Genomic DNA, 174,110 nt, shown 5'->3' on the forward strand with positions numbered 1-174,110 from the left:
TCGAGCCGGGCGAGCCCGAGGGTCATGGTGAGGGCGACCAGGCGTTGCTGGGCGCCGTCGTGAAGATCGCGTTCGATACGGCGGCGCTCGGCCTCGAAGGCGTCGACGAGCCGCGCGCGGGAGGCGATGACCTCGCCGATCCCGGCCGGGGAGCCGCCCTCGCGGGGCGAGAGGAGGGCCCGCGCGAGGGCGGCGCGGGCACCGGCGACGGCGGCGAGCGGGTAGGCGAGGGCGACCAGGAGGAGGGCGCCGAGGAGGGCAGCGGCGAAGGCCTCCGGGTAGGAGGTCACCAGGTACACCTTGACGGCCTTGGCCTCCCGGCCGTCCACCGCCAGCTGGACGGGGGTGCCGAGGAGGGCGCCGGGCAGGCCGATCGCGACGGCCACCGCGATGAGGTCGAGCGGCCACAGGACGGTGGCGAGGAGCAGGGCGTACCCGAGTTCGCGCCAGGTCGACTGCTCCCCCGCCCGGAGCCGGAGCCAGGCGGCGAGGCCGGGGGCGTCGGGGACGCGGTGCGGGTCGGGGGCCGGGTCGAGGTCGACGAGCCGGAGGCGGCGGCGCTCGATCCCGGCGAGGGCGGGGCCGGACAGCAGGAGGAGCGGCAGCCCGACGAGGAACAGGGAGAACACCCCGAGCACCAGGAACACGAGGCAGGCGAGCGCGCCGAGGAGCCCGCCGGTGACCAGATAGCCGGCGGACCGCCAGGGCCAGGAGCTACGCGGGAAGCGGGGCCGGGTGAGGGCCTGCCAGGGATTACGGGGGTCCATGGGCGCCCACGGTAGAGGGTGGGACGGGGCGGGGCGATGGTGCTGGAGGGGGGCCCGGGGGTAGGGCTGGGGCTACCGCGACGGCGGGTGTACGGGGGTGGGGACTCTCCGTCAGGGGCCGTCGAGCCGCGCGGCGGCCTCCTCCAGGTCGGCGACGGTCCCGGACATGATCGTCCGTACGTGCCTGGTGATGTGCCGCACGGGCCAGTCCCACCACGCCACGGCGAGGAGCCGGGCGATGTCCGCGGTGTCGTAGCGGGTGCGGATGAGCCGGGCGGGGTTGCCGCCGACGATGCCGTAGTCGGGGACGTCGCCGGTGACCACGGCGCCCGCGGCGATGATCGCGCCGTGCCCGATGCGCACGCCGGGCATGACCGTGGCGCCGTGCCCGAACCACACGTCGTTGCCGACGACCGTGTCGCCGCGGCCGGGCAGGCGGTGATCAGGTCGAAGTGCTCCGCCCAGGAGCCCCCCATGGTGGGGAACGGGAAGGTGGAGGGACCGTCCATGCGGTGGTTGGCGCCGTTCATGATGAAGCGGGTGCCCGTCCCCAGCGCGCAGTACTTGCCGATGACGAGCCGCTCGGGCCCGTAGTGGTAGAGGACGTTGCGCGTCTCGAACGCGGTCGGGTCGTCCGGATCGTCGTAGTACGAGAAGTCACCGGCCTCGATCAGCGGCGACTTCACCAGCGGTTTGAGCAGCACCACGCGAGGGTGCTCGGGCATCGGGTGGAGCACGGTGGGGTCGGCGGGAATGAGCGGCATCGTGGCGGCGGTTCCTCTCCGGTGAACCTAGAGCGACGACTGTCGCGTTAAGATGCTGGCACGTATCGCCGCATCGATCAACCGGATGGCGACCACCGATGACAGACCCGCCGGACACGACGCCGGACCGCCGTCCGGGCGGTCGGACCGCCCGCGTCCGCGCCCAGGTTCTCGACGCGGTGCGCGCCGAACTCACCGAGGGCGGCCACGAAGGGCTCACGATGGAGGGGGTCGCGACCCGGGCCGGAGTGCACCGCGCCACGGTCTACCGGCGTTGGCGCGATGTCGGCGGCCTGCTCGTCGACGTCATCGACGCGGCCGGTGAGACCGACTGGCAGCCGCCGGACACCGGCTCACTGCGCGGCGACCTGACGGCCCTCAACCGGGAGATCCAGGAATCCCTGGTCGCCCGGCCGTCGTTCGCCGTGGCCCTGATGGCCGCCTCGTTCCACTCCGAACAGGCCGCGCGGGCCCAGACACGGCTGTGGGCTGACCGGTACGCCCAGTGCGAGGTCATCGTCGAGCGCGCCGCCGGGCGCGGTGAACTCCCCGGGCGGCACACGGACGCGCGGAGCCTGCTGATCACCGCCACGGCGCCGCTCTACCACCGGCTGATGCTGCTGCGCGTCGACCCGGACCCGCGGCTCCCGGAACGGGCCGCGGAGGCGGCGGTTCTGGCGGCCACGGCGGGCGCCTTCACCGTCCACGGGGAATCAGAGGTCCGTTCGCCGTAGCCGTAGCGGTAGCGGTAGCGGGTCTGCCTACGCGTGGTGTTCGCCCATCGGGGAGCGGTCCCGGCGGGTGTACTCCGCACCGAGGGCGGCCGACTTCTCCGGGGTCAGGAGTTCGTACGGCGCGCCCGGCGTCGGGCGCCACCAGACGGGGTCCTCGCAGAGGAAGGCCGCTCGGCGGAGGGCCACGCGGTGGATCTTGTTCGTGGCCGTGAGGGGCAGTTCCCGCATCACGCGGACGAAGCGCGGCGGCATCTTCGTGCCCAGGTCCGCCTGGTCCGCGAGGAAGGCGGCGAAGGCCGAGGCATCGAAGGCCTCCCCCTCGCGCAGCGCGAGCGCCGCCATCACCTGGTCCCCCGCCACCGGGTCGGGTATCGCGTAGACCGCGACCCCCGCCGCCCGGTCCCAGCGGGCGAGGATGTGCTCGATCATCGCCGCCGCCAGGTTCTCGCTGTCGACCCGCAGCCTGTCGTCCGTACGGCCCGCGAAGTAGAGGTACCCGTCCGTGTCCCGGTAGAAGAGGTCGCCCGTCCAGTACCAGCCGTCCCGCAGCCGGGCCGCCTCCGCCTCCGGGTTGCGCCAGTAGCCCTCGAAGGGCGATCGGCCCCGGTTGACGAGTTCGCCGACCGCCTCGGCCGCGTTGAGGAGCCGGCCGGTGGGCGAGAAGCGTGCCCGGGGGCACTCCTTCCCCGACTCCGCGTCGATCACCGCCAGGTCGTCGCCCGGCGCGGCCCGCCCGATCGCCCCCGTAGGGGTGTCGGGGGTCCGCTGGATCGCCGCGCCGCCCTCGGAGGAGCCGTACCCCTCGACGAGCGGGACCCCGAAGCGCTCCCGGAAGCGGGCCGCGTCCACCGCCCCCGCCTCCGTGCCGAAGCCGAGGCGGAGCGGGTGCGCGCGGTCGTCCGGTCCGGGCGGGGTGGCGAGCAGGTACTGCACGGCCCGGCCCACGTAGGTGAAGTAGGTGGCGCCGTAGCGGCGTACGTCGGGCAGGAACCGGGAGGCGGAGAAGCGGGCCCGCAGCGCCACCCCGGCCCCGGCGGCGAGCGCGGGCGCCCAGTCCGCGATCACCGCGTTGCCGTGGAACATCGGCATGCAGATGTAGTGGACGTCGTCCCTGCCGACCCCGAAGTGGGAGACGAGCGAGGCGCCGGCGGCGGCCAGGCGCCCCTGGCTGCACAGGGCGGCCTTGGGTGCCCCCGTGGAACCGGAGGTGAAGGAGAGCAGGAAGCGGCTGTCGGGGCGTACGGGGCCGAGGGTGGCGTCTCCCGGCCGGGCGTTCCCGTAGGGGGCGAGGAGTTCCCGGTACGCGTCGGTGTCCGTGACCAGGATGCGCACGCCCGGCAGCGGCAGGCCGTCGAGGAGCGGCAGATGGGCGCGCTGGGTGACCAGGACCCGGCACTCGGTGTGCCGGATGTCCCGGGCGAGTTCGGCGCCGCGCCGGGTGGGGTTGATCCCGGCGACGGCGGCCCCCGCGAGGGCCGCCGCGCTGAGCCAGAGCGGGTACTCCGGCGTGTTGTCGAGCAGGATGCCGAGGTGCGGCTCGCCCCCCGGCAGGGGTGGCATCAGGTCCACGAGCAGTGCGGCCCGCGTGGCGGCGCCTGCGGCGACCTGGTGGTGGGTGAGGGTGTGGTGCTCGTCCCTCAGCCCGGTCCGGTGGTCGCCCCATTGGCGTCGTACGAGTTCCGCGACGGTGTCCGCACCCCTCATGAGCCGGACTGTAACTGACGGCTCGTCAGAATTGAACCGTCGGATCAGGCCCTTCGGAGGGCCCGTTCAGGACGCGCCCTCCGGGCCGCCCGTCAGAACGTGACGTCCGAGCAGGCGTAGAAGGCGTTCGCGGTGTCCGCGATCGTCCACACCGCCAGGATCACGTGACGGCCCGTCTTGCCCGCCGGGATCGTCCCGGAGTGCGAGAGGGTCGCCGGCGGCTGCTGGTTGTTGTAGGGGACGGTCAGGAACGGCTGGGGGTCGAGTGCGGCCCGGGTCAGCTTCTGGTTCGGGTCCCAGCCGTTCCTGGTGATGTAGTACCTGAAGTTGGTCGTGGCGTGCCGGGCCGTGAACTGCCAGCGGAAGCTGTAGCTCTGCCCCGCCGTGAGCTGCGTGGCGGGCCAGGCGCCACCCCGGGGATCGTCGAGCTGGGCGAACTGGGTGAGGCCCGCCGAACAGATCTTTCCGTCGGCGGGACCGGAGGCGGGGAAGCCCTTGGGGCCCTCGACCGACTGCGGCTCCCACTGGATGGGGCCGCAGTTGGTCACGGTGCCGTTGGCGCAGAGCTTCTGGCGGCTGATCGGTGCGTCGGTGTAGCCGTGGCTGCCGGCGCTGCCGGTGGCGAGGAGGGTGGCGCCGGCGACGCCGAGCGCCACCACCGCCGCCCCGACTGATTTCTTGCGCATGCTGTCGCTCCAGGAGAACGTGGGGGAGTTCCGTCGGGCCGTGCTGCACGCGTGCGGATGCTTCTTTTTGGTCTGGACCAAGTACCAAGGTATGGACGGAAGTTGAAGCTGTCCATCCCCTCACGCACCCTCCACAGGACCCGTCCTGCCCGTGTAGAACGCCACCGTCAGGTCCTTGACCAGCGCCTTGCGCTCGTAGTCGTCCAGCTCCACCAGACCACGACTGGTCAGCCGGTGGACCACGTCGTCCACCGCGTCCACCACCGAGGTCAGCACACTGTCCCGGTGCTTCGCGTCGATCGCCGCGATCCGTCGCCGCCGCATCGCCGCCGCCACCTCCGGCGCGTACTCGATCCGCGTCGGCTGCGCCGAGAACACGTCCACGCCGACCGGCACGCACTCCGCCGACAGCATCCGCGTCAGCGCCTCGCCGACCGCCTCCGCGTCCCGGAGCGTCGGCGCGTCCTCGTGGAACGCGTCCGCCGGAAGCTGCGAGAGCACCCGGGCCATCGCCGCCTCCACCTGCTCCCGCAGGTACTCCTCGTGGCCGTCGACCCCGAGCGCCGCGCGGACGGTGTCCCGCACCCGCCACACCACGAGCACGACGACGTCCAGCGCCGTCCCCTTCGCGTCGACCGCCGACAGCGGCTCGCTGCGCCAGTGCCGGAGCCGTACGTCGACCCGGCGGCGCAGCAGCAGCGGACTGATCCAGAGCAGACCGGTACGGCGGACCGTGCCCCGGTAGTCGCCGAACAGGGTCAGCACCCAGGCGTAGCCGACCCGGCCCCGGCCGAGGCCGCCGAGCGCGAACAGGGCGAGCACGACGCCGAGCGCGAGCAGGGCCCACTGGCCGAGATGGATGCCGTGGTACGGGCGTACCGGCAGCCGCAGCATCCGGGCCGCCTCCGCCGGTACGGCCCCGGCCCACCACACGACGGCCGCGCACCCGGCGAGCGCGAGGGCGCCGCCGACCACGCCGACCCACCCCGGCAGCACCGGCCCCGGCCGCTCGACGATCCCGGGGTCTGCGGTGGGGGCGGGACGGGAGAGGGCGACGGGGGCCTGGGGCCGGGACCGCCCGTCGGATGACGGGGGCTCGGACTGTGACTTGGGTTGCGATCTGGGCTGGGGCTGGAGCTTGGGGTGCGGCGTGGTGGTGGCCTTGCGGGTGGGATCGGGCGCGAGGTCCCTGGTCGGCTCGGCCTGTCCCTGGACCTTCGACGGGGCGGGGATGGCGGGGCCGCCGCCCTTCCGGGGTGTGGTGGGGGCCTGGGGCGGGGCCATGGAGACGGTGTCGGGGCCGCCGTCGTCGTCGCCCACCACGAAGGGCACGGCGCCCTCCGGCTCGTCCCGGAAAAGCAGGTGCACCGGGATGGAACCGGTGGTCTCGGCCCCGATCACGTTCTTCCGCCGTGCCACGCGCACGACAGCGGCGACGGGCACGGCGACCGCGCCGACCCCGGCACCGGCGATCCGCCCGAAGTCGGGAACGGAGGCGGGGGCGCTGCGCTCGGCGGGAACGGGAGGTGCCCCGGCGGGCGTGGAGGCGGCCGGGGCCGGGGCGGGGGCCCCTGCCGGGGTGGCGGGAGCGTGCGACACGGTACGGGGAAGGGCCCCGGCCGGCCGCACCGGCAACGCGGCGGGGGCTCCGCCGGAAGCGGGTACGGGCGTACCGCCGGGCGCGGCCGACGACACCGGGGCCGCCGGGGGGCGAACCCCGTCGCCCGGCGGCGGGGGTACGGACTCGCCACCGGGCGCGGGCACGGACTCGCCACCGGGCGCGGGCACGGACTCGCCACCGGGCGCGGGCACGGGCGTGGCCGCCGTACCCGCGGCCGAGCCCGGCGGGGGTACGTCGCTGCGCGTCGGTGCGGGGACGTCGCTGCGCGTCGGTGCCGATGCTGGTGACGGAGCGGCTGTCGCTGCGGGCTCCGCCACAGGCGCCTGCGCCGGTGCCGGTGCCGGTGCCGGTGCCGATCTCGGCGCCGCTGCCGGTTTCAGCGCCGCTGCCGGTGCCGGTGCCGATCTCGGCGCCGCTGCCGGTTTCAGCGCCGACTCGCGGCCCGGAACCGGCTCCGGCACCGGCTCCACAGCCAGAGCCGGAGCCGGAGCCGAGGGCAGGGCCGAATCCCGGCCCGGCACCGGAACCGCCGCCGCGGGCGCGGGCGCGGGCGCCGACTTGCCGTCCCGTACGGCCGAGGCGCCGTCGCGCAGGACCGCAGCACCATCCCGCATCGGCAACGCGCCGTCGCGCACGACCGCACCGCCATCGCGCACGGGCGACGCGCCGTCCCGCACGACCGCCACGCCGTCCCGCACGGGCGACGCGCCCACCCGCACGACCGCCACGCCGTCCCGCACGGGCGACGCGCCCACCCGCACGCCCGCCACGCCGTCCCCCGCCTCCGCCCTCGGCGGACCCGTCGGCGGGCCCGCCGTCGCGCCCTCGCCCACCGGTGCCGTCGGCGGGGCGCCCGGGGGTGCTGTCTGGGTGGGGGGTGTCCTCGGGAGGGTGCCGTCCGTCAGGCGTCTCGCTGTGCGTGCCGCGTCACGTGAGGCCGCCGCGCCGGAGTCCGCGGGGTTCGGGGTCGATGCCGTCATTCGGGGTCCACCTCATGCTCTCGGGGTCATCGGAACAAGCGCCGCCAGGTCTCCGGGCCCGGGTAGCCGTCGGCCGCTGCGCCGCGCCATCCCTGTGCCCGCTGGAACGCCTCGACGTTGCGGCGGTCCGCCTCCGTCCAGCGCGGACCGGGTCCCGACAGGTAGTGCTTGCCGAAGCCCCGCTTCACCAGTTGTTTGCCCAGCTTCTCCACATATGCGCTGGATTGGCCTGGACGGAAGGCGCCACGCCCGGGATAGTCCGTCACGTTCGCGCTCGGGCCGCCCGAACCACTCGAACCGCCGATTGACTTGCCCCCGCCGGACACGAGGAGCCGCCAGGTCTGGGGACCGGGCAGACCGTCCGCCTCGTTTCCCTTCCAGCCCTGCGCCAGCTGGAACGCCTGGGTCGCTCGCCGGTCCGCCTCGCCCCACTTCGGGCCGGGCCCCTGGCTGTAGTACTTCTTGGCGCCGCGGTCGACGAGGAGCCTGCCGAGCTGGGTGACGTACGCGTTGTCGGCGCCCGGACCGAACATGGCCGTCCCGGGGTACGGGGTCGCCGTGGGCGTCGCGCCGCCGCCGGTGCTGCCGCTGACCACACCCTTGTAGCGATAGGCCACGTACCGGCTGGAGTTCTCCCAGTACGCCATCGGCGTCGCCTGCTTGCGAGTGCGCGGCTTGGCCTGCTCGTAGGCGACGTACGAGGTGTGGGTGTAGTCGGTCCAGCCGCCGAAGATCGTGACGTGCGAGCCGCGCGTCGGGTTGGCGGGGTTGTGAAAGAGGAGGATGTCGCCGGGCTGGAGCTCGGTGCGGTCGATCCGGTCGGCGAAGCGGTCGAGGCTGCCGGTCCACTCGTTGCTGCGGAGGTTCCAGGCCATCGAGATGTAGCCGGAGCAGTCCTGGCGGTAGCCGTCCGACCAGTACTTCTCCATGGAGTACGGGACTTGGGCGGCCACCCACAGCTTGGCGCGGTTGATGATGTCGGCCCGGGTCGTCTGCCGCAGGGTGCCGGTCGAGATCTGACTGGTCGTCGGGGTCGAGATCGGCGAGGTCCCGGGACCGGGCGCTCCGTGCAGCGGCTCGCGTCCGCCCTGCGGGGTGTCGGGCCCCGGCTCGACGGCCCGGGGGGTCCCCTCCGTCAGGTCGGCCGGGACGAACGGTCCCGCCGACGGGGGCAGGGCCGCCGCCACCCCGGCCCCTCCCCCGCCCAGCACCACACCCGCCGCCGTCACCAGGACCAGGGCCCGGCGGGCGCCGTGCGCCGCGGGATGGCCGCCCGCCCGGACCGGCAGCCCCAGCACGAGGTCACGCCGCTGCTGGGCGCACCCCGGGCAGCCGCAGTCGGCCGCGGGTTCGAACTCCTCGAAGACCGGCACGCTCATGCGATTCCCCTCCACACTCGTCAAGATCTTTTCGACCCTTGGTTTCGGGCGTCAGTGTCTCAACTGTCTGGACAAATCGCATTTTGACGGATCGAAGCCCTGATACGACCATCCGACAGGCCGGTGGTGACCGGTATTGGTCGGGAGCACACCCGCACGTCGGGTAGAGTTCTCTCTGTCAGCAGGCGCCGCTAGCTCAGTTGGTTAGAGCAGCTGACTCTTAATCAGCGGGTCCGGGGTTCGAGTCCCTGGCGGCGCACGCAAAGTCAAGACCCCCTCACCGATGGTGAGGGGGTCTTGATCGTTCTCCGGTTCAGGGGCGCTCCGCCGCCGTCAGATAGGCCGAGACCACCACGTTCGCCGTGTACGCGTTCGACGTGCGGTCGAAGGTGCCGCCGCAGGTGATCAGGCGGAGTTCCGACCGGCGGGGGTCGCGGGCGCCGTAGACCTTGCTCGGGTCGAAGTGGTCCCGGGGGTGGACCTGGACGTCGTCCACCGTGAATTCCGCGACCGAGCCGTCCGTCCGGGTGACCCGGACCTTCGCGCCGGGGCGGGCCGCGCTCAGGCCGTAGAAGACGGCCGGGCGGGTGTCCGTGTCGACATGGCCGACGAGCAGGGCCGCGCCGGCCGCGCCCGGACGGGTCCCGGAACCGAACCAGCCGACCGTGTGCGCCATCTCGAAGGGGGGCGGGTCGATCGCGCCCGTGGCGTCCAGCCCGCGCGCCACGACGGGCGCGCTGATGCCGAGGGAGGGGATCTCCACGCGCCGGGGCTCGGCCTCGGCGATCGGGTCGTGGGCGGGCGGCAGCTCCACGCCCAGCGGGCGGCCGACCGCCGCGATGTCGCCGGTGGTCGGCGCGGAGCTGCCCCCGAGGCCCTCGGTGGCCTCGCGGCCCCAGAGCCAGAGCCCGAGCAGCAGGGCCGCCCAGGCGACGCCGGTGACGAGTCGCCCGGTGCCCGCCGGGCGGGTTCCGGACGGCACCGTCACTCCGCGCCGGTGCCCGAGCCCGCACCGGACCCGGCGGCCCGGCGGCGGGAGCTGCGGAAGGCGACCGCGACGGCGGCGACGGCGGCCATGCCGAGGCCGAGCAGGGTGTACGGGGTGCCGAGTCCGCTCTCGGTCGCGGTCTGGGCGACGCCGGGGGCGGCCGGGGCGGCGAACGCGGCGGTGCCGCCGCCGCCCGCGCGGACCGGGGCGACCGGGCTCGGGTGGTGGGTCGGCTCGCGCGTCGGCTCATGCGTCGGCCTGTGGGTCGGCTCATGCGTCGGCTCATGCGTCGGCTTGTGGGTCGGCTTGTGGGTCGGCTCATGCGTCGGCTTGTGGGTCGGCCGCTGGTGCCGGACCTCCACGGTGCCGACGTCCTGGTGGTCGTGGCCGTCGCAGGTCACGCCGACCTTGTACGTACCGTTCTCGAGACCGGACCTGATCGTGGTGTCGCCGAACAGCGGGGCGCCCCCGCCGTCCCGGCCGGTGAGATCCACGTCGGCGACGAACGCCGGGGACTTCGCGGAACCGGTCGTGCCCTTGCAGCCCTGGACGCGGACGTCCACGTCGGCTCCGGGCGCGGCGGTGGACGGGGTGACGGTGGCCTTGACCCCGTCATGGGCGTACGCGTTACCGGCCGTGGGTGCCAGTACGAGTACCAAGGCCGCCCCTGCGGCACGGAGAGCAATGGAACCTGAACGCATCGTGACCTCCTGGTACTGGCAGGTTCACCCGGATCGGGACTTTTCGCATCCGCAGGGGCCGGCGAGGGGGCTCGCTACACGCGGTCGACGAGGTCCGCGATCGACGGGACGATCTTCGACGGGCGGAAGGGGAAGCGGTCGATCTCCGCCTGGGTGGTCAGGCCGGTCAGCACCAGGAAGGTCTGCATCCCGGCCTCCAGACCGGCCAGGATGTCGGTGTCCATCCGGTCGCCGATCATGGCGCTGGACTCGGAGTGGGCGCCGATGGCGTTGAGGCCGGTGCGCATCATGAGCGGGTTCGGCTTGCCCGCGAAGTACGGGGCCTTGCCGGTGGCCTTGGTGATGAGCGCGGCGACGGAGCCGGTGGCCGGGAGCGGGCCTTCGAGGGAGGGGCCGGTCTCGTCCGGGTTGGTGCAGATGAAGCGGGCGCCGCCGTTGATGAGCCGGACGGCCTTGGTCATCGCCTCGAAGGAGTACGTACGGGTCTCGCCGAGGACCACGTAGTCCGGGTCGTGGTCGGTGAGGACGTAGCCGATGTCGTGCAGCGCGGTGGTGAGACCGGCCTCGCCGATGACGTACGCGGTGCCGCCGGGGCGCTGGTCGTCGAGGAACTTGGCGGTGGCGAGGGCCGAGGTCCAGATGTTCTCGACGGGGACTTCGAGGCCCATCCGGGCGAGCCGCGCGTGCAGGTCGCGGGCCGTGTACATCGAGTTGTTGGTGAGGACCAGGAAGGGCTTCCCGGTCTCCCGCAGCTTCTTGATGAACGCGTCGGCGCCGGGGATCGGCACTCCCTCGTGGATGAGGACGCCGTCCATGTCGGTCAGCCAGGATTCGATCGGCTTGCGCTCTGCCATGGGTGCGGGACTCCTGCCGTACGGGCGTGCGGTGTGCTGGGGGCGCCGCGACAGCGCTGTGGCGACGCCCCCAGCCTAATCAGGATGCGGTGATCTTGACCCCGTCGATCGTCCAGTACCAGTTGTTGGCGCCGGTGTAGCGGAAGCGGAAGCTCACGCTGGTTGCCCCGGCGGGGACCGGGACGGCGAGCGACTGGGGCTGCGAGACGACGTCGGCGGTGTAGTTCTTCACCACGGTCGGGGTGCCGCCGTTGAAGACCGCCTGCACCTGGGCGGTCTGCGCGCCCTCCTGGCGGTGGAAGGTGGTGAGGTCCAGGGTGACCCGGCTCGCCCCCGAGACGCTTTCCGGATTCGTACGGTGAACTCTTGGCGCCGATCGGTTCCGTCAGCTGCCGGTGGCGGACTTCCAGGCGTCCACGTACGTCTTGAGGTTCTTGTCGATGTCGGCCCAGTCCGGCTCGAAGACCTCGACGCCCTCCATCAGCCTGGCCAGTGCGATGGCGTTGGCGTCGGTGGCCTTGACGTCCTTGCGGGCCGGGAAGCCGCCGCCGATGGCGCTGACCTCGCGCTGGGCGCCCTCGCTCAGCATGAAGTCGAGGAGCTTCTTGCCGTTCTCGGTGTGCGGGGCCTTGTTCACCAGCCCGGCCGCGTACGGCAGGGCGAAGGTGGTGGGCTTGCCCGCACTCTTGGCCGGGAACCAGATGCCGAGGTTCGGCATGGACTTGGACTGCGCGAAGTTCATCTGGACGTCGCCGTTGGCGACGAGGAGTTCGCCCTTGTCCACCTTGGGGGCGAGCTTGGAGGTGGAGGAGGACGGGCCGACGTTGTTGGCCTGGAGCTTCTTCAGGTACTCCAGGGCCGCGTCCTTGCCGCCGAAGTCGTGCATCGCCTGGATGAGGACGGCGGTGCCGTCGCCCGCGACGCCGGGGGTGGAGTACTGGAGCCTGTTCTTGTACTTCGCGTCGAGCAGCTCCTCCCAGGTCTTCGGGGCGGCGGGCAGCTCCTTCTTGTTGTGGACGAAGCCGAAGTAGTTGTTGACGACGGAGGTCCAGGTGCCGTCGCCCGCCTTGTCGCCGCCGTTGACCTGGTCGGCGCCCGCCGGGGCGTAGGCCTGCAGCAGGCCCTTGGAGCCGGCCTGCTGGATGAAGGGCGGCAGGGTCACGATGACGTCGGCCTGGGTGTTGGTCTTCTCGCGGAGGGCGCGCTGCACCATCTCCCCGGAGCCCCCCTCGACGTACTTGACCTCGATGCCGGTCTTCTTCTCGAAGTCGGCGAAGACCTTGTCGTACCAGCCGTCGCCCGCCTCGCCCTTGAGGCCGTCGGCGCTGTAGACGGTGACGATCTTCTCGTCGGAGGCGGCGGAGGAATCGCCGCAGGCGGTGAGGCCGGCGGCGAGGACGAGGGAGCCGGTGAGGGCGGCGATCGGCTTGGCGTACGTACGCATAACGTCGTTCTCTCCTGAGGGTCTTTAGCGGAAGGAGGCCTTGGTACGGATACGGGAGACGGCGAGCAGGGCCAGCAGGGTCGCCCCCATGAGGACCACGGCGAGCGCCGAGCCGGTGAACAGGGAGCCACGGTCGGTGGCGGTGAAGACGAGGACCGGAAGGGGCATCCAGTCCGGCGGGTAGAGCATCATCGTGGCGCTCAACTCGCCCATGGACAGGGCGAAGCAGAGCCCGGCCGCCGCGTTCAGGGACGGCAGCAGGAGCGGGAGCCTCACCCGGAGCAGGACGTACGAGGGGCGGGCGCCGAGACTGGCCGCCGCCTGCTCGTACATCGGGTCGAGCCGCCGGATCGCGGCCGACACCGACTGGTGGGCGAACGCCGTGACGAGCACGGTGTGCGCGAGGATCACGATCCAGCGCGTGCCGTTGAGGAGCACCGGCGGCTGCGAGAACGCGACGAGGACGGCCAGGCCGACGACCACCGAGGGCACCGCGACCGGCAGCATGAACAGGGCGTCGAGGACCTTCTTGCCCCGGGCGCCCGCCTTGCCGCTCGCCCCGAGCGCGGCCCCGGCGAGCGCGGCCCAGGTGCCGACGGTCAGCGCGATCAGGCTCGCGGTGACGGCCGTGATCAGGCTGGTGGTGAGCGCCTGGAGGGACTCCCCTCGGACGGCCGCCGCGTAGTGCCCGGTGGTCGGCCCGGAGGGGAAGGCGCCGGACCAGTTCGTGGAGAACGAGGCGGCGACGATCACCAGGAGGGGGAGGGCGAAGAGCGGGACGAACAGGACGGCGAACGTGACCCAGGCCGTCCATCTGCCCGTACGGCTATGCACCAGCACGTCGGCTCACCCCCCGGTACAGGACGTAGAGGCCCACGGAGAGGGCGACGGCGACGACGGCGACGACACAGGCGGCGGTGTAGTCGGATTCGAGGATCGCCTTGCTGTAGACCAGCATCGGGAGGGTCGTGACGCCCTTGGCGCCGGTGAAGAGGACGATCCCGAACTCGTTGAGGCACATGACCAGGACGAGGCTGCCGCCGGCGGCCAGCGCGGGCAGCGCCTCGGGCAGGATCACCTGCCGGACGATCCGCAGCGGCCGGGCGCCGAGCGAGGACGCCACCTCCAGTTGGGCGGTCTCCATCTGCGAGAAGGCGGCGAGCAGTGGCCGCATCACGAACGGGGTGAAGTACGTGATCTCGGCGAGGAGGACGCCCCAGGGGGTGGTCAGGAACTGGAAGGGGCCCGTCGGGTCGCCGGTGACGTCCGTCCAGACGCCGTTGGCCATGCCGACCGTGCCGTAGAGGAACAGCAGGGCGAGGGTGATCAGGAAGGACGGGAAGGAGAGGAAGACATCGATGAACTTCGACACCGCCTTCCCGCCGGGGAAGGGGACGAAGGCGATCACGACGGCGAGCGCGAAGCCGAGGACCAGACAGCCGGCGGTGGCGGCGACGGCGAGCCACACCGTGGTGACGAGGGCCTCGCGGAAGGTCTCGGAGGCGAAGACGTCGGCGTACGCGCCGGGGGCCAGGGACTCCTGGACGACGAGCGCGAGGGGGTAGAGGAAGACGACGGCGAGGACGGCGACCGGGGGCAGGGCCCAGATCCAGGTCGGCGTCGTGCGCACGCGCTCCGCGGGCGCGGGTACGGACGGGGCGGGCGCCACGCTCGGCGCGGGCCGCCGTTCCATGACGCTCCGTACCCCGCTACTCATCGCTCACCCCCGCACCCAGCAGCACCGCGTCCTCGGGCGCGAAGTGCAACGTCACCTCGGTCCCGAGCGGCGGCGTCTCCCGCAGCTCCCGCACGTCGGCCTTCACCCGGTGGCCGCCGACCTCGACGTACAGCCGGTGGGTGGAGCCGCGCCACTGGACCTCGGAGATACGGCCGCGCAGGGGGTTCGGCCCGTCGCCGAGCCCGACCAGGTGCGGCCGGACGCAGAGGGTGGCGGCGGCGCCGGGGGCCGGACCGGTCACGTCGTCCACGGCGACCTTCAGTTCGGTCCCGTCGAAGACGACCCCGCCCCCGCCCACCGTCACCGGCAGCAGGTTGGCATTGCCGACGAACGAGGCCGTGAACTCCGTACGGGGCCTGCGGTACAGGTCCTGCGGGGTGCCGCAGTCCTGGAGCCGGGCCTTGTCCATGACGGCGATCCGGTCCGCGAGGGTCAGCGCCTCGACCTGGTCGTGGGTCACGTACAGGATCGATACCTCGGGCAACTCACGGTGCAGCCGGGCTAGTTCGGCCAGCATCCCGGAGCGCAGCCGGGCGTCGAGCGCGGACAGCGGCTCGTCCAGGAGGAGGACCTTGGGGCGGATGGCGAGCGCGCGGGCGATGGCCACGCGCTGCTGCTGGCCACCGGAGAGCTCCCGGGGGTACCGGTGGGCGTAGGCCGCCATGCCGGTCATCTCCAGGGCCTCGGCGACCCGGCCGGGGATCTCGCCCTTCGGCGCCTTCTGCGCCTTCAGACCGAAGGCGACGTTGGCGTCGACCCGCAGGTGCGGGAAGAGGGCGTACTGCTGGACGACCATGCCGATCCCCCGCTTGTACGGCGGGAGGCCGGTCACGTCCCGGTCGCCGATGAGCACCCGCCCGGAGGCCGGCCGCACGAATCCGGCGACGGCCCGCAGCGCGGTGGTCTTGCCGGAGCCGGAGGGCCCGAGGAGGGCCATCACCTCACCGGGTTCGACGGTCAGGTCGAGGCGGTCGAGGACGGTGGTGCCGCCGTACGCGACGGACACGGCGTCGAAGCGGATGCCGCTGGTCATGCCTCGAACTCCTGGATGAGCGTAGGGAGTTCGACGACGGAGGCGAGGACGTGCGTGGCGCCGTGCGCCCGGAGCGCCGCCTCGTCGTGCGCGCCCGTCAGGACGCCCGCCACGATCCCGGCGCCCGACCGGACGCCGCTGAGCATGTCGTACGAGGTGTCTCCGGCGACCACGATCCGCCGAACGTCGTCCACGGCTCCGGTACGGAGGAAGGCCGCCAGGACCATGTCCGGGTACGGGCGGCCCCGGCCGCCGGCGTCGGCCGGGCAGAGGGTCAGCCCGACCAGGTCCCGCCAGCCCAGGGCGTCGAGGATGGCGTCCTGGGTGACCCGGGCGAAGCCGGTGGTGAGGACGACGGTCCGGCCCTGGTCCCTGAGTGCGGCGACGGCCTCGGCCGCGCCGGGGAGCGGGGCGATCAGACCGCCGTCGACCAGCTCTCCGTAGGCCGCCTCGAAGGCGAGGTTGGCCTCCTTCGCGCGGGTCTCGTCACCGCCGAACAGGTGCCGGAAGACGGAGATCTTGGACTCGCCCATGGTGGCGCGGACATGGTCGATCATCGTGGCGGGGTCTTCGCCGAGGCGCTCGGCGGCGGCCGTGAAGGCCTGCTCGACGAGGCCGCCGTCGGCGACGGTCGTCCCGGCCATGTCCAGTACGACGAGGTCGTGCTTGGGGTTCTCGGTCACGGTGTTCACCAGCCCAGTTCGTTCGCGGTCGTCTCGGCGATGGCGGGCGAGCAGGTCATGCCCCGGCCGCCGGGCCCGGTCACCAGCCACACGCCGTCGCGGACCCGCTGGCGGTGCACGACCCTGCTGGTGTCGACGCACTGCGCGTACACCCCGGCCCAGCGGCGCCTGATCTTCGGCAGCGGGCGGCCGAGGAAGGACTCGACGACACGGGTGAGGTGCTCGTGGGGGTCTTCGAGGGTGTCGAAGGCGAAGGGGTGCTCGTACTCGTGGGTGTCGCCGATGGTCAGTCCGCCGTCGAGGCGCTGCACCATGAGCAGCTGCATCTTGTGGGCGGCGGCGGTGGGGTCCTGCGCCTGGCCGTCGTTGAGGGCGTCCAGGGCGGGGGACGCGTACGCCGGGTAGTAGCGGAAGGAGTCGGCGTCCGCGACGGAGGTGGTGAGCCGCTCGCCGAGGGGTTCGGTCTGCATCATCTGGAGCCGGACGCGGCGGACGGGTATCTCGCCCGCGACCTCGCGGACGAGGCCGGAGAGCGCGGCACCGGTGCACAGGACCACGGCGTCGCCGGTGTGGACGTCGCCGTGGTCGTCGCGGACGGAGTGCTCCCCGACGACGTCCCGGACCTCGCGGTTCGGCAGGAAGGTGTACTTCCCCGTGGCGAGGAGGGCCTCGCGGAGGGCGAGCTGCGCGAGGCGCGGCTCGACGGCGGCGTCCCGCTCGCACCACAGCGCGGCCTCGAACGTCCCGCGCAGGGCCGGGTTGACCGCGCGGGCCTCGTCGGCCGTGAGCAGCTTGTAGCCGCGCGCGGCGGCGTCGGGGCGGGCCACGGCGGCCTCGGCGACGGCGAGTTCGAGCTCGTTCCGCACGGGGGTGAGGGAGCCGATGGCCCGGAAGCCGAGCCCGGGGACGCGGGCCCCGATGCCCTCCCAGAGTTCGCGGGCGCGCAGGGCGGTGTCCAGCTCCTCTCCGGCCGCCCGTCCGCTCACCCAGATCTGGCCGAAGTTGCGGAGGGATGCTCCGCGCGCCTCGGCCTCGCGCTCGATGTGTACGACCTCATGGCCGCGTTCCACTGCGTGCCAGGCGTGCATGGTTCCCACCACGCCGGCTCCTACGACGATCACCTTCATGCCGTCGACGGTCGCGGGGGCGGGTGACCCGGACGGGGCCGGTGGGCGACGGGACGGTGAACGGCCCGACAAGCTTGGACCAGACCCGTTACCGTTCCGTGATGCTCCCTCGGTCGGCCGTCGGGGGCGATCCAGCGGTGCGGGCGGCTCAGCCCTGCCGTCCCAGGTGGGCGGTGAAGCTGAAGCGGTCACCCCGGTAGAGGGTGCGGACCCGCTCCAGGGGGCGCCCGGCCGTGTCCCGGGAGACGCGGTGGAGCAACAGCATCGGCAGCGCGGGCGGGGTGCCGATGAGCAGGGCCTCGCGGGGGGTCGCGAGGACCGTCTCGATGCGTTCGTCGGCGTCGCCGAAGGAGATGCCGAGGCGGTCGTGGAGATAGGAGTAGAAGGAGGAGTCCGGGTCGAACTCGGTGTCCAGTCGCGGGGCGCGGGCCTCGGAGACGTACGTGCTCTCCAGGCCGACCCGCTCGTCGTCCGCGAGCAGTACCCGCTCCATGTGCCAGACGGGCTCGCCGCGTTCGGCGCCGACCTCGGGGGCGAGCGCCTCCGGGCAGGGGAAGCGGTCGAGCGAGATGAGACTGCGGCCGGGGCGGCGGCCCGCGCGGCGGACGCCCTCGGTGTAGCTGGCGAGCGACAGGGGCTGTTCGAGCTTCGGGCCCGCGACGACCGTGCCCCGGCCCTGGCGCCGCAGCCTGCCCTCCAGGAGGAGTTCGCGCAGCGCCTGCCGGACGGTCTCGCGGGACACCTCGTACCGCACGGCGAGGTCACGCTCGGTGGGCAGCAGCCCGCCCTCCCCCAACTCATCCACCATCAGGGCGAGTTTCGCCTTCACGGCGTAGTACTTGGGCACGCGGCCGTGCTCCGGGATGCCGGAGTTCACGGGGGCGCCGGGAGCGGCGGGTGTGTTCTGGTAGTTCACCGGGGGATGGTCGCAGACGGGGATGAACGGGAAGGTGTACGCGAAGTGACTCAGCGGTGCCGGGCGCGGCGGCCGGTCCGGACGAGGACGGCGCCGAGCAGGACGAGCCCGGCGGCGAGCGGCGCGAGGCGCCGGGCGAGGAGCTGGGCCCGATCCTCCGACGCGCCGCCGGTACGGGCGAGTTCGGGGCGACCGGCGGGGGCCTTGGGGGCGACCGGGACGACCGGGGCGACCGGGGCGACCGGGGCGACCGGGGCGGACTTCTCCCGGCCGCGGGGAGGGGTGGCGGCGGGTGGGCGCGGGGTGGTCCCCGGGGGCCGGGGGGCGACGGATGTGTCGGGTGCGGGGTCCCGGGAGGCGGTGGGGTCGGCGGAGCCGTCGGGACCGGCGGGCCCCACGGTCAGCCGGTAGTCGTCGGACTCGCCGACCCAGTCGCCGTCGGCGCCCCTGCGCTGCACGATCGCCGCGGTCACGACGACCTCGTCGGAGGCGGTCCCCGCACGGAAGGCGAGCCGTACGGGGACGGTGAGCGTACGGCCCGCGGGGACGGCGAAGCCACCGAAGTCGGTGAACACGCCGACGTTCTCCGCCTCTTCGGTCGCCTCGAAGGCCACGGGCCGCCAGAGCGCGGACCCCTCGTCGTAGAACTCGAACCGGATCTGCTCGGGCCGCAGCACCCGGTCGCGGTCGGTGAGGACGAGCACCGGGTGGATGCCGGAGCAGGGAGCGTCGGTGGTGTTGGTGAGGTCGAGCTTCCACTCCTGAGGGGCCCCGCCGGCGGGGTACTCGGCGGGGCCGGCGTGGATCTTGGTGTCGAGGGGGAAGCCGGAGCCCGAGCCAGTGCCGCAGGTGGGGGTGGGAGGGTCGGGGGCGGGGATCGCGGGGGCCGGGACGGCCGGGGCGGGGGTGGGGGAGGCCGTCGAGGGGGTGGACAGGGCGGGGGACGCCACGGCCAGGTGGGCCGTGGCGGTGGCCGCCAGCGCGGCTGCCGTGGTGAGTGCGCGGGCGCCGCGCGGTCGCAGGGGGGCGGATGCCATGGGCCTGACCTTTGCTGCTCGCGGACGTACGGGACGGCCGCGACGCTGCCACGCCGGAAGGGACGGACCGGGGAGCGACACCGGGGGCACCACCCGGACGGACTGGTCGATCCGCCCGATCGGCGTACGTTCTGATGGTCCGATGTTCGGACTTTCGAACGGTGGGGCCTCGGGGCTCGGGCTTCGGGGCTCGGGCTTCGGGGCTCGGGCTTCGGGGCTCGGGCTTCGGGGCTCGGGGCTTCGGGGCTCGGGGCTTCGGGGCTCGGGGCTTCGGCTTCCGGGCTTCCTACTTGCCGAAGACCGGGGCGAGTGTCAGCCAGGCCGCCCCCCGGGCCACCGCGTCGCGCTCCCCCGCGACCGTCACCGGGGCCGTCAGGCCCAGGCCGGCCAGCACCTCCCGTACCCCCGCCTCGAACACCTCCGGCGCGGCGAGCACCACCCGGCCGCCCAGGAGCACCTGGTCGATGTCGAGGAGCCGTACGAGGTTCGCCGCGCCCGCGCCGAGGATCCGCGCGGCCTCGGCGGGTTCGCCGCGCCGGACCGCCGCCAGACAGAGGACCTCCAGGCAGCCGCGCCCGCCGCAGTCGCACGGCGGCCCGTCGAGCTGGACGGTCTGGTGGCCGAGCTCGCCGGCCCCCGTCCTGTCCCCGCGCAGCGGCGCCCCGCCGAGGACGAGGCCCGCGCCCAGCCCCGTACCGAGGTGGACGTACGCGAACGATCCCGCGGCGCCGGGGCGGAGGGCGAGGCCGAGCGCGGCGGCATTGGTGTCCTTGTCGAGGACGACCGGCAGGGCCAGGCGGCGGGCCAGTTCCTCGCGGACGGGGTGCCCCGCCCACTGAGGGAAGCCCGTCACCCGGCCGGGCACGCCAGCGCGGTGGTCCAGGGGGCCGGGCATGGCCACGCCCGCCCCGAGGACGGGCCCGGGGGCTCCGGCCAGGACGCTCCTGACCTCCTCCGTCACCGCGTCCAGGACGGGCCCCACCCCCTCCCCCAGGCCCAGGGGGCGGCGGCGGAGGGTGACGGCGGTGCCCGCGAGGTCGGCGAGGAGGGTGGTCAGCTCGTCGCGGTCGAGGTGGACGCCGACGGCGTACTCCGCGGAGGGGACGAGCCGCAGGACGGTACGGGGCTTGCCGCCGGTCGAGGCCCGGTGGCCGGCCTCCGTGGCGAGGCCCTCCGCGCGCAGCCTCGCCGTGATCTTGCTGACGGCCTGCGGGGTGAGCCCGGTGCGCTCGGCCAGCTCCAGACGGCTGATGCCCGCCGCGCCCGCCGTCCGCAGCAGGTCGAGGACGAGCGCGGCGTTGTGGCTGCGCAGTGCCGGCATGTTGACTCCACCCAGGTCCGTCTTCACCCGTCCATTGTCGCTGCCGCTTGCACTTCAGCAACACCGTTGCTTAAGTGAGGGACATGACTGGCACGGACACGACCGGTACGGGCGCGCGTACGGACCCCTCGGGCACGCGGGCGCCCGGCACCGCCCCCCGCACCCCCCTCCGCGTCGGGCTCGTCGGCTACGGCCTCGCGGGTTCCGTCTTCCACGCCCCGCTGATCGCCGCCTCCGAGGACCTGACCCTCACCGCCGTCACCACCGGCAACCCCGAGCGGGCCGCCGAGGCCCGCGCCGCCCACCCGGGCGTCCGGGTCGTCGCCACCCCCGGGGAACTCTGGGCGGAGGGCGCGCCCGCGCTCGACCTGGTCGTGGTCGCCTCCCCCAACAAGACGCACGTCGCCGTCGCCACGGCCGCCCTGGAGGCAGGCCTCCCCGTCGTCGTCGACAAGCCCCTCGCCGGGACCGCCGCCGAGGCGCGCGGCCTCGCCGCCCTCGCCGAGGAACGGGGCCTGCTGCTCTCCGTCTTCCAGAACCGTCGCTGGGACAACGACTTCCGTACGCTCCGCCGGCTCCTCGACGAGGACGCGCTCGGCGAGGTCCAGCGCTTCGAGTCCCGCTACGAGCGGTGGCGCCCGCGCCCCAAGGGCGGCTGGCGCGAGTCCGGCGCGCCCGAGGAGATCGGCGGTCTCCTGTACGACCTGGGCAGCCATGTCGTCGACCAGGCGCTCGTGCTCTTCGGGCCGGTGGTCTCGGTGTACGCCGAGTCGGACGTACGGCGGCCCGGCGCCGAGGCCGACGACGACACCTTCCTGGCGCTCACCCACGCCGGCGGCGTCCGTTCGCATCTGTACGTGAGCGCCACCACCGCCCAGCTCGGCCCCCGCTTCCGGGTCCTCGGGCAGGGCGCGGGCTTCGTGAAGTACGGGCTCGACCCGCAGGAGGCCGCCCTCCGCGAGGGGCTGCGGCCGGTGCCGGGGGCCGTGTGGGGCGTGGAGCCGGAGGCCCTGTGGGGCCGCCTCGGCGCCGGTGAGTCCCCACTGACCGGCGGCGGAACCCCGGTCGAGTCGCTGCCGGGCGACTACCCGGCGTACTACGCGGCCGTCGCCGCCGCCCTGCGCGGCACGGGCGAGAACCCGGTCACGGCCCACGAGGCCGCCGCCGCGCTCGACGTACTGGAAGCGGCGAGGAGGTCCGCCCGCGAGGGCGTCACGGTGAGGCTCTGACCGGCACCCGACCGGGGCGGGGCGGTCCCGGTCGGGGTCAGGGTCAGGGTCTCGGGGTCGGGACGGTCGCTCAGCTCAGACGCCTCCGCCGCCGGGAGAAGGCCACCAGCGCGCCGCCTCCGAGGGCGAGACCGACGGCGGTGGCGCCCATGACGATCTTCCCGGTGCCCGCGCCGGTCTCGGGGAGCTGGCCGTGCGGGCCGTGGTTGCCGCCGCCGGAGTCGCCGTATCCGCCGTCGTCCCCGTAACCACCGCCGCTCCCACCGCCGCTCCCGCCGGTCGTCCAGCCGCCGGTGGTGTCGTCGGTGGGCATGGGGGTCGGGGTCGGCTCGGTGGGGGTGGGAGTGGGCTCCGTCGGCGTCGGAGTCGGCTCGGTGGGGGTGGGAGTGGGCTCCGTCGGCGTCGGAGTCGGCCCGGTGGGGGTGGGAGTGGGCTCCGTCGGCGTCGGAGTCGGCTCGGTGGGGGTGGGAGTGGGCTCCGTCGGCGTCGGAGTCGGCTCGGGATCCGTGCAGTCGGGCAGGTCGCCGTTGAACGGGTAGGCGTGGATCTCCTGGCCACCGCCGCCGGTGGTCTCCGAGGAGTGCGTCAGGTTCCCGGTGGTGAAGAAGCGGCCGTTCATGCCCGGCATGGTGATCGTCGTCGTGCTGGCCTGGTTGCCGATGAGGACGCTGCCCGCGAACTGGGCCGTGCCCTCGAACTTGACCCGGCTCGCGTCCGGGAAGTTCCACAGCACGCGGTCGCGCAGCCCGTCCGGCAGCCCGGCGATGTACGAGTCGACGACGCGCTCGCCGCCGAGGACGTTGATGAGGACGGTCGCCTCGGCCGGGATCTCGGCGAAGGCGATGCCCTGCTGGCCGCCGCTCGCCGACTCCAGGTCGAAGTCGACGTTGAAGACCTGGAGCGACGAGGTCCCGTCACCCGTGAAGAGGGTCTCGGAGCCGTTGTTGACGGCGGTCCCGGTGGGGGTGCGGGAGGCCCCGTTCACGTACGCGTAGCACCGGCTCGCGTCGGTGAGCTGGTCGCGGAGCGCGGTGTACGGGGCAGCCGCGTCGGCCTGGTGCACCGGGGCGGGCGCCACCGTGCCGGAGAGCGTGCCCCCGTACCGTACGACGCCGCTGACGGAGCCCTCCTCGGCGAGCAGTCGCTGCCCGGAGGCGACCGTCAGGTCCTTGCCGACGGTGAGGAAGTCGGTGCCGTTCTCCGGGGGGACCCGGGAGCCGACGCCCGCGACGCCGACGTTGTAGACGGCCGACACCCCGGCCTTCTTGTTCTGGTCGAAGCCGCCGAGGACGACGACCTTGCCCTCCGCCTCGGCCGCCGCCTCGCGGACGAGGAAGTCGCCGCCCACGAAGATGTTGATGTTGTTGTCGCGGTACACGACATCGCCGTTGCCGATGCCGGGGTAGGGCCCGGTGGGACAGGTGCCGGGCTTGCACGGGCCGAGGCCGCCCGGCAGCGGCTCGGCCCAGCCGCTCCCGGCCAGCGCGCCGACCAGAGCCGTGGCTCCGACCGTGGACGCGGCGATGACGGCGAGACGGCGGCGGTCACGGCGACGGTCATGCGTGTTCTGTTCCATATACGGCAATATGCAAAAACAAGGGCAAAAAAGGCGACGCCCCACGCGGGGCGCCGCCGCATTCGCTTCGGATCGCCGGGATCAGGCGCTCTTGAGCTCCTGGCGCTGGCGGCCGAGGCCGTCGACCTCCAGCTCGACCACGTCGCCGGGCCGCAGGTACGGCTTGGGCTCCGGCTGCCCCATCGCGACACCGGCGGGCGTGCCGGTGTTGATGACGTCCCCGGGGTAGAGGGTCATGAACCGGCTGACGTACCGCACGACCTGGGCGACCGGGAAGATCTGGTCCGAGGTGTGACCGTCCTGCCTGAGCTCGCCGTTGACCCAGAGCCGCAGGCCGAGCGCCTGCGGGTCCGGCACCTCGTCGGCGGTGACCAGCCAGGGCCCGAGCGGGTTGAAGGTCTCGCAGTTCTTGCCCTTGTCCCAGGTGCCACCGCGCTCGATCTGGAACTCGCGCTCGGAGACGTCGTGCGCGACGGCGTACCCGGCGACGTGCGCGAGGGCCTCCTCGTCGGTCTCCAGGTACCGGGCGGTGCGGCCGATGACGATCGCCAGCTCCACCTCCCAGTCCGTCTTCACCGAGCCGCGCGGTACGAGCACGGTGTCGTCGGGCCCGACGACGGTGTCGGCGGCCTTGAGGAAGACGACGGGCTCGGCCGGGGCGGCCTGGCCCGTCTCGGCGGCATGCCCGTGGTAGTTCAGCCCGATGCACACGACCTTGCCGATCCGGCCGACCGGCGGGCCGACGCGCAGCCCGGTGGCGTCGAGCGCGGGCAGCACCCCGGCGCCGGCGGCGGCCCGGACGCGGTCCAGGGCGGAGGCGTCGGCGAGCAGACTGCCGTCGATGTCGTCGACCAGCGCGGACAGGTCGCGGAGCGTTCCGTCCTGGTCGAGCAGGGCGGGACGCTCGGCTCCGGGCGGGCCGACACGCAGCAGCTTCATGGACTTCTCCCTGTGGTCGAGGCGGGCCCGGGAAAGGCCCTGGGGTACCCCGGCCGATGGAGTGCGGCCATCGGAGGATTGGTCGATCCTCCAAGAGAACGGGTCACTCTGCAAGACCCCGTTCACGCACTGGACCCTTACGCGGGAGTAACCAGGGCCGCCCCCGGCATGTCCCGGTAGAGGAAGGCCCGCTCGACGGCGGTCCAGGTGGTGCTGGTGACGATGTAGAGCGCGGCGGCCAGCGGTACGGCCGCGACCGAGATCAGGGTCGCGAAGGAGAGCAGCGGCAGGAACTTGGCCATGCTCGCGGCCACCCCCGCGCCCGGCTGGCCGGGCTCCACCGCGACCGCCACCGGCTGCCGCTTGGCCCGGAGGTAGTTGTACGTGGCGACGGTGGCCACGATCGCGAAGAGCACGAGGTAGACCAGGCCGGCGGGGCCGAAGACCCCGCCGTGGGAGAGGGCGTCGGCGTAGTGGTCGCCGAGCGGGGCGGCGAAGAGGCTGTGCCCGGCCATCCGCCCGCTGGAGAAGAGATGGAACATCAGGAAGAACGCGGGCGCCTGGAGCAGGCTCGGCAGGCAGCCGGCGAGCGGCGAGACCTTCTCCTCGGCATGGAGTTCCATGATCGCCTTCTGGAGGCGATCGGGGTTCTTGGCGTGCTTCTTGCGGAGCGCGGCCAACTGCGGGGCGAGTCGGGTGCGCGCCTTCTGGCCCCGGGCGGCGGCCCGGGAGAGCGGGTGGATCGCGAGCCGGACGAGCAGGGTGAAGAGGATGATCGCGGCGGCCGTGGCGGTGCCGGCGAAGAGCGGCTGGAGCAGGTCGGCGAGCCGCTCGACCAGGGAAGCGAAGACGGACAAGGGGGAGCCCTCCGTGGGGTCTCGTCGTGCCGGGGAGATTCGGGTCTCGGCATGACGGATCCGTGTGAGGGATGTCCGGGGTGATGGGGTGGTGCGGGAGCTCCCTACGCGGCCGTCGGGAGGGGACGGCCGGGAGCACGGGGTCTGCGGCGCCCGGCGGCGTCGGGATCGCGCTGGGGCAGGAAGGCGGTGCGCCGCTCGCGGTCGCGGATGGCGGTGCGGACGGCGGTGGGCGCCGCCGCCGGGGCCGTACGGGCTCCGAAGAGCGCGCACACGACGCCGGTCGCGGCGAGGGCGACGGCGGCGGAGACGCTCGCGCCGTCGGAGAGGAGGAGGTCGGCGACGGCGAGCAGGAAGAACAGCGGCGCGACGATGCGCAGGACCAGGGCCCTGATCGTCATCCCGTCACCCCCTCTCGGCTTTCCGTCCCCTCGACGGTACAGCGTCCGTCCACGCGGGTCTCACGGTGAGAGACGCGCGGGGAGCCCCGGGAGTTCCCGTATCCGGCATGCCGGCCGGGCTCCGCCCGACGTCAGTTCTGCTCCAGCGGGACCAGGAGGCGGCGGGGGTGGAGCAGGGCGCGGCTGACGGGGTCGGCGGGGTCCCGGTCGAGCCCGGATCCCGGCCGCATCTCGACGTCGGCGGGCGGCACGGCGACGCGGCAGGCGGGGCATTCGCCGTAGGGGCCGAGTTCGGTGCCGCAGTCGGCGTGGTGGAAGTGGCGCACGGGTACGGCCCCGGGCACCTCGGCCCTGCCCCAGGCGCCGAGGGAGCGCAGGACCGGCCAGAGGGCGAGGCCGCGCTCGGTGAGCAGGTACTCGTCGCGCGGGGGCGACTCCTGGTAGCGCCGCCGGTCGAGGACGCCGGCCTCGACGAGGGCCTGGAGGCGGGCGGCGAGGACGGCGCGGGGGGCGCCGAGGTGGACGAGGAAGTCGCTGTAGCGCCGGACGCCGTAGAAGGCGTCGCGCACGACGAGCAGGGTCCAGCGCTCCCCGATGACCTCGAGGGCGCGGGCGATGGAGCACTGCTGGTGGGCGTAGTCCTTGCCGAGAGCCATGGGATCCATCGTACCCAATCAAGGTTCATTGAACGAACTCAGCTGGTACGGTAAGTTCGTTCACCGAACCGACCGAGGGGCGGAGGTCCCTGTCATGCCCCAGCCCGCCGCCACCGAGGCCGCCCCGCGGTCACCCGGCCGCGCCGCCCGGCCCCGGGCCGCCCTCGCCGTCACCGCCGCCGCCACCGCCGTCGCGCTGATGAACTACACGGCCCCGATGCTCACGCTCCCCGACATGGCCGCCGCCTTCGCGACCCCGGCCTCGGCCCAGGCCTGGCTGCTCAACGGCACCCCGCTCGGCCTCGCCGTACTCCTCCTCGTGGCCGGCAGCCTCGCCGACGCGCACGGCCGCCGCCGGATCTTCCTCCTCGGCACCCTCACCCTCGGCCTCACCACCGCCCTCGGCGCCCTCGCGGGCTCCACGCTCACCTTCACCGCCGCCCGGATCGCCCAGGGCGCGGCGAGCGCGGCGGTCCTCGCGGGCAGCCTGGGCCTGCTCGCCCACGCGTACCCGGCGGGCCGGGACAGGATCAGGGCGACGGGCATCTGGGGGGCCTCGGTCAGCGGCGGCATCGCACTCGGCCCCCTGCTCGCGGGCGCGCTGAGCCTGGCGGACTGGCGGCTGGCGTACGGGGTGCTGGGCGCGGCGGCACTGACGACGGCAGCGGTGGGGGCGCGGACCCTGACCGCCGACGAACCGGCACCCGAGCGGTCGCGCTCGCGCCCCGACATCACCGGAGCGGTCGCCCTCGGTCTCGCCCTGGCCGCCCTGCTCACCGCCCTCACCCTCGGCAGGGACGGCTGGCTGCGGGCCCCGGTGGGCCTCCTGCTCCTGGGATCGGCCGCCCTGACGGCGCTCTTCGTGGTGGTCGAGCACCGGAGCCGGGCGCCCATGGTCGACCTGGCCCTGCTGCGCAGGCCCGCGTTCCTGGCGTCGACGCTGGGGGCGCTGTTCACGGGCCTGGCGGTGATCGGGCTGTTCAGCGTGGTGCCCGCGCTGCTCCAGGGTGGGGCCGGGATGTCGCCGCTCGGCGCGGCGTCGCTGTTCCTGCTCTGGTCGGGCACCGCGTTCATGGCGGCGCTCCAGGCCCGCCGCCTCGCGGGCCGGCTCTCCGCCGCGTACCAGCTGGCGCTGGGCTTCGCCCTGTCGGCGGCGGGGGTCCTCGCCCTGCTCGGCGGGCTCGAAGGCCCCTGGCCCCGCCTGCTCCCCGGGCTCGTGGTGGCGGGCGTGGGCAGCGGCCTCCTGAACGCCGCGCTCCCCCGGCTCGCGGTCGACTCCGTACCGCCGGAGCGGGCGGCGATGGGCTCGGGCGCCAACAACACCGCCCGCTACATCGGCTCCTCGGCCGGGGTGGCCCTGACACTGGCCCTGGTGCCGGCGGGCCCGGACACGGCGCTCCTGGTCTCGGCGGGACTGGCGCTCACGGGCGCGGCGCTCACGCTCGTACTGGGCGGATGGCGGCGCGAGGGGTGAGGGGCACGGCCGGCGCCTGATCACCCGGTCGAGACCACGGGGCGGGGGAGGGCTCCGGCCACGGGGCGGGGGGCTCCGGCCACGGGGCAGGGGAGGGCTCCGGCCACGGACCCTGCTACCGGACGAGCTTCGCCCAGACGACGAGCCGGTAGGTGCTGCTGAACTCGGGCGTACAGGTGGTGAGGGTGAGATAGGCGCCGGGGGCGTCGTACCCGTACGAGGGCTTGACGAGGGACCGGGGCACGGGCCGGATGACGCCCACGTCGCGGGGAGCGGTCTGCCGCAGGATCTGGTCGACGCGGTAGACGTACGTACGCGCGCGCGTGCGTACGGATATCTCGTCCCCCTCCTCCAGCCGGTTGATGTACCGGAAGGGTTCGCCATGGGTGTTCCGGTGCCCGGCGAGCGCGAAGTTCCCGACGCGCCCGGCGTCGCCGGTGCCCGAGTAGTGCCCGACGTACCCCTTGTCGAGGACGGAACGCTTGGAGACGCCGTGGGCGACGGGAACGGTGAGACCGAGCCGGGGGATACGGAGGACGGCGAAGGCGTCGGAGCGGGAGGTGCCGGGAGGGGCGGGCCGGCCGCCGGATCCGGCGGAGGCGCCTGCCGACGGACCGTCCGGACGGCCGTCGGCGACCGAGTCCTCGTCGGCCGGATCCGCACCAGGTGTCGGCGCGCCGACGGTCGGATCTCCCAGGGTCTGCTCGGGCAGCGGCACGGCCCACTCCTGCTCCAGGGCGCGCACCTGGTCGAGGGCCTCGGCGCGGGCCTCCAGATTGGTCCACCAGAGCTGATGGACGACGAGGAGCAGGACGAGAACCCCACAGGTGACGACGGTCTCGGCGCACACGAACAGCACGCGGGCACCCGAACGGCGCCGTCCTCGCGACTGGACGACGACCGGTATCCGCTGCCCCACCCTGGCCCGCACGCGGGGCACGATATGCGCTGGGGCGCCAACTCTCCAGGCCCGTACAGCAGTACGGTGGAGAGCATGCGCCCCGACACGCCTGCCGCCCACACCACCGAAGCCGAGCGCCTGCTGCGCACCGCCGGGCAGTACCCCGGGGACAGGGAAGCCCTGTCCCTGCGGGCCGCGGCCCACCTGGAACTGGCGGGCGACCGCCCCGCGGCGACGGCCCTCTACGACGCCCTGCTGTCCGGCACGCCGGCGAACCCGCTCCTGATCAGGGCGCTGAAGGCGGCGAACCTGTGGGAGTACGGCCATGAGGCCGAGGCCCGCGCGATCATCGACGGGGTACGGCGGGCCAGGCCGACGGACGCGCTGCCGTGGGAGATCACGGCGGAGACGCTGGAGGCCCACGACGAGCTGGAGGCGGCGGAGTCGACCCTGACGGAGGCGGCGACGCTGCTTGCCGGCTCGGCGGAACTCCCGCACGCGACGCAGTCCCTGTTGATGACCCGGCACCGGGTCCGCAGAATGCTGGCGCTCGCGCACGACGCCTGGGACGAGCTGGCGGACCGGCTGCACACGGCGGCGGTGCCCCTGGACGAACTCCACGACCCGAAGCGCCTGTGGTCACTGGGCTCCTCGGACCCGGCGGAACTCCAGGCGGAGATCGCCCGCCTCCGCTCGGAACTGGGCACGTACCGCACGGCCCTCTCCCGCCCGTTCCCGGTGGCGGTCCTCCACTGGCCCGAACGCGAACTGGACGAGCTGCTGGCGGCGTACCCGGAACTGGAAGCCGAATACCCCACGTACACGGCCCACCTCACGGACCTGGAAGCCTCCCTCCGAGAACTCGCCCAGGCAGGCACCCCGAACCTGGGCATCGTGAAAGCCACGGTCCCCTCCTACGAAGCCTTCGCAGCCTCAGAATCCACCCACCCGTCCCACCCGGACCTCCTCCCCCAGTACGCGACAACCCTGGCGGCCCGCGGCCGAGCGACGGCGTGGCCGCCGGGGTGGGGGGCGGAGTGCTGGTGCGGGGGTGCGCGGAGTTATGGGGGGTGTCACGGGGGTTCGGAGCAGTCGTAGCGACAACCGCAGAAACGTCTGACCTGACAGAAATCAAGCAGCCCGGGAACTCGGCCCGTGTCCCAGAAGTCACCAGAGGCGCGAGACCGCCCCCAATCTCCTAGGAGGAAACCGAGTTGCCCCTGTTTGACTTGCCCCACCCCGTTCGCGACGACGACTCCGAAATGGCGTCAGTTCAGCAGTATTGGTTGTCTGTAGACCCTGCGGGGAAGCGCTTCGGAAGAGTCCTGCGCGACACCATCGACCAACTGCTCGACGGGGAACACACAGGCCGCTTCGACTGGAACGGACTACACAAGACCGAGAAGACGCACGCTGGAACATTGATCGAGATCAACCTGCTTCGCGAGTTTGAGCTCAACAGCGGCCTTGACATGGACTACCTGATTCGAGGCATCGAGGTCGACTGCAAATTTTCGCAAACTCCTTACGGCTGGATGATCCCGCCGGAGGCTCTGGACGAAATCTGCCTGGTCGTCTGGGCCGACGACTGGCAGAAGAAGTGGAGTGCGGGCTTGCTACGCGCAAACCGCACCAAGCTCACCACCAGCGGAAACGTCACGAAGAAGGGGAACCGCGACGGAAAGTTCCGTCTGACCAAGCAGGACTGGAATCTCGTCCACTGGCTCTGGCGCGAGCAGCCACTCGAAGAAAACCTGCTACTCCATCTCGACAAGGACACACAAGCTGCCATCCTCACTGCAGGAGCGGGATCGAAGCGCAGTCCTGGGCAAGCCAAGGTCAACGAACTATTCCGTCGTGTGCAGAAGCGTCGCGTGAACCGCACCGTAGTCAGAACGCTTGCGCAGCAGAAGGACTACATGAAGCGGGTGCGGTACAACGGAGGCGCCCGCGAGAAACTGCGAAACGAAGGCATCCTGATCTGCGGCGACTACCCCAACCACCAGGTCGTGGCCAAGACCCTGGGCCTGCCCATACCTCAGGAGGGCGAGAGCGTCAGCATCCGTGTAGTGGAAGCCAAGCCACATCACGCATGCCGCCCGCGTGTACTCCTTGAAGGCCGCTACTGGGTGGAGGCCTCTCCGGAGGATGCCCGCGAACGGGCACCGCTGCTTCCAGAGACGAAGAAGGTCCGCTCGTCGGAGGACTAGCCTCTTGCATGGGAGGCGGTAATGGTGGAGACATCCGAGTCATGGAGGCCGCCGAAAGGTTCATGGGCCTCCTCAGAGGCTCGCCGACGGAACATGCAGGCGATCCGCAGCCGGGACACCAAGCCGGAACAGCAGGTCCGCCGGCTCCTGCACGCTCGGGGATTGCGGTATCGCGTCGCCGCGAAGCCGCTGCCCGACCTCCGCCGGACGGCAGACATCGTCTTCCGGCCGGTGAAGCTGGCCGTCTTCATCGATGGCTGTTACTGGCACGGCTGCCCCGAACACTATGTGGCACCCAAGACCAACCCCGGCTACTGGTCCGACAAGGTAGCCCGGAATATGGCTCGTGACCGGGATACAGATCAGCGTCTAAAGGAAGCGGGCTGGATGGTCCTCCGCTTCTGGGAACACGAACCTTCGGAGGAGTGCGCCACACATATCGCGGCGGAGGTGGAAAAGCACCGTGCCCTTGCGCGAGGCAAGGGCACGGTGCAAGGCGATGGAACCGCCTGATCAGGAGCTCTGAGCGTCCCGCTCGCGGGCGGCCTTCAGAACATCCATGATCGAACGGCCGACTGCCTCAGCGACCGGCGGCGGGAACGCGTTTCCGACCTGTCGGTACTGAGCCGTCTTGCCGCCATCAAAGATCCAGTCCTTCGGGAAGCCCTGGATAATCGCCGCTTGCTCAACAGTCAGCATCGGACCGTCGGGGCCGAAGAGGTCGCGGTCCTCAGACCCCTTCTTCTCGCACGTCTCGATGTCGTTGGCCACACCCAGGCCTGAGACACCCAGCTGCTTCCAGGCAGCCTTGGCCCTACTCGGACCGAGATCAGCGCCGCCGTGCTTCTTCGAGCCACCAACGAGCGTGGGGGCAATTCCGGCGCTACCCTTGGCCTTCAGTTCCTCGTGGCGTTCTGTGGCGCGGGTTTGCCACCGCGCGAGGGCCGCACGCGCTTCCCGATCGCGCGGCCCGTTGTAGTACGCCTCGTACCGCGCCTGCATCGTCTTCCCGAGAGCCTCGGCGACGCTCACGGCCTCCTCGTACGTCGACGTCGGCCACTCGTACTTCACGTCCTTGAGAACGTCGTTACGGATCGCGACGAGAATCGCCCGGGGCCGGAGCTGCGGAACACCGAACTTACTAGCCTCCAGGAGACCCCAATGGCAGACGGTGTACTTGCCCTTCGGTAGCGTGACGGGGGTGCCGTCTTCCTCTCGGTACGTGCCTCCCTCCAGCTTGGCCGTGATGTAGTCCCGGTAGTCCGTGAACTTCGGGTCAAGGATCCCGCGCACGTTCTCGATCATCACCGCGCGGGGCTTCAGCTGCGCAACGAGATCGAGCATCCGCGGAAAGAGGTCACGCTCGTCGGACTTGCCGAGCTGTTTGCCTGCATGGGAGAAGGGCGGGCACGGCACACCACCAGCCAAGAGATCCAGCTCCTCAGGCTCAAGGAGCCTCCCGGCCCACTTCACTTGCTCCAACGGCTTGAAGTCGTTCACGTCCGCGTGTCGGAGGTCACACTGCCGCTTCTCCCATGCCCAGTCCGCGCGCGTGTCGATGTTCCGCCGCAGCGTCTCCGCCGCATGCTTGTCGATCTCCACGAGCGCAAGGTGCCTGAACCCGGCGGCGTGCAGCCCAATGGCCTGCCCGCCGGCTCCAGCGCAGATCTCGATAGAAGTGAACTCCGCCTCAGTGCTGGTCATGCACCCTCCTTTGACCACGTGCCTCGCTGACGCCTTGTCCGCCAGTCATTACAGAGAGTGACAGGCCCCACTGACAGTGCCTCCCAAGTGTGCGCCATGCCGAAGCATCCCCAATCACTCCACGCCAAGGGGGAACACTTGTACGATCGACGGCATGGGGCAAATCTCGTGGGTGAGGGACGAACTGCTGCTTGCATGCGCGCTCGTCATGGAAAACGACTGGCATGAGTTGCGGCAGAACGACTTGCGCGTCCTGGAGCTCTCCGACTTGCTCCGATCGCTCCCCCTGCACGGCAACGCCGCTGCCGACTCCCGGTTCCGGTCGCAGAACAGCGTCAGCCGCAAAACGACAGACATCGCCACCGCCCACCCCGATCATGCGGGGGGCACGACCAAGGGTGGGCGCCCCACCCAAAGAGTCGTCGCGGACTTCCTGGCGGACCCCCAGCGGATGCTGGCTGCCGCTCGCGCCCTGCGCGCAGGGATCGCCAGTGGCGAGCTGCATGACACCCCCGTCCAACCAGACGAGGTAGACGAGGACGGAAAGACGAGCGCCCGCGAGGGGCGTCTGCTGGTTCGCCTGGCCCTTCACCGCGAGCGCGACCGCGGCCTCCGCAACCGCAAGATTCAGCAAGTCCGAAAGCTGAACGGGCCCATTCAGTGCGAGGCATGCAGGTTCGACTTCGGCGCCACCTACGGACCACTCGGCGCCGACTACATCGAAGTGCACCACGTCACACCTCTTCACGTCTCCGGCCCTAGCGAGACCCGACTGGAGGATCTCGCGCTCCTGTGCGCGAACTGCCATCGCATGTGCCACAGGAACTACGCAGGGGAAGCCTGGCGCACACCCGACGACCTCCGCGAGAAAATGCGCGCAGCGGCCCGTCACGCAGCTTCACCGGCCTCGTAGAGCTGCTGCGCGCGGCAGAGCGCCTCGTCGGGGTCACTGCCCTGGAGCGCGAACCACGCGAGGAGGTCTGCGATCAGCGTGACGGCAACTTCCTGGTTCACCCTGGAGCGCGAGGCCTGAAGCGGCACCCTCACCCCGAGAATCTCCGGGTAGCCATGGAGAACCTTGTACGCGCGCTGAGCTCGCGCACACAAGGTGTCAGCAACCACCGACACCTCACACCAGACAGCCTTACCCGTCCCCGTAAGCAGTGTGCCCCAGTCGACCGACATCGACGCCACAAGATGCAGCCCTCGGCCGCACTCCTGCTCGCAATCGACCACGCCATCTTGCTTCGGCACCACCGGGCTCTTGTCATGCAGCTCAACCCTGAGGCGACTCCCGCGCGGTTCGAGTACGAGGGCCGCTGACGCGCCTTCGCCCACGTGCTTCATGACGTTCGTCGCGAGCTCCGTCACGACCAGCTCGACCTCTTCGGCTGCACTCAGAACGCCCCACTGCCCCAGAGCCGAGCGGACAGCGCTGCGTAGCAGCCTGAATTCACTAGGCACCGCTTCGAACGGCAAGACGCAGCGAAGCGCCCCTCCACCGTCTCCCATGAAAGCCACGACGGGACTCCCCTTCCTCTGACCACTCCAGCGACACACCCTCCGCATCCATGCGGATGCGCTGCGTGACGTAGACGGGAACGAGTATGGCAGCGGGAATTCTCGTTGTGTAACTTCTCATGAGACTCGATCGGGTGAAATCAAGCGATGCCAACACCGCAGCCGCATAGCCTGATTGGGCCCAGAGGGCGGGCAATGAACAGCTACGAAAGGCAGCCGCCATGTCATCGAGGACGACGACACGCCGTCGCCAGCTCGGCTCGACCATGCGCAAGCTGCGAGCACGTTCGGGCATGACCTTGGAGGAAGCCGGCCGCCGTGTCGGGGTCTCCAAGGCCACGGTGAGCCGGTACGAAACCCAGTCCGGCCCCGTGAAGTGGCCCATCGTGGATGCCCTGTGCCGCGAGTACGACGCGAGTGACGCGGAGCGGACAGCGGTGATCGCCTTGGCCAAGGACGCCAGGCAAAAAGGTTGGTGGAGCACCTTCACCGACTCCATCCCAGAGAGCATGAACTTGCTCCTCACTCTGGAAGACGAGGCCGTTCGCGAAGATCACTTCTGCTGCGTGTACGTCCCTGGCCTGCTCCAAACACGGGACTACAGCACCGCCTTGCAGCAGGCGAACGAGCTGCGCCTGAACCAAGGGGAGGTCGATCGGCTTGTCGACATCCGCATGAAGCGACAGGAGATCCTGAGCCGACCCAAGCCACCCCACCTCTGGGCCATCCTCGACGAGTCCGTCCTGCGTCGGGTCGTCGGCTCCCCAGAAGTGATGCGTGCGCAGCTCGACCGCTTGCTCGAAGCAAACGAGGCCACCCAGATCACACTGCAGGTGCTGCCCTTCTCCAAGGGCGCACACGCTGCGGCGCTGGGAAGCTTCGTCATCCTCGGAGCTGCAGAGCCCACCCTCGACGTCGTCTACGTGGACCTGCACACCGGCTCACTCTTCATGGAAACGGACGGCGAACTGGATCGATACAGACTTGCGTTCGAGTACCTGCGGGCACAAGCGTTGGACATGGAAGCTTCGTCATCCCTGATCCATCGCATCCGCAAGGAGCTCTAGGTGTCCTCTCCGCAGTCCTCAGCATCGACCCGGGTTTGGTTCAAGTCCTCCTATAGTGGCGGCAATACGACCGAGTGCGTGGAGTGCGCCCGCACTCCCACGGGTTCACTCGTACGGGACTCGAAGCGTCCGGAGGGCCCCACGCTCGCCTTGAGAGCCACCGCATGGCAGAAGTTTGTTGACGGTGTCTCCGTCGGCCATGTCGCACCTCTTCCTCCAGCGTTCTGAAATGCTCGGCAACGAGGTAGCGGCAGACTTGGTCAGACGGGTCGCGGAGGCGGAACTCGGTGATGCGTTCCCTCGGCGGTGGGCGCAAAGCCAAGGAGTCGCGGTCCAGGCGGCCGAGGTTGGGCGGATCTTGGGGAAGGATGCCGCCCGATGGTCGCCGCCGGGATACTGCATGACGTGGGCTATGCACCTCGCCTGGCCGTGACGGGGTTCCACCCGCTGGACGGAGCTCGGTTCCTCCGTGACGAGCACGGGGCCGACGAACGGCTGACGCGGCTGGTCGCCAACCATTCATTCGCGCTTCTGGAAGCAGAAGAGCGGGGGCTGAGAGAGGAGCTCGCGAGCGAGTTCCCCTTGCTGGAGGAGCCGCTGTTGGTGGACGCGCTTGTCTACTGCGATATGACAACCACGCCCGACGACGGCCGGACCTCCGCCGAAGATCGTGTCGCTGAGATCCTGGGCCGTTACGGGGACGACAGCATCGTCGGGCGGTTCATCCGCCGGGCGGCGCCGGAGATCTTCGCCGCCGTGGGACGGGTGGAGGCAGCTCCGGCAGCTCAGCCCAGGTGGGGGTACGTGTCGGCCAGGTAGTCGCCGATCTGCTGGCGCATGCTGGCGTGGATGTCGTACTGGTCGAGGTCGGCCGGCTGGACGAAGCGGACGCCGTCGGCCTCGTCGTTGATCGTGGGCTCGCCGCCGATGGGACGGCCGATGTACGTGTTCTCGTACTGCTGGCGGATCTCGCCGTCGGTGTACGCCACGATGTGGCGGGGGTTCGTGTAGACGCCGACGAACCCGGTGATCTGGGCGATGATCCCCGTCTCCTCCAGGCATTCGCGCACCGCGCACTCGGCCGCCGTCTCGCCGATGTCCTGGGCGCCACCGGGCAACGCCCACTGGCTGGTGTCACGGCGGCGTTGGAGCAGGATGGCGCCGCCTTCGTCAACGACCAGCAGGTTGCTGGAGGGTGCGTTGGGGTCGTTGTAATACTCAGCCCTGCCCATGTATGGCGGTTCCTCCTGATTGGGTGACCAGTGCCGCGCGGCAGCCGGGCCAGCTGTGATCCTCTGAGCCTGGTGCCGCACCCCACCAGCGGGCTCCGTAACCGTGAGCCTCTCGGGGTCCTCAGCCTCCCAGGTGTCACCACCGCCCCAGACATGGCGCAGAACGTACACGGACCCCCCGCAGACGTCGGTCACGATGGCCTTCCTGTTGGTATCGCCATGTGGGTCGCCGGGACCCGGCCTCGGGGGCGGGCTGCCGACGTACTGCGAGAAACTCTGTCGCGGCGGTTGGGTCGTCCCCTCACGCTCGCGGAGATCGGCCTCGCCGGGAACGCCTCGGATACGTTCACCGGGTCCGAGTGGGACACCGACACGCTGACGACTCTGGTCGACCTGGGGAGAAACAGCATGGACCGCGAACGCCGCCGGCTTCTCACCGGCGCCGCCGTCTACTCCGTCGGCGGACTGGCCCTACCCCGGGGTCCTTGGTGGGACGAAGCTCCGCAGCGGGCGCGCTCCCGAGCGGTGGGCCCCAACCGCAGAGTCGGCGAGACCGAAGCGCGGGCTGTTCGCGAGATGACAGAGTTCTTCGCCCGTCGCGATCAACGCCACGGCGGCGTCGATGGTCGAACAGCCCTCTACCAGTACATCGTCGACGACGTCGCCCGGTACGTCAGCGGAGTCTTCAGCAGCGAGAACTCCCGACGTTCGCTGTACTCGGCGGCAGCCGAGGCCGTGTACGTGGCCGGCTGGATGAGTTTCGACGCCTCCCGACATGAGCCCGCGCGACGCTACTTCACCCTCGCACTCAAGCTCGCCGCCGAAGCCGACGACGCTCCCCTCGCCGGGCACATCCTGCGGGCGATGGCCCATCAGGCCATAGACCTCGGACACACCCGGGCCGCCTCGGACCTCGCCACCGCCTCCATCGAGCGCAAGCGATACGACCACGCCACCCCACGCGAACGAGCCCTGATCGGCGTCGTGCGTGCGCGGGCGCTGGCCGTGGACGGCCAGAAGGACAAGGCCATTTCCGCTATCCACCAGGCCGAATCCGACCTCGGCCAGGCCTCGGTGGGAGACGACGAGCCTCAGCGGGTCTGGTTCTTTCAAGAAGCGTCCCTCGCGCATGAGACCGCCCGCACGCTGTGGGCCCTGGGCGACCTCAACGGCGCCCTGCGCCACTTCCGTGCCAGCGTGCGACACCGCAGGGCCGATTCCTTCAGCAGAACCCACGCCGTCACGCTCGGCTATATGGGTACGGTCCAGGCTGAACAGGGCAACATCGACGCAGCCTGCCGGACTTGGAGTCAGGCCTTGGACGCCATGGACGGCGTCCAGTCCGGCAGGGTGCGAGAAGCAGCCGTGACCATGCGCACGGTCCTGTCCCCGTTTCGCAACCGTGGAATCCAGTCCGCCTCGGAAGTGAACGATCGAGCCCGGGTCGTACTCCAGCGAGTAATCTGACGCCGCCGAAGCCGTCGCACCCCACAAGTGGCTCCGCAGAGAAGGAAGAAGGGTGATCCGTGGCTGCTCAGTTCATCAAGGTGCCGGTCATCGCTGACGTGATCGGCGGCCATGCCGGACGGCTCGACGACTTCAAGGGCGGCGTGGAATCGGTCATCCGTCTGCGACCCGAATTCCCCGTGGAGACGCTGCAAGGCATCGAGCACTTCTCCCATCTCCAGGTCACGTGGTTCTTCAACCTGGGCTCCCCGGACGATGTCGCGCTTCATGCCCGCAGCCCCCGCGACAACCCCGCGTGGCCGGCGACCGGTACCTTCGTTCACCACAACCACCGGCGTCCGGCCCGGATGGCCACTTCCTTCCCGAGACTGCTCAAGGTCGACGGACGCGACCTGCACGTCGTGGACCTCGACGCCGACGACGGCACGCAGGTCGTCGATCTCGTGGCGGTGTTCGAGGAGATGCTCCCCCGTGGCCCCGTCGCACAGCCGACGTGGCCGGGCGAAATGCTCGCGGACTACTGGAGAGACGCGTCCGAGCGCTGAGTCGAGACCCGCACGCCACCCCCTCGCAGCCCTCATTACACGCGTGGCGACGCACCCCGAAGGTCACCCACACGAACAATCCTCACCCATCGTGGCCATCCAGTCGCACTAAGTGCAGTACGGTCACACAAAACGGCCCTCGCCAACGGTTGCACCCATCGGCGAGGGCCTGAACCACTAGTGGAACGGAAGTCCACCGTGATCTACCGGCACTTTAACGCGCCCTCTCGTGCCTTCAGTCAGTTCTCGCACGAGCTCATTCGGCATCCTCGGCTCAGTTCCGACGCCGTTCGCCTGCTGACCTGGCAGCTCTCCCTTCCCCGAGGCGCCCGCGAGTCGCTCTCCCGTACCGCCGAACGTGCCCGGATCGGGGCATGCGCCTTCGGGCGCGCCAAGCGGCAGCTCAAGGAGGAGGGGTTCGTGCACGAGCGGCGGGTGCAGGTCGCCGGGGGCCTCCGGGTGACCCAACAGCTCGTGTCCAGCACACCGTTGACGACCGACCAGGCCGTCAAGCTCCTCGCCCGGGGCCCCGTCGTGTCTTCGCAGGTCGCACCGAGTCCTCGGAAACCGGCCGCCGGTGAGCCGACGCCCCCGTCGACCGACGGTCATCCAGAGAAAGACCGGGTAGAAGACACCTCCAACCTTCCCCTGGAGGCCGCCGAGGCACCCGAAGTCGGCGAAGTCGCTGACGCCGTCGGCGAGTCGCCACGACTCGAAGAGGCCCGCGCCCTCATCGGCGCCCTGCCGCTCCTCTCCGCCACCCTCCGCAGCATCCCGCCCGGCATGCGCGACGAACTCGCCCGGCTCGCCGCCCGCTGGCTCGACACCGGCCACTCCTCCACCGATGTCCACGAACACATCCTGCGCGGCCTCCCCGGCTCCACCACACCCGTCCACCGCCCCGGCGGCCTCGTCCGCTACCTCCTTCGCGACGTACCGCCCCGGTCCCTGCCACCCCACCCCGCACCCTCGTCCGGCAACCGTCTGTCGCCACGACTCGAAGGCGCCCGGGAGTGTGCCGGTGACCACACCCAGCCCATGCTGTTCCGCCCGCTCGGCGGCGAGACGCACTGCGCCGAGTGCGCGCTGACCTCGCATGGCTGACCTGTCCGACCGACAGCCCTCGCCGTGGCGCCGCGCCCGCACCTCGTACGCTCGAAGGAAGACCCGACCGACCGAAAGGCCCCCACCATGCCCCGCATCCCCTCCCCCGCCATAGCCGCCGCCGGGCTCGTGGGTGGTTACGCCGTTGCCCGGTGGACCAAGAAGCGGCCCCTCGGGGGTGTCGTTCTCGCCGTCGCCGGTGGGGTGGCCGCGCGGGAGTGGCAGCAGGTCGGTGGGGCCAAGGCTTCCGTGGGGCTGACGACCGCCTACGTCGCCGCCTTCGCCGGGTCCCACCCGCTCGCCAAGAAGATCGGCGCCTGGCCCGCCGTGTTCTCCGTCGCCGGTGGCATGGCAGTCGCCTCTTGGGCCGTGACGCGCGGGAAGGCGTAACCCTCCGCCAGCGCCGCGCCGGGCCCCCTCAGCCCCCCACCCCCCTGCTCACCGTATAGATCACCAACCCCGCCAACGCGCCCACCACCGTGCCGTTGATCCTGATGAACTGAAGGTCCCGGCCGATGTTCGCCTCGATCTTCTTCGACGTCTGGTCGGCGTCCCAGCCCGCCACCGTGTCCGTGATCAGGGACGTGATCTCGTGGCGGTAGGTCGTGACGACGTATGCCGCCGCGTCCTCCGCCCAGCCTTCCACCTTCGACTGGAGGCGGGTGTCCGTCGACAGGCGGTTGCCCAGGGAGATCAGGGAGGCGCGGGCGCGGAGGCGGAGTTGGCTGCGGTCGTCCTCGGCCGCCGCGATGATCAGGTTGCGGACGGAGGACCAGGCCGAGGCGATGATGTCCTGGACCTCCGGGCGGGCCAGCAGGTCCGACTTGAGGCGCTCCACGCGCGCCCGAGTGTCCGTGTCCGCCTGGAGGTCGGCCGCGAAGTCCGTGAGGAAGCGGTCGATCGCACCGCGCGCCGGGTGGGCCGGCATGTCCCGCATCTCCGTCACGAAGCGGAGCAGCTCCTTGTAGACCCGCTCACCGATCCGGCGGTCCACGAAGCGGGGGGTCCAGCCCGGCGCCCCGCCCTGCACCGCGTCCATCACCGACTCGCCGTGGGTGACCAGCCAGTCGTGCGCGCGTGTGCAGACCAGGTCCACGGCCCGGTGGTGGGCCCCGTCCCCGACGATCCTCTCCAGGGTCTTGCCGAGGCCCGGCGCGATCTCCGCCGCCTCCGCCCGCCGGGTGATCGCCTCCCCGACGACCGCCTGGACGTCGGAGTCCCGCAGGACCGTCAGCGCCCCCCGTAGCGCCGTGGAGAGTTCCGCCGTGACCCGGTCCGCGTGCGCCGGGTCCTCCAGCCAGGTGCCGAGCCGGCCGCCGATCCCGAAGGCGTGCAGCCGGCCCCTCACCACGTCCGCGGAGAGGAAGTTCTCGCCCACGAACTGGCCCAGCGACGCTCCCAGCTGGTCCTTCTTCGTCGGGATGATCGCCGTGTGCGGAATCGGCAGACCGAGCGGCCGTCTGAAGAGCGCCGTGACCGCGAACCAGTCCGCGAGCGCACCGACCATGCCCGCCTCGGCCGCCGCCGCGACGTAGCCCGTCCAGGCGCCCCAGCCGGAGTTCCTCGCCCACGTCGCCAGGGCGTAGATCACTGCCACGACCAGCAGCAGCGCCGTCGCCAGCGTCTTCATCCGGCGGACGCCCCTGCTCTTCTCCTCGTCCGCCGCCGTGTACGAGAAACTCACCATCGACTCGACCTCCTACGTCAGAGACTCCCGGCGGTCCTCCCGAGTTCCCCCGTACATCTTCGCGATCACTGCCTCGATGTCGGGTTCCCGCACCGAGAGGTCGACCAGCGGATACGTCGCCGCCACCGCCGCGACCAGCGGAGCCGCCGACGCCGAGGCCGGGAACGCCAGCCACTGACGCGGGCCCTCCGCCCGTACGAAGCGGGCTCCCGGCACCTCGATCGGGGGCGTCTCCCGCTCCAGGTCCACCACCAGGAGCCGTTCGCTCTCCCCCATCTCGTGCAGGCCGTCCAGCTCCCCGTCGTACATCAGCCGCCCGTGGTCGATCACCATCACCCGCGAGCAGAGCTGCTCGATGTCCGTGAGGTCGTGGGTGGTCAGGAGCACCGTCGTACCGCGCGAGGCGTTCAGCTCGCGCAGGAAGTCCCGCACCCTCGCCTTCGACACCACGTCCAGGCCGATCGTCGGCTCGTCGAGGTACAGCACCTCCGGGTCGTGCAGCAGCGCCGCCGCGATGTCGCCGCGCATCCGCTGCCCCAGCGAGAGCTGGCGTACCGGCACGTCGAGCAGTTCCCCCAGCTCCAGGAGCTCCACACAGCGGTCCAGGTTCTCCCGGTAGCGGGCGTCGGGGATGCGGTACATGCGGTGCATCAGCCGGTACGAGTCCTTCAGCGGCAGGTCCCACCACAGGGTCGTCCGCTGGCCGAAGACCACCCCGATCCGCTGGGCCAGCCGGGTGCGCTCCCGCGCCGGGTCGATGCCGGCCACCCTCAGCCGCCCGCCGCTCGGGGTGAGGATGCCGGTCAGCATCTTGATCGTGGTCGACTTCCCCGCGCCGTTCGGGCCGATGTAGCCGACCATCTCGCCGCGTCCGACCCCGAAGCTGATCCCGTCGACCGCCCTGACCTCGCGCTTCTCCCGGCGGAACGGGCCCGTCTTGCGGCGGACCGTGAAGACCTTCTCCAGTGACTCCAGCTCGATGAACGGCATGGCGGACGTCAGCTCCCTGTCGATCGGTACGAACGGATTCCGGCCCGCCAGGCGATCCCCGCGATCCCGCAGCAGACCGCCGCCACGAGCGGCGCGGCGAACGCCGCCCCCTCCGGCACCCCCGCCGGTGCCGGCCGGCCGAGCACGTACAGCGCGGGCAGCCAGTTCACGAACGCCAGCGGTACGACGTACACGACACCCCGCACCAGGTCCTGTGCGAAGACCGTCGGCGGGTACCCGAGGAGGGTGTTCCCGCCGTACGTGAACGAGTTGGTCACCTCCGCGGCGTCCTGCATCCAGAACTGCGCCGACGCGCCGAGCACCATCAGCGCCGAGAAGATCACCGCCCCGCAGACCACCGTCACCGGCAGCAGCACCGCCTTCACCGGCGTCCACGCCACATCGAGCAGCAGCAGGCCCCAGACCAGCACGACAAGACCCTGGAGGACCCGGCCGAAGCGGCGCAGCGCGAACTTGTCCGCCGCGACCTGGGCCATGAGCGGTGCCGGGCGCATCAGGAAGACGTCGAGCGAACCGTCCCTGACCCGCCGCCCCATCCGCTGCACCGAACCCATCGTCAGGTCCGCGATCCCGAACGACGTGCCGGCCGTCCCGTAGAGCAGCGCGACCTCCGCGAACGAGAAGCCTCCGAGGCCCTTCACCTGGCCGAACATCAGGAGGATCGCGACGAAGTCGAAGAAGGTGACGCAGAAACTGGTGACCAGGGTCAGCGCGAAGGAGGAGCGGTAGGCCATCGTGGACCGGATCCACATGCCCGCCACCATCCGGTACGTGCTCCAGGGGCCGGGCGGGGGGTCGGGGAAGCGACCTGCCTCGGAGGCGGGATCCCTGACGGATTCCGGGGCGGGGCCGAGGCCCGCCGGGGGCCCGGCCGCGGCGCGCGGCTCACCCACCCTGCACCACCACCTTCCGCGTCGCCGCCGTCTGCGCCACCCGGCCCGCGCCGAGCAGGACGACCGCCCACGCCACCTGGAAGCCGTACGCCCCCGCCAGTTCCCAGCCCCGGTACTTCCCCAGGTACACATCCGCCGGGACCTGGAGCAGGGACGCCCACGGCAGTGTCCGGGCGATCTCGCCGAGCGCGCCGGGGAAGACGTTCAGCGGGAGCAGCATCCCGGAGAAGAACAGGCCGCTCAGCCAGGCCACCTGCGCCACTCCCTGGCCGTCCAGCAGCCAGAACGCGCTCATCGCCACCAGGTACCAGATCGCGAAGCTGACGGTGGAGCCCAGGGCCACGGCCACCAGGAAGGCGGGCCAGGTGCCGGGGCCCGGTGGCAGGGTGAAGCGGAAGACGAGCCAGCCGATCGTCATCGGGAGGACGCCCCGGCCGATCAACTGGTACGCGGACCGGCCCGCGTTGGCCGAGAACCACCAGGCCTGGAGGTCGGCCGGGCGGTAGAGGTCGACGGCGATGTCGCCGGTCCTGATGCGCTCGATCAGCTCCTCCTCGAAGCCGCCGCCCATCAGTCCGCAGACGGTGATGAGCGCCTGTCCGATCCAGACGTACGCGATGGCGTCGTCCACCGAGTAGCCGCCGAGCGCGGGGCGCTCGTCCCAGAGGGCGATGTAGGTGTACGAGAGGACCAGGCCGAAGACGCTGTTGGTGAAGACGCCCGCCGCCGTCGCCACCCGATAGGTGGCATGGCGCCGGAAGCCGCCCGCGGCCACCGTCGCGTACAGCCGCAACATGCCCTTCCCTCGTCTCTAGAGAGCTGAAATCCACCGGGAAACACCAGGAAGCGCCGGTAAACACCGGGAAGCACTGAAAAGCATCGGGAAACACCGAAGCGCACGACCCTAGCGAGGAGTCCCCGCGCCCGCGAGGGGATTTCCCGTCACCTTCAGGTCCGTTTCGGGTCGCGTCCGGGAGTTTCATCCCATTCCGGGCAATATGAGGTGCCATGCCCCCTTCCTCCGGTACGAGCGGTACGAGCGGTACGAGCGACCCCGACGCCCCCCGGCCATCCCGCACGCCGGGCTGGGAGCCGAGGGACCCATCCCTCCCCGGCCCGAAGCACGATCCCGAGCGCGGCCCGAGGCGCACCCCCGAGACCGACCCCCGGCGCACCCCCGAGCGCCCCCCGAAGCGGTCCCGTCCCCGGCGCCTCCTCCGGGGCCTCCTCGGGCTGTTCCTGCTCGGCTCGCTCCTGCTCCTCGGCGCCTTCGCCGCCGGGTACCTCCTCGTGGAGATCCCGCCCGCCAACACCGCCGCCCTCGCCCAGTCCAACGTCTACCTCTACCGCGACGGCTCCACCCTCGCCCGGGACGGCGAGGTCAACCGCGAGAACGTACGGCTCGACCGCGTCCCGCTCTCCCTCCGGCAGGCCGTCCTCGCCGCCGAGGACCGCGACTTCCACACCTCGCGCGCCGTCGACCCCAAGGCGATGCTCCGCGCCGCCTGGAACACCGTCACCGGCAAGGGCCGCCAGTCGGGTTCGACCATCACCCAGCAGTACGTCAAGAACTACTACCTGGGACAGGAGCAGACCCTCACCCGGAAGGTGAAGGAGTTCTTCATCTCGATCAAGCTGGGCCGCGAGAAGAGCAAGGAGGAGATCCTCCAGGGCTATCTGAACACCAGTTACTTCGGCCGGAACGCGTACGGCGTCCAGGCCGCCGCCCGCGCCTACTACGGCAAGGACGTCGAGCAGCTCGACACCGCCGAGGCGGCGTACCTCGCCTCCCTCCTCAAGGCCCCCAGCGCCTACGACGTCACCACCCACCCCGAGAACCGCGCCACGGCCGTCGCCCGCTGGAACTACGTGCTCGACGGCATGGTCACCGAGGGCTGGCTCAGCCGCGCCGACCGCGCCGCCGTCCGCTTCCCCGCCCCGCAGACCGCGCGCCCCGCGACCGGCCTGTCCGGGCAGCGCGGCTATCTCGTCCAGGCCGTCGAGGAGTACCTCACCGGGCACGGGATCATCGACGAGAAGACCCTCGCCGGCGGCGGCTTCCGGATCACCACCACCCTGGAACCCGCCAAGCAGGAGGCGCTCGTCCAGACCGTCGAGGAGCAGGTCATGTCCCGGCTCGACCCGGCGGTCTCCCCCGCCGACCGGAACGTGCGGGTCGGCGCGGCGGCCGTCGACCCGGCGGACGGCGAGGTCCTCGCGATGTACGGGGGCGTCGATTACACCCAGCAGTACGTCAACAACGCCACCCGGCGCGACTACCAGGTCGGATCCACCTTCAAGCCCTTCGTCTTCACGGCGGCCGTGCAGAGCGGGGCGCAGACCCAGCGGGGCGAGCCGATCACCCCGTACACGGTGTACGACGGCAGCAACCGGCGCCCTGTGGAGGGCTGGAGCGGGAGCCCGTACGACCCCGCCAACGAGGACGACGCGAGTTACGGCGAGATCGCCGTCGGCGCGGCCACCGATCTCTCGGTGAACGCGGTGTACGCCCAGATGGCGGTCGACGTCGGCCCCGGGCACGTACGGCGCACCGCGGTCGCCCTCGGACTGCCCGGCTCCACCCCCGACCTCACCGACTCCCCGTCCATCGCGCTCGGGCCGGCCACGGCCAGCGTCCTCGACATGGCCACGGCGTACGCGACGCTCGCCGCGCACGGCCGGCACGGCTCGTACACGCTGGTCGGACGGATCAGCCGGGACGGCCAGGAGCTGGCGGTGCCGGCGGCCGAGGGACGACAGGTGGTCAGCCGGGAGGCCGCGGACACGACCACGTCGATCCTGCGGAGCGTCGTGGAGGCGGGCACCGGGACGGCCGCGCAGGCCGCCGGGCGGCCGGCGGCGGGCAAGACGGGCACGGCGGAGGACGACAGGGCCGCCTGGTTCGCCGGCTACACCCCGGAGCTGGCGACGGTGGTCGCGCTGATGGGGCAGGACCCGGAGTCGGGGCGGCAGGAGTCGCTGTACGGGGCGCTGGGACTGCCCCGGATCAACGGCGGCGGGGCGCCCGCCGAGATCTGGGGCCGGTTCACCCGGGAGGCGCTGGCGGGGACGGCGCCGCGGGACTTCGAGCTCCAGCTGATGCCGGGGGCGGAGGCGATGCCGGTGGTGCCGCCGATGCCGGACGGGCCGGAGGACCCGGGCGCGTCACCGGAGTCGACCCTGACGGGCGAGGCGGGGCCGGGCGCGGCGTCGCGCGGACCCCAGCCGTCGCGTACGCCCGTACGGGGTCGGTGAACGGGGCTCGTACGGCCGTACGGAGTAGGTGAACCCGGCCCCGTACGGCCGTACGGGGCCGATGACCGATGAACGGTCTCGTACGGCCATCAGGGTCGGTGGCCGCAGGCCGGCCCCCGGGGTCAGTGACCCGAGGTCGCCTTGAGCCCGACGACGGCGACGAGCAGCAGACAGACGAAGAAGATCCGGGCGGCGGTCGCGGGCTCACCCAGCACCACCATGCCGAACACCGCCGCACCGGCCGCGCCGATGCCGACCCACACGCCGTACGCCGTGCCGATGGGCAGCGTCTTGGCGGCCTGCGACAGCAGCACCATGGACGCGACGATGCCGATACCGGTGAACACGCTGGGCCAGAGACGGGTGAAGCCCTCGGTGTACTTCATGCCGATCGACCAGCCGACTTCGAGCAGACCGGCGATGATGAGCAGAACCCAGGCCATGGCGACGAACCTCCGCGAGACGGAACAACAGGGGGTGCGTCGTCTTGTCGGAATCCCGGTACGGCGCGTCTCGTCGGGTGTCTCCAGGCTAGCAAAGAACGACGGAGGGCCCTTGGTGACCATGGTCACCAAGGGCCCTCGCGGTATGTGCCCGTAGGGTCAGAGGTAGAGCCCGGTGGAGTCCGAGGTGCCCTGGAAGCGGTCGGCGGCCACCGCGTGCAGGTCGCGCTCGCGCATCAGGATGTACGCGGTGCCCCGGACCTCGACCTCGGCGCGGTCCTCGGGGTCGTACAGGACCCGGTCACCGATCTCGACCGTGCGGACGTTCTGGCCGACCGCGACCACCTCGGCCCAGGCGAGGCGGCGGCCTACGGCAGCGGTCGCCGGGATCAGGATGCCGCCGCCGGAACGCCGCTCCCCCTCCGGGGAGTCGGTGCGGACCAGGACCCGGTCGTGGAGCATCCGGATGGGCAGCTTGTCGTGCGTGTTCTCGCTCACGGGGTGAACCTACCCGCCCGGGCGGGACGCCCGTGGCAGGGAGGGGTCATCCCTTCTTCCTGCGGGAGGACGCGGCGAGCAGCCCGACGACCGCCACCGCCAGGACGGCCACCGGCACCACGCGCTCCAGGCGGGGGGCGCCGTCCTCATAGGTGAAACGTGCCTTCACATCCGAGACGACCCGGTTGACGGCGACGAAGGCGCGTCCGGCGGTCTGGTCGACCGTCGAGGCGACCTTGGCCTTCGCGTCCCCGATGATCGTCTTCGGGTGCATCCGAATGCCGATCTCGTCGAGAGTGACGGCGAGCTGCTCGCGCCGGCGGACGATGTCCGCCTCGATCTGCGCAGGGGTCCTGGCCTCCGACACCGCGCTGCCTCCGTAGTCGTGATCCGGTCGTTGTGGACAGTCTGTCAGCTCGATCGCCATGGGGCTGTCCCCGACCCCCATTAGGCTCTGAATGCGTACGCGAACCATCCCGAGGAGAGCCATGAGCGAGCGACTGCAGCCCGGCGACACCGCCCCCGCCTTCACCCTGCCCGACGCGGACGGCAACGAGGTCTCCCTCGCGGACCACAAGGGCCGCAAGGTCATCGTCTACTTCTACCCGGCCGCGCTCACCCCCGGCTGCACGAAGCAGGCCTGCGACTTCACGGACAACCTGGACGTCCTCGCGGCGGCGGGCTACGACGTCATCGGCGTCTCGCCGGACAAGCCGGAGAAGCTGGCGAAGTTCCGCGAGAAGGAGAACCTCAAGGTCACGCTGGTCGGCGACCCGTCGAAGGAGACCCTGGCGGCGTACGGCGCCTTCGGCGAGAAGAAGCTGTACGGCAAGACGGTGACGGGCGTGATCCGCTCGACGGTCGTCGTCGACGAGAACGGCAAGATCGAGCACGCCTTCTACAACGTAAAGGCCACCGGCCACGTCGCCAAGATCATCCGAGACCTGGGCGTCGAGGGCTGACCCACCACCCCTGGAGCGGCCCGCACCCGGACTGACCGCCGGGTGCGGGCCGCTCCGTTCTTCGTACGCGATATGACGTGACCGTCCTGTATGCGGCTCGTTGCTCCGTACGGGATTCGTACTGGGGAGGGGCTCGACGGGGACGAGCGCGTACACGAGGGAGCGCCTGGAGGCGGCGGCGCAAGGGCGCGGACGCTGACGGAGGCGTTGGAGCGGCTGGGTGTGGACCCGAGGAGTGCGACGCGCCGGTACGTACGAGACCGGATGCGAAGGCTCGGGGTGAAAATCTCGCACTTCGAGCGGGAGGGAACTCGCTGGACACGCGAGGTCCTGGCACAGGCTGTCGCCGCCTCGACGAACATGTGCGAAGTACTACGGCGCCTCGGAGTGGACGTCGTCGCTGGGCAGCACACCCACATCAGCCGGCGGATCGAGGCACTCGACGACGGACACCTACCGTGGGCGCGGCAAGGGGCGGGCCTCATGACCAGTGGCCCTCGATACACCCGCGAGCGGTTGACCGAAGCCGCCGTGCGGTGCTCGACCGTGGACGAGGCCATCGCTTTCCTCGACTCGCGGGGACTGGCACGACGACCGAGGCGAGAACCTGCGGTTGCTGTGTCCCAACTGCCATGCGACAACCGACACCTGGCGCCGTGGAGGGTAGCGGTACAGTGGCCAGGATGGCGTGCGCCCGTACTCCAACGGAAGAGAGAATGGCTTTAGGTGCCATGTGTTGTCGGTTCGAATCCGACCGGGCGTACCAGTAGAGAGGGCCCATTGCCTTGGAAACGAAGGCAACGGGCCCTGTCGTTGGTTCCTCAGCCCAGCAGCTCCCGCACCACCGGTACCAGCGCCCTGAACGCCTTGCCCCGGTGGCTGATCGCGTTCTTCTCCGCCGGGGTCAGTTCCGCGCAGGTCACGTCGTGGCCTTCCGGCTGGAGGATCGGGTCGTAGCCGAAGCCGTTCGTGCCCTTCGGGGTGTGGCGGAGGGTTCCCGGCATGCGGCCCTCGACCACGCGTTCCGTGCCGTCCGGCAGGGCCAGGGCGGCCGCGCAGGCGAAGTGGGCGGCCCGGTGTCCGTCCGCGATGTCGGAGAGCTGGGCGAGCAGCAGGTTCAGGTTGGCGCGGTCGTCGCCGTGGGTGCCGGCCCAGCGGGCGGAGAAGATACCGGGGGCGCCGCCCAGGACGTCGACGCAGAGGCCGGAGTCGTCGGCCACGGCCGGCAGGCCGGTGGCCCGGGCCAGGGCGTGGGCCTTGAGGAGGGCGTTCTCGGCGAAGGTGACGCCGGTTTCCTTGACGTCGGGGATCTCCGGGTACGCGTCCGCGCCGACGAGTTCCAGGTCGAGACCTGCGTCGGCGAGGATCGCGTGGAGTTCGGTGATCTTGCCCGGGTTGCGGGTGGCGAGGATCAGACGGGTCATGCCCTCGATTATCCGGGCCGCGGGGCCCGGCCCGGTCAGCCCGGGGTGCAGACCTTGGCGACCTCGCCGGCCGCGTCGGTGATCGGGGTGATGTCCGGGGTCGTGTCGCCGTTCTTGACCGCCGTGCGGACGGAGTCGACGCCCTTGGTGAGGTCGTCGACCGCCTTGGAGAGGTCGGCGTTGTCCGTGGTGTTCTTGAGGTTGCCCAGCTCGGTGGATATGGAGTCCAGGGACTCCTCGATCTGCGTGGCGTCGTTCGAGGCGTTGGAGACCGCCTGCTGGAGGTTGCTGACCGAGGTGGCTATCGCGTCGGCGGTCTTGACGCAGTCCATCGCGGTGTCGAGGGCTCCGCAGCCGCTCAGGGCGGTGGTGAGCGCGGCGGCCGTGGCCATGGCGAGTGCGAGACGGCGCTTCAAGGCGGGTCCTCCCCCAGATACGTACGAACATGCGGACGGGCGGGCGCACGGATCGTACCCGTGTGCCCGCCCGTCAGGACGCAGCCGACCGTCAGAGGGTTCCTTCGAGCGCCTTGCGCTGGATCTCGGCGAGTTCGGCGCAGCCGCCGGACGCGAGGTCGAGGAGGGCGTTGAGCTCCTTGCGGTCGAAGGGCTCGGCCTCGGCGGTGCCCTGGACCTCGACGAAGCGGCCGTCGCCGGTGCAGACGACGTTCATGTCGGTGTCGGCGCGCACGTCCTCCTCGTAACAGAGGTCGAGGAGCGGGACGCCGTCGACGATGCCGACGGAGACGGCGGCGACGGTGCCGGTGAGCGGCTTGCGGCCGGCCTTGACGAGCTTCTTGCCCTGGGCCCAGGTGACCGCGTCGGCGAGGGCGACGTACGCGCCGGTGATGGCGGCGGTGCGGGTGCCGCCGTCGGCCTGGAGGACGTCGCAGTCGAGGACGATGGTGTTCTCGCCGAGCGCCTTGTAGTCGATGACCGCGCGCAGCGAGCGGCCGATGAGGCGGGAGATCTCGTGGGTGCGGCCGCCGATCTTGCCGCGGACGGACTCGCGGTCGCCGCGGGTGTTGGTGGCGCGCGGGAGCATGGAGTACTCGCCGGTGACCCAGCCCTCGCCGCTGCCCTTGCGCCAGCGCGGGACGCCTTCGGTGACGGAGGCGGTGCAGAAGACCTTGGTGTCGCCGAAGGAGACGAGGACGGAGCCCTCGGCGTGCTTGCTCCATCCGCGCTCGATGGTCACGGGGCGGAGCTGTTCGGGGGTACGGCCGTCGATACGAGACATGGGACGAGCCTAGCGGGATACGGGGAAGGGGCCGTCCCCGTCGCGGGAAGGGCCCGGGTGCGGGACCGGGCGAAGGGCCCGCGGACAGGGCGAAGGGCCCGTTCCCCTGCCGGAACGGGCCCTTCGCCGACGCGAGTCGACCGACGTGCGTCAGTCGCTCACATCATGTCTTCGATGTCGGCGGCGATCGGGTCGGCGTCGGTGCCGATGACGACCTGGATCGCGGTGCCCATCTTGACGACGCCGTGGGCGCCGGCGGCCTTCAGGGCGGCTTCGTCGACCAGGCCGGGGTCCACGACTTCGGTGCGCAGGCGGGTGATGCAGCCTTCGACCTCTTCGATGTTCTTGATGCCGCCGAGCCCGGCGACGATCTTCTCAGCCTTGCTGGCCATGTGTTTCTCCCTGTCCGTTCCGTTCGCGAGGGCGCGAATCCCGGCGCACCTGCGGTCCGCTTTGTCACGGTAACCCACGGTTGGCCCAACTTCGCGAGCGAGTGCCGCCGTTCTGCCGAATGATGACGATCACCGGCGGCCTGTCCTCAGCGGGCTCCCGGAGCTTATCGCAACTGGTCTACACCAGTCTGCAACAAGACGCGGACCCGGCTTGCACCGGGCAGGGAGGACGCCGATGAGTACGGACAGCGCCGCCGCGGCGCGGCCGAAGAAGTCCTTGTGGGGCGGACTCTTCCAGGGCCTCCAGAAGATGGGCCGCAGCCTCCAGCTGCCCATCGCCGTCCTCCCGGCCGCGGGCATCATCAACCGCCTCGGCCAGCCGGACGTCTTCGGCGCGGACGGCCTCGGCTGGGACAACGTCGCCAAGGTGATGGCGGGCGCGGGCGGCGCCCTCCTCGACGGCAGCCTCGGCCTGCCGATCCTCTTCTGCATCGGTGTCGCGATCGGCATGGCGAAGAAGTCGGACGGCTCGACCGCGCTCGCGGCCGTCGTCGGCTTCCTCGTCTACTACACGGTGCTGCGGCAGTTCCCGAAGGACTGCCCGACCGGCACGAAGGACATCGGCGGCGGCTGCCTCGGCGTCGACGACTCCTTCGCGGGCTACACGTACCAGAACCCCGGTGTCTTCGGCGGCATCGTCATGGGTCTGCTCACCGCGTACCTGTGGCAGCGCTACCACCGGACGAAGCTGGTCGACTGGCTGGGCTTCTTCAACGGCCGCCGCCTCGTCCCGATCATCATGACCTTCGTGGCGATCGCGTTCGCCTCGATCTGCCTGTGGATCTGGCCGCCGATCGGCGACGCCCTGGAGAACTTCAGCGACTGGCTGGTCGGCCTCGGCGCCTGGGGCTCGGGCATCTTCGGGGTGGCGAACCGGGCGCTGCTCGTCATCGGCCTGCACCAGTTCCTGAACGTGCCGATCTGGTTCCAGTTCGGCTCGTACACGAAGCCGGACGGCAGCGTCGTCCACGGCGACATCCCCATGTTCCTGGCGGGCGACCCGAACGCCGGCCAGTTCCTGACGGGCTTCTTCCCCATCATGATGTTCGCGCTGCCGGCGGCGGCGCTCGCGATCACCCACTGCGCGAAGCCGCACCGCCGGAAGGAGATCGGCGGTCTGATGCTCTCGGTGGCGCTGACCTCGTTCGTCACCGGCATCACGGAGCCGCTGGAGTACTCGTTCCTCTTCATCGCGCCGGTGCTGTTCGCGATCCACGCGGTGCTCACGGGTGTCTCGATGGCGGTGACCTGGGCGCTCGGCGTGAAGGACGGCTTCAGCTTCTCGGCCGGCCTGATCGACTACGTGATCAACTGGAACCTGGCGACGAAGCCCTGGCTGATCATTCCGATCGGCCTCGGCTTCGCGGTCGCGTACTACGCGATCTTCCGGTTCGCGATCACCAAGTTCAACCTCCAGACCCCCGGCCGCGAGCCGGACGAGGTGGGGGACGAGATGGAGCGGGAGAACGTCAAGTGACCCCGCGCGCACCCTCCGAGGCCTGACCGGTACGGGGCTTTCGTCCCTCCCGTAAGGCCCGCACAAGGCCCCTGGACCTGACGGCCCGGGGGCCTTATGTCGTGCATTTCCAGCTATGGCCGAGCACACAAAATTCGCAGGTTCCTTATCTAAGTCTCACGTGCTACAACTGGTCTACACCACTCATTGGTGTAGACCACGCGGTCCAGACCACCGCGTTCCACGAGACGTCGCCGTCCCCCCTTTCACTGTCCTCTGGCGGCGCCTTGCCTTACTGGAGGAAGTTGATGAGTACGGCCACCGCCCAGGCCGCCGCTCCCGCGAAGAAGCGCGGATCCGGCCTGTTCCAGGGCCTGCAGAAGGTCGGTCGCAGCCTGCAGCTGCCGATCGCCGTTCTGCCGGCCGCGGGTATCTTGCTCCGTCTCGGCCAGGCCGACGTCTTCGGCAAGGACGGGCTCGGTTGGGACAAGGTCGCCTCCGTGTTCGCCACGGCCGGCGGCGCGGTCTTCGACAACCTGCCCCTGCTCTTCTGCATCGGTGTCGCCATCGGCTTCGCCAAGAAGGCGGACGGCTCCACCGCCCTGGCCGCGCTCGTCGGCTTCCTGGTCTACAGCAACGTGCTGAAGGCCTTCCCGATCACCGAGGCCGTCGTCAACACGACCGCCAACAAGGGTGTCGACGTCGCCGCGACGTTCAACAACCCCGGTGTCCTCGGCGGCATCCTGATGGGCCTGATCTCGGCCGTCCTGTGGCAGCGCTTCCACCGCACCAAGCTGGTGGACTGGCTCGGCTTCTTCAACGGCCGCCGTCTCGTCCCGATCATCATGGCCTTCGTCGGCACCGCCGTCGGTGTCATCTTCGGTCTGGTCTGGGAGCCCATCGGTGAGGGCATCTCCAGCTTCGGCGAGTGGATGACCGGCCTCGGCGCCGGTGGCGCCGGCCTCTTCGGCCTCATCAACCGCGCGCTGATCCCGGTCGGCATGCACCAGTTCGTGAACACCGTCTCCTGGTTCCAGATCGGTGACTTCACCAACGCCGCAGGCGAGGTCGTCCACGGCGACCTCAACCGCTTCTTCGCCGGTGACCCGAGCGCCGGAATCTTCATGTCGGGCTTCTTCCCGATCATGATGTTCGGCCTCCCGGCCGCCGCCATCGCCATCGCCCACGCCGCTCGCCCCGAGCGCCGCAAGGCCGTGATGGGCATGATGGTCTCCCTCGCGCTGACCTCCTTCGTCACCGGCATCACGGAGCCGATCGAGTTCACGTTCATGTTCATCGCGCCGGTCCTGTACGCGATCCACGCGGTCCTGACCGCCATCTCGATGGCCGTCACCTGGGCCTTCGGCGTCCACGCGGGCTTCACGTTCTCCGCGGGTCTGATCGACTACGGACTCAACTGGAACCTCGCGACCAAGCCCTGGCTGATCATCCCGATCGGTCTCGTCTTCGCGGCGATCTACTACGTGGTCTTCCGCTTCGCGATCACCAAGTTCAACCTCCCGACGCCGGGCCGCGAGTCCGACGAGGAGCTCGAGGACCTCACCAAGGCGTGAGCTTCACCCCTCGACAGAGGAAGGCCCCGGAACCACCCCCGAGCTCCAGAGGAGCAGGGGGGACCCCATGGTTCCGGGGCCTTCCCCGTACGCGTACGAAAGCTCAGATCTCGTAGACCGCACCCGGCCGCGCCAGCTCCGACGGCCCCGCGTACACCTCGCGCGCGTCCGCCAGGTTCCGTTCGGCGTCGGTCCACGGCGGGATGTGGGTGAGGACGAGCCGGCCCACCGAGGAGCGGGCCGCCTCGGCACCCGCCTCCCTGCCGTTGAGGTGGAGGGCCGGGACGTCCTCCTTGCCGTGGGTGAAGGAGGCCTCGCAGAGGAAGAGGTCGGTCCCCTCGGCCAGCTCGTGCAGCGCCTCGCAGGTCCCGGTGTCCCCGGAGTACGTGAGCGAGCGGCCCTCGTGCTCGACGCGGATGCCGTACGCCTCGACCGGATGGCACACCTTCTCCGTACGCACGGAGAACGGGCCGATCTCGAAGGCGCCCGACTTCAGGGTGTGGAAGTCGAAGACCTCGCTCATCGAGGTGGGCGAAGGGGTGTCCGCGTACGCCGTGGTCAGCCGCTGCTCGGCACCCTCCGGCGCGTAGACGGGGATCGCGTCGCAGCGCCCGCCCTCGTGCCGGTAGTAGCGGGCGACGAAGTACCCGCACATGTCGATGCAGTGGTCGGCGTGCAGATGGCTGAGGAAGATCGCGTCGAGGTCGTACAGACCGATGTGCCGCTGCAGCTCGCCGAGGGCGCCGTTGCCCATGTCGAGGAGCAGCCGGAAGCCGTCGGCCTCGACGAGGTAGCTCGAACAGGCCGAATCCGCGGACGGGAACGACCCGGAGCAGCCGACGACGGTGAGCTTCATGGAGCGTGAACCTCCGTGGACGGATACGGAAAGCGCGCTGAGGAAGGGGGAGGCTGTGCGGTCAGTCGAGCGTAAGGCGCACCCGGGCCTGTCGGTCCTTCGTGGTGGCCCGTTGTGGGCGAACTCACGGGCTCTGTCACCGGTTCGGATGGATGGCGGGGCGCGTCGGCGCGGTCGGCGGGGCGCCGGTACCGTCTTGAGGTATGGACACGTCATGGTGGCCCGCGCTGGCCGCGGTCGTGGTGATCGCGCTGGTCGTGGCGCTCGCCGACGGACGGAAGCGTTCGTCGCGCCGGCCGGAGGCGCGGCGGCCGGAACGGCGGCCCTCGGGGCGGACCCGGCCGCCGGGCCGTCCCCCGCGCGCGCCTTCGGGGCCGCGGAAGGCTCCGGCGCGGCTGCCGAGGCCGACGGAGATCTGGTGGGCCGAGGTGCCGTTCGAGGACGGCCCGGGTTCGAAGGACCGGCCGTGTCTGGTGCTGTCGCTGCGCGGGGACCGGGCGCTGGTCGCCAAGATCACCAGCAAGTACCACGACGAGCGGCCCGGGGTGATCGCGCTGCCGCCGGGGGCGGTGGGCGACGCGCAGGGGCGGCCGAGCTTCCTGGAGACGGACGAGCTGCGGGAGGTGCCGGTGACGGACTTCCGCCGCAGAGTGGGAACGGCGGACCCGGTCGTGTGGGACCAGGTCCGCCATCTGGCGCACTGACGCTCTACGGGCACATGGGCGGCTACGCCCAGAGCTGGCCCTGGACCGCCGCGATCGCCTCTTCCGTGGTCGCCGCCGTGTAGAGGCCGGTCGACAGGTACTTCCAGCCGCCGTCGGCGACGACGAAGGCGATGTCCGCGCTCTCGCCCGCCTTCAGGGCCTTGTTGCCCATGCCGATGGCCGCGTGCAGGGCCGCGCCCGTGGACACGCCCGCGAAGATGCCCTCCTGCTGGAGGAGTTCGCGGGTGCGGGTGACGGCGTCGGCGGAGCCGACGGAGAAGCGGGTGGTGAGGACGGAGGCGTCGTACAGCTCCGGTACGAAGCCCTCGTCGAGGTTCCGCAGGCCGTAGACGAGATCGTCGTAGCGCGGCTCGGCGGCGACGATCTTGACATCGGGCTTGTGCTCGCGCAGATAGCGGCCGACGCCCATGAGGGTGCCGGTGGTGCCGAGGCCGGCCACGAAGTGGGTGATGGAGGGCAGGTCGGCGAGGATCTCCGGGCCCGTGGTGGCGTAGTGGGCGCCGGCGTTGTGCGGGTTGCCGTACTGGTAGAGCATCACCCAGGACGGGTTCTCGGCGGCGAGCTCCTTGGCGACGCGCACCGCCGTGTTGGAGCCGCCCGCCGCGGGGGACGAGACGATCTCCGCGCCCCACATGGCGAGCAGTTGGCGGCGCTCCTCGCTGGTGTTCTCGGGCATGACGCAGACGATGCGGTAGCCCTTGAGCTTGGCGGCCATGGCGAGGGAGATGCCGGTGTTGCCGCTGGTCGGCTCCAGGATGGTGCAGCCGGGGGTGAGGCGGCCGTCCTTCTCCGCCTGCTCGATCATGTGGAGCGCGGGGCGGTCCTTGACCGAGCCGGTCGGGTTGCGGTCCTCCAGCTTCGCCCAGATGCGGACGTCGTCCGAGGGCGAGAGCCGGGGGAGGCGGACCAGCGGGGTGTTGCCGACCGCCGCCAGCGAGGAGTCGTAGCGCATGTGGATCAGACCATGCCGCCGGCGACGGCCGGCAGGATCGTGACGTTGTCGCCGTCGGTGAGCTTGGTGTCGATGCCGTCGAGGAAGCGGACGTCCTCGTCGTTGAGGTAGACGTTGACGAAGCGGCGGAGCTTGCCGTCGTCGACGATGCGGGCCTCGATCCCGGGGTGGCGCGTCTCCAGGTCGGTGAAGAGCTTGGCGAGGGTCTCGCCGCTGCCCTCGACGGCCTTGGCACCGTCGGTGTAGGTGCGGAGGATGGTCGGGATGCGGACCTCGATGGCCATGGCGTGGGCTCCTGTCGGAAGTGGCGTGATGGGCGCGCTGCTGGGGCCCCCGCGCGGAGGGGGGTCGTGCGGAAGTGCGCTCGGCCGGTTGCTCAGAGCGCGGCGCGGGCAGGACAGATCGCGCTGGCGAGGCGGCACAGGTCGACGTGCAGGCGGCCGACGAGCATGACCGTGCCCGGGGTCTCTTCGCTCACGTCGTGGGAAACCATGGGCTCATCGTATCGATTCCCGGTCCGGGTTCCGGAATGTGATCTCACATGGTGGATAGTTTGTGACCATCTGCCGGACGGTGCTGGTAGAGGACGGTCGGGCTGCCGGTCCTGGGATGCGGGATGACCTCGGCGTCCACCCCGTAGACGGCCTCCAGCAGGGCCGGGGTGAGGACCTCGGCGGGGGTGCCGCCGGTGACCACCCGGCCGCGCTCAAGCACGTAGAGCCGGTCGCAGTACGCCCCCGCGAGGTTGAGGTCGTGCAGCGCGAGCAGGTTGGTGGTGCCCAGGCCCCGGACCAGGGCGAGGATGTCGAGCTGGTGCCGGATGTCCAGGTGGTTGGTGGGTTCGTCGAGGACGAGCAGGGCCGGGTCCTGGACGAGGGCGCGGGCGACCAGGGCGCGTTGGCGTTCGCCGCCGGACAGGGTGGGGTACGGGCGGTCGGCGAGCTCCACGAGGCCGACACGGGCGAGCGCGGCCCCGGCGCGCTCGCGGTCGGCGCCGGTGTCCCCCTCCCAGAACCGTTTGTGCGGGGAGCGGCCGAGGGCGACCAGCTCGCGGACGGTCAGTTCGAACTCGGTGGCGCTGTCCTGCGGGACGGTGGCGACGCGGCGGGCACGGGCCTTGGGCCCGATGGCGTGGAGGTCGTCGCCGTCCAGGAGGGCGCGGCCGGAGGTGGGGACGAGGGTGCCGTAGACGCAGCGCAGAAGGGTGGTCTTGCCGCTGCCGTTGGGGCCGATGAGGCCGACGGTCTCGCCGGGGCGGACGGTGAGGTCGGCGGCGCGGAGCCGGTCCTCGTACGAGAGCCCGTGCAGGCGCAGTTCGGTCACGGGGCGGCTCCGTCCGGGCGGCGGCGCATCAGCCAGAGGAAGAACGGTCCTCCGGTGAGCGCGGTGAGGACGCCGACCGGGATGTCCTGGGGCGCGGCGACGGTCCGGGCGGCGAGGTCGGCGAGGACCAGGGCGAGCGCGCCGCCGAGCGCGGCGACCGGGAGGAGGCGGCGGTGCGGGGCGCCGACCGCGAGCCGGGCGGCGTGCGGGGCCATCAGGCCGACGAAGCCGACGGCGCCGCTCGCGGCGACCATGACGGCGGTGACGAGGGAGGCGAGGACGAAGACGGCGGCGCGGAAGCGGGCGGTGTCCAGGCCCAGGACGGTGGCGCCCTCCTCGCCGACGAGGAGCAGGTCGAGCGGGCGGGCGAGGGTGAGGAGGACGCCGACGCCGAGGACGAGGACGGCGGTGGGCAGGGCGAGGGTGTCCCAGCGGGCGCTGCCGAGGCCGCCGAGGGACCAGAACATGGCCTCCTGGAACTGCTCGGGGCGTCCGGCGACGACCAGGAGCAGGGTGGCCAGCGCGGACAGGACGTAGGAGACGGCGACCCCGGCGAGGACGAGCCGGGTGCCGGTCATGGTGCCGCCGTGGCGGGCGAGCCCGTAGACGAGGACGAGGGCGAGCAGGGCGCCGGCGAAGGCCCCGGCGGGCAGCGCGACGGCGGTGGTCACCCCGCCGACGAGGCCCGCTCCCCCGCCCAGGACCAGGACGAGGACGGCGCCGGCGGAGGCGCCGGAGGAGATCCCGAGGAGGAAGGGGTCGGCGAGCCGGTTGCGGACGAGGGCCTGGAGGACGGCACCGACGACGGCGAGCCCGGCGCCGACGACCGCGCCGAGCAGGACCCGGGGCAGCCGTACGTCGAGGACGATCGTCCGGTACGGGGAGGGCCCGGCGCGCCCGGTGAGGGCGTCGAGCACCTGGCCGGGCGGGATGCGGACGGAGCCGAGGGCCAGTGAGGCGAGCGCGGCGAGGGCCAGGGCGACGAGGAGTCCGGTGGCGACGAGGGCGTACCGGAGGGGGCGGGCGGGGGCCGGGGCCCGGACGCGCGCCGGGGTCCCGGGCTCGCGGACGGCCGTGCTCATCGCGCGGGGTGGAGCTGGGCGGCCAGCTTGCCGACGGCCGCGGGGACGCGGACTCCGAGGACGGTGTCCGAGAGGGGCATGACGGCGAAGCGGCGGTTCCTGATCGCGGGGACGTCCTTCAGGGCCGGGTCGTCGAGGAGCCGCTTCTTCTTCTGTTCGACGGTGGTGGAGCCGTAGTCGTAGAGGACGACGACCTCGGGCGCGCGGGCCACGACCTGTTCCCAGGTGGCGTCGCCGAAGGGCTTGTCGAGGTCGGCGACGACGTTCCGGCCGCCGGCGCGGGTGATGATCTCGTTGCCGATGCCCTTGCCGCCCGCGGTGAACGCGGTCTTGTCGCCGCTGTCGTAGACGAGGACGGAGACCGGCTCGACGCCCTCGACGCGCTTCCCGGTGGCGTCGAGGGTCGCGCGGGCCTCGCGGATCCAGGCCTCGGCCCGGTCGGGGACGCCGAAGGTCCGGCCGGTCTCGCGGACTTCGCGGTAGAGGTCGTCGACGGAGGTCGACCCGGAGGGGCAGTACTCGGTGTCGAGCCGGGTGTCGATGCCGGCGCGCGCGAGGTCGTCCCGGCTCCGGCCGTCCTCGGCGGCGAAGGCGGAGGAGTAACCGCCGTACACGAAGTCGGGGTTCGCGGCGAGCAGGGCCTCCTTGGAGGGGTACTCCTTCGCGAGGGCCGGGACGGAGTCGTAGGCCTTCTTGTACGCGGGGAGGATCGCGTCGTCGAGGTAGGCGGTGCCGACGAGGGACTTCTCCAGGCCGAGGGCGAGCATGATCTCGGTGACGTGCTGGTTCATGGTGACCGCGCGCGTCGGCGGGGCCTGGTAGGTCGTCTGCACACCGCAGTTGGTGACGGTGTACGGGAATCCCGGGGCGGCCTTCGCGGCGGGGGTCTGCGCCGCGGGGGCCGAGCAGGCGGCGAGCAGCGGGAGCAGGGCGGCGGCGGACAGCAGGGGGCGGCGGGACCGAGGACTACGGAGCTGGGCGCGGCGGGGCCGGGACATGACGGAACGTGCCTCCTCCGGGGATTTCCACGTCCCCGATCGGTGCTGAGAAGGCGGCAGGCCAGTTCCTGGCTTCCGCCTCCCGGAGGAGGCGGTCACAGTGGCGGGACCGTGCCGGATTCGCACCGGCTTCCTGGGCCCTGCCGCCCGTTGGTCCGGTCAGTCTCTCAGGCGTCGTACTCCTCGACGACCTTCACGTCCTCCTCGGTCACGACGCCTTCGACGATGCTGAAGGAGCGGAACTGGAAGGGCCCGGCGCCGTCGGCGTCGGCGGTGGAGACGAGGACGTAGTGGGCCTGCGGCTCGTTCGCGTAGGAGATGTCCGTACGGGACGGGTAGGCCTCGGTCGCGGTGTGCGAGTGGTAGACGATGACGGGCTCCTCGTCCCGGTCGTCCATGTCGCGGTAGAGCTTGAGCAGGTCCGCGGAGTCGAACTCGTAGAACGTGGGCGAGCGGGCGGCGTTCAGCATCGGGATGAACCGCTCGGGACGGCCGCTGCCGACCGGTCCCGCGACCACGCCGCAGGCCTCGTCGGGGTGGTCCGCGCGGGAGTGTTCCACGATCTGGTCGTACAGGGCACGGGTGATGGTCAGCATGCCGACAGGATAAGCAGACGGGCCGTTCCGTACCGAGAACTGGTACAGAACGGCCCGGATGCTGAGACCTCGCAGGTCAGGAGCGCTTGGCGAAGGCCGCGCCCTCGGGGTCGCGGGCCTTGAGGACCAGATAGGCGACGGCGAGGAGCAGGCCCCACACGGGGGCGCCGTACAGCGCCACGCGGTTGTCCTTGTCCATGCCCATCGTCACCACGACCATGCCGATGAAGGAGAGCGAGAAGACGCTGAACCAGATGCCGCCGGGCGCCTTGAAGGAGGAGTGGGGCAGCTCGCCCCGGTCGGCCTTGAGGCGGTAGCGGATCTGGCAGATCAGGATGACGATCCAGGCCCACATGCCGGAGATGGTGGCGAAGGAGACGACGTAGTTGAACGCCTCGCCGGGCCACTGGTAGTTGATCCAGACGCCCACCGTCATCAGTGCGGCGGAGACCGTGGTGCCGACCAGCGGGGTGCCGCTCCTCGTCAGCCTGGTGAAGGCCTTCGGGCCCTGGCCGTTGAGCGCGAGGTCGCGCAGCATGCGGCCGGTGGAGTACATGCCGGAGTTGCAGGAGGAGAGCGCGGCGGTCAGCACGACGAAGTTCACGATCGCGGCGCCGACGCCGAGGCCCATCTTCTCGAAGGCGGCGACGAACGGGGAGACGCCCGGCTGGAACTCGGTCCACGGCACCACCGACAGGATCATGATCAGCGCGCCGACGTAGAAGACGGCGATGCGCCACGGCACGGTGTTGATCGCCTTCGGCAGGACCGCCTTCGGGTCCTTGGACTCGCCCGCGGTGACGCCGACCAGCTCGACGGCGAGGAAGGCGAACATGACCATCTGGAGGGTCATCAGGGTCGAGCCGATGCCGTCCTTGCCGGCGAAGAAGCCGCCGAGGTCCCACAGGTGGGTCACGGACGCGGTGTCGCCGGCGTCGGAGAAGCCCAGGGTGAGGATGCCGGCGCAGATCAGGATCATGCCGACGATGGCGGTGACCTTGACCATGGAGAACCAGAACTCCAGCTCACCGAAGAGCTTCACGGAGATCAGGTTGGCGCCGTAGAGGATCACGGTGAAGGCCAGGGCGGAGAGCCACTGGGGGATGTCCCACCAGTACGTCATGTAGGTGGCCGCGGCGGTGACCTCGGTGATGCCGGTGACGACCCAGAAGAGCCAGTACGTCCAGCCGGTCACGAAGCCCGCGAAGGGGCCGATGAACTCGCGTGCGTACTCCGAGAAGGAGCCCGAGACCGGGCGGTACATGAGGAGTTCGCCGAGCGCCCGCATGATGAAGAAGATGACCAGGCCCGCGATCGCGTACGCGAGGATCAGGCTCGGTCCCGCGATGGAGATGCCCTTGCCGGCGCCGAGGAAGAGACCGGTGCCGATGGCGCCGCCGATCGCGATCATCTGGATCTGACGGGCGCCGAGTGCCCGGTGGTAGCCCTCGCCCGGTGCGGAGTCCGCGGCCTCGTCGCCGTCGTGCTGCTTGTCGACCTGCACAGAGGTCATGGTGGTGCGCCTTTCTCCATGCCGATCCGCGCGACTGCGAGTGCGTCTGCCGCGGACCAGTTCCTGATCCCCCCGGATATGGATGGAGTGCCACCGGCGGTCAGCCGGCCAAAGCGCCCTCGGGAACAGGGGTGGCGTCCCCGAGCGGTCGTGAAGATTTATCACGGGGTGGGGTGTGATCGACGGAGTTGCGTGTGGCGCACGCCACAAAAAACGGCGGGGAAAAGGGATGCAAGACGACAAAGCGGACGCTCTGATAACTCATTCGTTATCCGGATTTGAGCGTCCGCTGAGCGAACATGTCGCCGGGTGCGGCTGGTGCTACGACAGCAGCGTCGCGACGAGCGACTCCTGCAGCGCCCCCAGCCAGAGGTACGCCATCACCATCGGCTTGCGGGGGTCGGAGTCGGGCAGCCGGTAGAGCTGCTCGCTCTCCTCGTCGTCCGTGACGTCCAGACGGGTGCCGATGGTCAGCCTGAGGTCGTTGAGCGCGCCGAGCCAGGACCGGGACTCGTCCGGGGTCAGCTTGAGGACCGCGCCGCCCTCGCCCGCCGCGTCGGCGGAGAGGGAGTCCAGGGCGCGCACCACGACGAGGGCGTCCTCACGCTTGCGGGCCCGCAGGTCGTTCTCGGTGTAGCGGCGGAAGTCGGAGGCGGCGGCCCGCAGCTCCTCGCTGTCGTCCCCGTACGCGTCGGGGAAGAGGCGCTTGAGCGCCGGGTCGGACGGCGGCTCACTCGGCCCCTCGGCGAAGAGCGCGGCCAGCGGGTCCGCGTCCGGCGCGGGTTCGTCGCCGGGACCGATCAGCTCCATGAGCTGGACGGCGAGGGAGCGGAGGATGGAGATCTCGACGTCGTCGAGGGCGACGGCCGCACCGCCGCCGGGCAGCGTCTCGAAGTGCCCGGCCATCAGAAGCGGTCCTGGGAGAGAGTGGCCCACAGGCCGTAGCCGTGCATCGCCTGCACGTCGCGCTCCATCTCCTCGCGGGTGCCGCTGGACACCACCGCGCGGCCCTTGTTGTGCACGTCAAGCATCAGCTTGTGCGCCTTGTCCTTGGAGTATCCGAAGTACGACTGGAAGACGTACTCCACGTAGCTCATCAGGTTGACCGGATCGTTGTGCACAAGGGTCACCCAGGGCACATCCGGTTCGACGACCGCGGAGACCTCCTCGGCCGATTCCGTACGTTCGATCTCAATAGGCGCGACGCTCACTCACCCCATGTTGTCACCCCTGGGCCCCCGTCGCACAAACGGGGCGCGCCCACGGCGGAACGCGTACGGCGAGAGAAATCGTCACTCTGACGATTTCTGCGCTAGCATCGCTGCCATGAACGCTGCGGACCTTGGGCTGCCGGATGAAGAAGCGCGCGAAGCGCATCCACCGAAGGGCGGTGGCGGGCGACGGGTGGGCGTGCCGTCGACCGCGCTCTTCACCGATCAGTACGAGCTGACCATGCTCCAGGGCGCCCTCAGGGCCGGCACCGCCGACCGGCACTCCGTCTTCGAGGTCTTCACCCGACGGCTGCCCGAGGGCAGGCGCTACGGCGTCCTCGCGGGTGTCGGCCGGGTCCTGGACGCCGTCGAGAACTTCCGTTTCGACCCCGCCGTCCTCGGCTTCCTGCGCGAGCGCGGCATCGTCGACGAGCCGACCCTGGAGTGGCTGGCGCGCTACCGCTTCTCCGGCGACATCTGGGGCTACCCCGAGGGCGAGGTGTACTTCCCCGGCTCGCCCGTGCTGCGCGTCGAGGGCTCCTTCGCGGAGTGCGTGCTCCTGGAGACGGTGATCCTCTCGATCCTCAACCACGACTCGGCCATCGCCGCCGCGGCCTCCCGCATGTCGGCGGCGGCCGGCGGGCGCCGGCTGATCGAGATGGGCGCCCGGCGCACCCACGAGCTGGCGGCCGTCGCCGCCTCCCGCGCCGCGTACGTCGGCGGCTTCGGGGCCACCTCGGACCTCGCGGCCGGCTTCCGGTACGGCATCCCGACCGTCGGCACCTCCGCCCACGCCTTCACCCTCCTCCACGACAGCGAGCGGGACGCCTTCCGCGCGCAGGTCGAGACCCTCGGACGCGGCACGACCCTGCTCGTCGACACCTACGACGTGGCCGAGGCCGTCCGGACCGCCGTGGAGGTCGCCGGGCCCGAGCTCGGGGCCGTCCGGATCGACTCCGGCGACCTGCTGCTCGTCGCGCACCGGGTGCGGGCGCAGCTCGACGAGCTGGGCGCCACGGACACCCGGATCGTCGTCACCTCGGACCTCGACGAGTACGCCATCGCCTCGCTGGCCGCGGCCCCGGTCGACGCGTACGGGGTGGGGACGCAGCTGGTCACCGGGAGCGGCCACCCGACCTGCTCGATGGTCTACAAGCTGGTCGCGCGGGCCGGCTCGGCCGACCCCCGGGCGCCGCTCACCGCGGTGGCCAAGAAGTCGCTGGGCGGCAAGGCCTCGGTCGGCGGGCGCAAGTGGGCGGCGCGCCGTCCCGACGCGGCCGGGATCGCCGAGGCGGAGGTGGTCGGCACCGGGCCGGTGCCGCCGGAGCTCGCCGACCACCAGCTGCTCGTCGAGCTGGTCAAGGGCGGTGACGTGGTGGCCAGGGAGCCTCTCGACGCGGCCAGGGCCCGGCACATCACGGCCCGCGCCGGGCTGCCGATGTCGGCCATCCAGCTCTCTCGGGGTGAGCCGGTCCTGCCGACGGAGTACGTATAAGACGCGTGCCGACGCCCCCTCCCGGTGGGCGGGGCCAGAGCCTAGGCTCGAACCCGCCCCTCCCCGACGCGCTAAGGACACCCGCCATGCACCGCGCATTGATCGTTGTGGACGTTCAGAACGACTTCTGCGAGGGCGGCAGCCTCGCGGTGGCCGGGGGCGCGGACGTCGCCGCCGCGATCACCGACCTGGTCGGCCAGACGGCGGGCACCTCCTACCAGCATGTGGTCGCCACCCGTGACCACCACGTCGATCCGGGCGCGCACTTCGCCGCGCCCGGCCAGGAGCCGGACTACGTCACCTCCTGGCCGGTGCACTGCGTGGCCGGGACGGAGGGGGTCGGCTTCCATCCGAACTTCGCGCCGGCGGTCGCCAGCGGGGCGATCGACGCCGTCTTCGACAAGGGCGCCTACGACGCCGCGTACAGCGGTTTCGAGGGGCGCGACGAGAACGGGCGGACGCTCGCGGAGTGGCTGCGGGAGCACGAGGTCACCGAGGTCGACGTCGTGGGCATCGCGACCGACCACTGTGTGCGGGCGACGGCCCTGGACGCGGCCCGGGAGGGGTTCCGGACCCATGTGCTGCTCGATCTGACGGCGGGCGTCGCGAAGGAGGCGACGGACCGGGCCCTGGAGGAGCTGCGGACGGCGGGCGTGCAACTGACCGGGAAGCCCGCGGTGGCTTAGCGGGGGCCTTGCGCCACGGGTTCCCTGGGGAGGGACCGTACGGGGTGCCAGAGCTCCTGGGCGGCGCCCGGGGTGGATCTCCACAGCAGCCCGTCCGGGTGGTGCAGGACGGCCGTGACCTCGTCGGGCGTGGGCGGCTCGCTGTTGCCCCTGAGGTAGACCGCACGCAGCCCGAGGTTCCGCAGCCGGGTCAGGGCGCGGGCGCGGTTCGCGGCATGGACGAGGAAGCGGACGGTGGCCCCGTCGCGGGCCGGGCTCGGCAGCCCTATGGCGACGACGACACTGCCTCCCGGCAGTTTGCAGAACCCTCCGTTGGGCATGCGGAACCACTCCCCCGTGGATCGACTGTCAATAAGAACTGCTTCGAGAACTGTCAGACGCACCTAAACACGATCGGCCGCCGCCCGCTAGGGGGCGACGGCCGATCATGATTTGACCTGCAGTTTTACCGATTACTTGGTGGACGGGCCCACGCGGACCGTGATCGTCTCGCCGTTCTTCGGCTCCTTGACGACCTGGATCTTCGTGTTGGTGTCAGTTACCTGGACACCGGCACGCGCCGTCTCGGGGTACCAGTAGGTGCCCTTGCGGTCGTCGAAGACCGGGTTGCCCGGCTGCGACGCGACCCACGTCGGGACGTCCTGGTTGTGGAGCAGCAGACCGTCGGTGCGGTAGGTGCCGAAGGTGGAGTCGTACGCCTGGACGCGGTTGCGCATCAGGGTGCCGTTCGACCACTTCAGCGGGGTGGGGTGGGCGTCGACCGGAAGGATGAGGCCGCTGCCCGGGTGGGTCGCGGTGTTGTTGTCCTTCTGGGAGAGGTCCCACTTCCAGACCAGCAGACCGTTCTGGTACGGGTAGTGCTCGACCCAGCCGGCCTTGTCACCCTTGAACCCGAAGTTGTACGGGCCCGTCTTGAGGGTGGAGTCGTACGACACGTACTGGCGGTTCTCCGCGATGTAGTACTGCTCGTACTCCTTCGTGAAGCCCTTGCCGATCCGCGAGAAGCCCTTCGCGGCCCAGCCGTTGTCGCCGTTCTCGACGTTGTCGGAGAACAGGGCGGCACCGTCGGCGGTCAGCGCGAAGGCGTCGGCCGTGAAGCCCTTGCCGCCCGCGCCGCCGTCCGTCTGGTAACGGAGACGGAGGTCGAACTTCTTGCCCGCGTAGGCGTCGAGGCCGTAGACGAGCTTCTTCTGCGCACCCGAGACACCGGTCAGCGCCGGGGCGCCGCTCGCGTCACGCGGGAGGGCCACGCCGTCGGCGGTGCCGTCCAGGGCCGTCCAGCTCGCGCCGCCGTCGGTCGACACCTCGGCGTAGAGGTAGTCGTAGTCGGCCTCGATGTCGTACCAGCCCTGGAGCGCCAGGGAGGCGGACGTCTTGCCCGTCAGGTCGACGGAACGGGTGAGGGTGTTCTTGAGGTCGTCACCCATCCCGCTCCACCACTGCGTCGCACCCTCGGCGGGGGCGACGACCTCGGTGGTGACCGGCTTCTTCGGCAGCTCGACGAGGAGCGCCTGCGGGTTCTTGGTGTTGTACTCCGAGACGCCCAGCTTGTGCGTGGAGTTCCAGGCGCGGGCCTCGTTGGCGACCTTGGTGTAGTTCAGCCAGCCGAGCTGCAGCTTGTCCCAGGCGTTCATGTCGCCGGGCATGTCGCCGATGGCGTCCTTGCCGCGGCCGAGCCAGGAACCGGAGGACATGAGCGTCCAGAAGCCCGTCGAGTTCTCGGCGCCCTTGAGGCCCGAGGTGTCGTACAGGTCCGGGAGGCCGAGGTCGTGGCCGTACTCGTGCGCGAAGACGCCGAGTCCGCCGTTCTCCGGCTGCATCGTGTAGTCGCCGACCCAGATGCCGGAGTCACCGATCTGCGTGCCGCCGGCCTTGTTGCCGGCCGGGCCGGTCTTGCCCGCGTTGGTGCCGTAGGCGTACCAGCGGTGGGCCCACAGGGCGTTGGTGCCCTCGGCGCCGCCGCCGGCCGACTCGTCCTCGCCCGCGTGGACGATCTGGAAGTGGTCGATGTAGCCGTCGGGCTCGTTGAAGTTGCCGTCACCGTCGAAGTCGTAACGGTCCCACTGGTCGTACTGCGCCAGGTCGGCCTTGATCTGGGCGTCGGTGCGGCCCTTGGCCTTCTGGTCCGCGGTCCACGCCGTGACACCGTCACGGACGGCGTCCCAGACGTTGGCGCAGTTGCTGTTGCCGCAGTAGTTCGAGCCGTAACGGGCCTCGTTGTACTCGACCTTGACCCAGTCGGAGACGCCGCCGTCGACCGAGTATCGGCCGGACGAGGTCTTCTCGTAGTAGGTCTTCAGCGACTGCTTGGGCTGTCCCTTGGCGTCCGTGCCGGTGCCGAAGTACAGGTCCTGGAAGTGCTGCTGGTTGTAGTCGGCCTGCCATTCCGTGGAGTTGTCGTTCGCACGGTCGGGCTTGGCTATCCGGTTGTGCAGCGGGCCGGGCGTGCCGCCGAACTTCGGCTTCAGCTCGTCCGTGTCGTCGTCGGCGCGGTTGACGAGGGTGGTGTTGTCCACCTTGTCACCGAACTCGACGAGGATCGTGAAGATCTTGTCGGTCTTCTCACGGCCCAGCTCGACGTACTTCTTGCTGTCGAGCTTGACGACCTGGGAGCCGTTACGGCGCTCCACCTTGGACTCGCCGCTCAGCACCTGCTCCAGGGCAGCCTGTCGCTGCTGCGCCTGCTGCTTGCTGAACGGACCGTCGAGGTCGTGGTCGACCGCCGTCTTGTCGACCTCGGCGCCAGGCGCCGGATCGTGACGCACATCGGCCGCGTTCACGCTGCCGTGATTGTCGGCCCAGGCGGTGGTGAAGGTCGAGGCGGTGGCGGCGGTAGCCGCGAGCGCCACAACCACTGCGGACGCTCTGATCGCCCGTCGTCTGTTGGTCACTTGAAGTTGTCCTCCCCGGCGCCCGCGCCCTGGGACCGAAGGTGGGGTGTCCGTCCGGCGGGGTCGCGCGTCACAAGTGACGACATTCGACCGGAGTGAGACAAGAAAAGACAGATCTTGACTTGCACATACCAACTGCACTATGCGGGAGATGAATTCCGATTATCGGACGGTCGACGGGCACCTGAAGACGAAGATCACGTGGCCCGTGACTCCGTGCGCCCCCCGTGCACCCGCGCTCCGGGTGAGGTGACGCTTACTTAGGTTCCGCCCGGGCATCCACCCGTCATACAGTCGAACCGTTGTCCTGAGAAGGCGGTACGTGTCATGCAGCGTCCGAACGCCGCGCAGCTCGCCTACGGTTCGGCCACCGTCGTCCTCGCGACCGTCGCCCTGCTGTTGCTCTCCCGCACGACGACCACGCTGGGCATCACGGTGATCAGCCTCGCCGGACTGCTGCTCGGACTGCTCGTGGCGGTGACGATGCCGGTGCGGACGACGGCCGTCAAGACCCCCGCGCGCGTCACCCCGCCCACCGCGGACGAACCGGTCCGGGTACCGGCCGCGCGCGTGGGCGCCGGGGCCGATACCCGGACCGGTTCATGATGCTTCGTCCGTGACGCTTCGTCCGTGACGCTTCGTCCGTGACGCTTCGTCCGTGACGCTGTCCGGGGCTCTTCGTCCGGGGTGCTCCGTCCGGGGCTCTTCGTCCGGGGTGCTCCGTCCGGGGCGTGAGCACACGTCCCTCGCTACGGGACGGAGACCACCACCGTCTTCGCCGCCTTGTCGTGCAGACCCTGCTTGTAGGGCTTGTCGACCAGGATCAGGATCAGGATCAGCAGCGGCCACAGGCAGGCGCAGCAGATCAGCGCAGGCAGCCACAGCACGACGGCGCGCAGCAGCGACTGGTTCATCGGGGGCGTCGAGCCGTCGTTGAGCATCGCGACCCGCAGCTTCATCCACTTCTTGCCGAGGGTCTGGCCGTTCTTGGCCGTCATCACCGTGTCGTACGCGACGTACGCGACGATCGTGATCAGCTGGAAGGCCAGCTGGCTCCCGCCGTTGAGGCTGTTGAACGTGGCACCGAAGTCGTTGCCCTTCTCGGTCGCCCGCGAGTAGACGTGGAACGGGATGCCGATGATCGCCAGCGGGATCGCGATGAGCAGCCAGTCGATGAACCGGGCGAGGAAGCGCTTGCCGGACGCGGCGAGCGGCGGCATCCCGGAGAGCGGATCCGACCCGCCGTAACCGGCGCCGTAGCCACCGCCGTACGGGGGCGGGGGCGGCATGCCGCCCCCGTCGTACGGGGAACCGCCGGAGGATCCGTACGGAGAGCCGCCCGTCGGGCCGTACGGATCGCCCGGCGGCGGACCTCCCGGCGGGGGCCCCTCCGGCGGCGGCTCCGGCGGAGGCCCGGACGGCGGAGGCTGGCCGGCGGAGGGCGGCGGGGGCTCCTGCGGCCTCTTGAGGAACGGGTCCTCCTCGGGCGGCTGGCCGGGCGGCGGCTGGTCGGTGCTCATGGGGGCAGTGCATCCCGGGCACGACGGCCCCGCAAGGAATCACCCCCCGTTCGGGGGACGCTCGCCCGCGCGGAGTCACGCGCGGGCGTGTCGCCGCCCCGTCAGCGCGCCACGAAGGTACGGGCGGCCTTGTCGTGCCAGCACTGGCGCCACGGGCGGTCGACGAGGCACCACAGCACGTTGAGGACACCGACGACCAGGAGGTTGAGGACGCCGTAGACCAGCCAGCGGCGCAGCGACGCGCCGAACGCCGGCGGCTGGTGCGCCTCGATGTCCCGCACCTCGATCCCGCACAGCTTCTTGCCCAGGGTCCGGCCCCACCGGGCGGTGGGAAGCACCTCGTACAGGACGCCGAGGAGGACCAGCGCGGCCAGCGCGATGCCGAACTGCACCGAGGTGGTCGAATCCACCAGCCAGACCTGGACGGTGACGCCGGACTGCTTGGCCTCCTCGATCTTGCCGTCGATGTGGTCGAGGGCCGCCGTCACGAAGGGGTACGCGGCGGCGCCGGAGAGCGCGCCCAGGACGACCGTGTCGATCACTCGGGCGAGCAACCGCCTGCCGAGCCCGGCGGGGCGCGCGGAGGACTGCTCGCGGGCCGCCCGCACGAACACGTCGTCGACGGGCGGCTTCCAGGGCGCGACCGGCTGCTGCTGTTCCTGCGGCGGCTGCTGGGCCCAGGAAGGGGTGGCGGGGGCCGCCTGGACGTGCGGCGCGGGGGCCGCCTGGGCCTGCGGTACGGGGGCGGGCGCCGGGGCGGCGGCGGTCGGCACGGGCTCGGGGGCCGGGCGGGGCTGCGGTTCGGGCCGGAGTCGCTGCGGTGCCGGGGCGGGCGTGGGGATCGGCGTGACGGGCATGCCGCCGAGTCGCGCGGCTCCCGCGGCGGTTCGCGGGTCCGCGGGCCGCGCGGGCGCCGCCTCGGCGGGCTCTCCGCCACCGGCGACCGGCCAGTCCGCCGGGGTGCGCGGGTCGGGCGCGGGGCTCACGGGGGTCTGGGGGCTCACGGGGGCCGCGGGGTCCTGGGGTGCGCCCCAGGAGACCTTCTGGTCACGGTCGCCGCCGAACCCGGTCTGCCGTGAGGTGTCGGCCTGCCAGGCGGAGGCGGGCTCGGGGGCCACGGGCTCCGGGGCGAGGGGCTCCTCGTCGAAGAAGACGGGGCCGGTCTCCTCGACGGCGGGTACGGGGGCGGGTGCGGGGGCCGGGGCGGGTGCAGGTGCCGGGCTCTGCGCGGGGACCTCGGCGCGCGCCGGTGCCTCGGTCCACGCCTGGACCGGTGCCTGGACCGGCGCCTGATCCGGTGTCTGTGCCTGGGCCGGTACGTGTGCGGGGGCCTGGACCCGGGTCGGGACCGTGGTGGAGGACTGCGCGGGCGCCACGACCGGCGCGGGCGCCGGGCCCGAGGCCAGGATCGGGCCGGCCGGGGCCGACGAGGCCGGCGGAGGGGACGGAGCGGCACCGTCCGTGGGCGCGGGCCGGCTCGTACCGGGAACCCAGGCGCCCCCGTTCCAGTACCGGATGTATCCGGGAATCGAGGGGTCCGGGTAGTACCCCGCCTGCGGAACCTCTCCGCCGCCTCCGGGTGGAGTAGCCACTGCCCCGACTCCGTTCAGTCACAACGCCCTTGAACCGCGCGGCCGCGTGCCGGGCGTGCCGCGCCCAAGGAGGACAGTAACGAAGAACGTCCCCGAGGGAACAAAGAGCCCGCGAGAAAGGACGCCTTCGGGGAGACACGTACCGGAATCAGTCACTCCCCGTGATGTTCGGGCCGGTACATCAGGCGCTCGTACCGTCCGCGTGACCGATCCGCGCCCGTCCCGCGCCCCGCCCACGCCCGGCTCGTGACCTACCCATGGGACCCCCGGGAAAAAACTTCCCGAAAAAACTTCCCGAAGTCGCGTAATGAGTCGCGGGTACCCCGCTCTCTCCCTGTGAAGGCCCGTCCGGGGCCCGTCCACGCGAGGGAGTACGGCCATGCAGAACACCGACAACACCACCGTCGAACGCGAGCTGGAACTGAAGCTGGTCCTCTCCCCCGAGCGGGCCATCCCGGTCCCCGCCCGGCTCGCCTACCGCACCGACGACCCGTACGCCGTGCACATCACCTTCCACATCGGCACGGAGTACCCGGTCAACTGGACCTTCGCGCGCGAACTGCTCGTCGAGGGCGTGTTCCGGGCCTGCGGGCACGGTGACGTCCGCATCTGGCCGACGAAGGTCGACGGCCGCAGCGTCATCCTGATGGCACTCTCCTCCCCCGACGGCGAAGCCCTGCTGGAAGCCCCGTCGGCGCAGGTGTCCGCCTGGCTGGAGCGGACCCTGCGCGCGGTGCCGCCGGGCACCGAGTCCGAGCGCCTCGGCATCGACGACGGGCTCGCCGAACTCCTGGCGACCACCGTGATCGCCGACGACCTGTGGCTGCGCGACCCGTGGCCGTCGGACGAGTCGCAGGACGGCGAGCTGTGACCCCTCCACGCGTACGCGTGGAGGCGGATTCAGAAGAGCTTTCCGGGGTTGAGCAGCCCCAGCGGGTCGAAGGTCGCCTTGATCCCGCGCTGGAGTTCCAGACCGACCGGCCCGAGCTCCCGTGCCAGCCACTCCTTCTTGAGGACGCCGACGCCGTGTTCGCCGGTGATCGTGCCGCCGAGCGCGAGCCCGAGCGCCATGATCTCGTCGAAGGACTCCCGCGCGCGCCGCGACTCGTCCTCGTCGGTGTGGTCGAAGCAGACCACGGGGTGGGTGTTGCCGTCACCGGCGTGCGCGCAGACGCCGATGGTCAGGCCGTACTTCTCCGCGACCGCCGCCGTGCCGTCCAGCATCTCGGCGAGCCGCGTCCGCGGCACGCACACGTCGTCGATCATCGTCGCGGACTTGATCGTCTCCAGGGCGGTGAGGGAGAGCCGGCGTGCCTGGAGGAGCAGTTCGGACTCCGCCGCGTCGGCGGCCGGGACGACCTCGGTGGCGCCCGCCGCCGTGCACAGCTCCCCGACGGCGGCCAGGTCGGCGGCCGGGTCCGGGGTGTCGAAGGCGCACAGGAGCAGCGCCTCGGTGGTGTCCGGCAGACCCATGCGCGCCAGCTTGTTGACCGCCTGGACGGTGGTGCGGTCCATGAGTTCGAGCAGCGACGGGGTGTGGCCGCGCTCCATGATCGCGCAGACGGCCTCGCAGGCGGCGGCTGCGGAGGGGAACTCGGCGGCGAGCGCGAGCTGCACCGGGGGCTGCGGCCTGAGCGCGAGCACCGCCCCGACGACGACACCGAGGCTGCCCTCGGAACCGACGAAGAGCCGGGTCAGGTCATAGCCGGCGACGCCCTTGGCGGTGCGGCGCCCGGTGCGCAGGAGGCGGCCGTCGGCGAGGACGACGTCGAGGCCGAGGACGTACTCGGCGGTCACCCCGTACTTCACGCAGCACAGGCCCCCCGAGGCGGTGCCGATGTTCCCGCCGATGGTGCACGTCTCCCAGCTGGACGGGTCCGGCGGGTAGTACAGGCCGTGTTCGGCGACGGCCCGTGACAGCACGGCGTTGATCACGCCCGGTTCGACGACGGCGATCCGGTCGACCGGGTTGATCTCCAGGATGCGGTCCATCTTGACCAGGGAGAGCACGATGCAGCCCTCGGAGGCGTTCGCGCCGCCGGACAGGCCGGTACGGGCCCCCTGGGGGACGACGGGGACGCGGAGTTCGGTCGCGGTGCGCATGACGTGCTGGACCTGTTCGACCGTGCGCGGGAGCACGACGACGGCGGGGGTGCCCGCCGCGCAGAAGCTCGCCATGTCGCGGGAGTAGGAGTCCGTCACGTCCGGATCGGTGAGCAGCGCCTCGGCGGGAAGCCCGGCGCGCAGCCGCGTCAGAAGATCGTCCATGCCTCCAGCGTGGCACCCGGGGCCATCGGTGTGAACCCGCCGGAGCAGGCGCATCGTGTGCTCTTCGTACAGGTGCGCACGGGCGCAGAGTGAGCGCCATGAAGACCCAGAACGTGTCGAGGACGGTCCTGGCGGCCGGAGTGGGCGCGGTGCTCGCGGCGACGGCACTGCTGTACGTCCCCGAGCTCGTCGGCCAGGGTCCGCCGCCCCCGCCCGGACCGGCGGAGCGTGCGACGATCGCGGCCCACGCGGGCGCGCAGGCGGCGCTCCCGGACCTGGCCGCGCTGATCACCGACCGTGAGACGTGGCTGCGCGCCCACCCGGACGACGACGCCTCCTGGGCGGCGCTCGGGACGGCGTACACGGAGCGGGGCACCCGCCTGGGGGACGTACGGGACTATCCGCGGGCCGAGCGGGCGCTGCGCCGGTCCCTCGCGGAACGGCCGGCGGCGAGCGGGAACCTGGACGCGCAGCTGGGGCTCGGGGCGCTCGCGGGGGCGCGCGGCGACTGGCGGGCGGCGAAGCAGTGGGGCGAGCGGGTGCGGAAGGCGGATCCGAAGCGCTGGCCGGTCTATCCGGTGCTGATCGACGCGTACAACGGCCTCGGGGAGTACGGGGCGGCCCAGAAGGCCATGGAGGGTCTGGAAGGGCTCCACGCGGGCGCGTTGACGCGTTCCCGGGCCGCGCGGTCCTTCCGGGACCGGGGCTGGCGCGAGGACGCGGACGCGGCGGCGCTGGACGCGGCGGCGCTCGCGGAGACGGACGCGGAGAAGGCGGCGTCGCTGGCCCGGCTCGGGGACCTGGCGTGGGAGCGGGGCGAGCCGGAGGAGGCGCTGGCGCAGTTCGGGGCGGCGCTGCGGCTCGTACCGGACCACGGGCCCTCGCTGGCCGGGCGGGCGCGGGCGCTGGCGGCGCTCGGCCGTCCGGACGAGGCGCTGCGGGACTGGCGGGCGGCGCTGGCCCGGCTGCCGCTGCCGGAGTACGTCCTGGAGGCGGGCGAGCTGCACGAGGCGGTCGGCCTGGACGGGGACGCGCGGGCGCTGTACGAGCGGCTGCGGACGGGCACGTGGGCGCGCGGGGAGGTAGCCCTCGGGCTGCTCGACGCGGACCACGGCGACCCGGCGGCGGCAGTGCGGCGGATGCGGGCGGAGTGGGCGCGCGGGCACCGTTCGGTGGCGGTGGCGGACGCGCTGGGCTGGGCGCTGCACCGGTCGGGTGAGTCCCAGGAGGCGCTGGAGTACGCGAAGCGGGCCACGGACGAGGGGCTGCGGAGTGCGCTGTTCGCGTACCACCGGGGCGAGATCGAACGGACCCTGGAGCTGACCGGCCCGGCCCGCCGCCATCTGGCGCAGGCGCTGCGGATCAATCCGGCCTTCTCGCCGCTGCTTGCGCCGAGGGCGGCGGAGGCGGTGGCGGCGCTCGGCGAGCCCTCGGACGAACTCCCGAAGGAACTGCGGCCGAGGGAGGTCCCGCCGGAGGAGCCGGTGAGGCCGCGGGCGCGGCAGGAGAAGCGGGCGGAGAAGCCCGACACGAAGCCGGCTCCGGAGCCCGCGCCGAAGCCCGCCGCGAAGCCCGCCGGGGTCTAGGGACGGGCGGTACGCGCGTGTGGGCCCGGGGCGACAGCGCCCCGGGCCCACGGCGTACACGTGCCTGAAGGGCGACTAGAGGTTGCCGCGCTTCTCCTGCTCGCGCTCGATCGCCTCGAACAGGGCCTTGAAGTTGCCCTTGCCGAAGCCCATCGAGCCGTGGCGCTCGATCATCTCGAAGAAGACGGTCGGGCGGTCCTGGACCGGCTTGGTGAAGATCTGCAGCAGGTAGCCGTCCTCGTCGCGGTCGACGAGGATCTTCAGCTCGCGCAGGGTCTCGACGGGCACCCGGGTCTCGCCGGCCCACTCGCCGAGGGTGTCGTAGTACGAGTCGGGGGTGTCGAGGAACCGCACGCCCGCCGCCCGCATCGCCCGCACCGAGGCGACGATGTCGTTGGTGGCGAGGGCGATGTGCTGGACGCCGGCGCCGCCGTAGAACTCCAGGTACTCGTCGATCTGCGACTTCTTCTTCGCGATCGCCGGCTCGTTGATCGGGAACTTCACCTTGAGGGTGCCGTCCGCGACGACCTTCGACATCAGGGCCGAGTACTCGGTCGCGATGTCGTCGCCCACGAACTCCTTCATGTTCGTGAAGCCCATGACCTTGTTGTAGAAGCCGACCCACTCGTTCATCTTGCCGAGCTCGACGTTGCCGACGCAGTGGTCGATGGCCTGGAAGGTGCGCTTGGCCGGCGGCTCGACGATCGGGTCGGCGGCGACGTACCCGGGGAGGTACGGGCCGTCGTAGCCGGAGCGCTCGACGAGGGTGTGGCGGGTCTTGCCGTAGGTGGCGATGGCGGCGAGGACGACGGTGCCGTTCTCGTCCTTGACCTCGTGGGGCTCGGTGAGGCCGGTGGCGCCGTGCTCGACGGCGTAGGCGTACGCGGCGCGGGCGTCCGGCACCTCGATCGCCAGGTCGACGACGCCGTCACCGTGCTCGGCGACGTGGTCGGCGAGGAAGCGGCCGTGGTCGGTGGAGACCTTGATGACGGAGGTGAACACGAAACGGGCGGAGCCGTTGGTGAGGACGTAACTGGCGGTCTCGCGGCTGCCGTTCTCCGGTCCGGAGTAGGCGACCAGCTTCATGCCGAAGGCCGTGGAGTAGTAGTGCGCGGCCTGCTTGGCATTGCCGACGGCGAAGACGACCGCGTCCATTCCCTTGACCGGGAAGGGATCGGCCTCACGCGCGGTGGAAGGGGTGTGATCGATGGTCTCAGTCATGGGAGAAGCGTCCCGCCGCTTCGCAAGGTGCGCAATAGTTCGCTGATCTGCTGGTCATTGTGCACAGCAACCGGCGAGTATGGCCGTGCGACTTGTACATCCTGACCATGGAGAGGCCGCTGTGGCGATCGATCATCTGGACGGACGGCTGCTCGGGCTCCTCGCGCGCGAGCCGCGCATCGGGGTCCTGGAGGCCTCCCGGCGCCTCGGCGTGGCCCGGGGCACGGTGCAGGCGCGGCTCGACCGGCTCCAGGCCACCGGGGTGATCCGGGGCTTCGGACCGCAGGTGGACCCGGCGGCGCTCGGCTATCCGGTCACGGCCTTCGCGACCCTGGAGATCAAGCAGGGGCAGGGCGCGGACGTTCGGGAACACCTGGCGACGGTGCCGGAGGTGCTGGAGCTGCACACGACGACGGGCCACGGCGACATGCTCTGCCGGCTGGTCGCCCGCTCCAACGCGGACCTCCAGCGGGTGATCGACAAGGTGGTCGCCTTCGAGGGGATCGTGCGGGCGTCGACGGCGATCGTGATGGAGAACCCGGTGCCGCTGCGGATCATCCCGCTGGTGGAACAGGCGGCGAGCGGGGAGCCGCTGTAGCCCGGCGTCGCTCGGCGCGAAGGCGCGTCACACGGGCAGCACCGCGGGGCGGTGAGCGCAAAGGAGTGAATGCAAAGGATGAGTTGCAAAAAAGGGGTTGCAACTCATCCTTTGCAACTCTACGGTTGAGTCATGTCCGAGCCCGAGGAATTCCTGAGCCGCAGCCTGGACCCGCGCTCCCTGCGCGGGCTCGCCCACCCGCTGCGCATCCAGCTGCTGCGCGCCCTGCGCCGCCACGGACCCGCCACCGCCTCCCAGCTCGCGGACCGGCTCGGCGAGTCCAGCGGCGCCACCAGCTACCACCTGCGCCAGCTCGCCGCCCACGGCTTCGTCGAGGACGACCCGACGCGCGGCAAGGGGCGGGAGCGGTGGTGGAAGGCGGCGCAGCAGGGGACGACCTTCGACGAGTCGCTGTACTCGAACCCGGACCCCGAGGTCCAGGGGGCCGTCGAGGTCTACGTGCACGAGATCGCGTCCATACACGCCCAGGAGATGTCGACCTGGCTCGGCACCCGCCACACCTGGGACGAGGCCTGGTACGGCGCCTCGAACATGAGCGACTTCACGCTCGCCCTGCCTCCCGAGCAACTGCGCGAGCTCAACATGAAGATCCACACGCTGATCAACGAATACCGCGACACCGCCGACGCGGACGCCCCCGGCGTCGAGCGCGTCCGGATGCACCTGCACGCGTTCCCGCAGCACGAGAACTGACGGAAGGAACCACGCGACCATGCATGCCGACATCCACCTCCAGCTGCACCACCTGAGCGCCGCCGAACTGCACCGCACCGCCGACCGGGCCGTCGAGGTCCCGAGCGTGGCCTCGCCGCCCCTCCGCGTCCAGCTCGGCTGGACGCTCGTCGAGCTGGGGCTCCGTATGGTCACGCCCGCCGGTCGACCGGCCACTCTGGCCGCGTGACCGGGGCGGGGGGGGACCGGGGGGACACGACGTGACGACGAAGCGGAACGACCGGGCACCGCTGGCCACCGTACTGGCCGCCAACGCCATCTCCATCAGCGGCAATTCACTCACTCTCATCGCCGTCCCCTGGTTCGCCCTGGAGACCACGGGCAGCCCCGGCAAGGCCGGCCTCGTCGCCTTCTGCGCCGCCCTGCCGGTCATACTCTCCGCGATCGTCGGCGGCCCCGTCATCGACCGGATCGGCCGCCGCCGGGTCTCCATCGCCTCCGACCTCGTCTGCGCCCTCGCGCTCGCCGCCATCCCGCTGCTCAACCACGCGGGCGTGCTCCGGTTCTGGATGCTGTGCGCGCTGATGGCCGTCACCGGCCTCTTCCACGCCCCCGGCGAGACCGCCCGCAACGTCCTCACGCCCGACCTGGCCGAGCGGGCCGGCACCCCGCTCTCCCGCGCCACCAGCTTCTACGACGCCGTCTCGCGCGGTGCCAGAATGACCGGCGCCGCCCTCGCCGGCCTGCTCGTGGCCTTCCTCGGCGCCGACACCGTGCTGTACGTCGACGCCGCGACCTTCGCCGTCTCCGCGCTCCTCGTCCTCATAGGCCTGCGCGGGGTCCCGTCCGCCGAACCGGCGCGCGGAGCACCGCCGTTGTCGCCGGCCGTGTACCGGGCCGACCTGCGCGAGGGCTACTCGTTCATGCTGCGCACCCGGCTGCTCCTCGGCGTCAACCTCATGGTGATGGTCACCAACGGCCTCGCACAGAGCTGGAGTTCGGTCCTGCTGCCGGTGCACGCCCGGGAGGAGCTGGGCGGTTCGGCGGCGCTCGGCCTGCTCGTCGCCGTGTTCGGCGGCTGCGCCCTCGCCGGCGCCCTGCTGTACGCGGCGGTCGGTCATCGCTTCCCCCGCCGTCCGGTCCTGGCGGTCGGCTTCCTCCTCTGCGGCGCCCCCGTGTACGTGACGGCGGCCGTCACCGACACCACCCCGCCGCTGCTGGTGGTGATGGCGCTCGGCGGTCTCGGGGCCGGGGTGCTCAACCCGATCCTCGGCGCCGTCTTCTACGAGATAGTCCCCGAGGGGCTGCGCAGCCGGGTCGGCAGCGCCAGTACGGCCAGCGTGCTGCTCACGACCCCGCTCGGCGGGCTCGCGGCCGGTTACCTGGTGGAGCGGGTGGGGATCACCACCACGCTGCTCAGCCTCGCCGGGGTGTACTTCCTGGCGACGCTCTGCCCGCTGGTCTTCCCCTCCTGGCGGGCGATGGACGCACCGCACGCCGTGCCGACGGACGCCAAGGCCGAAGTGGAGCCCGCGAGCGAGGGCAGCGGGGACGGCGAAGGCGGCGTCAGCAGGACGGAACCTTCGACTCCTGTCCCTGTTCCAGGTTCCGGAGGGACGACACCGCGTCGCTGAGCGCGGTGACGGGGACGAGCCGCAGCCCCTTGGGCAGCTCCGCCCGCGCGTCCGAGCACTCGGCCTTCGGTACGAGGAAGACGGTGGCCCCGTCGCGGGCGGCGGCCTGCGTCTTGAGGGAGACGCCGCCGACGGCGCCGACCGTGCCGTCCGGTTCGATCGTGCCCGTACCGGCGACGGTCCGGCCACCGGTGAGGTCACCGCCGTTCCCGTCGCCGTCGAGCTTGTCGACGATGCCGAGGGAGAAGAGCAGTCCGGCACTGGGCCCGCCGATGTCGGCGAGGTGCAGGGTCACCTTCACCTTCTCGGGGTCCTTCTTGAGGTACCCGAGGGCGGCGAGGGTGGCCGCGTCCTGCGACTCCTGCATCTGCCCGAGGTTGTGCTTCTCGATCTCGGCGTCGGACTTCCCCGAGGGGTAGACGGAGTCGTGCGGCAGGACGGCCCGGTCGGTACGGAACCAGGCGTCGGTCACGTCCGCGAGATCCACCTCGGTGGACGGCCCGGTCGCGAGGATGGTCGTCATCCGCAGCTGCCCCTTGGTGGGGCGGACCGGGGCGCCCGTGATCGTGATGACCTCCCGCCCCTGGTCCTCGCCGAGCACATCGGCGGTGGTGCCGGGCTGCGCGATGGCGTACGGCAGCGGCGCGAGCGCGACGACGGCGAAGAGCGCGGCGACGGGCAGGGCGCACACCGCGAGCGCACGAGGACGGGAGAGGCGGGAGAGACCGGAGAGCACGCCCCCAATCTACTGGGACACGCGCCGGTGCCGGGCCGGGGGCGCGGGGACCGGCAGATGCCGGGCGAAGAAGGACCGCAGCCCGCGCCGTACGCGAGCGACGGCCGCCGCCGGGTCGGCGGGTCCGATCAGCGCGGTCCTGGTCTCCGCGGTGACGAGCCCGGCGGCCGTTAGCTGCGGGACGAGGAAGGCGTAGTCGCCGAAGACCCAGTGGTTGGCGCCGGTCAGCGTGATCCGTGGGGCCGGGATCCCCACCCAGGAGGATGTGAGGCGGGCGGCCTCCTCGAATCCGTCGGTACGGAACATGAGCAGCGGCCGGTCGAGGCCGTCCAGGGCGGCCGGGTCGAGGTCGAGAAAGCCCTCCAGGTTCACGCCCGCGCCGATCCGGTCGTCGGCGGCCAGCGCGTGGACGGCGGCGGTGCCGCCCGCCGAGTGCCCGTAGACACCGGTCCGGCGGAGGTCCATGACCGGGGCGAGGGGCAGGCTCCCGAGCCGGTCGAGGACGAGGCGGAGGTCGGCCACCCTGGTGTCGACCATGGTGCGGAAGGTCGCCGGGTCCGGGTTCCCGCGCAGCACGGTGAGCCGCATCCCGGTGGGCAGCTCCACCTGGCTCGCGTCGCCGGGATGGTCGACGAGGACCACGACGTGGCCGTGGCTCGCCAGGTCCTCGGCGAGGCTCGTGCCCAGGGTGCGGGAGTCGCCGCCGCCGGGGCCGTAGAGGAGTACGGGGCGGCGCCCGGGGAGGGCGGGTGCGTTCAGGTGGCCGTGGGTGAGGGCAGCGCCCCAGTCGACGCCCCCGGCCGGGAGCCCGGGGTGCACCCAGGGCGCGAGATCGGCGAACTCCGCCGCCTCGGCGGGAGTGAGCTGCGGGACGCGCGGGCAGCCGCGGACGGTGCGGGCCGGGTACAGGACGCTGATCTTGACCTCGCGTACGCCGCTCGCCGGCTCCCAGGGGTCGAACCGGGAGGTGTCGGTGAGGGCGTAGGTACGGAGGCCGACGGGGTGGGGCCCGGTCGGCGCGGGCAGCCGGGGGGCGACGGGCCCGGCCGCCGCCGCCCGCGCGGGGGCGGGGCCGAGGAGGACGGCGGCGGCGCCGAGGAGAGCGCCCCTGGCGACGGTACGGCGGCTGGGCGCGCTGCGGTGGACGGCTGCGATGGCGGGCGCGCTGCTGTGGACGGACGCAAGGCCAGATGCTCTGCGCTCGGGCGCGCTGCGGTGGTCGAGTGGGATGCGGTGGGCGGATGCCATGTGGTCGGTCATGGACGGCATCCTGGGGTGGGGCCGGGGGCGTGCGCGAAGGTTCAGGCTCGGCCCGAAAGGCTTGCGGAACGCCGGCGGAGGGGGACGGACGGGGTGCTGCGCATCCACTTCACGGCGGAGGACCTCACCCGGGTGCGGTTCGCGCCCCGGCCATCGCCCCTCCCCGAGCTGCACGCGGCCCTGATGATGCTCGGCGCCCCGCACGAGGGGCTGCTCTTCGGGGGCTGGCGGAGCAGGCTGCTGCGCGCGCTGCCGGGCGCGGCCGAGCCCCTCGCGGAGCTGGTGCCGGGCGGGGCGGCCCCGTACTTCCTCGACGTCCTCGGGGAGACCCGGGAGGAGGGCTTCGCGCTGATCCGCGAGGCACGGCCGGAGTTCGTCCGTTCCGAGCTGGCGCGGGTGTACGCGGGCGGGGGCCGCGTACCTCCGTGGGTCCGCGCCCTGCACGACGGGGAGGCCGGCGCCTGGCGCACGCTCGACCGCGCGCAGCGGGCGGCGTACGAGGCGGTGCTCGCCCCGGTGTGGCCGCTGGTGCAGGACCTGCACCGGGCGGAGTTCACCCGGCACGCGCTGACGGCCGCCGAGCGGGGTCTCGCCGCCGCCCTGAAGGCCGTGGCACCGGGCTCGCGGCTGCGGGACGGGGTGTGGGAGTGTCCGGGCGCGCCTCGCGAGGTCCGGCTCGACGGCCGGGGTCTCGTACTGCTGCCGACCTTCCACTGGCGGGGCGGCCCGCTGGTCCAGGACCTGCCGGGGCGCCCGGCGGTCCTCACCTACCCGGCGGGCGCGGGCCTGCCGCCGGTGCCGGGCACCGCCGCCCCGGCCGAAGCCCTGGCGGCGGTCCTCGGCCGCACGCGTACGGAACTGCTGTACGCGCTGGACGATGGCCGTACGACGACGGACCTGGCCCGCCGACTGGGCGTCAGCAACGCGACGGCCTCGGCCCACGCGGCGGCGCTCCGCGCGGCGGGCCTGATCACGACCACCCGTACGGGGAGATCGGTCCACCACGCACGGACGGCCCTGGGCACGCTGCTGGCGGCGCCGTAGCCGTGGCGACGGCCGCAGCCGCCCCGCGGCCTATCTCAGCGCGTCCGCGACCTCTCGGGCCGCGTCCACCACCCTCGGGCCGACCCGCTCCGGTACCGCGTCCGCGAGCATCACGACACCGACGCTGCCCTCCACACCCGTCACGCCGACCAGTGGTGCGGCCGCGCCGCTGGCGCCGGCCTCCAGTTCGCCGTGGGTGAGGGTGAAGCCCGGTTCGATCAGGCCGCCCTGGCGGGCGGCGAGGATGGCCCGGCCGGCCGCGCCCCGGTCGAGCGGGTGGCGGAACCCGGCCCGGTAGGCGACGTGGTAGTCGGTCCAGGTCGGTTCGACGACCGCGACCGCGAGCGCCTCCGCCCCGTCCACCAGCGTCAGATGGGCCGTCGCCCCGATGTCCTCGGCGAGCGAGCGGAGCGCGGGCAGCGCGGCCTCCCGCACCAGGGGGTGGACCTGGCGGCCGAGCCGCAGCACTCCGAGGCCGACGCGGGCGCGCCCGCCGAGGTCGCGGCGGACGAGGGCGTGCTGTTCGAGAGTGGCGAGCAGACGGTAGACCACGGTCCGGTTGACACCGAGTTTGTTGGACAACTCGGTGACGGTCAGGCCGTGGTCGGTGTCGGCGAGCAGTTTGAGGACTCTGAGTCCCCGGTCGAGCGTCTGGGAGGTCTCCGCGGTCACGACGCCCTCTCCTTCGGAGTGAGTGGCGGCGGGCTCTCACGGGATCGCGTCGCCGGTCCCGTCGGCGACACACGTCAGAGGCCGCCGGCAGGAAGGGGTACACCGGCTGCGCTCCGCGGCGGCGCTGCCACGGGGCGATTGCTTTTGAGCCGGGACAGTAGCGACCCGCTCCGCTCAGCGGAAGACCTCGTCCAGAATCCGGGCGTCGGCGACCGGATAGAGAGGGTTCGGGACTTTCGTCGCTCGCACGCGGGACTTTGGCGGACAAGATCGGCTTTATCGTGCACGTAGCGTGGAAGGCGCCCGGAGGCCGACCGTGGGGGCCGGTCTCCGATGCCGGTCCCGCAGGCCGGTCCCGCACATGCCGGTTCCGCCGCGGTGGGACGAGTGAGGCCCGTACGAACGCCGTCGTACGGGCCTCAGCCCTGTGCTCCACGGGGAGGGGCCTCAGCCGCATCCCCCACTGGGACGGGTCACCGCATCCGGGTGGCCCATTCCTGCACCTTCTTGATCCGCTCGCGGATCTGGCCGGCGGTGGCCTCCGCGCTCGGCGGACCGCCGCAGACCCGGCGCAGCTCGGTGTGGATCACACCGTGCGGCTTGCCGGTCTGGTGGACGTACGCGCCGACCATCGTGTTGAGCTGCTTGCGCAGTTCGAGCAGTTCCTTGTGGGAGACGACAGGGCGCCGCTCGGCGGGAAGTTCGAGCAGGTCCGCCTCGTCGTCCGGCTTCCTGCGGCTGTGCGCGATCTGCCGGGCCTGGCGCTTCTGCAGCAGCAGCTGGACCTGGTCGGGTTCGAGGAGGCCAGGGATGCCGAGGTAGTCCTGCTCCTCCTCGCTGCCGGGGTGGGCCTGCATGCCGAACTCGGCGCTGTTGTAGAGGACGCGGTCGAAGACGGCGTCGGACTCCAGCGCCTCGAAGGGCAGCATGTCCTGCTCGCCGGTGTCCTCGTCCTGCTGTCGCTCGGCCTCCGCGAGCTCCTTCTCGGACTCGGCGTACGGGTCCTCCTCGCCCTGCTTCTTGGGCTTGTCGAGGACGTGGTCGCGCTCGACCTCCATCTCGTTGGCGAAACCGAGGAGGCTGGGAATCGTCGGAAGGAACACGGAGGCGGTCTCGCCGCGCCTGCGCGAACGCACGAAGCGCCCGACGGCCTGCGCGAAGAACAGCGGGGTCGAGATCGTCGTCGCGTACACGCCGACGGAGAGACGGGGTACGTCGACGCCCTCGGACACCATGCGGACGGCGACCATCCAGCGGTCGTTGTTCTCGCTGAACTCGTCGATGCGGTTCGAGGCGCCGGTGTCGTCGGAGAGGACGACGGTGGCCTTGGCGCCGGTGATCTCGCGGATCAGCTTGGCGTAGGAGCGGGCCGAGTCCTGGTCGGAGGCGATGACCAGGCCGCCCGCGTCGGGGATCGACTTCCGGACCTCGGTGAGCCGCTGGTCGGCGGCGCGCAGCACGTTCGGCATCCAGTCGCCCTTGGCGTCCAGCGCGGTGCGCCAGGCCTGCGAGACGGCGTCCTTCGTCATCGGCTCGCCCAGGCGGGCGGCGATCTCGTCGCCGGCCTTGGTGCGCCAGCGCATGTTGCCGCTGTAGGAGAGGAAGATGACGGGCCGGACGACGCCGTCGCCGAGGGCGTTGCCGTAGCCGTACGTGTAGTCCGCCGACGACCGCCGGATGCCGTCGTTCCCCTCCTCGTACGTGACGAAGGGGATCGGGTTGGTGTCGGAGCGGAAGGGGGTGCCGGTGAGGGCGAGCCGCCGGGTGGCGGGCTCGAAGGCCTCCAGGCAGGCCTCGCCCCAGGATTTGGAGTCTCCGGCGTGGTGGATCTCGTCGAGGATGACGAGGGTCTTGCGCTGTTCGCAGCGGTTGCGGTGGAGCATGGGCCGGACTCCGACGCCGGCGTAGGTGATGGCGACCCCGTCGTACTCCTTGCTGAGCGGCCCGGCGCTGTAGTCCGGGTCCAGCTTGATCCCTATGCGCGCGGCGGCGGCGGCCCACTGCTTCTTGAGGTGCTCGGTGGGCGCGACGACGGTGATCTGCTGCACCACGTGGTGGTGCAGCAGCCAGGACGCCAGGGTCAGCGCGAAGGTCGTCTTGCCGGCGCCGGGGGTGGCGACGGCGAGGAAGTCACGGGGCTGCTCCTGGAGGTACCGCTCCATCGCGCCCTGCTGCCAGGCACGCAGCTTGCCGGCGGTACCCCAGGGGGCCCGTCCGGGGAAGGCGGGAGAGAGGTGATGGGAGGAGGTGGTGGTAGTAGTCACGATCTCCGGGTTCGACGCTCGTCCAGATATGACAACCGGGCCACCTTACCGGTGCCGATGCCTCGGGGCGGGCCGGACGAGGCCGTGACCTCGTCCGGTGCGGCACGTCTCACACATCGCGGATCAGCGCGCGAACCTCGGCAGCAGCGCCGCGATCTTGGGCACGTCGAGAGCCCCTTGGCAGACGTCCAGAACGAACGTCTCGGCCTCGTCGACGTCGAATCCCGGGTCCAGCGGATGCCCGTTCACGTGCAGGAAGACCCAGGTCGCGTACCAGGCGATGCGCTTGTTGCCGTCGACGAGGCCGTGGTTCCGGGCCAGCGACTCCATCAGCGCCGCGGCCTTCTCCCAGATGCCCGGATAGGCGTCCTGACCGAACACGCTCGACTGCGGGCGCGCCAGGGCGGAGTCGAGCAGACCGTAGTCGCGCACCTCGCTCGCCCCGAGCCGCTCCGCGAGACCGAGGAGCTGCGGGAGCGTGAGGAAGTACGTCACGCAAGCCTCCGGTTGAGCTCCTCGCTGGCCTTCAGCACGTGCTCGGCCGCCTCTTCGAACAGGCGGGAGTGCTGGTCCAGGGCGCTCATCACCGCGTCGTGCGCGAAGGACTGCATGCTGCGCCCCTCCGCCTCCGCGCGCTCGCGCAGCGCCTTGAGCTCTTCTTCGGTGAACCTCACGTTGAGACCGGCCATGTACCGCATGGTACCGCGTGGTACCATGCGGTGTCAGAGGCTTTTCGCGTCCCCCAGCCGCGTAGCGACCCACGCTCCCGCCGCCGCCACCCCCGCCATCGGCAGGAAGACCGCCACGAAGGCCCCCGGGTGGGAGCCCGTGCCCGTCGCGGTCGTGACCGCGTGGCCGACCGCCCCGCCGCCCAGCGCCGCGAACGCCGCGCCGCCCGCCGCGAGCAGCAGCACGTTGGAGAGGCCGTCCGAGATCTGGAGGGCGGCCGAGTTCGCGCCGACCTCCTCCGGCGCGGACAGCTTCATCAGCAGCACGCTCGTGGAGGCGATCACCGCGCCCATGCCGAGGCAGCCGAGCGCCCAGGCCACCGCGAGCACCCACACCGGCACCGCCGTGATCAGCACGCTCGGGGCGGCGGCGATGGCGAGCGCGACCAGGACCATGCCGAGGACGACGATCCGCTCCCGGTACGGTTCCGTCCATGGCCGGGCCTGGATCCAGGAGCCCAGCGCCCAGGTGAGGCCGCCCATGGCGAGGGAGAGCCCGGCCAGGGTGGGGCTCAGGCCACGCTGGGTGACCAGCATCAGCGGTACGAAGGACTCGGCCGCGATGAACGCGCCGGCGGCGATGCCCCGCAGCAGCACGACGGACGGCAGGCCGCGCGCGGCCCGGCAGGTGCCCTGCGGGAGCAGCCCCCGGACGGCGGGCACGAGGAGGGCGACACCGGCGGCGGCCGGGACCAGCGCGAGCCAGCGCAGCTCCTGGCCCGCGTACTGGAGGAGGGCCGCGCCCGCCGAGATGCCGAGCGCGAGCCGGATGCGGCGCCGGTCCCAGGGGGCGACGGGCACGGTCGGGTCGGCGGGCCCCGAGGCGGTGCGGCGGATCGCGGGGAGCGCGAGGGCCAGCGGGAAGACGACGAGGACGGGGATGCCGAGGAAGACCCAGCGCCAGCCGAGGTGCTCGGTGACGGTTCCGGAGGCGAGGGGGCCGACGACGGAGGGGACGACCCAGCTCGCGGCGAAGGCGGCCATGATCGCGGGCCTGAGGTGTTCGGCGTAGGCCCGGCCGACGATCACGTACAGGGCGACGATGACGAGCCCGCCGCCGAGGCCCTGCACGGCCCTGCCGAGGATGAACAGCCACATGGTGCCCGCGGTCCCGGAGAGCAGCAGTCCGGCGGCGAAGGCGCTGATGCCGACGGTGAGGGGCGCGAGCGGCCCGCTCCGGTCGGACCACTGCCCGGCCAGGACCATGGCGAAGAGGCTGGTGGTGAAGTACGCGGAGAAGGCGAAGGCGTAGACGGACACGCCGTTCAGCTCGCGGGCGGCGACGGGCATGGCGGTGCCGACGGCGGTCGCCTCGAAGGCGATGAGCAGGACGACGGAGACGATGCCGATACTGAGCGCCCGGTGGGCGGAGTCGAGGACGGAGTCCTTGGCCCCGTCGCCGTCGGGTAGGTCGGCCCTGGGGCCGGGGCGGGGGGCGACGTCGGTGGCGACGGCTTCGTCGGGGTCGGCCGCGGCGTCGCGGGGTTCGAGGGCGCTCATTCCCCCAGGGTAAGAGGTCAATGACCTGGTGACCCCTGTCAGGAGTCCCGGTCGGCCTCAGCCCTTGGCCGTACGACTGTGAACGGGGTGTGGCAGCGCCGTTGCAGTCGCATGGCACGCCCCCGGGAACCCTTGAGCCTCTCCAGGCCGCCGATCTACGGTTCTGCTCATGCACCGCACGACCGTGTGCCCGAGTGGTTGAGGGGCTCGCCTGCAAAGCGAGTTACGTGGGTTCGAATCCCGCCACGGTCTCTGAATGAAGATCCTCGAGGGGCGCCGCCTTGATCGGCACCCCTGCCGGGCGCCCTCGACGGGCACCCTTGATGATCTTCCTTATGGAACCTTCACATCCGGCGTTCGGGTGTGCCACAGTCCGCGCATGAGCGATCAAGGCAGACGCAAGCTGGGCGTCCTCGTGGGCGTCTCCCTCGCCGGGGCCCTGCTGCCCGGCATCACACTGGGTCCGGAGACCGTCGACGCGGCCTTCTCCGTCCTCTTCGCCACCGTGGTCCTGGCCGTCCTCACCCAGCTGATCCTCATCGGCCCGTCCGGCCGCGTCCCGCTCCCCGCACTGCTCGCCTTCGGCCTGGCGGGCTTCGTCCAGGACGCCCTGATCTGGTGGCTGATCTCCTGGCTGGCCCCGAAGATGTCCGACCTCCGCGTCGAGGGCCTGGGCACGATCCTCCTCGCGGCGCTGATCACCCGCGCGACGGTGGTGCTGCTGTCGCAGCTGTCGCCGGCGGCGGAGGACTGACGGGGGGGAGGGCCTACGGCTCGCCGCGCCACCCCTTCACGGCGAAGAGCCCGGCTCGGGGGCGACCTGATTGAGCCTCATGTCCACGGGGCCGCGGACATGGACCGTGCCGACGCCCATGCCCGCTCGAACGGCACACCCTCCCCCGCGCGATGATCGTTTCGACTTCGCCTCAGCAAGTTCCCTGCCCCGGAAACACAGCGATCGTAGCGTCATAAGCACCTGTTGAAGCTTGTCCCCACTGGGATCAACATCGCCCCGGACGTCTTCACGACCTCCGCACACATGGTTCACCATCGCAACTCGGACACCTCGGGCTTCCCGGGCCCGCCGTCGCTCCGCCCCCACCGCCGGACCCCCCTCCGGCCACGGCCACCGCCCCCGCCTCGATAGGCTCGACCCCGCCCCCGTCACCACGGGGTGCACGGACGACGGGGGCAGGAACGGTGGAACGGGCGCGCACGCAGCAGGAGTCCGCGCGGCGGATCGGCCCGTACCGGCTGATCACCCGCCTCGATCCGTCCCGTCCCGGATCCCCGCTCCCCTGCCGCCGATTCGTCGCCCGCAGCGAGGACGGCGAGCAGACCGTGCTCCTCAACGCCCCCCTCCCGGGCGCCGATCCGAGCCGCTTCGCCGTCGAGGCCGACGCAGGCCGCCGGCTCATCGGCCCCTGGATCGCGCCGGTGACGGTCATGGCGGGCCCCGGCGAGACGCCCTGGTACGCCGGCCCCTACGTCCCCGCCCTCCCGCTCCCCGTCGCCCTCGCCGTCCACGGCGGCACGCTGCCCGAGGCCACCGTCCGAGCCGTCGGCGCCACCCTCGCCGAGGCACTCGCCGCCGCCCACGGGCAGGGCGTCACACACGCCGGGGTCTCCCCCGCCGCCGTCCTGCTCACCGCCGACGGACCCCGCCTGACCTGCTACGGAGCCGTACGAGCCGCCTCCGCCGACGGCGAGCCCCGCACCGGCCTGCCCGGCCTCGACCCGGGCGCGCTCGCCCCCGAACAGGCCTCGGGCGGACGCCCCCGCCCGCCGGGCGACATCTTCGCGCTGGGCGCCGTCCTCGCGTACGCCGCCACCGGGCACACCGTGCCCGAACGTGACGAACTCCCGCCCGCACTGCGCCCGGTGATCGCCTCCTGCCTGGCCCGCGACCCGGCCGACCGGCCGACGGCCGCCGCCCTGATGACCGCCCTCGCCCCGCCGACGACCCACGGGACGGTACTGAACTCGGCCGGCTCCCTCCTCGCCCCGGGCTGGCTCCCCGGCCGGGTGGTGGCGGCGCTGGCCCGGCAGTCCTCGGAACTGCTGGCCGCCGAACTCCCTCAGCCGGTACGGGCGTGACCCCGACTACCGCACGCCTCCTCCCCCCCTTCCCCCGGACCTGACGGACCTCATCCCATGCTGTCGCCCCTGACCCACGACGACCCGGTCGCCGTCGCCACCTACCGTCTCCTCGCCCGCCTCGGCTCCGGCGGCATGGGCACGGTCTATCTGGCGCGCACCCCCGGCGGCCGTACCGTCGCGCTCAAGACCGTGCACGCGCGGCTCGCCACCGACCCGGCGTTCCGGGCCCGCTTCCGCCTCGAGACCGACGCCGCCCGGATCATCGGCGCCCGCCACGGCGCGGCCGTCGTGGACGCCGACCCGCTGGCCGGGACGCCGTGGCTGGCCACCGAGTACGTCCTCGGCCCGCCGCTCGACGACGCCGTCGCGCTCGGCGGCCCGCTCCCCGAACCGACCGTCCGCGCCCTCGGCGCCGCGCTCGCCGGGGCCCTCGCGCAGCTGCACTCCTCGGACGTGGTCCACCGCGACCTCAAGCCGTCGAACGTCCTCGTCACCGCGTACGGCCCGAAGATCATCGACTTCGGCATCGCGCGCGCGGCCGGCGACGACCACCTCACACGGACGGGGGCTGCGGCCGGCACGCCCGCGTACATGTCGCCGGAGCAGGCGAGCGGGCAGGAACACCCGCCTGCGGGTGATGTGTTCGCGCTCGCGGGTGTCCTGGTCTTCGCCGCGACGGGCCACGGCCCCTTCGGTACGGGCTCCGCCGCCGACCTCCTCTACCGCGTCCGGTACGCCGAGCCGGACCTCACCGGTGTACCGGAAGCGCTGCTGCCGCTCCTGACGGCCTGCCTCGCCAAGGACCCGGCGGCCCGGCCCACCACGGCAGCACTGGTGGACCACCTCCACGACGGCCACGGCGAGTTCGCCGACCACCTCCCGCCGCTCGTCCTCACGGACATCGCCCGCCGCGCGACGGACGTCTGGCTGCACGCCCCCCACCGCCTCCCGGCTCCGGCGGGCTCGGCCACGGCGGAAACGGTCCCGGACACCCCGCTGTCCCGCCGCCGCCTCCTGACGACGGCGGGGGCGGCGGCGCTGGGGCTGGCGGGGGTGGGGGGCGGGGTGTGGGCGTGGCTGGGGTCGCGGGACACCCCCGAAGCCACCAACGGCGCCCAGGCTTCCACGGGTCCCACCGCCCTGCCGGCCCCGACGGCCGCCGACGGGTCACCGGTGGCGCTGTGGCAGGGCAGCTCGCTCGACCGCGAGGAGGAGACCACGCAGCTCCTCGCGGGTGATGTCGTCGGCTTCGCGGAGACCGTCTCCTTCCGGGCCCTCGACCTGAAGGACGGCCGCGTGCTCTGGTCCGACAGCGCGGTCATGGAGCCCCAGCAGATCACCACCGACGGCACCTCCTTCTACGTGTCGGACGGCCCCTCCGAAGGCCCGGGGGCCCTGCAGATCCGTACGCTCGACCCGCGCACCGGCAAGGAGACGGCCCCGCAGATCGTCCTCAAGGGCTTCGACGGATCGGGCCTGGGCACCGAACTCCTCACCGCTTCCGGCGGCATGCTCTTCGCGTCCTCGCGGCGGGGCAAGAAGGAGACCGCCCCGGACGCGAACGAGAGGGGCTGGCACCTGATCGCGGTCGACCTCCGTACGGGAAAGGAGGCATGGCGCCTGCCGTACGAGTGGGACGGGGTCCGCCCCTGGCTCTCCCAGGTCGTCGGCGACCGGCTGATCCTCGGCAAGAACAGCGGTGATCTGGAGTTCTTCGTCGTCCAGGCCCGGGACGTGCGCACCGGGCGCCGGCTCTGGCAGCGCCGTATCGCGCTCAGGGACTCCCAGTCCTACAAGCCCGGCCAGCTCGCGATCGACGAACTGCACGTGTACATCGGCGGCGACCGGCTCCGCGCCCTGCGTCTCACCGACGGCGCGACCGCCTGGGAGTACGGCTCCGGGTCCACCTACTTCGGACTGCCGGCCGTCGGGCGGAACGACATCGTCTACGCGCAGGAGCGGAGGGAGTCCCCGGGTCTCGTGGCCGTCGTGGGCAAGAAGGGCACGTTGTTCTGGGCGGAGCACCCCTCGGGCCGCGCCCTGACTCCCGACTATCTCACCGCCCCCGTGGCAGGGGACAGATTCGTGTACGCCCCCGTCCACGGCGGGCTGAGCGCGGTCGGGATGACGTCGAAACGCTCGACGTGGGTCTTCCCGACGGACGCCAGCCGCTACGTCGTCGACAAGGAACGGACCAGGATCATCGGGGCCGGAGCGACGTCCGTGATGGCCATCCCGTACGCGTGACGGACACTCACCCGCCGTGTCCTCCCGCCCGTAGCCTCCCCGCCCCTCCCCTCCCGACCCGGAGAGCACCCCGTGACCACTCAGTCCCTCGCCACCGGCGACCCGCTCCGGCTCGGCCCGTACCGCCTGCTCGGCGTCCTCGGCGAGGGCGGCATGGGCAAGGTGTACGTCGGCCGGGACGCCGACGGGGTGCCCGCCGCCGTCAAGGTCCTCCGTCCCGAACTCGCCCACGACCAGCACCTCGCCCAGCGGTTCGTCCGCGAGGCCGACATGGCACGGGCCGTCACCAGCAAGGGCGTGGCCCGGGTCCTCGGCGCGCGGACCGAGGGCGGACGGCCGTGGATCGCCGCCGAGTTCCTCGCCGGTCCGACGCTCGACGAGGCCGTCCGCGCGTACGGTCCGATGGAGGTGCAGGCGGTCCGCGCCCTCGCCGCCCAGCTCGCCCGCACCCTGCACGACATCCACGCGGCCGGTCTGATCCACCGCGACCTCAAGCCCGCGAACATCGTGCTCACCTCCACCGGCCCCCGGATCATCGACTTCGGCATCGCCCGCCCCGAGCACGGCCTCACCCTCACGACGACGGGCCAGATCCCGGTGACCCCCGGGTACGGGGCGCCGGAGCAGGTCCTCGGACAGCGGGTCGGTCCGGCCTCGGACGTCTTCTCGCTCGGCGCGGTCCTCGCGTACGCGGCGAGCGGGCGGCGCACCTTCGACGGCGCGCATGTGGCGGCGGTCCAGTACGAGGTCGTGCACGGGACCCCGGACCTGAGCCTGGTGCCGCCGGAGCTCCAGGAGCTGATCGGGACGTGTCTGGCGAAGGACCCGGCGTACCGTCCGCAGCCGCCCCGGATCGTGGAGGCCTTCGCGCCGCCGAAGGGCGCTGACCGGGCGTGGCGCAAGGGGCCGCTGGCCGAGGACATCAAGCGGCGCGAGGCCGCCACGAAGCGCCTGACGGCGCCCGCCGACACCGCCGTGACGTCCGCGTCGCCGTCCCGGCGCCGCTTCCTCACCGGTGCGGCGGTGAGCGTGGCGGTGCTGGGGGCGGGGGGCGGGGCGGGCGCCTGGTGGCTGAGCCGGGGAGAGGGGAAGTCGCCGACGGCCGATGTGCCGCCCGCTGTGCCGACCCCGGAGGCCGCGTTCGTCTCGGCCATCGACACCGGGCCGGGTCAGTCCCCGGACCCCTTGTGGGGGCCGCTCGACGTGGTGGCGCCGGAGGGTGAACTCCCCCTCCCCGTAAGGGATGTGGTCGTCGTCCAGGCGAAGACGGGCGGCCTGCTCGCCCTCTCCGTGACCAACGGCAAGGAGCGGTGGCGGGCCAAGGACATCGACGCCGACGCGGGCTTCGTCTCGGTCGCCGACCGGCTGGTCGTGGCCGTCGACAAGAAGGGCGTCCTGAACGCCTTCGTCGCCTCCACCGGGGCTCCCGTCTGGCAGACGGGCGAGAACGTCGACGACGTGCTCGCCGCCGACGACACCCATGTCTACCTGGCGACCAAGGACAACGAACTCCACGCCGTCAACGCCTGGACCCTGGCCACGACCTGGTCACGGCCGATGCACTCGCCCCGCTCCCAGAACGGCCCCGCGAAGGCCGCCGTGGGCAGGCAGCGGCTCGTGGTCCACGGCCGGGACGGCCGCGTCGCCGGGCTCTACACCGAGAACGGCGAGACGGACTGGCAGATCACCAACCAGGGCACCGCCGGCCAGGCCCCGGCGATCGGCGGCAACACCGTCTACCTCGGCGGCCACACCCTCACGGCCCGACGCCTCGACCGCGGCGACTTCCTGTGGAAGGACGAGACCCTCCGCGACGCCGCGTACCACGGCTACGGCAGCCCGGCCGCGGACGGCGAACTGGTCGTCGCGGTCGACACGTACACCGTCTCCCGCCTCGGCACCATCCCGGACGTCGACCTCCCGAATTCGATGTGGTCCACGGTGCTGGACGGCTACGGCGAGGGCAGCGTCAGCCCGCCGGCCGTGGAGGGCACGACGGTCTGGGTCCACTCCCCCGACAACAAGTCCGTCGAGGTCATCCACAAGGTGTCGGGCGAGAACCTCTTCACCGTGACGATGCAGCGCACGGGCTCCTACCAGCTCTCCAGCGACGCCAACCGCGTCTTCATCGCCCGGGGCGGACGGATCGCGGCGATGCCGGTGTTCGGGGTGTAGGAGCCCGGGCGGGCGGTCTCGGCTACGGAGCCGTCGTAGGGTTCGGGACGGTCTTCAGCGTGCCCGTCGCGAGGCCGTCCTCCTGGCAGCCCAGTTCCTTCGAGATCTTCCGGGCCGCCGTGTTCGTGAGGGTCATCAGGCGGTCGCGCTGCTTCAGGTCCGTCTCCGGGGTGCCGGGCGGCCCCCACACCTTCACTTCGACGACGGTCTTGTGGGCAGGTGCCGCAAGGCCGCAGGAGAAGTAGAGGTAGCCGACCGCCGAGGAGGAGAACGCCTGGAGACCCGTGGCGTAGGACGTCACCTTCTTCGCGTGCTCCGCGTTCAGTCCCGGGGCTCCGTGGGCAGGGGCGAGCTGGACGGAGAGGTCGGTCTCCACGCTTCCGGCTGCGTGGAGACCGCAGTACTTCACCGGCTGCGGCCGGTAGGAGTCCGCCAGCGGCGCGCGGCTCGCGTCGCGCAGCAGGTCGAGCGCCTTCTCCGGCTTCGTCGAACCCTCCTCGAACCGCTCGGCCCCCATCGCCCCCTCCAGCGCCGCCGTCGCCGCGTCCCCGGCGAAGACGCCGCCGCAGATCCCGGCCGCCGAGACGCCGCCCGACTTCTCCGTACCGTCGCCGCCGCTCCCGTTCCCGCTTCCGGTCCCGCCGGAGCAGCTCGTGAGTACGACGGCGACGGCGACCGCCGCACCGATCCTGGTCAGCGCAGACCGCATGTCAGTCCTTCTCGTACGGGTCGGGCAGCGAGTTGTCCCGCGCGTGCAGACGCGAGGTCCGGACGTAGTTGACCAGCTCCTCGTCAAGATAGTTGCGGTCCTTCTCGCTCCAGCCCTCGGCGTTCGCGTAGGCGATGCCCGGCCTGAGCGAGTTCTCCTTGCCCATGGCCAGCGCCTCGTCGCTCAGGTCGTCGGACTTCTTCTTGAGCAGCTCGTCCTTCTCGTACTTCTCGCCGATGTCGTCGGCCTCCATGCCGATGAAGGTCACCACGGCGCCACCCACCGTCTCGGCGGCCAGCGGTACGAGTACGCCACCCGCGCCGCCGGTCAGCGCGACGACACCGCCCGCGGCGACCGCGCCCACACCGAACTTGACCCATTCGGTCGTCTTGCCGACGGCCTTCTTGTGCTCCTCGGAGTCCTTCTCGTAGTCCTTGTCGATCTGCGCCATGCGGGTCTCGTCCAGGATTCCCTGCGCCTCGGACCCGATCCGCAGAGTGGTCCGCGCGTCGGTGAGGTCCCGGTCGTCGAAGGGGGTTCCGGGCTTGGGGCCCACCTGGTCGAGGACGCTCGTCGTGTACAGCGACTCGGCCGCCGACAGGGTGGAGTGGCCGGTCTCGCTCTGCGACACGATGCCCATGAAGTTGACGGCGTCGCCGCGGTTCCAGAGCAGCTTGGTGTCGAACTCCGGGCCGAACCGGGACTTGCCCTTGTCGTCATTGAAGCCGAACGGGGAGTTCTTCTTCTCGTGCGTCGCCGTGTCGCTGTCCGTCTCCAGGGAGCGGTTCAGCTCGTCGATGTACGCGGCGCCCATCTTGCCGAGGCTGTCGTCGATGCCCGGCTGCTTGTGCATGACCTTGGGATCGCTGCCGTAGCGCTCGACGACCTTCTGCATGACCTCCGCGTTCTCCTTGGTCCGTACGTCCTTGAGGCCCTCGGTATCGGCGTCGTACGGGTGGCCGGTGGTCGCGGACTCCAGGGCGTGGCCGAGAGCGTTGTAGCCGGGCTCCTTGGTGCGGTCGCCCTTGTCGTTCAGCTCCTCGGGCCAGTCGCGGTCCTTGGTGAAGTAGTCGAACGGGTCGAGCTTCTTGTCGCCCTTGCCGTTCTCGGGCGTGAGGTCGATGGAGCCGCTGAAGAAGTCCGTCGACGCCTTCGGGTTGTGCCCGAGCCCCTCCATGAAGCCGACCATGGGGTCGGTGCCGAGGTCGCCGCCCTGCCAGTTGAGGTGGTTGGGCATGCCACCCAGCTGCTGCCAGGCGCGGTCGGGGGGCAGCCGGCCGTCGTGCGTCATCTTCCGCTCGGTGACGACGAGGGCGTTGCCGTAGTCCTTGAGGAACTTGTCGTCGTAGTCGCCGACCCGCATCAGGTTGCTCATGACCTGGAAGCCGTACGGGTTGCTGCCACGCGTCTGGATCGGCTCGCTGCCGGCCTTGATGACGTCGGCCTTCCACTGCTCCATGTCGGAGCTCGTGGAATGGGTCGCGGTGGCGAGCGTCAGACTCCAGTTCTTCTGGAGTTCCTTCAGCTTGTCCTGGTGGTCGGCGCCCAGGCGGGAGCCGTCGCTCGGATCGCCCATGTCCGCCCAGTACTCCATGCTGCCCTTCGGCCCGACCTCCAGGGCGAACCGCTCGGCGAAGAACGGGTCCTTCTGGTTGGCCTTGAAGAGGGCGTTGAGCTTGTCGATCTCCTCGGGAGTGGCGTCGTCGCCCTTCTTGTACAGCTCGTAGGCGGCGTGCGCGTCCTCGGCGTCCTGGGCCTTCGAGGCGGCCGTGAGGGAGTCGTAGCTCGTGTCGGAGAAGTTGTTCTTGTCGTTGCCGACGAGTCCGCGCAGGGCGCGGGAGGCCACGTCGTCGGCCTCGTCGGCGCGGGTGATCGCGGCCTTGATCGCGGCGCGCATCGCCTCGAAGTCGGCCTGCTCCGGCTTGGGTCCGTCGTAGTCCTTGGCCCGGCGGTCGGGGTGGATCAGATAGCTGACGACGCCGTCGGGGTCGATGCGTATGCCCTTGCCGGGCGCCTCCCCGACCAGCTTCTCCAGTTCGCTCTTCGCCGCCTGGAACTCACTCTGCGCGTCCCGCAGGATGTTGCGGATGCTGGTCGCCTCGGTCAGGGCGTCGCCGAACTCCTTGGCCGTCTTCCGGACGAACGCCTGCGTCACGCCGGCGTTCTCGCCCTTCCAGTCGGCCTTGTCGGCCTTGTTCCGGAGGCCGGTCTCCGCCTTCTCCTTGGTCTTCTCCAGCTTGGTCACCGTCTCCGACCACACGGTGACCGCCTCCTTGAGGCTGCCGAGCCGGGCGTGGAGGACCTGGTCGAACTTCAGCATCTGTATCCCTCGTCAGCCGCTGTTACCGGCGTCGGCTCACTTGAAGTGCTTGTCGATCGTGGACATGGAGAAGTTCGTCACCAGCACCTCTTCGTGGTTGGTGTGGCTGATGACGGTGTCTTCGAGGTGGTTGTGGATGTGCGCGCAGGCGCTGAGGAGCGTCTCGGCCTGGCCGCGCCAGGTGTCCCACATGGTCCACATCGCCGACCCTGTCCGGAAGCCGTCGCCGTCCAGGCTCGTGGAGGCGGTGTCGGTCTGGGCGCCTGCGTGGAAGGCGTCCCGCTCGAACCAGTGGAACAGCTCCTGGGCCTCGTTGCCGATGGCCTTGAGGTCGGCGGAGGTCACCTTGTAGTCGCTGGGACCACCACCGCCCCCGCCGGGGTCGGTGGGCACGCTGTTGAGCCTCATCGCCACGCTTTCGCTGCGGGCTTGGCTCCACTCCTCGTCGAACGACATGTGTTTCCCCATGGGTGAGTGACGTACGGCCTGGCGGCAGGCGGGTGGGCGGACTCGGCGGCGGGCGGGCTCAGCTACGCCGCGAGCGGAGGAAGGGAACGGCGACGGCGGCACCGATGAGCACGGCAGCGCCGATACCGAGACCGATCCAGAGACCGGCGTTGCCGCCGTCTTCGGAGGCGGCGGCCTGGGGGGCCGGGGCGGGGCCGGGGGCGGACTCCGAGGGGGCCGGGTCGGCCGACGGCAGGTCGGTCGGAGTGGCGGTCGGGGTCTCGGGGGCGGCCTCGGTGAGGTCGTCGATGGGCCGGATGTCGGCGGGGCCGGGGTCGCCGGGGGTCTTCAGGGTGCGCAGGGGACGGATGGCTCCGAAGCCGATGTAGTCGCTGCGCTTCTCGCCGCCCTCGGGCCGGGCGATGGTGTTGAGCATGACCTTGAGGACCTGGTTGTTGGTCCAGTCGGGGTGCTTGGCCCAGAGCAGCGCGGCGGCGGCGGAGGCGAGGGCGGTGGCGTCGCTGGTACCGGTGGACTGGCAAAGTCCGGTGCCTCCGCCACAGGCGTGGACGGTGTCCTTGCCCGGAGCCACGAGATCGACCTGGGGGCCGAACTGGGACACCGTGATGCGCTTGCCCTTTTCGTCCGAGGCACCGACCCCGACGACGCCGGGGGTCGCTGCCGGGTACTCGGTTTCGTTGCCCTTGTCGGCGCTGTTCCCGACGGCCGCGAAGACGAGTGATCCCTTGTCCAGGGCGTATTTCACGGCTTCGGTGAGCTGCTTCGACCCCTCCGTGGCGCCCTGCGAGATGTTGATGACCTTCGCACCGGCGTCAGCGGCGTAGCGGATGGCCTGCGGCATGACCCGGTTGAACTCTTCGTTGGCTGCGGCCTGACTGACCTTGCCCGTGTCCGCCCCGGGCACGCGGACGGGAAGGATCTTGGCCCCCGGGGCCAGTCCGTAGGCGCCGTTGCCGCCGTCCCGTGCCCCGGTGCCCGCGATGAGGCCCGCCATTCCCGTGCCGTGCCCGGTGTAGTCGGTGTACTCGTCTCCGGGCTGATCGGGGGCGAAGTCCTTGCCCTTGAGGATCCGGCCCCGCAGATCCGGATTCTGCTTCTCCACGCCACTGTCGAGAACGGCGACGGTCACGCCTTCACCCGTGCTGAGCTGCCAGATCTTCTCGGCGCCGAAGGCGTCCAAGTGCCACTGCCGGTCCCGGACACCTTCCGCGTGGGCAGGGACGGAAGCGATGCCCACCAGCAGCATCCCCAAGGCGGCCGAGGCGGTGACTCGGGCACGGCTCCGACGAATACTGCTGGTACGCATCTGCTTCCTCGCGCTGATCAGTCGATGACGGGCGGCGCCACGCGGCGGCCCTGCTGCCAGGTCTCCTCGTCCTCGACGAGGTAGTCGGGACGCTCTCCGTTCTGCTCCTCGCGGTCGCCGGGCTTCGTGGCGCCTCCGCGCACGAGACCGGAACCGCCCGGCGTGAACGGACGCCCGGTGCCACCGGCGGCGCCGGCGCGCTGCGCCTTGCCGCCGACGACCCCGCCGGTCTCACCGGCGAGGCGGCGTCCGCCGCTGATGCCGCTCTGCCCGGCGCCCGTGCCGCCCATGTGGCCGCCCATACCGCCGCCGCCCATGCCGCGGCCCATGCCCGTGCCGTTGCGGCCGCCGCTCTGTTCGTTGCCGATGACGGGGCTCCGAGGGAGGCCGGTCTGCGGGCGGCCCTGAGTGTGGGGCACAGGACGGCCGCCGCTGATGCCCTCGCGGGTGCCGCCCAGCGGGCCCGGGAGGCCGCGGCCGGTGTTCATCGGGTTGCGCGTGCCGCCGGTGACGGGGCCGGTGGGGGCCAGCGGCCCGGGGCCGCCCTTCCCGGTGAAGGGAGGGACGCCGTTGGGCGTCACGAACGGGGGCGTGCCGCCGTCCGGCTTGGTGAGCGGCGGCTGACCGCCCGGGGTGTGCGTGGTCGGGTGGGTCGTGGTCGTCTGCGGCAGCGTGTCCACGCTGTCGATGCCGAGGTCGACGGGGGCTTCGGGCCGGACCTCGGGGCGGATGATGTGCGTCGGCCCGGTGGTGTCGCCCTTCGGCGGGATCGTGCTGGTGTCGGACGTGGAGCGGATCTCCTGCTGCGGACGCGTGGTGTCCGACGTCGTCGTCCCCGCGTCCGTACCCGTGGAACGCCTGTTGCTCCGCGTCGCGGGGTCGATATGGGTGCCCGTGCTGAGATCACCGGTGCGGTCGGGAACGAACGCCCCCGGCGGCGGCGGGAAGGTCGGCGCCTCGTTGCTCTTCATGTAGAACGACGACCACTTGTACGCGTCCGAGAGGCGGTACATCTCGGCCGCCGCCGCCTGCTTGTTCTCCAGCTCCTTGGCCGCGATGGCCGCGGCGTCGTCGCTCTTCGCCATCGAGCCCCGCGCGTTCCGCGCGACGGTCTGCGAGTCCGGGTCGTTGTGGTACTTCAGGGCGGCTTCCAGGTTCTCCTTCGCGTTCGCGTGGGAGACGTACCGGGGCATGGCGCTCTGCGCCGAGGCGATGGCCGCGGCGTTCTCCGCCATGTGCTTGGCCCCGCGCTCGCTGTAGTCCGAGAGCAGCGTGGTCGAGTTGGCCACTTCCGTGGCCCACTCGACGAAGGCCTTCTCGGCCTCGCCCTCCCAGTCCATGTTCCTCATGCTGGCACGCAAGTCGGAGGCGATCGCCTCCATTTGGTCCGAGACCGACTTCAGCCGGTCCGCCGCGTCCCTGACGTAGTAGCTGCTCGCCTCGTCCAGCCACGCCAGCATCTTCTGGTGGTCCATGCCGGCGAAGTTGGTTCCGCCGCCTCCGCCGCCCTCTGCAGGCCTCATCCCTCGCCTCTTCCCCGTGCCGCTGAAATTCTGTCCGCGCCCGCCTACTGGTAGGGGCCGTCACCCTCGGGCTTGTCGCCGTGTCCGCCCGCCGAGGTTTCGCGGCCCGCTTCCTTGTCCGCCTTGTCCTTGGCGTCCTGCGTCCGCTGGTGGATCTCGATCATCTTGCGCTTGATGTCGTCGTCCATCTCCTCGAAGCCCTGCTTCGAGGCGACGACGGCGATCCCGAGACCTTCGAGGCAGTCCTTGAGCAGACCGGAGAGCGCCACCAGGCGCCCGAGGGTCTCGTCGTACGCGGCGTAGGCCCCCTGGGCCTCGGCCCAGGCCGCGCCGCCTCCGCCGAACTGCGCGCGGGACACCGGGGCCGTCTTCAGCTTCCCGGAGCTCGCGTCCGAGCCGTTGAGCTCCAGGATGAGCTCGTCGACACGCTGCTTGAACTTCTGCATGGAGTCGGCGCTGTACTTCACGGCCTGCGTTCGCATGCCCCCGCCCACGTAGGCTTCCATGCCCGCGCTCCTCCCCCGTGAACCGTCATGACCATGACGGGACGTCCGCTGCGTGACGCCTACCACCAAGTCTAGAAGTTCACTGTAGTCAGGAACGACGACAGTGCGCATCTCCCGGTTGCACAAGCAACGGACATCACATGGTTACGAATTGGGCACGGCGACGGCCGCCTGGGGGCGGATCGGGAGGCGGTTGACCGGGCGGCCCGTTGCGGCGCGTACCGCTGAGGCCACTGCGGCGGGTGAGGTGACGACCGGGATCGCGCTCGCCGCCTTCGCGCCGAAGGGCGCGACCACGTCGCGTTCCTCGACCAGTTTCACGATGCGAATGTCCGGGGCATCCAAGGATGTCGGGAGTGCGTACCCCGTGAAGTCGGGGTGCCGCACCACGCCGCGGGTCGTGCGCAGGTTCTCCGTGAGCGCCGCGCCCACGCCCTGTGTGACACCCGCCTCGATGCGGGCGGTCAGCTGCGCCGGGTTCAGGATGCGGCCGACGTCCTGCGCGACGGCCATCTCCACGACCCGTACGGCGCCGAGTTCGATGTCCACGTCGACCACCGCGCGGATCGCGCAGAACGCCAGGCCGACGAACGCGTCGCCCTGGCCCGCCTCGTCGAGCGGCTCCGTCGGATGCGGGCGGCACTGGGCCGTGGCCCAGAGTTCCTTGCCGTCCATCGCCTCGGTGACCGTCGTCGAGAGCACCCCGTCGTAGGACGTGATCTTGCCGTCGGTGATCTGGAGGAGTTCCGTCGACATCCCGAACTGGTGCGCCAGCGGCTGGAGAAGCTGCGTACGGACCATCTTCGCGGCCCGTTCGACCGCCCCGCCCGAGACCCAGGTGTGGCGGCCGTGCGCCGCCGGTCCGGCCGGCGGCTGGTCGGTGTCGACGGGCGCCACGTGCACCTCGTCGAGTCCCAGCGTGTCCTGCACGATCTGCCGGGCGAGCGTCGAGAAGCCCGAACCGGTGTCCACCGCCGAGCAGATGACCGTGGCCACGCCGTCCAGGACCCGTACAGTCGCCGTCGAGACCTCGTCGGCGCCCTCCGCGCCCAGCATGTGCACCATGCCCAGCGCGTAGCCCACGCCCCGCCGCACCGCGCCGGGTTCGCCCGCGCCCTCCGGGCCGCCGGGCAGCAGCCAGTCACCCTCCGGGGTGTCCTTCGGGAGGGCCGGCAGCGGGAAGTCCCTTACGGCCGCCAGGAGTTCGGCCACCGGCGCCGGGCACGTCACCGTCTGGCCGGTGGGCAGGATGTCACCCGTCGCCATGACGTTCCGCATGCGCAGCTCCGCCGGGTCCACGCCCAGTTTCGCCGCCAGTTTGTCCATCTGCGCCTCGTACGCCGCGCACACCTGCATCGCGCCCTCGCCCCGTACATGGCCGGACGGCGGGTTGTTCGTGCGGACCGCCCAGCCTTCGACGAAGGCGTGCGGGACGACGTACGGGCCGCACGCGAAGGCCACGGCCGCCGCGAGCGACTCGGACGAGGAGTCCGCGTACGCGCCCGCGTCGAGCAGGATCTGCGCCTCCACCTTCACGAGGCGTCCTTCCGCGTCCGCGTGGTGGCGGTAGCGCAGCAGGGTCGGGTGCCGGTGGGCGTGGCCGAGGAAGGACTCCTCGCGCGTGGCGGTGAGCTTGACCGGGCAGCCGGTACGCAGCGCCAGCAGGCCCAGCGGGATCTGGAAGCCCGGGTCCTCACGGTCCCCGGTGGCACCAGGGACACCCGTGACGACCAGCTTGACCTGGTCGGTCGGCAGCCCGAAGCAGGCCGCCGCCAGGTCCCGGTCGGTGTGCGGGTCCGTCGACGCGGTGTACAGCTCCACCCCGCCGTCCGGGCGCGGCACGGCCAGGCCCGCCTCGGCGCCGATCGGCGCCGGGTCCTGCCGTCCGATCCGGTACAGGCCCTCCACCACGACCTCACCGGTCGCGTCCGGGTCCCCGAAGCGCAGCGGGATGTGCCGGATCAGGTTCCCGTCGGGGTGCAGCGCCTCGGCCGCGAACGCCTTCTCCGGGTCGGTCACCGGGTCGAGCACCTCGTACTCGACGGTGATCGCGGCGGCGGCCAGCCGGGCCGTGTCGGGGTGGTCGGCGGCGACGGCGGCCAGCGCCTCGCCGTGGTGCCGGACCAGGTCGGAGGCGAAGACCGGCCGGTCGGCGACCTGCCGCCCGTACGTCGCCGCGCCCGGTACGTCCGCGGCCGTCACCACCGCCCGTACGCCCGGCATCGCCGTCGCGGCGCTCGTGTCGACCGAGACCACGCGCGCGTGCGGGTGCGGGGAGCGCAGGATCGCCGCCCACAGCAGGCCCTCGGCCCACAGGTCGGAGGCATACGGGAAGGTGCCCTCGGTCTTCGCCCGCGCCTCGGCCTGCGGGAGCGAGGTGCCGAGGCCGTGCGCGGGCTGCTCCTGGCCCAGGGGCCCCGCCCCCGACAGCTCGGGGACCGGGACCGGGGCCGTGGGAACGGCGGTGGTCGCGTCGCTGCTCACGCCATGCCTCCGTCGTGCGCGTGGGGAATCTGGTGCGGGACACGGGGCTCGTCGGAGCCCTCGTGCGCGGTGGCCGCCGCGCTCGCCTCGCGCTCGGAGACGACGTCCCGTACGGCTTCGAGTACGCCCCGGTAGCCGGAGCAGCGGCACAGGTTGCCCGCGAGCGCCTGGCGCGCCTCCAGCTCGGTGGGGGCGTGGTTGCCCTCCAGGAGGTCATGCACCGTCATGCACATGCCGGGGATGCAGAAGCCGCACTGGACCGTGCCGCACTTCGTCATCGCCCGCTGCACGTCGGAGGGTTCGCCGTCGACCGCGAGGCCCTCGACCGTCCGCACCTCGCTCCCGGCCGCGGTCGCCGCCGGCACCAGGCAGGAGGCGACGAGCCGGCCGTCGACCTGCACGTTGCACGCGCCGCACTCGCCCTGCGAGCAGCCATCCTTGGCCCCGGCGAGGCCGAGCCGCTCGCGCAGCACGTAGAGCAGGGACTCACCGATCCAGGAACCGGTGACGGGCCGGTCGGCACCGTTGACCCGGAGGGTGTACGAGGTGTGGGGGTGCTCGTCGCTGTCGGTGGACGCGAAGGCGCCCGCGGCGGGCTCGACGACGTCCTCGGGAGGAGCGGGCTCGGGATCGGGGGCAGGGGCAGGGGCGGAGTCGGGACCGGGGCCGCGGTCGGCGTCGGGCGCGCCCGGCTCATCGGCCGTCTCGCCGCCGTCCGCGACATCCGCAACATCCGCGTCGCCGTCGGCCTGAGCCGCATCAACGAGATCCGCGGCTTCCACCGGCCCGGCCGGTTCCTCACCCGATGCGGCGAGGGCCTCCGCCACCGGCTCCTCCGGCAGCGCCCACGGCGCCGGGGCGCCGCCCGGCAGCGTCGCCGGGGCCTCGGCGTACGGCCTGACGGGCGGGGCGGCGAACTCGCCCTGCTCCGCACCCGCCTCGGGCACTCCCACCGTGTCCGGTACGACCGTCTCCGGCACGGCCATGTCCGGTACGGGCGGAATCGACCACTGTCCGGTGGAGCCGGGGTCGACGGCGGGCGCCGCCACCTCCGTGAAGCGCCACTCGGCCGTCGCGTGCGGGTCCTGCGCCAGGTACTCGGCGTGCCCGGTCTGATCGGCCTCCCCGACCCGGCCGACTTCCCCGACGTGACCGACGTGACCGACCTGGCCGGCGTGACCGACCTGGCCGACCTGGCCGACCTGTTCCACGTACGCGGGCGGCCTGAACCGCTCCGCGCCCCCGAACCCCCGCTCCGCCCCCTCGACGTACTCGTTCCCGTCCAAGTACTGCGTCTGCTCCGCCTGCGCCGGCGGGTGGACCGTCCAGGTGCCCGTCGCCGCCGGGTCCGTCGCCGCCTGCGGGGCGAGGGGCTGGAGCGGGGTGATCATCGGCGGTACGTAGCCGTGGCCCGGCGCCTCCAGCGGGACGCCGTCCAGCATGAAGTCGGGCGGCAGCTGGACGAACGCCGTCGCGTCGCCGTCGTACCCCTCGCTCTGCGGGATCGGCTCCCAGCCGCCCGGGTTCCGGTGCTGCTCTTCGTTGTTGCTCACGACAGTGCCCTCCCCAGTGCCCGTCGGGCGAGTGCGGCGACGGTGCGCCGCAGGTGCTGTACGGCCGGGGGCAACGCCTCGCCGCCCGGCGGGTCCGGGATGCAGGCGGCGGCGACGTACTCGCCGAAGGCCGCCAGCGCCTCCGGGGCGAGGCCCCGGTCGTTGTCCCAGTCCACCAGCGAGGCGATCCAGCGCTCCGCCTCCAGCGGGCGCAGCGGCATCGGCGCCACCGCGCCGACCGCGCAGCGCACCCCGCGCCTGGCCGGGTCGAGGACGACGGCGACGGAGGCGGTGGCGCGGGCCGGGCCGGTGCGGCCGGTGGCCTTGACGAAGACCTGGGGGGCGTGGAGGAGCGGGACACGGACGAAGGCGACGAGTTCGCCGGGGGCCAGCAGGTCGCGTCCCGCGAGCAGGTGGGAGACGGGGATCTCGCGGCTGCCGAGCGGCCCGAGGACGACGAGGTCGGCCTCCAGGGCGGCGAGGACGGGCAGCGAGTCGCCGGTGGGCGCGGCGGTGACGACGTTGCCGCCGAGGGTGCCGGCGTTGCGGATCTGGGGCGGCCCCGCGGCGCGGGAGGCGGCGGCGAGGGCCGGGATGAGGGCGGCGAAGTCGGGGCGGCCCATCCGGGCGTGGGTGAGGCCCGCGCCGAGGAGGGCGTGACCGTCCTGGTACTGCCAGCCGCGGATCTCGTTGATGCGGCTCAGGCCGACGAGTCCGGCGGGGCGGAGCTGCCCCTTGTTGACGGCGGCCATCAGGTCGGTGCCGCCGGCGACGGGGACGGCGGCCGGCATCGCCGTGAGCGCCGCCACGGCCTCGTCGAGCGAGGCGGGCAGCGTCACGGACTGCGCCGTCTGTGGTGCGTGCGTGGTCAACCCGCTGCCCCTTCCCGGTGTCCCGGTGGTCCCCGACTGTGCCCGGCGGTCGCGCCTGCGTGTGGGCGTACCGTACGTGCTCACAGGCCGGACGTGGCAACTCTGGCACATCTTCCGAGCGGTCCGGCGCGAGGGCCCGCGAAGGACTGTTCCGTCCGGGACGCCCCGAGGAGCGACGGTAACTTCCGTTTCGCCGCTCTTGGGTGAAGGGGGATGTCGGGTCCCTCACACGATCGGGGGCTTCCCTTCGAGGGGGCGTCCGAGGACCCCGGGGCGCTGCTGCCGGGGGTGGGGTCCGGCGGGCGGCCGGTAGTCGACGCCGAGGGCGTCCAGACGGCGGTAGTGGGTGTGCATCCGGCGCTCGAAGGCCGGGTAGTCGCGCGCCTCCGGCGCGGGGAGCGCGGACCAGGCGACCTCGGCGAAGGCGGCGAGGCGGGGGAAGACCTGGTAGTCGACGCGGGAGCGGTTCTCCATCACCTCGGTCCAGGCGTTGGCCTGGGTTCCCAGGATGCGGGCGGCGGCCTCGGGAGAGAGGCCCGGTGGTACGGGCTCGAAGCGGTAGACGTCCTCCAGGGTGCGGACGTACCCGATGGGCATCGGCTCGTCCTCGCCCGGTGCCTGACGGTGGTCCAGGTAGACCTGCTGCTCGGGGCACATGACGACGTCGTGCCCGGCCTCGGCGGCGGCGATGCCGCCTCCGTAGCCCCGCCAGGACGAGACGGCGGCGCCGTCCGCGAGGCCGCCCTCCAGGATCTCGTCCCAGCCGATGAGGCGGCGTCCGCGCGCGGTCAGCCAGCGGTCGAAGTGGCGGATGAACCAGGACTGGAGGCCGTCCTCGTCCCCCACTCCCAGTTCCTCGATGCGGGCCTGGGCGGCCGGGGAGGCCTTCCACTGGTCCTTGGGGCACTCGTCGCCGCCGACGTGGACGAAGGTCGAGGGGAAGAGGTCGAGGACCTCCTCGAAGACGCCCTCGTAGAAGCGCAGGACGGTCTCGGTGGGGGCGAGGACGTTGGGGTTGACGCCCCAGGTGTCCCAGACGGTGAGGGCGGCGGTGTCGACGACGTCGGTGTTGCCGAGTTCGGGGTACGCGGAGATGGCGGCCTGCGAGTGGCCGGGAAGGTCGATCTCGGGGACGACGGTGATGTGCCGCTCGGCGGCGTGGGCGACGATCTCGCGGATGTCGTCCTGGGTGTAGAACCCGCCGTGCGGGGTGTCGTCCCAGAGCGGCGAGGCCCGGTGCCCCCACTTGCTGCGGGCCCGCCAGGAGCCGGCCTCGGTGAGCCGGGGGTGGCGCTTGATCTCGATGCGCCAGCCCTGGTCGTCGGTGAGGTGGAAGTGGAAGACGTTGAGCTTGTGGGCGGCGAGGAGGTCGAGGTAGCGCAGGACATCGTCCTTGGGCAGGAAGTGCCGGGAGACGTCGAGCATGAGGCCGCGCCAGCCGAAGCGGGGCCGGTCGGCGACGGTGACGTACGGGAGGTCCGGGTGCCCGGCTCCGACGGGCGCCCGGCGGTACGCCTCCGGGCCGAGGAGCTGACGGAGGGTCTGGGCGCCCCAGAACACCCCGGCGGGGCCGCCGCCCTCGATGACGACGGCGGCGTCGGGGCCCTCCGTGGTGAGGCGGTAGCCCTCGGGCCCGTACTCCCGCTCCACGTCCTCGCTGATCCGCAGGCTTACGGCGTGCTCGCCGGCCCCGTCGGGGAGGGGCAGCCCGGTGGCGGCACCGAGGACGGTACGGAGCCAGCGGGCGGTGGACCCGGTGCCGGGTCCGGCGTCGAGGGTGGTCCGCTCGTCGAGCGGGAAACGGCCCGGGGAGTCCCCGCGCACCTCCTGGAGGAGCGGCGCCGGGATCAGGTCCATGGGGTGGGCAGTGGTCATCGCGTCAGTCCTTCACCGCCCCGCCCAGTCCCGAGACCAGGCGGCGCTGTACGAGTACGAAGAAGACGAGCACCGGGACCGTCATCACGGTCGACCCGGCCATGATTCCTCCCCAGTCGTTCTCGTCGGGCTTGAAGAAGACGAGCAGGGCCATCGGGAGGGTCGACTGCGAGGTGTCGCTGATGAGGAAGGACTTCGCGAAGAGGAAGTCGTTCCAGGTGGAGATGAACGAGAAGACGCTCGTCGCCACGAGGCCGGGGAAGACCAGCGGGAAGAGGATCTGCCAGAGGAAGCGGGTGCGGCTCGCGCCGTCGATCTGGGCCTGTTCCTCCAGTGCCTCGGGGACCGCCTTCACGAAGCCGCGGAGCATCCAGATCGCGAAGGGCAGCGAGAAGGCGATGTGCGGCAGGATCAGCGAGCCGAGGGTGTTGAGCTGGCCGAAGTCCCGCATGAGGAAGAACAGCGGGATGGTCAGCGCCTCGACCGGCACCATCTGGGCGACGAGGAACATGACGAGCAGCGTCGTCCGGAACCGGAAGCGGAACCGGGTGACGGCCGTCGCCGCCAGGAAGGCGATGAGGGCGGAGGCGAGGACGACCGTGACCGCCACGATCAGCGAGTTGAGGAAGTAGCGGCCGAACTCCTGCTGCTCGAAGACCCGCCGGAAGGAGTCGAGCGAAGGGGAGAGCGTCCACGGCCGGGGTTCGGTGGACTGGATCTCGCCGGCCGGCTTGAAGGCCGAGAGGACCATCCAGTAGAGCGGGAAGGCGACGGCGGCGGCGACGAGCAGGGTGACCGCCTCGGCGGCGAGCCGTCCGGGGCGGCGGATGCGGAACCGGGTGACCGTCGCGCTCACAGTTCTTCTCCCTGGCGTCGCAGCAGCCGCAGGTGGAGGAGCGTCACGGCCAGCAGGAGCAGCAGCATGACGACGCCGATCGCCGAGCCCAGGCTGTACTGGGACGAGGCGAAGGCCTTCTGGTAGGCGTACACGTTGAGGACGAGGTTCTGGCCGGCGATGCCGCCGCCGTTCGTCATCACGTAGATCTGGGTGAAGAGCTTGAAGTCCCAGATGATCGACTGGATGGTGACGACGACCAGGATCGGCCGGAGCACCGGTGCCATGACCGAGCGCCAGATCCGCCACTGCGAGGCGCCGTCGAGGGCGGCGGCCTCCAGGACCTCGCCGGGGATGGCCCTGATGCCCGCGTAGACGGTGACCATCACGAACGGGAACGAGCACCAGACGACTTCGAGGAGGACCAGCGCGAAGGCGCTGTACCGCCCGTACGTCCAGGAGAAGTCGCCCAGCCCGAGCAGTCGGTTGACGGGGCCGAAGTCGGGGTCGAAGAGGAAGACCCAGACCGTGGAGCCGGTGATCGCGGGTGTGGCCCAGGCGCCGAGCGCGGCCACCATCAGGACCAGCCGGGGCAGGGCACGCACGCGCGTGAGGAGTACGGCGAGGGCGCAGCCGACGGCGAGCGTGCTGACGACGCAGGCGGCGGCGAACAGGACGGTGGCGAGGAGGACCTGCCGGAACTGGGGGTCGGAGAAGAGGGCGGTGTAGTTGTCGAAGCCCTTGAAGGAGGTGGGTTCGCCGCCGCTGACCTGGGCCTGGGTGTACTCCAGGAAGGAGATCAGGCCGAGTTGGTAGACGGGGTAGACGAGGAGTCCGCCGAGGACGACGAGGGCGGGCAGGAGGTACAGCCAGGGGGTCCACGGGCGGTGGCCCCTGGGGCCGCCGGGCCGTGCGGGCCCGGGGGCCGGGGTCGCGGTCGCGGTCGCGACCGGCCGCTTCTCCGGGGCGGTGAGCTGGGTCGTCATCCGGCTCAGCCCGCCGGGGCGAAGGCCGCGTCCATCTTCTTCGCGGCGTCGTCGGCCGCCGCCTTGACGTCCTTACGGCCGCTGACGACCTCCTGGAACATCGTGGGCAGCACGAGGGAGGCGTCGATCTGGCCCCAGCCGGGGGAAGCGGGGACGAATTTGGTGCCGGCGCCGAGGGTGTCGATGAAGGGCTTCACGAAGGGCTGGCGCCGGGCGGCGGCGGCCCGGACGTCGGTGTACGTGGGCAGGAAGCCCATGGCGTCGAAGAGCTCGCCCTGGGTCTCCTTGCCGGTGAGGGACTTGAGGAGGTCGACGGCGAGGCCGCGGTGCGAGGTGCTCCTGAGGACGCCGATGTTGTTGCCGCCCGCGAAGGCGGGGGCGATGGATCCGGGGGTGGTGCCGGGCAGCGGGACGACCGCGTACCTGCCCTTGACGGTGCCGGCTTCGACGGCGGCGTGGCTGAAGTCGCCGCCGATGGCCATGGCGGCCTTGCCGGAGGCGAAGGCGGTGACGGTGGCGTTGCCGCCCATCTGGGCGCACTTGGCGGCGGGGCAGTTGTCGTCGCCGAAGAGCGAGGTGTACGTGCCGATGCCCTTGAGGGCGGCCTCGCTGTTGACGGCGGCCTTGTACGAGTCGCCGTTCGCGGTGGCGAGTTCGCCGCCGGCGGCCCAGACGAAGGGCATGGCGCCGTAGGTGTAGGCGCCGCCGACGGCGAGGCCGTACAGCTCGGGCTTCGCCTTGCGGATCTTCTTGGCGGTGGTGACCAGTTCGGCCTGGCTCTCGGGTGCGGTGAGGCCGAGTTCCCTGAACACGTCGGTGCGGTAGTAGAGGGCGCGGACGCCGACGAAGAGCGGGGCGCCGTAGACCTTGCCGCCGACGGTGACGGACTGCCTGGCGGTGGGGTCGGTGTCCTTCGCCTCGTCCCAGGCGGTGAACTCGGCGCTGATGTCGGCGAGTCCGCCGTCCTTGACGTATCCGGCGGTGTCGGTGTTGCCGTACTCGATGAGGTCGGGGGCGGACCCGGGGTCGTTGAAGGCGGCCTTGACGCGCTGGGCGCGGGTCTCGACGGGGATGTACTCGATCTCGACCTTCGCGCCCCGGTGGCTCTTCTCGAAGGCGGCGACGGCCCGGTCGACGACCTGTTCCTTGGGCTTGTTGCTCACCTCCTGGAAGAGCCAGACGCGCAGGGTGCCGGTCTTCTCGTCCGTCGTGGCCCTGCCGTCGGACGTCTGGGGCGCGCAGGCGGTGGCGGTGAGGCCGGCCAGCAGGAGTGCGGCGGCGGTGAGGCAAACGGAAAGCTTCATGAAACGGTTCCCCTCCGAGCATGTGTTGCAACATGCGCAACGAGCGTTTCGTGCTGCACAACACGCGTGAGGTTAGGCGTGCCTCCGGCGGCCCGACAAGAGGTCTCGACCACTTCAACCACTCCGTGACCGCCGGAAGCACCCCGTGCAACGGAACCGGACGGCGAACGGGAGGCGGAACCGGAGGGGCGGAACCGGAAAAGGAACGGCCCCCGCCGCGCATGCCGAAGCACGCACGGCGGGGGCCGTCACCGACTACCCCGACGCCAGGACCGCTTACTTGTCCTTGCCGCCCTTGTCCTTGTCGCCGCCGGCGCCCATGGAGTCGTAGATCTCCTTGCACATCGGACAGACCGGGTACTTCTTGGGGTCGCGCCCCGGCACCCAGACCTTTCCGCACAGCGCCACGACGGGCGTGCCTTCGAGGGCGCTCGCCATGATCTTGTCCTTCTGGACGTAATGGGCGTAGCGCTCGTGGTCGCCGTCACCGTGGGACACCTGCGGCGTCGGCTCGACGAGGGTTCCCGTACCTGCCCCGCGCTCGGGCTCGAGAGTGCTCATAACCGCCAAGGGTACTGAAAGCCGGGGCCCCGGGTTGACCGAAGGCGGCGACCCCGGACCGGGGGGCGGGCCGCCCTCAGTTGAGGGACGGGTCGTCGGGGTAGGTCGCGATCATCGCGAGTTCGCCGCGTTGCCGCCGGAGGACCTGCCGCCAGAGGCTCTCGGGGCGGGGCGAGGAGACGTCGCCGGGCTCCGACTCGACCACGTACCAGGCTCCGTCGCCGAGCTCGGACTCCAGCTGGCCGGGGCCCCAGCCCGCGTACCCGGCGAAGATCCGCAGCGAGCCGAGGGCGGGTCCGAGCAGTTCGGGCGGGGTCTCCAGGTCGACGAGTCCGATCGCCCCGTACACCCGCCGCCAGCCGAGCGGGCCCTCGTCGCCGGGGATCACGGCGACGCCGAGGGCGGCGTCGAGGGAGACGGGGCCGCCCTGGAAGACGACGCCGGGTTCGCCGGCGAGTCCGGCCCAGGGCGCGAGGATGTCGCCGACGGTCACGGGCGTCGGCCGGTTGAGGACCACGCCGAGCGAGCCCTCGTCGTCGTGGTCGAGCAGCAGTACCACCGCGCGGTCGAAATTCGGGTCCGCCAGCGCGGGGGTGGCGACAAGCAGCCGTCCTGTGAGCGAGGACACCTCGGTCATGCGACACATGATCTCGCATCTTCGGCGTTCGCGTGGGCTGTCGGGCACGACGGCGGCGCGGCGGCGGGAAGTCGACGGCCTTCGCAGATCAGGGGGGCGCGGGCGGCCGTCCGGCCCTGACGGACCGACCCAAGCGGACGGTGACGCTCCGCAAGATCACGGGAACAGAGGGTGTTGTGCCGAATTCATTACATCTGACAGACCCCCCGGGGCACCCGATCGGGGTCTCATGGACCTTTACCCTTTTCTCTGGCCACCCGACCGACCCCACCGGAACGCGAGATTCATGACCGGCACAGACGATGTCCTGCTTGTCCACGGCGGAACCCCGCTGGAGGGCGAGATCCGCGTCCGCGGCGCGAAGAACCTCGTGCCCAAGGCGATGGTCGCCGCCCTGCTCGGCAGCGGCCCAAGCCGGCTGCGCAATGTGCCCGACATCCGTGACGTCCGGGTGGTCCGCGGGCTGCTCCAGCTGCACGGGGTGACGGTCCGTCCGGGCGAGGAGCCCGGTGAACTCCTCCTCGACCCGACGCACGTCGAGTCCGCGAACGTCGCCGACATCGATGCCCACGCCGGCTCGTCCCGCATCCCGATCCTCTTCTGCGGCCCGCTGCTGCACCGCCTCGGCCACGCCTTCATCCCGGGCCTGGGCGGCTGCGACATCGGCGGCCGGCCCATCGACTTCCACTTCGACGTGCTGCGCCGGTTCGGCGCCACCATCGAGAAGCGGGAGGGCGGGCAGTACCTGGAGGCCCCCCAGCGCCTTCGCGGCTGCAAGATCCGGCTGCCGTACCCCTCGGTCGGCTCGACCGAGCAGGTGCTGCTCACGGCGGTGCTCGCCGAGGGCGTCACCGAGCTGTCGAACGCCGCCGTGGAGCCCGAGATCGAGGACCTCATCTGCGTACTGCAGAAGATGGGCGCGATCATCTCCATGGACACCGACCGGACCATCCGGATCACCGGTGTCGACCGCCTCGACGGCTACACCCACCGGGCGCTCCCGGACCGCCTGGAGGCGGCCTCCTGGGCGTCCGCGGCGCTGGCGACCGAGGGCGACATCTACGTGCGCGGCGCCCAGCAGCGCTCGATGATGACCTTCCTCAACACCTTCCGCCGGGTCGGCGGCGCCTTCGAGATCGACGACGAGGGCATCCGCTTCTGGCACCCGGGCGGCTCGCTCAACGCGATCGCCCTGGAGACGGACGTGCACCCCGGCTTCCAGACGGACTGGCAGCAGCCGCTGGTGGTGGCCCTGACGCAGGCCTCCGGCCTCTCCATCGTCCACGAGACGGTGTACGAGTCCCGGCTCGGCTTCACCTCCGCGCTCAACCAGATGGGTGCGCACATCCAGCTGTACGCCGAGTGCCTGGGCGGCTCCGACTGCCGCTTCGGCCAGCGCAACTTCCTGCACTCGGCGGTCGTGTCCGGCCCGACGAAGCTTCAGGGCGCCGACCTGGTCATCCCGGACCTGCGCGGCGGCTTCTCGTACCTGATCGCGGCGCTCGCGGCCCAGGGCACCTCCCGGGTGCACGGCATCGACCTGATCAACCGCGGCTACGAGAACTTCATGGAGAAGCTGGTCGAGCTGGGCGCCAAGGTCGAGCTCCCGGGCAGCGCGCTGGTGTAGTCCGTACGGGGCCCTTCGGGGCCCTGTAAGGCGCCACCGGCCCCCACGGACCCGTACAAGCGGCCCCCGCGGGCCCGTAGAAGCCCCGCACAGGCCCGTACAAGCCCATACGAAAGGGCGGCCACCCCCTGACAGGGTGGCCGCCCTTTCGGCGCCTCCAGGCCGCTTACGCGCCCTCGTGGCCTTACTTGCCCTTGGCGGCTTCCTTGAGCTTCGAGCCCGCGGAGACCTTCACGCTGTAGCCGGCCGGGATGTTGATCGGGTCGCCGGTCTGCGGGTTACGAGCGGTGCGAGCGGCACGGTGGGTGCGCTCGAAGGTCAGGAAGCCGGGGATGGTGACCTTCTCGTCGCCCTTGGCGACGACCTCACCGACGGTCTCGGCGAGAGCGGCCAGCACGGCGTCGGCGTCCTTGCGGGTCACCTCGGCACGGTCGGCCAGGGCGGCCACCAGCTCACTGCGGTTCATGTTGTTACTCCCGTGTTCTTCTTGCCTGTGAGGCGTGCCACGCGGCGGAAGCCGCGTGATTGGGTACAGCGAAGCCGATGCTGCCAGGGCCTTCGGACAGTCCCCGGACCCGGGTCTAATGACAGACCCTCGCGCCCAAACACGCATCCTGCCCCCACCAGCGGCGGGAACGCCAATCCGGCACCCCCTCGGGTCACACGAAAAGCGCCAGAGCCCCGTGGTGGTGACGTTCTGTCGACTCCACGAAAACCAAGCGGAGCCGAAAAGCCACCCTAAAGGCGGGTTTACGGCTCCGCGAATCGCGACGCGCCGTCAGCGGGCGCCGTCGGCGCCCGCCGCGGTGCCCGCTGTGGCGCCCTCGGTCAGAGCCCGGACGTCGCCGTGCCGCCGGCCGCGGACTTCGCCGCGTTGCGGACCGCTCCGGCGACCGCGCCCGCGACCTTGTCGTTGAAGACCGACGGGATGATGTAGTTCGGGTTCAGCTCGTCCTCGGAGACGACGTCGGCGAGGGCCGTGGCGGCGGCCAGCATCATCTCGGTGTTGACCGTACGGGACTGGGCGTCGAGGAGCCCGCGGAAGACACCCGGGAAGACCAGCACGTTGTTGATCTGGTTCGGGAAGTCCGAGCGGCCGGTGGCGACGACCGCGGCCGTCTGGCGCGCGGCGGCCGGGTCGACCTCCGGATCGGGGTTCGCGAGCGCGAACACGATCGCGCCCTCCGCCATGGCGGCGACGTCCGCCGCGCCGAGCAGGTTCGGGGCGGAGACGCCGATGAACACGTCCGCGCCGACCACGGCCTGCTTGAGGGTGCCGGTGACGCCCTCCGGGTTGGTGTTGTCGGCGATCCAGCGCAGCGGCGAGTCGGCCTGGGCGTCCACCAGGTCCTCCCGGCCCGCGTGGACGACGCCCTGGATGTCGGCGACGACGGCGTGCTTGACGCCCGCGGCCAGCAGGAGCTTGAGGATGGCCGTACCGGCGGCGCCGGCACCGGACATGACGACCCGTACGTCACCGACGCTCTTGTTCACCACACGCAGCGCGTTGGTGAGGGCGGCGAGGACGACGATCGCGGTGCCGTGCTGGTCGTCGTGGAAGACGGGGATGTCGAGGGCCTCGCGCAGCCGGGCCTCGATCTCGAAGCAGCGCGGCGCCGAGATGTCCTCCAGGTTGATGCCCGCGAAGCCCGGGGCGATGGCCTTGACGATCGCCACGATCTCGTCGGTGTCCTGGGTGTCCAGGCAGATCGGCCAGGCGTCGATGCCGGCGAAGCGCTTGAAGAGGGCGGCCTTGCCCTCCATGACGGGCAGCGAGGCCATCGGGCCGATGTTGCCGAGGCCGAGGACGGCGGAGCCGTCGGTGACGACCGCGACGGAGTTGCGCTTGATGGTGAGGCGGCGGGCGTCCTCGGGGTTCTCGGCGATCGCCATGCACACGCGGGCGACGCCCGGGGTGTAGATCATGGAGAGGTCGTCACGGTTGCGGATGGGGTGCTTGGACGCCATCTCGATCTTGCCGCCGAGGTGCATCAGGAACGTACGGTCGGAGACCTTGCCGAGGACGACGCCCTCGATGGTGCGCAGCTGCTCGACGATCTCGTCGGCGTGCGCGGTGGAGGTCGCGGCGATGGTGACGTCGATGCGGAGCTTCTCGTGGCCGGAGGCGGTCACGTCGAGGCCGGTGACGGATCCGCCGTGGGACTCCACCGCCGTGGTGAGCTGGGAGACCGCGGTCCCGCTCGCGGGAACCTCCAGCCGGACCGTCATCGAGTACGAGACGCTGGGCGCCGTTGCCATGGCCGACTTCCTCTGCTTTCCCTGAGCTTCGTTGCTACGCCGCCCCGGCTGGTTGCCCGGCGGCGCCCTCCGATGGTCGCACCTACCTGCCGGTAGCAGGTAATGCGGTCATTTTGTTTTCGGAAAGTAGTTTCCACCATACGAGAAGTGTCGGGGAAACAGAAGAGGCCCCCGTCACCGGAGGTGACAGGGGCCTCGACTTCGTACATACATCTAAGTGGCACCGACCCGCCATGCTCGCCTCGCGGCAAGTGGTCCCTCAAAGGGACGAAGGTTGGGCCCGGGGGCTTGGATCGAGCCGGTGCCACGACAAGGCTAACAAACCACCCTGGCTGGTGATTCCAGCGCCACAGGTTGACCGGAATTCGGCCTCTTGCGCCCCGCTCGATCAGTCCATCGGGCCCCTGGGATCAGTCCCTCAGCAGGTCCGGGACCCCCGCCTCGTCCGGCAGGTCCCCGGCCGCCGCGACGACCGTGAGCTGCTGCGTCGCCCGGGTGAGGGCCACATAGAGCACCCGCAGGCCGGCCGGGGACTCGTCCGCGATCTCCGCCGGCGAGACGACCACCGTGGCGTCGTACTCCAGGCCCTTCGCCTCCAGGGAGCCGAGCGCCACCACACGGTCGCCCAGCTCCGCGAGCCAGCGGGCCGCCTCCTTGCGCCGGTTCATGGCGACGACGACGCCCACCGTGCCCTCCACCCGTTCGAGCAGCTGTCGCGCCTCGAAACGTACGGTTTCGGCCAGATCCCCCTTCTCGGGGACCGCCACGAAGCGGGGTTCGACGCCCGTCGAGCGCACCGCGCGCGGCGACTCCTTGCCCGGCATGGCCAGCGCGAGGACCTTGGCGGCCAGCTCGGCGATCTCCGCCGGGTTGCGGTAGTTCACCGTCAGCTCGAAGCGGCGGCGCGGCCGGGAGCCGAGGGCCTCGTCACGGGACTCGGCGGCCTCGTCCGGGTCCGACCAGGAGGACTGCGCCGGGTCGCCGACGACCGTCCAGGTGGCGTGCCGGCCGCGCCGGCCGACCATGCGCCACTGCATGGGCGTGAGGTCCTGCGCCTCGTCGACGATCACGTGCGCGTACTCGGTGCGCTCGGCGGCGAGCCGCTCGGCCCGCTCGCGCTGGGTCTCCTCGCGTACGGGCATCAGCTCCTCCAGGCCCGTGAGCTGGTCCAGCGGGTCGTACTCCCGGCGCCTCTTCGGCCGGGCCGGGGCGCCGACCAGCGTGTTCAGCTCGTCGAGAAGGGCCACGTCGTGGACGGACAGCTCCTTGCGGCGCAGCGAGCGGGCGAGCCGCCGCACCTCGCCCGGATTGAGGATCCGGCGGGCCCAGCGGCCGAGCCGCCGCTCGTCGGCCATCGCGTCGAGCACCTTGCGCGGGGTGAGCTCGGGCCACCAGGCGTCGAGGAAGCCGAGGAAGGAGTCCTCGGTGGAGACGTCCTCGTCGAAGGAGGAGCGCAGTTCGGCGGCGAGCTCGGGGTCGCTGTGCCGGCCGACCGCGCCCGACTTGGCGTACAGCGCGTCGAGAAGGAGACGGCGGGCGCGCGGCCGGAGCAGGTTGACGGGGGCGGTGCCACCGAGGACGTTGTGGCGGATGCGCCGCAGTTCGTCGGACTCCAGCTCCAGGCGGCGGCCGAAGGCGACCACCCGCAGCCGGGTGGGGGTGCCGGCGGGCACGGCGGCCTCGTCCTCGTCCTCCCCGAGGGCCAGCTGGGCCTGCGGGGCCCTGGGCGCCGGGGTCTCCAGGGCGCCGCGGGCCGCCTTCCGCAGCACGTGGAGCATGCGGGAGGAGCCCTTGATCCGGGCGACGGCCGGGTCGTCGTACGCGGTGGCCTCGGCGCCGTCGACCAGCGAGCCGACGGCGCGGATCGCGACCTGGCCCTCCTCGCCGAGCGAGGGCAGGACGCCCTCGGTGTACGAGACGAGGAGCGGGGTCGGGGAGACGATCAGGATGCCGCCCGCGTACCGCCGCCGGTCCTGGTAGAGCAGATAGGCGGCCCGGTGCAGGGCGACGGCGGTCTTGCCGGTGCCGGGGCCGCCCTCCACGTACGTCACGGACGCGGCGGGCGCCCGGATGACGAGGTCCTGCTCGGCCTGGATGGACGAGACGATGTCCCGCATGGTGTGGCTGCGGGCCTGGCCGAGGGCGGCCATCAGGGCGCCGTCGCCGATGACGGGCAGCTCGCGCCCGTCCAGGGTGGCCCGCAGCTCGGGGCGCATCAGGTCGTCCTCGACGCCGAGGACCTGGCGGCCCTTGGAGCGGATGACCCGGCGGCGTACGACCCGGCCGGGGTCGACCGGCGTGGACCGGTAGAACGGCGCGGCGGCGGGCGCGCGCCAGTCGATCACCAGCGGCGCGTAGTCGGAGTCGAGGACCCCGATGCGGCCGATGTGGAGGGTCTCCCCGATCTCGGCGGTGCTGTCCGGGCGTACGGCGTCCTCGGCGGGCTCGATCGAGGTGTACGCGCCGTCGGGACCCTTCTTGCCGTCCTTGCCGTACAGCAGGTCGATCCGGCCGAAGAGGAAGTCCTCGAACTCGTTGTTGAGCCGGTTGAGGTGGATGCCGGCCCGGAAGACCTGGGCGTCGCGCTCGGCGAGGGCGCCGGGCGTGCCGACCTGCCCCCGCTGGGCGGCGTCGTTCATCAGGAACTCCGCCTCGTGGATCTTCTCCTCCAGTCGGCGGTAGACGTGATCCAGATGTTCCTGCTCGACACCGATCTCACGGTCTCTGACCGTGTCCACGGCTTCCTGCGCGGCCACCTAAGGCCCCCTTCTGACGTGCACTGGGCAGCCGTCGAGCGTACGCCACCGGAAGGCACCGTGTCAGGCGAGATCACCGTTCAGGGGAACGGCGGCCGGAACACCGGGCGGCGGGTCGTCGTGCAGGAGGCGCTGGAAGAGGTGGTGATCGCGCCAGTCCCCGTCGATGTGGAGGTAGCGGGGCGCGGTCCCGATACGGGTGAACCCGCTCTTGGCGAGGACCCGTTGGGAGGCGTGGTTGTCCAGGACGGTGCCCGCTTCGACCCGGTGCAGCCCCAGTTCCTCGCGGGCGGCCCGGCAGGCCTCCTCGACGAGCGCGGTGGCCAGTCCGCGCCCGGTGTGTCCCTGGTCGACCCAGTAGCCGAGGGAGGCGCTGCGGAAGGGGCCGAGGGCGATCCCGGAGAGGGTGGCGGCGCCGACGACACGGTCCCCGGAGACCGCGAACCACCGCACCCCGCCGTCCACGAGCCGCTCGGCCTGCGCCTCGGCGGTGTAGTACCACTCGGGCCGGTACGGCTCCCAGGGCTTCATGTACACGCGGTTGCGGACGAGGGCGAGAGCCAGGGCGGGGGCGTCGTCCGGGTGGGCGGCCCGGATCCGCACGTCGTGTTCGGTCATCCGCGTACGGTACCCACCGCGGTGCGGGCCGGCCGGGCGCTACCCGGCGTGCTGGTCGCCCACCACGGGATCGGGTGCGTCCTCCGTGGGTTCCCGTACGTCCGCCCCCGGGTCGGGTACGTCCGCCGTCGGGTCCAGCGCCAGGCGGTACCCCCGCTTGACCACCGTCTGGATCAGCTTCGGCGTGCCCAGCGCCGCCCGCAGGCGGGCCATCGCCGTCTCCACCGCGTGCTCGTCGCGGCCCGCGCCCGGCAGTGCCCGCAGCAGGTCGGCCCGGGACACCACCCAGCCGGGGCGGCGGGCGAGCAGTCCGAGGAGGGCCATTCCGGCGGGCGGGACGGGCCGGGGGGCGCCGTCGACGAGGACGGCGTGGCCGCGCACCTCCACCCGGTGGCCCGCGACCGGCAGGACCCGGGTGCGGGCGGGCAGTTCCCGGCAGAGCAGCTGGACGAGCGGGCCGAGCCGGAAACGCTCCGGCTGGTACGTGGTGATGCCCTCGGCCTGGAGCGGGAGCGCCGTCACGGGACCCACGCACACCGCGAGCACCTCGTGCCGCAGCGCGTCGACGAGCGGACCGCGTACCTCCTTCTCCTCGGCCCGGGAGAGCAGCGAGGCGGCGGCGGGGGCGCTGGTGAAGGTGACGGCGTCCACGCCCCCGGCGAGGACCGTGTCGAGGAGCCGGTCGAGCGGGCCGGTCTCCTCGGGCGGCATCCAGCGGTAGACGGGGACGCCGACGACCTCGGCCCCGGCCGCCGTCAGCGCCTCCACGAAGCCGGGCAGCGGCTCCCCGTGCAGCTGGAGGGCGATCCGGCGGCCGGTGACCCCTTCGCCGAGGAGCCGGTCGAGGACCTCGGCCATGGACTCCGAGCCGGGCGACCAGGACTCGGTGAGCCCGGCGGCCCGTACGGCTCCCTTGACCTTGGGCCCCCGGGCGAGGAGTTCGACGCCCCGCAGGACGGCGAGGAGCTCCTGCCCGTACCCCCAGCCCTCGGCGGCCTCGACCCAGCCCCGGAAGCCGATCGCCGTGGTGGCGACGACGACGTCCGGGGCGTGGCCGATGAGTTCCTTGGTGGCGGCCAGGAGTTCGGTGTCGTCGGCCAGGGGGACGATCCGCAGGGCGGGGCCGTGGACGACGGCGGCGCCGCGCCGGTGGAGCAGCGCGATGAGTTCGTCCGCGCGCCGCGCCGCGGTGACGCCGACCGTGAAGCCGGCGAGGGGGCCGTGTTCTTGCTCGTCCATGGGGACCGAGCCTGACGGGACCGCGTGACGGATTCGGTTCGCCCGTATTTCCTGGTCGTTACGGTCCGCGCCGGGCACCGGTGATCACACCCGCGCGGAGACGGGACGGGGCTCCGGCCCTCCGCCGTCCCCGGCGGTCCCGGGGACGGCGGAGGGGGCGGCGGAGGGGGCGGCAGAGGGCGCGGTGGTGGGGACGGCCGAGGGGCGGCGAAGGTATACCGCCCAGGTGACGGTCATGCAGGCCGCGTAGAAGACCAGGAAGGCGACGAAGGCGGCCGTCCCGGTGCCGGCGGTCCGGAAGGACTGGCGGAAGGCGAGGTTGATGCCGAGGCCGCCGAGCGCGCCGGCCGCCCCGATGAGGCCCATGGCGGCCCCGGAGAGGCGGCGCCCGTAGGCCTCGGCGGCCTCGCCCGAGAGGCCCTGCCGATGCCCTTGGGCGAGGAAGATCGCCGGGATCATCTTGTACGTGGAGCCGTTGCCGAGGCCACTGAGGACGAAGAGCCCGGTGAAGCCGACGAGGAAGACGGTGAGGGATTCGGTCACGGAGGCCTGGATCACCACGCCGGTCGCGGCGGCCATCGCGGCGAAGGTGCCCAGGGTGACGCGGGCGCCGCCGTGCCGGTCGGCGAGGGAGCCCCCGACCGGGCGGACCAGGGAGCCGAGCAGCGGGCCGATGAAGGTGAGCGAGGCGGCCTGGAGCGGGGTGCGGCCGAACTGGGTCTGGAGCACGAGCCCGAAGGCGAAGCTGTAGCCGATGAAGGAGCCGAAGGTGCCGATGTAGAGGAAGGCCATGATCCAGGTGTGGCGGTCCCGCACGGCCTCCTGGGCGGCTCCGGTGTCGTTCCTGACGGGGGCGAGGTTGTCCATGAAGAGCGCGGCGCACACGGCGGCGACCACGATCAGGGGGAGGTAGACGCCGAGCACGATCCTCGGGTGCATCGCCCCGGCGGTGCCGATGACGAGGAGGCCGACGAGCTGGACGACGGGGACGCCGATGTTGCCGCCGCCCGCGTTGAGGCCGAGCGCCCAGCCCTTCTTCCGCAGCGGGAAGAAGGCGTTGATGTTGGTCATGGAGGAGGCGAAGTTGCCGCCGCCGATGCCGGTGAGGGCGGCGACCAGGACGAAGGTGCCGTACGAGGTGCCGGGCTCGGTCACCGCGAAGGCGAACCCGGTGGGCAGCAGGAGGAGCAGGGCGCTGAACACCGTCCAGTTACGGCCGCCGAAGCGGGCGACGGCGAAGGTGTACGGGACGCGGATCAGCGCGCCGACGAAGGTCGCGGTCCCGATCAGGAAGAACTTGCCGGCCGGGTCGATGCCGTACTGCGGGCCCATGAAGAGCACCATGACCGACCACAGGCTCCAGACCGAGAAGCCGATGTGCTCGGAGAGCACGGAGAAGACCAGGTTCCGCCGTGCGGTCCGCTCCCCCGTCTCGCGCCAGAAGGTCTCGTCCTCCGGCTCCCACCGTTCGATCCACCGGCCGCCGCCCATGCCGTACCTCCGCGGGTGTCGGGTCCCGGGGCGTCCACAGCCCGGATCCACCTGTCACCGACGCTAGGGAGGCCGCGTTTCGCGCCGGTGCCGCGAGGTGACGGCGGCGGAACCTTGCTCTCACCCGGGGCGCGGGGGGCTTGTGAGCGGGGGCCTGTCCGCGGCGGGGACTTGTCTGCGGGAGGGCTTGTCCGCGGCGGGCAGGGCCTGCCACCCGCTACGGGATCCCCGGCTCGTCCTCCGGGAGCCAGGAGCCCGCCGGGCGTTCCAGCCACCCCGCCGCCGCACCGATCTCCGCGGCGGCGGCCCGCAGCGCGTCCAGACCGGGGTGGCGCAGCCCCTTGCGCCACACCAGGCTCACCGGCGACAGGGGTACGGGGTCGACGAGCGGGCGCAGCACGCAGTTCGGCATCGGCGGGAAGTCGACGGCGGCGAGCACCGGGTTGCGGTGCTTGGCCATGATGCGGCGGAACTCCTCCTTGCCGATCGCGAGCGGCGCGGGCGGGGCGACCTCGATGCCGCGTCCGGCGAAGAGCCGGGCGGCGAGGTCGGTCCACTCGGGCGTGCGGTCGTTCCCGGCGCCCGCGTAGATCCGTTCCCCGGCGAGGGCGGCGAGCGGCACCTCGGACAGCCCGGCGAGCGGATGGTCCTCGGGGAGGATCACGGCCATCCGTTCGTACCGCACGAACTGCACCTCGAGCCGCGCCCGCAGCGCCGCGTCGAGCCCTCCGTACCGGCCGAAGGAGGTGTCGAGGCGACCGGCGACGATCTCCCGCGCGGCGCCGGTGAGCCCACTCTCGTAGCGGGCCATCAGCTCCTGGTCCGGGGCGAGTTCACGGGCCCGGGACAGGACGTGCTCCTGGGCGAGGCCGGGGCTGTTGAGGTCGACGAGCAGGGGCCGGGGCGCGGCCCCGAAGGCCTCGGTCAGCTCGTCTTGGGCGGTCAACACCCTTCGTGCGTACGGGAGGAGACGTTCACCCTCGGGGGTGAGGGTGACCTGCCGGGTGGTCCGCACGAACAGCTCGGCGCCCAACTCGCTTTCCAGGCGCCGGATGTCGCGGCTGAGCGCCTGCTGGGCGACGTAGAGGCGGGCGGCGGCGCGGGTGAAGTGCAGCTCCTCGGCGGCGGCGGTGAAGGCGCGCAGGAGGCGGGGGTCGAGGTCGCGCGGGGCGCGTGAGACGGTCGGGAGGGCCACCGGCGCATTCAACAACACAGGCGCGTGAATGACCACCGAACAGGTGTTGGACCCGGCGGGCCCGCTCCCCCGAACCTTGGTCCATGCCGCCACCGGACCTCACCCTGACCCCGGCGGGCCCGGCCCTCGCCCCCCGCTACCGCGAAAGCGACCGCCCGGCCCCCACCGCGACGAGCCCCACCGGCACCATCGCACCCACCCCCCGCAACCCCTACCTCCGCCTCTTCACCCTCCCCGGCACCCGCGCCTTCACCGCCGGCAATCTGATCGCCCGGCTCCCCATGGGCATGTTCGGCGTCAGCGCCGTGATCATGATCGCGGGGGCGTACGGCTCGTACGCCCTGGCCGGCGCCGTCACCGCCACCGGCATGGCCGCCGGAGCGCTCACCGCCCCCTGGATCGCCCGGCTCGTCGACCGGTACGGCCAGGCCCGGATCGCGGTCCCCGCCACCGCGTACGCGGTCCTCGGCCATCTCGTCCTGCTGCTCTGCGTCCATGAGAAGGCGCCGGTCTGGGCCCTCTGCGTCACGACCGCGCTGACCGCCACCGCCCCGAACACCGGCGGCATGTCCCGGGCCCGCTGGGCGCATCTGCTGCGCGGCGATCCGGACGCCCTGCACACCGCCAACGCCTTCGAGCAGGCCGCCGACGAGCTGTGCTTCATGCTCGGCCCGGTGATCGCCGCGTTCCTCTGCTCGGCGCTCTTCCCGGAGGCCGGCACCCTCACCGGCGCCCTCCTCTTCCTCGGCGGCGTCCTGCTCTTCGCCGCCCAGCACTCCACCGAGCCGCCGATCGCCCCGCGCACCGCCGCCGGCTCCCCGCTGCGGGTCCCCGGCATGGTCCCGCTCATGACGGTCTTCCTCGCGACCGGGGCGATCTTCGGTTCCATGGAGGTGGTGGCCCTGGCGTTCGTGGACGGCCCCGTCGCCGGCCCGGTGCTCGCCCTCCAGGCCGCCGGCTCCGGTGCGGCGGGCCTGCTCTACGGCCGCGCCCGCCGCACCGCCCGGCTCCGTACGTGCCTGGCCGCGATGGCCGCCCTGATGACCGTGCCGCTGCTCGCCGCCTCGACGGGCTCGCTGCTCGCGCTGGCCGCCGGACTCCTGGTGGCGGGCATGGCGACCGCGCCGACGATGGTGACGGGCATGGGCCTGGTCCAGCGGCTGACCCCGCCGTCCCAGCTCAACGAGGGGATGACGCTGGCCGTGACCGCCCTCCTCGGCGGCATCGCGATCGGCTCGGCCACCGGCGGCTGGGCCGCCGACCACGCGCCCTTCGCCGCCTTCGGCTTCCTGGTCCCGGCCGCCGCGGCGGTGCTGGCCCTGGCCCTGTGCACGGCGACCGGGGTGGGCGGCCCCGGCCCCGGCATGACAAAGGCCCGGCGGTCGTCGTGACGACTGCCGGGCCTCTGCCCACATGGGATGAGGTGTCCGGGAGGGCGGGCCCCCTCGGACGCTCGGTGGAGATGGCGGGAATCGAACCCGCGTCCAACGGTACGGAAACAGAGCTTCTCCGTGTGCAGTCCGCTACGAGTTTCTCAGCCCCGGAGATCACGCGGACAAGTCTCCGACGGGCTCAGTCACTGTTTGATTTCCCCCTCACCCCCGTGACCGAGGTGAGAGGTTTAGATCCCTAAATGACGCCAGGATCCGGGTCGGGACCACCCCCGGGCTGACGCTCCTCACAGAGGCTTCTGGTCGTTACCTAAAATTAGGCAGCGAGGGCGAAGCGGGAGTTATCGCTCTTGGAGTTGGCGATTATTGGTTGCGACATATGGTTTACGAGATCATTGCCGCTTCCTCGACACGCTTCCTCTGCATCGGTATCCGCTGTCGAAACCGATCATCCCCATGTTGTGTTTTCAAAAGCCGCACCCGCTGTGAGGTGCGAGACCCATCGTACGTGACCGACGGGCGCTGTCGCCAGCGTATTACCCGCTGCCGCGCCGCCGAGCGGTCCCGGCCGCCCGGCTAGCCGACCTTGGCCGCCCGCTGCCTCCGCTTGGCCGCGGCGATGGCCCGGTTCGTCTCCCGGGTGTCCTGCTGCTCGCGGAGGGTCTGCCGCTTGTCGAACTCCTTCTTGCCCTTGGCGAGCGCGATCTCGACCTTGACCCGGCCGTTCAGGAAGTACAGGGCGAGGGGCACGATCGTGTGACCCGTCTCCTGCGACTTCGCCTCCAGCTTGTCGATCTCCTCGCGGTGCAGCAGCAGCTTGCGCTTCCGCTTCGCCGAGTGGTTGGTCCAGCTGCCCTGCATGTACTCGGGCACATGGATGTTGTGCAGCCACGCCTCGTGGCGGTCGATCTGCACGAAGCCGTCGACCAGCGAGGCACGGCCCATCCGCAGCGACTTCACCTCGGTGCCCATGAGCACCAGACCGCACTCGTAGGTGTCGACGATGTGATAGTCGTGGCGCGCCTTCTTGTTCTGCGCGATCAGCTTGCGCTCGGGCGCCTTGTCCTGGTTCTTCTTCGCAGGCTTGCCCTGCACGTTCACGAGTCCCTTTGCCATAGTGCGTTCATTTTCGCACTACGAGCCCCCTCCGAGGCCACTCAATACTGTTCTCGCCCGATCCTCGGCCCGCTCCCCCGCCGCCAGGTCCGGCAGGATCCCCCGTCCGTCCACGGCATGACCGGCCGGAGTCCGGTAGTGGCCCACGGTCAGCTCGGCGACCGAGCCGTCCGGCAGCTCGCTCGGCATCTGCACCGAGCCCTTGCCGAAGGTGCGCGAACCGACCGTGACCGCCCGGCCCCGGTCCTGGAGGGCGCCGGTGAGCAGCTCGGCCGCGCTCATCGTGCCCCCGTCGATCAGCGCCACCAGGGGCCTTCCGGTGTCGCCGCCGCCCTCCGCGTACACCGCCCGCTGCTCGCCCCGCACGTCGTACGTGGCCACCAGGCCGCCGTCGAGGAAGGCGGAGGCGGCCACGGCGGCCTCCGAGACCAGGCCGCCCGCGTTGCCGCGGAGGTCCAGGAGGACCCCGGCGCCGGCCGGGGCGGCCCGTACCGCGTCACGCACGCGCGTGCCCGCGCCCTTGGTGAAGGCGGCGACCCGGATCATCAGGGTCCCGTCGTCGAGCCGGCTCACGGTGACCGGTTCCGTCGCGACCCGGGCCCGGTGCAGCGTCTGCGACCAGGCGGCCCGGCCGCGCTCCACCCGGAGGGCGACGGCCGAGCCCTCCACGCCCTCGCCGCGGAGCAGGGAGACGACCTCGGAGACCGAGAGCCCGTCGACCGGGCGCCCGTCGACGGAGACGAGCCGGTCGCCGGTCCTGAGCCCGGCGCGCTCGGCGGGGCCACCGGCCCGTACCCGGGTCACCCGGACCCGGCCCGTCTCGGACCGGCCGGCGGAGAGCCCCACGCCCGTGTAGGCGCCGTCGAGGGCCTGCTCGAACTCGGCGTACTCCTTCTTGTCGTACACCGCGCCCCAGCGGTCGCCGCTGCGGCTGACGAACTCCTCTGCGGCCTTCTTGCCCGACTTCCCGTCGGCCATGGCCGCGGCGGCGGCCCGGCTGAGCGCGGCGCCGTCGACGGTCGAGCGGTCCGCGGCGTCCCCGGACGCCCCGCCCTGCCGCGCCGCGACCTCCTGCCGGGGCAGTGACCCGGTGGCGGCGGCGGTGGCGAGGACCCCGGTGAAGAGCAACGTCAGAACGGCCCCACGGAACACTCCGCGGGGCCGGGGACAGAGAAGGTCGGTGCCGGTCGGCATGGCGCCCACTCTAGGACAAGGCAATGGCGCCGCACGGGCTTTGGCCGTACGACGCCATCCGCCGTCACAGGTGTCTTCTCACACCTTCAGGTACTTGCGCAGCGCGATGAAAGCGGCCACAGCAGGCATCAGCAGCCCGATGGCGATCACCAGCGGCAGCTTGGCGAGGACGGCGTCCCAGCCGATGAAGTTGACCAGCTGCATCTTCTCCGCGAGGGCGATGCCGTGATCGATCAGGAAGTACCGGCCGACGAGCAGCATCACACAGGCGACGCCGCCGCCGAGGAGTCCGGCGAAGGCGGCCTCCATGATGAACGGCATCTGGATGTAGAAGCTGGAGGCGCCGACGAGCCGCATGATTCCGGTCTCGCGGCGGCGGCTGAACGCCGAGACGCGGACGGTGTTGACGATCAGCATCAGCGCGATGACCAGCATCAGGCCCATGACACAGAGGGCGGCGATGTTCATGCCGTTCATCAGGTCGAAGAGGTTCTGCAGGATGTTCCGCTGGTCCTGGACCGATTCGACGCCGTCGCGGCCCGCGAAGGCCGTGGCGACCACCTTGTACTTCTCCGGGTCCGTGAGCTTGACCCGGAACGACTCCTGCATCTGGTCCGGCGTGATGACGGAGGCGATGGCGGTGTCGCTGTACTGCTCCTTGTAGTGCTTGAAGGCCTCGTCGGCGGACTCGTGGTGGACGTTCTCCACGATGTCCATCTTCTTGAGGTCGGCCTCGATCTGCTCCTTCTGCTGCGCCGTGACCGCGCCCTTGGCGCACTTGGGCGCGGTGGCGGCGTCGGTCTTGTTGCAGAGGAAGATGGAGACGTTGACCTTGTCGTACCAGTAGTCCTTCATCGTGCTGACCTGCTCGCGCATGAGCAGCGCGCCGCCGAAGAGGGCGAGCGAAAGGGCCACGGAGACGATGACGGCGAAGGTCATCGTGAGATTGCGCCGGAGACCGACACCGATCTCGGAGAGCACGAACTGAGCGCGCATGGTGTGTTCTGTCCCCTAGCTGCTCAGTGCTGGTATCCGTAGACGCCGCGCGCCTGGTCTCGGACGAGGCGGCCCTTCTCCAGCTCGATGACGCGCTTGCGCATCTGGTCGACGATGTTCTGGTCGTGGGTCGCCATGACGACGGTGGTCCCTGTCCTGTTGATGCGGTCGAGCAGCTTCATGATGCCGACGGAGGTCTGCGGGTCGAGGTTGCCGGTGGGCTCGTCGGCGATCAGCAGCATCGGGCGGTTGACGAACGCGCGGGCGATGGCCACGCGCTGCTGCTCACCGCCGGACAGCTCGCCGGGCATCCGGTCCTCCTTGCCGCCGAGGCCGACCAGGTCGAGCACCTGCGGCACGGCCTTGCGGATCTCGCCGCGCGGCTTGCCGATGACCTCCTGGGCGAAGGCCACGTTCTCCGCGACGGTCTTGTTGGGCAGCAGGCGGAAGTCCTGGAAGACGGTGCCCAGCTGACGCCGCATCTGCGGCACCTTCCAGTTGGTGAGCCGGGCCAGGTCCTTGCCGAGGACGTGGACCTGGCCCTGACTGGCGCGCTCCTCACGCAGGAGCAGTCGCAGGAAAGTCGACTTTCCGGAGCCGGAGGAACCGACGAGGAAGACGAACTCCCCCTTCTCGATCTCCAGGGAGACATCCCGGAGCGCGGGGCGGCTCTGCTTCGGATAGGACTTGGAGACGTTGTCGAATCGGATCACGGATGCACCACGGTCGGCCGGGAGTAGGTGTGCGTGACCTTACGCGAACGGAGAAGGCCCGCGCAGTCGCGGTCCGGGCTTGCGACGTTTATCCTTTTCGCCCTCGGAGGCGGAACCGGGGTGTACCGGCGGGGCGCGCCGAAACGCCGCGGAGCTGGCAGAGTGGTAGGGGGAACGTCCGGACCTCTCCGGGCGTTGTCCTGGTGTGTAGTCCAGTGCGGGAGGAGGAGAGCGCATGACCTACGACCGACTGGTGTGCGCCAACTGCGCGGCCCCGGTCGCCGAGGGCCGCTGCCCCGTCTGCCGCGCGAACCGGGAGCGTCTGACCCCGCAGGGTCCGTCGCCCGCGATGCTGCTGACGCTGGCGATCGCCCTGCTGGCCGCGATCGCCCTGCTCGCGGCCCTCCGCACGATCTAGGTCCCGTCTTTCGGATCGGGCCGGGCTCACAGGCGCCCTGATCCACGCGGCCCGACACACGAGCCGGAGAGCGTGAAGAAGGGCCGGGGAGGAGTTCCCCGGCCCTTCTTCGTGCGCCTGTACGGCAGGTGCCGTACGTCAGGCGCTCACGCGGTTCGATCAGGCGGCGGTACGGCCACCGGCGACCAGGCGCGGGAGCATGCGGAAGCCGATGCCACCGGCGATCATGGTCGCGGCACCGATGAGCAGGAACGAGGTCTCGGCCGCGCCGGTCTCGGCGAGCTCCTCCTTCGCCGTGCCCTGCTGCACCGGCTGGGAGCCGGCGTTGTCGGTGTCGGTGTTGCTGTTGCCGGCGTCGACGCACTCGGCGCCGTCGAGGTCGACGGTGCAGGTGCCGGGGTCACCGGCGTCGGTGCCGCCGCCCTCCTCGACCGGGGTGACGGGCGAGCCCGTCTGGCCGGGGCCGGTCGTCGCGGTCGGCTTGGGGCCCTTGGTGGGCTCCTTCGTCGGCTCCGTGGTCGGCTCGGTGGTGGGCTCCGTGGTCGGGGGCTCCGTCGTCGGCTCCGTGGTGGGCGGCTCCGTCGTGGGCTCCGTGGTCGGAGGCTCGGTGGTGGGCTCCGTGGTCGGGGGCTCCGTCGTCGGCTCCGTGGTGGGCGGCTCCGTCGTGGGCTCCGTGGTGGGCGGCTCGGTGGTGGGCTCCGTCGTCTCGCAGCCGGTGCCACCGGGCATGCAGGTGTCACTCGGGCTGGGAAGCTCGTCGCCGAAGGCGCCCACGGCCTGCGCCGCACCCGCCGCGGTGAGCGACGCACCGGCGGCGATCACCGCACCGGCGGCAATGCGCGCGATACGGACTCGCATCTGCTTGGTCATCTGGCTGCTACCCCCAGTAGCTCATCTCGTCATGGGGCAGCGCTCGGGGCACGCGACAGGGGCGGCACCCGCGGTACTGGGCCGGCCCCCGTTCGCACGCGCCCCAGAAATGCGCATGCCAGTACGTCACCCTTCCGAGTTTCCGATGCAGCGTCAAGGTCGTTGCGCGTGCGATGCCCGAAAGATCACGGAGTACCCCACATGCGGCGATGCAACTGTGACGTAAACCCAGAACTCCGGTCCCCACCACAGCAGTTCCCTTGTCGACAAAGCGCCCCGACCACCCATCTTTCGCTTGCGTCAGCGAATCCGGGCGGCCGGTCGGAACGGCGCCGGGCCCCGCACCGAAAGGTGCGGGGCCCGGACCGGAATGCCGTGGGACTACTTGTCCTGCTGCTTGCGCCAGCGGATGCCGGCTTCGAGGAAGCCGTCGATCTCGCCGTCCAGGACGGCCTGCGGGTTGCCGACCTCGAACTCCGTACGGAGGTCCTTGACCATCTGGTACGGGTGGAGGACGTACGAGCGCATCTGGTTGCCCCAGGAGCTGCCGCTGTCCTTGAGGGCGTCCATCCGGGCCCGCTCCTCCTGGCGCTGGCGCTCAAGGAGCTTGGCCTGGAGGACGTTCATGGCGCTCGCCTTGTTCTGGATCTGCGAGCGCTCGTTCTGGCAGGAGACGACGATGCCGGTCGGGAGGTGCGTGATGCGCACGGCCGAGTCGGTGGTGTTGACACCCTGGCCGCCGGGGCCCGACGCGCGGTAGACGTCGACGCGCAGCTCGGACTCGTCGATCTCGACGTGGTCCGAGGACTCCACGACCGGCAGGATCTCGACGCCGGCGAAGGAGGTCTGACGACGCCCCTGGTTGTCGAAGGGCGAGATGCGGACCAGGCGGTGGGTGCCCTGCTCGACGGAGAGCGTGCCGTAGGCGTAGGGAGCCTTCACCACGAAGGTGGTCGACTTGATGCCGGCCTCCTCCGCGTACGAGGTCTCGTAGACCTCGGTCGAGTAGCCGTGGCGCTCCGCCCAGCGCAGGTACATGCGCTGGAGCCGCTCGGCGAAGTCGGAGGCGTCGACGCCGCCGGCCTCGGCCCGGATGTTGACCAGGGCCTCGCGCTCGTCGTACTCGCCGGAGAGGAGGGTGCGGACCTCCATCTCGTCGAGGGCCTTGCGGACGGAGGTCAGCTCCGTCTCGGCCTCGGCGAGGGTGTCCTGGTCGTCCATCTCCTCCGCGAGCTCGAAGAGCACCGCGAGGTCGTCGATGCGCCCGCGCAGGGTCTCGGCCTTGCGGACCTCGGCCTGGAGGTGCGAAAGCTTGCTCGTGATCTTCTGCGCCGCCTCCGGGTCGTCCCACAGGGACGGGGCCGCGGCCTGCTCTTCGAGCACGGCGATGTCGGCCCTCAGCTTCTCGAGGTCCAGGACGGCCTCGATCGACCCCATGGTCGAGGAGAGGGACTTCAGCTCTTCGGATACATCGACGACTGCCACGCGTCCAGCGTAACGGCTCCGGGCCTGGAGCCGAACCTTTGGCCATGAGGGGCCCGTGAGGGGGCCCTGACGGGCGCTACGGCTGGGAGGACTGCTTCGAGTCCTGCGGCGGCGCTTCCCCGTCCCCGGAGACCGCGAGGTAGCCGCCCACCCCGAGCGCGCCGGCCACGACGACCGCGGCGACGCCGAGGGTGATCCGTCTCTTGCGGACCGCGCCCGCCTTGTGGCGGGCAGAGCCGGGACGCCGGGCCCCCGCGGGGCGCGGCGCGCGGGCGGTGCCCAGGGGCCCGCCGGACAGCTCGTCGGGCGCGGGCACCCGCATCGAGGTGTGGGTGTCGCGGTTGGAGTCGGCGGAGGCGCCGGGGACCAGCGGGACGGCGGCCCGGCGCGGGCCGGGTTCACCGCTCGCCGTACCGGTGGGGTACGTGTCCTCGTCGTACGGCTCCGGCGCCGGCTCCGCGTCCGGCTCGTCCACGTCGAGCGGCGGGATGCCCTTGAGCAGCGGCAGTACGTCCTTGAGCCGGGCGGCCAGCTCGGAGGCGCGCAGCCGGGAGGCCGGGGCCTTCGCGAGGCACTGCACGATCAGCTGCCACAGCTCCTCGGGGATGCCGGGCAGCGGGACGACGGTCTCGGTGACATGGCGGCGCAGGACGGCGCCGGGGTGGCCGCCGCCGAACGGGGTGAAGCCGGCCAGCAGTTCGTACAGGACGGTCGCGAGGGCGTAGATGTCGACGGCGGCGCGCGGCGGTAGGCCCTCGACGATCTCGGGGGCGAGGTAGTCGGGGGTGCCGATGATCCGGGTGGCCTTGGTGCGGCCGGGGGTGTCGATCAGCTTGGCGACGCCGAAGTCGGTGAGGAGGGCGGGGTGGGAGCCGCCGGGCCCGAGCGGGCCCTCCATGTCGAGCAGGATGTTCTCCGGCTTGACGTCCCGGTGGACGACCCCGGCGGCGTGCGCCGCGGCGAGGGCGTCGGCGATGTCCGCGACGATCGCGACGGCCGCCTCGGGGGCGAGGCGCCGCTCCCGGTCGAGCCGGGTGCGCAGGTCCGTGCCGCGGACCAGGTCCATGACGAGGGCAAGGTCGTTGCCGTCGACGACGAGGTCGCGGACCTTGACCACCCTGGGGTGGTCGAGGCCGAGCAGCGCTGTCCGTTCCTGGACGAAGCGGCCGACGAGTTCCTGGTCGGAGGCCAGGTCCTCGCGCAGCAGTTTGACGGCGACGGGCCCCTCGGGCCCCTCGCCGAGCCACACCGTTCCGGCGCTGCCCCGCCCGAGGATCTGGTGGGTGGTGTAGCGGCTGCCGATGTTCCGTGCCAAGACTGCTCCCTCAGCGGCTGCGGTTCGGTGCAAAGTTACGCGTCCACGGCCGCCGGTCGTCACTTCCGAGGGGAATTCACCCCTCGGAAGTCGATAAATCGGCAGTATTACTGCCCCGTACCGCCGGTAGTACCCCCGGAACCGGTGGCCTCGCCGAACGAGGAGAACCAGTCGGTGACGGTCTTGATGCCGTCGCCGATGGCCTCCCAGTAGCCCTTGCCCTCGGCCACCCAGTCCTGGAGCGGGGTCAGTTCCCAGATGAGCCAGCCCGCGACCACGAACAGGACGATCATGATCAGGCAGCCCTTGAGGCAGCCGAGACCGGGGATCCTCACGGGGTTGGCGCTGCGCTGTCGCGGCGGGCGCGGCTCGCGGGGCGCCGGGGCCTGGGGCGGCGGCTGCGGCGGGGTGTACTGCTGTTGGGGCGCCGCGTACTGCTGGGGCGCGGGCGGCGGCGCGTACTGCTGCGGCTGGTGCTGCGGCGGGTACGGCTGGGGCGCGGGGCGCTGCTGGGCCGGACGCTGCTGCTGGTACGGCTGCGGCGGCTGCTGCCCGTACTGCTGCTGACCGGGCTGCTGCCCGTACCCGCCGTGCTGCGGGCGGTCCTGCGGCGGCTGCTGCGGCTGGCGCTGCGGGCGCCGGCGCAGCGGGTCCTCGCTCGGGTCCAGGTACTGGACCTGCGTCTGCTCGTTGCGGTCACGGGCCGCGCGCAGCTGGCTCTGCCAGGGGTGCGGCTCCTCGGACTGCGCGCCCTGCGGGGGCCCCTGCGGTACGGGGGGCATGACGGCCGTCGGGTCGGCGCCGCCCAGGGGGCCGCCGGCCGGCAGGACGCTGGTCGCGCCGGCGGGGTCGTACCGCGGCGGCATCCCGGCACCGGCGGCGCCGGTGGGCAGCACCTGGGTGGGGTCGGCCGCGCCCGGGGTCCCCGGCTCCGGGGTCCTGGGGACCGGCGCGGGCGCCGGGTCGGGGGCGAGCAGCGCACCGACGCCCTCGGCGGCCTCGATCTGCGCGGGCGTCGCGTGCACGCCGATGCCCGCGGCGACCGCGCGCAGACCGCGCGCGAGGTTCTCCGCGCTCGGCCGCCGGTCGGGGTCCTTGCTGAGGCAGCGCTCTATGACCGTCCACAGGGGTCCGGGCACGGTCGAGGGGCGGCGGGGCTCCTCGCTGAGGTGCCGGTGCAGCACTTCGAGGGCGGTGCCGCCGGCGAACGGGGGACGGCCGGTGACCAGTTCGTAGAGCAGGATGCCCGCGCCGTAGATGTCGACGGCGGAGGTCTGCGGGCGGCCCTCGGCGGACTCCGGCGCCACGTACGCGGGCGTGCCGACGAACTCGTGGGTGCGGGTCAGGCCCGGGGAGTCCGCGAGGCGCGCGATGCCGAAGTCCGTCAGCATCGGGTGCATCTGGCCGCCCTGCTCGGCCAGCAGCACGTTGGCCGGCTTCAGGTCGCGGTGGACGACGCCGTCGGCGTGGCTCGCGGCGAGCGCGTCGGCGATCTGCGCGGTCAGGAGGGAAGCGGCGACCGGCGTGAGCGGTCCGCTCTCCCGGATGTACCGGTGCAGGTCGGGGCCCTCGACGAGGTCCATGACGAGGGCGAGGACATCGCCCTCGACGACCAGGTCGCGGGTGCGCACGATGTTCGGGTGGGTCAGCCGGAGCAGCACGGACCGCTCGCGCAGGAAGCGCATCACGATGTCCGCGTCGTTGGCCAGCTCCTCCTTGAGGACCTTGATCGCGACTGTCTCGCCGGGCTGGCCGGGCACGGCCGCCTCGGCGCCCGCCGTCTCCCGCTGGCGGGCTCGCCAGACGGTGCCCGTGGCGCCGCGGCCGAGCGGCTCCTCGAGCAGGTACTTGCTGCCGATAGGCCGCACGTCACGAGCTCCCTGCTGATCGTCGTCCTGGGGTGTACCGGAGGTGTTCCCTGGGTCCCTGTCCTCTGTTGTGACCCGTCCGGGTGTCCGACCCACTTTAGTGCCGCCGAACGGGGTACCGGCCGGTCGTCCACAGGCCGCTTCCCGAAGGCCGTGCCGGGAGTGTCCCCGGAGCGCGTAAGGGTTCCGTCGGGGATCGGCCGGGCTTCGCGGCGGACGTTCCGCCGGTTGTTCCGGTGGTCGTTCCGCCGGTTGCCCCAGTGGGCGTTCTGTCCGGGTTCCGTCCGGTGTTCTGTCCGGAAGAAGACGCTTCCCGGGCGGCGATGGTTGCCGGGCATGTTCCGAAGGCATGCTCAAGCAGGCACTTTTGCGTCCACAGCCGACCATTCAAGATCACTTCCGGCCGACCCGGGGGCGGGTTGTCGGTGGCAGGTGCGAGGATGCCTACAGCACGTCGCATCGATGGGGTCGGGAGCCCCGCGCCGTGCAGACCTGTACCGGACGACGCGTCCGTGCCGGGTGGGGGGAGTCACAGGGCGGTTCCCCTGCCGGCATCTCGCGCAGAAGGGACCGCTGACGGCGATGCAGATCCGGCTGACCGTCCTCGCGCCGTACGCCGGCCACGGCGCCGGGCGCGCCTGCGACGTGCTCGTCACGGCCCCCGCCGGGACGGCGCTCTCCGCCGTGGCCTCGAATCTGGCCGCCGCCGTCACGGGCCCCGACACCTCGGCCTCGGGCACGACCGTGCTCTACGCGGGCGCGGAGCGGCTCGACAACCGGCGCTGTGTGCTCGGCGAGCCCCCGCTCGTCGACGGCGCGGTCCTCTCCCTCCAGGTCCCCGGCCCCGACGAGCGCGTCCGTGAGACGGCCTCCGCCCGGCTGCACGTGGTGGCGGGTCCGGACGCGGGCGGGGTGCATCTGCTGCACGGCGGACCGATCAGAATCGGCCGTTCCGTCGACGCCGACGTACCGCTCGACGACCCCGACGTCTCCCGCGCGCACTGCACGGTGACCGTCGGCGAGGACGGCCGGGTCACCGTCGCCGACCGGGGCTCGACCAACGGCACCACCCTCGACGGCGTGCCCGTCGGCGAGCGCCCGGTGCGCTTCCGCCCCGGCGCGCTGCTCCGGCTCGGCGAATCCGCCCTCCGGCTGACCGGCCCCGGTGACGGCCCCGACGGTACGGACGCGAGGGCGACGGCCCCGGACGGCGAGGGCCACCTGCGGATCGCGCTCGGCGCGGACGGACCGGAGCGGCCCGGCCGCGCGGGCGCGTCCGGCCGGGCTCGCGGCGGACCGGCGGACGACAGCACGCACGGCGGTGCGCGCGGCGCCCTGCACGGCGGCCCGGCCGACGACCCGTACGAACGGGGGGGTTACGAGGACCCATACGCGCCCCCCTACGACCCTCCCTACGGCGACGGCTCCCCCGGCCACGCGCGCGCGGGAGACCCCTATGACGGCGGCGCCGGACACGACGACGGCACGCCCCACGGCAGGACCGGACAGCCCGGGAGCGACGGGGCCCGGAACCAGGCCCCATCGGAGACCTCCGCCCCCTCGTCCTCCAGGGGGAACGGCAAGCGCGGACTCGGCGCGTGGGCCCGGCGTCTTGCGGGCGGGCGCGAGGAGTTCCCGGCCCCCACCGCCGACGACCGGTCCGCCCCCGACACCCACGCCGGAACCCGGCACGGCGCGGGCACGCGTACGGGCGCGGGCGCGCGTGCCGACGCCCCCGCACCCGTACCGGCGGCCGACACCTGGCCCGACCCGGCCACCGTCCTGCTCACCGCCCTCGGTCCCGGCCCCCGGCTCTGGGAGCGCGGCCGGCACCACCCCGAGGCCCTGGTGGTCCGGCTCGGCACCACGGACCGCGCCGACCTGTCGGGCGTACCGGTCACCGTGGGACTGCGCGAGGCCGGTTCGCTCGGCCTCGCCGGCCCCGCCGACCGGCTCGCCGGGCTCGCCCGGTCCGTCGTCGCCCAGCTCGCCGCCCTGCACTCCCCCGCCGATCTGGAGATCGTGCTGATCAGCGCCGACCGGAACCGCTCGCTGGACGAGCGGCGCCGGGCCTGGGGCTGGCTCGGCTGGCTCCCGCACGTCCGGCCCGCGCACGGCCAGGACGCCCGGCTGCTCCTGGCGTACGACCGCGAGCAGGCCCAGGCCCGTACGGCGGAGCTGACCCGGCGGCTCGACGACGGCCCCCTCGGCCCCGGCTGGCCCAGCGCCGACCGCGCGTCCGTCGCCGAGGCCGCCGCCCGCCACGAGGGCCCGGTCACGGTCGTGGTCGTGGACGGCGACCCCGGTTCGGCGGCGCTCCGCGAGACGGTGGCGCGACTGGCCGTGGCGGGCGCCGCCGCCGGAATCCACCTCCTGTGCCTCGCCGAGGCGCCCTCGGCCTCCCCGGTGTCCCCGGTGGCGGCCACCTACGAGACGGCCTGCGCCTCCTCCCTCGCCTTCCGCGAGTGCGGGGCCGCCGCGCTGCTCAGCGGTGACGTGGCGACGGCGCTGCGCCTGCTCAGGACCTCCGGCGGGCGGGTCGCGGGGCACGGCACCGTCGGTGTGGTCGACGCGGTGTCCGTCGCCTGGGCCGACCGGTTCGGCCGCGCGCTGGCCCCGCTGCGCACGGACGCGGCGGCGGCGCCCGGCGCCCGCGCCTCCGCGCTGCCGCCCAAGGCCCGGCTCCTCGACGAACTCGGGCTCGCCCGCGCCACCCCCGCCTCCCTGATGGCCCGCTGGGCCTCCGCCGGTGACGGCACGGTCGTCCTGGGCGCGGGCCCCCGGGGGCCGCTCGCCGTGGACCTCACCCAGGAGGGCCCGCACCTGCTGATCGAGGGCCCCGCGGGCAGCGGACGCACGGAACTGCTCCGGTCGATCGCCGCGTCCCTCGCGGCCGGCGGCCGGCCCGACCGGCTCGGTCTGCTCCTGGTGGACGGGGCGGGCGGCGAGCGCGGCGAGGGACTCGCGGCCTGTACGGAGCTGCCGCACGTCACCGAGCATCTGATCGCCTCGGACCCGGTGCGGATGCGGGAGTTCGCGCAGGCGCTCGGCGCGGAGCTGAAGCGCCGGGCGGAGCTGCTGGGTGACGGTCACTTCGCCGACCGCAGGGGTGCGCGCGCGGCGCAGGCCGCCACGGACCGGCTGATCGGCCAGCGGACCGCGAGCGCGGCGGAGTCGGTCCCGAGGGGCGCGCGCGCGACGGCCCGCGTCCCGGAGCCGGAGGACCCGAGCGGCCGGACGCCGTACCCCACCGACATAGACGGCAGGGGCAGCAGCCGGACCCCGTACCCGGGTGATCTGACCGACCGCCCGAGCAGCCGTACGCTCCGGACCGGCGACGGCACGATCGGCGCGCTGCCCAGTACGAGGAGCGGCCGGACCCCGTACCCCGGTGCGGACGATCCGGGCGGACGTCCGAGCGGCCGGATCACGTACTCGTCCTCCGACGACGTCCGGGGCCGCACCAGTGGCCGCACCCTCCGCACGAACGACGACGACCTCGGCAGCCACCCGAGCGGGCGCGTGCCCCGGACCGGCGCGGACGACCTCACGGGCCCGCCCAGCGCCCGCAGCGCCTACCCGGGCGCGGGCGACATAGGCGGCCGGCCGAGCGGCCGGGTCTCCCGGACCGGCGCGGACGATCTCACGGGCCCGCCCAGCGCCCGCAGCGCCTACCCGGGCGCGGGCGACCTCACCGACCACCCCAGTGGCCGCGTGCCCCGGGCGGTGGACGGTGCGGCCGACGAGCGGTCTGGTGCCCGGACCCGTTCGGGCGGCGGTGACGCCCACCTCGCGGACACGCCCAGCGGACGGCTGCCGCGCGGGTACAGCGGCCTGGACGACCGCCCGAGCAGCCGCACCTACCGAACCGGCGACGGCGACCTCGGCGACCGCCCGAGCGGTCGTGTCCCCCGGACCGGCGACGGCGACCTCGGGGACGGGCCCAGCAGCCGCACCCTCCGGTTCGGCGACGGCGGTCGCGGCGCCCGGTCCACGGGTGACGAGTCCGGCGCGCGGATTCCCGCGCCCGCCCACGGCGATGCGGCTCCCGCCAGGGCCGCCGCCGCACCCGGCCACCTCCCCCGTCTCATCGTGCTCGTCGACGACTTCGACGCACTCGTCGCGCCCGCGCTCGGCGCCCCCGGCCGGCCCGCCGCCGGTTCGGTCGTACGGGCGCTGGAAGCCGTCGCGCGGAACGGCGAGCGGCTCGGGGTGCACCTCGTCGCGACCTCGGCCCGCCCGGACCGCACCTCCGACACCGAACTGGCCCACGGGGCCCGGCTGCGCATCGTGCTCGACGCGCCCCCGGCGACCGCGGGTCCGGACGTCCCCGCGCCCGGCCGCGGGCGCCTCGGGCATCCGGACGGCCGGCTGACCCCCTTCCAGGGCGGTCGCGTCACCGGCCGGATCCCCCGGACGGCGACGCTCCGGCCGACGGTCGTCCCGCTGGAGTGGGAGCGGATGGGCGACCCGCCGACCCGCCGCCCGGTCCGTGAGCTGGGCAACGGGCCGACGGACCTGGCTCTCCTGGCGAGCGCGCTCGACCGGGCCGCCCGCTCGGTGGAGGCGACGCCCGTGCCGCCCCTCACCCCCGCCACCCACGCCTGACGGAACGGCACCCACACGGGCCGTTTCAGCCCCACGATCCCCATCACCCCCGCCTGACACAACGTCACGAGGGCATCACGATCACCCACTTGACACGGAAGGCGGTATTGCGGGGCCCGCCACCCCGGCGTAGACCTGTCGGCACGGGACAGCGACGCGCACGGCAGAGACGGGGCAGCGATGCGTACAACTCTTCGTCCACGCAGGGCCGCAGTGACTCTCACTGCGTTCACCGCGCTGGCCGCACTCGCCCTGGCGGGCTGCGGCGGCGACACTTCCAAGGACCCCGAATCCGGACCCGACCGCACCCTCCCCCTCAAGGGCGAGAAGATCGAGGTCGCCGCCGTCTGGACGGGCCCCGAGCAGGAGAACTTCACCAAGGTCCTCAAGGAGTTCGAGAAGCGCTCGGGCGCGACGGTCACGTTCGTGCCCGCCCAGGACCCGATCGTGAACTTCCTGGGGACGAAGATCGCGGGCGGCGCACCGCCGGACGTGGCGATGCTCCCGCAGGTGGGCGCGATCCAGCAGGCCGCCGCGCAGAAGTGGCTCAAGCCGGTCGGCCCGGAGGCCGAGGCGGCCCTGGCCGCGAACTACTCGCGCGGCTGGCAGGAGCTCGGCGCGGTCGACGGCACCCAGTACGGGGTCTACTTCAAGGCCGCCAACAAGTCCCTGGTCTGGTACAACTCCGCCGTCTTCGACAACGCGGGCGCCACCGAGCCGAAGACCTGGAAGGAGTTCCTCGCCACCGCCGAGACGATCTCCGCCTCCGGCGTCACCCCGGTCTCGGTGGGCGGCGCCGACGGCTGGACCCTCACCGACTGGTTTGAGAACGTCTACCTCTCGCAGGCGGGCCCGGCGAAGTACGACCAGCTCGCGAAGCACACCATCAAGTGGACGGACCCGTCCGTCACCGCGGCCCTGACGACTCTGGCCGAACTCTTCGGCAAGCCGGCGCTGATCGCGGGCGGTACGAACGGCGCCCTGCAGACCGAGTACCCGGTCTCGGTCACCCAGACCTTCACGGGCGGCGACCAGCCCAAGGGGGCGATGGTCTTCGAGGGCGACTTCGCCGCCGTCAACATCGCCCAGACGAAGGCGAAGATCGGTACGGACGCGAAGGTCTTCCCCTTCCCGAAGGTCGGCGACGGCGGCGCCTCCCCCGTCGTGACCGCGGGCGACGCGGCCGTGGCGCTCAAGGACACCAAGGGCGCGCAGGCGCTGCTCGCCTTCCTCGCCTCCCCGGACGCGGCGAAGATCTGGGCGGCCGAGGGCGGGTTCCTCTCCCCCAACAAGAACCTGGACCCGGCGGCGTACCCGAACGACGTGCAGCGCGAGATCGCGAAGGCGCTCATCGACTCCGGCGACGGTTTCCGCTTCGACATGTCGGACCAGATGCCGCAGTCGTTCGGCGGGACGCCGGGCAAGGGCGAGTGGAAGGCGCTCCAGGACTTCCTCAAGAACCCGAAGGACATCGCCGGGACGCAGGCGCGCCTGGAGCAGGACGCGGAGAAGGCGTACCGGGCCGCGGCGAAGGGCTGAGGTCCCGGCATGCCGAAGACGGCCCGCATCCGTGGCGACGGCAGGAGCAGGACCCGTAGGAACACCGTCCGTGGCAACGGCAGGAGCAGGACGGTCGCGGTGGGGTTCCTGCTCCCCGCCCTGCTCCTGCTCGGCGCGCTGGTCGTCTACCCCATCGGGTACTCCGTCCAGCGCTCGCTCTTCGACCGCTCGGGTGACGGCTTCGTCGGCCTGGACAACTACCTCTCGCTCGTCACCGACGACTCGCTGCGCACCGCAGTCCGCAACAACCTGATCTGGCTGGTCGTCGCCCCGGCGGTGGCGACGGCCCTCGGGCTGATCTTCGCCGTGCTCACCGAGCGGGTGCGCTGGGGCACGGCGTTCAAGCTGGTCGTCTTCATGCCGATGGCGATCTCGATGCTGGCCGCCGGGATCATCTTCCGGCTGGTGTACGAGCAGGACCCGGACCGCGGGGTCGCCAACGCCGTATGGGTCGGGGTCCACGACACCTTCGCCGAGTCGTCCGGCTTCCCCCGCGCCCGGCCCTTGCCCGTGCATCCGTTGAAGGGCACCGGGGACGGCGCCTTCGTCACCAAGGTGCCGGTGCGCGCCGGGGAGCCCGTACGGCTGCCACTGATCGGGGTGGCGCCGGGGCAGATGCCGAAGGAGGCCCGCCCGGCCCGGGAGGGGGCGTCCGCCGCGGGCACCGTCTCCGGGACGGCCTGGCTGGACTTCACCCGGGGCGGCGGCGGCCGGCCGAACACCGTCGACGCCGCCGAACTGGGCCTCGCGGGGCTGCGGATCGAGGCCGTACGGGACGGCGAGGTGGTCGCCCGGACCACGGCGGCGGCCGACGGCACGTTCAGCCTGCCCGCCGACCGCGCGGACGGGGCCGTGCTCCGGCTGCCGGCGAGCAACTTCCGGGAGCAGTACGACGGGGTGGAGTGGCTGGGTCCCGACTTTGTCACCCCGGCGGTCATCGGGGCGTACGTGTGGATGTGGGCCGGGTTCGCGATGGTGCTGATCGGCGCCGGGCTGGCCGCCGTGCCGCGCGAGCTGCTGGAAGCGGCGCGGGTGGACGGGGCGAACGAGTGGCAGGTGTTCCGCCGGATCACCGTGCCGCTGCTCGCGCCGGTCCTGGTGGTCGTCCTCGTCACGCTGATGATCAACGTCCTCAAGGTCTTCGACCTGGTCTTCGTCATCGCGCCCGGCTCGGCCCTGGACGACGCGAACGTGCTCGCGCTCCAGCTGTACCGCTCGTCCTTCGGCACGGACGCCGACCTCGGCGTCGGCTCGGCCATCGCCGTCGTCCTGCTCCTCCTCGTCCTGCCGGTCATGGCGGTCAACATCCGCCGCATCCGAAGGGAGAACCGCCGGTGAGGCCGTCGCTCGTCGCCCGGATCGCCGCCCGCACGGCCGGTGGCGCGGTCCGGGTGTTCCTCCTCCTGGCCGGGCTGTTCTGGCTGCTGCCGACGGTGGGGCTGCTGCTCTCCTCGCTCCGCTCGCCCTCGGACATCGCGGCGAGCGGCTGGTGGCGGGTGTTCACCGCCCCCGCCGAGCTGACCACTGAGAACTACGGCCGGCTGCTCGCGAACGAGACGATCACCGGGTCCCTCCTGTCGACCGTGCTGATCACGGTCCCGGCGACGCTGCTGGTGCTCGCCCTCGGCTCGTTCGCGGGGTACGCGTTCGCGTGGCTGGAGTTCCCGGGGCGGGACTGGTGGTTCCTGGGTGTGGTGGCCCTGCTGGTGGTCCCGGTGCAGGTGGCGCTGGTCCCGGTGTCGAAGCTCTTCGGCGCGGTCGGGCTGTTCGAGACGACGCTCGGGGTGGTGCTGTTCCACACGGCCTTCGGGCTGCCGTTCGCGATCTTCCTGCTGCGGAACTTCTTCGCGGAGATCCCCCGCGAGCTGCTTGAGGCGGCGCGGCTCGACGGGGCGGGCGAGGTGCGGCTCTTCACCCGGGTGGTGCTGCCGCTGGGCGGTCCGGCCATCGCCTCGCTGGGGATCTTCCAGTTCCTGTGGGTGTGGAACGACATGCTGATCGCGCTGATCTTCGCGGACTCGCAGTCGCCGCCGATCACGGTGGCGCTCCAGCAGCAGGTACGGCAGTTCGGCAACAACGTGGACGTGCTGGCGCCGGGGGCGTTCGTGTCGATGGTGGTGCCGCTGGTGGTCTTCTTCGCGTTCCAGCGCCAGTTCACGACGGGCGTGATGGCGGGCGCGGTGAAGTAGGACGCGGAACGGTTGGGCTTACGCGTACGGCCTCGGCCTCATGGGTCGGCGCCGGCCTTACGGGTACGGCGCCCGCGCCGGGATCACGGGCGCGCCGACGACCGCGCCTACGCGCGCAGCGCCGCCACCGCCGAGCGCGCCAGGTCGTCCGCGTACCCCGGCGGCAGCGGCGTACGGACGACGACGAGCCGCCAGTAGAGGGGGCCGACGATCAGGTCGAGGGCGCGGGCGGGGTCGGCGCCCTCGGGGAGTTCGCCGCGACCGACGGCCTCGCGGACGATGCCGGTGACCACGCCCTGCTGGCCGTCGAGCAGCGTGGACTTCACGGTCTCGGCGATCTCGGGGTGCCGGGCGGCCTCGACGAGCAGGTCGGGGATGACCTGCGAGGCGACCGGGTGGCGCAGGGCGTGCATGGCCACTTCGAGGAGGGCGCGCACATCCCCGTACAGCGAGCCGGTGGCGGGCGCCGGCAGGCCCTGGGCGGCGAAGGCGCCGACGAGGTCGAGGACGAGGGAGAGCTTGGACTTCCAGCGCCGGTAGACGGCGGTCTTGCCGACTCCGGCGCGGCGCGCGATGCCCTCGATGGACATCCGGGCGAAGCCGACGGCCGCGAGCTCCTCGAAGACGGCGGCGCGGATGGCCTCGGTCACGTCCTCGCGGAGTACTGCGGCTCCGGCGGGGGCGCGGCGGGGGGTCGGATCGGTCATGAGGGCATCCTAGCCAACCGCGACGCCTCGATACCGTTACGACGATACGGTTGCGTTCCGACGTGGACCCGCCCTACTCTCCCCGTAGCGACGATACGGACCCGTCCCATCGTCACGACCGAGCAGGAACGCACACGCGTCACACGTCACGCACCACACCTCACGCGTCACGCACCACGCCCCACGCCCCACACCCCACACCCCACACCCCACGCCCCACACCCCACACCCCACACCCCACGCCTCACCGGAAGCGCCCCGCCCCCTCGCCGAAAGCGCCCGCCCGTGACCACCACCCTCGCCCCACCCCCACCCCAGGCCCCCGCCGAGGACCTGCGCGCACTCGCCCTGCGCCACGGCCTCACGGTCAGCGGGGCCCGCCCCTCACTCCCCGCCTACGTCCGGCAGCTCTGGTCCCGCCGCGACTTCATCACCGCCTTCGCGACCGCCCGCCTGACCGCCCAGTACAGCCAGGCGCGCCTCGGCCAGGTCTGGCAGGTGATGACCCCGCTCCTGAACGCGGCCGTCTACTACGCGATCTTCGGCGTCCTGATGAACGCCAAGCACGGCGTCCCCGACTACGTGCCCTTCCTGATCACCGGCATCTTCGTGTGGACGTTCACCTCCGACACGGTCATGGCCGGCACCCGCGCGATCAGCGGCAACCTGGGCCTGGTCCGCGCCCTGCACTTCCCGCGCGCCGGCCTGCCGATCTCGCTCGCGCTCCAGCAGCTCCAGCAGCTGCTGCTCTCACTGTCCGCGCTGGTCGTGATCCTGTTCTGCTTCGGCGAGTTCCCCACCTGGAGCTGGCTGCTCGCCGTCCCCGCGCTCCTGTGCCAGGCGCTGTTCAACACCGGCGTGGCGCTCGTGCTCGCCCGGCTCGCGGCCCGCACCCCGGACATCACGCAGCTGATGCCGTTCGTGCTCCGCACCTGGATGTACGCCTCCGGGGCCATGTGGTCGATCCAGAACCTGGCGGTCGGCGGGCGCTTCCCGGGGGGCGTGGTACTGGCCCTCCAGTGCAACCCGGCGGCCGTCTACATCGATCTGATGCGCTTCGCGCTGATCGGGAGCTACACGGAGGCGCAGCTCCCGCCGCATGTCTGGGCGCTCGCCGCCGGCTGGGCCCTGCTGGCCTTCGCGGGCGGATTCATCTGGTTCTGGAAGGCGGAGGAGACGTACGGCCGTGGCTGACACCCGAGGAACACCGACCGTGGTGGTCGACGACGTCCACATCACGTACACCGTCCACAGCGGCCACTCCGGCGGCCGGGGTGCCGCGACGGCCGCACTGAGCCGCATCCTGCGGCGCGGCGGCGCGGCTCCGGCCGCGCGCCGGGTCCATGCCGTGAAGGGGGTCAGTTTCGTCGCGTACCGGGGAGAGGCAATTGGCCTGATCGGTTCGAACGGATCTGGGAAATCCACCCTTCTGAAGGCCGTCGCGGGCCTCCAGCCCGTCGAGCGGGGCCGGGTCTACACCCAGGGGCAGCCCTCGCTGCTCGGCGTCAACGCGGCCCTGATGAACGAACTGACGGGCGAGCGGAACGTGATCCTGGGCGGCCTCGCGATGGGCATGAGCCGCGTGGAGGTCCGGGAGCGCTACGACGGGATCGTGGACTTCTCGGGCATCAACGAGAAGGACGACGCGATCTCCCGCCCGATGCGGACGTACTCCTCCGGGATGGGCGCCCGGCTGCGCTTCTCGATCGCCGCCGCGAAGAGCCATGACGTGCTGCTCATCGACGAGGCCCTGTCGACCGGAGACGCGCGTTTCCGCCGCCGCAGCCAGGCGCGGATCGACGAGCTGCGAGCGGAGGCGGGCACGGTCTTCCTGGTCAGCCACTCGAACTCGACGATCACGGAGACCTGCGAGCGGGCGCTGTGGCTGGAGGCCGGCACGCTGCGGATGGACGGCCCGGCGCAGGAGGTGGTGGCGGCGTACGAGGAGTTCACCGCCGGTCCCGGCCCGAGGACAAGCGCCGGGTCGAACCCGAAGACAACGAACAAATAGGGCATTGCGGGCTAAAGTGCGGAGGGATGACGAACGATCACCCTCAGTCGCCGCACCGGACCGGGACGGAGCCCCCCTCCCTCACCGGGTCCCCCTTCGACTCGGACACCTTCACCTCCGCGACCTTCGTCACGGTCGGCAGCGGCCCGCGCCTGGCCCTCGCCGCCGTCTGGCTGCTGACCCGCGTCGGCATGGTCCTGCTGCTGCTCCGCGACAACCTCGGCATCGGCGGGGTCGGCCGCGAGGTGGCCCTCTACCAGCACTGGTACGGGCAGTTCGCCCAGGGCACCTTCCCGCCCGGCGACGTCACCTGGCAGTACCCGCCGGGCGCCGGGCTGGTGATCATGTCCCCGGGCCTGCTGCCCTGGCTGACCTACTTCCAGGCGTTCGTCGCCCTCACCCTCCTCGCCGACGCGGTCGTCACCCTGGCACTCGCCCGCGCCGACAGCGCCCGGCTCACCCACGGATCCTGGTACTGGGTCTGCGGCCTGCCGCTCCTCCTGCACCTGCCGCTCGCCCGGTACGACGTCCAGACCACCGCCCTGGCCGTCCTCGCCCTGCTCGCCCTCAGCGCCCGCCCCACGGCGGCCCACCAGCTCGGCGGGGCGCTCGCGGGGATCGGCGCGATGGTCAAGGTCTGGCCGGTGCTCACCCTGATCGGCACCCCCCGGGGCCGTACCAGCCGTGAGGCCTGGACCGCCGCCGTCGTGGCCGCCCTGGCGCTCCTCGCCACCCTCGCGCTGTTCTTCTCCGAGTCGCTCGGCTTCCTGCGTCAGCAGGGCAGCCGGGGCATCCAGATCGAGTCGCTCGGCGGCACGGCCCTCGCGCTCGCCCACGCCGCCGGCATCTGGCCCGGCACGGTCGAGTTCCGTTACGGCGCCTTCGAGTACGTCGGCCCGTACGTCTCCAGCCTCGGCCACCTCGCCCTGCTGCTCACCGTGCTCGCCTTCGGCTGGCTGCTCCTGTGGCGCGTCCGGGCCCACCGCTGGACCGCCGCGACCCCCTTCGACGCCGCCTTCACCGCCGTCCTGCTCTTCACCGCGACCAGCCGGGTGATCAGCCCCCAGTACATGATCTGGCTGCTCGGGCTCGCCGCCGTCTGTCTCACCTCCCGCGCCACCGTGATGCGCCCGGTGGCGCTGCTGATCCTCCCGGCGGCGGCGCTCAGCTCGCTGGCGTACCCCGTCCTGTACGACGAGGTCCTCGCCGGCACCACCCGCGGCCTGACCGTCATGGTGCTCCGCAACGGACTGCTGCTCGCGGCGGCCCTGCTCGCCTCCTGCCGCCTGTGGACGTCGACGGTCGCGGGCCCCCCGGAAGCGACGGCGTAGACCGCACGACCGCACGGAGGAGACCGCGTAGGCGAACAACGGGAAGGGCCCCGCCGGAAATCCGGCGGGGCCCTTCCTCTTCACACGACTAGCTGTGCGTACGAAGCAGCGTGCGCATGGTCCGCATCGCCACCGACAGGTTCGCCAGGTCGAAGGTGTCCGAGCCCTGGATCTCCTCCAGGGTCGTCCGCGCGCGGCCCAGGATGGCCGCGTTCTTCTGCTCCCAGGCCTTGAACCGCTCCTCGGGGCTCGTCGTGCCGTTGCCCACCGTCAGGACGTCCGCGGTCAGCGCCGAGTGCGCCGCGAACAGGTCCTCGCGGATCGAGGCGCGGGCCATCGACTGCCACCGGTCGCTGCGGGGCAGCTCGATGATCCGGTCCATCAGGTCGGTGATCCGCAGCCGGTCGGCGAGGTCGTAGTAGACCTCGGCCACCGCCAGCGGCTCCTTGTCCATCCGGTCCGCGATCGCGACGACGTCGAGGATCGGGAACGCGGACGAGAAGCCGGCCACCCGCAGCGCGAGCTCCTCGGGCACGCCGACCTCGGTCAGCTCGTCCAGGATCGACTGGTACCACTCCAGGTCCGAGCCGCGCAGCAGGCTCGGCAGCTGCGCCCAGACCTCCTCGACCCGGTCGGAGAAGAACTCGATGGTCTCGGTGAGCTGGAGCGGCTGCGGCCGGTTGTTGAGCATCCAGCGCGTGCCGCGCTCGACGAGCCGGCGCGAGTGCAGCCGCATCCGGGTCTGGACGTCGGCCGGCACCTTGTTGTCGAGGGCCTCGACGGCGTCCCAGACCTGGCCGAGGCGGAAGACCATGCGGGCGGCGGTCTGCGCCCGGACGATCTCCTCGATCGACGCGCCGGTCTCCTCGCGGAGGCGGTGCAGGAAGGTCGAGCCACCGGTGTTGACGGTGTCGTTGACCAGGACGGTGGTGATGATCTCGCGGCGCAGCGCGTGGTTGTCGACGGCCTCGCCGAACTTCTCGCGCAGCAGCGTCGGGAAGTAGGCGTGGAGCAGCCCGCGCAGGTACGGGTCGTCCGGCAGCTCCGTGCCGATCAGCTCGTCGGCCACCGTGATCTTGGTGTACGCGAGGAGGACCGCCAGCTCGGGCTGGCTCAGGCCGCGGCCGTTGTTGAGCAGCTCGCGGATCTGCCGGTCGTTGGGCAGGAACTCCAGGGACCGGTCGAGGGCCCCGTCCCGGCCCAGGCGGCGCATGAACCGCTGGTGGGCGTGGAGCAGGGACGGCGACTGGGCGACGGCGTTGGCCAGGGCCGTGTTCTGCGCGTAGTTGTTGCGCAGGACGAGCGTGCCGACCTCGTCGGTCATCTCCGCGAGGATCTTGTTGCGCTGCTTGACGGTCATGTCACCCTCGGCGACGAGCCCGTTGAGCAGGATCTTGATGTTGACCTCGTGGTCGGAGGTGTCGACGCCGGCGCTGTTGTCGATGGCGTCGGTGTTGATCTTGCCGCCCTGGCCCTCGGGGCCGCCGGTACGGGCGAACTCGATACGGCCCAGCTGGGTCGCGCCGAGGTTGCCGCCCTCGCCGACGACCTGGGCGCGGACATCCTGGCCGTCGACGCGGATGGCGTCGTTGGCCTTGTCGCCGACGTCGGCGTTGGACTCGGCCGAGGACTTGACGTACGTGCCGATGCCGCCGTTCCACAGCAGGTCGACGGGCGCGTGGAGCACCGCCTTCATCAGCTCGGCCGGGGTCATCTTGGTGACCCCGTCCTCGATGCCGAGGGCGGCCCTGACCTGCGCGTTGACCGGGATCGACTTGGCGCTGCGGGGGTGGATGCCGCCGCCCGCGGAGAGCAGCGACGGGTCGTAGTCCGCCCAGGACGAGCGGGGCAGGTCGAAGAGCCTGCGGCGCTCGGCGTACGAGACGGCCGCGTCCGGGGTCGGGTCCAGGAAGATGTGCCGGTGGTCGAAGGCGGCGACGAGCCTGATGTGCTCGGAGAGCAGCATGCCGTTGCCGAAGACGTCACCGGACATGTCACCGACGCCGACGACCGTGAAGTCCTCGGTCTGGGTGTCGTGGCCCAGCTCGCGGAAGTGCCGCTTGACGGACTCCCAGGCGCCGCGGGCGGTGATGCCCATGCCCTTGTGGTCGTAGCCGGCGGAGCCGCCGGACGCGAAGGCGTCGCCGAGCCAGAAGCCGTACGACTCCGCGACCCCGTTGGCGATGTCGGAGAAGGTCGCGGTGCCCTTGTCGGCGGCGACCACCAGGTAGGTGTCGTCCTCGTCGTGGCGGACCACGTCGAGGGGCGGCACGACCTCGCCCGCGACCAGGTTGTCGGTGATGTCGAGCAGCGCCGAGATGAAGGTCTTGTACGAGGCGATGCCCTCGGCCAGCCAGGCGTCACGGTCGACGGTCGGGTCCGGGAGCTGCTTGGCGACGAAGCCGCCCTTGGCGCCGACCGGAACGATGACGGTGTTCTTCACCATCTGCGCCTTGACCAGGCCGAGGATCTCCGTACGGAAGTCCTCCCGGCGGTCGGACCAGCGCAGACCGCCTCGGGCGACCTTGCCGAAGCGCAGGTGGACGCCCTCGACACGCGGGGAGTACACCCAGATCTCGAAGGCCGGGCGGGGCGCCGGGAGGTCCGGGATGGCCTGCGGGTCGAACTTCATCGACACGTAGGAGTGCGGCTTCCCGTCCGGCGTCAGCTGGAAGAAGTTGGTCCGCAGCGTCGCCTTGATGACGGTGAGGAAGGAACGCAGGATGCGGTCCTCGTCCAGGCTCGCGACCTGGTCGAGGGCGGCGTCCAGCTCCTCCAGGAGCGCGTCGGTCAGCTCGACGCCGGCGCGCTGGCGCTCCGGCGCCATCCGGGCCTCGAAGAGGTTGACGAGCAGCCGGGTGGTGTGGACGTTGTTGCGGAGGGTGTCCTCCATGTAGTCCTGGCTGAACGTCGCTCCGGCCTGGCGCAGGTACTTGGCGTACGCGCGCAGCACCATCGCCTCGCGCCAGTTGAGCCCGGCGGAGAGGACGAGGGAGTTGAAGTTGTCGTTCTCGGCCTCGCCGGTCCAGGTGGCGGCGAAGGCCTCCTGGAAGCGCTCGCGGGCGTCGTCGCCGAGGTAGTCGCCGCCGTTGCCGGTCGGCACCGGCATCCGCAGACCGAAGTCGTAGACCCAGGCGTGGGTGCGGTCGGCGCAGCGCAGCTCGTACGGGCGCTCGTCGGTGACCTCGACGCCGAGCCGGTTGAGCACCGGGAGCACGGCGGACAGGGAGATCGGGTCGCCCGTCTTGTAGATCTTGAAGCGGCGCTCGCCGGGGCCCGCGACGACCGGCTCGTACAGCGAGAGGGCGAAGTCCTTGCCCTCGGTGCGGGCCAGGGCCTCCAGGTGGACCAGGTCGGCGACGGCCGCGCGCGGCGAGTGGTCGGCCTTGTAGCCCTCGGGGAAGGCGTTGCCGTACTGGCGGACCAGTTCGGCGGCGCGCTCCTCGCCGCACTCGGCGTTCAGCGCCTCGCCGAAGCCGTCGGCCCAGGAGCGGGCGGCCTCGACGAGCCGGGCCTCGATGCGGTCGACGTCGGCGTCGGTGAGCTTCGCCAGGTCGGTGCCGGGCTCGACACGGACGACGAAGTGCAGCCGGGACAGGATCGACTCGGTGTTCCAGGCGGTGAAGTCGACACTGGTGCCGCCGAGCTCCTCCTTCAGGATGTCGATGATCCGCAGCCGGACGCGGGTCGTGTAGCGGTCGCGCGGCAGGTAGACGAGGGCCGAGTAGTAGCGGCCGTACTCGTCCTGGCGCAGGTAGAGGCGCAGCCGGCGCCGCTCCTGCAGGTACAGGACGCTGGTGACGACGGACCGGAGCTGGTCGGCCGGGGTCTGGAACAGCTCGTCGCGCGGGTAGGTCTCCAGGATCTGGAGCAGGTCGCGGCCGTCGTGGCTGTTCGGCGAGAAGCCGGCGCCCTCCAGGACCTCCTGGACCTTGCGCTTGACGACCGGGACCCGGCGGACGGACTCGGTGTAGGCCGCCGAGGAGAACAGTCCGAGGAAGCGGCGCTCGCCGATGACGTTGCCGTCGGCGTCGAACTTCTTCACGCCGACGTAGTCGAGGTACGAGGGGCGGTGCACGGTCGAGCGGCTGTTGGCCTTCGTCAGGATCAGCAGCTTGTGCTCACGCGCCTTGGCGCGGACGTCCTCGGGCAGACGGCTGAACGACGGCGAGACGGGGTGGGCGTGGTGGCCCTTGTCGTCACCGGAGTGCAGCGGGTCGGAGCGCAGGATGCCGAGGCCGGTGCCGGGGACGGCCGACAGGGCGTCGCCGTTGACCAGCTGGTACTCGCGGTAGCCGAGGAAGGTGAAGTGGTCGTCGGCCAGCCAGCGCAGCAGCTCGCGGGCCTCCTCCACCTCGGTGGGGCGCAGGTCGGAGGCGGTGGGCTCGTCCGGGAGGCCCTCGGCGATCCGCAGGGCCGCCTCGCGCATCTTGTCCCAGTCCTCGACCGTCTCGCGGACGTCGGACAGGACGCGCAGCAGGTCGGCGGTGATCTGCTTGAGGTCGGCGCGGTCGGTCTCGCGGTCGATCTCGACGTGGATCCAGGACTCGGTGAGCGCGTCGTGCGGCAGCTCGCCGTGGATCTGCGCCGACAGGACCTCGATGAGCCTGCCGGTCACGTCACGGCGGACGAGGACCTGCGGGTGGATCACTACATGGATGCCGCGGCCCTGGCGGGACAGCTCGTTGGTGACGGAGTCGACGAGGAACGGCATGTCGTCCGTGACGACCTCGACGACGGAATGGCTGCTGGTCCAGCCGTTCTCCTCCACCGTCGGGGTGTGGACACGCACGTTCGCGGTGCCCTGCGGGCGGTTCTCCGCGAGCCGGTAGTGGGAGAGCGCGGCACCGAACACGTCGACCGGGTCCCGGTCGCCGAGGTCCTCCGGCGCCGTGTGCAGGTAGTAGCGCTGGAGGTATTCGAGCACGGTGTCCTGGTCCGGGCGCTCCCCGGCACCCTCCGGGCCCGTCGGAAGTCGCCCCCCGACCGGGCTGTGCTCAGCTACCCGAGCGGCCCTTTCGAGCAGCTCGGCCTTGGCTTCGTCCAGCTTGGTCTGCATGTCCTCTGACTCCTGTCGCGCGCCGTTGCGTGACGTCGGTGGAAGAAAGGGCACAACGCCACGACGCGGTGATTCCGGTCGAAGTCGACGTTATGCCCGGATGAGAGATGTCCGGGTCGTTATCGGCCACAGAGCGCGGCGCGCCCGGACGGAACGGATCGGCGAACGCACGGGCGGCCCGACCGCCGTAGCGAGTCGGGCGGCAGCCGGGGGCTTCACTGCCCCCTCGGCGTATCGCGCTGATCACGGCAAAAGCCTATCGCCCCCGACCCCCGAACCGTCATGAGCCGTATGTGTACAAAACAGGGGGTGGAAGTTTGACGTTATGGACAGCGACACATGTCCTCTTGGCAAAGCGCCCCGCCGGGGGCCGTGTGTACGCGAGCATGGGCGCAGTACGGCAGACCGACCATCTGTGATCTGGGAGAGCCATGGCGAAGATCCTGATCGTGACCGGGGACGCGGCGGAGTCGCTGGAGGTGATGTACCCGTACCAGCGGCTCCTCGAAGAGGGGTACGAGGTCGACATCGCGGCCCCGGCCCGCAAGACGCTCCGCTTCGTCGTCCACGACTTCGAGCCCGGCTTCGACACGTACACGGAGAAGCCCGGCTACACCTGGCCCGCCGACCTGGCCTTCTCGGAGGTCGACCCGGGCGCGTACGTGGCGGTGGTGATCCCGGGCGGACGCGCGCCGGAGTACCTGCGCAACGACCCGGAGCTGCGCAAGATCCTCAAGTCCTTCTTCGACGCCGACAAGCCGGTGGCCCAGATCTGCCACGGCCCGCTCCTGACGGCCGCCGTGGGCAGCCTGGAGGGCCGCAGGGTCACGGCGTACCCGGCGCTCGAACTCGACATGCAGGCGGCCGGGGCGACCTTCCAGGACAGCGCGGCCGTGGTGGACGGCCTCCTGGTCTCCTCCCGCGCCTGGCCGGACCACCCGACCTGGATGCGCGAATTCCTGAAGGTCCTCCGCGCCAAGGGCTGACACCGCAGGTGGTTGTGGGCATACGTTCCGCAGGGGCGGAACGGGTGGGCACAACCACCCACCGGGCCGCACCCGGCCGTCCCGCCTGCCCCACCCACCGGACAGATGCCGCCCCCTGCGGGCGTGCCCGCAGGCGGCTAGACCAGCTCCTCCGCGACCGCGACCGCCTCGGCCAGCGAATCCACCACCGGCACCCCCACCCGCGACAGCGAAGCCCGACTGTGCGACCCCCCGGTGTACAGCACCGCCTTCGCCCCCACGTGCGCCGCCGCCACCGCGTCATCCGCGGCGTCACCGATGACGACCACCCGCTCGGCGGGGACGGCGAGCGCGGCGAGGTGCTGCACCATGTGCCCGGACTTCCCGTCGGTCGACGCGTCGGCCCGCCCGTCCATCCGTACGAACCGCTCCGCGATCCCGTGCCGCCGCACCAGCGGTATCAGCTCAGCGTGCGGCGCGAGCGACAGCAGCGACTGGGTGAACCCGGACGCCTGCCGCGCCGCGAGCAGCTCCGCGGCCCCGGAGGTCAGCCCGCAGGCCTCGGCCCGCTCCCAGTAGTGCCGGTGGAAGGCGCCGTCCATGACGGTCCACTCGGAGTCGGTGGGCAGCCGCCCCATGAGCCGCTCGTAGAACTTGGGCACCGGCACCGTGTACAGCTCGCGGTACCGCTCCAGAGTGATCGATTCGAGCCCCAGCTCGGCGAAGGCGGCGTTGGTCGCCCCGATGACCGCGCCGATGTCGTCGAGCAGTGTGCCGTTCCAGTCCCAGACCAGATGCTTCCCGTGCTTCCCCATGGAGAGACGGTACCCGCCGCCTCCGACAGCCAGGAATACCCCTGTGCGGGGCGGGGCGGTCAGCCCAGCAGCCCCGGAATCTCCTGCACCCCGAACCACAGCAGCTCATGGTCCTCGGCGCCGTCCACGACGAACTGCGCGTCGTCGTCGCCCTGGTCCGCCGCCCCGAGCGCCCCGGCGGCGGCCGTCACATCGGCCTCGGCGTCGTCCGCGTCGGCGTGCACGGCGGCGGCCTTGGCGAGCCGTACGGGCCCGGTGATCCGGACCTCGCCGATGGATCCGGCCTCCAGTCCGCTGTCGGGGTCCGTGACCGCGTCCTTGTCGGCGACGTCCACGGCGAGGACGATCCGGCGCCGGGGCGCCTCGGGGTCGCCGGCCAGCATGCGCAGGGAGGCGGAGGCGGCCCGGTTGAGCGCCGCGTACTCCAGTTCCTCGATGTCGTCGGAGACGTACCACTCGCGCAGGGCGGGGGTGACGGCGTAGGCGGTCAGCGGACCGGTGCCCAGCTCGCCCGCCTTGTGCGCCTGTGCGAGACCGGGGAGGGTCAGGGGGACGTACACGCGCATGGCTGGCCGCTTTCGTAGACGGAGATGCCCTCAGGATACGTGTGGAGTCCCCCTTCGGGGATTCCGGCCGAAGCCGCCGTACGTCCACCCCGGAAGGGCCTTCTCCGGGGCCCCGGAGACCCGATTTTCCCCCGCGTCACCCGGATAGGTGAAGCCGTTTTCGGACCGCCCGGCCGCGCCGGACTCCTTGCGGAGGCGCCGAGCGCACCCGTACAAGATCCCCAAGGAAAGTTACTGACTGGTACCAACCGGTTACGCAACGACAGGGGCCCGCCGCCATGACGACCACCACGCCCACCCCCACGGGCAGCACCCCCCGCCCCCGCCGGGCCCCCGGTGGCCCGGCCGGCACCCGCCCCCGCGGCCCGGCGGGCACGCACCCCCGCACTCCCGCGCCCCGTAGCCGCCCCCGCGCGCTGCCCCCGCACACCGTCTTCGCCGAACGCCTGCTCGCCGTGCTCAGCGGGGAGCGCCCGGTGCACTGGATGCTCGGCCACACCGTCGGCGAGGCGTACGAGCAGCTCGTCCGGATCGCCCCTGAGACGCCCCTGCGCTCCCACGGCCCCCGCCCGGTGCTGCGCCGCTGCTCGGTCCAGGTGGACGAGGACCGTACGGCCCTGGAGGCCTTCGCGACGATCGCGACCGGAGCCCGCGTACGGGCGATGGCGTTCCGTCTGGAGCGCGGCGAGGACCAGCGCTGGCGCTGCGCCGCCGTGGAGCTGGACGGCCTCGGCACAGCGGCCCTCCCGGCATGACGCACTCGACGGCCCAGGTACAGCGGCCCTCACCGCACGGCGCACTCGACGGCCCCGGCAGGGCGGCCCTCCCCGCACGGCGGAGGGGCCGACCGCCCACCGGGCGACCGACCCCTCCGTCTCAGCGCATCAGCGCGACGTCACTTCTTGCGACGACGCCCGCCGCCCGCGTTCTTCTGGGCCTTGCGCCGCTCCGCGCGCGTCATGCCGTCGCCGTCCGCGTCGTCGGAGGCGAAGTCGCCCTCGACGACACCGCCGTCGCCGTCCACGGTCGGGGCGGAGAAGTGCAGCCGGTCCGGCCGCTGCGGGGCGTCGAGCCCCTTCGCGCGGATCTCCGGACGCCCGGCCGCCGCCGGCACCGCGTCGCCCTTGTCGAGCGACGGAGCGCTCGCCTGCACCGGGACCTCCTCGACCTGCTGCTCGACCTGGACCTCCAGGTTGAACAGGTAGCCGACGGACTCCTCCTTGATGCCCTCCATCATGGCGGTGAACATGTCGAAGCCCTCACGCTGGTACTCGACCAGCGGGTCCTTCTGCGCCATGGCGCGCAGGCCGATGCCCTCCTGGAGGTAGTCCATCTCGTAGAGGTGCTCGCGCCACTTGCGGTCCAGGACGGAGAGGACCACGCGCCGCTCCAGCTCGCGCATGATCTCCGAGCCGAGCTGCTTCTCGCGGGCCTCGTACTGCTCACGGCCGTCGTCCTTGATGGACTCGGCGATGAACTCGGCGGTGATGCCCGCCCGGTCCCCGGCCGCGTCCTCCAGCTCGTCCACGGTGACCTTCACCGGGTAGAGCTGCTTGAACGCGTTCCACAGACGGTCGAGGTCCCACTCCTCCGCGAAGCCCTCGGCGGTCTCCTGGCGGATGTAGTCGTCGATCGTGTCGTCCATGAAGTGGCGGATCTGGTCGTGCAGGTCCTCGCCCTCCAGGACGCGGCGGCGCTCGCCGTAGATGACCTCGCGCTGGCGGTTGAGGACCTCGTCGTACTTCAGGACGTTCTTGCGCGTCTCGAAGTTCTGGGTCTCGACCTGCGACTGCGCGGAGGCGATGGCACGGGTGACCATCTTGTTCTCGATCGGCACGTCGTCCGGCACGTTGGCCATGGCCATCACGCGCTCGACCATCTGCGCCTTGAAGAGGCGCATCAGGTCGTCGCCGAGCGACAGGTAGAAGCGGGACTCGCCCGGGTCGCCCTGACGGCCGGAACGACCGCGCAGCTGGTTGTCGATACGACGGGACTCGTGGCGCTCGGTACCCAGCACGTAGAGCCCGCCGAGGTCCTTGACCTCCTCGAACTCCGCCTTGACGGCCTTCTCGGCCCGCTCAAGGGCGGCGGGGAGGGCCGCGGCCCACTCCTCGACGTGCTCGACCGGGTCGAGGCCCGCCTGGCGCAGCTCGGCCTCGGCGAGGTCGTCCGGGTTGCCGCCGAGCTTGATGTCCGTACCGCGACCGGCCATGTTCGTGGCGACGGTGACGGCGCCGCGGCGGCCGGCCTGCGCGACGATGCTGGCCTCCCGCTCGTGGTGCTTGGCGTTCAGGACCTCGTGCTGGACACCGCGCTTGGAGAGCTGCTGCGAGAGGTACTCGGACTTCTCGACGGAGGTCGTGCCGACCAGGATCGGCTGGCCCTTCTCGTGCTTCTCCGCGATGTCGTCGACGACGGCGGCGAACTTGGCGACCTCGGTCCGGTAGATCAGGTCCGACTGGTCCTTGCGGATCATCGGCTTGTTCGTGGGGATCGGGACGACGCCGAGCTTGTAGATCTGGTGGAACTCGGCGGCCTCGGTCATGGCCGTACCGGTCATGCCGGAGAGCTTCGAGTACAGGCGGAAGAAGTTCTGCAGGGTGATGGTGGCGAGGGTCTGGTTCTCGTCCTTGATCGCCACCCCTTCCTTCGCCTCGATCGCCTGGTGCATGCCCTCGTTGTAGCGGCGGCCGGCGAGGATACGGCCGGTGTGCTCGTCGACGATCATGACTTCGCCGTCCATGACGACGTAGTCCTTGTCCTTCTTGAACAGCTCCTTGGCCTTGATGGCGTTGTTCAGGTAGCCGACCAGCGGGGTGTTCACCGACTCGTAGAGGTTGTCGATGCCCAGCCAGTCCTCGACCTTGGCCACACCGGCCTCGTGGATGGCGACGGTCCGCTTCTTCTCGTCGACCTCGTAGTCGCCGGTCTCCTCGATGCCCTTGAGCGGGTTGCCGGGCTCGCCCTTGGAGAGGCGGGTGACGAGCTTCGCGAAGTCGCCGTACCACTTCGTCGCCTGGTCGGCCGGGCCGGAGATGATCAGCGGCGTACGGGCCTCGTCGACGAGGATGGAGTCGACCTCGTCGACACAGGCGAAGTTGTGGCCGCGCTGGACGAGCTCGTCCTTGGACCACGCCATGTTGTCGCGCAGGTAGTCGAAGCCGAACTCGTTGTTCGTGCCGTACGTGATGTCGCAGTTGTACTGCTCACGGCGCTGGGCCGGCGTCATGTTGGCGAGGATGCAGCCGATCGTCAGACCGAGGAAGCGGTGCACCCGGCCCATCAGCTCGGAGTCGCGCTCGGCCAGGTAGTCGTTGACCGTGATCAGGTGGACGCCCTTGCCGGAGAGCGCGTTGAGGTACGCCGGGAGGGTGCCGACGAGGGTCTTGCCCTCACCGGTCTTCATCTCGGCGACATAGCCGAGATGCAGCGCGGCGCCGCCCATGATCTGGACGTCGTAGTGGCGCTGTCCGAGGACGCGCTTGGCGGCCTCGCGCACGGTCGCGAAGGCCTCGGGCATCAGGTCGTCGAGGCTCTCGCCGTCGGCGTACCGCTGCTTGTACTCCTCGGTGAGCGCCCGCAGGTCGGCGTCGGAGAGGTTGACGAAGTCCTCTTCGATGGAGGCGACCTGGTCCGCGATGCGGTGCAGTTTGCGCAGGATCTTGCCTTCGCCTGCACGCATGAGCTTGTTGAAGACGGACACTGAGGCTGGTCTCCTTGCCGGTCGGGCCTGGCACTGGGTCTTGTGATGGACGCGAGCGCGGGCACGGCAGGTGGTCCCCACCGCAACGGCCATCGTAAGCGAGACCGCCCTCGCAGAGGGAGGCCCGCAGTGCCGGAGCCGTACGTCCGCCCGGAAAGAGAACGCACGAGGTGGGCGGAAGGTGCCGCCCCACCCGAAAAGTGTTCGCTTCCCGACCCCCGGGTCATCACAATCCCGGCATGGATCCCATCACCCTCACCACCGACCGACTGCGGCTGCGGAACTTCGTCCCGGAGGACGCCGACGCGGTGTACGCCATCTGTCAGGATCCGGACATCCGGCGCTGGACCGTCGTCCCCGACCCCTACACCCGGCAGGACGCCGAGCTGTTCCTGAACCGGCTCGTCCCCGACGGCTGGCGCGAGGACACCGAGTACACCTTCGCCGTCGAACCGCTGGCCGGCGGGCCCCTGCTCGCCGCCGTCACCCTGAGCAGCCGCGGCATGGGCGCCTGGGAGGTCGGCTACTGGCTGGCCCAGGAGCACCGCGGCAGCGGCTATATGACCGAGACCGTCCGCGCCCTCGCCCACTGGGCCTTCACCGGGCTCGGCTGCACCCGCCTGGTGTGGCGCGCCGAGGTCGGCAACGCCGGCTCGCGCGCGGTGGCCGAGCGGGTCGGCTTCGCCCTGGAGGGCACCCAGCGCGCCAGCCTCACCAACAAGGGCACGCTCCGCGACAGCTGGGTCGCCGCCCTCCTCCCGTCCGACTTCGGCCTCCCCAGTCCCCTGCCCTACCTCCCGCCCCGCGACCTGCCCGCCCGGACGCCCTGAGGCCCCTCGGGGCCGCCCGGGCCCGCCCCGGCTGTCAGTGCCGGCTGTCAGTGCCGGGGCCTAGGGTGCGGTCCATGACGACTGTGCCGCGCCCCGCCGCCGAACTGTCCGCCGACGACGCCCGCCGGATCGCCCTGCGCGCCCAGGGCTTCCTGGGCGCGCCGGACCGTCGCGCCGGGGTGCGCGGGGTGCTGCGCGGTCTCGGTCAGGTCCAGCTCGACACGATCTCCGTCCTGGCCCGCTCGCACGAACTCATCCCTTACGCGCGCCTGGGCGCCGTCGGCCGCACGGCGGTCGAGGACGCCTACTGGCCCACGGGACCCGACGGCGCGCCTCCGGCCCGGCGCAACGCCTTCGAGTACTGGTCGCACGCGGCCTGTGTGCTGCCCGTCGAGGAGTGGCCGCACTTCGCCTTCCGCAGGCGCGCCTACCGCGACCGCCCGCACTGGAGCCACGAGCTGGCGGCGGGGGCGTACGACAAGGTGATCGACCAGCTGCGGACCGAGGGCCCGCTGACGGCGACCGAGCTGGGCGGCGCGAAGAACAAGGGCGAGTGGTGGGACTGGTCGGACTCCAAGATCGCCGTGGAGCGGGCGCTGATGTACGGCGAGGTGGTCGTGGTCGAGCGGCGCAGCTGGAAGCGGGTGTACGACCTGGCGGAGCGGGCGATCCCGCAGCCGTTGCTCCACGACGACCTGGACGACACCGAGTGCGTGCGGCGGCTGGTGCGGCAGGCGGGCGAGGCGCTGGGCGTGGGCACGCGCGCGGACATCGCGGACTACCACCGGCTCAAGGGCGAGCAGTTCGACGCGGTCGTCGAGGCGGCGGGGCTCGTGCCGGTCACGGTGGCGGGCTGGGGGAAGCCGGCCTGGGCGGACCCGGCGGCACTGGCCTCGGAGCCGCGCGGCCGACACCGTACGACCCTGCTGTCGCCGTTCGACTCGCTGATCTGGGAGCGGGCCCGCACGGAGCGGATCTTCGGCTTCACGCACCGCCTGGAGGCGTACGTGCCGAAGCAGAAGCGGGTCCACGGCTACTTCGCGATGCCGGTCCTCGCCGGCGGCCGGCTCGTCGGCCGGGTGGACCCGGCGCGGGAGGGCCGGACGCTCGTCGCCCGGCAGGTGACCCTGGACGGCCCTAAGGCCGTGCCGGCGGTGGCGCGGGCGCTGCGCGAGGCGGCCGAGTGGGTCGGCTGCGACGCGGTGTCGGTGGTCCCCGACCGGGTGAACCCGCCGGAACTGGCACCGGAGCTGGTACGCGCCCTGGGCTGAGCGCGGGGAGGGGCCGCCTAGCGGATCTCGAGGATCTTCTCCCGCATCGCGTAGACCACGGCCTCCATCCGGGAGTGCAGCTGGAGCTTCTCCAGGATGTTCCGCACATGGTTCTTCACGGTGTTCTCGGAGATGAAGAGCTCCTTGGCGATGTCCCGGTTGTTCATACCGGTCGCGACGAGCTTCAGCACCTCCAGCTCCCGGTCGGTGAGCCGGGGCGCGGGGACCAGCCTGCGCTCGTCGGTGCGCTGGATCATCGACTTGAACTCGGTGAGGAGTTTCGACGCCATCGAGGGGCTGATCTGCGACTGTCCGTCCGCGACCGCGCGGATGGCCGTCGCGACCTCGTCGGTGGAGATCTCCTTGAGGAGGTAGCCGGTGGCCCCCGCCTTGATCGCGTCGTAGAGGTCTGCCTCCTCGTCGCTGATCGTCAGCATGATGATCTTCGCGCTGGGGGCCACCTCCTTGATGGAGGTGCACGCCTCGATGCCGCCGCGCCGGGGCATCCGTACGTCCATCAGGACGATGTCCGGCAGCAGATCGGCCGCCTTGTCGACCGCCTCGGCCCCGTCACCGGCCTCCCCGACGACCTGGATGTCCTCCTCCTGGGCGAGGACGATCTCGAGCCCCCGGCGGAAGAGGGCATGGTCGTCCACGACGAGGACCCGGATCGGTTCCCTGCGGAATGCCCCGCTGTCCGAATCCGATCCCTCCGGGACCGCGCCACCGTGCTCACGCCCGCTGAGCACCGGCCCGAAGCTGTCCGCCATCGTTCCTCCCCCTGAAGGCCGTGGCCTGAATTCGTTTCCGGTCCTCCAACCACTGCCCAAAGAGCACCGGTTGGCGTGCACGCCATGATTTCATGCCCGGCGGCGACGGAGTGTTCCCGTGCGCGCACGGTGGTGCCCCTGGGTGCGCGAGAAGCGCTCCAGGGGCACCGTGAGGGACACCCGAGTGTGGGGGCGGTAGGCGGCGGGACGGCCCGTCAGCCGCCGAGCGCACCGCCGGCGCCGCCGCCCTCGGCGAGCGGGTCGCTCTCCAGATGGATGACGCCGTAGTCGTACGCGTGTCGCCGGTAGACGACACTCGGCTGCTTCGTGTCGGAGTCCACGAACAGATAGAAGTCGTGCCCGACCAGCTCCATCTCGTAGAGCGCCTGGTCGAGCGTCATCGGTGCGGCCCGGTGGGTCTTCTCGCGGACCACGAGCGGGCCCTCGCCCTGCACCTCGATCGAGCCCATCATCGTGGTGGGCACCTTGTCGGTCTCGTCGGCGACGAGCTGCCCGTCGCCGTTGAGCTGGGCGGCACCGGGAACCACGTCCCCGACCTCCGCCGCCGAAAGCCTGCCGTTCCCACGGCGGGTGTACTTCTTGTCGTGCTGCTTGCGCAGTCGTGCCTCGAGCTTGTCGCTGGCGAGGTCGAGCGCTGCGTACGGGTCGCCTGCCGCGGCTTCCGCCCGGATCACCGGGCCTCGGGAGTGGAGGGTGATCTCCACGCGGTCCGACCTGTCGGCCTGCCGCGGATTCAGCTCCTTGGACACCTCGACGTCGAGGCTGATCACCTTGCCGTCGAGCTTCTGGATCTTCTCCAGCTTCAGCTTCTCGGCCACGTGCTTGCGGAACCGCTCGGGCACCTCGGTCTTGCGGCCCTTGACGACGATGTCCACGCAGAACTCCGTTCCCGGATCGCCCGGATCGGCTCCTTGGCCGCCGGGCTTCTCCCTTTGCACCAGACTCCGGTGGTTACCGGAGCTCGGACTTGGCGACTTTCACCTCCTCCTCCCCAGTCGACAAGATCCCCACCCCATCGACAAGAGGTTAATTCGCCCTGAACTCCTGTCCTGTAGGCGCAACCATGTATTCGGCGAGCGATGGCTTTCGCCATTCCTCACAACCGAACATAGCCCCTTCGGACGGGTGTCGGCACCCGCTACCGCGACATACCTCCGTTCGGGTGCTTTCACCTCTCACCACCTGCAACGATCCAAGTTCCTCGCGAGTTCCGGTTTATTTCGAACGAAGCGGGAGAGGATGCGATCACAGCCGCCACCAGCTGTTCGAATCCGCGCTGCGCCGAACCGACCGGTAAGCCGTGCGGTATTCCAGGAATGAACGGAAGGTGTACGGCCCGGAGAGCGCGTGCCGCCTCCGCCAGTGAGGCCCCCGTGGTCATCAGGTCGTCCACGAGAACCACCTTTCCGGCGAGGAGCAGCCGCCCTCCGCCCGGCACGACCTCCAGCGCCCCGGCGAGGTTGGCGAGCCGCCCGCGCGCCCCGAGCCCCGCCTGGTCCGCCACGTGCCGCCGCTGCCGCAGCACGGGCACCACCCGCGCCGGCCGCCCCGCGCTCCGCAGCCGGGCCGCCGCCGCCCGGGCGACCCGCCGGGTCGGATCGTGGCCACGCGCCCGCACGGAGCGCCGCGAGGACGGCACCGGTACGAGGAGCAGCGGGCGCGGTGCGGGCCCCTCGGCGGCCCCTGCGGCGGCCTCCACGGCCCCGGCCAGCGCCCCGCCCAGCGGTCCGGCGAGGACGAGCGCCCCGCGTTCCTTGTGGGCGAGCAGCAGCTCCCGTACGGCACCCTCGTACGGCGCGACGGCGTGCACCTCCGGCAGCCCGACGGGCTCGGGCGCGGGCCGCACCCTGCGCGGCCCCTCCCCCGCCCCGGCGAGGACCTCCGCGCACGACGGGCACAGCTCCGTCCGCGGTACGCCGCAGCCTCCGCAGGCCACCGGCAGCACCAGCCCGGCGATCTCTCGCCACCACCCCCGCATGGCTCCACTCTGCGCCTCCGCGGGCTCCTCTGCCACCCCTGTGGAAAACCCCCGGCGGACGAGGCCCGCCACCCGGGAAGTACGTCAGGTAGGGCGCCCGGGGACTACCCGGGGGGCTACCCGGGGTAGACCGGCGCGTGCCCCGTCTTGACCAGCGGCTGCCAGTTCGCGCCGGGCGCGAGTCTGACGATGCCGTCGTTGCCGGAGTAGGCCACCAGCGGCGCGGAGTCCGTGTTCGGGGCGGCCACCGAGTTGGCCCCGTTCAGCCCGGGGAGCACCGAGGTCGCCGAGGTCGAGCCGTCCGTCTGGAGGTAGCGGATCTGCTGGACGCCGCCCGCCTCCCTGCCGACGACGACGAGCCGGCTCGGCCCGGCCCAGGAGACGGCCGTGACCGACTCCATCCGGGGCGCGGCGGGCTGGAGGTCGAGCACCGAGACGACCGGCGCCGCCTCCGTGGTCTCCCGCTGGATCCGGCCGATCTGCAGGGTGGTGCGCTCTCCCCGGGTGACCACGAGCGCGATCCGGACCCCGTCGGCGGAGACCCGCAGCGACTCGATCCTGGCGTCGTCCCCGAGCCACGGCGTATTCACCCTGACGGGCTCGCCGGTGCCGTCGGGCACCATCCACAACCGGGGCGCGGCGGGGTCGCGGTCGGCGACCCACAGATCGCCCCGCCCGTCCCAGCTGGGCGCGGACAGCCGGTCGGCGGGCTTGGCGGCCTTGCTGCTGAGGACCGAGGGCGAGGGCTCCTGGTCCGTGGTGATGGAGGAGACGAACAGCTCGCGTCCGCCCGCGCCGACCCCGGCGGCCCGGGTCTCACCCCGGTCGACCGCGACCGACGCGAGCTGCGCCGTGTCCTTCCCCAGCGGGCCCGGCACCTCGGCGGGCAGCGCCGCCTGCTTGCCGGCGACATCCAGCATCATCAGCTTGCCGTGCTCGTCGACGAAGTACGGGTTCTCCTCCTGGTCCGTGTTCCGGACGGCGGCGAACTCCGTGGCCTGCCCCTTTCCCAGCCGGCACAGCGGGCCCTTCGACCCCTGGAGCTCCACCTGCTCGACGCGTACGGAGGTCAGGTCGCCCAGCGTGAACAGCAGCTGCGCCGCCATCCGCCGGCACACCTCGCCGCCCACCCGGTCCGCCCGGACGTTGAGCGGCACCTTCAGCGTGGACTGGTCGTCGGTCGTCAGCGTGGTGACGCCCTTCCGCAGCTCCGTACCGGAAGGGAAGCTGGAGTCGACGGCCGGCTTCAGCCAGTTCGTCGGGCCTTCGAGAAGCGCCTTGACCGTCTGCGTCACCGGATCCATCCGGGTGACGGGGTCCTGCCGCTGCCGGATGTAGACCGGGTCGGCGACGACCCAGTCCTCCCCGGAGGCGAAGTAGTACTTGTTGACCGACCGGTAGTTGCGCAGGAAGTCGGCCTCGCCGAGCACCAGACCGGGCGGGAGGCTGTCGATGCGCCATTCCTTGCCCTTGCCGTTGCCGGTGGGCTGCTGCACGACGTGGATCGCCTGCACGTACTCGGCGGGGCTGATCGGCTGGTAGGCGTGGCGGGCGTCCACGGTCGCGATCTTGCGCCCGGAGAGGGGGTAGGCCCGGCCCTGGTTGTCGGGGTCGGCGTTGCGGTCGGCCTGCTCGCGGTTGGGAGCGGTGGTGAGCACGGTGATGCTCTGCTCCGGCTTCCAGCTCCCCGCGGCCTTCTTCGTGAGGTACTTGCGGGCGGTGGAGAAGCCGGGGTCGTCGCTGGTCATGGCTTCGAGGAAGCCGTCGACGATCTCGTCCGGGTCGGCGTTCTCCCGGGGCGCGACGGCGTAGACCCGTACCTGCGAGTCCCCCTGGTTGGTACCCCGCACCGCCTGGACGTCCCCGCTGTCGGGCATGGTCGCGCACCCGCTCACCAGCAGCCCGCCACACGCGGCGAGCACCGCCACCCGCGCCCGCCCCCCACGTCCCACGAATCCCTCCCGGGAATCAGCGCCCACGTGTCCCGTCCTCCCGCTCCGCGTTCCCGCTACCGTTCCCCCCGGCCGCCCCCGGACCGGCCCCGGCACTCGCCGTGCTCCCGGCCGCCGCTGCGGCCCCCGACGTGCTCCCGGCGCCGTCCGCGTCGGCCGTCGTACGTGCCACGACCCGTGCGCCGCTGCCGGGCAGCGCCGTCGGGTCGACGGCCGCCCGCGGCGGGGCGGGCAGCCTCGGCGGTACGGGGAGCTGCGGGCGGTCACCGGCGGGCTGCGCCGGTACGGCCGTCAGGCGCGCGCTGTCGTGCGCCCGCCCGGCGACGGCCGCCTGCTCACGGTTGCGCCGCGAGTCCTCGGGCTCCAGCGGTATCGGGGAGCCCCGCAGCGGCTCGTCCGCCGTGCGCGGCAGGGTGAGCCGGAACTGCGAACCGCCGCCGGCCTCGCCCCAGGCCTGGAGCCAGCCGCCGTGCAGCCGCGCGTCCTCGACGGCGATCGACAGCCCGAGCCCGGTCCCTCCGGTGGTGCGCGCACGGGCCGGGTCGGCCCGCCAGAAGCGGTTGAAGACCCGGGTCGCCTCCCCCGGCTTGAGTCCCACGCCGTAGTCGCGCACCGCGACGGCGACGGCGCCTCCCGCGGCGGCCAGCTTCACCACCACGTCCCGGCCCTCGCCGTGCTCCACGGCGTTGACGACGAGGTTGCGCAGCACCCGCTCGACCCGGCGGGCGTCGGCCTCGGCCACCACCGGCTGCTTGTCGCCGACGACCACGATCCGGGTGCCCTTGCGTTCGGCGAGGGGTTCGGCGCCGCCGATGACCCGGCGCACGACCTGCCGCAGGTCGATCGGCTCGGCCTCCAGGGCGGCCGCGCCCGCGTCGAAGCGGCTGATCTCCAGGAGGTCGGAGAGCAACGACTCGAAGCGGTCGAGCTGGTCGCCGAGGAGTTCGGCGGAGCGGGCGGTGACGGGGTCGAAGTCCACCCGGGCGTCATGGATGACGTCGGCGGCCATCCGGACCGTGGTCAGCGGGGTGCGCAGCTCGTGCGAGACGTCGGAGACGAACCGCCGCTGCATCCGCGACAGCTCCTCCAGCTGCTGGATCTTCGTCTGGAGGTTGGTGGCCATCTTGTTGAAGGCCTCGCCGAGCCGGGCGATGTCGTCCTCGCCGGTGACCTTCATACGTTCCTGGAGGCGGCCGGCCGAGAGCCGCTCGGCGATCCCGGCGGCCATCCGTACGGGGGTGACGACCTGGCGCACCATGAGCCAGGCGATGGCGCCGAGCAGCACGACGACGAAGAGCCCCGCGGTCGCCAGGGTGGTCTTGACCAGGGTGAGGGAGTCCTCCTCCTGGGTCAGCGGGAAGAGGTAGTACAGCTCGTACTGGTCGCCGTCGGCGTCGTTCAGCCGCTTGCCGATCACCAGCCCGGCGTCGGACGCCTTGCCGCTGGTGTAGTGGATGCGGCTGAACTGCTGGAAGGTGTCCGTGCCCTGGGCCACCGAGCGCCGCAGTCCGGCGGGGATGCTGGTGGTGGGGTCGACCTCGCCGGACGCGCGGGCACCACGGCTCGCGGCGTCACCGGTGTCGAGGGAGAGCGCGACCACGTTGAACGCGCTCTGGCCACCGCTGGCGAGCTGCTCGACGAGCGTGGACCGCCAGTTCACCGAGGCACCGGCCCGCACCCCGTCCTGCTGCCCGGGGGACGAGGAGGTGGTGGCCGCCCGGTCCTGGGCGGCCGAGAACCCGCCGGCCGCCTGGCTCTGGGCGGCCCTCTCCTTGGCCTCGAGGAGACCGTTGCGGACCTGGCCGATGACGACGAGGCCGAGCAGCAGCACCACTCCGAGGGACATCAACAGGGTGCCCGCGACGATCCTCAGCTGGATGTTGCGCCGCCACAGCCGCACGGCGGGCAGCAACGGCCGGCGCACCCATCGTGCGAAGAGCCGGAGGACCGGCCCGCCGGGCGCCCCGTCCTGGAACAGCCGTCCGCCACGCGGCAGACGGCCGGAACGCGAGCCCCCCCGCCCCGGTCCGGCAGCCCGCCCCGCACGGTCTCCCGGGTCCCCGGGCTTCGGAGCAGTACTGCCTTCGCTCATGTCAGCTCGGTCCCGCCTTGTAACCGACGCCTCGGACGGTCACCACGATCTCCGGGCGCTCGGGGTCCTTCTCGACCTTCGAGCGCAGCCGCTGGACGTGCACGTTCACCAGCCGGGTGTCGGCCGCGTGCCGGTATCCCCAGACCTGCTCCAGCAGGACCTCACGGGTGAAGACCTGCCACGGCTTGCGCGCCAACGCGACCAGCAGGTCGAACTCCAGCGGGGTCAGGGCGATGGACTGCCCGTCCCGCTTCACGGAGTGCCCGGCCACGTCGATGACCAGGTCACCGATGGTGAGCTGCTCCGGCGCCGGCTCCTCGGACCTCCGCAGCCGTGCCCGGATACGGGCGACGAGCTCCTTCGGCTTGAACGGCTTGACGATGTAGTCGTCGGCCCCGGACTCCAGACCCACGACCACGTCGACCGTGTCGCTCTTGGCCGTGAGCATGACGATCGGCACACCCGACTCCGCCCGGATGAGGCGGCACACCTCGATGCCGTCCCTCCCCGGCAGCATCAGGTCGAGCAGCACCAGGTCAGGCTTGGCCTCCCGGAATGCGGCAAGCGCCTTGTCACCGTCCGCGACGAACGACGGCTCGAACCCTTCACCCCGCAGCACGATGCCGAGCATCTCGGCCAGTGCGGTGTCGTCGTCGACGACAAGAACGCGTCCCTTCATATCGACATCATCCCATTAGCCAATCGTTACCTGCCGTGACGTGCCCCACAGCGCCTCCCCCAGCCCGGGTCGCGATCTTGTAGACCGGAGCCCGCTCGGCCCGCCACCGCACGGTTCGTGCGTACTGATCGGGCATCCGCACAATATGCCCCCGACCGCTCGCACGATGAAGGTCCGGACAAAGGTACGAACGACGAGGCCGGTCCCGCCCACGGGCGGTCCCCGCGTGGCACGATGGCACCCGGCCCGCCGCCGTCCCAGGTGTCGGCCGCCGTGACCGAGCCGGTTCGCCGATCCGGCACCGCGACCATTCCTCCGAGGTGGACGACCGTGAACGACACTCCGGGCTGGACCTCGCCCGGATCCGCCCCCTCCGACGGACAGGACGGCTCCGGGATTCCCCGGCCCACCACTCCGGCCGACGCGAACGGCTCCGCCCCTCAGTGGTCCAAGGACCAGCCGCCCGCCGGCCAGTGGTCCCCGCCGACCGGCCAGACGCCGCCCCCCGCACAGGGTCCCGGCTGGGGCGCCCCGCCCCCGAACATCCACTGGGGCAGGCCTCCGGCCGCCAAGCCCGGGGTGATCCCGCTGCGCCCGCTGGGCGTGGGCGAGATCCTCGACGGTGCGGCGAAGACCCTCCGCGCCTACTGGCGGACGGTACTGACGATCACCGTCACGGTCGCGCTGATCTCCCAGACCGCGAACACCCTGGCCCAGCGCTACCTCGTCCCCCAGACCCCGGCGACGAGCCCGGACGTCACCCCCGCCGAGGCTCTCGCACAGTCCCTCGACGCCGTCCAGTCCTCTCTGATCGGCATGGGGCCGTCCCTGCTCGTCACGCTGATGGCATCCGTGGTGAGCGCGGCCCTGCTGACCGTCGTCATCAGCCGTGCCGTGCTCGGCCGTCCGGTCTCGCTGGGCTCCGCCTGGCGGGAAGCCCGCCCTCGCCTCCTCCAGCTCGTCGGCCTGACCCTGCTGCTGGCGGCACTGAGCACGGCCGTCGTCACCATCGCACTGCTCCCCGGAGTCCTCATCGGCGGCGCCGTGGGCGTCGCTCTGGCCCTCCTCGGCGGTCTCGGGGGCATCGCGGCCACCGTCTGGCTGATGATCCGCTACAGCCTCGCCTCTCCCGCCCTGATGCTGGAGCGCCAGGGCGTGTTCGCGTCGCTGAAGCGCTCCGCGAAGCTGGTGCAGGGCTCGTGGTGGCGGATCTTCGGCATCACCGTCCTCACCCAGCTGCTGGTCTTCGTCTTCGCGATGCTCGTCGCGATCCCGTTCATGCTCATCGGCATCGCGGCCGACGGCGAAGGCCTCTCCGGCCTGATCGACGGCACCTCCACCGCCTTCGGCTGGCCGTTCCTGATTGTCACGGGCATCGGCGGAGTGATCACCAGCGCGATCACCTACCCGATCTCGGCCGGCGTGACGGTCCTCCTCTACATCGACCAGCGCATCCGCCGCGAAGCCCTGGACCTCGAACTGGCACGGGCCGCGGGTCTCCCCGGCTACGGCCCCACACCGGGCACCGAGACCGTCGGAGGCTGATGCCGTGACGGTCACGGGGGGAACGGCCACGTCACTGGCGCGGCTCCGCGCCGAAGGCGACGTACCGGTGGACATCTCCCGGCTCCCCGCCCGCGAGGCGGCGGAGCGGGAGCTGTCCAAGCCGATGTACCACGAGAACGACCCGAACCTCCTCCAGCGCGGTCTCGACCGCTTCTGGGAGTGGCTCGGCGACCTCTTCGGCTCCGCTTCGGGGGCCTCTCCCGGCGGCGTCCTCGGCCTCGTCGTGGTCGTCCTGCTCGTGGCCGCCGTCGCCGCCGCCCTCTGGTGGCGGCTCGGCACCCCGCACCGGGCACCCGGTACCACCGGCGACTCCCTCTTCGCGGACGGCCCCCGCACCGCCCGCGAGCACCGCGAGGCCGCCGCCCGGCACGCCACCGCCGGCCGCTGGAACCAGGCCGTCCAGGAACGGATGCGGGCCGTCGTCCGCTCCCTCGAAGAACGCGCCCTGCTCGACCCCCGGCCCGGCCGCACCGCCGACGAAGCCGCGGCCGAGGCGAGCCGCTCGCTGCCCTCCCACGCCGACGACCTGCGCCTCGCGGTCCGCGCCTTCGACGACGTCACATACGGCGGCCGCACCGCCGACGAGCCCGCGTACCGCCGCGTCGAGGCCCTGGACACCGCCCTGGAGCGGACCCGCCCCACCCTCGACACCGCCTCCACGAGGTCGCCCGCATGAGCCGCCCGGCCACCAGCGCCACCTCCACCGCCGCCTCCCCCCGCCGGCTCTGGACCCGGGCACGCGGCACGGTCCTCGTCATCGCCCTGGTCCTCATCGGGGGCCTCGCGCTCGCGACGGTACGGTCCACCGGCTCCCACGGCGCCCTCGACCCCCGCTCCGCCGACCCCCACGGCAGCCGGGCCGTCGCCGAACTCCTCAAGGCGCATGGCGTCACGATCACCCTGGTCACCACGCTCGGCGAAGCCACCGCCGCGACCGCCACCGATGCGACGCTCCTGGTCACCACCCCCGACCTGCTGACGGCCGATCAACAGTCCACCCTGCACGGGCTCATCACCAACTCCGCCGGCCGCACCCTCCTCATCGGCGCCGGCGCCACCTCCCTCCCCACACTGGCCCCGGACGTCTCCAGCGCCACCAGCACCGCCGTGGAGAACCGCGACCCCTCCTGCGCCCTGCCGGCCGCCACCCGCGCCGGCGGCGTCGACCTCGGCGGCGAGCGCTACCGCGTCGACCCCGGCACCACCGCCGACTCCTGCTACCCCTCCGACGGCCTGCCGACCCTGGTCCGCCTCCCCGGCACCGGCACCACCGACACCGTCCTCCTCGGCTCGCCCGACATCCTCCACAACACCCGTCTCGACCAGCAGGGCAACGCCTCGCTCGCCCTGCAACTCCTCGGTTCCCGGCCCCATCTCGTCTGGTACCTCCCCTCGCTCTCCGACGCCACCGCCGACGCATCCGACGCCGGCTCCACGGGCGACTTCCTCGGCCTCATCCCCTCCGGCTGGCTGTGGGCCACCCTCCAACTCGCCCTCGCCGCCCTGCTCGCCGCCATCTGGCGTGGCCGCCGCCTCGGCCCCCTGGTGACCGAACGCCTCCCCGTCGCCCTCCGCGCCTCCGAAGCCACCGAGGGCCGCGCCCGCCTCTACCGCAGGACGAATGCCCGCGACCGCGCCGCGACCGTCCTGCGCACCGCGACCCGCACCCGGATCGCCCCGCTCCTCGGCGTCCCCGTCCAGGAAGCCCACTCCTCCGAGCGTCTCCTCCCCGCCCTCTCCGCCCGTCTCCCCGAGACCACGGCGGACCTGCGGCACCTCCTCTTCGGCCCGGCTCCCGCCGACGACGCCGCTCTCATCCGCCTCGCGGACCAACTCGACGCCCTCGAAAGAGAGGTACGCACCTCATGAGCGCCCCGACCCCCGAGACCGCTACGAACTCGGACAGCGCCCGCGCCTCCCTGGAGGCCCTGCGCACCGAGATCGCGAAGGCCGTGGTCGGCCAGGACCCCGCCGTCACCGGTCTCGTCGTCGCCCTGCTCTGCCGGGGACACGTCCTCCTCGAAGGCGTCCCCGGAGTCGCCAAGACCCTGCTGGTCCGCTCGCTCGCCGCCGCCCTCGAACTCGATACCAAGCGCGTCCAGTTCACCCCCGACCTGATGCCGAGCGACGTCACCGGCTCCCTCGTCTACGACACCCGGACCTCGGAGTTCTCCTTCCAGCCGGGTCCGGTCTTCACCCATCTCCTGCTCGCTGATGAGATCAACCGCACGCCTCCGAAGACCCAGTCCTCCCTCCTGGAGGCGATGGAGGAACACCAGGTCACGGTCGACGGCATCCCGCGCGCCCTGCCCGAGCCCTTCCTGGTCGCGGCGACCCAGAACCCCGTCGAGTACGAGGGCACCTACCCCTTGCCCGAAGCCCAACTGGACCGTTTTCTGCTCAAGCTGACGGTCCCTCTGCCCTCCCGCGCGGACGAGATCCAGGTCCTCACCCGTCACGTCGAGGGCTTCGACCCCCGCGACCTGAAGGCCGCCGGCGTCCGTCCCGTCGCGGGTCCCGCCGAACTCGAAGCCGCCCGGGCCGCCGTCGCCAAGGTCTCGGTCTCCGCCGAGATCGCCGGCTATGTCGTCGATATCTGTCGTGCCACGCGTGAATCCCCCTCACTCACGCTCGGGGTCTCTCCCCGAGGTGCCACCGCCCTGCTCTCCACCGCCCGCGCCTGGGCCTGGCTCACCGGCCGGGACTACGTCACCCCTGACGATGTGAAGGCCCTCGCTCTCCCCACTCTGCGTCATCGCATCCACCTGCGGCCCGAGGCCGAGATGGAGGGAGTCACCCCCGACTCCGTCATCAACTCGATCCTCGCCCACGTCCCCGTCCCCCGCTGAGAACGGCGCCCCATGGCCCTCACCGGACGAACTGCGCTGCTCGCCGCTCTCGGATCGCTCCCCGTCGGCTTCCTCGCCCCCAGCTGGGCGGGGATGCTGGCGGTGAACGCGCCCCTCTCCCTCGCAATTCTGTGCGACTACGCCCTGGCCGCGCCAGTACGAACGCTCCAATTCACCCGAAGTGGTGATACATCCGTTCGACTTGGTGACGCGGCGAACGTCCAGCTCACGGTCACCAACCCGTCCAACCGGCGCCTCCGCGCGCAGCTCCGCGACGCCTGGCCGCCCAGCAGTTGGCTGCCCGGCACCGAGCAGGCCGCCTCGCGCCAACGGCTGGCCGTCCCCGCCGGCGAACGCCGCCGCTTCACCACCGCCCTCCGCCCGACCCGCCGCGGCGACCGTCACGCGGAACGGATCACGGTCCGCTCGTACGGCCCTCTCGGCCTCGCGGCCCGCCAGGGCAACCACACGGTCCCCTGGACGGTCCGTGTGCTGCCCCCGTTCACCAGCCGCAAGCACCTGCCGTCCCGCCTGGCCCGGCTCCGTGAACTCGACGGCCGCACCAGTGTTCTGACGCGTGGTGAGGGCACGGAGTTCGACAGCCTCCGCGAGTACGTCCCCGGCGACGACACCCGCTCGATCGACTGGCGTGCCACGGCCCGCCAGAGCACGGTCGCCGTCCGCACCTGGCGCCCGGAGCGCGACCGTCACATCCTCGTTGTCCTCGACACCGGCTGCACCTCGGCGGGCCGGGTCGGCGACGTCCCCCGCCTGGACGCCTCCATGGACGCGGCCCTTCTCCTCACCGCGCTCGCCTCCCGCGCCGGCGACCGCGTGGATCTCCTGGCCTACGACCGTCGTCTCCGCGCCCAGGTCCAGGGCCGCTCCGCCGGCGATGTGCTGCCCGCCGTGGTCAACGCTCTCGCCACGCTCGAACCCGAGCTGGTGGAGACCGACGCCCGCGGCCTGGCCGCGACCGCCCTCGCCCGCGCTCCGCGCCGCTCCCTGATCGTCCTCCTGACGAGCCTCGACGCCGCACCGATCGAGGAAGGCCTCCTCCTGGTCCTGCCGCAGCTGACCCAGCGCCACACGGTCGTGGTGGCCTCTGTCGCCGACCCCCACGTCGCCCGCATGGCCGCGACCCGCGGCACCATCGAGGGCGTCTACGAGGCCGCTGCCGCCACCCAGACCCAGTCCCAGCGCTCCCGTACGGCGGAACAGCTCCAGCGCCACGGCGTCACGGTCGTCGACGCGACCCCCGACACCCTGGCCCCGGCCCTGGCGGACGCTTATCTCGCCCTGAAAGCGGCCGGCCGCCTCTGACCGTCGGAGGCCCCGACATCTCGTCGAGCTCCGATGGGGTTCCGGCCCGTAAACGCAGAAAAGCCCCGCACCATGAGGTGCGGGGCTTTCCCACAATGATTGTTCGGCGGCGTCCTACTCTCCCACAGGGTCCCCCCTGCAGTACCATCGGCGCTGAAAGGCTTAGCTTCCGGGTTCGGAATGTAACCGGGCGTTTCCCTAACGCTATGACCACCGAAACTCTATGAAGTTGACCAACCGGATATCAGCACGGTTCGTTACTTCAGAACTAACACAGTGGACGCGAGCAACTGAGGACAAGCCCTCGGCCTATTAGTACCGGTCAGCTCCACCCATTACTGGGCTTCCACATCCG

Annotated in this window: 153 protein-coding genes, 3 tRNA genes, 1 rRNA gene, 1 other RNA gene, 4 pseudogenes and 2 riboswitches (1 of these 164 only partly in view); of the genes and pseudogenes, 56 read left to right on the forward strand and 106 right to left on the reverse strand. The window is 71.8% G+C overall.

Translation table 11 applies throughout. The annotated features are described in order from the left end of the window. Together ABT154_RS14695 and ABT154_RS14700 are read right to left on the reverse strand one after the other, a co-directional pair. Positions 1-767: the 5' portion of a sensor histidine kinase gene (locus ABT154_RS14695; RefSeq protein WP_351857056.1), read on the reverse strand. Its footprint begins 535 nt before the window's first position; only the first 767 of its 1,302 coding nucleotides appear in the window; it begins with the start codon at positions 765-767; the stop codon falls past the left edge of the window. 111 nt (positions 768-878) lie between these two features. Further along, a pseudogene (locus ABT154_RS14700) lies at positions 879-1,531 on the reverse strand (CatB-related O-acetyltransferase). Positions 1,532-1,629: 98 nt separating this feature from the next. On the opposite strand from ABT154_RS14700, the gene ABT154_RS14705 reads away from it, so the two are divergent. Then, complete coding sequence (locus ABT154_RS14705) at positions 1,630-2,265, forward strand: TetR/AcrR family transcriptional regulator (protein WP_351857058.1); 636 nt, start codon at positions 1,630-1,632, stop codon at positions 2,263-2,265. Between the two features lie 27 nt (positions 2,266-2,292). Here ABT154_RS14705 and ABT154_RS14710 read toward each other — a convergent pair whose 3' ends face one another. The 4 genes from ABT154_RS14710 to ABT154_RS14725 form a co-directional block, all read right to left on the reverse strand. Next, a complete protein-coding gene (locus ABT154_RS14710) occupies positions 2,293-3,969 on the reverse strand; it encodes an AMP-binding protein (RefSeq protein ID WP_351857060.1) in 1,677 nt (558 codons plus the stop codon). 92 nt (positions 3,970-4,061) lie between these two features. Beyond that, positions 4,062-4,655, reverse strand: coding sequence for a lytic polysaccharide monooxygenase auxiliary activity family 9 protein (locus tag ABT154_RS14715; protein ID WP_351857062.1), 594 nt, complete (start codon positions 4,653-4,655; stop codon positions 4,062-4,064). A 120-nt stretch (positions 4,656-4,775) separates the two neighbouring features. Then, positions 4,776-6,254 (reverse strand): SPFH domain-containing protein, encoded by a 1,479-nt coding sequence (locus tag ABT154_RS14720; protein ID WP_351857064.1) that lies wholly within the window; start codon positions 6,252-6,254, stop codon positions 4,776-4,778. Between the two features lie 1,028 nt (positions 6,255-7,282). Next, positions 7,283-8,635, reverse strand: a complete 1,353-nt coding sequence (locus tag ABT154_RS14725; protein WP_351857066.1) for a peptidoglycan-binding protein — start codon at positions 8,633-8,635, stop codon at positions 7,283-7,285. Between the two features lie 185 nt (positions 8,636-8,820). Here ABT154_RS14725 and ABT154_RS14730 point away from each other — a divergent pair. Beyond that, positions 8,821-8,894: transfer RNA gene (locus ABT154_RS14730), tRNA-Lys, on the forward strand. Positions 8,895-8,948: 54 nt separating this feature from the next. On the opposite strand, the gene ABT154_RS14735 is transcribed toward ABT154_RS14730, so the two are convergent. The 13 genes and pseudogenes from ABT154_RS14735 to ABT154_RS14795 form a co-directional block, all read right to left on the reverse strand. Continuing rightward, positions 8,949-9,623, reverse strand: coding sequence for a class F sortase (locus ABT154_RS14735; RefSeq protein ID WP_502969502.1), 675 nt, complete (start codon positions 9,621-9,623; stop codon positions 8,949-8,951). Further along, complete coding sequence (locus tag ABT154_RS14740; RefSeq protein ID WP_351857070.1) at positions 9,620-10,282, reverse strand: PT domain-containing protein; 663 nt, start codon at positions 10,280-10,282, stop codon at positions 9,620-9,622. Before ABT154_RS14740 ends, ABT154_RS14735 begins: the two co-directional genes overlap by 4 nt. 116 nt (positions 10,283-10,398) lie before the next feature. After that, positions 10,399-11,178, reverse strand: a complete 780-nt coding sequence (locus ABT154_RS14745; protein ID WP_351857072.1) for an HAD-IIA family hydrolase — start codon at positions 11,176-11,178, stop codon at positions 10,399-10,401. Positions 11,179-11,257: 79 nt separating this feature from the next. Continuing rightward, a pseudogene (locus ABT154_RS14750) lies at positions 11,258-11,521 on the reverse strand (alkaline phosphatase family protein); the annotation flags it as partial. A gap of 42 nt (positions 11,522-11,563) precedes the next feature. Further along, positions 11,564-12,622, reverse strand: a complete 1,059-nt coding sequence (locus ABT154_RS14755; protein ID WP_351857073.1) for a 2-aminoethylphosphonate ABC transporter substrate-binding protein — start codon at positions 12,620-12,622, stop codon at positions 11,564-11,566. A gap of 24 nt (positions 12,623-12,646) precedes the next feature. Beyond that, positions 12,647-13,462, reverse strand: coding sequence for an ABC transporter permease (locus tag ABT154_RS14760; protein ID WP_351857075.1), 816 nt, complete (start codon positions 13,460-13,462; stop codon positions 12,647-12,649). Further along, on the reverse strand, positions 13,449-14,315 hold the full coding sequence (locus ABT154_RS14765) for a 2-aminoethylphosphonate ABC transporter permease subunit (RefSeq protein ID WP_351857077.1): 867 nt from the start codon (positions 14,313-14,315) through the stop codon (positions 13,449-13,451). The genes ABT154_RS14760 and ABT154_RS14765 overlap by 14 nt, the downstream gene beginning before the upstream one ends. Before the next feature lie 16 nt (positions 14,316-14,331). Further along, positions 14,332-15,393 carry an ABC transporter ATP-binding protein gene (locus ABT154_RS14770; RefSeq protein ID WP_351857079.1) on the reverse strand — a complete coding sequence of 354 codons (1,062 nt, stop codon included), beginning with the start codon at positions 15,391-15,393 and terminating at the stop codon, positions 14,332-14,334. Further along, positions 15,390-16,085, reverse strand: coding sequence for a phosphonatase-like hydrolase (locus ABT154_RS14775; protein ID WP_351857081.1), 696 nt, complete (start codon positions 16,083-16,085; stop codon positions 15,390-15,392). Before ABT154_RS14775 ends, ABT154_RS14770 begins: the two co-directional genes overlap by 4 nt. Continuing rightward, positions 16,082-17,203: a TIGR03364 family FAD-dependent oxidoreductase gene (locus ABT154_RS14780; RefSeq protein ID WP_351857083.1), complete on the reverse strand. Its 1,122-nt coding sequence runs from the start codon at positions 17,201-17,203 to the stop codon at positions 16,082-16,084. Before ABT154_RS14780 ends, ABT154_RS14775 begins: the two co-directional genes overlap by 4 nt. Before the next feature lie 148 nt (positions 17,204-17,351). Then, the gene (locus tag ABT154_RS14785) at positions 17,352-18,119 is read right to left on the reverse strand and encodes a GntR family transcriptional regulator (RefSeq protein WP_351857085.1); all 768 of its coding nucleotides are present in this window, start codon (positions 18,117-18,119) and stop codon (positions 17,352-17,354) included. Positions 18,120-18,169: 50 nt separating this feature from the next. Beyond that, entirely contained in the window at positions 18,170-19,156 is a 987-nt protein-coding gene (locus ABT154_RS14790; RefSeq protein ID WP_351857087.1) for a hypothetical protein, read from the reverse strand. Positions 19,157-19,442: 286 nt separating this feature from the next. Next, positions 19,443-20,477, reverse strand: a complete 1,035-nt coding sequence (locus tag ABT154_RS14795; protein ID WP_351857311.1) for an ROK family transcriptional regulator — start codon at positions 20,475-20,477, stop codon at positions 19,443-19,445. A gap of 83 nt (positions 20,478-20,560) precedes the next feature. Here ABT154_RS14795 and ABT154_RS14800 point away from each other — a divergent pair, with 83 nt between their 5' ends. Beyond that, positions 20,561-21,706, forward strand: a complete 1,146-nt coding sequence (locus ABT154_RS14800; RefSeq protein WP_351857089.1) for a Gfo/Idh/MocA family protein — start codon at positions 20,561-20,563, stop codon at positions 21,704-21,706. Positions 21,707-21,776: 70 nt separating this feature from the next. Here ABT154_RS14800 and ABT154_RS14805 read toward each other — a convergent pair whose 3' ends face one another. The 5 genes from ABT154_RS14805 to ABT154_RS14825 all read right to left on the reverse strand — a co-directional run bounded on the left by ABT154_RS14805 (position 21,777) and on the right by ABT154_RS14825 (position 26,144). After that, positions 21,777-23,282, reverse strand: a complete 1,506-nt coding sequence (locus ABT154_RS14805; protein ID WP_351857091.1) for a choice-of-anchor A family protein — start codon at positions 23,280-23,282, stop codon at positions 21,777-21,779. Positions 23,283-23,363: 81 nt separating this feature from the next. After that, positions 23,364-24,221 (reverse strand): fumarylacetoacetate hydrolase family protein, encoded by an 858-nt coding sequence (locus ABT154_RS14810; protein WP_351857092.1) that lies wholly within the window; start codon positions 24,219-24,221, stop codon positions 23,364-23,366. A 137-nt stretch (positions 24,222-24,358) separates the two neighbouring features. Next, entirely contained in the window at positions 24,359-25,078 is a 720-nt protein-coding gene (locus ABT154_RS14815; protein ID WP_351857094.1) for a YidC/Oxa1 family membrane protein insertase, read from the reverse strand. 104 nt (positions 25,079-25,182) lie between these two features. Further along, entirely contained in the window at positions 25,183-25,479 is a 297-nt protein-coding gene (locus ABT154_RS14820) for a DUF6412 domain-containing protein (RefSeq protein WP_351857096.1), read from the reverse strand. A 131-nt stretch (positions 25,480-25,610) separates the two neighbouring features. Further along, positions 25,611-26,144, reverse strand: a complete 534-nt coding sequence (locus ABT154_RS14825; protein ID WP_351857098.1) for a winged helix-turn-helix transcriptional regulator — start codon at positions 26,142-26,144, stop codon at positions 25,611-25,613. 85 nt (positions 26,145-26,229) lie between these two features. Between ABT154_RS14825 and ABT154_RS14830 the strand changes: the two genes are divergently transcribed. Beyond that, positions 26,230-27,609 (forward strand): MFS transporter, encoded by a 1,380-nt coding sequence (locus ABT154_RS14830; protein ID WP_351857100.1) that lies wholly within the window; start codon positions 26,230-26,232, stop codon positions 27,607-27,609. Between the two features lie 115 nt (positions 27,610-27,724). Here ABT154_RS14830 and ABT154_RS14835 read toward each other — a convergent pair whose 3' ends face one another. After that, positions 27,725-28,540 (reverse strand): class E sortase, encoded by an 816-nt coding sequence (locus tag ABT154_RS14835; protein WP_351857101.1) that lies wholly within the window; start codon positions 28,538-28,540, stop codon positions 27,725-27,727. A 63-nt stretch (positions 28,541-28,603) separates the two neighbouring features. Between ABT154_RS14835 and ABT154_RS14840 the strand changes: the two genes are divergently transcribed. From ABT154_RS14840 to ABT154_RS14850, 3 genes are all read left to right on the forward strand, one after another. Next, positions 28,604-29,608, forward strand: coding sequence for a hypothetical protein (locus tag ABT154_RS14840; RefSeq protein WP_351857103.1), 1,005 nt, complete (start codon positions 28,604-28,606; stop codon positions 29,606-29,608). A gap of 116 nt (positions 29,609-29,724) precedes the next feature. Next, positions 29,725-30,720 carry a NaeI family type II restriction endonuclease gene (locus ABT154_RS14845; RefSeq protein ID WP_351857105.1) on the forward strand — a complete coding sequence of 332 codons (996 nt, stop codon included), beginning with the start codon at positions 29,725-29,727 and terminating at the stop codon, positions 30,718-30,720. 21 nt (positions 30,721-30,741) lie between these two features. Further along, entirely contained in the window at positions 30,742-31,233 is a 492-nt protein-coding gene (locus ABT154_RS14850; RefSeq protein ID WP_351857107.1) for a very short patch repair endonuclease, read from the forward strand. Here the strand turns inward: ABT154_RS14850 and ABT154_RS14855 are convergent, their stop codons facing one another. Continuing rightward, on the reverse strand, positions 31,234-32,424 hold the full coding sequence (locus ABT154_RS14855) for a DNA cytosine methyltransferase (protein ID WP_351857109.1): 1,191 nt from the start codon (positions 32,422-32,424) through the stop codon (positions 31,234-31,236). Positions 32,425-32,578: 154 nt separating this feature from the next. Between ABT154_RS14855 and ABT154_RS14860 the strand changes: the two genes are divergently transcribed. Further along, entirely contained in the window at positions 32,579-33,337 is a 759-nt protein-coding gene (locus tag ABT154_RS14860) for an HNH endonuclease (RefSeq protein WP_351857111.1), read from the forward strand. On the opposite strand, the gene ABT154_RS14865 is transcribed toward ABT154_RS14860, so the two are convergent. Further along, on the reverse strand, positions 33,313-33,936 hold the full coding sequence (locus ABT154_RS14865; protein ID WP_351857313.1) for an ATP-binding protein: 624 nt from the start codon (positions 33,934-33,936) through the stop codon (positions 33,313-33,315). The two genes, ABT154_RS14860 and ABT154_RS14865, sit on opposite strands and share 25 nt — an antisense overlap. A 230-nt stretch (positions 33,937-34,166) precedes the next feature. Between ABT154_RS14865 and ABT154_RS14870 the strand changes: the two genes are divergently transcribed. The 3 genes and pseudogenes from ABT154_RS14870 to ABT154_RS14880 all read left to right on the forward strand — a co-directional run bounded on the left by ABT154_RS14870 (position 34,167) and on the right by ABT154_RS14880 (position 35,831). After that, positions 34,167-35,012, forward strand: coding sequence for a helix-turn-helix domain-containing protein (locus ABT154_RS14870; RefSeq protein WP_351857113.1), 846 nt, complete (start codon positions 34,167-34,169; stop codon positions 35,010-35,012). A gap of 78 nt (positions 35,013-35,090) precedes the next feature. Beyond that, a complete protein-coding gene (locus tag ABT154_RS14875) occupies positions 35,091-35,240 on the forward strand; it encodes a DUF397 domain-containing protein (RefSeq protein ID WP_502969509.1) in 150 nt (49 codons plus the stop codon). Position 35,241: 1 nt separating this feature from the next. Further along, positions 35,242-35,831: pseudogene (locus tag ABT154_RS14880) on the forward strand (HD domain-containing protein). On the opposite strand, the gene ABT154_RS14885 reads toward ABT154_RS14880, so the two are convergent. Beyond that, complete coding sequence (locus ABT154_RS14885) at positions 35,798-36,244, reverse strand: NUDIX hydrolase (RefSeq protein ID WP_351857117.1); 447 nt, start codon at positions 36,242-36,244, stop codon at positions 35,798-35,800. The pseudogene ABT154_RS14880 and the gene ABT154_RS14885 overlap by 34 nt on opposite strands. Positions 36,245-36,397: 153 nt before the next feature. Here ABT154_RS14885 and ABT154_RS14890 point away from each other — a divergent pair, with 153 nt between their 5' ends. The 4 genes from ABT154_RS14890 (at position 36,398) to ABT154_RS14905 (ending at position 39,750) form a co-directional block, all read left to right on the forward strand. Next, positions 36,398-37,711: an NsdA family TPR-like regulatory protein gene (locus tag ABT154_RS14890; protein ID WP_351857119.1), complete on the forward strand. Its 1,314-nt coding sequence runs from the start codon at positions 36,398-36,400 to the stop codon at positions 37,709-37,711. Between the two features lie 59 nt (positions 37,712-37,770). Continuing rightward, on the forward strand, positions 37,771-38,256 hold the full coding sequence (locus ABT154_RS14895) for a TrmO family methyltransferase domain-containing protein (protein WP_351857121.1): 486 nt from the start codon (positions 37,771-37,773) through the stop codon (positions 38,254-38,256). Positions 38,257-38,454: 198 nt separating this feature from the next. After that, positions 38,455-39,360: a hypothetical protein gene (locus tag ABT154_RS14900; RefSeq protein ID WP_351857123.1), complete on the forward strand. Its 906-nt coding sequence runs from the start codon at positions 38,455-38,457 to the stop codon at positions 39,358-39,360. 87 nt (positions 39,361-39,447) lie between these two features. After that, complete coding sequence (locus ABT154_RS14905; protein WP_351857125.1) at positions 39,448-39,750, forward strand: hypothetical protein; 303 nt, start codon at positions 39,448-39,450, stop codon at positions 39,748-39,750. Between the two features lie 28 nt (positions 39,751-39,778). Here ABT154_RS14905 and ABT154_RS14910 read toward each other — a convergent pair whose 3' ends face one another. The 4 genes from ABT154_RS14910 to ABT154_RS14925 are packed head-to-tail and all read right to left on the reverse strand — an operon-like array spanning position 39,779 to position 43,744. Further along, positions 39,779-41,047 carry a DUF445 domain-containing protein gene (locus ABT154_RS14910; RefSeq protein WP_351857126.1) on the reverse strand — a complete coding sequence of 423 codons (1,269 nt, stop codon included), beginning with the start codon at positions 41,045-41,047 and terminating at the stop codon, positions 39,779-39,781. Positions 41,048-41,059: 12 nt separating this feature from the next. Next, entirely contained in the window at positions 41,060-42,037 is a 978-nt protein-coding gene (locus ABT154_RS14915) for an ABC transporter ATP-binding protein (RefSeq protein WP_351857128.1), read from the reverse strand. Between the two features lie 8 nt (positions 42,038-42,045). Continuing rightward, positions 42,046-42,951: an ABC transporter permease gene (locus ABT154_RS14920; RefSeq protein ID WP_502969503.1), complete on the reverse strand. Its 906-nt coding sequence runs from the start codon at positions 42,949-42,951 to the stop codon at positions 42,046-42,048. Next, a complete protein-coding gene (locus tag ABT154_RS14925) occupies positions 42,944-43,744 on the reverse strand; it encodes an ABC transporter permease (RefSeq protein ID WP_351857317.1) in 801 nt (266 codons plus the stop codon). The genes ABT154_RS14920 and ABT154_RS14925 overlap by 8 nt, the downstream gene beginning before the upstream one ends. Positions 43,745-43,959: 215 nt before the next feature. On the opposite strand from ABT154_RS14925, the gene ABT154_RS14930 reads away from it, so the two are divergent. Next, positions 43,960-46,206: a transglycosylase domain-containing protein gene (locus ABT154_RS14930; RefSeq protein WP_351857129.1), complete on the forward strand. Its 2,247-nt coding sequence runs from the start codon at positions 43,960-43,962 to the stop codon at positions 46,204-46,206. A 122-nt stretch (positions 46,207-46,328) separates the two neighbouring features. Here ABT154_RS14930 and ABT154_RS14935 read toward each other — a convergent pair whose 3' ends face one another. From ABT154_RS14935 to ABT154_RS14945, 3 genes are all read right to left on the reverse strand, one after another. After that, positions 46,329-46,649, reverse strand: coding sequence for a DMT family transporter (locus ABT154_RS14935; RefSeq protein WP_056558352.1), 321 nt, complete (start codon positions 46,647-46,649; stop codon positions 46,329-46,331). Between the two features lie 33 nt (positions 46,650-46,682). Further along, positions 46,683-46,752: riboswitch (guanidine-III (ykkC-III) riboswitch) on the reverse strand. 56 nt (positions 46,753-46,808) lie between these two features. Further along, positions 46,809-47,147: a GroES family chaperonin gene (locus ABT154_RS14940; protein WP_317873740.1), complete on the reverse strand. Its 339-nt coding sequence runs from the start codon at positions 47,145-47,147 to the stop codon at positions 46,809-46,811. Between the two features lie 46 nt (positions 47,148-47,193). Then, the gene (locus ABT154_RS14945; protein WP_351857132.1) at positions 47,194-47,514 is read right to left on the reverse strand and encodes a DUF3618 domain-containing protein; all 321 of its coding nucleotides are present in this window, start codon (positions 47,512-47,514) and stop codon (positions 47,194-47,196) included. Between the two features lie 121 nt (positions 47,515-47,635). Here ABT154_RS14945 and bcp point away from each other — a divergent pair, with 121 nt between their 5' ends. From bcp to ABT154_RS14960, 3 genes and pseudogenes are all read left to right on the forward strand, one after another. Further along, on the forward strand, positions 47,636-48,109 hold the full coding sequence (gene bcp, locus ABT154_RS14950; protein WP_351857134.1) for a thioredoxin-dependent thiol peroxidase: 474 nt from the start codon (positions 47,636-47,638) through the stop codon (positions 48,107-48,109). 121 nt (positions 48,110-48,230) lie between these two features. Continuing rightward, a pseudogene (locus ABT154_RS14955) lies at positions 48,231-48,776 on the forward strand (HNH endonuclease). A 23-nt stretch (positions 48,777-48,799) separates the two neighbouring features. Beyond that, a tRNA-Leu gene (locus ABT154_RS14960) sits at positions 48,800-48,875 on the forward strand. A gap of 55 nt (positions 48,876-48,930) precedes the next feature. Here ABT154_RS14960 and rdgB read toward each other — a convergent pair. The 4 genes from rdgB to ABT154_RS14980 form a co-directional block, all read right to left on the reverse strand. Further along, positions 48,931-49,533 (reverse strand): RdgB/HAM1 family non-canonical purine NTP pyrophosphatase, encoded by a 603-nt coding sequence (gene rdgB / locus ABT154_RS14965; RefSeq protein WP_351857136.1) that lies wholly within the window; start codon positions 49,531-49,533, stop codon positions 48,931-48,933. A gap of 35 nt (positions 49,534-49,568) precedes the next feature. Further along, positions 49,569-49,925 (reverse strand): hypothetical protein, encoded by a 357-nt coding sequence (locus ABT154_RS14970; protein ID WP_351857319.1) that lies wholly within the window; start codon positions 49,923-49,925, stop codon positions 49,569-49,571. Between the two features lie 115 nt (positions 49,926-50,040). Continuing rightward, positions 50,041-50,772: a ribonuclease PH gene (rph, locus tag ABT154_RS14975; RefSeq protein WP_056558334.1), complete on the reverse strand. Its 732-nt coding sequence runs from the start codon at positions 50,770-50,772 to the stop codon at positions 50,041-50,043. Positions 50,773-50,930: 158 nt separating this feature from the next. After that, on the reverse strand, positions 50,931-51,203 hold the full coding sequence (locus ABT154_RS14980) for a PTS sugar transporter subunit IIB (RefSeq protein WP_351857321.1): 273 nt from the start codon (positions 51,201-51,203) through the stop codon (positions 50,931-50,933). Positions 51,204-51,399: 196 nt separating this feature from the next. On the opposite strand from ABT154_RS14980, the gene ABT154_RS14985 reads away from it, so the two are divergent. Both ABT154_RS14985 and ABT154_RS14990 read left to right on the forward strand, forming a co-directional pair. Continuing rightward, positions 51,400-52,701, forward strand: coding sequence for a PTS transporter subunit EIIC (locus tag ABT154_RS14985; RefSeq protein ID WP_351857138.1), 1,302 nt, complete (start codon positions 51,400-51,402; stop codon positions 52,699-52,701). 287 nt (positions 52,702-52,988) lie between these two features. Then, the gene (locus tag ABT154_RS14990; RefSeq protein WP_351857140.1) at positions 52,989-54,254 is read left to right on the forward strand and encodes a PTS transporter subunit EIIC; all 1,266 of its coding nucleotides are present in this window, start codon (positions 52,989-52,991) and stop codon (positions 54,252-54,254) included. A 103-nt stretch (positions 54,255-54,357) separates the two neighbouring features. Here ABT154_RS14990 and ABT154_RS14995 read toward each other — a convergent pair whose 3' ends face one another. Then, positions 54,358-55,110 (reverse strand): MBL fold metallo-hydrolase, encoded by a 753-nt coding sequence (locus tag ABT154_RS14995; RefSeq protein WP_351857142.1) that lies wholly within the window; start codon positions 55,108-55,110, stop codon positions 54,358-54,360. A gap of 203 nt (positions 55,111-55,313) precedes the next feature. On the opposite strand from ABT154_RS14995, the gene ABT154_RS15000 reads away from it, so the two are divergent. Then, positions 55,314-55,814 (forward strand): type II toxin-antitoxin system PemK/MazF family toxin, encoded by a 501-nt coding sequence (locus tag ABT154_RS15000; RefSeq protein WP_351857144.1) that lies wholly within the window; start codon positions 55,314-55,316, stop codon positions 55,812-55,814. Between the two features lie 22 nt (positions 55,815-55,836). On the opposite strand, the gene ABT154_RS15005 is transcribed toward ABT154_RS15000, so the two are convergent. The 10 genes from ABT154_RS15005 to clpS all read right to left on the reverse strand — a co-directional run bounded on the left by ABT154_RS15005 (position 55,837) and on the right by clpS (position 63,510). Continuing rightward, positions 55,837-56,787, reverse strand: coding sequence for a PLP-dependent cysteine synthase family protein (locus ABT154_RS15005; RefSeq protein ID WP_351857146.1), 951 nt, complete (start codon positions 56,785-56,787; stop codon positions 55,837-55,839). Positions 56,788-56,792: 5 nt separating this feature from the next. Next, positions 56,793-57,071 carry a MoaD/ThiS family protein gene (locus ABT154_RS15010; RefSeq protein ID WP_317873751.1) on the reverse strand — a complete coding sequence of 93 codons (279 nt, stop codon included), beginning with the start codon at positions 57,069-57,071 and terminating at the stop codon, positions 56,793-56,795. 92 nt (positions 57,072-57,163) lie between these two features. Then, complete coding sequence (locus ABT154_RS15015) at positions 57,164-57,280, reverse strand: putative leader peptide (RefSeq protein ID WP_317873752.1); 117 nt, start codon at positions 57,278-57,280, stop codon at positions 57,164-57,166. Positions 57,281-57,324: 44 nt separating this feature from the next. Further along, positions 57,325-58,110 carry an ABC transporter ATP-binding protein gene (locus tag ABT154_RS15020; RefSeq protein ID WP_351857149.1) on the reverse strand — a complete coding sequence of 262 codons (786 nt, stop codon included), beginning with the start codon at positions 58,108-58,110 and terminating at the stop codon, positions 57,325-57,327. Next, on the reverse strand, positions 58,107-59,192 hold the full coding sequence (locus tag ABT154_RS15025; RefSeq protein ID WP_351857150.1) for a FecCD family ABC transporter permease: 1,086 nt from the start codon (positions 59,190-59,192) through the stop codon (positions 58,107-58,109). The genes ABT154_RS15020 and ABT154_RS15025 overlap by 4 nt, the downstream gene beginning before the upstream one ends. After that, entirely contained in the window at positions 59,189-60,190 is a 1,002-nt protein-coding gene (locus ABT154_RS15030; protein ID WP_351857152.1) for an ABC transporter substrate-binding protein, read from the reverse strand. The genes ABT154_RS15025 and ABT154_RS15030 overlap by 4 nt, the downstream gene beginning before the upstream one ends. A gap of 42 nt (positions 60,191-60,232) precedes the next feature. Next, positions 60,233-60,349: riboswitch (cobalamin riboswitch) on the reverse strand. Between the two features lie 8 nt (positions 60,350-60,357). Beyond that, complete coding sequence (locus ABT154_RS15035; protein WP_317873756.1) at positions 60,358-60,786, reverse strand: M67 family metallopeptidase; 429 nt, start codon at positions 60,784-60,786, stop codon at positions 60,358-60,360. A 76-nt stretch (positions 60,787-60,862) separates the two neighbouring features. Then, positions 60,863-62,299 (reverse strand): amino acid permease, encoded by a 1,437-nt coding sequence (locus ABT154_RS15040; RefSeq protein ID WP_351857154.1) that lies wholly within the window; start codon positions 62,297-62,299, stop codon positions 60,863-60,865. A 321-nt stretch (positions 62,300-62,620) separates the two neighbouring features. Next, complete coding sequence (locus tag ABT154_RS15045) at positions 62,621-63,205, reverse strand: DUF2017 domain-containing protein (RefSeq protein WP_351857156.1); 585 nt, start codon at positions 63,203-63,205, stop codon at positions 62,621-62,623. Further along, positions 63,205-63,510 carry an ATP-dependent Clp protease adapter ClpS gene (clpS, locus tag ABT154_RS15050; protein ID WP_041129438.1) on the reverse strand — a complete coding sequence of 102 codons (306 nt, stop codon included), beginning with the start codon at positions 63,508-63,510 and terminating at the stop codon, positions 63,205-63,207. Before clpS ends, ABT154_RS15045 begins: the two co-directional genes overlap by 1 nt. A 115-nt stretch (positions 63,511-63,625) precedes the next feature. Between clpS and ABT154_RS15055 the strand changes: the two genes are divergently transcribed. Next, positions 63,626-65,005 carry a nicotinate phosphoribosyltransferase gene (locus ABT154_RS15055; protein WP_502969504.1) on the forward strand — a complete coding sequence of 460 codons (1,380 nt, stop codon included), beginning with the start codon at positions 63,626-63,628 and terminating at the stop codon, positions 65,003-65,005. Positions 65,006-65,091: 86 nt separating this feature from the next. Next, entirely contained in the window at positions 65,092-65,691 is a 600-nt protein-coding gene (locus ABT154_RS15060; protein ID WP_351857158.1) for an isochorismatase family protein, read from the forward strand. Here ABT154_RS15060 and ABT154_RS15065 read toward each other — a convergent pair. Continuing rightward, positions 65,688-66,011 (reverse strand): hypothetical protein, encoded by a 324-nt coding sequence (locus tag ABT154_RS15065; protein ID WP_351857160.1) that lies wholly within the window; start codon positions 66,009-66,011, stop codon positions 65,688-65,690. The two genes, ABT154_RS15060 and ABT154_RS15065, sit on opposite strands and share 4 nt — an antisense overlap. A 132-nt stretch (positions 66,012-66,143) precedes the next feature. Then, the gene (locus ABT154_RS15070) at positions 66,144-68,582 is read right to left on the reverse strand and encodes an immune inhibitor A domain-containing protein (RefSeq protein WP_351857162.1); all 2,439 of its coding nucleotides are present in this window, start codon (positions 68,580-68,582) and stop codon (positions 66,144-66,146) included. A gap of 327 nt (positions 68,583-68,909) precedes the next feature. Between ABT154_RS15070 and ABT154_RS15075 the strand changes: the two genes are divergently transcribed. Beyond that, complete coding sequence (locus ABT154_RS15075) at positions 68,910-69,188, forward strand: hypothetical protein (RefSeq protein WP_351857164.1); 279 nt, start codon at positions 68,910-68,912, stop codon at positions 69,186-69,188. 143 nt (positions 69,189-69,331) lie between these two features. Here the strand turns inward: ABT154_RS15075 and ABT154_RS15080 are convergent, their stop codons facing one another. Both ABT154_RS15080 and ABT154_RS15085 read right to left on the reverse strand, forming a co-directional pair. Further along, positions 69,332-70,102: an RDD family protein gene (locus ABT154_RS15080; RefSeq protein ID WP_351857166.1), complete on the reverse strand. Its 771-nt coding sequence runs from the start codon at positions 70,100-70,102 to the stop codon at positions 69,332-69,334. Positions 70,103-70,203: 101 nt separating this feature from the next. Then, positions 70,204-71,694 (reverse strand): RDD family protein, encoded by a 1,491-nt coding sequence (locus tag ABT154_RS15085; protein ID WP_351857168.1) that lies wholly within the window; start codon positions 71,692-71,694, stop codon positions 70,204-70,206. A 379-nt stretch (positions 71,695-72,073) separates the two neighbouring features. Here ABT154_RS15085 and ABT154_RS15090 point away from each other — a divergent pair, with 379 nt between their 5' ends. Beyond that, complete coding sequence (locus ABT154_RS15090) at positions 72,074-72,565, forward strand: SsgA family sporulation/cell division regulator (RefSeq protein WP_351857170.1); 492 nt, start codon at positions 72,074-72,076, stop codon at positions 72,563-72,565. Between the two features lie 29 nt (positions 72,566-72,594). Here ABT154_RS15090 and ABT154_RS15095 read toward each other — a convergent pair whose 3' ends face one another. After that, the gene (locus tag ABT154_RS15095) at positions 72,595-73,962 is read right to left on the reverse strand and encodes an FAD-binding oxidoreductase (RefSeq protein ID WP_317878609.1); all 1,368 of its coding nucleotides are present in this window, start codon (positions 73,960-73,962) and stop codon (positions 72,595-72,597) included. 98 nt (positions 73,963-74,060) lie between these two features. Between ABT154_RS15095 and ABT154_RS15100 the strand changes: the two genes are divergently transcribed. Continuing rightward, the gene (locus tag ABT154_RS15100; protein WP_351857172.1) at positions 74,061-75,548 is read left to right on the forward strand and encodes a tetratricopeptide repeat protein; all 1,488 of its coding nucleotides are present in this window, start codon (positions 74,061-74,063) and stop codon (positions 75,546-75,548) included. Positions 75,549-75,623: 75 nt separating this feature from the next. Here the strand turns inward: ABT154_RS15100 and hppD are convergent, their stop codons facing one another. After that, positions 75,624-76,769: a 4-hydroxyphenylpyruvate dioxygenase gene (gene hppD / locus ABT154_RS15105; RefSeq protein WP_317878027.1), complete on the reverse strand. Its 1,146-nt coding sequence runs from the start codon at positions 76,767-76,769 to the stop codon at positions 75,624-75,626. A 121-nt stretch (positions 76,770-76,890) separates the two neighbouring features. Here hppD and ABT154_RS15110 point away from each other — a divergent pair, with 121 nt between their 5' ends. The 4 genes from ABT154_RS15110 to ABT154_RS15125 all read left to right on the forward strand — a co-directional run bounded on the left by ABT154_RS15110 (position 76,891) and on the right by ABT154_RS15125 (position 79,694). Further along, positions 76,891-77,367: an Lrp/AsnC family transcriptional regulator gene (locus ABT154_RS15110; protein WP_351857174.1), complete on the forward strand. Its 477-nt coding sequence runs from the start codon at positions 76,891-76,893 to the stop codon at positions 77,365-77,367. Between the two features lie 132 nt (positions 77,368-77,499). Then, on the forward strand, positions 77,500-78,081 hold the full coding sequence (locus ABT154_RS15115) for an ArsR/SmtB family transcription factor (RefSeq protein WP_351857176.1): 582 nt from the start codon (positions 77,500-77,502) through the stop codon (positions 78,079-78,081). A gap of 19 nt (positions 78,082-78,100) precedes the next feature. Further along, positions 78,101-78,289, forward strand: coding sequence for a hypothetical protein (locus ABT154_RS15120; protein ID WP_351857178.1), 189 nt, complete (start codon positions 78,101-78,103; stop codon positions 78,287-78,289). Between the two features lie 31 nt (positions 78,290-78,320). After that, the gene (locus ABT154_RS15125) at positions 78,321-79,694 is read left to right on the forward strand and encodes an MFS transporter (RefSeq protein WP_351857180.1); all 1,374 of its coding nucleotides are present in this window, start codon (positions 78,321-78,323) and stop codon (positions 79,692-79,694) included. On the opposite strand, the gene ABT154_RS15130 is transcribed toward ABT154_RS15125, so the two are convergent. Both ABT154_RS15130 and ABT154_RS15135 read right to left on the reverse strand, forming a co-directional pair. Continuing rightward, entirely contained in the window at positions 79,627-80,430 is an 804-nt protein-coding gene (locus tag ABT154_RS15130) for a S16 family serine protease (RefSeq protein WP_351857182.1), read from the reverse strand. The genes ABT154_RS15125 and ABT154_RS15130 overlap by 68 nt on opposite strands. 9 nt (positions 80,431-80,439) lie before the next feature. Continuing rightward, complete coding sequence (locus tag ABT154_RS15135; RefSeq protein ID WP_351857184.1) at positions 80,440-81,690, reverse strand: alpha/beta hydrolase family protein; 1,251 nt, start codon at positions 81,688-81,690, stop codon at positions 80,440-80,442. Positions 81,691-81,783: 93 nt separating this feature from the next. On the opposite strand from ABT154_RS15135, the gene ABT154_RS15140 reads away from it, so the two are divergent. Continuing rightward, positions 81,784-82,734, forward strand: a complete 951-nt coding sequence (locus tag ABT154_RS15140) for a helix-turn-helix domain-containing protein (RefSeq protein WP_351857186.1) — start codon at positions 81,784-81,786, stop codon at positions 82,732-82,734. Between the two features lie 30 nt (positions 82,735-82,764). Here ABT154_RS15140 and ABT154_RS15145 read toward each other — a convergent pair whose 3' ends face one another. The 5 genes from ABT154_RS15145 to ABT154_RS15165 form a co-directional block, all read right to left on the reverse strand. Next, the gene (locus tag ABT154_RS15145; RefSeq protein WP_015033894.1) at positions 82,765-83,406 is read right to left on the reverse strand and encodes an IclR family transcriptional regulator; all 642 of its coding nucleotides are present in this window, start codon (positions 83,404-83,406) and stop codon (positions 82,765-82,767) included. Between the two features lie 473 nt (positions 83,407-83,879). Continuing rightward, on the reverse strand, positions 83,880-85,670 hold the full coding sequence (locus ABT154_RS15150) for a DEAD/DEAH box helicase (RefSeq protein WP_351857188.1): 1,791 nt from the start codon (positions 85,668-85,670) through the stop codon (positions 83,880-83,882). 123 nt (positions 85,671-85,793) lie between these two features. After that, the gene (locus ABT154_RS15155) at positions 85,794-86,165 is read right to left on the reverse strand and encodes a type II toxin-antitoxin system death-on-curing family toxin (protein WP_351857190.1); all 372 of its coding nucleotides are present in this window, start codon (positions 86,163-86,165) and stop codon (positions 85,794-85,796) included. Beyond that, positions 86,162-86,359 (reverse strand): Arc family DNA-binding protein, encoded by a 198-nt coding sequence (locus ABT154_RS15160; protein WP_351857192.1) that lies wholly within the window; start codon positions 86,357-86,359, stop codon positions 86,162-86,164. Before ABT154_RS15160 ends, ABT154_RS15155 begins: the two co-directional genes overlap by 4 nt. A 33-nt stretch (positions 86,360-86,392) precedes the next feature. After that, on the reverse strand, positions 86,393-87,898 hold the full coding sequence (locus ABT154_RS15165) for an MFS transporter (RefSeq protein ID WP_351857194.1): 1,506 nt from the start codon (positions 87,896-87,898) through the stop codon (positions 86,393-86,395). Between the two features lie 180 nt (positions 87,899-88,078). On the opposite strand from ABT154_RS15165, the gene ABT154_RS15170 reads away from it, so the two are divergent. From ABT154_RS15170 to ABT154_RS15190, 5 genes are all read left to right on the forward strand, one after another. Continuing rightward, a tRNA-Cys gene (locus ABT154_RS15170) sits at positions 88,079-88,150 on the forward strand. A gap of 127 nt (positions 88,151-88,277) precedes the next feature. After that, positions 88,278-88,652, forward strand: coding sequence for a hypothetical protein (locus ABT154_RS15175; protein ID WP_351857196.1), 375 nt, complete (start codon positions 88,278-88,280; stop codon positions 88,650-88,652). 446 nt (positions 88,653-89,098) lie between these two features. Then, positions 89,099-89,995: a protein kinase family protein gene (locus ABT154_RS15180; RefSeq protein WP_351857198.1), complete on the forward strand. Its 897-nt coding sequence runs from the start codon at positions 89,099-89,101 to the stop codon at positions 89,993-89,995. A gap of 57 nt (positions 89,996-90,052) precedes the next feature. Beyond that, complete coding sequence (locus tag ABT154_RS15185; RefSeq protein ID WP_351857200.1) at positions 90,053-92,245, forward strand: serine/threonine-protein kinase; 2,193 nt, start codon at positions 90,053-90,055, stop codon at positions 92,243-92,245. A gap of 72 nt (positions 92,246-92,317) precedes the next feature. Beyond that, complete coding sequence (locus ABT154_RS15190; RefSeq protein ID WP_351857202.1) at positions 92,318-94,420, forward strand: serine/threonine-protein kinase; 2,103 nt, start codon at positions 92,318-92,320, stop codon at positions 94,418-94,420. A gap of 22 nt (positions 94,421-94,442) precedes the next feature. Here ABT154_RS15190 and ABT154_RS15195 read toward each other — a convergent pair whose 3' ends face one another. From ABT154_RS15195 to ABT154_RS15265, 15 genes are all read right to left on the reverse strand, one after another. Continuing rightward, positions 94,443-95,129, reverse strand: a complete 687-nt coding sequence (locus tag ABT154_RS15195; protein WP_351857204.1) for a hypothetical protein — start codon at positions 95,127-95,129, stop codon at positions 94,443-94,445. A 1-nt stretch (position 95,130) separates the two neighbouring features. Continuing rightward, the gene (locus tag ABT154_RS15200) at positions 95,131-97,449 is read right to left on the reverse strand and encodes a DUF6571 family protein (RefSeq protein WP_351857206.1); all 2,319 of its coding nucleotides are present in this window, start codon (positions 97,447-97,449) and stop codon (positions 95,131-95,133) included. A gap of 36 nt (positions 97,450-97,485) precedes the next feature. Further along, positions 97,486-97,905 carry a hypothetical protein gene (locus tag ABT154_RS15205; protein WP_351857208.1) on the reverse strand — a complete coding sequence of 140 codons (420 nt, stop codon included), beginning with the start codon at positions 97,903-97,905 and terminating at the stop codon, positions 97,486-97,488. A gap of 70 nt (positions 97,906-97,975) precedes the next feature. After that, positions 97,976-99,223 (reverse strand): type VII secretion-associated serine protease mycosin, encoded by a 1,248-nt coding sequence (gene mycP, locus ABT154_RS15210; RefSeq protein ID WP_502969505.1) that lies wholly within the window; start codon positions 99,221-99,223, stop codon positions 97,976-97,978. A gap of 17 nt (positions 99,224-99,240) precedes the next feature. Further along, positions 99,241-100,746: a hypothetical protein gene (locus ABT154_RS15215; RefSeq protein ID WP_351857210.1), complete on the reverse strand. Its 1,506-nt coding sequence runs from the start codon at positions 100,744-100,746 to the stop codon at positions 99,241-99,243. Positions 100,747-100,790: 44 nt separating this feature from the next. Beyond that, positions 100,791-101,252 carry a DUF2563 family protein gene (locus tag ABT154_RS15220; RefSeq protein WP_351857212.1) on the reverse strand — a complete coding sequence of 154 codons (462 nt, stop codon included), beginning with the start codon at positions 101,250-101,252 and terminating at the stop codon, positions 100,791-100,793. Positions 101,253-101,396: 144 nt separating this feature from the next. After that, on the reverse strand, positions 101,397-103,736 hold the full coding sequence (locus ABT154_RS15225) for a xanthine dehydrogenase family protein molybdopterin-binding subunit (protein WP_351857213.1): 2,340 nt from the start codon (positions 103,734-103,736) through the stop codon (positions 101,397-101,399). Continuing rightward, entirely contained in the window at positions 103,733-105,289 is a 1,557-nt protein-coding gene (locus ABT154_RS15230) for a (2Fe-2S)-binding protein (protein WP_351857215.1), read from the reverse strand. The genes ABT154_RS15225 and ABT154_RS15230 overlap by 4 nt, the downstream gene beginning before the upstream one ends. Further along, the gene (locus tag ABT154_RS15235) at positions 105,286-106,161 is read right to left on the reverse strand and encodes an FAD binding domain-containing protein (protein ID WP_351857217.1); all 876 of its coding nucleotides are present in this window, start codon (positions 106,159-106,161) and stop codon (positions 105,286-105,288) included. Before ABT154_RS15235 ends, ABT154_RS15230 begins: the two co-directional genes overlap by 4 nt. Before the next feature lie 225 nt (positions 106,162-106,386). After that, positions 106,387-108,036 carry a beta-N-acetylhexosaminidase gene (locus ABT154_RS15240; RefSeq protein ID WP_351857219.1) on the reverse strand — a complete coding sequence of 550 codons (1,650 nt, stop codon included), beginning with the start codon at positions 108,034-108,036 and terminating at the stop codon, positions 106,387-106,389. Between the two features lie 4 nt (positions 108,037-108,040). Continuing rightward, the gene (locus tag ABT154_RS15245) at positions 108,041-108,892 is read right to left on the reverse strand and encodes a carbohydrate ABC transporter permease (RefSeq protein ID WP_351857221.1); all 852 of its coding nucleotides are present in this window, start codon (positions 108,890-108,892) and stop codon (positions 108,041-108,043) included. Continuing rightward, positions 108,889-109,857, reverse strand: coding sequence for a carbohydrate ABC transporter permease (locus ABT154_RS15250; protein ID WP_351857223.1), 969 nt, complete (start codon positions 109,855-109,857; stop codon positions 108,889-108,891). Before ABT154_RS15250 ends, ABT154_RS15245 begins: the two co-directional genes overlap by 4 nt. A gap of 5 nt (positions 109,858-109,862) precedes the next feature. After that, complete coding sequence (locus ABT154_RS15255) at positions 109,863-111,161, reverse strand: extracellular solute-binding protein (protein ID WP_351857224.1); 1,299 nt, start codon at positions 111,159-111,161, stop codon at positions 109,863-109,865. A 276-nt stretch (positions 111,162-111,437) separates the two neighbouring features. After that, on the reverse strand, positions 111,438-111,722 hold the full coding sequence (locus ABT154_RS15260; protein ID WP_317876012.1) for a DUF3039 domain-containing protein: 285 nt from the start codon (positions 111,720-111,722) through the stop codon (positions 111,438-111,440). Between the two features lie 76 nt (positions 111,723-111,798). Then, complete coding sequence (locus ABT154_RS15265; RefSeq protein WP_351857226.1) at positions 111,799-112,359, reverse strand: YqgE/AlgH family protein; 561 nt, start codon at positions 112,357-112,359, stop codon at positions 111,799-111,801. Between the two features lie 286 nt (positions 112,360-112,645). Between ABT154_RS15265 and murA the strand changes: the two genes are divergently transcribed. Continuing rightward, the gene (murA, locus tag ABT154_RS15270; RefSeq protein WP_351857228.1) at positions 112,646-113,986 is read left to right on the forward strand and encodes a UDP-N-acetylglucosamine 1-carboxyvinyltransferase; all 1,341 of its coding nucleotides are present in this window, start codon (positions 112,646-112,648) and stop codon (positions 113,984-113,986) included. Positions 113,987-114,170: 184 nt separating this feature from the next. Here murA and ABT154_RS15275 read toward each other — a convergent pair whose 3' ends face one another. From ABT154_RS15275 to ABT154_RS15305, 7 genes are all read right to left on the reverse strand, one after another. After that, complete coding sequence (locus tag ABT154_RS15275; protein ID WP_017237029.1) at positions 114,171-114,452, reverse strand: HU family DNA-binding protein; 282 nt, start codon at positions 114,450-114,452, stop codon at positions 114,171-114,173. Positions 114,453-114,814: 362 nt separating this feature from the next. After that, complete coding sequence (locus ABT154_RS15280) at positions 114,815-116,245, reverse strand: NAD-dependent malic enzyme (RefSeq protein ID WP_351857230.1); 1,431 nt, start codon at positions 116,243-116,245, stop codon at positions 114,815-114,817. 410 nt (positions 116,246-116,655) lie between these two features. Then, positions 116,656-119,001, reverse strand: a complete 2,346-nt coding sequence (locus tag ABT154_RS15285) for a HelD family protein (RefSeq protein WP_317876016.1) — start codon at positions 118,999-119,001, stop codon at positions 116,656-116,658. Positions 119,002-119,064: 63 nt separating this feature from the next. After that, a complete protein-coding gene (locus tag ABT154_RS15290) occupies positions 119,065-119,619 on the reverse strand; it encodes a GNAT family N-acetyltransferase (protein WP_351857233.1) in 555 nt (184 codons plus the stop codon). Positions 119,620-119,658: 39 nt separating this feature from the next. Further along, positions 119,659-120,858, reverse strand: coding sequence for a uroporphyrinogen-III synthase (locus ABT154_RS15295; RefSeq protein WP_351857235.1), 1,200 nt, complete (start codon positions 120,856-120,858; stop codon positions 119,659-119,661). Between the two features lie 84 nt (positions 120,859-120,942). Further along, positions 120,943-122,349: a nitrate/nitrite transporter gene (locus tag ABT154_RS15300; protein ID WP_351857237.1), complete on the reverse strand. Its 1,407-nt coding sequence runs from the start codon at positions 122,347-122,349 to the stop codon at positions 120,943-120,945. Between the two features lie 217 nt (positions 122,350-122,566). Then, a complete protein-coding gene (locus ABT154_RS15305) occupies positions 122,567-123,544 on the reverse strand; it encodes a LysR family transcriptional regulator (RefSeq protein WP_351857239.1) in 978 nt (325 codons plus the stop codon). 83 nt (positions 123,545-123,627) lie between these two features. Between ABT154_RS15305 and ABT154_RS15310 the strand changes: the two genes are divergently transcribed. After that, positions 123,628-124,935 (forward strand): MFS transporter, encoded by a 1,308-nt coding sequence (locus ABT154_RS15310; RefSeq protein WP_351857241.1) that lies wholly within the window; start codon positions 123,628-123,630, stop codon positions 124,933-124,935. Between the two features lie 63 nt (positions 124,936-124,998). Here the strand turns inward: ABT154_RS15310 and ssrA are convergent. From ssrA to ftsE, 5 genes are all read right to left on the reverse strand, one after another. Then, positions 124,999-125,391: a transfer-messenger RNA gene (gene ssrA / locus ABT154_RS15315) on the reverse strand. A 120-nt stretch (positions 125,392-125,511) separates the two neighbouring features. After that, positions 125,512-126,051: an SsrA-binding protein SmpB gene (gene smpB, locus ABT154_RS15320; protein WP_351857243.1), complete on the reverse strand. Its 540-nt coding sequence runs from the start codon at positions 126,049-126,051 to the stop codon at positions 125,512-125,514. A gap of 18 nt (positions 126,052-126,069) precedes the next feature. Further along, positions 126,070-127,245 carry a S41 family peptidase gene (locus ABT154_RS15325; RefSeq protein ID WP_351857245.1) on the reverse strand — a complete coding sequence of 392 codons (1,176 nt, stop codon included), beginning with the start codon at positions 127,243-127,245 and terminating at the stop codon, positions 126,070-126,072. 78 nt (positions 127,246-127,323) lie between these two features. Next, complete coding sequence (gene ftsX / locus ABT154_RS15330; RefSeq protein WP_317878301.1) at positions 127,324-128,241, reverse strand: permease-like cell division protein FtsX; 918 nt, start codon at positions 128,239-128,241, stop codon at positions 127,324-127,326. 23 nt (positions 128,242-128,264) lie between these two features. Continuing rightward, positions 128,265-128,954: a cell division ATP-binding protein FtsE gene (gene ftsE, locus ABT154_RS15335; RefSeq protein WP_351857247.1), complete on the reverse strand. Its 690-nt coding sequence runs from the start codon at positions 128,952-128,954 to the stop codon at positions 128,265-128,267. A gap of 235 nt (positions 128,955-129,189) precedes the next feature. Between ftsE and ABT154_RS15340 the strand changes: the two genes are divergently transcribed. Then, positions 129,190-129,372: a hypothetical protein gene (locus tag ABT154_RS15340; protein ID WP_351857249.1), complete on the forward strand. Its 183-nt coding sequence runs from the start codon at positions 129,190-129,192 to the stop codon at positions 129,370-129,372. 159 nt (positions 129,373-129,531) lie between these two features. On the opposite strand, the gene ABT154_RS15345 is transcribed toward ABT154_RS15340, so the two are convergent. The 4 genes from ABT154_RS15345 to ABT154_RS15360 form a co-directional block, all read right to left on the reverse strand. Continuing rightward, complete coding sequence (locus ABT154_RS15345; RefSeq protein ID WP_351857251.1) at positions 129,532-130,242, reverse strand: LPXTG cell wall anchor domain-containing protein; 711 nt, start codon at positions 130,240-130,242, stop codon at positions 129,532-129,534. 381 nt (positions 130,243-130,623) lie between these two features. Further along, complete coding sequence (gene prfB, locus ABT154_RS15350; protein WP_351857253.1) at positions 130,624-131,727, reverse strand: peptide chain release factor 2; 1,104 nt, start codon at positions 131,725-131,727, stop codon at positions 130,624-130,626. 76 nt (positions 131,728-131,803) lie between these two features. Continuing rightward, a complete protein-coding gene (locus ABT154_RS15355) occupies positions 131,804-133,042 on the reverse strand; it encodes a protein kinase domain-containing protein (RefSeq protein WP_351857254.1) in 1,239 nt (412 codons plus the stop codon). A gap of 107 nt (positions 133,043-133,149) precedes the next feature. Next, entirely contained in the window at positions 133,150-134,910 is a 1,761-nt protein-coding gene (locus ABT154_RS15360; protein ID WP_351857256.1) for a serine/threonine-protein kinase, read from the reverse strand. 582 nt (positions 134,911-135,492) lie between these two features. Between ABT154_RS15360 and ABT154_RS15365 the strand changes: the two genes are divergently transcribed. The 4 genes from ABT154_RS15365 (at position 135,493) to ABT154_RS15380 (ending at position 143,267) form a co-directional block, all read left to right on the forward strand. Further along, positions 135,493-139,518, forward strand: a complete 4,026-nt coding sequence (locus ABT154_RS15365; RefSeq protein WP_351857258.1) for an FHA domain-containing protein — start codon at positions 135,493-135,495, stop codon at positions 139,516-139,518. A gap of 180 nt (positions 139,519-139,698) precedes the next feature. After that, on the forward strand, positions 139,699-141,057 hold the full coding sequence (locus tag ABT154_RS15370; RefSeq protein ID WP_351857260.1) for an ABC transporter substrate-binding protein: 1,359 nt from the start codon (positions 139,699-139,701) through the stop codon (positions 141,055-141,057). Between the two features lie 9 nt (positions 141,058-141,066). After that, the gene (locus tag ABT154_RS15375) at positions 141,067-142,416 is read left to right on the forward strand and encodes a carbohydrate ABC transporter permease (RefSeq protein ID WP_351857262.1); all 1,350 of its coding nucleotides are present in this window, start codon (positions 141,067-141,069) and stop codon (positions 142,414-142,416) included. After that, entirely contained in the window at positions 142,413-143,267 is an 855-nt protein-coding gene (locus ABT154_RS15380; protein ID WP_351857264.1) for a carbohydrate ABC transporter permease, read from the forward strand. The genes ABT154_RS15375 and ABT154_RS15380 overlap by 4 nt, the downstream gene beginning before the upstream one ends. Before the next feature lie 107 nt (positions 143,268-143,374). Here ABT154_RS15380 and ABT154_RS15385 read toward each other — a convergent pair whose 3' ends face one another. Next, positions 143,375-143,974 carry a TetR/AcrR family transcriptional regulator gene (locus ABT154_RS15385; protein ID WP_332434954.1) on the reverse strand — a complete coding sequence of 200 codons (600 nt, stop codon included), beginning with the start codon at positions 143,972-143,974 and terminating at the stop codon, positions 143,375-143,377. A 285-nt stretch (positions 143,975-144,259) separates the two neighbouring features. Between ABT154_RS15385 and ABT154_RS15390 the strand changes: the two genes are divergently transcribed. From ABT154_RS15390 to ABT154_RS15400, 3 genes are read left to right on the forward strand one after another with little or no spacing between them, the layout of a single operon-like run. Next, complete coding sequence (locus ABT154_RS15390) at positions 144,260-145,168, forward strand: ABC transporter permease (RefSeq protein ID WP_351857266.1); 909 nt, start codon at positions 144,260-144,262, stop codon at positions 145,166-145,168. Continuing rightward, positions 145,161-145,985 (forward strand): ABC transporter ATP-binding protein, encoded by an 825-nt coding sequence (locus ABT154_RS15395; protein WP_351857268.1) that lies wholly within the window; start codon positions 145,161-145,163, stop codon positions 145,983-145,985. Before ABT154_RS15390 ends, ABT154_RS15395 begins: the two co-directional genes overlap by 8 nt. A gap of 26 nt (positions 145,986-146,011) precedes the next feature. After that, positions 146,012-147,316: a glycosyltransferase 87 family protein gene (locus ABT154_RS15400; RefSeq protein WP_351857270.1), complete on the forward strand. Its 1,305-nt coding sequence runs from the start codon at positions 146,012-146,014 to the stop codon at positions 147,314-147,316. A gap of 88 nt (positions 147,317-147,404) precedes the next feature. Here the strand turns inward: ABT154_RS15400 and ABT154_RS15405 are convergent, their stop codons facing one another. Further along, positions 147,405-152,375 carry an NAD-glutamate dehydrogenase gene (locus tag ABT154_RS15405; protein WP_351857272.1) on the reverse strand — a complete coding sequence of 1,657 codons (4,971 nt, stop codon included), beginning with the start codon at positions 152,373-152,375 and terminating at the stop codon, positions 147,405-147,407. Between the two features lie 431 nt (positions 152,376-152,806). Between ABT154_RS15405 and ABT154_RS15410 the strand changes: the two genes are divergently transcribed. Then, positions 152,807-153,361 carry a DJ-1/PfpI family protein gene (locus tag ABT154_RS15410; protein WP_056558146.1) on the forward strand — a complete coding sequence of 185 codons (555 nt, stop codon included), beginning with the start codon at positions 152,807-152,809 and terminating at the stop codon, positions 153,359-153,361. A gap of 137 nt (positions 153,362-153,498) precedes the next feature. Here the strand turns inward: ABT154_RS15410 and ABT154_RS15415 are convergent, their stop codons facing one another. After that, complete coding sequence (locus ABT154_RS15415) at positions 153,499-154,155, reverse strand: HAD family hydrolase (protein WP_351857274.1); 657 nt, start codon at positions 154,153-154,155, stop codon at positions 153,499-153,501. 59 nt (positions 154,156-154,214) lie between these two features. Continuing rightward, the gene (locus tag ABT154_RS15420) at positions 154,215-154,721 is read right to left on the reverse strand and encodes a DUF6912 family protein (protein WP_351857276.1); all 507 of its coding nucleotides are present in this window, start codon (positions 154,719-154,721) and stop codon (positions 154,215-154,217) included. Positions 154,722-154,999: 278 nt separating this feature from the next. Between ABT154_RS15420 and ABT154_RS15425 the strand changes: the two genes are divergently transcribed. Next, positions 155,000-155,476, forward strand: coding sequence for an Rv3235 family protein (locus ABT154_RS15425; protein WP_351857278.1), 477 nt, complete (start codon positions 155,000-155,002; stop codon positions 155,474-155,476). A 140-nt stretch (positions 155,477-155,616) separates the two neighbouring features. On the opposite strand, the gene secA is transcribed toward ABT154_RS15425, so the two are convergent. Continuing rightward, positions 155,617-158,424 carry a preprotein translocase subunit SecA gene (gene secA, locus ABT154_RS15430; protein ID WP_351857280.1) on the reverse strand — a complete coding sequence of 936 codons (2,808 nt, stop codon included), beginning with the start codon at positions 158,422-158,424 and terminating at the stop codon, positions 155,617-155,619. Positions 158,425-158,663: 239 nt separating this feature from the next. Between secA and ABT154_RS15435 the strand changes: the two genes are divergently transcribed. Together ABT154_RS15435 and ABT154_RS15440 are read left to right on the forward strand one after the other, a co-directional pair. Next, the gene (locus ABT154_RS15435; protein WP_351857282.1) at positions 158,664-159,254 is read left to right on the forward strand and encodes a GNAT family N-acetyltransferase; all 591 of its coding nucleotides are present in this window, start codon (positions 158,664-158,666) and stop codon (positions 159,252-159,254) included. 74 nt (positions 159,255-159,328) lie between these two features. Beyond that, complete coding sequence (locus ABT154_RS15440) at positions 159,329-160,525, forward strand: winged helix-turn-helix domain-containing protein (protein WP_351857283.1); 1,197 nt, start codon at positions 159,329-159,331, stop codon at positions 160,523-160,525. 17 nt (positions 160,526-160,542) lie between these two features. Here the strand turns inward: ABT154_RS15440 and ABT154_RS15445 are convergent, their stop codons facing one another. From ABT154_RS15445 to mtrA, 6 genes are all read right to left on the reverse strand, one after another. Further along, complete coding sequence (locus ABT154_RS15445) at positions 160,543-161,295, reverse strand: response regulator (protein ID WP_351857285.1); 753 nt, start codon at positions 161,293-161,295, stop codon at positions 160,543-160,545. A gap of 215 nt (positions 161,296-161,510) precedes the next feature. Next, positions 161,511-162,191 carry a ribosome hibernation-promoting factor, HPF/YfiA family gene (hpf, locus tag ABT154_RS15450; RefSeq protein WP_317877544.1) on the reverse strand — a complete coding sequence of 227 codons (681 nt, stop codon included), beginning with the start codon at positions 162,189-162,191 and terminating at the stop codon, positions 161,511-161,513. A 293-nt stretch (positions 162,192-162,484) separates the two neighbouring features. Beyond that, positions 162,485-163,294, reverse strand: coding sequence for a ComF family protein (locus ABT154_RS15455; RefSeq protein ID WP_351857327.1), 810 nt, complete (start codon positions 163,292-163,294; stop codon positions 162,485-162,487). A gap of 116 nt (positions 163,295-163,410) precedes the next feature. After that, the gene (locus ABT154_RS15460; protein ID WP_502969506.1) at positions 163,411-165,273 is read right to left on the reverse strand and encodes an LpqB family beta-propeller domain-containing protein; all 1,863 of its coding nucleotides are present in this window, start codon (positions 165,271-165,273) and stop codon (positions 163,411-163,413) included. Next, a complete protein-coding gene (gene mtrB / locus ABT154_RS15465; protein WP_351857288.1) occupies positions 165,263-167,338 on the reverse strand; it encodes an MtrAB system histidine kinase MtrB in 2,076 nt (691 codons plus the stop codon). Before mtrB ends, ABT154_RS15460 begins: the two co-directional genes overlap by 11 nt. 1 nt (position 167,339) lies before the next feature. Further along, positions 167,340-168,017, reverse strand: coding sequence for a two-component system response regulator MtrA (mtrA, locus tag ABT154_RS15470; RefSeq protein ID WP_010356958.1), 678 nt, complete (start codon positions 168,015-168,017; stop codon positions 167,340-167,342). A 330-nt stretch (positions 168,018-168,347) separates the two neighbouring features. Here mtrA and ABT154_RS15475 point away from each other — a divergent pair, with 330 nt between their 5' ends. From ABT154_RS15475 to ABT154_RS15495, 5 genes are read left to right on the forward strand one after another with little or no spacing between them, the layout of a single operon-like run. Next, positions 168,348-169,562, forward strand: coding sequence for a DUF7544 domain-containing protein (locus tag ABT154_RS15475; protein WP_351857290.1), 1,215 nt, complete (start codon positions 168,348-168,350; stop codon positions 169,560-169,562). 4 nt (positions 169,563-169,566) lie between these two features. Then, positions 169,567-170,259, forward strand: a complete 693-nt coding sequence (locus tag ABT154_RS15480; protein WP_351857292.1) for a DUF4129 domain-containing protein — start codon at positions 169,567-169,569, stop codon at positions 170,257-170,259. Further along, complete coding sequence (locus tag ABT154_RS15485; RefSeq protein WP_351857294.1) at positions 170,256-171,452, forward strand: DUF4350 domain-containing protein; 1,197 nt, start codon at positions 170,256-170,258, stop codon at positions 171,450-171,452. Before ABT154_RS15480 ends, ABT154_RS15485 begins: the two co-directional genes overlap by 4 nt. Then, the gene (locus ABT154_RS15490) at positions 171,449-172,432 is read left to right on the forward strand and encodes an AAA family ATPase (RefSeq protein WP_351857296.1); all 984 of its coding nucleotides are present in this window, start codon (positions 171,449-171,451) and stop codon (positions 172,430-172,432) included. Before ABT154_RS15485 ends, ABT154_RS15490 begins: the two co-directional genes overlap by 4 nt. A 12-nt stretch (positions 172,433-172,444) precedes the next feature. After that, positions 172,445-173,755, forward strand: a complete 1,311-nt coding sequence (locus ABT154_RS15495) for a DUF58 domain-containing protein (protein WP_351857298.1) — start codon at positions 172,445-172,447, stop codon at positions 173,753-173,755. Positions 173,756-173,856: 101 nt separating this feature from the next. Here ABT154_RS15495 and rrf read toward each other — a convergent pair. Beyond that, positions 173,857-173,973, reverse strand: a 5S ribosomal RNA gene (rrf, locus tag ABT154_RS15500). Between the last annotated feature and the right edge of the window lie 137 nt (positions 173,974-174,110).

It is taken from the genome of Streptomyces sp. NPDC001728, from assembly GCF_040297565.1.
In the GTDB taxonomy this organism is placed as follows: Bacteria; Actinomycetota; Actinomycetes; order Streptomycetales; family Streptomycetaceae; genus Streptomyces.

Excerpts from the sequence above, each read along its gene's own strand:
- ABT154_RS15400 (WP_351857270.1), top strand. The coding sequence starts at position 146,012 with ATGACGAACGATCACCCTCAGTCGCCGCACCGGACCGGGACGGAGCCC.
- ABT154_RS15490 (WP_351857296.1), top strand. The coding sequence starts at position 171,449 with ATGAGCGCCCCGACCCCCGAGACCGCTACGAACTCGGACAGCGCCCGC.
- ABT154_RS14935 (WP_056558352.1), bottom strand. The coding sequence starts at position 46,649 with ATGGCCTGGGTTCTGCTCATCATCGCCGGTCTGCTCGAAGTCGGCTGG.
- ABT154_RS15185 (WP_351857200.1), top strand. The coding sequence starts at position 90,053 with ATGCTGTCGCCCCTGACCCACGACGACCCGGTCGCCGTCGCCACCTAC.
- ABT154_RS15405 (WP_351857272.1), bottom strand. The coding sequence starts at position 152,375 with ATGCAGACCAAGCTGGACGAAGCCAAGGCCGAGCTGCTCGAAAGGGCC.
- mtrB (WP_351857288.1), bottom strand. The coding sequence starts at position 167,338 with ATGAGCGAAGGCAGTACTGCTCCGAAGCCCGGGGACCCGGGAGACCGT.
- smpB (WP_351857243.1), bottom strand. The coding sequence starts at position 126,051 with ATGGCAAAGGGACTCGTGAACGTGCAGGGCAAGCCTGCGAAGAAGAAC.
- ABT154_RS14710 (WP_351857060.1), bottom strand. The coding sequence starts at position 3,969 with ATGAGGGGTGCGGACACCGTCGCGGAACTCGTACGACGCCAATGGGGC.
- murA (WP_351857228.1), top strand. The coding sequence starts at position 112,646 with ATGACCGGCACAGACGATGTCCTGCTTGTCCACGGCGGAACCCCGCTG.
- ABT154_RS14905 (WP_351857125.1), top strand. The coding sequence starts at position 39,448 with ATGCCCCGCATCCCCTCCCCCGCCATAGCCGCCGCCGGGCTCGTGGGT.
- ABT154_RS14725 (WP_351857066.1), bottom strand. The coding sequence starts at position 8,635 with ATGAGCGTGCCGGTCTTCGAGGAGTTCGAACCCGCGGCCGACTGCGGC.
- ABT154_RS15375 (WP_351857262.1), top strand. The coding sequence starts at position 141,067 with ATGCCGAAGACGGCCCGCATCCGTGGCGACGGCAGGAGCAGGACCCGT.
- ABT154_RS15275 (WP_017237029.1), bottom strand. The coding sequence starts at position 114,452 with ATGAACCGCAGTGAGCTGGTGGCCGCCCTGGCCGACCGTGCCGAGGTG.
- ABT154_RS15040 (WP_351857154.1), bottom strand. The coding sequence starts at position 62,299 with ATGACCTCTGTGCAGGTCGACAAGCAGCACGACGGCGACGAGGCCGCG.
- ABT154_RS14970 (WP_351857319.1), bottom strand. The coding sequence starts at position 49,925 with ATGGCCACGGCCGCCGCGCTCACCACCGCCCTGAGCGGCTGCGGAGCC.
- ABT154_RS15310 (WP_351857241.1), top strand. The coding sequence starts at position 123,628 with ATGCCGCCACCGGACCTCACCCTGACCCCGGCGGGCCCGGCCCTCGCC.
- ABT154_RS15175 (WP_351857196.1), top strand. The coding sequence starts at position 88,278 with ATGAGCGATCAAGGCAGACGCAAGCTGGGCGTCCTCGTGGGCGTCTCC.
- ABT154_RS14820 (WP_351857096.1), bottom strand. The coding sequence starts at position 25,479 with ATGACGATCAGGGCCCTGGTCCTGCGCATCGTCGCGCCGCTGTTCTTC.
- ABT154_RS15435 (WP_351857282.1), top strand. The coding sequence starts at position 158,664 with ATGGATCCCATCACCCTCACCACCGACCGACTGCGGCTGCGGAACTTC.
- mtrA (WP_010356958.1), bottom strand. The coding sequence starts at position 168,017 with ATGAAGGGACGCGTTCTTGTCGTCGACGACGACACCGCACTGGCCGAG.
- ABT154_RS14810 (WP_351857092.1), bottom strand. The coding sequence starts at position 24,221 with ATGAAGCTGCTGCGTGTCGGCCCGCCCGGAGCCGAGCGTCCCGCCCTG.
- ABT154_RS14765 (WP_351857077.1), bottom strand. The coding sequence starts at position 14,315 with ATGGAACGGCGGCCCGCGCCGAGCGTGGCGCCCGCCCCGTCCGTACCC.
- rph (WP_056558334.1), bottom strand. The coding sequence starts at position 50,772 with ATGTCTCGTATCGACGGCCGTACCCCCGAACAGCTCCGCCCCGTGACC.
- ABT154_RS15385 (WP_332434954.1), bottom strand. The coding sequence starts at position 143,974 with ATGACCGATCCGACCCCCCGCCGCGCCCCCGCCGGAGCCGCAGTACTC.
- rdgB (WP_351857136.1), bottom strand. The coding sequence starts at position 49,533 with ATGACCCGTCTGATCCTCGCCACCCGCAACCCGGGCAAGATCACCGAA.
- ABT154_RS14885 (WP_351857117.1), bottom strand. The coding sequence starts at position 36,244 with ATGGGCAGGGCTGAGTATTACAACGACCCCAACGCACCCTCCAGCAAC.
- ABT154_RS15240 (WP_351857219.1), bottom strand. The coding sequence starts at position 108,036 with ATGACCACTGCCCACCCCATGGACCTGATCCCGGCGCCGCTCCTCCAG.
- ABT154_RS15090 (WP_351857170.1), top strand. The coding sequence starts at position 72,074 with ATGCAGAACACCGACAACACCACCGTCGAACGCGAGCTGGAACTGAAG.
- ABT154_RS15485 (WP_351857294.1), top strand. The coding sequence starts at position 170,256 with ATGAGCCGCCCGGCCACCAGCGCCACCTCCACCGCCGCCTCCCCCCGC.
- ABT154_RS15250 (WP_351857223.1), bottom strand. The coding sequence starts at position 109,857 with ATGACGACCCAGCTCACCGCCCCGGAGAAGCGGCCGGTCGCGACCGCG.
- ABT154_RS14830 (WP_351857100.1), top strand. The coding sequence starts at position 26,230 with ATGCCCCAGCCCGCCGCCACCGAGGCCGCCCCGCGGTCACCCGGCCGC.
- ABT154_RS15410 (WP_056558146.1), top strand. The coding sequence starts at position 152,807 with ATGGCGAAGATCCTGATCGTGACCGGGGACGCGGCGGAGTCGCTGGAG.
- ABT154_RS15425 (WP_351857278.1), top strand. The coding sequence starts at position 155,000 with ATGACGACCACCACGCCCACCCCCACGGGCAGCACCCCCCGCCCCCGC.
- ABT154_RS15440 (WP_351857283.1), top strand. The coding sequence starts at position 159,329 with ATGACGACTGTGCCGCGCCCCGCCGCCGAACTGTCCGCCGACGACGCC.
- ABT154_RS14780 (WP_351857083.1), bottom strand. The coding sequence starts at position 17,203 with ATGAAGGTGATCGTCGTAGGAGCCGGCGTGGTGGGAACCATGCACGCC.
- ABT154_RS15365 (WP_351857258.1), top strand. The coding sequence starts at position 135,493 with ATGCAGATCCGGCTGACCGTCCTCGCGCCGTACGCCGGCCACGGCGCC.
- ABT154_RS15325 (WP_351857245.1), bottom strand. The coding sequence starts at position 127,245 with ATGCCGACCGGCACCGACCTTCTCTGTCCCCGGCCCCGCGGAGTGTTC.
- ABT154_RS14745 (WP_351857072.1), bottom strand. The coding sequence starts at position 11,178 with ATGGCAGAGCGCAAGCCGATCGAATCCTGGCTGACCGACATGGACGGC.
- ABT154_RS14910 (WP_351857126.1), bottom strand. The coding sequence starts at position 41,047 with ATGGTGAGTTTCTCGTACACGGCGGCGGACGAGGAGAAGAGCAGGGGC.
- ABT154_RS15260 (WP_317876012.1), bottom strand. The coding sequence starts at position 111,722 with ATGAGCACTCTCGAGCCCGAGCGCGGGGCAGGTACGGGAACCCTCGTC.
- ABT154_RS14795 (WP_351857311.1), bottom strand. The coding sequence starts at position 20,477 with ATGCCGGCACTGCGCAGCCACAACGCCGCGCTCGTCCTCGACCTGCTG.
- ABT154_RS15065 (WP_351857160.1), bottom strand. The coding sequence starts at position 66,011 with ATGCCCAACGGAGGGTTCTGCAAACTGCCGGGAGGCAGTGTCGTCGTC.
- ABT154_RS15415 (WP_351857274.1), bottom strand. The coding sequence starts at position 154,155 with ATGGGGAAGCACGGGAAGCATCTGGTCTGGGACTGGAACGGCACACTG.
- ABT154_RS15455 (WP_351857327.1), bottom strand. The coding sequence starts at position 163,294 with ATGCGGGGGTGGTGGCGAGAGATCGCCGGGCTGGTGCTGCCGGTGGCC.
- ABT154_RS15135 (WP_351857184.1), bottom strand. The coding sequence starts at position 81,690 with ATGACCGACCACATGGCATCCGCCCACCGCATCCCACTCGACCACCGC.
- ftsX (WP_317878301.1), bottom strand. The coding sequence starts at position 128,241 with ATGCGCGCTCAGTTCGTGCTCTCCGAGATCGGTGTCGGTCTCCGGCGC.
- ABT154_RS14790 (WP_351857087.1), bottom strand. The coding sequence starts at position 19,156 with ATGGCATCCGCCCCCCTGCGACCGCGCGGCGCCCGCGCACTCACCACG.
- ABT154_RS15025 (WP_351857150.1), bottom strand. The coding sequence starts at position 59,192 with ATGAGCACGGCCGTCCGCGAGCCCGGGACCCCGGCGCGCGTCCGGGCC.
- ABT154_RS15265 (WP_351857226.1), bottom strand. The coding sequence starts at position 112,359 with ATGACCGAGGTGTCCTCGCTCACAGGACGGCTGCTTGTCGCCACCCCC.
- ABT154_RS14890 (WP_351857119.1), top strand. The coding sequence starts at position 36,398 with ATGGCGCAGAACGTACACGGACCCCCCGCAGACGTCGGTCACGATGGC.
- ABT154_RS14930 (WP_351857129.1), top strand. The coding sequence starts at position 43,960 with ATGCCCCCTTCCTCCGGTACGAGCGGTACGAGCGGTACGAGCGACCCC.
- ABT154_RS14985 (WP_351857138.1), top strand. The coding sequence starts at position 51,400 with ATGAGTACGGACAGCGCCGCCGCGGCGCGGCCGAAGAAGTCCTTGTGG.
- ABT154_RS14800 (WP_351857089.1), top strand. The coding sequence starts at position 20,561 with ATGACTGGCACGGACACGACCGGTACGGGCGCGCGTACGGACCCCTCG.
- ABT154_RS15205 (WP_351857208.1), bottom strand. The coding sequence starts at position 97,905 with ATGTCGTTCGACGAGGAGTGGAGCCAAGCCCGCAGCGAAAGCGTGGCG.
- ABT154_RS15075 (WP_351857164.1), top strand. The coding sequence starts at position 68,910 with ATGCAGCGTCCGAACGCCGCGCAGCTCGCCTACGGTTCGGCCACCGTC.
- ABT154_RS15060 (WP_351857158.1), top strand. The coding sequence starts at position 65,092 with ATGCACCGCGCATTGATCGTTGTGGACGTTCAGAACGACTTCTGCGAG.
- ABT154_RS15295 (WP_351857235.1), bottom strand. The coding sequence starts at position 120,858 with ATGGACGAGCAAGAACACGGCCCCCTCGCCGGCTTCACGGTCGGCGTC.
- ABT154_RS15165 (WP_351857194.1), bottom strand. The coding sequence starts at position 87,898 with ATGAGCGCCCTCGAACCCCGCGACGCCGCGGCCGACCCCGACGAAGCC.
- ABT154_RS15200 (WP_351857206.1), bottom strand. The coding sequence starts at position 97,449 with ATGCTGAAGTTCGACCAGGTCCTCCACGCCCGGCTCGGCAGCCTCAAG.
- ABT154_RS15035 (WP_317873756.1), bottom strand. The coding sequence starts at position 60,786 with ATGCTGACCATCACCCGTGCCCTGTACGACCAGATCGTGGAACACTCC.
- ABT154_RS15370 (WP_351857260.1), top strand. The coding sequence starts at position 139,699 with ATGCGTACAACTCTTCGTCCACGCAGGGCCGCAGTGACTCTCACTGCG.
- ABT154_RS15160 (WP_351857192.1), bottom strand. The coding sequence starts at position 86,359 with ATGGCCGGTCTCAACGTGAGGTTCACCGAAGAAGAGCTCAAGGCGCTG.
- ABT154_RS14715 (WP_351857062.1), bottom strand. The coding sequence starts at position 4,655 with ATGCGCAAGAAATCAGTCGGGGCGGCGGTGGTGGCGCTCGGCGTCGCC.
- ABT154_RS15010 (WP_317873751.1), bottom strand. The coding sequence starts at position 57,071 with ATGGCCATCGAGGTCCGCATCCCGACCATCCTCCGCACCTACACCGAC.
- ABT154_RS15100 (WP_351857172.1), top strand. The coding sequence starts at position 74,061 with ATGAAGACCCAGAACGTGTCGAGGACGGTCCTGGCGGCCGGAGTGGGC.
- ABT154_RS14705 (WP_351857058.1), top strand. The coding sequence starts at position 1,630 with ATGACAGACCCGCCGGACACGACGCCGGACCGCCGTCCGGGCGGTCGG.
- ABT154_RS14805 (WP_351857091.1), bottom strand. The coding sequence starts at position 23,282 with ATGGAACAGAACACGCATGACCGTCGCCGTGACCGCCGCCGTCTCGCC.
- ABT154_RS14855 (WP_351857109.1), bottom strand. The coding sequence starts at position 32,424 with ATGACCAGCACTGAGGCGGAGTTCACTTCTATCGAGATCTGCGCTGGA.
- ABT154_RS15420 (WP_351857276.1), bottom strand. The coding sequence starts at position 154,721 with ATGCGCGTGTACGTCCCCCTGACCCTCCCCGGTCTCGCACAGGCGCAC.
- hppD (WP_317878027.1), bottom strand. The coding sequence starts at position 76,769 with ATGACTGAGACCATCGATCACACCCCTTCCACCGCGCGTGAGGCCGAT.
- ABT154_RS15340 (WP_351857249.1), top strand. The coding sequence starts at position 129,190 with ATGACCTACGACCGACTGGTGTGCGCCAACTGCGCGGCCCCGGTCGCC.
- ABT154_RS15115 (WP_351857176.1), top strand. The coding sequence starts at position 77,500 with ATGTCCGAGCCCGAGGAATTCCTGAGCCGCAGCCTGGACCCGCGCTCC.
- bcp (WP_351857134.1), top strand. The coding sequence starts at position 47,636 with ATGAGCGAGCGACTGCAGCCCGGCGACACCGCCCCCGCCTTCACCCTG.
- ABT154_RS15000 (WP_351857144.1), top strand. The coding sequence starts at position 55,314 with ATGGACACGTCATGGTGGCCCGCGCTGGCCGCGGTCGTGGTGATCGCG.
- ABT154_RS15345 (WP_351857251.1), bottom strand. The coding sequence starts at position 130,242 with ATGACCAAGCAGATGCGAGTCCGTATCGCGCGCATTGCCGCCGGTGCG.
- ABT154_RS14915 (WP_351857128.1), bottom strand. The coding sequence starts at position 42,037 with ATGCCGTTCATCGAGCTGGAGTCACTGGAGAAGGTCTTCACGGTCCGC.
- ABT154_RS15255 (WP_351857224.1), bottom strand. The coding sequence starts at position 111,161 with ATGAAGCTTTCCGTTTGCCTCACCGCCGCCGCACTCCTGCTGGCCGGC.
- ABT154_RS14860 (WP_351857111.1), top strand. The coding sequence starts at position 32,579 with ATGGGGCAAATCTCGTGGGTGAGGGACGAACTGCTGCTTGCATGCGCG.
- ABT154_RS15495 (WP_351857298.1), top strand. The coding sequence starts at position 172,445 with ATGGCCCTCACCGGACGAACTGCGCTGCTCGCCGCTCTCGGATCGCTC.
- ABT154_RS15290 (WP_351857233.1), bottom strand. The coding sequence starts at position 119,619 with ATGACCGAACACGACGTGCGGATCCGGGCCGCCCACCCGGACGACGCC.
- ABT154_RS15030 (WP_351857152.1), bottom strand. The coding sequence starts at position 60,190 with ATGTCCCGGCCCCGCCGCGCCCAGCTCCGTAGTCCTCGGTCCCGCCGC.
- ABT154_RS14770 (WP_351857079.1), bottom strand. The coding sequence starts at position 15,393 with ATGACCAGCGGCATCCGCTTCGACGCCGTGTCCGTCGCGTACGGCGGC.
- ABT154_RS15120 (WP_351857178.1), top strand. The coding sequence starts at position 78,101 with ATGCATGCCGACATCCACCTCCAGCTGCACCACCTGAGCGCCGCCGAA.
- ABT154_RS15445 (WP_351857285.1), bottom strand. The coding sequence starts at position 161,295 with ATGGCGGACAGCTTCGGGCCGGTGCTCAGCGGGCGTGAGCACGGTGGC.
- ABT154_RS15280 (WP_351857230.1), bottom strand. The coding sequence starts at position 116,245 with ATGGCAACGGCGCCCAGCGTCTCGTACTCGATGACGGTCCGGCTGGAG.
- ABT154_RS15220 (WP_351857212.1), bottom strand. The coding sequence starts at position 101,252 with ATGGAAGCCTACGTGGGCGGGGGCATGCGAACGCAGGCCGTGAAGTAC.
- ABT154_RS14870 (WP_351857113.1), top strand. The coding sequence starts at position 34,167 with ATGTCATCGAGGACGACGACACGCCGTCGCCAGCTCGGCTCGACCATG.
- ABT154_RS14840 (WP_351857103.1), top strand. The coding sequence starts at position 28,604 with ATGCGCCCCGACACGCCTGCCGCCCACACCACCGAAGCCGAGCGCCTG.
- ABT154_RS14865 (WP_351857313.1), bottom strand. The coding sequence starts at position 33,936 with ATGGGAGACGGTGGAGGGGCGCTTCGCTGCGTCTTGCCGTTCGAAGCG.
- ABT154_RS15055 (WP_502969504.1), top strand. The coding sequence starts at position 63,626 with ATGAACGCTGCGGACCTTGGGCTGCCGGATGAAGAAGCGCGCGAAGCG.
- mycP (WP_502969505.1), bottom strand. The coding sequence starts at position 99,223 with ATGCGTACCAGCAGTATTCGTCGGAGCCGTGCCCGAGTCACCGCCTCG.
- ABT154_RS14825 (WP_351857098.1), bottom strand. The coding sequence starts at position 26,144 with ATGGATCCCATGGCTCTCGGCAAGGACTACGCCCACCAGCAGTGCTCC.
- ABT154_RS15015 (WP_317873752.1), bottom strand. The coding sequence starts at position 57,280 with ATGGTTTCCCACGACGTGAGCGAAGAGACCCCGGGCACGGTCATGCTC.
- ABT154_RS15095 (WP_317878609.1), bottom strand. The coding sequence starts at position 73,962 with ATGGACGATCTTCTGACGCGGCTGCGCGCCGGGCTTCCCGCCGAGGCG.
- ABT154_RS15195 (WP_351857204.1), bottom strand. The coding sequence starts at position 95,129 with ATGCGGTCTGCGCTGACCAGGATCGGTGCGGCGGTCGCCGTCGCCGTC.
- ABT154_RS14990 (WP_351857140.1), top strand. The coding sequence starts at position 52,989 with ATGAGTACGGCCACCGCCCAGGCCGCCGCTCCCGCGAAGAAGCGCGGA.
- ABT154_RS15045 (WP_351857156.1), bottom strand. The coding sequence starts at position 63,205 with ATGGCCGGGCACTTCGAGACGCTGCCCGGCGGCGGTGCGGCCGTCGCC.
- ABT154_RS14850 (WP_351857107.1), top strand. The coding sequence starts at position 30,742 with ATGGTGGAGACATCCGAGTCATGGAGGCCGCCGAAAGGTTCATGGGCC.
- ABT154_RS15005 (WP_351857146.1), bottom strand. The coding sequence starts at position 56,787 with ATGCGCTACGACTCCTCGCTGGCGGCGGTCGGCAACACCCCGCTGGTC.
- ABT154_RS14995 (WP_351857142.1), bottom strand. The coding sequence starts at position 55,110 with ATGAAGCTCACCGTCGTCGGCTGCTCCGGGTCGTTCCCGTCCGCGGAT.
- ABT154_RS15080 (WP_351857166.1), bottom strand. The coding sequence starts at position 70,102 with ATGAGCACCGACCAGCCGCCGCCCGGCCAGCCGCCCGAGGAGGACCCG.
- ABT154_RS14755 (WP_351857073.1), bottom strand. The coding sequence starts at position 12,622 with ATGCGTACGTACGCCAAGCCGATCGCCGCCCTCACCGGCTCCCTCGTC.
- ABT154_RS15300 (WP_351857237.1), bottom strand. The coding sequence starts at position 122,349 with ATGGGCGGCGGCCGGTGGATCGAACGGTGGGAGCCGGAGGACGAGACC.
- ABT154_RS15215 (WP_351857210.1), bottom strand. The coding sequence starts at position 100,746 with ATGAGGCCTGCAGAGGGCGGCGGAGGCGGCGGAACCAACTTCGCCGGC.